The sequence below is a fragment of the Mesorhizobium sp. M0040 genome (assembly GCF_040323505.1).
GTDB lineage: Bacteria > Pseudomonadota > Alphaproteobacteria > Rhizobiales > Rhizobiaceae > Mesorhizobium.
In genome coordinates, this window is the sequence record NZ_JAMYVA010000002.1 from 172452 (window position 1) to 338879 (window position 166428).

At 62.7% G+C, this 166428-nt stretch carries 175 protein-coding genes and 1 tRNA gene (1 of these 176 cut by a window edge); 94 read left to right on the plus strand and 82 right to left on the minus strand.

Going from position 1 to position 166428, the window contains the following annotated elements; all coding sequences use genetic code 11:
• Positions 1-145 carry the beginning of a DUF5330 domain-containing protein gene (locus NKJ91_RS02405; RefSeq protein WP_352454313.1) on the minus strand. It extends 224 nt beyond the left edge of the window, so only the first 145 of its 369 coding nucleotides appear in the window; the start codon lies at positions 143-145; its stop codon lies off the left edge, out of view.
• Between the two features lie 518 nt (positions 146-663).
• Here NKJ91_RS02405 and NKJ91_RS02410 point away from each other — a divergent pair.
• Entirely contained in the window at positions 664-2409 is a 1746-nt protein-coding gene (locus NKJ91_RS02410; RefSeq protein WP_352454422.1) for an ATP-binding protein, read from the plus strand.
• On the plus strand, positions 2384-3151 hold the full coding sequence (locus tag NKJ91_RS02415; protein ID WP_352454314.1) for a peptidoglycan-binding domain-containing protein: 768 nt from the start codon (positions 2384-2386) through the stop codon (positions 3149-3151). The genes NKJ91_RS02410 and NKJ91_RS02415 overlap by 26 nt, the downstream gene beginning before the upstream one ends.
• Positions 3152-3174: 23 nt before the next feature.
• On the opposite strand, the gene NKJ91_RS02420 is transcribed toward NKJ91_RS02415, so the two are convergent.
• Both NKJ91_RS02420 and NKJ91_RS02425 read right to left on the minus strand, forming a co-directional pair.
• Complete coding sequence (locus NKJ91_RS02420; protein ID WP_352454315.1) at positions 3175-3471, minus strand: type II toxin-antitoxin system RelE/ParE family toxin; 297 nt, start codon at positions 3469-3471, stop codon at positions 3175-3177.
• Entirely contained in the window at positions 3464-3724 is a 261-nt protein-coding gene (locus NKJ91_RS02425; RefSeq protein WP_023677838.1) for a type II toxin-antitoxin system ParD family antitoxin, read from the minus strand. The genes NKJ91_RS02420 and NKJ91_RS02425 overlap by 8 nt, the downstream gene beginning before the upstream one ends.
• A gap of 170 nt (positions 3725-3894) precedes the next feature.
• On the opposite strand from NKJ91_RS02425, the gene NKJ91_RS02430 reads away from it, so the two are divergent.
• Positions 3895-4242 (plus strand): DUF1491 family protein, encoded by a 348-nt coding sequence (locus NKJ91_RS02430; RefSeq protein WP_352454316.1) that lies wholly within the window; start codon positions 3895-3897, stop codon positions 4240-4242.
• A gap of 10 nt (positions 4243-4252) precedes the next feature.
• On the opposite strand, the gene NKJ91_RS02435 is transcribed toward NKJ91_RS02430, so the two are convergent.
• On the minus strand, positions 4253-5263 hold the full coding sequence (locus NKJ91_RS02435; RefSeq protein ID WP_352454317.1) for a DUF2336 domain-containing protein: 1011 nt from the start codon (positions 5261-5263) through the stop codon (positions 4253-4255).
• 187 nt (positions 5264-5450) lie between these two features.
• On the opposite strand from NKJ91_RS02435, the gene NKJ91_RS02440 reads away from it, so the two are divergent.
• Positions 5451-5636: a hypothetical protein gene (locus NKJ91_RS02440; protein ID WP_023677835.1), complete on the plus strand. Its 186-nt coding sequence runs from the start codon at positions 5451-5453 to the stop codon at positions 5634-5636.
• A 14-nt stretch (positions 5637-5650) separates the two neighbouring features.
• Here NKJ91_RS02440 and NKJ91_RS02445 read toward each other — a convergent pair whose 3' ends face one another.
• From NKJ91_RS02445 to NKJ91_RS02470, 6 genes are all read right to left on the minus strand, one after another.
• Entirely contained in the window at positions 5651-6199 is a 549-nt protein-coding gene (locus tag NKJ91_RS02445) for a DUF1254 domain-containing protein (RefSeq protein ID WP_292658433.1), read from the minus strand.
• Positions 6192-6776 (minus strand): DUF1214 domain-containing protein, encoded by a 585-nt coding sequence (locus tag NKJ91_RS02450; RefSeq protein WP_352449049.1) that lies wholly within the window; start codon positions 6774-6776, stop codon positions 6192-6194. The genes NKJ91_RS02445 and NKJ91_RS02450 overlap by 8 nt, the downstream gene beginning before the upstream one ends.
• 96 nt (positions 6777-6872) lie before the next feature.
• Entirely contained in the window at positions 6873-9032 is a 2160-nt protein-coding gene (locus tag NKJ91_RS02455) for a transglycosylase domain-containing protein (protein ID WP_352454318.1), read from the minus strand.
• 175 nt (positions 9033-9207) lie between these two features.
• Positions 9208-9840, minus strand: coding sequence for an NAD(P)-dependent oxidoreductase (locus NKJ91_RS02460; RefSeq protein WP_352454319.1), 633 nt, complete (start codon positions 9838-9840; stop codon positions 9208-9210).
• A gap of 19 nt (positions 9841-9859) precedes the next feature.
• Positions 9860-10312, minus strand: coding sequence for a methyltransferase domain-containing protein (locus NKJ91_RS02465; protein WP_352454423.1), 453 nt, complete (start codon positions 10310-10312; stop codon positions 9860-9862).
• A complete protein-coding gene (locus tag NKJ91_RS02470; RefSeq protein WP_352454320.1) occupies positions 10288-10770 on the minus strand; it encodes a hypothetical protein in 483 nt (160 codons plus the stop codon). Before NKJ91_RS02470 ends, NKJ91_RS02465 begins: the two co-directional genes overlap by 25 nt.
• Before the next feature lie 129 nt (positions 10771-10899).
• On the opposite strand from NKJ91_RS02470, the gene NKJ91_RS02475 reads away from it, so the two are divergent.
• Positions 10900-11796 (plus strand): LysR family transcriptional regulator, encoded by an 897-nt coding sequence (locus NKJ91_RS02475; protein ID WP_352454321.1) that lies wholly within the window; start codon positions 10900-10902, stop codon positions 11794-11796.
• A gap of 44 nt (positions 11797-11840) precedes the next feature.
• Here the strand turns inward: NKJ91_RS02475 and NKJ91_RS02480 are convergent, their stop codons facing one another.
• The 3 genes from NKJ91_RS02480 to NKJ91_RS02490 all read right to left on the minus strand — a co-directional run bounded on the left by NKJ91_RS02480 (position 11841) and on the right by NKJ91_RS02490 (position 14140).
• Complete coding sequence (locus NKJ91_RS02480) at positions 11841-12002, minus strand: hypothetical protein (protein ID WP_352454322.1); 162 nt, start codon at positions 12000-12002, stop codon at positions 11841-11843.
• 80 nt (positions 12003-12082) lie between these two features.
• Entirely contained in the window at positions 12083-13702 is a 1620-nt protein-coding gene (groL, locus tag NKJ91_RS02485; protein ID WP_352454323.1) for a chaperonin GroEL, read from the minus strand.
• Between the two features lie 99 nt (positions 13703-13801).
• Positions 13802-14140, minus strand: a complete 339-nt coding sequence (locus NKJ91_RS02490) for a co-chaperone GroES (RefSeq protein ID WP_352454324.1) — start codon at positions 14138-14140, stop codon at positions 13802-13804.
• Between the two features lie 244 nt (positions 14141-14384).
• Here NKJ91_RS02490 and NKJ91_RS02495 point away from each other — a divergent pair, with 244 nt between their 5' ends.
• On the plus strand, positions 14385-14657 hold the full coding sequence (locus NKJ91_RS02495; RefSeq protein ID WP_352454325.1) for a hypothetical protein: 273 nt from the start codon (positions 14385-14387) through the stop codon (positions 14655-14657).
• Positions 14654-14920 carry a DUF1488 family protein gene (locus tag NKJ91_RS02500; protein WP_352454326.1) on the plus strand — a complete coding sequence of 89 codons (267 nt, stop codon included), beginning with the start codon at positions 14654-14656 and terminating at the stop codon, positions 14918-14920. The genes NKJ91_RS02495 and NKJ91_RS02500 overlap by 4 nt, the downstream gene beginning before the upstream one ends.
• 30 nt (positions 14921-14950) lie before the next feature.
• Here NKJ91_RS02500 and NKJ91_RS02505 read toward each other — a convergent pair whose 3' ends face one another.
• Complete coding sequence (locus tag NKJ91_RS02505) at positions 14951-15142, minus strand: hypothetical protein (RefSeq protein WP_352454327.1); 192 nt, start codon at positions 15140-15142, stop codon at positions 14951-14953.
• Positions 15143-15206: 64 nt separating this feature from the next.
• A complete protein-coding gene (locus tag NKJ91_RS02510) occupies positions 15207-15452 on the minus strand; it encodes a hypothetical protein (protein ID WP_352454328.1) in 246 nt (81 codons plus the stop codon).
• A 222-nt stretch (positions 15453-15674) separates the two neighbouring features.
• Here NKJ91_RS02510 and NKJ91_RS02515 point away from each other — a divergent pair, with 222 nt between their 5' ends.
• From NKJ91_RS02515 to NKJ91_RS02580, 14 genes are all read left to right on the plus strand, one after another.
• Positions 15675-16085 carry a DUF3168 domain-containing protein gene (locus tag NKJ91_RS02515; RefSeq protein ID WP_023677827.1) on the plus strand — a complete coding sequence of 137 codons (411 nt, stop codon included), beginning with the start codon at positions 15675-15677 and terminating at the stop codon, positions 16083-16085.
• 375 nt (positions 16086-16460) lie between these two features.
• Positions 16461-16760, plus strand: a complete 300-nt coding sequence (locus NKJ91_RS02520; protein WP_352454329.1) for a hypothetical protein — start codon at positions 16461-16463, stop codon at positions 16758-16760.
• A 64-nt stretch (positions 16761-16824) separates the two neighbouring features.
• Positions 16825-17490 (plus strand): response regulator transcription factor, encoded by a 666-nt coding sequence (locus tag NKJ91_RS02525; RefSeq protein ID WP_352454330.1) that lies wholly within the window; start codon positions 16825-16827, stop codon positions 17488-17490.
• Positions 17491-17500: 10 nt separating this feature from the next.
• Positions 17501-18928, plus strand: coding sequence for an ATP-binding protein (locus NKJ91_RS02530; protein ID WP_352454424.1), 1428 nt, complete (start codon positions 17501-17503; stop codon positions 18926-18928).
• 121 nt (positions 18929-19049) lie between these two features.
• Positions 19050-19484, plus strand: a complete 435-nt coding sequence (locus NKJ91_RS02535; RefSeq protein ID WP_352449042.1) for an RT0821/Lpp0805 family surface protein — start codon at positions 19050-19052, stop codon at positions 19482-19484.
• A 222-nt stretch (positions 19485-19706) separates the two neighbouring features.
• Positions 19707-20843: a c-type cytochrome biogenesis protein CcmI gene (gene ccmI / locus NKJ91_RS02540; protein WP_352454331.1), complete on the plus strand. Its 1137-nt coding sequence runs from the start codon at positions 19707-19709 to the stop codon at positions 20841-20843.
• Positions 20844-20846: 3 nt separating this feature from the next.
• Positions 20847-21290, plus strand: a complete 444-nt coding sequence (gene ccmE / locus NKJ91_RS02545) for a cytochrome c maturation protein CcmE (protein ID WP_352454332.1) — start codon at positions 20847-20849, stop codon at positions 21288-21290.
• A 14-nt stretch (positions 21291-21304) separates the two neighbouring features.
• Positions 21305-23293, plus strand: a complete 1989-nt coding sequence (locus NKJ91_RS02550; protein ID WP_352454333.1) for a heme lyase CcmF/NrfE family subunit — start codon at positions 21305-21307, stop codon at positions 23291-23293.
• Positions 23290-23754: a cytochrome c-type biogenesis protein gene (locus NKJ91_RS02555; RefSeq protein ID WP_084641257.1), complete on the plus strand. Its 465-nt coding sequence runs from the start codon at positions 23290-23292 to the stop codon at positions 23752-23754. Before NKJ91_RS02550 ends, NKJ91_RS02555 begins: the two co-directional genes overlap by 4 nt.
• 116 nt (positions 23755-23870) lie before the next feature.
• Positions 23871-25427 carry a Do family serine endopeptidase gene (locus tag NKJ91_RS02560; RefSeq protein WP_352454334.1) on the plus strand — a complete coding sequence of 519 codons (1557 nt, stop codon included), beginning with the start codon at positions 23871-23873 and terminating at the stop codon, positions 25425-25427.
• 399 nt (positions 25428-25826) lie between these two features.
• On the plus strand, positions 25827-26501 hold the full coding sequence (locus tag NKJ91_RS02565) for a response regulator transcription factor (RefSeq protein ID WP_352454335.1): 675 nt from the start codon (positions 25827-25829) through the stop codon (positions 26499-26501).
• Between the two features lie 6 nt (positions 26502-26507).
• Entirely contained in the window at positions 26508-27977 is a 1470-nt protein-coding gene (locus tag NKJ91_RS02570; protein ID WP_352454336.1) for a sensor histidine kinase, read from the plus strand.
• Entirely contained in the window at positions 27977-30943 is a 2967-nt protein-coding gene (locus tag NKJ91_RS02575) for a bifunctional [glutamine synthetase] adenylyltransferase/[glutamine synthetase]-adenylyl-L-tyrosine phosphorylase (protein WP_352454337.1), read from the plus strand. Before NKJ91_RS02570 ends, NKJ91_RS02575 begins: the two co-directional genes overlap by 1 nt.
• A gap of 144 nt (positions 30944-31087) precedes the next feature.
• Positions 31088-31567 carry an EF-hand domain-containing protein gene (locus tag NKJ91_RS02580; RefSeq protein WP_352454338.1) on the plus strand — a complete coding sequence of 160 codons (480 nt, stop codon included), beginning with the start codon at positions 31088-31090 and terminating at the stop codon, positions 31565-31567.
• A gap of 110 nt (positions 31568-31677) precedes the next feature.
• On the opposite strand, the gene NKJ91_RS02585 is transcribed toward NKJ91_RS02580, so the two are convergent.
• The 4 genes from NKJ91_RS02585 to pepN all read right to left on the minus strand — a co-directional run bounded on the left by NKJ91_RS02585 (position 31678) and on the right by pepN (position 37660).
• Positions 31678-32115 carry a type II toxin-antitoxin system PemK/MazF family toxin gene (locus NKJ91_RS02585; RefSeq protein WP_352454339.1) on the minus strand — a complete coding sequence of 146 codons (438 nt, stop codon included), beginning with the start codon at positions 32113-32115 and terminating at the stop codon, positions 31678-31680.
• Positions 32112-32372 carry a type II toxin-antitoxin system prevent-host-death family antitoxin gene (locus tag NKJ91_RS02590; protein WP_352454340.1) on the minus strand — a complete coding sequence of 87 codons (261 nt, stop codon included), beginning with the start codon at positions 32370-32372 and terminating at the stop codon, positions 32112-32114. Before NKJ91_RS02590 ends, NKJ91_RS02585 begins: the two co-directional genes overlap by 4 nt.
• Positions 32373-32500: 128 nt before the next feature.
• Positions 32501-34825 (minus strand): PAS domain-containing sensor histidine kinase, encoded by a 2325-nt coding sequence (locus NKJ91_RS02595; protein WP_352454341.1) that lies wholly within the window; start codon positions 34823-34825, stop codon positions 32501-32503.
• Positions 34826-35014: 189 nt separating this feature from the next.
• The gene (pepN, locus tag NKJ91_RS02600) at positions 35015-37660 is read right to left on the minus strand and encodes an aminopeptidase N (RefSeq protein ID WP_352454342.1); all 2646 of its coding nucleotides are present in this window, start codon (positions 37658-37660) and stop codon (positions 35015-35017) included.
• Between the two features lie 154 nt (positions 37661-37814).
• Between pepN and NKJ91_RS02605 the strand changes: the two genes are divergently transcribed.
• The gene (locus NKJ91_RS02605) at positions 37815-38039 is read left to right on the plus strand and encodes a hypothetical protein (protein ID WP_352454432.1); all 225 of its coding nucleotides are present in this window, start codon (positions 37815-37817) and stop codon (positions 38037-38039) included.
• Positions 38036-39013, plus strand: a complete 978-nt coding sequence (locus tag NKJ91_RS02610) for a DMT family transporter (protein WP_502903548.1) — start codon at positions 38036-38038, stop codon at positions 39011-39013. The genes NKJ91_RS02605 and NKJ91_RS02610 overlap by 4 nt, the downstream gene beginning before the upstream one ends.
• On the opposite strand, the gene NKJ91_RS02615 is transcribed toward NKJ91_RS02610, so the two are convergent.
• From NKJ91_RS02615 to NKJ91_RS02625, 3 genes are all read right to left on the minus strand, one after another.
• Positions 39014-39829, minus strand: a complete 816-nt coding sequence (locus tag NKJ91_RS02615; RefSeq protein ID WP_352454343.1) for a helix-turn-helix domain-containing protein — start codon at positions 39827-39829, stop codon at positions 39014-39016.
• Positions 39830-39934: 105 nt separating this feature from the next.
• Positions 39935-40816: a uracil-DNA glycosylase gene (locus NKJ91_RS02620; RefSeq protein WP_352454344.1), complete on the minus strand. Its 882-nt coding sequence runs from the start codon at positions 40814-40816 to the stop codon at positions 39935-39937.
• 37 nt (positions 40817-40853) lie between these two features.
• Positions 40854-41498 (minus strand): hypothetical protein, encoded by a 645-nt coding sequence (locus NKJ91_RS02625; protein ID WP_352454345.1) that lies wholly within the window; start codon positions 41496-41498, stop codon positions 40854-40856.
• Between NKJ91_RS02625 and NKJ91_RS02630 the strand changes: the two genes are divergently transcribed.
• The 3 genes from NKJ91_RS02630 to NKJ91_RS02640 all read left to right on the plus strand — a co-directional run bounded on the left by NKJ91_RS02630 (position 41449) and on the right by NKJ91_RS02640 (position 44125).
• Positions 41449-41631 carry a hypothetical protein gene (locus tag NKJ91_RS02630; RefSeq protein WP_198023574.1) on the plus strand — a complete coding sequence of 61 codons (183 nt, stop codon included), beginning with the start codon at positions 41449-41451 and terminating at the stop codon, positions 41629-41631. The genes NKJ91_RS02625 and NKJ91_RS02630 overlap by 50 nt on opposite strands.
• A 106-nt stretch (positions 41632-41737) precedes the next feature.
• Complete coding sequence (locus tag NKJ91_RS02635) at positions 41738-43417, plus strand: electron transfer flavoprotein-ubiquinone oxidoreductase (protein WP_023677807.1); 1680 nt, start codon at positions 41738-41740, stop codon at positions 43415-43417.
• Positions 43418-43528: 111 nt separating this feature from the next.
• Complete coding sequence (locus NKJ91_RS02640) at positions 43529-44125, plus strand: DUF922 domain-containing protein (protein WP_352454346.1); 597 nt, start codon at positions 43529-43531, stop codon at positions 44123-44125.
• Between the two features lie 30 nt (positions 44126-44155).
• Here the strand turns inward: NKJ91_RS02640 and NKJ91_RS02645 are convergent, their stop codons facing one another.
• The 5 genes from NKJ91_RS02645 to NKJ91_RS02665 all read right to left on the minus strand — a co-directional run bounded on the left by NKJ91_RS02645 (position 44156) and on the right by NKJ91_RS02665 (position 47801).
• On the minus strand, positions 44156-45193 hold the full coding sequence (locus NKJ91_RS02645) for an endonuclease/exonuclease/phosphatase family protein (RefSeq protein WP_352454347.1): 1038 nt from the start codon (positions 45191-45193) through the stop codon (positions 44156-44158).
• Positions 45194-45273: 80 nt separating this feature from the next.
• A complete protein-coding gene (locus NKJ91_RS02650) occupies positions 45274-46776 on the minus strand; it encodes an AMP nucleosidase (RefSeq protein WP_352454348.1) in 1503 nt (500 codons plus the stop codon).
• Between the two features lie 80 nt (positions 46777-46856).
• The gene (locus tag NKJ91_RS02655; protein WP_352454349.1) at positions 46857-47051 is read right to left on the minus strand and encodes a hypothetical protein; all 195 of its coding nucleotides are present in this window, start codon (positions 47049-47051) and stop codon (positions 46857-46859) included.
• 42 nt (positions 47052-47093) lie between these two features.
• Positions 47094-47246, minus strand: coding sequence for a hypothetical protein (locus NKJ91_RS02660; RefSeq protein WP_023718367.1), 153 nt, complete (start codon positions 47244-47246; stop codon positions 47094-47096).
• A 210-nt stretch (positions 47247-47456) separates the two neighbouring features.
• A complete protein-coding gene (locus tag NKJ91_RS02665) occupies positions 47457-47801 on the minus strand; it encodes a DUF2147 domain-containing protein (protein ID WP_023677801.1) in 345 nt (114 codons plus the stop codon).
• 459 nt (positions 47802-48260) lie between these two features.
• Here NKJ91_RS02665 and NKJ91_RS02670 point away from each other — a divergent pair, with 459 nt between their 5' ends.
• Positions 48261-48527 (plus strand): SEL1-like repeat protein, encoded by a 267-nt coding sequence (locus NKJ91_RS02670; RefSeq protein ID WP_010915070.1) that lies wholly within the window; start codon positions 48261-48263, stop codon positions 48525-48527.
• A 388-nt stretch (positions 48528-48915) separates the two neighbouring features.
• Complete coding sequence (locus NKJ91_RS02675; RefSeq protein WP_352454350.1) at positions 48916-50037, plus strand: ABC transporter substrate-binding protein; 1122 nt, start codon at positions 48916-48918, stop codon at positions 50035-50037.
• A 98-nt stretch (positions 50038-50135) separates the two neighbouring features.
• Here the strand turns inward: NKJ91_RS02675 and NKJ91_RS02680 are convergent, their stop codons facing one another.
• The 11 genes from NKJ91_RS02680 to NKJ91_RS02730 all read right to left on the minus strand — a co-directional run bounded on the left by NKJ91_RS02680 (position 50136) and on the right by NKJ91_RS02730 (position 58856).
• A complete protein-coding gene (locus tag NKJ91_RS02680) occupies positions 50136-52124 on the minus strand; it encodes an acetyl/propionyl/methylcrotonyl-CoA carboxylase subunit alpha (RefSeq protein WP_352454351.1) in 1989 nt (662 codons plus the stop codon).
• Between the two features lie 111 nt (positions 52125-52235).
• Complete coding sequence (locus NKJ91_RS02685; RefSeq protein ID WP_023677798.1) at positions 52236-52610, minus strand: hypothetical protein; 375 nt, start codon at positions 52608-52610, stop codon at positions 52236-52238.
• Between the two features lie 43 nt (positions 52611-52653).
• Positions 52654-53034: a hypothetical protein gene (locus NKJ91_RS02690; protein ID WP_245274740.1), complete on the minus strand. Its 381-nt coding sequence runs from the start codon at positions 53032-53034 to the stop codon at positions 52654-52656.
• A gap of 29 nt (positions 53035-53063) precedes the next feature.
• Positions 53064-53438, minus strand: coding sequence for a hypothetical protein (locus NKJ91_RS02695; protein WP_352454426.1), 375 nt, complete (start codon positions 53436-53438; stop codon positions 53064-53066).
• A 115-nt stretch (positions 53439-53553) separates the two neighbouring features.
• Positions 53554-54084, minus strand: a complete 531-nt coding sequence (locus NKJ91_RS02700; RefSeq protein ID WP_352454352.1) for an O-acetyl-ADP-ribose deacetylase — start codon at positions 54082-54084, stop codon at positions 53554-53556.
• Position 54085: 1 nt separating this feature from the next.
• Positions 54086-55693, minus strand: coding sequence for a carboxyl transferase domain-containing protein (locus NKJ91_RS02705; protein ID WP_352454353.1), 1608 nt, complete (start codon positions 55691-55693; stop codon positions 54086-54088).
• Between the two features lie 4 nt (positions 55694-55697).
• Positions 55698-56081, minus strand: a complete 384-nt coding sequence (locus NKJ91_RS02710; RefSeq protein ID WP_352454354.1) for a type II toxin-antitoxin system VapC family toxin — start codon at positions 56079-56081, stop codon at positions 55698-55700.
• Entirely contained in the window at positions 56078-56470 is a 393-nt protein-coding gene (locus NKJ91_RS02715; protein ID WP_352454355.1) for an AbrB/MazE/SpoVT family DNA-binding domain-containing protein, read from the minus strand. The genes NKJ91_RS02710 and NKJ91_RS02715 overlap by 4 nt, the downstream gene beginning before the upstream one ends.
• An 82-nt stretch (positions 56471-56552) precedes the next feature.
• Complete coding sequence (locus NKJ91_RS02720; protein WP_352454356.1) at positions 56553-57716, minus strand: isovaleryl-CoA dehydrogenase; 1164 nt, start codon at positions 57714-57716, stop codon at positions 56553-56555.
• 48 nt (positions 57717-57764) lie between these two features.
• Entirely contained in the window at positions 57765-58427 is a 663-nt protein-coding gene (locus NKJ91_RS02725) for a TetR/AcrR family transcriptional regulator (protein WP_352454357.1), read from the minus strand.
• Between the two features lie 150 nt (positions 58428-58577).
• Positions 58578-58856 carry an acylphosphatase gene (locus NKJ91_RS02730; RefSeq protein WP_352454358.1) on the minus strand — a complete coding sequence of 93 codons (279 nt, stop codon included), beginning with the start codon at positions 58854-58856 and terminating at the stop codon, positions 58578-58580.
• 197 nt (positions 58857-59053) lie between these two features.
• Here NKJ91_RS02730 and NKJ91_RS02735 point away from each other — a divergent pair, with 197 nt between their 5' ends.
• Complete coding sequence (locus tag NKJ91_RS02735) at positions 59054-59554, plus strand: MarR family winged helix-turn-helix transcriptional regulator (RefSeq protein WP_352454359.1); 501 nt, start codon at positions 59054-59056, stop codon at positions 59552-59554.
• Between the two features lie 32 nt (positions 59555-59586).
• Here the strand turns inward: NKJ91_RS02735 and NKJ91_RS02740 are convergent, their stop codons facing one another.
• Positions 59587-60693, minus strand: coding sequence for a pyridoxal phosphate-dependent aminotransferase (locus NKJ91_RS02740; RefSeq protein WP_352454360.1), 1107 nt, complete (start codon positions 60691-60693; stop codon positions 59587-59589).
• A gap of 121 nt (positions 60694-60814) precedes the next feature.
• Here NKJ91_RS02740 and NKJ91_RS02745 point away from each other — a divergent pair, with 121 nt between their 5' ends.
• Positions 60815-62467, plus strand: a complete 1653-nt coding sequence (locus NKJ91_RS02745) for a tetratricopeptide repeat-containing sulfotransferase family protein (RefSeq protein WP_352454361.1) — start codon at positions 60815-60817, stop codon at positions 62465-62467.
• 242 nt (positions 62468-62709) lie between these two features.
• Here the strand turns inward: NKJ91_RS02745 and NKJ91_RS02750 are convergent, their stop codons facing one another.
• On the minus strand, positions 62710-63861 hold the full coding sequence (locus NKJ91_RS02750; RefSeq protein WP_352454362.1) for a porin: 1152 nt from the start codon (positions 63859-63861) through the stop codon (positions 62710-62712).
• A gap of 450 nt (positions 63862-64311) precedes the next feature.
• On the opposite strand from NKJ91_RS02750, the gene NKJ91_RS02755 reads away from it, so the two are divergent.
• The 4 genes from NKJ91_RS02755 (at position 64312) to NKJ91_RS02770 (ending at position 67480) form a co-directional block, all read left to right on the plus strand.
• Positions 64312-64402, plus strand: a tRNA-Ser gene (locus NKJ91_RS02755).
• Positions 64403-64631: 229 nt separating this feature from the next.
• Entirely contained in the window at positions 64632-64883 is a 252-nt protein-coding gene (locus tag NKJ91_RS02760; RefSeq protein WP_352454363.1) for a GIY-YIG nuclease family protein, read from the plus strand.
• Between the two features lie 97 nt (positions 64884-64980).
• A complete protein-coding gene (locus NKJ91_RS02765) occupies positions 64981-66180 on the plus strand; it encodes a porin (protein ID WP_352454364.1) in 1200 nt (399 codons plus the stop codon).
• 238 nt (positions 66181-66418) lie between these two features.
• Entirely contained in the window at positions 66419-67480 is a 1062-nt protein-coding gene (locus NKJ91_RS02770) for a tyrosine-type recombinase/integrase (RefSeq protein ID WP_352454365.1), read from the plus strand.
• Positions 67481-67744: 264 nt separating this feature from the next.
• Here NKJ91_RS02770 and NKJ91_RS02775 read toward each other — a convergent pair whose 3' ends face one another.
• Together NKJ91_RS02775 and NKJ91_RS02780 are read right to left on the minus strand one after the other, a co-directional pair.
• The gene (locus NKJ91_RS02775) at positions 67745-68638 is read right to left on the minus strand and encodes an alpha/beta fold hydrolase (RefSeq protein ID WP_352454366.1); all 894 of its coding nucleotides are present in this window, start codon (positions 68636-68638) and stop codon (positions 67745-67747) included.
• Positions 68639-68869: 231 nt separating this feature from the next.
• Positions 68870-70909, minus strand: a complete 2040-nt coding sequence (locus NKJ91_RS02780) for a lytic transglycosylase domain-containing protein (protein WP_352454427.1) — start codon at positions 70907-70909, stop codon at positions 68870-68872.
• Positions 70910-71236: 327 nt separating this feature from the next.
• Between NKJ91_RS02780 and dapA the strand changes: the two genes are divergently transcribed.
• The 4 genes from dapA to NKJ91_RS02800 all read left to right on the plus strand — a co-directional run bounded on the left by dapA (position 71237) and on the right by NKJ91_RS02800 (position 74087).
• A complete protein-coding gene (dapA, locus tag NKJ91_RS02785) occupies positions 71237-72118 on the plus strand; it encodes a 4-hydroxy-tetrahydrodipicolinate synthase (protein WP_352454367.1) in 882 nt (293 codons plus the stop codon).
• Positions 72119-72143: 25 nt separating this feature from the next.
• Positions 72144-72623: an SsrA-binding protein SmpB gene (smpB, locus tag NKJ91_RS02790; protein ID WP_023768487.1), complete on the plus strand. Its 480-nt coding sequence runs from the start codon at positions 72144-72146 to the stop codon at positions 72621-72623.
• Positions 72624-72729: 106 nt separating this feature from the next.
• Positions 72730-73458 (plus strand): GH25 family lysozyme, encoded by a 729-nt coding sequence (locus NKJ91_RS02795; protein WP_352454368.1) that lies wholly within the window; start codon positions 72730-72732, stop codon positions 73456-73458.
• A gap of 107 nt (positions 73459-73565) precedes the next feature.
• Positions 73566-74087, plus strand: a complete 522-nt coding sequence (locus NKJ91_RS02800; protein ID WP_352454369.1) for a hypothetical protein — start codon at positions 73566-73568, stop codon at positions 74085-74087.
• A gap of 30 nt (positions 74088-74117) precedes the next feature.
• Here NKJ91_RS02800 and NKJ91_RS02805 read toward each other — a convergent pair whose 3' ends face one another.
• Positions 74118-74795, minus strand: a complete 678-nt coding sequence (locus tag NKJ91_RS02805; RefSeq protein ID WP_352454370.1) for a uracil-DNA glycosylase — start codon at positions 74793-74795, stop codon at positions 74118-74120.
• A complete protein-coding gene (locus NKJ91_RS02810) occupies positions 74792-75373 on the minus strand; it encodes a LabA-like NYN domain-containing protein (RefSeq protein WP_023677774.1) in 582 nt (193 codons plus the stop codon). The genes NKJ91_RS02805 and NKJ91_RS02810 overlap by 4 nt, the downstream gene beginning before the upstream one ends.
• A gap of 278 nt (positions 75374-75651) precedes the next feature.
• Between NKJ91_RS02810 and rpoZ the strand changes: the two genes are divergently transcribed.
• The 19 genes from rpoZ to NKJ91_RS02905 all read left to right on the plus strand — a co-directional run bounded on the left by rpoZ (position 75652) and on the right by NKJ91_RS02905 (position 94879).
• A complete protein-coding gene (rpoZ, locus tag NKJ91_RS02815) occupies positions 75652-76053 on the plus strand; it encodes a DNA-directed RNA polymerase subunit omega (protein WP_023677773.1) in 402 nt (133 codons plus the stop codon).
• A gap of 111 nt (positions 76054-76164) precedes the next feature.
• A complete protein-coding gene (locus NKJ91_RS02820; RefSeq protein WP_352454371.1) occupies positions 76165-78393 on the plus strand; it encodes a RelA/SpoT family protein in 2229 nt (742 codons plus the stop codon).
• Positions 78394-78493: 100 nt separating this feature from the next.
• On the plus strand, positions 78494-79072 hold the full coding sequence (gene pyrE / locus NKJ91_RS02825; protein ID WP_352449004.1) for an orotate phosphoribosyltransferase: 579 nt from the start codon (positions 78494-78496) through the stop codon (positions 79070-79072).
• Between the two features lie 13 nt (positions 79073-79085).
• Positions 79086-79466, plus strand: a complete 381-nt coding sequence (locus tag NKJ91_RS02830) for a VOC family protein (protein WP_352454372.1) — start codon at positions 79086-79088, stop codon at positions 79464-79466.
• 225 nt (positions 79467-79691) lie between these two features.
• On the plus strand, positions 79692-80273 hold the full coding sequence (locus NKJ91_RS02835) for a DUF2062 domain-containing protein (RefSeq protein ID WP_352454373.1): 582 nt from the start codon (positions 79692-79694) through the stop codon (positions 80271-80273).
• Complete coding sequence (gene acpS, locus NKJ91_RS02840) at positions 80270-80683, plus strand: holo-ACP synthase (protein ID WP_023719885.1); 414 nt, start codon at positions 80270-80272, stop codon at positions 80681-80683. The genes NKJ91_RS02835 and acpS overlap by 4 nt, the downstream gene beginning before the upstream one ends.
• A gap of 77 nt (positions 80684-80760) precedes the next feature.
• On the plus strand, positions 80761-81510 hold the full coding sequence (gene lepB, locus NKJ91_RS02845) for a signal peptidase I (RefSeq protein ID WP_023677767.1): 750 nt from the start codon (positions 80761-80763) through the stop codon (positions 81508-81510).
• A 4-nt stretch (positions 81511-81514) separates the two neighbouring features.
• Complete coding sequence (gene rnc / locus NKJ91_RS02850; RefSeq protein ID WP_023677766.1) at positions 81515-82240, plus strand: ribonuclease III; 726 nt, start codon at positions 81515-81517, stop codon at positions 82238-82240.
• A complete protein-coding gene (gene era / locus NKJ91_RS02855; protein WP_023677765.1) occupies positions 82237-83163 on the plus strand; it encodes a GTPase Era in 927 nt (308 codons plus the stop codon). The genes rnc and era overlap by 4 nt, the downstream gene beginning before the upstream one ends.
• Before the next feature lie 367 nt (positions 83164-83530).
• Positions 83531-84235 (plus strand): antitoxin Xre/MbcA/ParS-like domain-containing protein, encoded by a 705-nt coding sequence (locus NKJ91_RS02860; protein WP_352454374.1) that lies wholly within the window; start codon positions 83531-83533, stop codon positions 84233-84235.
• Between the two features lie 363 nt (positions 84236-84598).
• Positions 84599-85687, plus strand: coding sequence for a porin (locus NKJ91_RS02865; protein ID WP_352454428.1), 1089 nt, complete (start codon positions 84599-84601; stop codon positions 85685-85687).
• 117 nt (positions 85688-85804) lie between these two features.
• Positions 85805-86593 carry a DNA repair protein RecO gene (gene recO, locus NKJ91_RS02870; RefSeq protein WP_352454375.1) on the plus strand — a complete coding sequence of 263 codons (789 nt, stop codon included), beginning with the start codon at positions 85805-85807 and terminating at the stop codon, positions 86591-86593.
• A complete protein-coding gene (locus NKJ91_RS02875) occupies positions 86590-86865 on the plus strand; it encodes a PaaI family thioesterase (RefSeq protein WP_352454376.1) in 276 nt (91 codons plus the stop codon). The genes recO and NKJ91_RS02875 overlap by 4 nt, the downstream gene beginning before the upstream one ends.
• 84 nt (positions 86866-86949) lie before the next feature.
• Complete coding sequence (locus tag NKJ91_RS02880; protein WP_352454377.1) at positions 86950-89649, plus strand: DUF2339 domain-containing protein; 2700 nt, start codon at positions 86950-86952, stop codon at positions 89647-89649.
• A gap of 849 nt (positions 89650-90498) precedes the next feature.
• The gene (locus tag NKJ91_RS02885; RefSeq protein WP_352454378.1) at positions 90499-91017 is read left to right on the plus strand and encodes a sigma-70 family RNA polymerase sigma factor; all 519 of its coding nucleotides are present in this window, start codon (positions 90499-90501) and stop codon (positions 91015-91017) included.
• Positions 91014-91808, plus strand: a complete 795-nt coding sequence (locus NKJ91_RS02890) for an anti-sigma factor family protein (RefSeq protein WP_352454379.1) — start codon at positions 91014-91016, stop codon at positions 91806-91808. The genes NKJ91_RS02885 and NKJ91_RS02890 overlap by 4 nt, the downstream gene beginning before the upstream one ends.
• 209 nt (positions 91809-92017) lie before the next feature.
• Positions 92018-93124: a peptidase C39 family protein gene (locus tag NKJ91_RS02895; RefSeq protein ID WP_023677756.1), complete on the plus strand. Its 1107-nt coding sequence runs from the start codon at positions 92018-92020 to the stop codon at positions 93122-93124.
• Positions 93121-94584 carry a RimK family ATP-grasp domain-containing protein gene (locus tag NKJ91_RS02900; RefSeq protein ID WP_352448993.1) on the plus strand — a complete coding sequence of 488 codons (1464 nt, stop codon included), beginning with the start codon at positions 93121-93123 and terminating at the stop codon, positions 94582-94584. The genes NKJ91_RS02895 and NKJ91_RS02900 overlap by 4 nt, the downstream gene beginning before the upstream one ends.
• A 22-nt stretch (positions 94585-94606) precedes the next feature.
• Positions 94607-94879 (plus strand): DUF3303 domain-containing protein, encoded by a 273-nt coding sequence (locus NKJ91_RS02905; RefSeq protein ID WP_023719871.1) that lies wholly within the window; start codon positions 94607-94609, stop codon positions 94877-94879.
• Between the two features lie 129 nt (positions 94880-95008).
• Here the strand turns inward: NKJ91_RS02905 and NKJ91_RS02910 are convergent, their stop codons facing one another.
• The 3 genes from NKJ91_RS02910 to ygfZ form a co-directional block, all read right to left on the minus strand.
• Complete coding sequence (locus tag NKJ91_RS02910; RefSeq protein ID WP_352454380.1) at positions 95009-97147, minus strand: putative bifunctional diguanylate cyclase/phosphodiesterase; 2139 nt, start codon at positions 97145-97147, stop codon at positions 95009-95011.
• 64 nt (positions 97148-97211) lie between these two features.
• Positions 97212-97844 (minus strand): HD domain-containing protein, encoded by a 633-nt coding sequence (locus tag NKJ91_RS02915; RefSeq protein ID WP_023677753.1) that lies wholly within the window; start codon positions 97842-97844, stop codon positions 97212-97214.
• Complete coding sequence (gene ygfZ / locus NKJ91_RS02920) at positions 97844-98704, minus strand: CAF17-like 4Fe-4S cluster assembly/insertion protein YgfZ (protein ID WP_023677752.1); 861 nt, start codon at positions 98702-98704, stop codon at positions 97844-97846. Before ygfZ ends, NKJ91_RS02915 begins: the two co-directional genes overlap by 1 nt.
• Positions 98705-98787: 83 nt before the next feature.
• Here ygfZ and NKJ91_RS02925 point away from each other — a divergent pair, with 83 nt between their 5' ends.
• Positions 98788-100119 (plus strand): dihydroorotase, encoded by a 1332-nt coding sequence (locus NKJ91_RS02925; RefSeq protein WP_023677751.1) that lies wholly within the window; start codon positions 98788-98790, stop codon positions 100117-100119.
• A 34-nt stretch (positions 100120-100153) separates the two neighbouring features.
• Here the strand turns inward: NKJ91_RS02925 and NKJ91_RS02930 are convergent, their stop codons facing one another.
• The 4 genes from NKJ91_RS02930 to NKJ91_RS02945 form a co-directional block, all read right to left on the minus strand.
• Positions 100154-100957: a hypothetical protein gene (locus tag NKJ91_RS02930; RefSeq protein WP_023677750.1), complete on the minus strand. Its 804-nt coding sequence runs from the start codon at positions 100955-100957 to the stop codon at positions 100154-100156.
• An 82-nt stretch (positions 100958-101039) separates the two neighbouring features.
• Positions 101040-101297, minus strand: a complete 258-nt coding sequence (locus NKJ91_RS02935) for a hypothetical protein (RefSeq protein ID WP_023677749.1) — start codon at positions 101295-101297, stop codon at positions 101040-101042.
• Between the two features lie 374 nt (positions 101298-101671).
• The gene (locus NKJ91_RS02940) at positions 101672-102049 is read right to left on the minus strand and encodes a TIGR02301 family protein (protein ID WP_023677748.1); all 378 of its coding nucleotides are present in this window, start codon (positions 102047-102049) and stop codon (positions 101672-101674) included.
• Positions 102050-102097: 48 nt separating this feature from the next.
• On the minus strand, positions 102098-102523 hold the full coding sequence (locus tag NKJ91_RS02945; protein WP_023677747.1) for an NUDIX hydrolase: 426 nt from the start codon (positions 102521-102523) through the stop codon (positions 102098-102100).
• A gap of 123 nt (positions 102524-102646) precedes the next feature.
• Here NKJ91_RS02945 and NKJ91_RS02950 point away from each other — a divergent pair, with 123 nt between their 5' ends.
• A complete protein-coding gene (locus NKJ91_RS02950) occupies positions 102647-103408 on the plus strand; it encodes an SOS response-associated peptidase (RefSeq protein WP_023677746.1) in 762 nt (253 codons plus the stop codon).
• Between the two features lie 56 nt (positions 103409-103464).
• Here the strand turns inward: NKJ91_RS02950 and NKJ91_RS02955 are convergent, their stop codons facing one another.
• Positions 103465-103614: a hypothetical protein gene (locus tag NKJ91_RS02955; protein ID WP_023677745.1), complete on the minus strand. Its 150-nt coding sequence runs from the start codon at positions 103612-103614 to the stop codon at positions 103465-103467.
• A 414-nt stretch (positions 103615-104028) separates the two neighbouring features.
• Here NKJ91_RS02955 and cysS point away from each other — a divergent pair, with 414 nt between their 5' ends.
• Genes cysS through rarD form a run of 8 tightly spaced genes read left to right on the plus strand, consistent with a single transcriptional unit; the run spans position 104029 to position 111051 of the window.
• Complete coding sequence (cysS, locus tag NKJ91_RS02960) at positions 104029-105498, plus strand: cysteine--tRNA ligase (protein WP_352454381.1); 1470 nt, start codon at positions 104029-104031, stop codon at positions 105496-105498.
• Positions 105495-105881: a VOC family protein gene (locus tag NKJ91_RS02965; protein ID WP_352454382.1), complete on the plus strand. Its 387-nt coding sequence runs from the start codon at positions 105495-105497 to the stop codon at positions 105879-105881. Before cysS ends, NKJ91_RS02965 begins: the two co-directional genes overlap by 4 nt.
• A gap of 6 nt (positions 105882-105887) precedes the next feature.
• Positions 105888-106379, plus strand: a complete 492-nt coding sequence (locus NKJ91_RS02970; protein ID WP_352454383.1) for a GFA family protein — start codon at positions 105888-105890, stop codon at positions 106377-106379.
• Positions 106376-106852 carry a GFA family protein gene (locus NKJ91_RS02975; protein WP_352448982.1) on the plus strand — a complete coding sequence of 159 codons (477 nt, stop codon included), beginning with the start codon at positions 106376-106378 and terminating at the stop codon, positions 106850-106852. Before NKJ91_RS02970 ends, NKJ91_RS02975 begins: the two co-directional genes overlap by 4 nt.
• The gene (gene pip, locus NKJ91_RS02980) at positions 106849-107805 is read left to right on the plus strand and encodes a prolyl aminopeptidase (RefSeq protein WP_352454384.1); all 957 of its coding nucleotides are present in this window, start codon (positions 106849-106851) and stop codon (positions 107803-107805) included. The genes NKJ91_RS02975 and pip overlap by 4 nt, the downstream gene beginning before the upstream one ends.
• Positions 107802-109424, plus strand: coding sequence for a citramalate synthase (gene cimA, locus NKJ91_RS02985; protein ID WP_352454385.1), 1623 nt, complete (start codon positions 107802-107804; stop codon positions 109422-109424). Before pip ends, cimA begins: the two co-directional genes overlap by 4 nt.
• Before the next feature lie 3 nt (positions 109425-109427).
• Positions 109428-110063, plus strand: coding sequence for a hypothetical protein (locus NKJ91_RS02990; RefSeq protein ID WP_352454386.1), 636 nt, complete (start codon positions 109428-109430; stop codon positions 110061-110063).
• 55 nt (positions 110064-110118) lie between these two features.
• Positions 110119-111051, plus strand: coding sequence for an EamA family transporter RarD (rarD, locus tag NKJ91_RS02995; RefSeq protein ID WP_023677738.1), 933 nt, complete (start codon positions 110119-110121; stop codon positions 111049-111051).
• 55 nt (positions 111052-111106) lie between these two features.
• Here rarD and NKJ91_RS03000 read toward each other — a convergent pair whose 3' ends face one another.
• Positions 111107-111397, minus strand: a complete 291-nt coding sequence (locus NKJ91_RS03000) for a muconolactone Delta-isomerase family protein (RefSeq protein ID WP_352448978.1) — start codon at positions 111395-111397, stop codon at positions 111107-111109.
• A gap of 100 nt (positions 111398-111497) precedes the next feature.
• On the opposite strand from NKJ91_RS03000, the gene NKJ91_RS03005 reads away from it, so the two are divergent.
• On the plus strand, positions 111498-112403 hold the full coding sequence (locus tag NKJ91_RS03005; RefSeq protein WP_352454387.1) for a LysR family transcriptional regulator: 906 nt from the start codon (positions 111498-111500) through the stop codon (positions 112401-112403).
• Between the two features lie 76 nt (positions 112404-112479).
• On the opposite strand, the gene NKJ91_RS03010 is transcribed toward NKJ91_RS03005, so the two are convergent.
• Entirely contained in the window at positions 112480-113091 is a 612-nt protein-coding gene (locus NKJ91_RS03010) for an LOG family protein (RefSeq protein WP_352454388.1), read from the minus strand.
• 114 nt (positions 113092-113205) lie between these two features.
• Here NKJ91_RS03010 and NKJ91_RS03015 point away from each other — a divergent pair, with 114 nt between their 5' ends.
• From NKJ91_RS03015 to NKJ91_RS03030, 4 genes are all read left to right on the plus strand, one after another.
• Positions 113206-114711, plus strand: coding sequence for a LysM peptidoglycan-binding domain-containing protein (locus NKJ91_RS03015; RefSeq protein WP_352454389.1), 1506 nt, complete (start codon positions 113206-113208; stop codon positions 114709-114711).
• 60 nt (positions 114712-114771) lie between these two features.
• Positions 114772-115146, plus strand: a complete 375-nt coding sequence (locus tag NKJ91_RS03020) for an ArsR/SmtB family transcription factor (protein WP_023677733.1) — start codon at positions 114772-114774, stop codon at positions 115144-115146.
• A 20-nt stretch (positions 115147-115166) separates the two neighbouring features.
• Entirely contained in the window at positions 115167-117053 is a 1887-nt protein-coding gene (locus tag NKJ91_RS03025) for an ABCB family ABC transporter ATP-binding protein/permease (RefSeq protein WP_023677732.1), read from the plus strand.
• A gap of 89 nt (positions 117054-117142) precedes the next feature.
• Positions 117143-117490, plus strand: a complete 348-nt coding sequence (locus NKJ91_RS03030) for an antibiotic biosynthesis monooxygenase (protein WP_352454429.1) — start codon at positions 117143-117145, stop codon at positions 117488-117490.
• Between the two features lie 5 nt (positions 117491-117495).
• Here the strand turns inward: NKJ91_RS03030 and NKJ91_RS03035 are convergent, their stop codons facing one another.
• Positions 117496-118362 (minus strand): SMP-30/gluconolactonase/LRE family protein, encoded by an 867-nt coding sequence (locus NKJ91_RS03035; RefSeq protein ID WP_352454390.1) that lies wholly within the window; start codon positions 118360-118362, stop codon positions 117496-117498.
• Positions 118363-118625: 263 nt separating this feature from the next.
• Here NKJ91_RS03035 and NKJ91_RS03040 point away from each other — a divergent pair, with 263 nt between their 5' ends.
• The 3 genes from NKJ91_RS03040 to NKJ91_RS03050 all read left to right on the plus strand — a co-directional run bounded on the left by NKJ91_RS03040 (position 118626) and on the right by NKJ91_RS03050 (position 120652).
• Positions 118626-119324: a phosphatidylserine decarboxylase gene (locus NKJ91_RS03040; protein WP_023677729.1), complete on the plus strand. Its 699-nt coding sequence runs from the start codon at positions 118626-118628 to the stop codon at positions 119322-119324.
• A gap of 3 nt (positions 119325-119327) precedes the next feature.
• The gene (locus NKJ91_RS03045) at positions 119328-120143 is read left to right on the plus strand and encodes a CDP-alcohol phosphatidyltransferase family protein (RefSeq protein WP_023677728.1); all 816 of its coding nucleotides are present in this window, start codon (positions 119328-119330) and stop codon (positions 120141-120143) included.
• A gap of 248 nt (positions 120144-120391) precedes the next feature.
• Positions 120392-120652 carry a hypothetical protein gene (locus tag NKJ91_RS03050; protein WP_352454391.1) on the plus strand — a complete coding sequence of 87 codons (261 nt, stop codon included), beginning with the start codon at positions 120392-120394 and terminating at the stop codon, positions 120650-120652.
• A 121-nt stretch (positions 120653-120773) separates the two neighbouring features.
• On the opposite strand, the gene NKJ91_RS03055 is transcribed toward NKJ91_RS03050, so the two are convergent.
• Complete coding sequence (locus NKJ91_RS03055) at positions 120774-122996, minus strand: AMP-binding protein (protein WP_352454430.1); 2223 nt, start codon at positions 122994-122996, stop codon at positions 120774-120776.
• A 131-nt stretch (positions 122997-123127) separates the two neighbouring features.
• Positions 123128-123535, minus strand: coding sequence for a tautomerase family protein (locus tag NKJ91_RS03060; RefSeq protein ID WP_023677725.1), 408 nt, complete (start codon positions 123533-123535; stop codon positions 123128-123130).
• Between the two features lie 114 nt (positions 123536-123649).
• Between NKJ91_RS03060 and NKJ91_RS03065 the strand changes: the two genes are divergently transcribed.
• Positions 123650-124543: a LysR substrate-binding domain-containing protein gene (locus NKJ91_RS03065; RefSeq protein ID WP_352454392.1), complete on the plus strand. Its 894-nt coding sequence runs from the start codon at positions 123650-123652 to the stop codon at positions 124541-124543.
• A gap of 157 nt (positions 124544-124700) precedes the next feature.
• Here the strand turns inward: NKJ91_RS03065 and NKJ91_RS03070 are convergent, their stop codons facing one another.
• On the minus strand, positions 124701-125609 hold the full coding sequence (locus tag NKJ91_RS03070) for a DMT family transporter (protein WP_502903549.1): 909 nt from the start codon (positions 125607-125609) through the stop codon (positions 124701-124703).
• Between the two features lie 321 nt (positions 125610-125930).
• Here NKJ91_RS03070 and NKJ91_RS03075 point away from each other — a divergent pair, with 321 nt between their 5' ends.
• On the plus strand, positions 125931-126437 hold the full coding sequence (locus NKJ91_RS03075; RefSeq protein ID WP_352448969.1) for an OsmC family protein: 507 nt from the start codon (positions 125931-125933) through the stop codon (positions 126435-126437).
• A gap of 152 nt (positions 126438-126589) precedes the next feature.
• Here the strand turns inward: NKJ91_RS03075 and NKJ91_RS03080 are convergent, their stop codons facing one another.
• The 15 genes from NKJ91_RS03080 to rpsF form a co-directional block, all read right to left on the minus strand.
• Positions 126590-126811: a hypothetical protein gene (locus NKJ91_RS03080; protein ID WP_254820234.1), complete on the minus strand. Its 222-nt coding sequence runs from the start codon at positions 126809-126811 to the stop codon at positions 126590-126592.
• Positions 126812-126941: 130 nt separating this feature from the next.
• Positions 126942-127571: a hypothetical protein gene (locus NKJ91_RS03085; protein ID WP_352454393.1), complete on the minus strand. Its 630-nt coding sequence runs from the start codon at positions 127569-127571 to the stop codon at positions 126942-126944.
• Positions 127572-127651: 80 nt separating this feature from the next.
• A complete protein-coding gene (locus tag NKJ91_RS03090; RefSeq protein WP_352454394.1) occupies positions 127652-128398 on the minus strand; it encodes an SDR family NAD(P)-dependent oxidoreductase in 747 nt (248 codons plus the stop codon).
• Positions 128395-128685, minus strand: a complete 291-nt coding sequence (locus tag NKJ91_RS03095; RefSeq protein WP_352454395.1) for a hypothetical protein — start codon at positions 128683-128685, stop codon at positions 128395-128397. The genes NKJ91_RS03090 and NKJ91_RS03095 overlap by 4 nt, the downstream gene beginning before the upstream one ends.
• Before the next feature lie 26 nt (positions 128686-128711).
• Complete coding sequence (gene purF / locus NKJ91_RS03100) at positions 128712-130181, minus strand: amidophosphoribosyltransferase (protein ID WP_023677717.1); 1470 nt, start codon at positions 130179-130181, stop codon at positions 128712-128714.
• A gap of 125 nt (positions 130182-130306) precedes the next feature.
• Positions 130307-130978: a CvpA family protein gene (locus NKJ91_RS03105; RefSeq protein WP_023677716.1), complete on the minus strand. Its 672-nt coding sequence runs from the start codon at positions 130976-130978 to the stop codon at positions 130307-130309.
• 47 nt (positions 130979-131025) lie between these two features.
• Positions 131026-132444 carry a DNA repair protein RadA gene (gene radA / locus NKJ91_RS03110; protein WP_352453216.1) on the minus strand — a complete coding sequence of 473 codons (1419 nt, stop codon included), beginning with the start codon at positions 132442-132444 and terminating at the stop codon, positions 131026-131028.
• Positions 132444-133049, minus strand: coding sequence for a hypothetical protein (locus NKJ91_RS03115; protein ID WP_023677715.1), 606 nt, complete (start codon positions 133047-133049; stop codon positions 132444-132446). Before NKJ91_RS03115 ends, radA begins: the two co-directional genes overlap by 1 nt.
• Before the next feature lie 21 nt (positions 133050-133070).
• Positions 133071-134561: a replicative DNA helicase gene (locus NKJ91_RS03120; protein WP_023677714.1), complete on the minus strand. Its 1491-nt coding sequence runs from the start codon at positions 134559-134561 to the stop codon at positions 133071-133073.
• 206 nt (positions 134562-134767) lie between these two features.
• On the minus strand, positions 134768-135736 hold the full coding sequence (locus NKJ91_RS03125) for a small ribosomal subunit Rsm22 family protein (RefSeq protein WP_352454396.1): 969 nt from the start codon (positions 135734-135736) through the stop codon (positions 134768-134770).
• A 3-nt stretch (positions 135737-135739) separates the two neighbouring features.
• Positions 135740-136063, minus strand: coding sequence for a YnfA family protein (locus NKJ91_RS03130; RefSeq protein ID WP_352454397.1), 324 nt, complete (start codon positions 136061-136063; stop codon positions 135740-135742).
• An 82-nt stretch (positions 136064-136145) separates the two neighbouring features.
• Complete coding sequence (locus NKJ91_RS03135) at positions 136146-137435, minus strand: cyclopropane fatty acid synthase (RefSeq protein ID WP_352454398.1); 1290 nt, start codon at positions 137433-137435, stop codon at positions 136146-136148.
• A gap of 153 nt (positions 137436-137588) precedes the next feature.
• Positions 137589-138173 (minus strand): 50S ribosomal protein L9, encoded by a 585-nt coding sequence (gene rplI / locus NKJ91_RS03140; RefSeq protein WP_254820243.1) that lies wholly within the window; start codon positions 138171-138173, stop codon positions 137589-137591.
• Positions 138174-138446: 273 nt separating this feature from the next.
• Positions 138447-138695 (minus strand): 30S ribosomal protein S18, encoded by a 249-nt coding sequence (gene rpsR / locus NKJ91_RS03145; RefSeq protein ID WP_006203718.1) that lies wholly within the window; start codon positions 138693-138695, stop codon positions 138447-138449.
• Entirely contained in the window at positions 138695-139195 is a 501-nt protein-coding gene (rpsF, locus tag NKJ91_RS03150) for a 30S ribosomal protein S6 (RefSeq protein WP_352454399.1), read from the minus strand. Before rpsF ends, rpsR begins: the two co-directional genes overlap by 1 nt.
• A gap of 455 nt (positions 139196-139650) precedes the next feature.
• On the opposite strand from rpsF, the gene NKJ91_RS03155 reads away from it, so the two are divergent.
• Positions 139651-141195: a pilus assembly protein TadG-related protein gene (locus NKJ91_RS03155; RefSeq protein WP_352454400.1), complete on the plus strand. Its 1545-nt coding sequence runs from the start codon at positions 139651-139653 to the stop codon at positions 141193-141195.
• A 31-nt stretch (positions 141196-141226) separates the two neighbouring features.
• Here the strand turns inward: NKJ91_RS03155 and NKJ91_RS03160 are convergent, their stop codons facing one another.
• Complete coding sequence (locus NKJ91_RS03160; protein ID WP_023677707.1) at positions 141227-143152, minus strand: LTA synthase family protein; 1926 nt, start codon at positions 143150-143152, stop codon at positions 141227-141229.
• Positions 143153-143399: 247 nt separating this feature from the next.
• On the opposite strand from NKJ91_RS03160, the gene fabD reads away from it, so the two are divergent.
• From fabD to gmk, 7 genes are all read left to right on the plus strand, one after another.
• The gene (fabD, locus tag NKJ91_RS03165; RefSeq protein WP_352454401.1) at positions 143400-144365 is read left to right on the plus strand and encodes an ACP S-malonyltransferase; all 966 of its coding nucleotides are present in this window, start codon (positions 143400-143402) and stop codon (positions 144363-144365) included.
• Between the two features lie 60 nt (positions 144366-144425).
• Positions 144426-145163: a 3-oxoacyl-[acyl-carrier-protein] reductase gene (gene fabG / locus NKJ91_RS03170; RefSeq protein ID WP_352453223.1), complete on the plus strand. Its 738-nt coding sequence runs from the start codon at positions 144426-144428 to the stop codon at positions 145161-145163.
• Between the two features lie 187 nt (positions 145164-145350).
• Positions 145351-145587 (plus strand): acyl carrier protein, encoded by a 237-nt coding sequence (locus tag NKJ91_RS03175; RefSeq protein WP_006203723.1) that lies wholly within the window; start codon positions 145351-145353, stop codon positions 145585-145587.
• Between the two features lie 34 nt (positions 145588-145621).
• Entirely contained in the window at positions 145622-146884 is a 1263-nt protein-coding gene (fabF, locus tag NKJ91_RS03180; protein WP_352454402.1) for a beta-ketoacyl-ACP synthase II, read from the plus strand.
• Positions 146885-146977: 93 nt separating this feature from the next.
• On the plus strand, positions 146978-148198 hold the full coding sequence (gene mltG, locus NKJ91_RS03185) for an endolytic transglycosylase MltG (protein WP_352454403.1): 1221 nt from the start codon (positions 146978-146980) through the stop codon (positions 148196-148198).
• Between the two features lie 138 nt (positions 148199-148336).
• Positions 148337-149227, plus strand: a complete 891-nt coding sequence (locus tag NKJ91_RS03190; protein WP_352454404.1) for a YicC/YloC family endoribonuclease — start codon at positions 148337-148339, stop codon at positions 149225-149227.
• Between the two features lie 33 nt (positions 149228-149260).
• On the plus strand, positions 149261-149917 hold the full coding sequence (gene gmk, locus NKJ91_RS03195; protein WP_023677701.1) for a guanylate kinase: 657 nt from the start codon (positions 149261-149263) through the stop codon (positions 149915-149917).
• Here the strand turns inward: gmk and NKJ91_RS03200 are convergent, their stop codons facing one another.
• The 7 genes from NKJ91_RS03200 to lptF form a co-directional block, all read right to left on the minus strand.
• Entirely contained in the window at positions 149918-150211 is a 294-nt protein-coding gene (locus tag NKJ91_RS03200; protein ID WP_352454405.1) for a DUF1330 domain-containing protein, read from the minus strand.
• A gap of 74 nt (positions 150212-150285) precedes the next feature.
• Positions 150286-151125, minus strand: a complete 840-nt coding sequence (gene rsmA, locus NKJ91_RS03205) for a 16S rRNA (adenine(1518)-N(6)/adenine(1519)-N(6))-dimethyltransferase RsmA (protein WP_023677699.1) — start codon at positions 151123-151125, stop codon at positions 150286-150288.
• A 67-nt stretch (positions 151126-151192) separates the two neighbouring features.
• Positions 151193-152212 (minus strand): 4-hydroxythreonine-4-phosphate dehydrogenase PdxA, encoded by a 1020-nt coding sequence (gene pdxA, locus NKJ91_RS03210; protein WP_352454406.1) that lies wholly within the window; start codon positions 152210-152212, stop codon positions 151193-151195.
• Between the two features lie 12 nt (positions 152213-152224).
• Complete coding sequence (locus NKJ91_RS03215) at positions 152225-153151, minus strand: peptidylprolyl isomerase (protein WP_352454407.1); 927 nt, start codon at positions 153149-153151, stop codon at positions 152225-152227.
• A 116-nt stretch (positions 153152-153267) separates the two neighbouring features.
• Complete coding sequence (locus NKJ91_RS03220; protein ID WP_352454408.1) at positions 153268-155685, minus strand: LPS-assembly protein LptD; 2418 nt, start codon at positions 155683-155685, stop codon at positions 153268-153270.
• Positions 155685-156770: an LPS export ABC transporter permease LptG gene (lptG, locus tag NKJ91_RS03225; protein WP_023677695.1), complete on the minus strand. Its 1086-nt coding sequence runs from the start codon at positions 156768-156770 to the stop codon at positions 155685-155687. Before lptG ends, NKJ91_RS03220 begins: the two co-directional genes overlap by 1 nt.
• Positions 156767-157969 carry an LPS export ABC transporter permease LptF gene (gene lptF / locus NKJ91_RS03230; RefSeq protein WP_352454409.1) on the minus strand — a complete coding sequence of 401 codons (1203 nt, stop codon included), beginning with the start codon at positions 157967-157969 and terminating at the stop codon, positions 156767-156769. Before lptF ends, lptG begins: the two co-directional genes overlap by 4 nt.
• A gap of 354 nt (positions 157970-158323) precedes the next feature.
• On the opposite strand from lptF, the gene NKJ91_RS03235 reads away from it, so the two are divergent.
• The 5 genes from NKJ91_RS03235 to NKJ91_RS03255 all read left to right on the plus strand — a co-directional run bounded on the left by NKJ91_RS03235 (position 158324) and on the right by NKJ91_RS03255 (position 162998).
• On the plus strand, positions 158324-159490 hold the full coding sequence (locus NKJ91_RS03235; protein ID WP_352454410.1) for a flavin-containing monooxygenase: 1167 nt from the start codon (positions 158324-158326) through the stop codon (positions 159488-159490).
• Between the two features lie 72 nt (positions 159491-159562).
• Complete coding sequence (locus NKJ91_RS03240) at positions 159563-159946, plus strand: VOC family protein (RefSeq protein ID WP_352454411.1); 384 nt, start codon at positions 159563-159565, stop codon at positions 159944-159946.
• A 49-nt stretch (positions 159947-159995) separates the two neighbouring features.
• The gene (locus tag NKJ91_RS03245) at positions 159996-161492 is read left to right on the plus strand and encodes a leucyl aminopeptidase (protein ID WP_352454412.1); all 1497 of its coding nucleotides are present in this window, start codon (positions 159996-159998) and stop codon (positions 161490-161492) included.
• Between the two features lie 38 nt (positions 161493-161530).
• A complete protein-coding gene (locus tag NKJ91_RS03250; RefSeq protein WP_352454413.1) occupies positions 161531-161980 on the plus strand; it encodes a DNA polymerase III subunit chi in 450 nt (149 codons plus the stop codon).
• 118 nt (positions 161981-162098) lie between these two features.
• Positions 162099-162998: an aminoglycoside phosphotransferase family protein gene (locus tag NKJ91_RS03255; RefSeq protein WP_352454414.1), complete on the plus strand. Its 900-nt coding sequence runs from the start codon at positions 162099-162101 to the stop codon at positions 162996-162998.
• Between the two features lie 27 nt (positions 162999-163025).
• Here the strand turns inward: NKJ91_RS03255 and NKJ91_RS03260 are convergent, their stop codons facing one another.
• Positions 163026-163493 (minus strand): carboxymuconolactone decarboxylase family protein, encoded by a 468-nt coding sequence (locus NKJ91_RS03260; RefSeq protein WP_352454415.1) that lies wholly within the window; start codon positions 163491-163493, stop codon positions 163026-163028.
• Positions 163494-163578: 85 nt separating this feature from the next.
• Between NKJ91_RS03260 and NKJ91_RS03265 the strand changes: the two genes are divergently transcribed.
• The 4 genes from NKJ91_RS03265 to NKJ91_RS03280 all read left to right on the plus strand — a co-directional run bounded on the left by NKJ91_RS03265 (position 163579) and on the right by NKJ91_RS03280 (position 166288).
• Positions 163579-164250: a TetR/AcrR family transcriptional regulator gene (locus NKJ91_RS03265; protein ID WP_352454416.1), complete on the plus strand. Its 672-nt coding sequence runs from the start codon at positions 163579-163581 to the stop codon at positions 164248-164250.
• A 4-nt stretch (positions 164251-164254) separates the two neighbouring features.
• Entirely contained in the window at positions 164255-164866 is a 612-nt protein-coding gene (locus NKJ91_RS03270; protein WP_023677686.1) for a hypothetical protein, read from the plus strand.
• Entirely contained in the window at positions 164863-165711 is an 849-nt protein-coding gene (locus NKJ91_RS03275) for a 23S rRNA (adenine(2030)-N(6))-methyltransferase RlmJ (RefSeq protein ID WP_352454417.1), read from the plus strand. Before NKJ91_RS03270 ends, NKJ91_RS03275 begins: the two co-directional genes overlap by 4 nt.
• 124 nt (positions 165712-165835) lie before the next feature.
• On the plus strand, positions 165836-166288 hold the full coding sequence (locus NKJ91_RS03280) for a hypothetical protein (protein WP_352454418.1): 453 nt from the start codon (positions 165836-165838) through the stop codon (positions 166286-166288).
• Positions 166289-166428: the final 140 nt, after the last annotated feature.

The following is a 166428-nucleotide window of genomic DNA, read 5'->3' on the forward strand; positions in this document are numbered from 1 at the left end:
CGATATCGCCGACGGCTTCGCGCGCCGCAAACAGCGCCTGGAGCGGCCCGACGCTTTCGCGGCCCGCATCATCGGCGCCGACACCCAGCGGCAGCGCCAGAAGCACCAGCGAAAACCAGAAAGCAGCTCTTATCAGAAAGCCCATCTGTCTGTCCTTTATGACGTCATGCATCCGAACCGCACGACCCTTGTACCGCGATACTGACACAGACGCGCCAAGGACGGCTTGTCCCGAAAGCAACAGTTTTCCTTAAATTTTAGGTAGATTCGAAACGAAGCGTTTTGAAGTTCATTTGCCTCGAACGGCTCAGATTTTATTCAGCAAATGATAACCATCCAACCTATTGTTTTTCATAATCATTTTCTTAATCGGCGACAGTTTGATGCCATCGGTCGTAGGTGCAGGCGCGGGCGGTGTGGCTAACGCTCCGTTTACTATGGCGGCAATTGCCCCGGTTTTTCCCCGCCGGTATCCCGATATTTGCAGCCTGCCGGGGGACGATCGGCCCAGCCTTATCCATTCCTTAAACGCTGGATGCGAGTTTCGGATCGACAAAAGCCGCCTGCAAAGCAGGGCCGTTCACGACCGGGTGCGTTGAGTTGAGTGCGATCAAGGCCAGATACGCCGAGTTGCCGGGCGCGATAGCCGCCGGTTGCGAACGGATGGTTCATCCGTCCGTGCTCGGCCAGAGCGATCGTCGCCGCCACAGCCGGTTCATTGGCGCCATGCTGGCGGCTCCTTTCTTCAGCGCGGGTGCAGCGGTGACGCTGGTCACGTCGGGCATGGGCGCGGCCGTGACCGTGGCTGCCATCTTTGCGGCGTTCGGCCTTTGCTGGTTCGCCGCCCTGCTGGTGGCTGCATCGGGCAAGATGACCCTGGCCGGCCAACTCGCCTTGGTCGTCGGCAGCGTTGCCCTCGGTGCCCTTATCGCTGCCGCCGGCGGTGTGGCCTCGCCGGTTGCCTTGCTTGCGGTAGCGCTGCCGTTTGAAGCCTGGTGGATCGGCCAGTCGCGCCGTGCCGTGATCTGGGGCGCCATATCGGCCTTTGTCGCAGTCTTGCTGCAGCCTTTAGCCGGTTCCGTCTTGCCGCTCGACCAGACCGAAATCGCCGCATGGCACTGGCTGGTACCACTGGCCTGGGCACTCACGCTCATTCCGCGTATCGCTCCGCTTCGTGCCACCGCCAGCACTCAGCTCGATCCGGCCGGCAGCCACCGGCTCGAAGACCTGATCGACGCCGTCGTGCTGCGAATCGCTGCGCATGGCGAGGTTCTGGACGTCTCGGCTAAGGCACGCACTATGCTGAGGCTGCCGCCTGAGCTGCTTTTCGGCACCGGACTTTTCGATCGCATCCATCTGTCCGACCGCGTCCCGTATCTCAGTGCGCTGGCCGATATGCGCGATGGCGCCCTGTCGCGCCGGCTCGACCTTCGCGTACGGCTGCCGCAGAGCAGCGGCGTGACGGCCGACAATTACCGGCCGTTCTCGCTCGAGATGATGCGCGCGCCGGGGCAGGAGACTGTCTTCACGCTTCTTCTGCGCGAGAACGACGAACTGGCCGGCCTGCGCCAGGAGCTTGCCGCTGCCAATGAGGCGGCTGCCTCCGCCGAGGTGGCGAAAGGACGCTTCCTTGCCGTCGTCAGCCATGAGTTGCGCACCCCGCTCAATGCCATCATCGGCTTTTCCGACATGTTGCTGCACGAGATGTTCGGCAGCTTCAAGGATCCGCGCCAGAAGGAATATGTCGGGCTGGTCAGGGATTCGGGCCAGCACCTGCTTGCCGTCGTCACCTCGATACTCGACGTATCGCGGATCGAATCGGGCGCCTACGCGACCGAACCGGAACCGTTCCGCTTCCGCGAAGCGGTCGAGATGTGCCAATCGATGATGCGCCTGCAAGCCGAGGCAAAGGCCATCGATCTGCAGGCCCAGATCGCGCCGGACGCAGGCGAAATAAATGCCGACCGTCGCGCCGTGCAGCAGATCCTGATCAATCTCGTCTCTAACGCGATCAAGTTCACGCCCGAAGGCGGCAATGTCGTCATCGGCGCCAAGCGCATCGGCTCGCGGCTGCATTTCTGGGTCCGGGATACTGGCATCGGCATCGCCGAGGAAGACTTCGTCAATCTCGGCAAGCCGTTCATGCAGATCCAGAACGACTATACCCGCCGTTTCGAAGGCACAGGCCTCGGGCTCTCGCTGGTGAAGGGGCTGGTGGCGCTGCACGAGGGCACAATGTCGATCGAAAGCATGCCGGGCGAGGGCACCACGGTGACGATCAGCCTTCCTGTGAACGGGCCGACAGGCCGTTCGACGGAGAAGACCGGCGTGGTGCCGATGTCCGCAGCCAGAGCCAGAGCGGACGGTGGCAAAGGGGAGAGCAATGGGTCGCTCCGCAAAACAGCCTAAGGCGGTGAAGCGCCGCGGCAATGCCTTCGAGCACGGAGCGATGGCTCTGGGCAGCCTGATCTCGCGCAATCCTGTTGTGGTCGGCGGCTCCACCGCGTTCCTGGTGACGCTGTTCTACGTCTCGGCGAACGCGCTTTGGTACCAGCCCTTTCCGCATGCCGGCGCGTTTTTCGCCACCAGGAGCATCGAGCGCTTTCCCCGGGCGGACAGCGACGAGCCCGAAACCACCATCAATATCGTGCGTCCGGCCGCTGCGCCGATCAAGAGCGACCCGGTCGTCGAGCAGGTCCAGGGCATATTGAAGGATCTCGATTTCTATTCCGGCACCGTCGACGGGATTCCCGGACCGAATACGCGCAAGGCCATCCAGGCCTATCAGCAGAAGGTCGGATTGAATGCCTCCGGCGAGATCGACAGCGTCCTGCTGGATCAACTGGGCGCCACGCCCAAGACCGCGGCCGTGGTGCCGCATCCGGTGCCGCGGCCGGTCGAAACGGCCGCTGTTCCAGCCGCCATTCCGGTGTCCGCACCGGCAAATGCGACGGCGCCGGATCCCCGCATCGTCAAGATCCAGGCCGGACTGAAAGCGTTCGGCAATGACGACATGCAATTGGATGGCGTCGTCGGCGCGCGCACCAAGGCCGCGATCAAGGAATTCCAGGCGCTGTTCGGCCTGCCGGAGACCGGCGAGCCAGACGAGATCGTCTACGTCAAAATGCGCGAGATCGGCTTGACCAACTGAGGGTCGAAACCCAGTCTCCCGGTCTATTTAAGCCATTGCTCCGGGTCACGCATTCCGTGGACTATCGCCACGGCTAACACGCCGTAGGGCATAGGCTCATAAATCACGATGTAGCGTCCCTCGACCAGAATGCGGGCGGTGGCGCTCAATTCCGGTCGAGCTGCGCCCATTTTGGCGTGCTCGCAAGCCAATTCCAGCCTGTCGAAAATGCGTCCGATCAGCTTGTCAGCCGCCTTCTCGTTATCGATGGCAATGTGGTGCCAAATATAAATATCTCGCAAATCCTGAGAAGCTCGGGGGGTGAGCCGGTATTCAGCCACGGGCTGCGCGTTCGGCTTTCAGAGCGCGTAAGAAAGCCGTGCGATCCACGTGCTGGCCCTCGCCGCTTGCCATCCCTTCGTCATACGCCCTTTTGAGACGTTCCAGTTCAAGAGTGCGGAATTCCTCGCGCTGCTCCCATAGACGTAGTGCTTCCCTGACTATTTCACTGTTGGAAGCATAGTCTCCGCTGTTCACGGCGTCTTGTAGACGGGCGGCCTGCTTGGGCGTAAGCGACACAGTAAGAGTGCGCATGGGTTGGGCTTTCATACCGGACGCTATAGCATTTTTCATAGGGGCTAACAAGATTTGTTAGGTCTTGGGGTAGATCGTCGCATTCCGGGACTCGCTATGATAGCCAACCGTTGCTCGCGAATAAGTGACAATCTCGACGCCACAAAACCGAAATCGTGCAGGGTCGCGCCATGCGGGTAACCACCGATCTGTGGGTGTCGGCGCTGTTGCGCCGGGTTTTCAGCGCCGGCGGCTTTGCCGCCGTGGTCAAGCGCGGCGCGACGGAAGCCGGCGCGGTTTTCGTGCTGGCGCGGGGCAGGCTGGGGGAGATAGCGCTGTTCGGGCCGGCGCCGCAGACGAGTTACGATTCAGCCAGGCCGGACGACCGTTTTTTCAGCCTGCTTGGCGAAGGCGACGATGCCGCCATCTTCGACGCGCGGCTGGAGCGCGAGAAGAGATTCGATCCGGATATCTGGGTGGTCGAGATCGAGGCGGGCGCCATTCCCGTCGAGGAGCTTATCTCGGTCAAGGCGTCTTAACGGCAAGCCTTCAGATGCGACGCGCCTTTGGGGTGGCGGCTATGTCGGCGCTGTTCGGCTTGCGCAGGTCGGCCCTTGCGGCGACGCGCCCAGGCTTGCGAACAATTTTCGACACGGTGTCGGCCTTCCAGCCGCGGAGCCTGTCCAACGCCGCGTCGCGGTGCAGCAGGCGGTAGCGGTCGAGGAAGATGCGGATCGCCTGCGGGTGCGGAAACTCGGTCGGATAGATGGCGGCCGTGATCAGGAACGCCTTGTCTTCGCTAAGGTCGAGCGCGCGCAAGGCGGCCAGCAGCGGTGTGTAATTGTGGCTCGCGGTGAGCGTCCGCGCCGTTGAAAAATCGACTTCGAGCGCATCGGCGAGCGCCGTCTGGAAGAATGCCGCATTGCCGGTCAGCGCAGTCTCGCGCAGCTTGACAAAGGTTTGTGGCTCGACGAACGGACTGATGGAGGCGCCGCTCTCGGCCCGCATCATGGATCGCAACCGGCGGCGTACAGTTTCAGCGGCATCGGAAGCCTCTTGCCTGTTGACCTCGCCCGCAACCACTTCGGCGTTTTCGGACGCGGCTTTGGCGGTTGGTTCCGGCTGCTGCTGCGACCGCACCAGCGTCGGCCTTTCGAGCACTTTGATGAGATCCGCGATCGTTTGATTGAGATCCTTGCGGCGGGCAATGGCACGGGCATGCGGCAGGCCGTGACGTCCGATCAGCGCGATCAGGTCGACGTCGCTGAGGGCGCGCGAACGGATCAGCAGCGGAGCGGCGATGTCGACCCGCTCCTGGCAAAGCCGCCGCACCAGCGCGGCGGGTGCATATTCGCATTCGGAAAGGGCTGCCGCGACGTAGCGGCGCGATTCGACCGAGACATTCTCGAAAAGCGGCAGCGTCAGGTCTTCGAGCTGCGCGATTTCCCGGCGCGAAGGGCGGGTGAGCGAGCAGAACGCCGATACCGCGGCGCGAAACAGCCTTTCGGCCTTTCCCGATTCAGCTCCTGCTGCGATTTGCCTGAAATCCGAAGCTGACACGAAGGATACGCCCGACACTCGACACGATCTGGACAGCGCTCTGCCGGGCTGTACCGGTTTCGCGTTTCCCAAGAACAAAGATCAATTTAGCGGCGATCCGTTAGCGCTCCGTTAACCTACTGCCTTCTTAATCGACTATGGAGGCGTTGCGTTGTGCTCCGGGGCAACCGAGAGGAATACGCGAACCATGGGCATGGTACTGTCTTTCGTGCCGCGAACGGCGGCAACCAATCGAGCACAACAAGCCGCGCCGGCGGCAGTGATCATCTTTCCCGGGGTGCGCTACGAGCAGCGGCCGCTGACGGGCGAAACGCGGCCGGCCGGCCCCGACAAGCCGGGACCTTCGGGAACATTGCCGGTACCGCATCACTGAGCATCGGAACCGGCTTAAAAATCCTGCAGTTCGCAGGAACTCTGTTCGAGAAACCGCGAGACGATCGGCTTCCAGCTGTCGTCGGGCACGAACGAACGGATGACGAATACGCCTTCCTCTATCGGCGCCTCGACGAAGATGGCCCCTTGCAGTTCCTCGGGAAGATCCTTGCGGACCTCGATCATCTGGGCCGGCGTCAGTACAACGGTGTCGAGCACGCCTGCGGTCGCGCTGTGGTCGTTGAACGAGTAGATGTTGTGGCCGCCGCGGTCATAGACCGAAATCGACCAGAACGGCACCTTTCCCGGTGCCTTGACCCGCACCATCCCCTCGGCAAGATCGAAGCGGCATGCCGCCGCATAAAACAGCGGATCGACCGATTTCACCACCGGCGCGCCGCCGGCTTCCGCGTCGAGCCGGGTCATCTTGTAGAGATCCGAAGCCATGGCCAATCGCGACCAGGCGTCGCGTTCGGAAAACTCGGGGACGAGCAGCAGCACGATGATGTGCACGATGCCGGCGCCGAGCAGGCCGAGCAGCACGGCATGCAGCAGGCTACGCATTGCAGCCGACCTTCTGGATCTGCGGCAGCGTGACGTCCGAGAGACCGGTGCTGCTGGCGATCGGCGTGTCGTAGAACGTAAGCACCAAGTACATCTTGCCGGCGCCGCTGGTCAGCAGCCAGTTGCCGGGCGCAGGGCGGCTGCCGACGGAAATGACCACCGAATTGTCGGCCTGGCGCAGCACTTGATAGGACTGCAGCGCAGCCGGCCTCGGCTTGCCGGTCTCGACCACGCCAAGCGACTGGTCGGCGGCATAAAGCGTCCAGAACCGGGCGGTGGGAAAGCCGCCCGCAATCTTGTAGGCACATTGCCGCTTGAGCTGTTCGCCGCCGGAATCGCGCTCGGCTATGAAGGACAGTCCTTCCGCCTGTCCGAGCGCCAGCACGCCTTCGCGAGCCACGCGGGCCTTCGAATAGGGATCTGCCGTCGGCGTGCCGATATCGGGGAAGGCGGTCCATTGGCCGATCCTGATGGCGCCGACGCCATCCTGCAGCTTCAGTGCATACCAGACGCTGCCGCCACCGCCGACGACGGCGATGGCAAGCGAAAGCAGTGTCAGGAAGGCGTTCTTGAGCATGAGGAGGCAGGGAACCGAAGGCCGGGACTGAAAGATTGCCGCTCGGGGATATCGCGGCGCAGGGCAATGTGGCAAGCGGCCCCGCGCAATTGGCCGTCACAGCGCCGACAGCGTCTCCGGCGCAGCGGGCGCGTCGAGCACGGGTGCCGCCTGGAACAGCTTGGCCAGTTCCTTCAGGGTCTGGGTGGTCCGGCTGGACAGCACCGGCGGACGCTCGGCTGCGGCATCGGCTGCTGCCTGTTCGGCGTTCTTCTTTTCCGCTTCCTCGGCCTTGGCGGCGATTTCGGCATCGACGAAGGGGTGATCGAGGCCGGGGATCGGCTTGAGATCGATGTGCTGGTGCGCATAGACCATCAGCCGCTGCCACACCATAGCCGGCAGCGTGCCGCCGGTCATCTTGTTGGTCGCGGTGAAGTCGTCATTGCCGAGCCAGACGGCGGCCGTGTAGTTGCCGGTAAAGCCGACAAACCAGGCATCGCGGTAGGACTGGGTCGTGCCGGTCTTGCCGGCGACGACGATGTTTGGAAGGGCTGCGCGCCGGGCAGTGCCGATCACCGGCACCGCCGCCAGCATGGTGTTCATGTATTTGAGCGCCTGCTCCGACAGCACCCGGTGCGGCGGCGGCGCATCCTTGGCGAAGTCGTAGACCACCTCGCCGGTACGGGTAAAGAGTTGGCTGACGCCGTGCCGGGTTCCGGCAAAGCCGTTCTGGGCAAACACGCTGTAACCCGTCGCCTGGTCCATCACGGTCATGCCCGACGTGCCGAGCACCATGGTCTTGTGCGATTCAAGCGGCGACTCGACGCCCATCGCCTCGGCCATCGCCTTGATCGGCTTGATGCCGAGATAATCCTTGGCCAGCCGCACCGGCACGGTGTTGATCGATTTGGCCATCGCCGTGATCAGCGTGACCTTGCCGGCCGACCCGCCATTGTAATTGTGGGGCGACCAGCTGCCCCAGGAGATGGGTCCGCCGGAAACCACCGAATCCGGCGTGAAGCCATGCTCCATCGCCGTCGCATAGACATAGGGCTTGAACGAGGAGCCGGTCTGGCGAAGCGCTTTGGTGGCGCGATTGAACTGGCTGGCGCCGTAGTCGCGGCCGCCGACGATCGCCCTGACCGCGCCATTGGTCTCGATGACGACGATGGCGCCCTCGGTGACGTTGTATTCCTTGCCGAACTGGCGGAGGTGGAACTCCATCGATTCTTCGGCCGCCTTCTGGATGTTGGCATCGAAGGTGGTGTGAGCGACAAGCGAGTGCGGGCCGCCTTTGGCGGCGATCTTCTTGACCTCGTCGAAGGCCCAGTCGAGGTAATAGTCGGGGCTCTTCTGCTCGCCGCGGTCGACGATTTCGGCCGGGTGCAGCCTTGCCTGCAGCACCTGGCCTTCGGTCATGAAGCCGGAATCGACCAGATTGGACAGCACCACGTTGGCCCGCGCCCGGGCGGCGGGCAGGTTTATGTGCGGCGCATATTTGGTCGGCGCCTTGAACAGGCCGGCTAGCATCGCCGCCTCGGCAAGGTTCAGGTCCTTGACGCTCTTGCCGAAATAGAAATCGGCTGCCGCCTCGATGCCGAAGGTGCCGCCGCCCATATAGGCGCGGTCGAGGTAAAGCTGCAGGATTTCCTTCTTCGACAGATTGGCTTCGAGCCACAGCGACAGGAACGCTTCCTTGATCTTGCGCTCGAACGTCCGCTCATTGGTCAGGAACAGGTTCTTGGCCAGCTGCTGGGTGATGCTCGAGCCACCCTGGACGACGGAATTTGCCCGCACATTCTCGAATATGGCGCGCGACAGGCCGAGCACATCGATGCCGTAATGGTCGAAGAAACGGCGGTCTTCGGTCGCCAGCACCGCCTTGATGACATGGTCGGGCATCTCGTCGACCGGCACCGAATCGCGCTGGATGATGCCGCGCTGGCCGATCTCGTTGCCGTAGCGGTCGAGGAAGGTGACGGCGAAGTCGCCTTGCGTGCGCCAGTCGCCGGCGGTTATCTGGAAGGCCGGCAAGGCCAGCGCCAAAAGGACGACGATGCCGCCGGCACCGAGCGTAAAGCCTTCACTCAACAGTTCGATCAGGCCGCGGCGCCAGCCGCCGACGCGGAAACGCCGCGAGAAGATGGTCGCCGCCTCCCAGAACTGGCGCGCCCTGAAGCCGATTTCGTAGACCGAGGAATCAATCCACGCATCCACCGCCAGCAGCCTTGCGGCGATCGGACCTCTTCTCTTGCGTGGTTCCAAAGGACTGGCCATTCCAGGATCCGGCTGCGGCGGTGCCGCCAACTGAGAAACCGCATACCGGCAATTTCACGGCGGCGCGCCGCTATGACTATTCGTCCATTTTGGCGCTGCCTACAAGGGCGATGAAGATAAGGGCGATGAAGATAAGCGGGAGGTTTGTCGAGGGGAAGACGGCTCCCGCGAGACGTCAGCGCAGGATGTTGGCTGCCTTGCGCGAGTAGGTGGTGTCGTCGAGCTGGGCGAGCATGAACGCCGCTACGTCGGCCCGCGCCAGTGTCGGCAGCAACGACGCCGACCGGATGCCATTGCCGTGGCGAAATTCACCCGTTGCCGCCCCATTGCTCAGCTTGGGGGGCCGCACGATGGTCCAGTCGAGACTGGATTGAACGATCAGGCTTTCCTTCACTTCGTGGTCCGCCACCTCATGGCGCAGCACCAATGGCGCGATGATGTTGCCGAACAGGAGGCCTAGTTGCCGCCGGCCGTCGCGAACGCCAAGGAATGAAAGATAGATGAGCCGTTCGGGGCCGGCCTGCTGCATCGCCGCGACGATGAAGCCGATGCCGGCAACGACGGCCGGATTGCGTTTCAGCGGCACGCCCACCCCAAGACAGCTGAAAACCGCATCATACCTAACAACGGCGCGTTCGACTGCCTGCCGATCGGCGACGTTTCCGACGATCACCTTCAGATTTTCGTGGCTGATGGCAAGCTTGCCCGGCGTGCGGACGAAGGCGGTCACCGCATGGCCCTTCGCCAACGCCGCCGAGACAAGCAGTCGACCCGTCGCACCGGAAGCGCCGAAGATCAGCAGTTTCATCGTCCGCTCCTGGAAACCGTTAGCCCCGCTTACGCCCGGCGACGAAGGCGACAGGCGCCCCGGTCGGGCCGGGCAGCAACCGGCTGTCGGCATAGCCGCTCTGATCGACCAGGTCCTGGGCTGCGCCCTTTTCAAAGACCGTGCCGCCCCACATTGTGGTGCGGAAGCGGGCGAGGGCGTCTCCCAGTGCATCCGGTCCAGGATTGACCATTGCCAGCAGCAGCCAGCCGCGGGGCCGCAACGCGGCGTGGCTGCGCTTGACGATGGCCCTGACATCCGGCTCGGGGATGAAGGCGCTTGGTACGAAAACAAGGTCGAACGCGTCCGTGTCCGCGATATCCTGGCCCAGCCCGGTGCGCAGTTCGATGCGATGTTCGAGCCCGGCTGCCCTGACGTTGGCAGCGGCCTGCGCGATGGCTTCAGGCAGGGGATCGACACCGACCGCCTTCAGGCCGGGCCATTGTCGCAGCATCGACACCGACAGGGCGCCGACGCCGACAGGGCGCCGACGCCGACGCCGATATCCAGGAAGGCTGCGCCCGATGCGGCGAGCCTCTCCGGCAAACCGGCCAGTTGTGGCGCGATCAGCCGCTTCAGCAACGCCGGGAAGCCAGATGAAACGTCGCCGAAGGCCTGGCGTAAACAGGCTTCCAGGGCCTCGACGCTTTCGGAGGAGCGCGACAGCAGCTTGCCACCTGAAAGCAGGTCGACCCGGATGCTGGCCAGCACCGGCGTAAGTTCGATGACGCCAGCACTTGCCACGACGTCGGAGGCGCCGAGTTCGGCAAGCACGGCCCCTGTGCGCCGGGCCACACTGCCCTCGAGTGGCGTGCCGGAAATACGCGCCTCCATCGCCAAACCGAGCGCCACCGACGCATTGGCCGACGTCGCGTGCCGCGCGACCATCGTTCGCAAACCTTCGATATCCATCGATCGCTTCCCTGAATTGGATCAGGCCTATTCTCGCGCGGACGTCAAATTCAGGCGATTTGCAATTTCCGGGCATGCTTGTGCAAAACTGCACAGGTGCGCGGCGAGGAATTGATCTAGACTAGGTTCGTGACCAAGACCGGCGAACCGGACTGGAACGATTTGCGCTACTTTCTCGCTGCCGCCCGTGCGGGAACGTTGTCGGGAGCAGCGCGCGTGCTCGGCGTGCGTCACACGACGATCAGCCGGCGCCTTGCTGCTCTTGAGGCGGCACTCGGGGTTTCGCTTGTCGCGCGAACGCGGCAAGGCATCGAGATCACGCCGCTTGGCCAGACATTGCTGCCGCTCGGTGATGACCTTGAACGTACCATGCAAGCACTGACGGCGCTTGTGCGTTCGGGCAAGAATAGCGTTCGGCTGGCACTGCCGTCGGGCTTCAGCCCCCTTTTTGCCGAGCGTATGGCGGCGTTCCATAAGGCCCACCCAGATATCAACCTGGAACTGACGAGCGGCAGCAGGCCAGTGGACCTGCAGCACGGCGAGGCCGACCTTGCGGTCAGGATCGGCACCGTCGCCGCAGACGATTTGATCGCGCAGAAGCTTTGTGTTGCGGGCTGGTCGATCTATGCGTCCCAGCGCTATCTCGACCGTCACCCAATGCCCATCGACCCTCGCCAGTTGGCCGGACACGAGATCATTGGATTTCACGCAAGCCTTGCCGGCGTCCCCGGCGCCAAATGGGTTGAGGCGCACGGCGCCGGCGCGACAATTGTCCTTCGCGTTGCCGAAATGACGGAAATGATGGCGGCGGCTCTGAGCGGCGCCGGTCTGGCGGTAATGCCCTGCATGTTGGCCGAAGCTGAACCGCGGATGCTGCGCCTTGCCCCCGACATTCTCGGCAATCATCCGGTGTCGCTCGTCTATCGCCGCGAAATCGGGGCGGAGGCGCCGGTGCGCGCCGTCATCCGCTTCGTTGCTACCGTCATCAAGGACCGTGCCGCGCTGATCAGCGGCGAAACGCGATAAGCGTCTGGTGCCGCGCTTGCGTGGGTGCCGAGGATTGGCAGTCGTCACATGGGACGCTTGTCCGCGATCTTTTTCGGGTCGCGGCCTACCATGCCGGCGTCGGCTTTCCTGTGCTTGTCGGCAAGCCTGCGAATGCGATCGAAGCGGCTTTCCTCGGCCACTTTGGTCTTCGCCGCTGCCTTTGGCTTCGGGACGAATGCGATCATGGATCGATCTCCTTGCCGATGGCGCGCCGGGGAAGAACCCCGGCGGCTGTCTTTTCAGGCTTGTTTTGGGCAGCGGCTGGTCAATAGCCCATGCCGCCGGTCGAAGCAGCGGCGTCCTTGGCCGAAACGTCGGTGATCATGGCTTCCGCAGTGATCAGGAGCGCCGCAATGGAGCCCGCGTCCTGCAGTGCCGTCCGCACCACCTTCGCGGGGTCGACGATGCCGGCCTTGATCATGTCGACATAGACCTCGTTCTGGGCATCGAAGCCCTGATTGTGGTCCTTGCCGTCGGCGAGCTTGCCGATGACGATCGAACCTTCGACGCCGGAATTCTCGGCGATCTGCCGGATTGGCGCTTCGAGCGCTCTCGACACGATCGAAATGCCCGCCGTCACATCGGCATTGGCTCCGGTCAGCCCGTTCAGCACAGCCTTGGCGCGCAACAACGCGACGCCGCCGCCGGGAACGATGCCTTCTTCGACGGCCGCGCGCGTGGCGTTCAGCGCATCGTCGATGCGGTCCTTCTTTTCCTTGACCTCGGATTCGGTCGCGCCGCCGACGCGGATGACGGCAACGCCGCCCGCCAGCTTGGCGAGACGTTCCTGCAGCTTCTCCTTGTCATAGTCGGAAGTGGTTTCCTCGATCTGCGCCTTGATCTGCTGGACGCGCGCCTGGATGGTGGTCTTCTCGCCGGCGCCGTCGATGATCGTGGTGGTGTCCTTCTCGATCAGCACGCGCTTGGCGCGGCCGAGCATGTCTATGGTGATGTTCTCCAGCTTGATGCCGAGATCCTCGGAAATCATCTGTCCGGCGGTGAGCACGGCGATGTCTTCCAGCATCGCCTTGCGGCGGTCACCGAAGCCAGGCGCCTTGACGGCCGCTACCTTGAGGCCGCCGCGCAGCTTGTTGACGACCAGCGTTGCCAACGCTTCGCCCTCGACATCCTCGGAGATGATCAACAGCGGCCTGCCGCTTTGCACCACGGCTTCGAGGATCGGCAGCAGCGCCTGCAGATTTCCGAGCTTCTTTTCGTGGATGAGGACGTAAGGGTCTTCCAGCTCGGCGCGCATCTTCTCGGCATTGGTGACGAAATAGGGCGAGAGATAGCCGCGGTCGAACTGCATGCCTTCGACGACGTCTAGTTCGGTTTCGGCGGTCTTGGCCTCCTCGACGGTGATGACGCCGTCATTGCCGACCTTGTCCATCGCCTTGGCGATCATGGCGCCGACGCTGGTGTCGCCATTGGCGGCAATGGTGCCGACCTGCGCGATCTCGCCTGAGGACTTGACCTTCTTGGCGCGCGCCTGGATTTCCTGGACGACGGCGCTGACAGCAAGATCGATGCCGCGCTTGAGATCCATCGGGTTCATGCCCGCGGCAACGAATTTGGCACCTTCGCGCAGGATGGAAGCGGCAAGCACCGTGGCGGTGGTGGTGCCGTCGCCGGCGAGGTCGTTGGTTTTCGAGGCCACTTCGCGCACCATCTGTGCACCCATGTTTTCGAACTTGTCGGAAAGCTCGATTTCCTTTGCCACCGCCACCCCGTCCTTGGTGATGCGCGGCGCGCCGTAGGCCTTGTCGATGATGACGTTGCGGCCCTTGGGGCCGAGCGTCACCTTGACGGCGTTGTTGAGGATTTCGACGCCGCGCAGCATGCGGTCACGCGCGTCGGTGGAGAATTTGATTTCCTTGGCAGACATGATCTTTTCCAGTTCGGTTGTCGTGGCAAGACGCTTGCAGCGCCTGAATCAAAGCTCGGAGCGTCCTTTGCGCGCGCGGGAGGGCGCGCGGCCTTCCAATCAGGCGGCCTTCTTGGCAGCCACGGTCTTGTCGATGATGCCCATCTCGCTTTTTTCGATGATGCCCATGATGTCGGCCTCCTTCATGATCAGAAGGTCCTCGCCGTCTATCTTGACCTCGGTGCCGGACCATTTGCCGAACAGAATGAGGTCGCCGGCCTTGACGTCGAGCGGGATCAGCGCGCCGCTTTCGTCCCGCGCGCCCGACCCGACAGCGATCACTTCGCCTTCCTGCGGTTTTTCCTTGGCATTGTCGGGGATGATGATGCCGCCCTTGGATTTGGTGTCGCTTTCGGCGCGCCGAATGACGACGCGATCGTGGAGTGGCCGGAATTTCATGGGACTCTTTCTGGGGCCGGCTTAGGCGGCCGCCCCCTCTCTATAGGCGCCTTGGCACTCGATTGATAGGAGTGCCAAAAAAATATTCATAGGGCATATAAAATATTGAACGTATTATCTTGCCTGGTCATGCCCTGGTGTTCGGGTCTTGCGGAATATTAATGAAATTGAAGTTCTGTCTTTGAACACCTATTTTACGATGAAGTTCACATTCATGACTTTCGCTTCAAGGGAGATTTTACCGATGGCCGAAGGCAATCAGAACATCATGGAAAAAGCTCAGGCTCGCTTCATGGAAAATCAGAAGAAGACGGCGGAGCGGAACAAAGCAACTGCCGAATATCTCTCGGAGGCCAAGGCGAGGAGCATCAAAACGGCAAGGCTGAGGGAATTGCGACTGGCCAAGGAAGAGGCGGACCGCGCGGCGGAAGCTCTGAATCCGGTCGCACCAAAGAAGAAGCGGGCGTCGCGGACAGTCAAGAAGGCCGTATCTGCATCGACGGAGGCCAAATCATGAGCCTGACATTTCCCAACCCCAGCCGCAGTTACGACGAGGCAAGCAAACGCATTCGCTTCGTTGGCCATGACGGCATGTTCCAGATTTCCTTCTCTGTCGCAACCGATGCCATTTCCAAGATGCAGCCGGGAACGGCGGCTTCAGAAGCTACCTATCTGGCGGCCTTCGACACGGCTTCCAGCTCAATTCATGACGTCGCCAGGAATGCCTATGCCCGTACCCGCAGGAGCATCTACGTGCTGACTGCAGCCGATTTTCGCTAGATCCTTCGAGATCGCTCACAGGACGGTTGCTCAGGACTTGCGATCCGCCTTGGCTCGCCGCTTGACGTCGCGACTGTTCAGCCGGTCGACCATCGCGTCTGCATCGCGCGTATTCATGCCGACCATGAGCTGATGCTTGAGCTCGACCGGCTGGCCGGTGAAGACGTCGAAGACGGTCCCGCTGTGGGGATGCTCCATGCGCAGTGCGTAGCGGTTTGCCATCCTGGCGTCCTTTGGTTTCCGCCCGATCGATGAATGTCGCTCGATCAGGCCTGGGCGATCTCGGTCAGGCCTGGGCGATTAAGAATACTGCCGCTAGGACAAGCTCCGTCCACAAAACGACGGACAGTTTCAAGGCCAGGCTACCGTGCGCCGAGAGCATCTCCCGAGTGCGGCTGACCAAGCGCTTGATGGTCATCGACATAGTCGGCGCCGCAATCGCGACCGGCGGCGCCTTGACCCCAAGCTTTCCGCAGCAGCGATGGCTCGCGCAGAAACCGACCTCGAATGTTTGGAAACCAGACATCTTCATAGCACCGTTCTTTCAAACTCCATGCATGCCAAATGAATTCGCGGGCACCCTAAAGGGCGTCCGTGATGCGAAACGTCGCGGGTTGCAGGAGCAGGGCTTATTGCCGAGATCATGAAGGTTCATAATCCGCATGAGACGCGCTGATTCGCGCTTTGCCGGGATGCCTTCATGCAACGCAGCTACGCAGCCGGGAGGTCGAGGCGACGGGCGAAGGGAAAGACGATGACCGCGCCGGCCGTCGAATTGCAGAGGGCCATATTCGAGGCAGTGAACGGCGATCCCCACCTGTCGGCGGCACTGGGCGATGCAAGATTATTCGACCATGCGCCGGAAAATGTTGCGTTCCCCCACATGACCTTCGGCCGCACCAGCGTCTACGATTGGGCAACGGGGATGGAGAACGACGCAGAACAGTTGCTGACGTTGCATGTCTGGTCGAAATCAGAGGCCAGCAAGGAAACCAATGACATCATGGACCTTGTTAGCACCCGCCTGCGCGATACGGCTCTCTCGCTCGGCGAACATCGCCGCGCCTACCTCAAGCTCGAATTCGCCGAAGCCCGCTACGACGAGGACCTTTCGGCCCATCACGGGCTGCTGCGCTTCCGCGCCGTGATCAAGGACGAGGGCTGACCACCGGGCACTTTTTGCAAATCGGGCAATTTTGTTCTTGCTTTGTGCCGGCAGCTATGCTACTAATTTCCCTATGATGCTGATGGCGCCAGCGACCCGCTGCAGAGGCGGGTTTTTTTTGTTTCAGGTTCGGTTCGCCTGAACTGCCATCGGTTGCCTTGGGCCGGATGCTTCGTCCCCCCAAATGGTCCTGCCCGCCAGATGATGCCGGTTGTCGGCGAAGGATTGGAGGGCTAGGTTAAACATTGGCGATTTCGCGGAGCCGGGCGGCGAAATGGCAATCCGGTAATCTCGCGCTTCAGGGGTGTGGCGGGCATGCATTCGAGCGTTCACCGTTCATATCACGTTCAGCACCGGCGCGTTAGAACGCTGACCATGAACATCCTTCGCCCCCACTTCCGGACCGCGGCACTGGCGCTGTCAGCCGCCGGTCTGCTTGCGTCGCAAGCGATGGCGATCCCCGTTGTCGTGCCCGAGCAGCCGCAGCCGGTCGTCCTCGCCGCCTCCGACTGCTACGCGATCGGCCAGCAGGTGGCCGAGCAGAATGGCGGCACCCTGGCCAAGGCCTCGCAGTCGACACGCGGCGGCCAGCCGGTCTGCATCATCGTCGTGCTCGTTCCGGGCAAGGAAGGGCAGCGTCCGCGTCGCTCGGAGATCGTCGTTCCGCTGAACTGAACCGTGCCGTTTCCCAGTCTGCCGGAATCGGCCTATATCTGACCAGCTTCAACAGGCCTCCCGCATGCGCGTACTCGTCGTCGAAGATGACAAGGATCTCAACCGGCAGATCGGCGATGCACTGGTCGATGCCGGCTATGTCGTCGACCGCGCTTTCGACGGCGAGGAAGGGCTTTTTCTCGGCGACACCGAGCCCTACGATGCCGTGGTGCTCGATATCGGCCTGCCGCAGATGGACGGCATCAGCGTGGTCGAACGCTGGCGGCGCGGCGGCCGCAAGATGCCGGTGCTGATCCTGACGGCACGCGACCGCTGGAGCGACAAGGTTGCCGGCATCGACGCCGGCGCCGACGACTACGTCACCAAACCCTTCCACATCGAGGAAATCCTGGCCAGGGTGCGGGCCTTGATCCGGCGTGCTGCCGGGCACGCTTCGTCCGAACTGACCTGCGGGCCGCTCCGCCTCGACACCAAGGCCTCCAAGGCCGACGTCGACGGCGTGCCGCTGAAGCTGACCTCGCACGAATTCCGCTTGCTTGCCTATTTGATGCACCACATGGGCGAGGTGGTGTCCCGGACCGAGCTGGTCGAGCATCTCTACGACCAGGATTTCGACCGCGATTCCAACACCATCGAAGTCTTTGTCGGACGGCTTCGCAAGAAGATGGGCATCGACATGATCGAAACCGTTCGCGGCATGGGCTACCGCATGCGTAAGCCGGAGGCGTAACGCGGAACCGCTGCCTACAAAACCCGCCGTCTCGAACACGCCGTCGCTGCGGTCATGGCCGCGTTCGGTGGCGTTTCGCGTCATCGCCTTTTCCACGGTCTGGGCGATCCTCACTCTGGTCGTCATCTTCACCTTGATCACCACGCTCTATCGCCAGGCCAGCGAGCGCGGTTTCGACAGCCTGCTTTCGGCGCATCTGTTCAACCTGATCGGCTCGGTCGGCGTTTCTGAAAGCGGCCAATTGACCGGCGCCCCCGACCTTGGTGATTTGAGGTTCTCGGAACCGAATTCCGGCTGGTACTGGTCGGTCGAGCCTGCCTCGGAAGGCGTGCACGGCGATCTCCATTCGTCGTCGATGACCAAGGCGATCCCGTCGCCAAGCGTTGCCGAGGTGCCCTTCAATGCCAGCTTCCAGCGCAGCTATTCAGCGGATGGCATCGAAGGCGAGCAGTTGGAGGTGTTCGAGAGCGAGTTCGTGCTCGATGCGAAAAACCGCGCCGCGCGCTTCCGAGTCATGGGCAACCAGACCGAGCTCGAGCAGGAAATCGCCACCTTCCAGCGGCGCCTTTTGACCTATCTGTCGCTGTTCGGCGTCGGCATGATCGCCATCAATGCGATTGCCATCCTGCTCGGCCTGCAGCCGCTGCGCCGGGTCAGGAATGCGCTTGCCATGGTGCGCGAAGGAACCGCGCAGCGCCTAGACGGCCGTTTCCCGGCCGAGATCGAGCCGCTCGCCAACGAGACCAATGCGCTGATCGAGAACAACAGGCGTATCGTCGAGCGGTCGCGCACGCAGGTCGGCAACCTGGCTCACTCGCTGAAGACGCCGCTTGCCGTGCTGCTCAACGAGGGACGGGCGCTGGGTGGCGCCAAGGGCCAGCTGATCGCCGAGCAGGCCGCTTCCATGCAAAAGCAAGTGGACCATTATCTGCAACGTGCCCGCGTCGCCGCGCAGCGCGACAGCGTCGTCTACCGTACGCCGGTGGCGCCGCTGGTCCAGCGCATGGTTCGGGTGCTGCAGAAGCTCAACCCGCAGACGGCGCTGTCGCTCTCACTGCCGGCCACCGACATCGTCTTTGCCGGCGAACGCGAGGACCTGGAGGAGCTGCTCGGCAATCTGCTCGACAATGCGATGAAATGGGCAAGGAGCGCGGTCGCCGTTTCGGTCAAGCCAATCTCCAGCAAGGGTGGCGCTGGCACGGAAGGCGCAGCCAACCTGTTCGAGATCAGCATCGAGGATGACGGCCCCGGCATTCCCGACGACAAGGCGCGCGAGGTGTTGCAGCGCGGCCGGCGTCTCGACGAGACAAAACCGGGCAGCGGGCTTGGACTTGCCATTGTCGCCGACCTTGTCAACGAGTATGGAGGCTCTCTGGCGCTGGAACGATCCGTCATGGGTGGATTGAAGGCGATGGTTCGATTGCGGAGCCTTCAGTAATGCTTTTCCAGATTGCTTTTCCAGGTGGCCGGCTGCGGCCAAATTTCCGACAAACATCGACATTATGGCCGCGCCAGCTGCTGACAGCGCGGCGGTCCAGCTCAAGAAAGCCGGTATTGGCATGAAGATTCGCGTCGCGCTCGTTTCCGCCCTGCTCGCCGTCTCCGGCTGCACAACGCTCGGCAAGGGCCCGGCTGTTACGGTGACGCCGGCCGCGACGCCCCCCAGCGGCGCCAAGGTGGCGACGACGATCATCTCCGCCATGGGCGGCGGCCTCGTCGGCGGCTCTATCGGCGCCGGCCTGAGCGAGACCGAGAAGCGCAGCGCGCTCGAGGCGGAATACAAGGCGCTTGAATACACGGCGAGCGGCCAGAAAGTGGCTTGGAAGAGCGACGGTTCGGCCCATCGCGGCGAAGTGGTCGCCGCCCAGCCCTATCGCGTCGGCTCGCAGGACTGCCGGCAATACACCCATACGGTGTTTACCGGCACCGCCGGCGCCACCGCGCGCGGAACCGCGTGCCGCAATGCCGACGGCAGCTGGACGCCGCTGACGTAGCTGGCCGGCCGTCGATCCGCCGATTCCGGTCCGGCACTAAAGCGCGTCGCGTTCGACCGGCCTCATGCGACGCGCTTTAGGCTCTTGTTTTGATGCATGGTCGTTATCGCAAAACCGCTGCACACTTTTGCGCGACATGCATTATCGATCGGAGCGGCCCCGCCAAAGCGTCGCAGCACGCTTGTGTTGGCAGGGCCAGGGTCTCGTTCTATTGGAAGAGCCATGCTGTTCTGGGTCATAGCCGCAATCCTGACGCTGGGCGCAAGCCTGGCGGTGCTGCTGCCGTTGGCCGGCGGATCGAAGAACGCGTCCGCTGCCGGCGATCACGACCTTGAAGTCTATCGCGACCAGCTGGCCGAGCTTGACCGCGATATGGCGCGTGGCCTGATCCAGCCAATGGAGGCCGAAGAGGCACGCGCCGAAATCGCCCGCCGCATCCTTCGCCTGAGCAATGCCGGCCACGCCGACGACACGACGACGCAGCCGTCGCGGTCGACAAGGCTGGTGGCGACGGCGGCCGTGCTGCTGGTTCCGCTGGTCAGCTGGGGCCTCTATGGCCAGCTCGGCTCACCCGACCTGCCGTCGCAGCCGCTCAGCGAACGCCTGGCCAAGAACCCCGCCGACAGCTCGGTCGACGAGCTGATAGCCCGCGCCGAGGCGCACCTGGCGGGCAACCCATCCGATGGCCGCGGCTGGGACGTGCTGGCGCCGGTCTATCTGCGCATGCAGCGATACGCCGATGCGGTGACCGCCTATCGCAACGCCATCCGCCTCGACGGCGACAGCGCCGCCCGCCAGGCGGGTCTTGGCGAGGCGATCGCCAATGCGGCCGGCGGCATTGTCTCCGCCGAAGCGCAGGCGGCTTTCGAGGCGGCGTTGAAGCTCGATCCGGCCAATCCGAAGGCCTCGTTCTATCTCGCCATGGGCATGGCACAGGAAGGCCGCATAGCTGAAGCCACGGCGGCCTGGCAAAAGATGCTCGCCGCTCTGCCGCAGGGCTCGCCGTGGCGCGGCGCCGTCGAGCAGGCGCTGGCCGAATCCGCCGCCCGCAGCGTCGCTTCGGAGGCGCCCGCGAAAGGGCCGACCGCCGAGGATATCGATGCTGCTTCCTCGATGTCGCCGCAGGACCGGCAAGCCATGATCAGCACCATGGTTGCCGGCCTCGACGAAAAGCTTCGGCAAAATCCGCGCGACGAGGAAGGGTGGATGCAGCTCGTTCGTTCCTATGCCGTGCTGGGCAAGACAGATCAGGCGCGTGACGCGCTCAATCGGGGTATCGCCGTCTTTGGCGCGGACAGCGACCAGGCCAGGAAATTCACCGCCTTTGCCGCCTCGCTTGGCGTGACGGCGACGGAGTAGACGATGACGCGCAAGCAGAAACGACTGTCGGTGATCGCAGCGGGGCTGGGGTTTCTCGGTGTTGCCACCGGGCTGACCTTCTATGCGCTTGGCCAGAAGGCCTCCTATTTCTACATGCCGGCCGATCTGGCCACCGCCAGCCTTCAGCCGGGCCAGCGCATCAGGCTCGGCGGTCTCGTCGAAAAAGGCACGGTCGAGCGTAGCCAAGGCGCCACCGTCGCCTTTTCGGTGACCGACAACCAGAAGGACGTCAAGGTCACCTATACCGGCATTCTTCCCGACCTCTTCCGGGAAGGACAGGGCGTGATCACCGAAGGCTCGTTTGGCCCCGATGGCGTCTTTGTCGCCGACAGCGTGCTGGCCAAGCATGACGAGACTTATATGCCGAAGGAGGTAGCCGACGGCCTCAAGGCCAAGGGCGTATGGCAGGAGAGCAAGAGTGACTAGCGGGTGCGGTGACAATGGTTGAAACCGGACATTTCGCCCTGATCCTGGCGTTTGCGCTGGCCCTGGTGCAGACGATGGTGCCGCTGTTCGGTGCGCGCACCGGCAACCACAAGATGATGGCCGTGGGCGCACCGGCCGCGCTGACCGGCTTTGCCTTGACGGCGCTGTCTTTCGTGGCGCTGGCAACCGCCTACGCCGGCTCCGACTTCTCGGTTGAGAGCGTCTGGGAGAACTCGCATTCGCTGCAGCCGCTGATCTACAAGATCACCGGAACCTGGGGCAATCACGAAGGTTCGATGCTGCTCTGGGTGCTGATCCTGACCTTCTTCGGCGCGCTCGTCGCCGTCTTCGGCGGCAATCTTCCGGCGACGCTCCGGGCCAATGTGCTTGCCGTGCAGGGAGCGATCGGCGCCACTTTCTTCCTGTTCATCCTGACGACGTCGAACCCGTTCGTCAGGCTCAATCCGGCGCCTATCGAGGGCCGCGATCTCAACCCGATCCTGCAGGACCTCGGCCTCGCCATCCATCCGCCGCTGCTTTATCTCGGCTATGTCGGTTTCTCGATCTGCTTTTCCTTCTCTGTCGCTGCCCTCATCGAGGGCCGCATTGACGCTTCGTGGGCGCGCTGGGTAAGGCCGTGGACATTGGTTGCCTGGATGTTCCTCACCGGCGGCATCGCCATGGGCTCCTACTGGGCCTATTACGAGCTCGGCTGGGGCGGCTTCTGGTTCTGGGATCCGGTCGAGAACGCATCCTTCATGCCGTGGCTGGCGGGCACGGCGCTGCTGCATTCGGCGATCGTCATGGAAAAGCGCTCGGCGCTGAAGATCTGGACGCTGCTTCTGGCGATCCTGACCTTCTCGCTGTCGCTGCTCGGCACCTTCCTGGTGCGTTCCGGCGTGCTGACCTCGGTGCACGCATTCGCCACCGATCCGACGCGTGGCGTGTTCATTCTCTGCATCCTGACACTGTTCATCGGCGGCTCGCTGGCGCTGTTTGCCTTGCGCGCCTCCCGGCTGACGGCCGGCGGCCTGTTTCACCCTATCTCGCGCGAAGGCGCGCTGGTCCTGAACAATCTGTTCCTGACCACCGCCACCGCCACCGTGCTGGTCGGCACGCTCTACCCGCTCGTCGTCGAAGCCCTGTCTGCCGACAAGATTTCGGTCGGCGCGCCGTTCTTCAACCTGACATTCGGCCCGCTGATGGTGCCGCTGCTGGTCGTCGTGCCGTTCGGGCCGCTGCTCGCCTGGAAGCGCGGCGACATTTTCGCGGTCGCCCAGCGCCTGATGGCGGCTTTCGCGGCGGCGCTGCTCGCCGTGCTGGTGACGGCCCTGTTCATTGATGGCGCTTCGGTGTTGGCGGCACTCGGTGTCGGCCTTGCCTTCTGGCTGATCTGCGGCGCGCTCACCGATCTCGCCGTCAGATCCGGCTTCGGCACCGTCGCGCCCGCCACCATGCTCAGGCGCTTCGCCGGCCTGCCGCGCTCGGTCTTCGGCACAGCGCTTGCGCATTTCGGCCTTGGGCTGACAACGCTCGGCATTGTCGGCACGCTTTGCTTCGGCACCGAAAAAATCCTGTCGATGCATGCCGGCGAGACCGTCGAACTGTCCGGCCACAAGCTGCGCTTCGAGGGGCTCTATCCGGCCCAGGGGCCTAACTACAGTGAGGATCGCGGCCGCTTCGCCCTGCTTGGCGCCGACGGCAGCGTCGCAGGCGAGATCACCTCGGCCAAGCGCTCATATCCGGTGCGCCAGATGACCACAACCGAATCCGGCATCAGGACGATCGGCTTCAGCCAGCTCTATCTTTCGCTTGGCGACGAGGGCAGCGATGGCTCTGTGGTCGTTCGTCTGTGGTGGAAGCCGCTGGTGACGCTGATCTGGGGCGGCGGACTGGTGATGATGGCGGGCGCGGCGATGTCGCTGCTCGACCGCCGCCTGCGCGTCGGCGCGCCGTCGCGCCGCAAGGCTGCGGCCGGCGTGCCGTCGGCGAGCCCGCAATGAAAAGGGTCACGCTGGCCTCGCTGGTTCTGCTGCTGGCGCTGTTGTTCGCCGGCGCCGCGCAGGCGGTCAAGCCCGACGAGGTGCTCGCCGACCCGGCGCTCGAGGCGAGGGCGCGCGCTTTGTCGGAAGGCCTGCGCTGCATGGTCTGCCAGAACCAGTCGATCGACGAGTCCGATGCCGACCTCGCCCGCGACCTGCGCATCCTTGTGCGCCAGCGCCTGGTCGCCGGCGATACCGACCGGCAGGTGATGGACTATGTCGTTTCGCGCTACGGCGAATTCGTGCTGCTGAAGCCACGCTTCAATCTGCGCAATGTTTTGCTCTGGGGGACGCCAGTTCTTCTGCTGCTCGTTGGCGGGACATTCATCCTGCTGGCCGCCCGCTCGCGCCGTTCGACGGTGACCGCTGCATTAACTGCCGAGGAACAGGCGGCGCTGGACAAGATGCTCCGCCGCGATTGATCGATACATTACGAAAGTTTCATGTACCGGAAATGGCGCCGTAATGTGCGGCTCTCTATTTCCTTTGTCGAGGATGCCAATCAAGGGGCGTCCCTTGAAAAGAGGATACGAGAACCATGAACGTTGCCCCCAATTCATATCTTCGCACCCGCAAACGCCTTCTGGCCGCAGCCGCATCCCTGGCCATTGCCGGCGCGATCGGCTTTGGTGCTGTTGCCACCGGGACAGCCCCGGTGCTGGCCGACGCCGTGCGTGTCGAGGCACCGCAGGTCCCGAGCTTCGCCGATGTGGTCGAGCGCGTTTCGCCGGCGGTCGTCAGCGTGCGCGTCAAGGCCAAGATCCAGTCGACGGCCGATGACGGTTCCGGCCAGATGGACGACGAGGACGGCTTAGGCAATCTTCCCGACAACCCGCAGCTGCGCCGGTTCTTCCGCGAATTCCGCGGCTTTGGCGATCAAGGCGGCGATCAGGGCCCGAACGGAATGCGCCGTTTTGGACACCGTGACCGCAACAACGACCAGCCGCGGCCGGTGGCGCAAGGGTCCGGTTTCTTCATCTCCGATGACGGCTATCTCGTCACCAACAACCATGTCGTCGAGGAGGGCACCGCCTTCACCGTGGTGACCAATGACGGCAAGGAACTCGACGCCAAGCTGATCGGCACCGATCCGCGCACCGATCTTGCCGTGCTCAAGGTCGATGACGGCAACAAGTTCACCTATGTCGACTTCGCCGATGATTCCAAGGTTCGCGTCGGCGACTGGGTGGTGGCTGTCGGCAATCCGTTCGGCCTCGGCGGCACGGTTACCGCAGGCATCGTTTCGGCCCGCGGCCGCGATATCGGCGCCGGTCCCTATGACGACTTCATCCAGATCGACGCCTCGGTGAACCGCGGCAATTCGGGCGGCCCGACCTTCAACCTCAACGGCCAGGTTGTTGGCATCAACACCGCGATCTTCTCGCCGTCGGGCGGCAGCGTCGGCATTGCCTTCGATATTCCCGCTTCGACCGCCAAGCAGGTCGTGCAGGATCTGATGAAGAACGGTACAGTCCAGCGCGGCTGGCTCGGCGTCGAAATCCAGCCGGTCACCCCCGAAATCGCCGAGTCGCTTGGCCTAGGGTCCGGCAAGGGCGCGCTCGTTGCCAGCGCGCAGGACAGCGGTCCCGGCAAGAAGGCCGGCATCACCGCCGGTGACGTGATCACCCAGGTGGACGGCAAGGACGTTGCTTCGCCGAAGGAACTCGCCCGCCTGATTGGCGCTTACCCGCCCGGCAAATCTGTCGATGTCACGGTGTGGCGCAACGGCAAGAGCGAGGCGGTTAAGGTCGATCTCGGCAAGCTGCCGTCGAGCGACAAGCAGGCCTCGGCCGACCAGCAGCCTGCCCCCGCGCCGAAGACCGACACGCTCGCCGATCTCGGCCTGACCGTCACCAAGTCCGACAATGGCAAGGGTCTTGTGGTGACCGATGTCGACCCCGACAGCGATGCCGCCGATCGCGGCATCCAGCCCGGCGACGTCATCACCTCCGTCAATTCGGCGGAAGTGAACGGCGCCGGCGACGTCGACAAGGCGATGGCCGACGCGGTGAAGTCCGGCCGCAAGGCGGTGCTGATGCAGATCACCCGCGACGACAGCAACCGCTTCGTCGCACTGCCTGTCGCCAAGGGCTGAGCGCATGACCCCGAACACGTATTCCGTTTTCGGAAAGGCTCATGCGCCGATTCAAGGTGCTAGAGCGTCCTTTGCGCGTCCAAGAGGACGCGCGGCGCTCTAGTGGTCGACTTTTCCGATGCGGCGGTTTTCAACACCCCCGAGCCGCCGCGCGGGAAAGCACGGGGCCTGAATACGCTAGTCAGTCATCGTGTTCCGCCCCAGCGGCAGCGGGCCTCCCATCGCCCGCTGCCGCTCGAACATGCCGCTCAAGGCGTGAAGCGATTTTAGGCTACGACATGCTAAAACAAAGACTTACCGCGTATCCCTGAATCACTTTGTTCGCGATACGCCATGGAGAAGGCCACGATGCATATGCCGGCCACTCAATCTTCCAGCGAAATCGCGTATAACGGTTCTATGAAGATTCTCGTCATAGAAGACGATCGCGAGGCAGCCGACTACCTGCAGAAGGCGTTCGCCGAGGCCGGTCATACCGCCCATGTCGCCGGCGACGGCGAAACCGGCTTCGCGCTCGCCGATTCCGGCGACTATGACGTCATGGTCATTGACCGCATGATGCCGCGCCGCGACGGCCTGTCGGTCATTGCCGGGCTCAGGTCCAGAGGCAATACGACGCCCGTGCTGATCCTGTCGGCGCTCGGCGAAGTCGACGACCGGGTCACCGGTCTGCGCGCCGGCGGCGACGACTATCTGACCAAACCCTACGCCTTTTCCGAACTGCTCGCCCGCGTCGAGGTGCTGAACCGCCGCGCCAGCGCCAGGGAAGCCGAAACCGTCTACCGGGTCGGTGATCTCGAACTCGACCGGCTGTCGCACTCGGTGCGCCGCGCCGGGCGCGAGATAACGCTTCAGCCGCGCGAGTTCCGCCTGCTCGAATATTTGATGCGCCATGCCGGCCAGGTGGTGACGCGCACCATGCTGCTTGAGAACGTCTGGGACTACCATTTCGATCCGCAGACCAACGTCATCGACGTTCATATCTCGCGGCTGCGGGGCAAGATCGAGAAGGGCTTCGACAAGCCGATCCTGCACACGGTTCGCGGCGCCGGCTATATGCTGAAAAGCGGCTAGAATCCCATGACTCTTTCCGTGCCGGCCATCATGAAGACGACGGCAGCGCGGCTTTCGGCGCTCTACCTCCTGCTGTTCGCCATCTGCGCGGTGCTGCTCGTGTTCTACATGACCTCGCTGTCGGCGCGCATGCTGACCGGCCAGACCCAGGACACGATCAACGACGAGGTGCTCGGCCTCGCCCGCGCCTATCAGCGCGGCGGCTTGCCGCTGCTGGTCCGTGTCGTCGAGCAGCGCTCCCGCCAGCCCGGCGCCAATCTCTATCTGATCGCCGATGCCAACGGCCAGATCCTGACCGGCAACGTGCAGAGCCTGGAGCCGGGCGTGATCGAGGCCGAGGGCTGGACCACCGAGCCGTTCTCCTACCGCCGCTTCGGCGAGGGCGAGCTCGAGCGGCAGCGCAACCCGATCTCCGACCCGAACGAGCCCGCCCAGAGCGAAGTCCAGGCCGAAGGCGAGAAGGGCCACAACGCCATTGCCCTGGTGCTGCGCCTGCCCAACCAGATGATCATGCTGGTCGGCCGCGACCTCGGCGAGCCGGAGCGCTTCCGCGCCGTCATTCGTCGCGCTCTGATGCTGGCGCTCGGCATGATGGGCGTCGGCGGGCTGCTGATCTGGTTCTTCGTCGGGCGCGCGGCGCTGAAGCGCATCGACAGCGTGTCGGAGGCGAGCCGCCGCATCATGGGCGGCGATCTTTCCGGCCGGCTGCCGGTCACCGGCGCCGGCGACGAGTTCGACCGGCTGTCGGAAAACCTCAATTCCATGCTGGCCAGGATCGCCACGCTGAACGAGGGCCTGAAGCAGGTCTCCGACAACATCGCCCACGACCTGAAGACACCGCTGACTAGGCTGCGCAATCGCGCCGAGGCGACGCTTTCCGGCAAGCACAACACCGGCGACTACCGGCAGGCGCTGGAAGGGACGATCGCCGAATCCGATCAGCTGATAAAGACCTTCAACGCCATCCTGATGATCTCGCGACTGGAAGCCGGCTATTCCTCGGAAAGCACCACCAGGGCTGATCTGGCCGCTGCCGTGCACGACGTCGTCGAACTCTACGAGCCGGTAGCGGAGGAGGCGGGCGTGACGCTCGAAACTTCGGTGCAAGGTTCCTTCGCCGTCAACGGCAATCGCGAGCTGATTGGCCAGGCGCTGTCCAACATCGTCGACAACGCGATCAAATATTCGACCGACTCGACCTCCAGGCCTACGGTTCGCGTGACGCTGGAGCGTGTCGGTAGCGAGATCAGACTCGCCGTCTCCGACAACGGCCAGGGCATTCCCGACGATGTCGACCGCGCCAGGGTGACCGAGCGTTTCGTGCGGCTGGAAAAGAGCCGCTCGCAGCCGGGTTCCGGCCTTGGCTTGAGCCTCGCCAAGGCGATCGTGACGTTCCACAATGGACGGCTTGAGCTTCTGCCCGGCAATCCCGGATTGTCCGTCGTCATGAGTTTTCCCGGGCGGGAGGATCGCTGATGGTGGCGAGGATGGCAGTGCGACGCCTCGAAACGGACAGGCTGTTGAAGCCGACGATAAAGCTCGTTCCGCTGGATGCAAGCCGCGCCAGGCAGGAATTGTCGGAGATCGCCGACGCCGCGCGGCAAAAAGAACTGCCGCGACTGGCGAAATTCTTGGCAGGCAAGGGGGTCGTCCAGGATTTCCTCGCCGCCGTGTTCGACCTGTCGCCGTTCCTGCGCGATACCGCGCGCCGCCGGCCGCGGATACTCGATGCGCTTTTCGACGAGGCCATCGAGGCGCGGCTATCATCGATCGGCGCCGCGGTCGACAAGGCAGCACGCGTACAGGCCGTCTCCGAAAGCAGCCTGATGATGGAGCTGCGCCAATGCAAGGCGGAGGCGCATTTCCTGATCGCCTTGGCCGATCTCGCCGGCGAAGCCGAGACCTCGCTGACGGTGCGGCGACTGAGCGACCTTGCCGACGCCTGCACGCGTGCGGCGGTCGATTTCCTGCTCCGCGACGCGCATGAGCAAGGCAAGCTCAGTTTGCCGGATCCGAAAAATCCGGCGCGACGCTCGGGCTGGATCCTGCTCGGCATGGGCAAGCTCGGCGCGCATGAGCTGAACTTCTCCTCCGACATCGACCTCGTCGTCTTCTTCGACCCCGATGCGCCTGCCGTCGTCGATCCGCTCGATGCAACCGAGCTGTTTTCGCGCCTGACCCGCCGGCTGGTCCGCATTCTCCAGGACCGCACCGAGCATGGTTATGTCTTCCGCACCGATCTCAGGCTTCGTCCCGACCCCGGCTCGACGCCGCTGGCGATCCCGGTCGAGGCGGCGCTGCGCTACTATGAGGCGCGCGGCCAGAACTGGGAGCGCGCCGCCATGATCAAGGCGCGCCCGGTGGCCGGCGATGTTGCCGCCGGCGCCGCGTTCGTGAAGGAGCTGCAGCCCTATATCTGGCGCAAATACATGGACTATGCGGCGATTGCCGACGTCCATTCGATCAAGCGCCAGATCCACGCCCACAAGGGCCATGGCGAGGTCGCGGTCAAGGGCCACAACGTCAAGCTCGGCCGCGGCGGCATCCGCGAGATCGAGTTCTTCGTCCAGACCCAGCAGCTCATCGCCGGCGGCCGCTTTCCCGAACTGCGCGGCCGCGAGACCGTGTCGATGCTCGGCGAGCTCTCCGCCCGCGGCTGGATCACCGCCGACGCGCGCGATGCGCTCACCAGGCAATACTGGTTCCTGCGCCGCGTCGAACATGCCATCCAGATGGTTGCCGACCAGCAGACGCATATCCTGCCGGAGGACGAAGAGGGGCTGGAGCGCGTCGCCCGCATGCTGGGCTTTGCCGATGCGGCAGGCTTTGCCGAAACGTTCCGCGCGGCGCTGCACCAGGTCGAGCGCCACTATGCAGCGCTGTTCGAAACCGCGCCGGAGCTTTCGGCCGGCATCGGCAATCTGGTCTTTACCGGCGACGTCGACGATCCCGATACCTTGCAGACCTTGCAGCGGCTCGGCTTCCAGCGGCCGAGCGACATCTGCCGGGTTATCCGCGGCTGGCACTTCGGCCGCTACCGCGTCACCCGGTCGGCGGAAGCGCGCGAGCGGCTGACCGAACTGACGCCGGCGCTGCTGCAAGCCTTCGGCCAGACGCGGCGGGCGGACGAGGCAGTGATCCGCTTCGACGAATTCCTTGCCGGCCTGCCTGCCGGCATCCAGCTGTTTTCGCTGCTGCAGTCGAATCCGGCTTTGCTGAAGCTGATGGCGACTATCATGGGCGCGGCACCGCGGCTGGCCGCCATCATCACGCGCCGGCCGCATGTCTTCGATGGGCTGCTCGATCCGGCGCTGCTGAGCGAACTGCCAAACCGCGCCTATCTGTCGGCGCGCCTTGCCGCCTTCCTCGAAGGCGACAGAGCCTATGAAGACGTGCTCGACCGGCTGCGCATCTTTGCTTCGGAGCAAAAATTCCTGATCGGCGTCAGGCTGCTTGCCGGGTCGATCGACCCGCCGCGCGCCGGCCGCGCTTTTTCCGATCTCGCCGACCTGACCATCGAGGCGGCATTGCAGGCGGTGATGGCGGAATTCGCTTTGCGTCATGGCTATATTGCCGGCGGCCGGGTCGCGCTGCTCGGCATGGGCAAGCTCGGCAGCCGCGAACTGACGGCGGGCTCCGACGTCGACCTCATCCTGCTCTACGATCACGACGCCGATGCGGAGGAGTCCGACGGCGACAAGCCGCTTGCCCCGTCGCATTACTGCAGCCGGCTGACACAGCGGCTGATCGCCGCCGTTTCGGCGCCGACCGCCGAGGGCGTGCTCTACGAGCTCGACCTTCGCCTGCGACCGTCCGGCAACAAGGGGCCGGTGGCCACCCATGTCGACGCCTTCAAGAAGTATCAGCGCCAGGAAGCCTGGACATGGGAGCACATGGCGCTGGCGCGCGCCCGCACGATCGGCGGCGATGCCGAGCTCTGCCGCGAGGTCGAGGGAGAAGTTGCCGCAGTGCTCGCTCTGCCGCGCGATCCAGCCAAGGTGATGGCCGAGGCATCCGAGATGCGCGCCATGGTCGACAAGGAGAAGCCGCCGCGCGATCCCTGGGACATCAAGCTGATCCCGGGCGGCCTCATCGATCTCGAATTCATTGCCCAGGTTGCGCTGATCACCGGAAAGATCGAGGCAGGCCGCAGGGCCACCGGCACGGCTGAGGTCCTGTCGCGCCTGGCGCCGGATTTCGCCAGCGCCCAGGTCAGGCAGGAACTGGTGGATGCCTATTCGCTCTATCTGGCGCTGACCCAGATGATACGGCTTTGCCTCACCGGCGCGTTCGAACGCGACGACGTTCCGCCAGGGCTTTCGGATCTGCTTCTGGCCGTCACCGACCTGCCGGATTTCGGGGTGCTTGAAGCGCATCTCGGGGAGACGTCGCAGAAGGTCATAAAGGATTTCGACCTTCTGCTTCGTGCGAAACAACCGTGACGGCAACCAGCCGTACGGGCGAGAGCATCGGGCCAAAATTGCGACCTGCTTTGGGAGGTTCCGATGTTCAATCAAAGAGATAGAGCGGGGGATTGAAGGTCCGCCGCTCTAGCATCGGGGGTGACGATGCAACAGGAGAAGACCATGAGAAAGACGACCAGACTTGCACTCGTTTTCGCAGCCCTGGCCGGCGCCGTCGGCACCGCTGCCTATGCAGACGAGCACTCCGGGGCCGGGCCGCGCGACGGCATGATGATGCGCCTCGGCAAGGTCATGAACGACAATGACGGCACCATCACCTTCGACCAGTTCTCCGACGCCATGAACGCGCGGCTGAAGAAGATGGTCGCTGACAATGGCGGCAAGCTGACCGTGGCACAGCTCGCCGACGCGCTGGAGAAAGCACGCTTCGAGCAGATGGCCAGGCGCATCATCGCCCGTTACGACACCAAGGGCGACGGCACGCTGACCGCCGATGGCATCACAAGCCGCCAGAAGAAGGTCTTCGCCATGCTCGACCGTGACAATGACGGGAAAATCGAGAAGAACGAACTGCCGAAGGGTCCCGGCGGTCACCGCCAATGGGACGGCGAGGGCAATGATGGCACTGACGGCATGCAGTGAGAATTGATAACGCTCCGGCGGTGCGAGCCGCCGGAGACTTATGTGCGCGTCGACGCCTGAATCACCAGATCGGCCCAACTGCGAACGGACGGTGTTTCCACCGCATTCAGCTACTCTGTTCGCCGAGTCCGGTGCAGGGCGCGGCTTGTGTGGACCTGCAAAATCCGGTCGCGCAGATGGGCATAGAAGCGCGGCGGCAGCATGCCGTAATCAAAGCGGGACGGCTTCGTCCCTGGAATGGGCCTCAAATCGGGACCCGGCCAAAGGAATTCATTGATCTCGGTCACGATGATCCATGACGGCATATCGTCGAGACCGAGGTGGGTTTTGAGTGGCGCAGGTATTTCTATTGCATCCGCATGATCAGCCGGAGCTGAGTGGGTAATCGGAACCACCGTTACAACTTCACGCCCCTCCACGATGCGACGGGCGGCGACAATTGCGCAGGGCCGGCTCTTGCGGGCTTCCTCCGCGCCTTTTTTGTTTTCTCTCGCCCAGAGATAGGAATAGGAAATCACCAGACCGGGGACAGGTTTTGGGAGGCTCACGGTGTCCAGTCTTTGAGCATTGCATCAAGTCCGGCGTATTGGGTCGGGACGGCGCTTTCGCCGATGGCGTTCAGCGTCTCGTCGTCCAATTCCTCGACCGGGCGGGCGACCCGTCCTCTGACCAAAACCTCGAACATAGCCGCTGACAGGAGTACTGTATGGGTCCGCCCATTCTTTGTGATTGCAACCGGCGTGCGCTGGGCGGCATCCTGAAAGCGTCCGACATTCTGCTGGAATTCCGTTGAAGTCACTCGCATCACAAGCCCTCCTTTCTTTATCTAAAATAGATAAAATAGATAGACTTATCAAGGGAAAGTTCTCGCGTTGCCGGGCGGCGCGCAAGCGCATGTTCGACTGATCATGCTGGGCCTGGTCACGAAGTCATTCAGGCAGCGGCCCTGACCGCCTGCGCGGCTTTCTTGATCGGGATGCGTACCGAGACGATCGTTCCGACGCTTTCGGTCGAGCGGATCTTCAACGCGCCACCCTGAAGCTCGGCCAGCGAGCGCGAGATGGCGAGGCCGAGGCCGGAGCCGGCATGGCTCTTGGAGAACTGGTTTTGCACCTGTTCGAATGGCCGCCCGAGCTTGCTCAGCGCCGCCTTCGGGATGCCGCAGCCATTGTCCTCGATCGTCAGGATCAGCGCGCTGGAAATGCTGCGGGCTCTGACCGAGATGTGGCCGCCTTGCCCGGTGAACTTCACCGCATTGGACAGAAGGTTAATGAGGATCTGCTTGATCGCCCTGCGGTCGGCGAACAGCGTCAGCGAATCGGCGATGCGGGTTTCGACGGTGATCGACTTTTCCGCCGCCTGCAGAGAAACGACGCGAACCGTCTCCCTGATGAGCGGGCAGAGATCGATTTCTTCCTGATCCAGGGCGAACTGGCCGGCCTCGATCTTCGACATGTCGAGGATGTCATTGATCACACCGAGAAGATATTTGCCGCTGCCGTTGATGTCGGTGGCATACTCTTCGTAGCGCGGCGAACCCAGCGGCCCGAACAGCCGCCGTTCCATCAGTTCCGAGAAGCCGATGATCGCGTTGAGCGGGGTGCGCAACTCGTGCGACATGTTGGCCAGGAATTCGGATTTGGCCCGGTTTGCCGCTTCGGCGCGCTCGGTTTCCTTCATGTATTTGCGATTGAGTTCGACGAGCTCACGAGCCCGTTCTTCTTCCGCGCGGCGGGCAAGGCTGAGGTCATGGATTGTCGCCATCAGCCGGCGCTCGCTGTCGACCAGCTTCTCCTGGTGCAGCTTGATCTGGGTGATGTCGGAGCCGACAGAGACGGTACCGCCGTCCCTTGTCCGCAACTCGTTCACCTGCAGCCAGCGGCCGTCGGCAAGCTGGCGCTCGAAGGTCACGCCTCCCTGCGGTCCGTTGGTGTTGGCAAGCCGCCGCTCCGAGGCGAAGGCCAGCATGCGTTCCTCCAGAACGGCGCGCGGAGCGCCCGGCATCACGTCGCGATCCAACAGGCCGTTGTCCTGCTGGTATTTGGAATTGCACATGATCAGGCGCTCGGACGAATCCCACAGCACGAAAGATTCGTTGATGTTTTCGATGGCCGTCCTCAGGCGCAGGTCCGCCGCTTCGGAGCGCAGGGCCAGATGCCGCTGCTCGGTGACGTCGACGGCGATGCCGATCAGCTGGATCTCCGGCGCTTCCGGGTCGATAACGTGTGCTCGTGCGCGCATCCAAACCCATTGCCCGTCGGCATGGCGCATCCGGAACACCTGGTCGATATGGTCGATCTCGCGTGCGACGATCCTGTTGGCGAGTTCGAACAAATCGCCGTCCTCGGGATGAATGATTTCATCGACTTCGCCGAACGACAGCATCGTGTCACAAGGCTCGTAGCCCAGCATGTCGTACATCGAGCGCGACCAGTACATCTTGCCGCGCACCATGTCCCAATCCCACAGGCCGCAGCGGCCGCGCACCAGCGCCATGTCGATGCGCTGGTGGGCTTCGAGATAGATGCGATCGGCGGCCTGGGCGCGCGCCGCCTGGCCGAAATAGGCGTAGAGGATGATGATCAGCACGCCGGCCGTCAGCACGAACAGCGTGACGTTGAGCGAGACCGTCTTGCGCCAGGCGTCAAAAACTGCCTCCTGCGGCACGAACGCTGCCGCGGCACCCCTTCGGGCATTCGCCAGGCTCACTGCCGCGTACCAGTCCTGTCCGCCGATGTTGACCTCCATTACCCCGGCGCGGTCGCCGAACATGAACAGCGGCTGCCCGCCCTGCACGACGCCATCGAGCGATCGCCCCTCCCAGTGCATCGACTGCGGCGATACGGCAATGATCTTGAAGGCGCTATCGGTGATCGCCAGTACGTGGCTTCGGCCCATCGCGCCCTGACGACCGGTGCTCTCCAGCAGGTCCTGGATCGCGCCGGGCGCGGAAACCATGGTCGCGTCGGCGATCGAACTGGCCAGTTGGCCGGCGGCCAGCGCAAGGATCGCCTTGGCGTCGCGCTCGATCTCGTCGCGCTCGTTCATCAGCGACAGAAAGCGCAGTACTGCGATGATCAACAGAAACATGATGATGAGGGCCGGGATCGATCGCCGCAACAGCGGCTCGGCTGCCAGCAGCCGTCGGTAGGCAGGTTCGGCGATGAGCCGCGTATTGCCCGCGAGACCGTCGCTTCGCGCCTCGCGACGCTCAAACGCCGTCCCGCCGGGCGCGCCCCACGCGTCCGCCTTCGCCATAAATGGCACTCCCCGATTTTCTGTCCCGCTTGACGATCCGGCAACGCCGCACTTCCGAATCGTCACTAAAGAATCAAAGGTGATTCGCCTTGTCCAGAGGCGCGGCGAAAAAAGATTAAAAATCGACTAAAATAATGGGGTTTTCGGGTGGTCTTCCCTTTTTCCCACAAGGGGAGAACGGGAGGTCGCTTACGCCAGGGTGCGCTCGACGATGTCTCGCAAATCGGCCGACAGCTTCTCGGTATTGGCGATCGAAAGCAACGCCTCCCTTGCCTTGGCCTGCCGCACCGGTTCGAGCGAGCGCCACGACCTGAGCGCCGTCGCCAGCCTGGCGGCCACCTGCGGGTTGCGTTTTTCGACCTGCAGCACCGTTTCGACGAAAAGCCGGTAGCCTTGGCCGTCGGCGCGATGGAAGCCGGTCTGGTTGGCGCTGGAAAACGTACCGATGAGTGCCCGTACCCGGTTCGGGTTGGCCATCGAGAACGCCGGGTGGCTGGTCAAGGCGCGCACCGCGTCCACGGTTTGCGGGCCGGGCACGCTGGCCTGGGTCTGGAACCATTTGTCCATGACCAGCGGATCGGTTGCATATTTCGCCTCGAAATCGGCCAGTGCCTTGGTCGCCTCAGGTGAGCCATGGTGACGGTGCGCAAGAACGGTCAACGCCGCGGCACGATCCGTCATGTTGGTCGCCGATTGGAAGTGCCCGGCAGCGAGTCCCGCACCTCCCGGCAGCAAGGAGAGATAGTCCAGCAGGACATTGCGCAGCGCCCGCCCCCCGGCACTGGCCGCGTCCGGGCTGAACGGGCCATTGTCGGCGAGCCGATCGTAAAGTTTGGAGAATATCTCGCGGTTGGCCTCGGCGATCGCAACTGCCAGCGCCTCGCGCGCCGCGAAAATGGCGTCGGGGTCGATGTTCTTGCCGATGTCGCGGGCGATATCGGCCTCGCCGGGCAGCGCCAGGGCCAGTGCCCGATAGGCGGGTTCGAGTGCTTCGTCGCCGGCTGTCTTGCCGGCAAGCTCGGTCAGCCGGGCGCTGATCTCGGTTGGCCTGTGGTCCAGGATCTGGCGGAAACCGGCAATCAGCGCATCAGTCAAAAGCGTGTTGAACGACTGCCAGCGCGAGAAGGCGTCGCTGTCGTGGCCAGCCAGAAAAAACTGGTCGTCGGGCCGCTGCTCGACCGAAAGCGTCACCGGCGCCGAAAAGCCGCGGTTGAGCGACATGGCCGGACGCTCGACAATCCCGGAAAACCTGACGACATGGCGGCGTTTGCGGATATGGATGACACCGTCCTCGACATTCGCCCCTTCGACGCCGCTATGGGCTATCGCCTCGCCATCGGCGCCAACCAGGCCGAAGGCAAGCGGAATGTGCATCAGCCGCTTGCGGCTTTCCGCCGGTGTTGGCGGCACCGACTGCTCGATTTCGAGCGTGAATTCCCGCGCCGCCGGATTATACGCCGAACTGACGGTCAGGTTCGGGGTACCGGCCTGATGATACCACAGCGAAAACTGCGACAGGTCGCGACCTGAGACGTCTTCGAACACTTTGATGAAGTCTTCGATCGTCGCCGCCTGGCCGTCGTGACGTTCGAAGTAGAGGTCCATGCCGGCGCGGAACGTCTCGGCGCCGAGGATGGTATGGATCATGCGCACGACTTCCGAGCCTTTTTCGTAGACCGTCGCCGTGTAGAAATTGTTGATCTCGCGGTAGCGGCGAGGCCGGACCGGATGCGCCAGCGGCCCTTGGTCCTCGGGAAACTGATGGGCGCGCAGCGTACGCACCTCGGCGATGCGCTTGACGGCGCGCGAGCGCTGATCGGCCGAGAATTCGTGGTCGCGGAAAACCGTCAGCCCTTCCTTCAGGCAAAGCTGGAACCAGTCGCGGCAAGTGATTCTGTTACCTGTCCAATTGTGGAAATACTCATGCGCGATGATGGCTTCGATATTGGCGAAATCGGCGTCGGTCGCAGTTTCCTGGTCGGCAAGAACGTACTTGTCGTTGAAGATGTTGAGGCCCTTGTTCTCCATTGCGCCCATATTGAAGTCGGACACGGCGACGATGTTGAAGACATCGAGGTCGTATTCGCGGCCGAATGCCTCCTCGTCCCATTTCATTGACCGTTTCAAAGCGTCCATGGCGTAGCCGGCGAGCCTCTCCTTGCCCGGTTCGACATAGATTCCGAGCTCGACCTTGCGGCCAGACAGGGTGACAAAACTGTCCGAGATCTTGCCGAGGTCGCCTGCCACCAGCGCAAACAAATAGGACGGCTTGGGGAAGGGGTCGTGCCAGACCGCATAGTGCCAGCCGCCGGCAAGCTCGCCGCCACCGGCCGGGTTGCCGTTGGACAAAAGCAGCGGCGCCTCACGGCGCTGAGCTTCGATGCGGACCGTATAGACCGACAGGATGTCGGGACGGTCGAGGAAATAAGTGATGCGGCGAAAGCCTTCGGCCTCGCATTGTGTGCAATAGACGTCGCTCGAGCGATAGAGGCCCATTAGCGCCTCGTTCTGCGCCGGCGCCAACACGGTTTCAATTCTCAGCTGGAAGCACCTTGTCGCAGGGGGGCTGATGATTGTCAGTTGATCGGGCGTGGCGAGAAAATCCGCAGGGCTCGGTTCCTGGCCGTCGATGGCGATGCTGCGGAGCGTCAGCCCGTCGCCATCCAGCACCAGTGGCACCGACGCCGCAATCCCGTCGCGGCGTTCGACCGTCAGCACGGCGGTCACATGCGTTGCTTCAGGCGAAAGGCGGAAAGTCAGGCTGGTTTCCGGAATGAGATAATCACTGGGGCGATAGTCTTCGAGCTTGAAGACCTGGCCGGTATCTGTGCGCATTCCTTGATTTTTCCTGTCGATCCGGGAGCGGCGGGCGGGTCCGCTGGTCCAAATAATTTGAAGTCTGCGCTCTTTACACGAAACGTTCCCTCGACAAAACTGCAGCGACGTCTATTTCAGGCGATCATTTCCCAAGCATCATCGCGAGGCTTCCATGACCGTCGTCACGCCGAAATTCGGAACGAGCGCCTCTGTGTTGCGTCGCGAGGATATGGCCTTCATCAAGGGCGCGCGGGAGGCGGGTACGATCGGGTCGACGCCTGCCGCGCTCAATGCGGTGACCGACGCGCTCTACCGCACCTACGGCATCAGGCATATCGACATTCCGGCAACGCCGGCGTGCATCTGGGCGGCGATCGAGGAAGCAAAAGGGGCGTGACAGCCAGACCGGATTTGCCAGTGCTTGCAGCTGGCTACCTTGCCGGCGAGCACAGCACGCTGACCGGGATCTTGCTCAAAATCGTATCGGTGGCGGTCTTCGTCGGGATGTCGTCCTGCATCAAGGCGGCAGGCACCGTGCCGGCGGGCCAGATCGTCTTCTTCCGCTCCTTCTTTGCCATTTTTCCGATCATCGCCTTCCTCGCCTTCCAGGGAAAACTCGGAACCGCCTTTTCGACAAAGCGCCCGCTCAACCACATTGCGCGCGGCGTCGTCGGTGTCTGTGCCATGGGGCTCGGCTTCTTCGCGCTGACGCGGCTGCCGCTGCCGGAGGCTATCACACTGAACTACGCGCAGCCGCTGCTGGTCGTGGTGTTCAGTTCGATCTTCCTCGGCGAAGCCATCCGCATCTATCGCTGGAGTGCGGTTGCCGTCGGCCTGGTCGGGGTGCTGATCATCTCGTGGCCGGAACTGACGCTGCTCAGTTCGGGCGCTGCCCTTGGCGATCAGGAGGTGCTTGGCGTCATCGCCGCCCTCATAGCCGCGGCGATCTCGGCCATCGCCATGCTCCTGGTTCGCAACCTCGTCCAGAGCGAGCGGACGGCGACCATCGTGCTGTGGTTTTCGGTAACCGCGAGCGTCATGGCGCTGCTTTCGCTGCCATTCGGCTGGCAGGCGCTGACGCCAGCGCAGGCGGGGCTTCTGATTGCCGCAGGTTTTTGCGGCGGGCTTGGCCAGATCCTGATGACCTCGGCCTATCGCCATGCCGAGGCTTCCGTCGTAGCACCTTTCGAATACACTTCGATGATCCTCGGCGTCGTCGTCGGCTATCTGGTCTTTGGCGACGTCGCCACGATCAACATGCTGGTCGGCGGCATGATCGTGGTTGCGGCGGGGATTTTCATCATCTGGCGCGAGCGCCAGCTGGGTCTCGAACGCACCCGCACCCGCAAGGCCGTCGCGCCGGAAGGGTGATCAGCCCGCTGCGTCGGTCCGCTCTTTCGCCAGCCGCATCAGCACCGCCCGCGTCTGCTCGTCGGCGGGGAAAAAAGATTCGATCGCCAGCTCCGACAGCGTCACGTCGAGCGGCGTGCCGAACACGGTGATGGTGCTGATGAACGACAGCACCGCGTCGCCATGGGCAAGCTTGAGCGGATGGACAATCGCGTTCGGTTCGACCGGCGCCGGCCGGCTGCTTTTAGGGCCGGACGGATAGGCCCGAAGCTCGCGCTCGAGCTCGACCAGAACCGGATCGGCGGCAGTGTCGTTCTGCCGCTTCAGCCGCTCCAGAAGATGCGTCCGCCATTCCGCAGGGTTGACGATGCGCGGCGCGATGCCGCCGGGATGCAGGCTGAGGCGCAACACGTTGACCGGCGGCTTCAGCAGGGACGCGTCGGCGACATTGGCGAGGAACGGGCCGATGGCGGCGTTCGCCGACACCAGGTTCCAATGCCGGTCCACGGCAAGCGCCGGGAACGGCTCGTGCGCCTTGAGCACGGTCTCGACCGCCGCCATCGCCGGTGCCATCGAGGCATCGTCAAGTGGTCGTTCGCTGAAGCTCGGGGCAAAGCCGGCGGCCAGCAGCAGCTGGTTGCGCTGCCTGAGCGGGATCGAGAGCTGCTCTGCCAGATGCAACACCATATCACGCGAGGGTGCGGCGCGGCCGCTTTCCACGAAACTCAGATGCCGCTGCGAGATCTCGGCCTCCATAGCAAGGTCGAGCTGGCTCATGCGCCGGCGTGTACGCCATTCGCGAATGAGACTGCCGGCGGAAATCTGGGCTGCTGTCATGACGAGATGACTAGGCCGGAAGTGGGCGCATTTCAATTACCTGCTAGGTCATGATGCCGCCCTTCCTTCCTCGCAAGGGGAGGACGGAAGACGCGTTCTGCACCGTTACCCAAGTGCCCGCAACTTCGCCTTCACTTCGAGGAAATCCCGCCACGCCAGCTTCTTGTGCGCCGGCGTTCTCAACAAATAGGCCGGATGCAGGGTCGGCATGGCGGGAATGGCGACGCCAGACGGGGTCGTGTGGACGCGCCAGTTGCCGCGCAGCCGCAATATGCCTTCGGAGGTGTTGAGCAGGGTCTTTGCCGACGGGCCGCCGAGATTGACCAGCACCTTCGGATTGACCAGTTCGATCTGCCGCTCGATGAACGGCCGGCAGATCTCGGTCTCGTGCGGCGTCGGCGTGCGGTTGCCCGGCGGCCGCCAGGGAATCACGTTGGCGATGTAGGCAGATGTCCGGTCAAGACCGATCGCGTCCAGCATGCAGTCGAGCAGCCGGCCCGAGCGGCCGACGAACGGCAAGCCCTCTATGTCCTCGTCGCGGCCCGGTGCTTCGCCGACCAGCATCACCGCGGCAGTCGGATTGCCGTCGGCGAACACCAGGTTCTTGGCGGTGAATTTAAGATTGCAGCCGTCGAATGCCGCCATGTTCTGGCGAAGCTCGTCGAGGCTTGCCGCCGATCTCGCCAGTTGCCGCGCCAACGCCGCCTGCGCCTCGTCGGGCACCGTTGCGGTGGCCGGGGGCGTTCGCACTGCCGGTGCCGTATTCGGTCTCTCGCCCATTTCGGCACGCGACACGCTCGTCGAGCGTTGCTGCGCTGCATCTTCACCGGCCGGCAGAGCGGCAGCCACAGGCACCCGCTCCGGCGGCCTGGCTTCTGCAAACCTGTTTACCGGCTGTTCTTCAAGTGCCTCGTCGACGCCGGCGCTGGCGTAGAAGGCCAGCAGCTCGGCGAGATCGGCTCGGCTAGTGTGGGGGGCGGCAGTCATGGTTTCACATTCGGCCGCGGAGCTTGAATTTGCAAGTTCAGCTCGACGGTATGCGCGGATCCTGCACCAGATAGAACGTCCAGCGCGGCGTGTAGTCGGTGATCAGGAAATAGAAGCTGGCGGTCTTCAGCGGGTCGATCTTGCCGTTCTTGAACAGCAGGCGGTCATACGGTTCGAAATTGCGGTCGAAATCGGCGTAGCTGCTCGACCAGATATTTTCGGGCGTTTTGTTGCGCTGGTCGAACGACAGGCCGTCGCCGAACACGCTCGGCTGGTCGAGGATCTCTTGGAGTTCGAACTGGAACTCGACCCAGGCTTGGCCGCTATTGTTGAGCACGTCGATGCGCATATACATCAGACCATTGGCGAAGTCTCCCGCCTTGCCGAACGGCTGGATCGGCCTTGTCGTGCGAATGGCCAGCGTTACCGGCGTCGCTGAATTCAGCTCTTCGGTGATGACCAGCGGATCCTCCTTCGTGCCGATGCCGGAAGCCCCGGTGATGCGGAAACCGCCGCGCTCGTCGGAAAAGGAATAGGCGCCGGTCGCCCAGACCAGTTGCTGCTCGGCATGGGCATCGAGGGCCGTCAGTGGCAGAAGCGCCAAGAGCGCCGCACGGCAAAACCGGCCGGGCGTGAAAAAAAAGCGCGTCGATGAAAAGCCAGCCGGCCCGAATATGCGCATGGCGGGAAGTATGGCCGATAAGCAAGCCGTCGAACAATTAAAAACATCAGTGCGACATATCTGTGCAAACGGAATAGGATTGAAGATTGATGCTCGTCACCGCGAATCTGTGCGGCAGGACGCGACTTTTTGACGAAATCGGTATTGTCACGTCCGCGCCGGTTTCCCGTCGCTATTTGATGCGCTATGCAGCGCGTGAGCCAGCAAGATGCCGGGAATAGCGAGCCAGTGAGGGATCGATGAGCGATATCGAACGCGAAAGCATGGAATTCGACGTGGTCATCGTCGGCGCCGGCCCGGCCGGCCTCGCCGCCGCGATCCGTCTCAAGCAGGTCAATCCCGAGCTTTCCGTCGTCGTGCTGGAAAAGGGCGGCGAAGTCGGTGCGCACATCCTGTCCGGCGCCGTCGTCGATCCGATCGGCATCGACCGGCTGCTGCCCGGCTGGCGCGAAGAGGAGGGTCATCCCTTCAGGACACCGGTCACCGACGACCATTTCCTGGTTCTCGGCCCCGCCGGTTCGTTCCGTCTGCCCAATATCCTGATGCCGCCGCTGATGAACAATCACGGCAACTATATCGTCTCGCTCGGCAATGTCTGCCGCTGGCTGGCGACCAAGGCCGAGGCGCTGGGCGTCGAGATCTATCCGGGCTTTGCCGCGGTCGGCCTGCTCTACAACGAGGCCGGTGCGGTCACCGGCGTCGTCACCGGCGACATGGGCGTCGAGAAGGACGGCACGCACGGCCCGGGCTTTGCGCCGGGCATGGCGCTGATGGGCAAATATGTCTTGATCGGCGAGGGCGCGCGCGGCTCGCTGGCTAAGCAACTGATCGCCAAACACCACCTTTCCGACGGTCGTGAGCCCGGAAAATACGGCATCGGCCTCAAGGAACTCTGGCAGATCAAACCGGAAAACCACCGGCCCGGCCTTGTCCAGCATTCCTTCGGCTGGCCGCTCGATATGAAGACCGGCGGCGGCTCCTTCCTCTACCATCTCGAGGACAACCAGGTGGCAGTCGGCTTCGTCGTTCACCTGAACTACAAGAACCCCTATCTGTCGCCCTTTGACGAGTTCCAGCGCTTCAAGACCCATCCGGCGATCCGCGGCACCTTCGAGGGTGCCAAGCGGCTGGGCTACGGTGCCCGCGCCATCACCGAAGGCGGCTGGCAGTCGGTGCCGAAACTGTCCTTTCCCGGCGGTGCGCTGATCGGCTGCGCGGCCGGCTTCGTCAACGTGCCGCGCATCAAGGGCTCGCACAATGCCGTGCTCTCCGGAATGCTGGCGGCCGAGCATGTCTGTGATGCGATAGCCGCCGGCCGCACCAATGACGAGCTGGCCTCCTACGAGGCCACCTGGCGCGCCACCGATATCGGCAAGGACCTGAAGAAAGTGCGCAACGTCAAGCCGCTATGGTCGCGCTTCGGCACCATTGTCGGCGTCGGCCTTGGCGGCCTCGACATGTGGCTGAACACGCTGTTCGGCTTCTCGCCCTTCGGCACGATGAAGCACGGCAGGGCCGACTACGCGACGCTGGAACCGGCCGCCGCGCACCAGAAGATCGCCTACCCGAAGCCGGACGGGGTGCTGACCTTCGACCGGCTGTCGTCGGTGTTCCTGTCCAACACCAACCACGAGGAGAACGAGCCGGTGCATCTGCTCGTCGCCGACATGGACCTGCAGAAGCGCTCCGAGCATGACGTCTATGCGGGGCCCTCGACGCGTTACTGCCCGGCCAGCGTCTACGAATGGGTCGACAAGGATGGCAATGCCGCCGCCGATCCTGCGGCCAAGGATGTGCGCTTCGTCATCAACGCGCAGAACTGCGTGCACTGCAAGACTTGCGACATCAAGGACCCGAACCAGAACATAAATTGGGTGCCGCCACAGGGCGGCGAGGGCCCGGTCTACCAGAACATGTAAGTCACAAGGTTTGCTCCGGACTAAACAAGATGAGGAGCAGCGCAACCGTAGGATTGTTGAATAAACCGCCTGCCTGTGTTTCCTTTCTGCGGCGACAGGGAGGAAGGAAAAATGCGCCTGGCAGTTCTGACGAGCGTTGTGGCGATCGGGGCATTGTGCGCCCCTGCAGCCTTGGCCGGCACTAAGGTGCTGGTCAAGACACGAACTTACAGCATTGCCGGAACCACCGGCGCGGCCCTGATCGAGGCCATGGATCGCAGTGGGCCGAAGCACGGCTTCATGACCCACGCCATCGCGCAGACCGGCTACAGCGTCGATGATTGGACCTTCGACGCCCATCGGGAAAACGGCGTCTGCCGCCTGCGCCAGGCCAACGGGACGCTCAATCTCTTCTATACCTATCCCAAACTAGTCTCAGCCACGTCGCCTGCGCTGCAGAAGCGCTGGAAGCGGTTCTTCGCTGGCGTCCGCGCCCATGAAGAGACCCATGGCCGCATCGCCAGACAGATGATGCGGGCCACCGAAAAGTCGGTTCGAGGGCTGACAGTCGGTGATGACCCGCACTGTTTCGAGGCACGTCGCGAGGCAAAGCGCCGGATCAATGCCATCTATGCCGAATACGAGGCAAAGCAGATCGCCTTCGATGCGCACGAGCATCGCGACGGCGGCCCTGTCGAGCACCTCATCCGCGCTTTTGTAGGCCAGTAATAAGCCAGGTCGAGATTGGACTGCGGATTTTCAGCTTCGCGTCCCGCCAGGCAGCGCCGCAAGCGCGGTCGCCGTCTGGTGCTCGTCGAGCGGCTTTTGTTCATCCGACCGTAGCGAAAACTCCACCAGCACCGGCAGATGGTCTGAGCCGGTGTCCTCAAGGGTCGACGCCGAACGGATAACGATGGCGCCCTTGCTGAAAACCTGGTCGATCGGCAGTCCGGCGAAGCGCAGGAAATCCGGCAGCCTTCTGTAGAGCCAGGTCGGCCCGACCGACGGCATTACAGTCAGCTTGCCAAGCGATGCGACGCGCCGGACGGCGGCGCTCCATGGCGCTGCGTTGCAGTCGCCTGCCAGGATCGACGTCTCGCCAAGCGAGGCGATTTCGTCAGACAACCCTCCAATCTGCCGTGATTGGTTGTGCGGCCATGGCCAGGTGAGGTGGATGGCGGCGACATCGACGTCGGTTCCGCCGAAATCGACCGTGGCGATCGCCATCGCGCCGCGGCTGTCGCAGTGCGGCTCCGTGCCTATGGCAAACGGTCGTCTGGACAGCAGCGCAACGCCGAACACGCCATTGGGATATGGGCAGAGGATCCGGTGGGGATAGGCGCCGGATAGCAGCCCAAGCTTTGCCTTCCACATCTCGGACACCTCGTCGAGGGTGATCACATCAGGCTGGGTCCGGCCGATCAGCGACAGCACCTGCTCAGGCGTTGGATTGTTGAACCTGAGGTTCATCTGCAGCAGGCGGTAGACTGGCTCGTCACCGGGTTTGGCTTCGTAGCCGGCCTGCACCTGCCATAGCCGCGAAAGCGGCAAGGCATTCGACGTAGTGGCAAAGGAGGCTATCGCAAACAGCAATGCGGCCGCGGCCTGCAGGCGAAACGAGGTGGCGAGCAGCGGCAGCGCGCAAAGCGCCATCAGCACCGAAAAATGGACGCGGAAATGAGCAAAGGAATCGAGGGCCGGATGCAGCGATCCGAAGAACCCGGCCACCAGCGCGGCCGAGAGTGCAAGCATTGCGACGAATGCCAGCGCAACCGTCATGTCCCGAACAGGTGCCATCGCTTTGTCTATCGGCAGAAGTGCGGCTCAATCAAGATGACGAAATGTCCTGACCTGGACCGACACATGCAATTCGGCATTTACTGGAAGGCAGTTTCCGAAAAGCTCCTGAGCTTGCGCGAATGCAGCCGCTCCATCGGCATTTCAGCCAGCTTCTCCATCGCCCTGATGCCGATGGTCAGATGCTGCGCTACTTGCCGCTTGTAGAACTCGGTCGCCATGCCCGGCAACTTCAATTCGCCATGCAGCGGCTTGTCGGATACGCAAAGCAGCGTGCCATAGGGCACCCGGAAGCGGAAGCCGTTGGCGGCGATCGTCGCCGATTCCATGTCGAGAGCGATCGCCCGCGACTGCGACAGCCGCTGCACCGGCCCGCGCTGGTCGCGCAGCTCCCAATTGCGGTTGTCGATAGTGGCGACGGTGCCGGTGCGCATGATGCGCTTGAGATCATATCCGGAAAGCCCGGTGACCTCGGCGACCGCTTCCTGCAGCGCCACCTGGATTTCGGCTAGCGGCGGGATCGGCACCCAGACCGGAAGATCGTCGTCGAGGACATGGTCTTCCCGTACGTAGGCATGCGCCAGCACATAATCCCCGAGCGCCTGCGTGTTGCGCAGGCCGGCGCAATGGCCGAGCATCACCCAGGCATGCGGCCGGAGCACCGCGATATGGTCGGTGATCGTCTTGGCGTTGGAAGGGCCAACGCCGATATTGACCATGGTGATGCCGCCATGATTCGGCTTCTTCAGATGATAGGCCGGCATCTGCGGCAGGCGAGGGGGCGCAGCACCCTCACCGGGCGCGCCGTCCCCTGCTTTGGTCACGATGTTGCCCGGCTCGACGAACTCGACATATCCGTCACCGCCATTGGCCATCAATTCGCGTGCACGGGCGACGAATTCGTCGATATAGAATTGGTAGTTGGTGAACAGCACGAAGTTCTGGAAATGCTGGGGGCTGGTCGCCGTATAATGCGACATCCGGTGCAGCGAATAGTCGATCCGTTGCGCGGTGAACGGCGCCAGCGGCCGTGCCTCGCCCAATGCCACTTCGAACGTGCCGTTGGCGATCTGGTCGTCGGTGCCGTCGAGATCTGGCACGTCGAACAGGTCACGGATCGGCCGTTTGATGCGTTCGGCAGCAGCGCCGTCGACATGGGTGCCTTCGAGGAAGGCGAAATGCAGCGGGATGGGAGTGGTCGATTCCGAAACCGTGACGGGAACGCCGTGGTTGCGCATGATCAGCCGAAGCTGTTCGGTGAGGTAGCTTTCGAAAAGAGCAGGCTGGGTGATGGTGGTTGAGAAATGCCCCGGCGTCGGCATGTGGCCATAGGCCTGCCGCGAGTCGATTTGCGTGAAGGAACTCGTGGTGACGCCGATCTCCGGATAGAAAGCCCGGTAGCGTTTGTTGTTGTCGCCGCCCGCGGCGAGCGCGGCAAATGAATCGCGCAGGAACTTGGTGTTGCGGTCGTAAAGCACCTGTAGGGCCGCGACGGCCTTCTTGGCGTCGTTGAAGCTCTGCCGGCCAAACGGCTCCGGCGTGACCACCGATTCAATGGCTTGGGGATAGATTCGCTTTTCCATGACCCAATATAGAGAGTTGGACGCGCGGTTGGGAGGGGGTAAGGCGGCCTCAATACGCGCTGTCGGCGTTTTTCGGTCTGCTAACCGCGCTGCAGGCTAACCAGCAGCACAAAGCCGAGGCCTGACTTCCTCAACGCAGGCGCCTCGATCGTCGAGCCGGCATTGGTGCGCATCGTCGGCACCGCCAGTACCGGTACCGAAAGAACAGTCAGGATGAGCGCCGCGCGCGGCAGCAGCCGAAGCGTCTTGAGGGTGTTGGCGGCGAGGCGGTTCATTGGCGTTTTGCTTTTCTCTAAAGGTTCAGCTCTTTGTCGGGTTCAGTGGCGAAGCTGGTTCGGGCAACCGAGCCGGCAGGAAATGGCGACGTCCCAGGCGCGGGCCGGGCGGCCGGCTTCGGCGACAAGGACGGCGAACAACATGCCGAACAGGCTCATCAGCAGGCAGACGATGGTGAAGCGGCGGGCAAGCATTGCGCGGTGTCTCCTTCAACACGCATGACAATGCCTTGCCCAGGGTGAACCGGCTCTGATCCCGGCGTTCATCTGGGGTTCAAAAATGGTTGATGATCTCTGAGAGGGTCCGCTTTGAGTGCAGCGACCCATGGCGACGCCATGGCTGCGAGACCGATAACATGAAAACGGGGCCGACTGGCCCCGCTCACCCCGGCAGGAAGGGCACGATCAGAGCTTGTGCCAGGTCTGGCTCTTGCAGATCAGCCCGCCGAGCACGCAGCCGCTCATCTTGAGCGAACTGCCGGAAAGCGAAGCCTTGCCCGAATAAGTCTTGTCGGTTTCCGGGTCGGTTATGGTGCCGGCATATTTGTTGTCGCCGGCAACCTTCAGTGAACCGATGTTCTTGCCGGCAAATTTGCCGGATTTGAGCGTAATCGAAAATGCCCCGCCGCCACCCGAAATGGCGGCAGTCGATCCGGCTTGCGTTTTCCAATTGCCTTCGATCGGATCGGCCCATGCCGCGCCGGTCATCATTATTGCGGCCGCGAGGGCCAGGCTCACTTGTCGAAACATGTCTTTCCTCCCTCAGGTAAGTCCAATCGGGCTCCGTCCCGGGTGTCTGCCCCTTACGCAAACGTAAGCTAGTCCAGCTCCCGGAAAAACAAAAGCGGTGCCGCGACGGAAGGGTTGCGGGTTTTTGCCCGCTCCCGATCGGCCGCGCCGGCGAAAAATGAAACGGGCCGCACACGTCTTTGTCTTCTGTGGTTAGCGGAGTCTTGATCCGCGCCTCGCAAGTTTTCTTCAAATCTTGTGCAAACCGGCGCGATTGCTGGCTTTGTATCCTTAACGAATTTTCGCGTTTACCTCTTGTTTTAGCTTTGTTTTCCTCAAATTAAGCACGCCATTTAACGACGGATTCAAGCCTCCGGGGCATTCTCGAAAGCATCGAAAGAGCGGCCGCCCCCGACGGTAATCAAGGACACCGAGGGACAGACGAAGACAGCTCTCGGGAGCCAGAACAGGGGATTTGAAATGGCACGTTTTGAAATGCTTGAAGCCGGCTTCGGCGCCATGGGGGCAACTGCCCAGGCCGATATTCTTTTCGAGTTGGGCATGATGTATGCGACTGGCCGCGATTGCGAGACCGATGTCGTCGCCGCCCACAAATGGTTCAACATCGCCGCGATCAAGGGTTCGGCCCGCGCCGCGGAACTGCGCTCCGAATTGTCTGCCGCCATGTCGAAGGTCGAGATCGCCAAGGCGTTGCGCGAAGCTCGCGAATGGATGACGATGCACTGAATTCGCCGGCATCGACTTCACAAGGGTACTGACCTCACAACAGGGATGCTTCGGGTCAAGGCCGCGCAGAGGGCCGGGCCCGAAAAATCAAGGCCGCGCAAGACGGCTGAGCCAACAAGATCAAGAACACGGCGGCAAGCTGTGCAATAAACCGTACAAACAGGGAAGGCGAGCGGGTCTCGGTGGTGATACCTCGGAAGCTCGATGAGAAAAGCTGCGACCGGCCGGAACAAGGCTGGCGCGGCTTTGTCTTTGGGACTGCGTGTTGCAGGCCCAATCGAGTGCCGACGATGCGTCTAGACAGCCCCGGTGAAGGATGAAATTCTCCCGCCACTCTGGAAGAGGCGCGGCCGGGATGGTCGCGCGAGAATGGAGGAGTTGTGTCACCATGAAGAAATTCAGTATTTTGAGCGCCGCCATATTTGGCCTGATGATGACCGCGCCGGTCGCCTTCGCCGACGAAATCACCTTTTCGGTGGTCGGACCGATGACCGGTCAGCTTGCCACCATCGGCGATCAGTTCAAGCAGGGCGCGCAAGCCGCCGCCGACGCGATCAACGCGGCGGGCGGCGTCGACGGCCGCCAGGTCAAGCTCGACATCGAGGATGACCAGTGCGATCCGAAGCAGGCGGTTTCGGTCGCCAACCGCATCATCGCCAATGGTGTCAAGTTCATCGATGGCCACGCCTGCTCAGGCTCCAGCATCCCGGCCTCCGCTGTCTACGCCGAAGCCGGTGCGCTGATGATGAGTCCGGCTTCCTCGAACCCGGTGTTGACCGACGCAGCGGCCAAGGCCGGCTGGGCGACGATCATGCGCCTCTATACGCGCGACGATGCGCAGGGCGCTTTCATCGGTCCCTGGATCGCCAAGAAATATGCCGGCAAGAACGTCGTCATCCTGCACGACAAGAGCGCCTATGGGCAGGGCGTGGCCGATGCCGTGAAGGCAACGATGAACCAGAACGGTCTCAATGAAATCCTCTACGAGGGCATCAACGCTGGCGAGAAGGACTATTCCGCTCTTGTTACCAAGCTCAAGGAGCTGAAAGCCGACGTCGTCTATTTCGGCGGCTATCACCCCGAAGCCGGCCTGATCCTGCGTCAGTCGGCGGAGCAGAACCTCAAGTTCCAGTTGATCATGCCGGACTCGATCGCTTCGCCGGAATTCTGGCAGGTTGCCGGTCCGGCCGGCGAAGGCACCATGTTCGTCTTCCCGTCGGATCCGCAGGCGAAGCCCGAAGCCAAGGAAGCCATCGCCAAGATCAAGGCCGGCGGCTTCGTGCCGGAGGGCTTCACGCTGTTTTCCTATGCGGTGATCCAGGCCTTCGCCGAAGGCATCAAACGCGCCGGCAGCGACGATCCGGCAAAAGTCGCCGAAGCGTTGAAGAACGGCCAGCCGATCAGCACGGTTGTCGGGTCAGTCACCTTCGACGAGAAGGGCGACCTCAAGAACGCCAGCTACGACATCAACCAGTGGCACGACGGCAAATACGCGCCGATCCAGCCGTGATGGCCGCGGCGCGGCAAGACGCGCTGCTGTAATTGAACATGGCCGGGGTCAAACCCGGCCATGTTGTTTTTGGCGACGCCTTTGTCACGCGTTCGAGATCACTTCGTGGATAGGGAAACAGCAGTCAACTGAGGTTCCTCGGCAAAGCGAACCAGCACGGTGCCGTCGGTTACCTGCGCGCCTTCGGCAGCAATCTCGGCGATAACCCCGTCATGGGGCGCGGCAATGGTGTGCTCCATCTTCATCGCCTCCAGGATCAGCAGCGGCTGGCCCTTGATCACGGACTCACCTCTGGCAGCACGCACCAATTTGACCAGGCCGGGCATTGGCGCGCGCAGGCTGCCGGAAGCGGCGGCGGCTTCGTCGGCTCGCGCCAGCGGATCCGGCACGGCAAAACCGTAGCCGATTGCACCATCGAAGACCGTGACGTGGCCCGGCCAGCGGGCGAGGCGAGGCGCGGCGCGAAGATCATGCGAATTGACGCTGTCATAGGGCGCATCCAGCGCCACCTCGAACCGTCCGTCCGGCCGCACCGACACGCGCGTGACGATCTCCTGCTCGCCAAACTTCAGCAGGGTGCGCCGCGCTACAGCGTGGAAATGCGCATAGCCGGCCAGTGACGACCAGGGATCGTCCGAGGACGGCAAGTCGCGCGCACCGGACGCGGCAAGTGCCGCGGCGGCAATCGTCTCACCGCTCGGCGGCGGAACCGCCGTCAACGCCTGCTGATGCCTGGCGATCAAGCCGGTATCGACATCGCCCGCCGCAAAATCCGCATCAGCGGCCAGCGCGGCAAGAAAGCCAGTGTTGACCGTCGAGCCGGCGATTTCGGTCTGCGACAGCGCTGCGCCAAGTGCCGTGAGCGCCGCCCGTCTGTCCTTGCCGTGGATGACCAGCTTGGCGATCATCGGATCGTAAAACGGCGAAATCGCATCGCCGGCGCGCACACTGGTTTCGATGCGCATGGTCGCACCCTCCGGTGCCGGCTGCGGAAATTTCAAATGGTGCAAGGTGCCGGTCGCCGGCAAAAACCCTCTTGCCGCGTCCTCGGCATAGATGCGCGCCTCGAAGGCGTGGCCGGAGAGCGCGATCTCGCTCTGCGTCTTCGGCAGTTTTTCGCCGGAGGCTACCCGCAACTGCCACTCGACCAGGTCGATGCCGGTGACCATTTCGGTGACGGGGTGCTCGACCTGCAGGCGGGTGTTCATTTCCATGAACCAGAAACGGTCGGCCTTCAGCCCTTGCGAGGCATCGACGATGAACTCGATGGTACCGGCGCCGGAATAGTGGATTGCCTTGGCGGCTTTCACCGCCGCCTCGGTCATCGCCTTGCGCAGTGCCGGCGTCATGCCCGGGGCAGGCGCCTCCTCGATCACCTTCTGGTGGCGGCGCTGTGCCGAGCAGTCACGTTCGTGAAGATGCACGGCGTTGCCGAAATTGTCACCAAACACCTGCACTTCGATGTGGCGAGGCTTGTCGACATATTTTTCCACCAAGACGCGGTCGTCACCGAACGCGGCTTTCGCCTCGCGCCGCGCGCCCGACAGTGCTTCCGAAAAATCATCGGGATGCTCGACGCGCCGCATGCCTTTGCCGCCGCCGCCGGCGCGCGCCTTGATCAGTACGGGGTAGCCTATCTCGCGCGCCTTGGAGGCGAGCAACACGATCTCCTGCGCTTCGCCATGGTAGCCCGGAACGACAGGCACGCCGGCCTTTTCCATCAGCCGCTTGGCCGCGTCCTTCAGTCCCATGGCGCGGATCGAGGCCGCCGACGGGCCAATGAAGATCAGCCCCGCCGCGACCACCTGGTCGACGAAATCAGGGTTTTCCGAAAGAAAGCCGTAGCCCGGATGGATGGCCTCGGCACCTGTGGCCAAGGCCGCCGCGATGATCTTGTCGCCGCGCAGATAGCTTTCGTTGGCGGGAGAGCCGCCGATATGCACCGCTTCGTCGGCCATTTCGACATGCAAGGCGCGATCGTCGGCGTCGGAATAGACGGCGACGCTGCGCACACCCATCCTGCGTGCCGTGCGGATCACCCGGCAGGCGATCTCGCCACGGTTGGCGATCAGGATCTTGGCGAACATCGGGCCTCCACAGGCAGAGCTGCCGCCAACGGCGCGAATTCTCGTCACGCGAACTGGGGCAATGCCCTGCTTTGTAGTCTGGCGGTCAAAGGGTAGGCAAGCGAGGTCTGCCTATTTTGAGGCCGCGATTTCGCAAGCTCCCCCGGTCGTGACCCTGTAACGGTCGCGGGTGACCTGGCAGGATTTCATCGCCATATCCTCGGCAGCCTTTTGCGAGGGCGCATTCAAGCGCGAGCCGCACAGGATGTACAACGAACGCACCCGGGAATACGGAGTGGTCGCATAAGCTGAATGGCCGCTGGCCGCCACATAGGCCTTATATGCCTTGGTGCATGGCCGATCCGCGGTCGCCGGAAAATACGGGTAGAAGCGGACGTCGCCCTTGCTTCCAGCCAGCGATTCCGCCGCGCCGACATTGGGGCTCGAGATTAGAAGCAACCCGGTTATCAGCGAGAAGACTGCTTGTTTGACGCTTATAGATTTCATTTTTCCCACCCATTGAATACGTCGAAGGCCGACGAGTGTCGGTCTATTTGGAGGCAGCTATGGCGCAGGCCCCTGCAGTCGTGACCTTGTACTTGCTGCGCGCGGACTGGCAGGATTTCAACGCCAGCGCCTCCGCAGCCTTCTGGGATGTTGCATTCAGATAAGCACCGCAAATAGTGAATTCGGTTGCCCAGTTGAATGGCGTCATCGCATAGGCCGAGTGACCGCCAGCCGCCACATAGTCCTTGTAATTCTTGCCGCAGCCTCCGATTGTACCCGGTGCAAAATAGACCGGAAAGCGGCTGTCGCCCTTGCTTCCCGCCAGCGATTCGGCGGCGCCGACATTCGGTGCAGAGGCCACAAGCAGTGCAAGTACCGACATGGTTGCTCGCTTGATTGATAAAGATTTCATTGCCAAACCCATTTGAACCCCAAACACTGAAATATATTCGCCTACTTGGAGGCAGCGATTTCGCAGCCGCCGCCTGTTGTAACTCTGTAACTGTTGCGGGCGGCCTGACAGGATTTCAACGCCAATTCTTCGGCAGCTTGCTGTGACGGTGCATTCAAGCGCGAGCCGCAGATGATGTACAGAAAACGCACCCGGGAATACGGAGTGGTTGCATAGGCTGAATGGCCGCCGGCCGCTACATAGGCCTTGTAGGCCCTGGTACACGGATCCTTCGGGCTCTGCGGCAAATAGGGATAGAAACGGGTCTCGCCCTTGCTTCCCGCCAGCGACTCCGCCGCACTGATGCCAGGGGTCACTAATATAAGCAACCCTGCAAGTAAATGCACAGTTGTTCTCTGAAAAACCCGCCGCCTCATCTTCGCCCAATCCCCATTGGTATTTGCGATGATCAATAGCCGTGATTCTTTCGTCTGGCCAGATCGAGAAGCAAAAAATAGTCTGGAGATGTGGTGGGTTGTCTCCCGCGCAGGGTCACACCCTGCCGAGTGAAGTAACGACCCGCTGATACAATTCGGCCGTCGGCTCGTCGAAGCAGCAGAAAATGACGGTTTCCGGAACGATGTTCTGGCCGATGAAGGCGCTCACGGTCCCGACAGCAATTTGCGTCGCCTGATCCTTCGGATAGCGGTAGGCCCCGGTCGAGATCGCTGGAAACGCCACCGTCCGGCAGTCCTTTGCGGCGGCGATTTCGAGCGACCGGCGATAGCAGGAGGCGAGCAGTTCGGCTTCTCCGTTGCTGCCACCTTGCCAGACCGGCCCGACCGTATGGATGATGTAGCGCGCGGGCAGCTTGTAGCCCTTGGTGATTTTTGCGTCGCCGACCTTGCAGCCATTCAAGGTCCGGCATTCTGCCAGAAGCTCGCGGCCGGCCGCGCGGTGAATGGCGCCGTCCACGCCACCGCCGCCGAGAAGCGAGGTGTTGGCGGCGTTGACGATGGCATCGACCGCCAGCTTCGTGATGTCGCCGGTTTGAATGCGAATCCTCTGGCCGGTTTCGCTCATCTCACATCCTGAACACGCCGAAGCGTGTCTCCTCGATCTCGGCGTTGAGCGCGGCCGAAAGGCTGAGCGCTAGCACCTCGCGGGTCTTGGCCGGATCGATGATGCCGTCGTCCCAGAGCCTTGCCGACGAATAGAGCGGGTGCCCTTCATGCTCGTACTTCATCAGGATCGGCTTCTTGAATTTCGCTTCCTCCTCGGCGCTCCATTCCCCGCCCTTGCGCTCGATGCCTTCGCGCTTGACCACGGCCAGCACCGTTGCCGCCTGCTCGCCGCCCATCACCGAAATGCGGGCATTCGGCCACATCCACAGGAAGCGTGGCGAATAGGCGCGTCCGCACATGCCGTAATTGCCGGCGCCGAACGAGCCGCCGATGATCACGGTCACCTTCGGCACCTTGGCCGTTGCGACCGCCATAACCAGCTTGGCGCCGTCCTTGGCGATGCCGCCGGCCTCGTATTTTCGCCCGACCATGAAGCCGGTGATGTTCTGCAGGAAAATCAGCGGGATCTTGCGCTGGCAGCACAGCTCGATGAAATGCGCGCCCTTCAGCGCGCTTTCCGAAAACAGCACGCCATTGTTGGCGACGATGCCGACCGGCATGCCGCTGAGATGGGCAAAACCGGTGACCAGCGTGGTGCCATAATTCTGCTTGAACTCATCGAACTCGGAGCCGTCGACGGTGCGGGCGATTACCTCGCGCACGTCGTAGGGCTGGCGCAGATCCGTCGGCACGATGCCGTAGAGTTCATGTGGATCGTGAAGCGGCGGAATCGATTTCTGTAAGGCAAGGCTTACATTCTTGTTCCGATTCAGGTTTTTGACGATACGCCGGCATATGGCCAGCGCATGCTCGTCGTCGAGCGCATAATGGTCGGCAACGCCGGAAAGCCTTGTGTGCACGTCGGCGCCACCGAGGTCCTCGGCGGTGACGTCCTCGCCGGTGGCCGCCTTCACCAGCGGCGGCCCGCCGAGAAAGATGGTCGCCTGGTTGCGCACCATGATTGTCTCGTCCGACATCGCAGGCACATAGGCGCCGCCGGCCGTGCACGAACCCATGACGCAGGCGATCTGCGGAATGCCGGCGGCCGACATGTTGGCCTGGTTGTAGAAGATGCGGCCGAAATGATCGCGGTCGGGAAACACCTCGTCCTGGTTGGGCAGATTGGCGCCGCCGCTGTCGACCAGATAGACGCAAGGCAGATTGTTCTGCAATGCGATCTCCTGTGCACGCAGATGCTTCTTCACCGTCAGTGGATAATAGGTGCCGCCCTTCACCGTGGCGTCATTGACGACGACCATCACTTCGGTGCCTTCGACGCGGCCGATGCCGGCGATGAGGCCGGCCGAAGGGATGTCCTCGCCATACATCGACCATGCCGCGAACTGGCCGATTTCGAGGAAGGGCGAGCCTGTATCGAGCAATTGGGCTAGGCGTTGCCGCGGCAGGAGCTTGCCGCGGGAGACGTGCCGCTCACGCGCCTCTTCCGAGCCACCGCGCTCGATGGCGGCGGCTTTTTCAGCAATATCGGCGACTAGCGCCCGCATGCGCTCGGCATTGCCGCGGAAGGCATCGGAGGCGGACGACATCTGAGAGGTGAGGGGGGCCATGGCGCTACCGGATCAGCTCGATCTTGCAGCCGACATCGAGGTCGCCCCAATCGCGATCAGCGGTGACGGCAATGGCATTCTCGCGAATTGCCAGCGCCAGGCAAGCCCGATCGCCCAGCGACAAGCCGCGATGCCGCGTCAATTGGCGAAGCTGCCCGGCGGCGATGCCCATCGCGTCGTCGAAAACGGCGATCGGCATGCCGAGACTGGCGAAGTCGTCCGCGGCCTGTTCCATGCTGCGTCCCTTGTCGATCAGCTTGGCGATGATTTCGGCCGCATTGACTGAACTGCATTGTGCGTCCGGCGCGAACCCCAAAGCATTGTCGGTGCCTTGCTCGTTGAGCAGGATTGCGAGCGCCGCCGAACTGTCCATGACGTAGGGCTTCATTTCGCCCGCTTTCCCGTTGTCCCTTCGGCGTGAAGCCGGTCGAGACGCTTGTCGCTTCGACGCTGCTCGTCCCGCCGCTCCTTCAGAAATTCGTCGACGACGCTTTCACCGGGCTGTTTCAGCGCTGACAATTCGGCCTGGACGCGTCGCAGATTCTGCAGCCACGATCTTACCCGCAGTTCGCCGTTCTCGACATGCAGGATCATCTCCTCGCCAGGCTTCACGCCCATCTCCTCGCGCATCGCGGCAGGAATGACGAAGCGCCCGCCCTCGCCAAGCTTGACACGCTCGCGTTTCGCCGGAGCACGAAGCTGTGGTTGGCGAGCGCCGGCATCGAACCGTGCTTGCGGATCTTCGTCAAATCCGGACTTTCCCGTTTTGCCAGCCATGGTCCGTCTCGCCTGTGTTGTGGCACATATTCCGAAGTGTGCCACATCGTGCGGCTTCTGGCAAAATCTCAAAAAGACGCCATCAGGCGCCCTCCACCATGATTTCCCGCCCGATCAGCCAGCGACGGATTTCGCTGGTGCCGGCGCCGATCTCGTAGAGCTTGGCGTCGCGCAAAAGCCGGCCGGTCGGGTAGTCGTTGATGTAGCCGTTGCCGCCCAAAAGCTGGATGGCGTCGAGCGCCATCAGCGTTGCCTTTTCGGCGGCGAAGAGAATACAGCCGGCAGCATCCTTGCGGGCCGTCTCACCGCGATCGCAAGCGGCGGCCACGGCATAGACGTAGGCGCGCGCCGCGTTCATCGTCGCATACATGTCGGCTAGCTTGCCTTGCACCAGCTGGAACTCGCCGATCGGCTGGCCGAACTGCCTGCGTTCGTGCACGTAAGGGATCGCCACGTCGAGGCACGCAGCCATCAGCCCGATCGGGCCGCCGGCCAGCACGGCGCGTTCGTAGTCGAGGCCCGACATCAGCACCTCGACGCCGCGCCCTTCCTCGTGCAGCACATTGTCGAACGGCACTTCGACATTCTCGAACACCAGCTCGCCGGTGTTCGAGCCGCGCATGCCGAGCTTGTCGAGCTTTTGCGCCACGGAAAAACCGGCAAAGGCCTTTTCGACGATGAAAGCGGTGATGCCGCGCGAATGGAGTTCCGGATCGGTCCTGGCGTAGACGACCAGCGTCTCGGCATCCGGCCCGTTGGTGATCCACATTTTGGTGCCATTGAGCACATAGCGATCATTGCGCTTTTCGGCGCGCAGGCGCAGCGACACCACATCGGAGCCGGCTCCCGATTCCGACATCGCAAGTGCGCCGACCTTCTCGCCGCTGCAGAGCGAAGGCAGATATTTTTCCTTCTGCGCCTGCGTCGCCCAGCGGTTGATCTGGTTGACGCAGAGGTTGGAATGGGCGCCGTAGGAGAGGCCGACCGAGGCCGAGGCGCGCGAAATCTCCTCCATCGCCACGACATGGGCGAGGTAGCCCATGCCGCTGCCGCCGAAATCGGGATCGGCGGTGATGCCGAGCAGGCCGAGCCCGCCGAGTTCCGCCCACAGATGTGCCGGGAATTCGTTCGAGCGGTCGATCTCGGCGGCGATCGGTGCGATCTTTTCCTGCGCGAAGCGCCGCACCAGGTCGCGCAGCGCCTCGATGTCTTCGTCAAGCCCGAAGTTGAGCGTATGCGTGTACATGCCGTTCCTCCCGGCGCACGACCGCGAAAATCGGGATCATGCGCGAAATCAAAGTGCTGCAGAGTCCGTTGCGCGCTCGAATGGACGCACGGCGCCGTGGCTCGTCCTCGCGCCATCGCTCTTTGCTCCAACAAGGCGCATTGTCATTGCTAGATATGTAGCGGTGACTTCGGCGATCGACAGCCGTTCGCCCGGCCGGAACCAGACGATGACGCCGGTCATCATCTGGATCAGCGCCATGGCGGTGAGCCCGGTGTCTTCGATGCTGAATAACCCCGCTTCGACGCCGTCGCGCAGGATGGCGCGCAGCTCCTTCTCGTAGGCCGTGCGCATGCGCAGGATCTGCGTGAGTTTTTCATGCGACAGGCTGCGCAGCTCCATGTTCGAGACATGGGTGGAGTGGCGGCGTTCGATATGGAAAGCGATGTGGTTTTCGACATAAGCGGCAAGCCGCGCTGCCGGATCGGCGCCGACAGGGCGTGTTACGCGCCACGCCTCGATCAAGCCTTCCATATGCTCACGCATCAGCATGAACAGAAGGTCCTGCTTGGTCGGGAAGTAGCGGTACAGCGCCGCTGCCTGGACGCCGACCTCGGCCGCCAGCTGGCGCATCGACATCGCCTCGTAGCCGAGACGCGCAATCAGGCTGACCGCCGCCTCGCGGACCGCAGCTTCGGTCTTCTCTCCGTCGGAACCGGTCGTACGCGCCATGACAAGCCGCCTTTTCGCAGACAATAAAACAAACGTTCAATTAATTCAAGGACCGAGGCATGTCCGGGCAGGGCAATGGCTTCAGGTTTGCTCTATCTGCACCCTGGAGAATTTTGTGCGATGGAAGCGAATGAGCAGGATCATCCCTTGCTAGGCAACAATCCTGAAACCCGCGGACATATCGCGAACCTCGATCTCCTCGACGTCGACTTTCGAAACCGCTGCCCCCGGCGGCCCTTGCCAAAGCCGTTCGATCATTGTCGAGACCGCCGCACCGGTCCCTGCGATCAAGGCTGTCACCGAGCCGTCAACTTCGTTGCGCACCCACCCGGCAAGGCCAAGTCCAGACGCCTCGCGCCGCGCCCAGACCCGGTAGCTGACGCCTTGCACCTTGCCATAGATGCGTACCTGCACCGTCCGGTCGTTCATCGCGCTCTCCATTCTTTGAGTCGAGTCTGGCGCATCGCCATGCAAATTCAACCGCGCAACGTGCATCGAAGGTCTCTCTCCGGTCGCTATCCGCCAGCCTCACGTGCGAGATAGGCGGCGTCTCCATTAATGATTGACTAAGTCAAATAATAGGCGATCATGGCCCTGACGGAGCGGTCCGTCCGAAGGAGGTCGACATGCCGGCCGATCGGAATGCCCTTGTCGCGGAGATACGTGGCTTCAATCGCTTCTACACGCGCCTGATCGGGCTGCTCGACCGGACCTTGACGCACAGCGCCTATACGCTGGGCGAGGCGCGGCTGCTGTTCGAATTGGGCGGCCGATCCCGCGCTGTCGTCAATAGCGGCGGTGAGGCAGGGTTTCTTGCATGGGCGTTCCACCTCGATCTCCGGCCGGCGGCCTCCGAAATCGCTGCCGAACTCCGGCTCGATCCGGCCTATGTCTCACGCGTCCTGAGGAGGTTCGCCGCCGCTGGCCTGACCGAGACACGCTCTGACCCAGCCGATCGGCGCAGACGTATCCTGTCGCTGACCGCTCGCGGAAGTGCTGAGCTCGCCAGGCTTCAGGCTGCGGCGGATCGCGACCTCGCCCGGCTGACGGCCGGCCTCGCCGATGAAGCGGCTGCCGAATTATCGGACGCCTTGAAGCGCGTCATGCGCCTGCTCGGGGAGAAATAGCGGGCAGCACTGGAATCCCGGCGTTGCGCTCTTCAATTCCCTCGCGCTGCCGCCAGCGCGCCAGGCAGTTCCTCGGCAAAGATGTCGAGCTCGTGATCGAGGCCGACACTGACCCGGATGCAGCGGTCGAGAACCGGCACCATCGGCTTGCGGATGAAGACGTCGCGTGACAACAGCGCCTGCAGCACTTTCAGTGCGAAAGCGCCGTCGCGGCCGCAGTCGATGGTGACGAAATTGGTCGCCGAAGCCAGCGGCTTCAGCCCGTTCGCCTCGGCTATTGCGGCGATACGCCGGCGGCCGGCGGCGACCCGCGCCACCACGCTATCCAGCCAGGCCTGATCGGCAAGCGCCTCGACACCGGCGATCTGCGCCATGCGGCTGACGCCATAGTGGTTGCGGATCTTCTCGAAGTCCCGAATCACCTGGGCCTCGGCCACCGCATAGCCGCAGCGTATGCCGGCCAGCCCGTAGGCCTTGGAGAAGGTGCGCATGCGGATGACGTTCGGCCGCGCGACATCGATCGGCGGCAGCGCTGAGGCTGGCCCTAATTCGCCATAGGCTTCGTCGAGCACCAGCATCGTGGTCTCCGGCAAGGCTTCGATGAAGCGGCTGAGCTCGGCGGCTTCCCACCAGCTGCCCATCGGATTGTCCGGATTGGACAGGTAGACCAGTGGCGCCTTTTCCCTGGCCACTGCCGCCAGCAGGCCGTCGAGGTTTTCCCGATCGTTCTCGTAGGGCACTGCGACCAGCCGGCCGCCGACGCCGGCAACATGAAAGTTGAAGGTCGGATAGGCGCCGAGCGAGGTCACCACCGCGTCGCCGGGCGCCACATACATGCGCGCAACCAGGCTGAGCAGCCCGTCTATGCCTTCGCCGACGACGACGTTTTCGGCGCCGACGCCGAGATGCCTGGCTACGGCTACCTTCAAATCGTGATTATCGGGGTCGCAATACATCCACATGTCGCCGGCAATCTCGGCCATGCGGGCAACGACGCGCGGCGAAGGGCCAAAGCTGCTCTCATTGGCGCCGATGCGGGCGCGAAAGGCGCGGCCTCGATCACGCTCCTGCGCCTCAGGGCCGACAAACGGCACTGTAGAAGGAAGCGCGGCGATAGGTGGCGTAAGGGGAGGGCGCATGGCAAAGGCTCGTTCGAAAAGGAGCCTTCTTGCTAGCCTGCTGGCTGGGCCTGCGCAAGTTCCAGGGCCAGCGGCAACGGTCAGGCTGGATTCTCCCGGATCATTTTGCTAGCGAGACATCATGAACAACCGACTGCCGCCCGCCTGGTCCAAGCACATAAAGTCCCGCCCGGCCCCGAAAGTGGAACCGCCGAAGGCGAAGCCGCCGTCGCGCGCGCAAGCTGACGACATGCTGTTGCGACAGGCGCTTGAACTCCAGCAGGCCAAGCGGCTCCCGGAGGCCGAGGAACTATGCCATCGCGTTCTCGCCCGCACGCCCAACCACCCGCTTTCGTTCTACATCCTCGGCACGTTGGGGCTCGGTGTCGACGATGAGTTGGCCTTACAATATTTCGCGCGGGCGGTCGGCGAGGCGCCCAGAAATCCTTATTTCCATCTCAGTCTGGGCGAGGCCTATCTGAAGGTCGGCGAACAAATGCCCGCCATCAGACACTTGCAGCACGCCTGCGAATTGAAGCCAGACCTGGTGCAAGCGCTTTGCCTGTTGGGGCGTGCCTATGTCGAGCTTGACGAGGCCGACATAGCTTTGCCGTTTTACGAGAAGGCGCTCAAGGTCGACAGGAATTATGCGCAGGTCAGAACCGGTCTGGCCAGGGTGCTCACCAGCCTCGGCCGCATGGATGAGGCCACGGCCTACCTGAAGGAGGCGATCGAGCGTCGGCTCGATCTGGGCGAGGCCTACAACGATCTGGTGCACACTCGCAAATTCGCTGATGAACCTGCCGAACTTGGATATATTTTATCCGAACTTGCCAACCCGAAGCTTCCCTCAGAAGTCGCGCAGCTGCTCCATCACGCCGCCGGCAAAGTGCTGAACGACATTCGGCGCTATGAAGAGGCGATGGATCACTTCCAAAAGGCGAAAAAGGTAGCTGGCTACGATTTCGACCTCGAATCTTATCGGCGCTGGGTCGATTCGATAATCGACTTCTTCACTCCGGAGATGCTGGCAGCCAAGGCCGGTCATGGAAACCCCTCGGACGTGCCTGTGTTCATAGTCGGCATGCCGCGTTCAGGGACGACTCTGACTGAGCAGATATGCGCCAGCCATCCGGACGTTCACGGTGCAGGCGAACTTAACAAGCTGCGGCGAGCCGCGAATGGACTCGGTTTCAAAAGTCGCTCGGCCGGAGCGTTACAGAAATCGCTCACGACGCTAACCGCAGACCTGGCCAAGATGCTGGCGGAAGAACATTTGGCTTACCTGCGGGAGCGAGCTCCGGCCGCGCTTCGCATAATCGACAAGAGACCTCATAATTTCGAGCTTATCGGTCTCATCGGCATTCTGTTTCCCAATGCCCGCATCATTCATTGCCGTCGCGATGCCATCGACAATTGCCTCTCGTGCTTTGCTCTGAACTTCACGGAGACGCACAGTTATAACGCCGACTTGGAGACATTGGGGCTGTACTACCGTGAATATGACCGCTTGATGCGACACTGGGACAGGATTTTTCCAGGACGTATTCTCGAAAGCAGCTACGAGATGCTGGTTGCGGATCAGGAGGCGCAATCGCGCCGTCTCATCGATCATCTGGGGTTGCCCTGGGACGATGCCTGCCTGCGCTTTTTCGAGAAGGACAGGTCGGTCAATACCCCGAGCCGCTGGCAGGTTCGGCAACCGATCTACAACTCGTCCGTCAAGCGCTGGAAAAATTATGAGAACAAGATCCAGCCGCTGATTGATGCCTTGGGCGACCTGGCCGAACTTTGAAGAAGTGCGTTCGATAGGCCGAGGTCGGTCGTTGCTGTCCGATTGATCCTGCGGGCCAGCGCTTCAGATCGAGCATTTCTTTTCTTTTGCGCCTCCGGACAAGCGCCCGTAGCGAGCATTGCAATCGACCAGTCCTGCGATCGATGTTCAGCAGCAACCTGCATTCATGTATCGAGAGTTGATAGCTGACACGAAAAACCCGGCGGTTGCCCGCCGGGTTCGATTTCAGTCAGACTTGCCTGTTAGAACGAGCGCTGGAAGCGGAGCATGCCGCCGATGCTGTCCTTGTCGTCGGCATTGGTCCAGTTGCGATCATAGGCTTTGTCAAACTGACCGTCGTGGGCCCAATCGACTTCGGCAGTGATCGTGAAGCCGGGAACGATATCATAGGCGACGTTCGCGGCGACGCCGTAGTTCTTGTCGTCGTCAACCGACGCCTGGAGGTTGAACGAGGTCTTCTCGTTGAGAGTGTAGGTGCCACCACCCCAGACGGCCCAGTTACCACCCCATTGCTTGTAGAAGTTGCGGTCGATGTTGTCGTCAGAGCCGTAGCCGGCCATGATGAACAGCGTCAGGTTCTGTATCGGCGTAACATCGAGGCGAACCTTGCCGGCCCACTCTTCCCAGGTGCTGTCATAGGCGGCGACGCCGGTGATCGAGCCCCAGCCCTGTGTGTATTTGATACCGCCGACGACATACGGAACATAGCTGTCGATGGAATCATTGCCGCTGTTGCTGTCCTGGAAAACGCCAGGAGCCGCAGCGGCACTGCCCGAACCGGTTTCCAACGAAGCCACGGCCGAGAAGCCGTTGCCGGCGTCGAAATAGTACTGGACGACATTGGTGTCGAAGCCGCCATAGGGAACCAGCGTATCCTGGATGACGTTGCCGGCGTAGCCGATGAACGTGTCGAAGGCCGATTCGTCTTTACCGACGCGCAAACCACCGAGCTGGATCCAGGCGAAGTTCAGCGAAACACTTGTGCCGCCATTATAGTTGTCGTCGAGGTAATCGTTGTGGTTACCCCAGTTGAAGCGGGTTTCGGTGTAGGTCTTCAAGGTGCCCATCTCAGTCTCTTGACCGGTCCAGGTCTTCAGCGTGAAGCGGGCGTGCTTGTAGTAGGTATCCTGCGAGTCGCCGTCCTGCTGATCGGTGGTCTTTGCACCGTCGAATGAGCCGACGTCACCGATGCCGATGTCATAGCGGACATAGCCGCCGATGCGCAGGCAGGTCTCCGTGCCGGGAATGTAGAAGTAGCCGGCGCCGTAGACGTCGCAAATCTTGACGTATTCGGCGGGTTCCGGCTCGGCGACGACGACGGCGTCGGCGGCGCGCGCACCGGAAACTGCGATCAGTGCCGCAGCGGAGCCGAGAAGAAGGCTCTTGATGTTCATTTTCTGACCTCCAGTCAAAAGTTAAAAAACGGGTCTGGGTATTCTTTGCTGAAGGACAGCGTTCCCTGCCCCATCCCCACTACCGAAAAAGATGCGCACCGCGCCGCTCCTTCAAACCCGACATTACCCATGAGGCGGCGGCGTTCAACCACGATCGTACCGGCAAAAGGTTTGTGGTGGCGCTATCGCCTGGCGTTGTTGCACAAATGACACGATTTGGCCTCACTCCGAAAGCTCCCATTAACCAATAGCCCTCCGCAAGCCGTTGCAAACGGCGGATTCCGGCGATGATCTGCCCGAAATGTGACCATGGCCCGAGTCGCCAAGCGGGGAATTGCCGCAGAATCGCCGCACAGCCAGGGCGGCGCTTTGGCGGAAGCCCGATTTTTTACGGATAATAGCGCCGGCTTGTTGATTGTGCCGACGCTTTTCTTTATCCACCGGCGCAACGGAGAGGTGGCCGAGTGGTCGAAGGCGCTCCCCTGCTAAGGGAGTAGAGGTCAAAAGCTTCTCGTGGGTTCGAATCCCATCCTCTCCGCCACCCTACGCCCTGCGGGCTTCGGGTGGCAGGCCACCCGAAACCGCATTTTGGGCGTGGGGTGTCGCCCGAAGCTACGAAGTAGCGTAGGGGGACCATGTGGTACGTCTATTTTCTGCAACTCCGTTATTTTCTGCAACTCCGTACCTGCGGGCTTCGGGTGGCAGGCCACCCGAAGCCGCATTTTGGGCGTAGCGTGTCGCCCGAAGCTACGAAGTAGCGTAGGGGGACCATGTGGTACGTCTATTTTCTGCAACTCCGTAACGGCGATGTCTATGTCGGATCGACCAACGATCTTCGACGCCGTTTTGATTCGCACCGATCAGGCTATGTGACTTCGACTAAGGCTTATCTGCCTGTAATCTTGAAGGCCTACATCGGGGTTGAAACCGAGGCCAACGCACGGCAACTCGAGCGATATTTCAAGACCGGTTCGGGCAAGGCCTTTGCGAGTAAACGTTTTTGGCCGACAGGGCCTCACTGACGGCCTTAGGGCCTATCTATTTGAAATATAAATAAAAACGAACCCAACGAGCTGCTTTTCGCCGACCTCCGTCCCGATTCTGACTGGAGGTCAGAAAATGAACATCAAGAGCCTGCTTCTCGGCTCCGCTGCGGCACTGATCGCAGTTTCCGGTGCGCGCGCCGCCGACGCCGTCGTCGTCGCCGAGCCGGAACCCGCTGAATACGTCAAGATCTGCGACGTCTACGGCGCTGGCTACTACTACATCCCCGGCACCGAAATCTGCCTGCGCATCGGCGGCTATGTCCGCTACGACATCTCTGCCGGCGACCAAGGCTCGTTCGACGGTGAGAGGTACAATGATCTTCTGGATCCCGACGATGTCAATGACGGCTATTACAAGCGTGCCCGCTTCACGCTGAGGACCTGGACCGGTCAAGAGACCGAGATGGGCACCTTGAAGACCTACACCGAAACCCGCTTCAACTGGGGATCGGGTCACGCCGACGGCCCGTACATACCCGATGGCGACCCTGGCTATTCTGCCTTTGGCAGCCAGGGCGTTTCGCTGAACTTCGCCTGGATCCAGCTCGGTGGTTTGCGCGTCGGTAAAGACGAATCGGCGTTCAACACGTTCAGCGGCTACGCCGGCAATGTCATCCAGGATACGATCGTCCCATACGGCGGCTTCGACTCCAACGTGGTCCAGTACTATTTCGACGCCGGCAACGGTTTTTCGGCCGTGGCTTCGCTGGAAACCGGTGAAGGTAATAATTACACCCCCGCTGTGGGTGCGGCCGACGCCACTGGCGGCGGTTCGGATTCGATCGACAGCTACGTTCCCTATGTAGTTGGCGGTCTGAAGTGGACGCAGGGCTGGGGCTCGATCACCGGTGTTGCTGCCTATGACAGCAGTGCGGAAGAATGGGCCGGCAAGGTCCGCTTGGACATAACCCCGATGCAGAACCTGTCGCTGTTCATCATGGCCGGCTATGGTTCGGACGACAATCTGCCGCGCAACTACTACAAGCAGTGGGGCGGCAACTGGGCAGTTTGGGGTGGTGGCACCTACACGATCAACGAGAAGACCTCGTTCAACCTCCAGGCGTCGTACGACGATGCGCAGGAAGCTGGTGTCGCGGCTAACATCGCCTATGACATCGTTCCCGGCTTCACGATCACGGCCGAAGTCGACTATGCCCACAACAGCAATCATTTTACCAACGACTTCGGTGGCTATCGCTATAACTGGACTGGCATCCCGGATGGCAAGAAAGACGCCGTCGGCGGCATCCTCCGCTTCCAGCGCTCTTTCTAAGGGCTGGACTTAAGGCAAGTGAAATCCAGCCCGGGCGCTTTAACGCCCGGGCTGTTTTTGTTTTCGCGACTGGTAGCAAACAGAAGGAAAAGGGGGTTCGGTAGCTGAACAGGGTTGTGGAACGATGTCGTTGGGATCCGCCACTGGTGGATGAAATCGGCCGCAACGCTTAAAACTCTTGAAAGGGCACCGCCAAGCAGGTAGGTCTAGGCCTATCCACTCGGGGGTGTGGCGAATAATGACGAACGATGCGATTCAAGAGGGAGGGACCTCTGATCATTTTTCGATATTTTCTTCTCAAACTGCAAAGATAAAATACAGTTATAACAAGATACGAGAAGTAAAGTCGCATAGGATTGGAGAACTTTTTTCAGCATACCGGGACATACTTTGGGATGACGGGCGGCACAAATACAATGTCAGCTCTTTCATCGGCGAAATAGACGAGATCCTCCTAGGGGAGCGTTTCAGTGCCTTTGACCAAAGCACCCTCGACAACCTTATCGGCACCTTGCGCCAGCGCGGCAACAGCAACGCAACCATCAACCGGAAGATGGCTGCCCTCAGCAAACTGCTGCGCAAGGCTCACAAGATGGGGGATATCCACAGCCTGCCCGAGTTCCGCCGCCAGAAAGAGCGGGCGGGACGGATTCGTTTCCTCGAAAGAGACGAGGAGGCCAGGCTGTTCGCCGCCATCAAGAGCCGCAGCGAGGACGCTTATCGGCTTTCCGTCTTTCTCGTCGACACCGGCTGCCGTCTCGGCGAAGCGCTGGGCTTGATCTGGAACGATATCCAGGAGCACCGCGTCAGTTTCTGGATCACCAAATCCGGCCGCAGCCGTACCATCCCGATGACCGAGCGGGTAAAAGAGGTGATCAAGCTGCCGGCCACCGAGGGCCGCCGGCCCAAAGGTCCGTTCACCAAGCTCAGTCAGGCGCAGTTTCGTGCCATCTGGAACGATGCCAAGGCCGAGGTCGGGCTTGGCGCCGACGATCAGGTCGTGCCGCACATATTGCGCCATACTTGTGCCTCGCGTCTCGTCCAGGGCGGCATCGACATCAGGCGCGTGCAGATGTGGCTCGGTCACCAGACGCTGTCGATGACCATGCGCTACGCCCATCTGGCCACCAACGATCTCGACGGCTGCGTCACCGTGCTGGAAACGCCTCGGTCCGGTGGCTCGGACATCGGCGGTGCAAGCGCTTTGTCTTCTCATTCAGCGATGGATGAGCAGAAGAATAAGCCGGCTAAGAGCGAAAAGTCTCCGAAAACCGTGGTGAAAAGGGCAAAATCCCGGTAGTGTCGCTCATCTGGCTCGCGTACGGCTCTCCCTTCTCCCCTTGTGGGAGAAGGTGGCCGAGTGCAGCTCGGTCGGATGAGGGGTGTTCCAGGGAACGCCAACGCCTCATTTCATCCAACACCCCTCAACCGTCTTGGCGCTACGCGCCAATCCACCTTCTCCCACAGAGGGAGAAGGGAAGAAACGTGGGCACCGACTTCGACAATCTGTCACCACTAAATAGGTCCGTGTAAAGCTTTCAAGGTGGTTATTTGATCTTGAGTTTTACTTCCCACCACCCCGCCGCTCCGCCCGATCGAAAAAACCAGCGATCCTGCCCGGCAGGATCCCGGACTCCAAAAACGGTGCATGCCCCTGGCCGTCGGCGGTGATCGTCTCGATATCGGTATGGCGCGTCCGCATCTGCTCGAGCGTTTCGGCGGACAGCAGCTTCGAGTTGGCGCCGCGTATGACGAGCATCGGGATGGCCGCCAGCGCGTCGAACTGTGGCCAAAGATCGGGCAGCGGCCGGCTGGGATCGATCCCCGTCAGCGTGTCGACCAGTCTCGGATCGAAATCGGGCAAAAATCCCTCTTCGGTCTCGCGGTAGAGGGCTGACGCCATCCGCTCCCAATCCGCATCGGTCAGCGCCGAAAAATCCCCGCCATGGGTGCTGCGCAGGCCGCAGACCACCTCCTCGTACGTCTTCGGCCTTGGCGCGAGGTCGAGATAGGAGCGGATATGGGCGAGACCTTGCGACTCGATCACCGGGCCGATGTCGTTGAAGACGATGGCCTTCAGCACGGGCGGCCGCATCGCCCCGAGCACATGGATGATCAGTCCACCGCGCGAGGTGCCGATGAAGGCAGCCTCGTCGACGCCAAGTGCAGCCAGCCCGGCGAGAATATCCCCCGCTTCGATGCCGATATTGTAATGGCCGATATCGGCATCGTAGGCGGACTGCCCGCGCCCGCGATAATCGAAGGCGACAACCCTGCGCTTCGCCTGCGTCGACAGATAAAGCGCCAGCTCGTGAAAGTCACGGCAATTGCGGGTCAGGCCGGGCAGGCAAACGACTGGCCAGCTGCCGGAATTCGCTTCGCCGTAGATGCGGGCGTGCAGGGACAGCCCGTCCGGCGCGGCGTAGAAGAAATGGGAGAAGCCTTCGTCGTTTGGCATGTACACTCGATTCCGTGCTGCTGTCAGATCGTTTGCGACTGCTACAGGCGAGGGCAGGGGCGGTCAAATCGGGGGCTCTTCCTTCCCTCCTTGTGGGAGAAGGTGGATCGGCGCGTTAGCGCCGAGACGGTTGGGGGTGTTGGACGGAGCGCTGTCGGAGCCAAGCTGGAGCACCCCTCATCCGACCGAGCGTGGCTCGGCCACCTTCTCTCACAAGGGGAGAAGGAAAGGCTAACCTCGGCCGTTCGACAGATCCCCGACAATGTCGTATTTGCCGGAAATGCGCATCTTGTAGACCTCGTAGTTCTCCATCACGCGCTGGACGTAACTTCTTGTTTCCGTATAGGGAATCCGCTCGATCCAGTCGACGACGGCGTCGACGTCCTTGCCGCGCGGGTCGCCGTATTTCGCCACCCACTGGGCGGCGCGGGTGGGGCCGGCATTGTAGCCGGCGAAGGTCAGCACGTAGGAGCCGTCGAAGCGGCCGAGCTGCTCGCCGAGAAAGGCAGCGCCCAGCATCGCATTGTAGCCGGCATCGGTGGTCAGCCGGGCCTGAGAAAATGTCATGCCGGCCTTCTTCGCCAATTGCTTGGCCGTGCCCGGCATCAGTTGCAGCAGCCCGCGTGCGCCGGCGCTGGAGACGGCGCCGATGTTGAACTCGCTTTCCTGGCGGGCAATCGCATAGGCCAGCGCCTTGCCCGAGCCGGAAATGTTGGCGGTGTCGGGAATGACGCCGAGCGGATGCGACAGCGCGCCGACGTCGATGCCACGTGCGCCGGCGATCTTGCCGACCTTCAGCGCCATGAAATGGTTGCCTTGTCTTTCCGCCAGCATCGCAAGCAGCGCCAGTTCGCCGGGGCTGCTCAACTGTCCGGCAAGGTCGCGGTAGAGGGTTTCGGCATAGCGGTCATAGCCTGCCTGCTGCAGCCGCTCGATGGCGCTGACCGCCTCGCGGGTGGCAAAATTCTGGCGATCGGCGGCACTTGGCTGCGGGTAGACGATGTTGAGGGTCTGCCGGCCGACACGCTCGCCGGCGAGCTGGCCGTAAAAGGTCGTGCCGTAGCTGGCGGCACGGCTGAAATAATCCTTGGCACTGCCGGGACCGCCGAGTTCGGCGGCACGGCCGAGCCAGTAATAGGCGCGCGACAGCGACATCGGCCCTTGGGCGAGCTCCGCGATTTGCGCAAAATGCTTGGCGGCGGTGCTCGGGTCGTTGAGGCCGCGCAGCGCGTACCAGCCTGCATGGAATTCCGCCTCGGCAGCATTGGCGGGACTTTCGGCGGCATGCGCGGCGACTATTCTGTAGGCGGTCTTCATGTCGCCCTGGTCGACCAGCTCGCGCGACAGCACCCGGCGTTCGACCCACCAGGCGTCCGGATCGACCAGCGCGTCGCGGTCGCCCGGCGCCTTCAGCACCAGCGCGGCGGCGTCGGAAAATTTCTGTTGCTTGCGCAGATATTCGGCTTCGGCAAAGAGATAGCCGGCCGCCCGCTGCGCTGCCGGCACCGCCTTCAGCAGCTTGGCCGCGTTCCTGTCGCCTTTGGTGACTGCCGCCCAGGCGTCGGCCAATTGCCGGGCGCCGGCGAGATCGGCGACGCGCAGCGCCGAAGCGACCCGGTCGGCATAGAACATGCGCTCCATGCGGAAGCGATGGTCGGCGGCCGGGATCAGCGCGCCGAACTCGCGGATGACCGCCGCCTCGTCCGTGGCTTCGAGCTTTTCGGTGCGCCAGAATGGCGACAGCACCGAGCGCGCCGCCTTCGTATCGCCCAGCGCTACATAGGAGCGGGCAAGGATCACCACGCCCTCGAAGGTCAGCGGCTGGCTGCCGTCGAACGCCCGCACCACGACCTGTGGCGCGGGGTTCTCGCGATAGAGCGCGCGCTCGCTGTTCTTGCGCAAGGCGATCGTGCCCGGCCAGTTCGGCAGCATCTTTGCCGCATCGGCGATGTCGCCGCTCGGCACCTGGTCGCCGCCATAGAGCGCAATCGCCCAGGCAAGGATGTGCCGATCGAGCGATTTGGCCGGCAGCGCTTCGCGCACCTGGCGCGCGCGCTGAATGTCGTTTGCCGCCAGCGCATCGAGACCGCTCTTCAGCGCCGCGACGCTGGCGGATGGCGAAGGGGACTGCTGCAGTGCATCGTTCTGCGGCTCCGTCATCGGGATCGCCGACGTGACCTGCCCATCGACACTGCCGCCGATCGCCGCGCCGGGGATCAGCACAACGATCGCGCCGAGAAGCGCGAAAAGATGAGGCAGCCTGGTCGGCATGGATTTGGTCATTTCCTATTTTTCGATGCTACCACTGGCACAGATGAACTGCAGTCTATTCGTCTGTGATGAAGGGCCCGTAAAGAAAACCTTATCGAGGTCGTTCGAATTGCAATTGCTGGCGCAATGCTTGCCGCGCAACAATGTCGAGACTATGGTGCGCCGCTTCGCTTTCGGCTAGAAGGCGCGCACGACAAACACCTACAGCGCCGCGCGTCTTCTCAGACGCGCAAAGGACGCTGTAGCAATTTAAATTTGGCGCATGATCCTTTCCGAAATCGACTGCGATTTTCGGGGTCATGCGCTAGTCCCAAGGAGTTGGACGACATGCTAAGAGGCTCGCTGACCGCGCTCGTCACACCGTTCGAAAAAAGCGGCCGTTTCGACGAGAAAGCCTTTCGCGCGTTCATCGCCTGGCAGATCGCCGAAGGCACGACGGGCGTGGTCCCTGTCGGCACCACCGGCGAGTCGCCGACGCTGTCGCATGACGAGCACCGCCAAGTCGTCAAGGTTTGCATCGAGGTCGCCAAGGGCCGGGTTCCGGTCGTCGCCGGCGCCGGCTCCAACAACACCGACGAGGCGGTCGGCCTGGTCCAGTATGCCGAGAAGGCGGGCGCCGACGCGGCCCTTGTCGTCACGCCCTATTACAACAGACCGACGCAGCGCGGGCTCTATGCGCATTTCGCCGCCGTCGCCAAGGCGACCAGCCTGCCGATCATCATCTACAACATTCCACCACGCTCGGTGGTCGACATGAGCCCGGAGACGATGGGGCAATTGGTGCACGACTTCAAGAACATCGTCGGCGTCAAGGATGCCACCGGCAAGGTCGAGCGGGTTTCGGAGCAGCGCGCCACCTGTGGCAAGGATTTCATCCAGCTCTCCGGCGAAGACGCCTCGGCGCTCGGCTTCAACGCGCATGGCGGCGTCGGCTGTATTTCGGTGACGGCAAATGTCGCACCCAGGCTTTGCGCTGAATTCCAGCAGGCAACGCTTTCCGGCGACAGCGCCAAGGCGCTCGACCTGCAGGACCGTCTGTTGCCGCTGCACAAGGTGATTTTCATGGAGCCCGGCGTTTCCGGCGCGAAATATGCGCTGTCGAAACTGGGTAAGGTCGAGAACGTGCTGCGCTCGCCGCTAATGACGGTCGAGCCGTCGACCGCCGAAAAGATCGACGCGGCGATGAAGCACGCCGGCTTGATAAACTAAGGATGAGGCGCCACCTCTCCGCATCATGAATCAAGTCAGAAAAGCCGATCCCAACAACAAGACCGTTGCGGAAAACCGCAAGGCGCGGTTTTCCTATGAGGTGCTCGACACGATCGAGGCCGGCCTGGTGCTGACCGGTACGGAAGTGAAATCGCTGCGCCAGGGCCAGGCCAATATCCAGGACAGCTACGCCTCGGTCGAGGGCGGCGAGATCTGGCTGATCAACTCCTATTTGCCGGAGTATCTGCAGGCCAACCGCTTCAACCATGAGCCGCGCCGCCGCCGCAAACTGCTGCTCAACAAGCGCGAGATGGCCAAGCTGGCGCAAAGCGTCGACCGCGAAGGCATGACGCTGGTGCCGCTGAAGATCTACTTCAACGACCAAGGCCGTGCCAAGCTGCTGCTCGCCGTTGGCCGCGGCAAGAAGCTGCACGACAAGCGCGAGACCGAAAAGCAGCGCGACTGGTCGCGCGAGAAGGGCCGGCTGCTGAAGGAGCGAGGGTGAGGAGCGGTCCGCGAAGCGGAGGAAAAGCCAGCGATTTGGCTTTTCGAGCGACGAACGCCCGGAGCCATAGCGGCGGGCAGGGCGGACCAAAAGGGATAGGTCTCGTTTGAAAAACCGGATCGTCTTATGGGGCGCGGCCGGTCTGCTCGTGGCGGGCCTCGTTCTGGCCGGCGGCTATACCTACTTCCAGACGTTTTCTCCGGACCGCGGCAAATATCCGGTCAGGGGCATCGACGTCTCCCATCATCAGCGGCAGATCGACTGGCGGCGTGTTGCCGCCGACGATGTCGCCTTCGCCGTGATCAAGGCGACGGAAGGCGGCGACCATGTCGACGATGCCTTCGCCGCCAATTTGCGCGCGGCCCGAGCCGCCGGCCTTGCCGTCGGTGCCTATCATTTCTTCACCTTCTGCAGGCCGGGTGCCGATCAGGCACGCAACTTCATCTCGGTGGTGCCGCGCGATCAGCCTTTGCTGCCGCCGGTGGTAGACATCGAGTTCGGCGGCAATTGCCCGCAGCGGCCAACCCCCGAACAGCTGAACGCCGAGCTTTCCGCCTTCCTCAGCCCGGTCGAGGCGGCGTTCGGCAAGACGGCGATCCTCTATGTGACCGACGAGGCGGCGCAAGCCTATGCCGGGCAGCTAGCCAGCCGCCCGCGCTGGCTGCGTTCGCTGGCGCTGCGGCCGGGCCATGACAACTGGATCTACTGGCAGTATCACAACCGGGGCCGCGTCGACGGCATCAGCGGCGACGTCGACCTGAATGTTCTCCAGGGCGGACCTGCGACGCTGGCCGCATTGTTTGCCGCAGCGCCTGAAGCGACGGCGTCGGATTGACGCTATTCCTGTCCACCAAAACACCCTCGATGGCCCGAAGACAGAGCGACGAAGCGTTCCCCATGTGGCTATTCATATCGCAGGCGGCGCCGTGCTAAGTACATTTGATGCCGGAGCGCCCTTCATCAACCAATGACAGCAACGCCCCGCCTGCTGCGACGGACGGCGGCGACCCCCGCCTGGCATTTGTCTATGCGGAGGCGGTGCGTGGCCTCCAGCACCAGCAGGGCGTGGTTGAAAGTCTCAATACGCGCGCCGGCAATCTGATCTTCGCAACCGCGTTCGCGAGTTCTCTCCTCGGAGGCAGGGCGCTCCTGGATGGCGTGGGGCCTTGGGACTGGCTGGCGCTGACATTGCTTTTTCTTATCGGGCTGCTGGTCGCGATTATGGTGTGGCCGTATTATAACTATACGTTCCGTTTCGATCCAGAGAAGCTGCTCCAGGACTTCGTCGATCAGCACCCTCCCGCAACCCTGGACGGGATGCACCGAGCGCTTGCGCTGCGCATCAAATCCGACATGGCCAGCAATTGGCGGATCATCCAACGCCTGCGCGTCGCGCTGCAGCTTGCACTGTTTCTGTGGTTGCTGGATCTCCTGGCCTGGTTGTTCGCGATCGCCCGAATCTAGGGCTCGTGCCCTGGCGGGCCTCGTCCGACTCTATGTCTTCAGAAAAGCTTCTATCTGACTGAAGACGTTGACGAACATCGCTTCCGTCAACACGCCGGTATTGGTGTTGTAGCGCGAGCAATGATAGCTGGAAAACAGCGTGATGCCATTGGCCTGCTGCTGCCCACCATGCCGGAACGGATAGGCGGCAACGCGTTGGCCGAGCGCCCGCACGGTCGACTGGTGCGCGATCGAGCCAAGCGCCAGCACAGCGCGCAGATTTGGAAATCGCGCGATCGTCGGCACCAGGAACGTCCGGCAGGTCGCTATCTCGGCGCCAACCGGCTTGTTCTCCGGCGGCACGCAGCGCACCGCATTGGTAATCGCCGTACCGACAAGCTCCAGCCCGTCATCCGGTCGCGCTTTGAATTCGCCGCGCGCAAAGCCGTGCGCGATCAGCGTGTTGTAGAGCAGGTCGCCGGCAAAATCGCCGGTGAAGGGACGCCCCGTCCGGTTTGCCCCGCGCAGGCCCGGCGCCAGCCCGACGATCAGCAGACGCACTGCATCCTCGCCTTCCGGCGGCAAAAAGGTCGGCACCGGCGCGTTGAACCAGGACGGCTCGCGCCGCCGCCACTCGGCGATGAAGTCGTGCAACCGCGGGCAGAGCGGGCAATCGCGATCGGGTTCGGGGGAGACGACCAGGGGCGCGGTCAAGGCAACGACCGTCAATAGTCTTCCTCGTCGACTTCGGCCGGTTCGGGCCGGCGCACCGGCCGCTCCGACGGATCGCGGCCGACTTCATTCTTGAGCGTCATCAAGTCGATGAAATGGTCGGCCTGGCGGCGCAGATCGTCGGAGATCATCGGCGGCTGCGAAGCCATGGTCGAGACGATCGACACCTTGCGCCCGCGCCGCTGCAGCGCCTCGACCAGCGTGCGGAAATCGCCGTCGCCCGAAAAGATGACATAATGGTCGACGACATCGGCAAGCTCGAGCGCATCGACGGTCAGCTCGATATCCATATTGCCCTTAATCTTGCGCCGGCCGGTCGAGTCGGTGAATTCCTTGGCCGGTTTGGTCACCACCTTGAAGCCGTTATAGTCGAGCCAGTCGATCAGCGGCCGTATCGAGGAGTATTCCTGATCCTCGACCAGCGCGGTGTAGTAATAAGCGCGCAGCAGATAGCCGCGTTTCTGGAAGCTCGCCAGAAGTTTGCGGTAATCGATGTCAAAGCCCAGCGCGCGCGAGGTGGCGTAGAGATTGGCACCGTCGATAAAGAGAGCGATTTTTTCACGAGGATCGAACATGGAAAATGTCCTTTTTCGAAATAAGCGGTCGTCTAAATGGGTGGCGACTATCGGCCGGTCTGATAATAGACCTGTTGGCCTTCATCGTTCGAGATAACGCCAGTTTTACGGCAATCCAAGGCACCATGCCGCACCGCAAGCAATTGTGATCGGCGCTGTGTCGTCGCAGGCGGCCCGCGTCAGAGCTGCGCACCGCCATAAAAGCTTGTATTTTGGCGGCGTTCAGGTTATGGACCGCGCCTGTTTTCCATCAAATCCAGGCATGAAAGGGGCAACTCATGGCCCGCGTAACCGTTGAAGATTGCATCGACAAGGTCGACAACCGCTTCGAGCTGGTGCTCTTGGCCGGCCACCGCGCCCGTCAGATCAGCCAGGGCGCGCAGATCACCGTACCGCGCGACAACGACAAGAACCCGGTCGTTGCGCTCCGCGAAATCGCCGAAGAGACGCTGTCGCCGGACGACCTCAAGGAAGATCTCATCCATTCGCTGCAGAAGCATGTCGAGGTCGATGAGCCGGAAGCCGATGGCGAGGCGATTGCCGACCAGACCGGCAGCGCCGTTGCGGCCACCGATGCCGACGACGCCGAGGACAACGTCACCTTCGATCGCATGACCGAAGAAGACCTGTTGGCCGGCATCGAAGGTCTGGTACCGCCGGAAAAAAGCGACGATTATTGATCTTAGCAATAACTGCCGACACTTTCGCGTCGGCAGTTTCGTGGCTATCTATGACATGCGCCGTACGCCAGTGCGGCGCATGATTCATTTCAGCATTGCGAGATCCCGCCCATGATGCGTCAGTATGAGCTTGTCGAGCGCGTCCAGCGCTACAAGCCTGACGTCAACGAGGCGCTGCTCAACAAGGCCTATGTTTATGCCATGCAGAAGCATGGCCACCAGAAACGCGCCTCCGGCGACCCCTATTTTTCGCATCCGCTCGAAGTCGCCGCCATCCTCACCGAAATGCACATGGACGAGGCGACGATCGCCGTTGCCTTGCTGCACGACACGATCGAGGACACCACGGCGACCAGGGCCGAGATCGACGAATTGTTCGGCCCGGAAATGGGCAAGCTGGTCGAGGGCCTGACCAAGCTGAAGAAGCTCGACCTCGTCTCGAAGAAGGCCGAGCAGGCGGAGAACCTGCGCAAGCTGTTGCTGGCGATCTCGGAAGACGTGCGCGTGCTTCTGGTCAAGCTCGCCGACCGCCTGCACAATATGCGCACGCTCGACCATGTGCCGGAAGCCAAGCGCCTGCGCATCGCCGAAGAGACGATGGACATCTACGCGCCGCTGGCCGGCCGCATGGGCATGCAAGGCATGCGCGAGGAGCTGGAGGAGATTGCCTTCCGCTTCATCAATCCGGAAGCCTACCGCGCCGTCACCGCACGGCTGGCCGAAATCTTCGAGCGCAACAAGGGCGTGCTGTCGGAGATCGAGAAGGCGCTCTCCACGCTGTTCGACAAATATTCGATCAAGGCCGAGGTCAAGAGCCGGCAGAAGAAGCCGTGGTCGGTATTCCGCAAGATGGAGGCCAAGGCGCTGTCGTTCGAGCAGCTGTCCGACATTTTCGGCTTCCGCGTCGTTGTCGAGACGGTCGAGGACTGTTACCGCGCGCTCGGCGCCATCCACACCAGCTGGTCGATGGTGCCCGGCCGCTTCAAAGATTACATCTCGACGCCGAAGCAGAACGACTACCGCTCGATCCACACCACCATCGTCGGCCCGTCGCGCCAGCGCGTCGAATTGCAGATCCGCACCTATCAAATGAACAAGATCGCCGAATACGGCGTCGCGGCTCATTCGATCTATAAGGATACCGGTGGCAAGATGAATGGTGCCGCCCATGCGATCTCGAAGGAAACCAATGCCTATGCCTGGCTGCGGCGCACCATCGAGCAGCTTGCCGAAGGCGACAATCCCGAGGACTTCCTCGAAAACACCAAGCTGGAACTGTTTCAGGACCAGGTATTCTGCTTCACGCCGAAGGGCATGCTGATCGCGCTGCCGCGCGGCGCCACGCCGATCGACTTTGCCTATGCCGTCCACACCGACGTCGGCGACACTTGCGTCGGCGCCAAGGTCAATGGCCGCATCATGCCGCTGATGACGGAGCTGAAGAACGGCGACGAGGTCGAGATCATCCGCTCGAAGGCGCAGGTCCCGCCGGCGGCGTGGGAATCGGTGGTCGTTACCGGCAAGGCACGCTCGGCCATCCGCCGCGCCACCAAGAACGCCATTCGCAAGCAATATTCAGGTCTCGGTATCCGCATTTTGGAGCGCGCCTTTGAACGGTCCGGCAAGACCTTCACCAAGGAAAGCTTGAAGCCGGTGCTGCACCGGCTGGCGCGCAAGGACATCGAGGATGTGTTGGCCGCGGTCGGCCGAGGCGAACTTGCCTCCACCGATGTCATAAAGGCGGTGTTTCCCGACTACAAGGACGAGCGTGTCACGCTGGTCGCGCCCAAGCAGCGCGAGGAGGGCTGGTCGAAGATCCGCAACGCCGCCGGCATGCTGTTCCAGATTCCGGGCCGCGCCGCACGCAAGGACAAGAACCAGCCGCGAGACGATGCGGTGCCGATCCGCGGCGTGCGCGGCGATCTGCCGGTGCGCTTCGCGCCGGAGGGGGCAGTGCCAGGCGATCGCATCGTCGGCATCGTGCAGCCGGGAACCGGTATCACCATCTATCCGATCCAGTCGCCGGCGCTGCAGGCCTTTGACGACCAGCCCGAGCGCTGGATCGACGTGCGCTGGGATATTGACGAGCGCACCAAGGAGCGGTTCCCGGCGCGCGTCTCGGTCACCGCCATCAACGCGCCGGGTTCGCTGGCCGACATTGCACAGGTCGTCGCATCCAACGACGCCAATATCCACACTCTGTCGATGGTGCGCACCGCGCCCGATTTCACCGAAATGCTGATCGATCTTGAAGTGTGGGACCTCAAGCACTTGAACCGGCTGCTGTCGCAGCTAAAGGACAATTCGAGCGTCAGCGATGCAAGGCGCGTGAATGGGTGAATAGTGAATAGTGAATAGTGAATAGTGAATAGTGAATAGTGAATAGTGAAGAGGGTGCTCTCACTACCATTCACCATTCACCATGGACATGGAGTGAACGATGAACACCGATGAAGTGCTGGGCATTTTCCGCGAGGCCGGCGCCGTTCTCGAAGGGCATTTCATCCTGACGTCGGGCCTGCGCAGCCCGGTCTTCCTGCAGAAGGCGCGCGTTTTCATGCATGCCGACAAGACCGAGCGCTTGTGCAAGGCGCTCGCCGAAAAGATCCGCACTGGCGTGCCCGGCAGGATCGACTACGTCGTCGGCCCGGCGATCGGCGGGCTGATCCCGGCCTATGAGACCTCGCGCCATCTTGGTGCGCCGGCGATCTGGGTCGAGCGGGAAGGGGGCGAATTCAGGCTGCGCCGCTTCGAGATCGCCAAGGGATCGCGCGTCGTCATTGTCGAGGACATCGTCACCACCGGCCTGTCGATCCGCGAGACCATCGACTGCCTGCGCGGCCTTGGCGCCGAAGTCGTTGCCGCCGCATGCATCATCGACCGCTCGGCCGGCAAGACCGATGTCGGCGTGCCGCTGATCGCGCTCGCCGAATATGAAGTTCCGGCCTATCCAGCCGACATGCTGCCGCCCGAGCTCGCCGCCATACCGGCGATCAAGCCGGGCAGCCGCAATATATGACTGAGACGCTGCCGTGATTGCTGGCATCGATCATTTCGTGCTGACAGTTCGTTCGGTGGACGATACCTGCGCCTTCTATCAGCGCGTGCTTGGCTTCGAGCGCCTCGACGAGCCGGATCGACCAACGGCGCTGCTGTTTGGAACGCAAAAGATCAATGTGCATGAGGTCGGGCGTACCTTCGAGCCGAAGGCCAAGGCGCCGACGCCGGGCTCCGGAGATTTCTGCTTGATTGCTGCCCGGCCGCTCGCCGAGATATGTGCCAACCTCGCCGCCAATGGTGTGGTGATAGAGGTCGGCCCGGTCGAGCGTGCCGGCGCTCGTGGCGCGACAATGTCGGTCTATTTTCGTGACCCGGACGGCAACCTCGTCGAGGTCAGCGAATATCGATCCTAAGCGACGCTCCTTAAATTCGCCGCGATCATACCCTGTTCAGAACGGCGATACCCAAGGCTGGCGCGACCGGCCACCGAGCGGATGCCTCGGCCTCGTTGTTCTTCGGCCAGCGCATCGCTATATCAAAGTCGTAGTTGCTTTTCGGCGACCGCAGAGCGCAGGGCTGTCGCGCCCGGCTGGAGAAGCCGGCGTGAAGCTATTGACGGAACTAGGAACAGGAACAGAGTGCTTTTTCGACGGCGCAAGCCTGATGGTTTTTTCGAGCGGGTGCGTACTTATTTGTGGCCGCGCCGCTCGTTCTCGCGCTCGCTGCGGTATTTTTCCAAGCGCATCCTGCGGCTTAGGGCCACGCCGCATGCCGTGGCCGCCGGTGTTGCGGCGGGCGTATTCGCGTCGTTTTTCCCGCTTGGCTTTCACTTCATCATTGCTGCCATCCTGTGCTGGCTGATCGCCGGCAATCTGGTCGCGGCAGCACTCGGCACGGTCTTCGGCAACCCCCTGACCTTTCCGCTGCTATGGGCCGCCTCCTGGGAGGTCGGCAAGCTGATCCTGCATGAACACCTGCCGGCGCATGGCCCGCCCGCGCATCTCGGCGACATGCTGCATAATCTTTCCTTTGCGCAATTGTGGGGACCGGTGCTGAAGCCGATGACGATCGGCGCAATACCGCTCGGCCTGGTTTTCGGCCTGCTGTTTTACGGCATCACCCGCTGGGGCATGGTCACTTTCCACGAGCAGCGCCGCAAGCGGCTGGCCGAAAGAGCGGCAAAGGCTGGAAAAACCGAGCCGGAAGTTCCTGCCGAATGATTATCGGTATCGGCAGCGACCTCATCGACATCAGACGCATCGAGAAGTCGCTGGAACGCCATGGCCAGCGCTTCATCCAGCGCATCTACACCGAGATCGAACAGGCGCGCTCCGAAAACCGCGCGGCGCGTGCGGCCTCCTACGCCAAGCGTTTCGCTGCCAAGGAAGCCTGCGCCAAGGCATTGGGTACCGGTCTGGCGCAGGGTGTGTTCTGGCGCGACATGGGGGTCGTCAACCTGGCCAGCGGCAAGCCGACCATGGCGCTGACCAATGGGGCGGCAGCGCGACTGGACGAAATTCTGCCTGAAGGGCACCGCGCGGTGATCCACCTCACCATCACCGATGATTTTCCGCTCGCTCAAGCCTTTGTGATCATTGAAGCGTTGCCGGTCGAAGAAGCGCCACATTGATTGCATCTGACCACCGGCATGACGTTGCCCAGCGCGCGCCGAGACTCTATACCATCCAACGCACAATCGAGGACGACATGAGCGTGGCTGAAAAAACCCAGAAGAAATCCGGCGGACTTGGCGAAACCGTCAGCGTCATAGTCCAGGCCCTGCTGCTTGCGCTGGTCATCCGCACGCTCCTGTTCCAGCCGTTCTCGATCCCGTCCGGGTCGATGCGGCCGACTTTGCTCGAAGGCGACTATCTCTTCGTCACCAAGTGGTCCTACGGCTTCTCCCGCTATTCACTGCCGTTCGGGCCGAACATCTTTTCGGGCCGCATCTGGGGCTCAGAGCCGAAGCGCGGCGACGTGGTGGTGTTCAAGTTTCCGCCGGATCCTTCTGTCGATTATATCAAGCGCGTCGTCGGCCTGCCGGGCGACAAGATCCAGGTCAAGGATGGCCAGCTCTTCATCAACGACGTGGGCGTGCCGCGCGTCAAGGTCGGGCAGATCGACAACCGCGACATCACCGAGGAGAACGGGCCGGTCGATGTCTATCGCGAGACGCTGCCGAACGGCGTCAGCTACGACACGCTCGACCTGACGCAGGCTTCGATCGGCGACAATACCAAAGAGTTCAAGGTGCCGCCCGGTCACTATTTCATGATGGGCGACAATCGCGACAACTCGTCGGACAGCCGCTTCACCGTCGGCTTCGTGCCGGACGAGAATTTGGTCGGCCGCGCCAACCTCATTTTCTTCTCGATCGGCGGCAGCGCCAGCCCGCTCGAAATCTGGAAATGGCCGTCACTGATGCGCGCCTCGCGCCTGTTCGATTTCGTCAATTAGGGCCATGGCGGCGACGAAACGGCTGACCGCCGATGCGCTCGCCGAGGCGCTCAGGGAGCGCACCGGCCACAGTTTTGGCGACCATCAGCGCCTGCAGCGGGCGCTGACCCATGCCAGCGCTCGCGGCAGTCACGCCGGCATCGACTACGAACGTTTCGAATTCCTGGGCGACCGCGTTCTCGGCCTTGTCGTTGCCGATATGCTGCTGGCGGCATTTCCCGACGCCGCCGAGGGTGAGCTGTCGCTGAGATTGAACGCTCTGGTCAACGCTGAAGCCCTGGCGGAAATTGCCGAGGAGATCGGCCTGCCGGAACTTATTCGCGCCGGTTCGGACGTACGCGGCCTCGACGGGCGCAAGCGCGTCAATCTGCGCGCCGATGCATTGGAATCGCTGATCGCCGTGCTCTATCTCGACGGAGGGTTGGAAGCGGCCCGTGCCTTCATCCACAGATACTGGCAGCCGCGCTCGCAAGCCATTGACGCCGCCCGTCGCGATGCGAAAACCGAACTCCAGGAATGGGCGCATCAGGCGGCAGGCGCAGTGCCGGTTTACATAATCGACAGCCGCGAGGGACCGGACCACGATCCGCTGTTCACCGTCAGTGTCAAGGTCGGCGCCTATCCGCCGGCGACCGGCAGCGGGCGCTCCAAGCGCGAGGCGGAGCAGGCTGCAGCCGCGGCACTTCTGCAGCGGGAAGGCGTCTGGCTCGATCAAGGGAGTGCCGCATGACCGCCACCGAAGCTCCGGCAACAGAAGCTCCCGCTACCCGCTCCGGCTTCGTCGCGCTGATCGGCGCGCCCAATGCGGGGAAATCGACGCTGGTCAACCAATTGGTCGGCGCCAAGGTGTCGATCGTGACGCACAAGGTGCAGACCACGCGCGCCATCGTGCGCGGCATTGCCACCCACAACAACGCGCAGATCGTCTTCGTCGACACGCCGGGCATATTCAAGCCGAAGCGCCGGCTGGACACCGCGATGGTGACCACAGCGTGGGGCGGTGCCAAGGACGCCGATATCGTGCTGCTCTTGATCGATGCCGAGCGCGGCATCCGGGGCGATGCCGACGCCATCCTCGAGCGGCTGAAGGATGTCCGGCAGCCGATGGTGTTGATCCTCAACAAGGTCGATCGGGTCAAGCACGAGACGTTGCTGGCATTGTCGGCGGCAGCCAACGAAAGGGTGCCGTTCAAGCGCACCTTCATGGTTTCGGCGCTGACCGGGTCCGGCTGCAAGGACCTGCTCGACTATCTCGCCGAGACCTTGCCGGCCGGCCCCTGGTACTATCCGGAGGACCAGATCTCCGACCTGCCGATGCGCCAGCTCGCGGCCGAGATCACCCGCGAAAAGCTCTATCTCAGGCTGCATCAGGAACTGCCTTATTCCTCCCACATCGAGACCGAGAAATGGGAAGAGAAGAAGGACGGCTCGGTGCGCATCGACCAGACAATCTATGTCGAGCGTGACAGCCAGAAGAAGATCGTGCTCGGCCATAAGGGCGAGACGATCCGCGCCATCGGCCAGGCCGCGCGCATGGAAATCGCAGGCATACTCGAGCAGAAGGTGCACCTCTTCCTGTTCGTCAAGGTGCGCGAGAACTGGGGCGACGATCCCGAGCGCTACCGTGAAATGGGGCTCGAATTTCCGCACTGAGCCTGTTTGGGCGATCCGCAGAGCGGCCTGTTGGCCGCCTCAGGATTCTGAGCGGTCGCCGGGCTGCCCGATTGGTCGACTTGCATATTGAACAGCCGGCCGAATCATTCCGGGAGGCCATGCGCCGGCCATGTCGGGCCGACCCGTTCCTTGGGGGTACCGGCGCGACGGGAAATCCTGAGCGGTTTCTGAGAAATTTCCGATACTTCATGCAAAACAGGCCAGCTGACCGGCTGGAACTCCTGCCGATACTGCGATCGAGCATGGTTACCGTTTGTCGTCTCTCCGTCATACACCCTGCCTATAGGCGTGCGAAGACCCGCTTCCGAGCAAACCGGAACAGGCGGGCAAGCAGCCAGATTAGGACATGACCAGGACTTGGAATCGCATCGACCCCATCCGTCAGATCGAGTTTGCAAACGCCGTCGCTGTTGAGATCGAGCGCGTGCTGGCGCGGCAAGGCAAGGTTACGAACAGCGATGCGGTCGTTGCAGCGGGCAGGGTCGCCGGCGCCGTTGCCGCCGCCGTCGCTTTGCTTGCGCCGACCGACATCAGTGCGATCGACACCATGCAGGAAAGATTACCCGGCATGGCGTCGCGTTTCGTGCGGATATTGGCAGCCGAAGCTGCGGAACGCCGTGCCCGGACGCATCTGTCGACGGCGCACGAAGGCCAAGGGGCAGACATCCAACACCTGGCCGGAACGGGCGACCTCGACTCGATGAGGCTCGAGGACTGGGCCGGTCGGGTCGCCGGGTCGACGTTCCTGCAGCAAAATCTCGGCATATCGCGCTCGACCCTGCATCGCTGGCAGCGGAGCGGCACCGTCGTTGCGTTGCGCACCGGTGGCCGCAAACATGTATTTCCCCTGGCCCAGTTCATCGACGGCAGGCCGGCGCCGGGTATCAAGGAAGTGTTATCCGCGATGCCCGATCCACGGCATGCCTGGTCGTGGCTGATCGGCCCCGCGCCCGGCCTCGCCGGACGTATTCCCATTGAAATGCTCAAACGGGATCTGGTGGCAGAAGTCGTTCTTGCCGCACAGAACGCAGCGATGGCGAAGTCGCCTTGATCTCGCTGCCAACGTTAGAAGTCTATTCCAAAAAAAGAACACGTAGAAGGAATGTATGTCGGACTCGTATCGGTTTGCCGGCTAATGGCATAAGTATATTTTTGTACAATTGTGACAGTGTGTCGTTTGTGCCGGGGGCAAATTGTGAAGAAAATATAAAGTGATATTTGTGCAACATGAATTTATTCTGTTATACAAACATTGATTATTTTTGGAATCGTCATTGAGACTGGAATGCGGATGAGTATGTTCGCCGCCTGAAGAGGGGGTGCGGTGCGCGCCTTTTTCGACGTGGGTGAGGCGTTCAGCCGTTCAACCCATGAATCCAAAGCCATTTTTAACTTTGACTGGAGAGGTCAGAAAATGAATATCAAGAGCCTTCTTCTCGGCTCAGCCGCGGCATTCGTCGCGGTCTCCGGTGCGCGCGCCGCCGACGCTGTTGTGGTCGCCGAGCCGGAACCCGCCGAATACGTCAAGATCTGCGACGTCTACGGCGCTGGCTACTACTACGTCCCCGGCACCGAAATCTGCCTGCGCATCGGCGGCTATGTCCGCTATGACGCCAGCTTCGGCGACGCCGGCCGCGTTTTCGATGGCGCAACGACACACGACCTTATGGACGGTGACGAGCAGCAGACCTGGAACAAGAATGCCCGCTTCAATCTGAAGACGTGGACCGGCCAGGAGACCGAGCTCGGCACGTTGAAGACCTATACCGAGACCCGTTTCAACTTCGGCAACACCAAACACACCGTGAGCGGTGTTGATTTCAGCGTGCAGGACAACAAGGCGGTTACCCTGAACTTCGCCTGGATCCAGCTTGGAGGTTTCCGCGTCGGTAAGGATGAAACTGTCTATGATTCGTTCATTGGCTACGCCGGCAACGTCGTCCAGGACACTATCATTCCTTACGGCACCAAGGACACCAACCTGATCAGTTATTACTTCGACGGCGGTAATGGCTTTACGGCAGTCGCCTCGGTCGAAACGGGCTCCGGCGCTAGTCAGTCGATCGACAGCTATGTTCCGTTTGTCGTCGGCGGCGTGAAATACAAGGGTGACTGGGGTGCGATCACCGCGGTCGGCGCCTATAACAGTGCGTCGGAAGAATGGGCCGGCAAAGCTCGCCTCGACGTCAAGCCGATTACTGACCTGACCCTGTTCGTGATGGCGGGCTACGGCAGCGACGACAACGTCGCGAAGAACTTCTACAAGCCGTGGACTGGCAACTTTGCCGTCTGGGGCGGCGGCAGCTATGCCGTCAACAAGAAGACGTCTTTGAACGCCCAGGTCTCCTATACCGACGACCAAGACTTCGCCGTTGCGGCGAATGTCGCCTACACCATCGTTCCTGGTTACACGATCACCGCCGAAGTCGATTATTACGACAATTTCGATGCCGACGATGCCGACACAATCGGCGGCATCTTCCGCTTCCAGCGCTCGTTCTGATCAAACGACGATCTCGCAAAAAACGGCCCGTAGCGATACGCTACGGGCCGTTTTGGTTTGGCGGCGGATACGTCGCACATCTTGATTTCGCCATCCAACCGGTGACAAGCTCTCGTCATGGAATGGCGCGACGAGGGAATCATTCTCGGCACCCGCAAGCATGGCGAAACCAGCGCCATTCTCGAGGTGATGACGTGCGCGCATGGCCGCCATCTCGGTCTCGTGCGCGGCGGCCGTTCGCGCAAACAGCAGCCTGTCTTGCAGCCCGGCAATCGCGTCGACCTGTTGTGGCGGGCGCGGCTCGACGAGCATCTCGGCACCTTCCAGGTCGAGGCTATCGAGATGAACGCCGCCCGGCTGATGGACAGCGCCGTTGCCGTCTACGGCCTGCAGACGATGGCCGCGCATTTGCGTCTTCTGCCTGAGCGTGACGCCCATGGCGGCCTTTACGAGACGCTTGCGGTGATGATCGCTCATCTCGACGATGCCGATGCCGCCGGCGAGCTGGTGGCCCGCTTCGAGCTGCTGGTACTCGACGAACTCGGTTTCGGCCTCGATCTCAGCCAGTGTGCGGCGACCGGCACCAGGCAGGACCTTGCCTATGTCTCGCCGAAATCCGGCCGCGCCGTGTCGCGGGCGGCGGGCGCGCCGTGGCGCGACAAGATGCTGGCGCTGCCTGCCTTCCTGCAGCGCGGCTCCGGGCTGCGCGCCGATCCGGCGGCGATCGAGGACGCCTTCCGGCTGACCGGCTTCTTTTTGACCCGCCATGTCTACGAACCGCGCGGCATCGAGCCTCCCGGCGCCCGTGCCGGGTTTCTCGCCGCCTTGCGCAGGCATCATTCACCCGGCCATGAATCCGGCAAGGCAAGCGCCGGGGAAGCCGCCACCGGGGAAACCACCAGATGAGCGAAGTTGAACCTGATCCCGAAAACGTTTCGCCGCTCGGCCTTGGCACCATTTCGCAAGTGGGCGAGGCCTATGCGACGGCCGAGTTCAAAGTGAATTTGACGCGGCCGATCACGCCAAGGACGGGCGAGGTGGTGTGCGAGGGCAAAGTGGTGCACAAGGGCCGCACGCTGACGGTTTCGGAAGCGGCGCTGAAGGACGCCAACGGCAAGCTGCTGGCTTTCGCCACCGAAACATGCTCGATCTTTCCGGCCAATCTGGCGGCACGTTGAATGGACCGGCCGTTTGGCCGCCGCATTTGAATGTCACTGAACATTGAATGTCAGTGACAACTGGCCTGGTTTGGGGGAACCGCCATGTTTGAAAGCCTGATTGGCCTCGTCGCCATCATCGCGCTGTTCGTCATCATTTCACGCCAGCAGAGCCGCATCGGCCTGATCGAGCGCGAGCTTGGCGCCTTGCGCAGCCTTGTGCTTTCGGGCACGCTTGCGCTGCCGCCGCAAGCCAAGGAACCGGCTGCAAACGACAGCAAACCGGCGGATGCCGCAATCCCGCTTGCGGCCGCAGCCGACATGGCCGTATCGCCACGGACCGCAGCGGTCGTGTCAGCTACAGAGGCCGATGCCGATACAACGGCGCCGTCCGCGCCGGAGTCGGCGCAACCGGCGGCAGCGGCGAAGGCAGCTCGCCAGTCCGACGTCGAAACGGCGCTCGGTACCCGCTGGGCGGTCTGGGTCGGCGGCATCGCGCTGGCGCTGGGTGGCTTGTTTCTGATCCGCTACACCATCGAGGCCGGCATTTTCGGGCCACGCGTGCGGCTTGTCATGGCGGCGGCACTCGGGCTGGTGCTGGTCGCCGGCGGCGAGTTCATCCGGCGCACCGGCTTCAGGGTGCCGGTGCAAGGTGCCGCCGGTGCCTATATCCCGGCGATCCTGACGGCGGCCGGCGCTTTCATCCTGTTCGGTACCGTCTACGCCGCGTACAGTATTTACGGCTTCATCGGCCCGACGCTCGCTTTCACGCTGCTCGGCGCCATCGGGGTGGCGACGATCGCGGCAAGCCTGGTCCACGGTCAGGCGCTGGCCGGCGTCGGCCTGCTCGGTGCCATGGTGACGCCGCTGCTGGTCGCCTCGCAGGCGCCCAATCCGTGGGCGCTGTTCGGCTATCTGGCGATCGTGCTCGCCGCCACCTGCGTCATTGCCCGCATCCGCGACTGGAGGCTTTTGATGGCCGCAGCCTTCGTCGCCACGGGCATCTGGACCATCTTCTACATGACCGACGCGCCGGGGGCGAACCTTGCCGTCATCCTCTTTATCGACGGGGTGACACTGGCCGTGCTCGCCTTCGTCTGGCTTGGCCGCCGCGACGAAGCGGTCGCCGGCAGCGGCTTCGACTGGCCGTCGATCGCGCCGGGCTTCTTCGTCGGCCTTTCGGCGCTGGCCCTGTTTGTCGATCCGGCCTTCGCCGCCATCCGCGGTGCATTGCCGGGGGCCGCCCTTGTCGCAGCCCTGGTGGCGGTGGCGCTCTACCGGCCGCGGGCGCTTGCACTGCTGCACGCCGCCGGGCTGGCGACGGTACTGGTCTATCTCGGCATCATTCCGCCGACCACGATCGCTTCCGATTTTTCGGGTGGCGCCCTCGGCGTCGACGGCATGCCGGTCGTGGCGTCCGATGCCTTGATGCTCAGGGTCGGCATCGCTCTCGGCCTGGTCTTCATCGGCGCCGGCTTTTGGGCGGCGCGCCGTTTTGCGGCCTCTGGCTGGCTGCGCGCCGCCGCATGGGCGGCCTGGAGCGCTGTCGCGCCACTGGTCCTCCTGCTGGCGCTCTGGTCTACCTTCGGCAATCTCGACCGAGACCTTGCTTATGCGGCGGTCGCAGCCGTTTTGGTCGGCGTTTTCGTCGCCGGCGGCGAGTGGATAGCGCGCGGCGAAGCGCCGCCGCTGACCGGCGGCGCTGCTGTCTCCTTCGCGCTCGGCGGGGCGGCGATTGCCGGCCTGCTGATGCTGCACATGGCCTTTGGTTCCGGCTGGACAACCATCCTGCTCGGAGCAGCCGCCCTCGTGCCGGCGCTGGCGACGCGCTGGCGCAGCTATCCGGTGCTTGGCTGGATTTCCGTTGGTGCGGTGATTGCAGTGCTCGGCCGCGCTGCCTTCGACCCGACCATCGTCGGTGCCGAGTTCCTGTCGAAGACGCCGGTGTTCAACTGGCTGCTGCTTGGATATGGCGTGCCGGCACTCGCTTTCGGTTTTGCCGCCTGGCAGCTTGCCCGAACCACCAACGGCCGACCGCGCCTCGCAATGGAGGCCGGCGCCGCGCTGTTTGCCCTGCTCACCGTCGCCATGCTGGTGCGCCATGCCATGCATGGCGGCGTCATCGATACCGCTGCTGCGACGCTTGCCGAACAGGCGATCTACACGCTGATCGCGATCGGTGGCGGTGCCATCCTGGTCGCCATCGACATGCGCTCGCCAAGTTCGGTGCTGCGCTACGGCTCGATTGCAGCGGGCGTGGTCTCGGTCGCGTTCATCGTCCTCCAGCATTTTCTGGCGCTGAACCCGTTGCTGACGGATGAATCGACCGGCAGCATTCCGGTGTTCAACCTTCTGTTGCTCGCCTACCTCTTGCCGGCAGTCGCGACAGGCGCACTGGCGCTCTATACCCGCGACAAGCGGCCGAAATGGTATGCGGCCATGCTGGCGGTTGTGGCGGCGGTGCTCGCCTTCGCCTATGCGACGCTATCGGTCAGGAGGCTGTTCAAGGGTGAGTTCATCGGCCTGTGGAGCGGCCTCGGCCAGCTCGAGACCTATACCTATTCGGCGCTCTGGCTGGTCATCGGCGTGGTGCTGCTCACCGCCGGTGTCTGGCTGAGGTCGCAGGTGCTGCGCATTGCGTCGGCGGCGCTGATCTCGGTCGCCGTGCTCAAAGTCTTCATTTTCGACATGTCGGAGCTGGAAGGCGTGTTGCGGGCGCTGTCCTTCATCGGCCTCGGCGCGGTGCTCATCGGCATCGGCTTGTTTTATCAGCGGCTGCTGACAAGGGCCGCGAGGGAGGCCTAAGGGATCAGGGGAGATCGCTGGAGTCACGGCCTTCCTCAATTTTCCAAGGATGCAGAAAAGGCGCTGTCGCCGAAGCTGCCAATCTCCCCACTTGTGGGGGAGATGCCCGGCAGGGCAGAGGGGGGGCGAAGGAACGCGGCCTCAAAGGCGAACAGGGCGAAGCGAATTCGCATTTTTTGCCGGTCGCAACGTATTTTGTTCTTGCTTTGTGCCGGCAGCTATGGTACTAATTTGCGTATGGTGCCAATTGGCTCCAACGACCCGCCCGCCGAGGCGGGTTTTTTGTGTGTGCCGAGCATGATCGACAGCTCGGAGGTGCAAGTCCTCTACCCAGCCTGATGGCGGCGAAGGGTTATTGAAGCACAAGGGCGTCGTCGTGAGGCGGGGTCTGAAGGAAGTGTGGAGCAAAACCGCGACCCGATGGACAAGAACCGGATATGAGGCCTACCCGGCCGGACGAGCGGGCAACTGACCGCGAAGTCCAAGGTCATCAAGGGCCGGGGTGGTAAATCTGGCGGGTGTGCGGGGAAGGCGGTCGACTGTCGCCGAAACCGCCAATCTCCCCCTTGCGGCGGCAGGCCAGAGGGTGTGCGAAGGAACTCGACGGCTCGATTCTGGATCGCTGGGCCTTCCGGCACGTGCCAAGGCGGGATATCGGGTCTTTGTCGCGTCGCTCGCGATGGGAGGGATTCTGTTTGCCTCTCAATCCTGCCGGGAATAAACCTGCCGCTGGCAGCGTTATTCAGATGCTTGGGTGACCGGGGCGGCGGACCGCTTCGCGCTGGCCGCTTGCGCCGCGCCGCGAAGGCGCGTTCAATCACCACGGACAGGGCTCCAGAACCAGCGGTCATGGACGAAAAGAAGGCAGCAATCCTTGGTGAAATACCGCGTCTGCGCCGCTATGCACGCTCGCTGTTGCGCGACCGCGATTCCGCCGACGATCTCGTCCAGGATTGTCTCGAGCGGGCACTTGTGCGGCTCGACAATTGGCAGACAGGAGAAAGCCCCAGGAGATGGCTGTTTACGATCATGCATCATTTATTCATCGACCAGATGCGCAAGGTGAACCGGCGCGGCGAGGCAGCGATGCTGCCGCTCGAGGCGAGCGAGGCGCAGGCAGCACCCGCCGAGCAGATCGAGAGCATCGCTTCGCGCGAGATCGTCGAGGCTCTGCAGGCGATCAGCCCAGACCGGCGCGCGGCCCTTGTGATGGTCGCCATCGAAGGGTTTTCCTATGCCGAAGCCGCCAACATCCTTGGGGTTCCCGCCGGCACCTTGATGTCGCGCATCGCGCGCGGGCGTGAGGAACTGCGCGCGCTGCTGGATGATACCGCGCGCCGCCGATCGATAAGGATCGTCGAGAAATGAGCCGGCGCGATTTCTCCGAACGCGACATTCACATGGCGCTCGATGGCGAGTTGCCGGGCGACGAGCGGACGGCCTATGAGGCATGGCTCGACGCCAATGCCGAGATGAAGGCCAAGAGCGCACGCTACGCCGCCGATCGGGCAGCGTTGCGCGCGGCCTTTAACGGCGTGCTGGACGAACCCGTCCCGGTGCGGCTGAATAAGGTGGTGCTCGGCGAGGCGCCGGTGGTTAAAGCGGCGGCGTCGCGCTCGCGTTGGTGGCTTGCGGCCGCCGCTGCCGCCATGCTGGTGATTGGCGGTGCTGGCGGCTATCTTGCCGGCATCGGCGGCCTCGGCCTGGAAAATACGGCCGAGGACCAGCTTGCCGAAGAGGCGATTGCCGCCCACGTCATCTATGCCGCTGAAAAGCGGCATGCTGTGGAAGTGCCGGCAAGCGACAAGGATCATTTGCAGAACTGGCTGTCTAACCAGGTGGGTTTGAAGCTGGTGGCGCCAGATCTGGCGGCGCAGGGGTTCCAACTGGTCGGTGGCCGGCTGCTGCCTGCCGGCCAGGGCAAGGCCGCGATGCTGCTTTACGAGGACGACAAGGGCGAGCGCATATCGCTCTTCGTAATCGCCGAATCGGCGGCCAAGGCCAAGGGCACCTATGGGTCCGAGGAAAATGGTCCTGAGGCCGTCTACTGGCTGGACAAGGGTTATGGCTGCGCCGTCGTCGGATCGCTGCCGCGCGAGCAGCTGGCTGCTGTGGCCAAGAGCGCCTATGGCCAGCTTCTGGCGGGCTTGAAAAGCTGAGCAGGATCTCGTTTTTCCGGAGCCGCGCCGATGCCGAAACACGAAGGTCGTTTCAAAGCCTTTGCGCGACCTGCCTGCCTTGAAAACTGTCACAATTCGGCCCTAATCGAGGTGCGATAGCGCTTGCTGAATGCTGGCACTTCGGCTGGTGTGACCGATGTTTAGACTAGGGCCGTTTCCACAACCCAATCGAGGTTTTCTGAGCCCGCATGCCTGCCGAGATTCGCAAGGCCCGCGCGTCCGACGTCGATGACCTCGCCGCCATTGAAAAAGCTGTTTTCTCGAGCGACCGCATTTCTCGCCGCTCCTTTCGCCAACTGATCGAACGCGACACCGCCGAACTGCTGGTTGGCGAGAACGATGGCCACGTCGCCGGCTATGCGGTCGTGCTGTTTCGCAAGGGCAGCGGCGTCGCACGACTCTATTCGATCGCCGTCGGTCCATTTTTCGGCGGCCGTGGCGTTGGCCGCCTGCTGCTGGAAGAGGCTGAAGCCGCCGCTTTCGAGCATGGCCGCATGATGCTTCGTTTGGAAGTCCGCGAGGACAACCCGCGCGCCATCCAGATCTACGAGCAGAGCGGCTACCGTAAGATCGGTCGTGAACCGGACTACTACGAGGATGGCGCCACGGCGCTGCGCTATGAAAAGACCTTGCGCGGCGACATTCCGGTCGCCACCGAAGTGCCGTTTTATCAGCAGACTTGCGAATTCACCTGCGGACCATGCTGCCTGATGATGGCGATGGCTAACTTCGACCCCGGATTCGTGCCGGATCCGGTGATGGAAATCCGGCTGTGGCGTGAGGCGACGACCGTTTTCATGATGTCGGGGCCGGGCGGCTGCGAACCGTTCGGGCTGGCTGTCGCCGGTTATGAGAGCGGGCTTGCTGCTGAGATCTATGTCTCCTTCTACGGCGCGCTGTTCCTGCAGTCGGTGCGCAGCGAGGACAAGCGCCGGGTCATGGAGCTGGCGCAGGTCGACTTTCGCCGCCGCGCGGAACTTTACGGTATCCCGGTGAATTACCGTTCATTCGGGCTTGACGACATTCGCACCGCGATCGCAGAGGGAAAACTGGTGCTGGTCCTGATCAGCGGCTTCCTGATGTTCGGCAAGAAGGTTCCGCACTGGGTATTGGCCATCGGTGACGACGGCGATCATATCCTGATCCACGACCCCTGGGTCGAGGACGAGCGGCAGGAGACGATCCTCGATGCTGCCAACATCCCCGTGCCTTACGGCATCTTCATGAACATGGCGCAATTCGGCCGCGACGGATTGCGCGCCGCCATCACTCTCGGAAAGCGCGACAGCCAATGACCTGGGTCATCCTTACCGGCCGGCAGAACGATCTCGACCAAGTGGCGACGCCGCACAAGATCATCACCAATCGCGACTACCTTGCCCATCCGGCACTGTTTCGCGGTCAGCGGCCGAAGGTCATCAACCTGTCGAACAATTATGGCTACCAGAGCCGCGGCTATTACGCGTCGCTGCTTGCTGGTTCGCGCGGCCATAAGGTCATCCCGACGGTCGAAACGATGATCGACCTGTCAGAACGCAAGCTCTATGAGCACGCGTTGCCGGAACTCGAACTCGCACTCAACAAGTGCCGCAAGGACCTGGGTGGCGCTTTTCCGCAGAAGGTCTGCATCTTCTTCGGCATCGGACCATCCAGGATCTGGGACCGCTTCGCAAAACTTCTGTTCGACTGGTTCCGTGCCCCGGCGCTCGAGCTACACATCAGGGACAGCGCCGAATGGGCCTCGATCCGCAAGATTGGCTTCCATCCCCTGGCCAGGATGACCGAGGACGAGGAAACGCACTTTCTCCAGTGCCTGGAGACCTACACCAACCGCGAGTGGCGCGACACCAAGGGCCGCACTCCGGCGCGCTACACTTTCGCAACGCTGGTCGATCCGCATGAGGAACTGCCGCCGTCGGAGATTTCGTCGCTGCGCCACTGGGCCAAGATCGCTGAAAAGATGGGCGTCGAAATCGAGCCGATCACCAAGCGGGATCTGGCCAAGCTCGCCAACTACGACGCGCTGTTCATCCGCGAGACCACTTCGATCTCCAACCACACCTACCGCTTTGCCCGCCGCGCCCAGCAGGAAGGCATGCCGGTCATCGACGATCCGCTGTCGATGATCCGCTGCACCAACAAGGTCTATCTCAACGAGCTGATGACCTACAACAAGGTACCGGTGCCGCCGACGGTGATGATTGCCGGCACCTCGGACCTGGAAGTTGCGGCACAGACGCTGGGCTTCCCGCTGGTGCTGAAGATCCCGGACTCCTCGTTTTCGCGCGGCGTCAAGAAATGCGGCACCTTTGAAGAGTTGAAGACGCTCGCAACCGAATGGCTGGAGGATTCCGACCTCCTGATCGCGCAAAAATTCATTCCGACGGAATATGACTGGCGTGTCGGTGTCCTCGGCGGCCAGCCCTTGTTCGCCGTCCATTATCTGATGGCCAAGAAACATTGGCAGATCGTCAATCATAAGGCCAACGGCAAACCCGACCAGGGCGGCATCAAGACCTTCACCCTGAAGGAAGCACCGGCCCATGTCGTCGAGACGGCGGTGAGCGCGGCGCGCTGCATTGGCGACGGCCTCTACGGCGTCGACCTCAAGGAAACCAGGGACGGCGTCTTCGTCATCGAGGTCAACGACAACCCCAACCTCGACCACGGCTGGGAAGACTCCGGCGAAAAAGACGAGGTCTGGGTGCGGCTGACGCAGTGGTTCCTGGAGCGGCTGGACCGGCCGGGGCGATAATATCCGAACTGAGGGGAAAAAGATGCTGTTCTTCGTAACCGAGGATTTTCGCGGCTGCGACCGCAAGGAGATCTACCGCCGTTTCCGCGACCAGGGCCGCCTGAAGCCGGACGCGCTTCTCGTGCACCACAGCTGGATCGCAGCGGATATGAGCCGCTGCTTCCTGCTGGTGGAGGCCGATGACGTCACGCTCCTGCAGCGGTGGGTCATCGAATGGGCGGATCTGGTCGAATTCGAGATCGTTCCCGTGGCGACGAACAAGGATATGGTGGAGGCATTGAGCGGACATCTCTGACCCGTTGGGAACCTCCTGGTTCGCCACACCTGAATGCCGCCTTCTCCTATCAAGGAATTAACACGCGGATCGAGCGTCATCTCAAGGAGATCTAAGGCGGTTGCCCGCGCTTCCGCGAGACTGTCGCACTTAGCCGGACTGCCGGATCGTCGCGCTCGACTTCAGCAGCCGATTAATGTCCGACGCCTTTGACGGCACCCCGATCAAATAGCCCTGGGCCTCGACACAACCCTCCTTTTGCAGGAATTCAAGCTGCGCTTCGGTCTCGACACCTTCGGCGGTGACGGTGATGCCCAGCTGTGCGCCAAGCCCGATGATGGTGCGCACGATCGCCGCGGTATCGCGACTGTCGATGTCATGGGTGAAAGAGCGATCGATCTTGATCTTGTCGACGGGAAAGCGCCTGAGGTAGCCCAGCGACGAATAGCCGGTGCCGAAATCGTCCAGCGCGATGCGGACTCCCAGATCGCGTAGCTGCCTGAGTGTCTTGAGCACCAGATCGCTCTCGTCCATCAGCACCGTTTCGGTGATTTCCAGTTCAAGCCGGTTGGCCGGCACGCCCGAGAACGCCAGTGCCGAGATAACGCTGCGGGCAAAGGTACCGCTTTTGATCTGTACGGCGGAGACATTGACGGCGATGCGCCAAGCCGCCCAGCCTGCCGCGGTCGTGCAGGCTTTTCGCAGCGCCCATTCTCCAAGCGGCACGATCAGCCCGGTCTCCTCGGCGGCCGGAATGAAGTCGTCCGGCCGTACCAGGCCGCGCACCGGCGAACGCCAGCGCATCAAGGCTTCGGCACCGACGATTTCGCCGGAGGCGATGTTCATGATCGGCTGGAAATCCAGCTCGAATTCCCGGCGCGACAGCGCTGCCCTGAGATCGATTTCGAGCGCCCGGCGTGCCCGCACCATCGCGTCCATGGCTGGTTCGAAGAAGCGGTACAGGTTGCGCCCTTCGCTCTTTGCCCGATAGAGCGCCATATCGGCATTTTTCAGCAAAGTGTCGGCGTCCTTGCCGTCATTCGGAAACAGCGCGATGCCGAGACTGATGCCGACACGCATGTCGTGTCTTTTGTCGCGAAACGGCTTTCCGATGATCTCGACGATGCGTTTGGCCAGCTTTTCCGCGTCGCCCGGGCTTTTGAGATTGAACTGGATGATGACGAATTCGTCGCCGCCGAAGCGGGAGACAACGTCCGTTTCATTGCGCAGGCACCGTTGCAGCCGTTCGGCCACGCATTTCAGCAGCCAGTCGCCGGAAGGATGGCCCCAAGTGTCGTTGACCGCCTTGAAGTGATCGAGGTCGAGCGAGAATATCGCCAGCGATCCGTCTCTCGTCTCACTCAGGGCTTGGTCGAGCCGTTCGCGAAGCATCGAGCGATTGGGCAGGTTCGTCAGTGTGTCGTGGTGCGCAAGATGGGTCATGCGCTCTTCCACACGCCTGCGCTCGGTGACGTCGTCGAACGTCGCGACCCAGCCGCCGCCGCTCATCGGCCGGCGCGCAACCAGCAGCGTCCTGCCGTCAGCGAGATGGCGATGCGTTACGTGTGTTTTCCCCGCCCGCAGGCAGGCTTCGATTTGCGAGATTTCGCTGTCGGGGTCGAGCTTTGTATAAATGCCCAGTTCCAGCAGCCGCTTGAACGCATCATGGTGACTCATGCCAAGCGGGAAGTCGGCCGGCCTGACATGATAAAGTTCCAGGAAACGTTCGTTGCGGACGATCAGCTTGCCATCCGCATCGTACATCAAAAGGCCTTGCGACATGTTGGCAAGTGCCGCGTCGAAACGGCGGTGCTGCTCCTTCAACTCCTGCTCGGCGCGCCGTTGCTCGGTGATGTCCTCGTAGATCGATACCCAACCGCCTGACGCCAGCGGCCGGTGCGAAATGTTGACGATACGCCCGTCTGCAAGCGTTTCCTCATAGGTGGAAGGTTTTGCCTGGTCGATATAGGGCTTGCGGATGGCATAGAGTTGCTCAGCGCTTTGCGAGGCGATGCCGATATCCACGCTGTGCTGGAGGATGTCGAAAAACCGGATGCCGGGCCGCACCACTTCGGCGTCGAGGCGAAAGATGCTGATGTAGTTCCTGTTGCAGATGATCATCCGTTCATCGGCATCGAACATGCACAGGCCATGCGACATGTTCTCGACCGCTGCCGAAAAACGCTCGTTCTGTTCGCGCAGCTCGTCTTCAATAGGTTGCGGCTGACCAACGCCTTTGGCCCTCCGTCGGCGGACGGACGAACCAGCCTTGATACCGGCAACGGGCATGAGGCAAGCCTATGGACCATGGTTAACCATGGCACTGTTGTCCCTGCCGGTTAATTTACCGTTTTCAGCCGGCTGGAACGGCAGTCTGGCGTCGAGACTTTTCGATCGCCGCAAAGCGTTTGAGAAAGGCATTCTGCGCCCAAGTCACCGAGCGCGGCGTGACGTCGAAGCGCTCGGCATTGAAGCCGCGCGGCCTGCCGAAGAACTCCGTCGCCTCTGCCGTCGAAAAACCCGCAAGCAGCGTTGCTTCGAAATAAGCGGCGATCTGATCCGCTCGCTTGATCTCCTTGCGCAGTCCCGCGTCGAGTTCGGCCGGCAGTGAAAAGCGCAGATGGATGGCGCGCTGCAGCCTGATCTCGCAATCCCTGTAGCTGCCGCCCATCACGGATTTGAACGGCGAGATCATGTCGCCGATGACATATTCCGGCGCGTCGTGCAGCAGCGCCGCCAACCGCGCGTCGGCGTCGGCATCCGGCATCAGCTCGCCGACAAGCGTTTCGACCAGCAGCGAATGCTGGGCGACCGAAAAGGCGTGATCGCCTCTGGTCTGGCCGTTCCAGCGTGCGACGCGGGCAAGGCCATGGGCAATATCGGAGATCTCGATGTCGAGCGGCGAGGGATCGAGCAGATCGAGCCGTCGGCCGGACAGCATGCGCTGCCAGGCGCGCGGCGGCGCCCCGGCGCGATCTGCAGCCATCAGGCGTCCTCCGCGCCGATGGCTTCCTGCGGAAAGCTGAATTTCGCCCAGGACGGGATAGCGAGCGACACGGCGACATCCTCCGCCAGGACCGGCAGGCCGGCGTCGAGCGCTGCCTTGACCCGGTCGATGCGGGCAATGGCAAGGCCTGTCCTGGCCGCGGTCGAGCCAAGCGTGCCGACCGGTCGCCCCTCCACGGTCAACTCTGCGCGCGAAGTGGGCAGGGTGCGTTCGGCCGAGACAATCAACACCCGACGCCTGGCAGTGCCGCGATGCTGCATGCGCGAGACGACCTCCTGGCCGACGTAGCAGCCTTTCTTGAAGCCGACACCGCCGATCTCGTCGAGCAGCACGTCATGCGGAAAAGCGTCGCCGAGTTGGTAGTCCGCACCGCTTTCGGCAATGCCATGGGCGATGCGAAAGGCTTGCCATGCGGCAAGGTCGCCGCCATCTGCGGTGTCATCATAGAAGCGCTTGACGGCAGTATCGACAAACCGCGCATCAGCAAACGGTGCTGATTCAAATTGCGAAATGGTTGAATCGCTTCCCCATGCGACGGCCACAACCGGCTGATCCAGCTTGGCAATTTCGACTTTGGCGCGCAATTTGTAGAGCGTCAGCCGTCGCATGAAATCATCGGCGGTCTCGGTACGGCATTCAAGTCGGAAAGCATTTTCGCCGGCGCGCGAGATCAGGAAGTCGAAAAGGATCTTGCCTTGCGGCGTTAGCAGCGCACCGGGCTTTGCTTCGCTGCTGCCGAGCACGTCGAGGTCGGTGGTCAGGATGTTCTGTAAAAAGTGCTCGGCATCCGGCCCGGACACGGAAACGAGTGCGCGATCTCTGAGCGAGGCAAAGGGCATGGTGGGAAAACGAGCCTGATCTTGCAAAACTATTGGTCATTACGTAAGCCGCTGGCACTTCCCCCGCAAGAGACCGGATCCGTATGGCCCCTATCTACGATCTCATCCTGACAGGCGGCACCGTGGTCAATCACGACGGCCAGGGTTTTCGCGACGTCGGCATCAATGGTGGGCGCATCGCTGCCATCAGCGACCTCCGCGAGGCGTCGGCCGGTGAGACGATCGACTGCCGTGGGCTGCACATCCTGCCGGGCGTCGTCGACAGCCAGGTGCATTTCCGCGAGCCGGGCCTGGAGCACAAGGAAGATCTGGAGACGGGCTCGCGGGCAGCGGTGCTCGGCGGCGTCACCGCCGTCTTCGAGATGCCGAACACCAATCCGCTGACCACCAGTGAGGCAACCCTTGCCGACAAGGTGCGGCGTGCCACCGGCCGCATGCATTGCGACTTTGCCTTCTGGGTCGGCGGGACCCGCGACAATGCAAAAGACGCTGGCGATCTCGAGCGGCTGCCAGGTGCGGCCGGCATAAAAGTTTTCATGGGCTCGTCCACCGGCGACCTGCTGGTCGAGGACGACGAAGGCGTTGCCTCGATCCTGAGGAACACACGCCGCCGCGCCGCCTTTCACTCCGAGGACGAGTTCCGGCTGCGCGAGCGGCTTGGCGAGCGCATCGCGGGCGATCCGTCCTCACATCCGGTGTGGCGCGACGAGATCGCTGCGTTGCGCTGCACCGAGCGCCTTGTGCGAATCGCGCGCCAGGTCCGCGCCCGGATCCATGTGCTGCACATCTCGACCGCCGAGGAGATAGGCTTCCTCGAACAGCACAAGGATGTCGCGACCTGCGAGGCGACGCCGCATCATCTGACGCTGAGCGCCGATGATTATGCGCAGTTGGGCACCCTGATCCAGATGAACCCGCCGGTGCGCGCCACGCGCCATCGCGACGGGGTCTGGTACGGCGTTGCGCAAGGCATCGTTGATGTGCTCGGCTCCGACCATGCGCCGCACACGCTGGCCGAGAAGGCAAAGCCTTATCCGGCGTCGCCGTCCGGCATGACCGGGGTGCAGACTTTGGTGCCGATCATGTTGGATCATGTCAACGCCGGCCGGCTGACGTTGCAGCGCTTTGTCGACCTGACCAGCCACGGCCCGCAGCGTATTTTCGGCATCGCCAGGAAAGGCCGTATTGCCGCCGGCTACGATGCCGATCTGACCATCGTCGATCTGAAGCGCCGCGAGACCATCGCCAACGCCCAGCAAGGCTCCAAGGTCGGCTGGACGCCTTATGACGGCAGGCAGGTGACCGGCTGGCCGGTCGGCACCATCGTTCGCGGCCGGCGCGTGATGTGGGAAGGCGAGATCGTCGCGCCGGGCCAGGGTAGGGCGGTGGAGTTTTCCGAGGCGTTGGCGGGCTAAGCTCCCTGCCTCCATAGGGGCCAGGCTAAATCACTCAATCCCCAGCGACGAAGAACGTCCATTGTCCGGTCGGCGTGATGCCGACTCGGTAGAAGATGTACGCACCGAACTGCTTCATATCGTCATAGTCGCTGGCGGTGACGATCTTGAACAGCTCGACCCGCTGCCTGGCATCGAGCTTGTCCAGCGGCAGGGCGAAGAAATAGGGCCAGACATAGAGATCCTGCGGCGTGCCGGCATCGACATGGACAAAACCGGCATTGAGCACCTCTTCCAGGATGGCGAGGATCTCCTGGCCTTCCGTGTCGCCGGAAAGGCCTTTCAGGAAGGCGATCGGGTCGCCCTCCATGTCGCCCAGCGACAATTGGGTCATCATGTCTCCCGTGCCGATCAGCGGCCGAAGCTTTTCGATGTCGCCGCTTTTGCACGCCTCGACGATCAGATCGTGCATGCGCCTGACCGGTTCCGGCAACTTGGCGAGGTCGTAGACGACTTCGGGCACAGGCGCGTCGGGATCGACATGCGGATTGGCCACGCCGCCATCATTGGCCGGCCCTATCGGTTCGGTTTGTTCCGGCTCGTCGGACGGAGTCGGCTGGCTGGCTGCAGGTGGCGTCGTGCCGAGCGGGCCGGGCATCGGCACGGTACTTCCACGCGGCGACACGTCGCCGTCGGGCGGCGGCGTGACCGGCGAGGGCAGGTCTTCGCGCTTGATCTCGCTGAGGGCGTGAGCGGGACTGCTCGCAAGAAACAGTGCAGAAGGAATCATGGCGCAGGAAGCGGTGAGCCAAATGCTGAGGACCAGGCCGTGCGGCTTGCCTGATATCGAAAAATTCACCGCCTGCTACTCCCTGGTTCCAGGCCCGTCCATGTGCCCGGATATGATGTCCGGGCGGCGCGCCGTCGTCAAAGAACCGGGGTCAGTGCCGCAGTCTTTCGGGCTCGAAGGCCCCGGCAATCACCTTTTCACGCATGCGATCGAGCAGGGCAAGCGCCGAGGTCTCGCCATTGGTGCGCAGCATTTCGCCGAATGCCGTTTCGAGGGCTGCCTCGGCGATGATTTCCGGCTCGATCCCGGCCGACAATCCTTCTGCCCAGGCTTCGCTGTGGCTTTCCACGGCGGTCAGGCGCTTTTCTTCCCTGACCAGCGCGTCGATGTCGTTGACGCCATGTTCCATTGCGATTTCCACCCTTTCAAGCGGTGATCCGTTGGACAGGGATCAAGCTTGAGTTGTCCCTTTTACACGCAGGCGCAGTAAGTATTTGTAAATACGACATTTTTTTGGTCGTCTTCTACAAATTCCGTCGCGTCCAGCAAACCTGCGTCCGATCCGATTCAAACTTAGCCGATTAGGCCGGCCAAGGGGACGGAAACCTTCAGTTTGAGTTAATTTCACATTCGCGCGCTAACGTTTCGTTAACATAGTTGCAAAAGTGCAACATCAGGTTTGCACCAAGACCTCACCCGAGGCAAGCGGAGAAGTGTCGAACGCGTCCGCCGCCCACAGCGCCGGCGGTTGATGCCGGTTTGCCGGAACGGCAGCTGCCGTCGTCAGTTTCCGTAGCGCGAAGCGATGTCGCGAGACAGCGTCTCGCCTTCCTTCATGTAGCGGCTGATGGCTTCCGTCGCCGAGGCGGTGCATTGCGTATAAGTACCGCCGAACGACCGGTAGCCGCGGTTGAAGCTGGCGATGAAGCGGGCGCGCCGCTCCGGGTTCGGATTTTCCGATGCGATCAGTTTTTCCATCTCGGCTCGCCACCGATCGCCCTTCTCGCCACACAGATTACGCAGGAAATGCAGCGAGCCGAGCACTTCCGCCAGCCGCATCAGCCCGGGCTCGAACGGTGCTTCGGCGGCAATCGCCGGGCGCGCACCGACAACCACACTGACGGCGAGGCATGCGGCGAGAAACGAAGACGTGCGGCTCATGAGTCCTTGTGCTGAAACAATTTGTCGCCTGCAAGGCGATTCTCTGGCTCAGGTCCCGCCGTCTTTGTTGGGACCGAGTAGATCGTCCGCAATTTCAAACACCGCATCGGCGAGCGGCATCGCTGTCATTTCGGCCAGCGTATAGAAAGCCGCGGTCTCGGCGTCGTCGCTGGCCACCGCCTCGCCGCCAGCATAATCGGCCCCAAACACCGTCAGCCAGTAGTCGACCGGATGCCCGTCGCCGCTGCCGTCGATGTGGATTTCCCGCAGCGGCCGATAGCTGCGCGCCTGCAATCCGGTCTCTTCCAGCAATTCGCGCCGTGCTGCCTGTTCCAGCGTCTCGCCGGCTTCGACCTTGCCGCCGGGAAAGGCATGGAGGCCTTGCGAGGGCGGCCTGGCCCGCTTGACCAGCAGCACCGTGTTCTCGCGCACGACGCAGACCGAGACTGCCGGAATGATCTTGCGTGCTTCCATGGGCTTCGGATCGCTCGATTGGCATAGCCCGTTGTGGACCGGCCGTCGGCGAACAGCTTTAGCGGTTGCGAAAGGCGGGTTCCATGGCCACTTTCACATGCCACCAATTCGAGAGCTGAATTCATGTGCGGACGCTTTGCCTTGACCGCCACTCCGGACCAGACCGCCGCCTTTCTCAGCCTGGCGGAACTTGAGGAGTTTCCGGCCCGCTACAACATCGCGCCGACGCAGCCGGTGCTGATGGCGCTCGCCGGATTGCCGCAGGCGCCGGGCTCGAACCTGCCCGACCGCCGCTCGATGCTGGTGCGCTGGGGCCTGATCCCGGCCTGGGTCAAGGATACGCGTAACTTCCCGCTGCTGTTCAACGCGCGTTCTGAGGGGGCTTCGGAAAAGGCGTCGTTTCGCGCTGCCATGCGCCATCGCCGCGCCCTGGTACCGGCTTCGGGATTCTACGAATGGCACCAAACCGGTGGCAGAAGAGGGCAGCCCTATTGGGTGCGGCCAAGGCGTGGCGGGCTTGTCGCCTTCGCCGGGCTGATTGAGACCTATGCCGAGCCGGGCGGCTCGGAAATGGACACCGGCGCCATTCTGACCGCCCACGCCAATGCCGATACTGCCCATATCCACGACCGCATCCCGGTGGTGATCCATCCCGAAGATTTCGCGCGCTGGCTGGATTGCAGCACGCTCGAGCCGCGCGATGTGGCCCATCTGCTGAGACCCGCCCAGCCCGATTTCTTCGAAGCGATCCCGGTTTCCGACCTCGTCAACAAGGTCGCCAATACCGGGCCGGAGATTCAGGAGAAGGGCGTCGTCGAGCCTGAGCCTAAGAAGGTCAGGCGCCAGAAGTCCGGCGCGAACGACAGTCAGATGAATTTATTTTAGCAAAAGCTACTATTGCTGGGTGCGCCGTGAGCGCCTCAACCTTCCCGACGGCATTCTCAGGCAGCGCGCGGCGAAACGATCTTCTGCGCCGGCTTCTTCTTCTTCGCGGTGTGCAGAAGAGCTGCGACGATTGCTGCCGGGCCGATCGCCCGGTAGTGGCTGGCGAGCGCCGGTTGCTTGGCGCGGTTGGATTCTTGCTTAGGCATTGTTCTCTTCCCTGGTAACGTCTTCATGTCTGCGTTTGCTGGCCGAATCCGACCAAATCGTGACGCTTGCTGATCTAGCCGGCGAATGTTTCATCACAGTGCCGACCTGTTTAATAAAATGTTTCAGTGGCTCAATTCCTGTGAGCCAACGATATTTTTGGCGAAGGTAGCGACTTGACGGCAACACCGGGCAAGGCGATAAAGCCGGCCATGAAAACGTCTTTCGCCATTTGTGGCATTTGCATTATCGGCTAGCCTCGCGCTGGTCCTGGACGTTTTCGCCTCATCTCCTCCCAGATTGGACAAACGCCCCGGCCAGCAGGCTGGACCCCGATTTGCGCCTCGGCGTAACCGACTCCATCCAGAGCACGATCCCAAAAGATCATGCCAAAGTAACGCACCGGGAACGCACGTATGTCTGACGCATCGAAGAGCCTGCGCCTCTACAACACGCTAACGCGGAGCAAGGAGGATTTCTTCCCGATCGATCCGCGCAACGTGCGCATGTATGTCTGCGGCCCGACGGTCTATGACTTCGCCCATATCGGCAATGCGCGGCCGGTGATCGTCTTCGACGTGCTGTTCCGCTTGCTGCGCCATCTCTACGGGCAAGCGCATGTCACTTACGTCCGCAACATTACGGACGTCGACGACAAGATCAACGCCCGCGCGCTGCGCGATTTCGGCGGCGAAATTGCATCGGGCAAGCTGTCGCTGAACGAAGCGATCAGGCGGGTCACCGAAAAGACCGCCGGTCAGTTCCACAAGGACGTTGCGGCGCTCGGTTGCCTGGAACCGACGGTCGAGCCGCGCGCCACCGAGTTCGTCGAGCCCAGGCCCGACGGCAAGGTCGACATGATCTTCTTGATTCAACGCTTGATCGAACGCGGCCATGCCTATGTCGCGGCTGGAGAAGTCCTGTTCGACACCGCTTCCATGCCGGACTACGGGCAGTTGTCGAAGCGCAATCTCGATGAGCAGCAGGCCGGCGCCCGCGTCGCCGTCGATGAGCACAAGAAGAACCCGCAGGATTTCGTGCTGTGGAAATTGTCTTCGCCCGAGGAGCCGGGCTGGGACAGCCCATGGGGCAGGGGTCGGCCGGGCTGGCACATCGAGTGCTCGGCGATGTCGGCCGCCTATCTCGGCGAGGTGTTCGACATCCATGGCGGTGGTCTCGACCTGATCTTTCCGCACCACGAGAACGAGATCGCGCAATCGCGTTGCGCCCACGGCACCGAAACGATGGCCAAGGTGTGGATGCACAATGGTTTCCTGCAGGTCGAGGGCCAGAAGATGTCCAAGAGCCTGGGCAATTTCTATTCGATCACCGAATTGCTGGAGACGGATACCTTTGGCGGCCGCAAATGGCCGGGCGAGGTGCTCAGGCTGGCGATGCTGATGACGCACTATCGCGAGCCGATCGACTTTTCCGTGCGCAAGCTGGAAGAGGCGGAGAATACGCTGCGCAAATGGAAGCGGGCGGCCGATCTGGCGCCGCCGACGGCAAAGCCGGTGCCGGCGGGTGTGATCGAAGCGCTGTCGGATGACCTTGCCACCTATGCCGCATTCCAGTTGCTGACGCAGTTGGCTGGTGATGCTGTTGATTTCAACGCAGGTAGCGGCAACGCAGCCGCCGAAGACAACGATACTGCCGCTTCACTGAAGGCATCGCTTCTGTTCCTCGGCTTCGACATCGCAACAGCCAAGGTGGATGAAGACGCCATTGCCAAGGCGATCGCCAAACGCCTCGCGCTGATCGCCGCCAAGAACTGGGCCGAGGCCGACCGCATCCGCGACGAGTTGCTGACGCAAGGCATCCAGTTGAAGGACGGCAAGGACCCCGTCACCGGCGAACGCATCACCACCTGGGAGGTAAAAAGATGATCGATCATCTCGGCATCACCGTTTCGGATTTCGACGCGTCGAAGGCTTTTTACGACAAGGCGATGGCGCCGCTCGGCGCCTCGCTGCTTTACATGGTGCCGCAGGAATATACCGGCGGCGCCAAGGTCGGCGGCTACGGCCGCGACCGGCCGGTGTTTTGGCTGCATGCCGGCAAGGACAAGCCGAAGGATCATCAGCATGTCGCTTTCACCGCGCGCAGCCGCGCCGAGGTCGATGCCTTTCACGCCGCGGCGATCGCCGCCGGCGGCAAGGACAACGGCGGACCTGGCCTGCGCCCGCACTACCATCCGAACTATTATGGCGCCTTTGTTTTCGATCCCGACGGCAACAATGTCGAGGCGGTTTGCCATGCCCCGGAGTAGTGCGCGATGAGCCTCGACAACAGACCGGTCTATACAGGCGGCTGCCAGTGCGGCGCGGTGCGCTTCCGCGTCGAAGGAACTCTCGGCGATGCTTCCGTATGCCATTGCCGCATGTGCCAGAAGGCGAGCGGCAATTTCTACCTGCCGCTGGTCTCGGTGCGCGGCGCAAGGCTGGACTGGACGCGCGGTGAGCCCAAACGCTTCCGCTCGTCCAACGCGGCTTTGCGCGGTTTCTGCGCCGAATGCGGCACGCCGCTGACCTTCGAAGCGCCCGACGGGGTGGCCCTCGCCATCGCCACATTCGACCACCCCGAGGAGATCGCCCCGACCATCCAATGGGGTGTCGAAGCCAAGCTCCCGTACGTGGATCACGTCCACGAATTGCCAGGTGAGGAAACGATGGCCGACGTCTCGTCGGCCTCCTATCTCGCCGATCTCGTCTCCTACCAACATCCCGACCACGACACCGAACAATGGCCGCCGGAGGAAAAATCATGACCGAAACCGTTCGTACCGGCGGCTGCCAGTGCGGCGCCGTGCGCTTCCGCATCCACGGGGCGCTCGGCCGTCCGTCCATTTGTCATTGCCGCATGTGCCAGAAACAGTTCGGGTCGTTTTTCGGCGCGCTGGTGACAGTGCCGAGCGACGGCGTCGAATGGGTGCGCGAGGAGCCGAGTTACTTTCAGTCGTCGGTCAACATCGATCGCGGCTTCTGCGCCCGCTGCGGCACACCGCTGACCTACCGCCAGCCCGGCGCGCTGGAGATCGCCATCGGCGCCTTCGACGACCGTTCCGATCTGGCGCCGCAGATCCAGGTTAACTACGCCGCCAGGCTGCCTTGGGTCGAGACGATCTTCGACGCGCCGATCCATGACGACCCGGATTTCTACGCGCGACAGGAATCCATCATCTCCTTCCAGCATCCCGATCACGAGACGGCCAACTGGCCGCAGCAGGGCCTGAAATTATGAGCAGCGAATTCCGTACCCTCTATCCCGAGATCGAGGCTTTCGAGTCCGGCATGCTCGACGTTGGCGATGGCCATCAGGTCTATTGGGAGCGCTCCGGCACCAGAGGGGCCAAGCCGGCTGTCTTCCTGCATGGTGGGCCGGGCGGCACCATTTCGCCAAAGCACCGGCGGCTGTTCGATCCGAAGCTGTACGATGTCATCCTGTTCGACCAGCGCGGCTGCGGAAAATCGACGCCCAATGCCTCGCTTGAAGCCAACACCACCTGGCACCTGGTCGCCGACATCGAGCGCCTGCGAAAAATGTGCGGCTTCGACAAATGGCTGGTGTTTGGCGGTTCGTGGGGTTCGACGCTGGCGCTTGCCTATGCCGAGACCCACCCCGAGCGGGTCAGCGAACTGGTCGTGCGCGGCATCTACACGCTGACCCGCGCCGAACTCGAATGGTACTACCAGTTCGGCGTGTCGGAGATGTTCCCCGACAAGTGGGAGCGGTTTCTGGCGCCGATCCCGGAGGCCGAGCGCGGCGACATGATGGCCGCCTACCGCAAACGGCTGGTCGGCAGCGATCCTATGGCGCAGGTCGAGGCCGCCCGCGCCTGGAGCCTGTGGGAGGGCGAGACGATCACGCTGCTGCCGGAACCGGAAACCAGCGGTCCCTTCGGCCAGGATGATTATGCCCTGGCTTTCGCCCGCATCGAGAACCACTATTTCGTCCATGCCGGCTGGCTGGAAGAGGGACAGCTGCTGCGCGATGCATGGAAGCTTAAGGATATCCCGGGTACCATCGTTCACGGCCGCTACGACATGCCGTGCCCGGCGCGTTACGCCTGGGCGCTGCACAAGGCGTGGCCGAAAGCGGATTTCCATCTGATCGAAGGCGCCGGCCACGCCTATTCGGAGCCGGGCATCCTCGACAGGCTGATCCGCGCAACGGACATGTTTGCCGGGAAATGACCATGGCTCGCGAGCGCCTTTATCTGTTCGACACCACGCTGCGCGATGGTCAGCAGACGCCGGGTGTCGACTTCTCCGTCGAGGACAAGATCGCCATCGCCAAACTGCTCGACGAGTTCGGCATCGACTATGTCGAGGGCGGCTACCCCGGCGCCAATCCAACCGACACCGCCTTCTTTGCCGAGCGCCGCACGGCCGATGCCAAGTTCGTTGCCTTTGGCATGACCAAACGGGCAGGAGTGTCGATCTCGAACGATCCTGGGCTTGCCGCGCTGGTCCAGTCGAAGTCGGACGCCATCTGCTTCGTCGCCAAGAGTTGGGACTACCATGTCCGCGTCGCGCTCGGCTGCACCAATGAGGAGAACCTCGAGGCGATCAAGGCCTCGGTCGAGGCGGCGCTCACTGCCGGCAAGGAGGCGATGGTCGACTGCGAGCATTTCTTCGACGGCTTCAAGGCCAATCCAGATTATGCGCTGGCCTGCGCCAGGACGGCCTACGATGCCGGCGCGCGCTGGGTGGTGCTGTGCGACACCAATGGCGGCACGCAGCCCTCCGAGGTGCGCGCCATCGTCGAAAAGGTGATCGCCGCCGGCATACCGGGCGACCATCTCGGCATCCACGCCCATGACGACACCGGCCAGGCGGTGGCGAATTCGCTTGCCGCCGTGGAGGCCGGCGTGCGCCAGATCCAGGGCACGCTGAATGGCATCGGCGAGCGCTGCGGCAACGCCAACCTGATCTCGATCGTGCCGACATTGGCGTTGAAGCCGGCCTTTTCGGGCCGCTTTGCTACAGGCATTTCGGCAGAGGCGTTGACCGGTATATCGCGCCTGTCCCGCGCCTTCGACGAGTTGCTGAACCGCGCGCCCGAAGCGCAAGCGCCCTATGTCGGCGCCTCCGCTTTCGCCACCAAGGCCGGCATCCATGCCTCGGCGCTGGCCAAGGAGCCGGCGACCTACGAGCATGTGCCGCCAGAGACTGTCGGCAACCGCCGCCGCGTCATGGTTTCGGACCAGGGCGGCAAGGCCAATTTCCTGGCCGAGCTGAAACGGCGTGGCATCGACATGCCCCGGGACGACCATCGCCTCGACGCGCTGATCGCCGTGGTCAAGGAGCGCGAGGCCGAGGGCTATGCCTACGAAGGTGCCGACGCCAGCTTTGAGCTTTTGGCGCGCAAGATGCTGCACGGCCTGCCGGAATTCTTCCGCGTCACTTCGTTCCGCTGCATGGTCGAGCGCCGCTTCGACGCCAACGGCCAGCTGAAGACGGTCTCGGAGGCGATCGTGAAAGTGCTGGTGGAGGGCGAGGAGAAGATGTCGGTGGCCGAAGGCCACGGCCCGGTCAACGCGCTCGACATTGCGCTGCGCAAGGATCTCGGCAAATTCCAGAGCGAGATCGCCGATCTCGAACTGGCCGACTTCAAGGTGCGTATCCTCAACGGCGGCACCGAGGCGATCACCCGCGTGCTGATTGAATCGCATGACGGCACCGGTGCGCGCTGGTGGACGGTCGGCGTCTCCGAAAACATCATCGATGCTTCCTTCCAGGCGCTGATGGATTCGATCGTCTATAAGCTGATGAAGAACCGCGACATGGCGGGCTTGGCGGCGGCGGAGTAAGAAATGGGCTTTTCGATAAGCTGGCTGGGCTTTCGCGGTTACGGGATAAAGGAAGCTGCGGCGTTGTTCGGGCGCGAGATTGGCGATCCATCGGAGATTTTCGAAGCGCCTGTGAACGCCTATGCCAGCGAAAAGAACTGGGCGATCATCATCCTCGATCCCTGCAGCTTTCCGAACCCGCCTCAGCAATATCTGGCCGCGATTTCGCAAGAGCGGGAAATCGTGATCGCGCACATAGAAGAGCATATAATGTTCGCGCGCGCCGAGCTCTGGCGCGACGGAAGGAACATCTGGAAAGTCTGGCACAGCGGCGACAAGACCGTGCGGGACTTGCATGTCACGGGTGATCTCCCCGCGTCTTTCGAAGCGCTGAAGCAACAGTGTTTTTCAAAGCAGGATGAAGAAGATAGCAAAGGTACAGAGGTCGATCTTGTTTTTGACCTTCCCCTCGATCTTGCGGCGGAACTGACGGGCTTTAGGCACGATGAAGGTTCGCCCCGACAACGTCTTTTTCGAACTCAAGGAGAAGCCTGCTCCGCCTTGAGACCGTGTCGTGCCGGGCCTGCAATCACTCTCGCAGACAGCGGCAATTGTTCGACGTTTAGCGGTCGTGTTGAACCATCAGCAAGACTCCATTGATCCATCAGCAATTTGCGATGGTTTTGGGCAAGCCGCTGGCGCATAGCCTTGGGCCATGACTACCCAAGCACTTCACATCGAGGCCGACACCAAAGCTCGTCGCGGCTTCCTGCTGGCGCTCGGCGCCTACCTGCTTTGGGGGCTGCTGCCCTTCTACATGAAGGCTGTCGCGCATCTGCCGCTGGCCGAAGTTATCGCCCACCGCATCGTCTGGTCGGTGCCGATCGCGGCCGCTGTCCTGGTCTGGGCCGGTCGCACTGCCGATTTCAAAGCGGCAGTTCGTTCGCCGCGCATCATTTCGATGGCGGTGCTGACGGCGGCGCTGATCTCGGTCAACTGGGGCATCTATGTCTGGGCGATCGCGGTCGACCGCACCATCGAGACCGCGCTCGGCTACTACATCAACCCGCTGGTCAGCGTCGTTGTCGGCGCGCTGCTCCTCGGCGAGCGGCTCGACCGCCTGCAGATCGCGGCGGTGGTGCTGGCGGCAATCGCGGTCGCGGTGCTGACCATCGACGCCGGCAAACTGCCCTGGGTGTCGCTGGTGCTAGCCTTTTCCTTTGCCGCCTATGGCTTCTTCCGCAAGACGCTGCCAATCGGCCCGAGCCAGGGCTTCCTGCTTGAAGTGCTGCTGCTGTCGGTGCCGGCACTCGGCTACATCATCTTCCTGATCGCCACAGGACAGGATCATTTCGTCTCCAGCTCGCTGAACGACACCGCCTTGCTGATCGGCTGCGGTCCGGTCACCGCCGTGCCTCTGCTGTTGTTTGCGTTCGGCGCCAGGCTGCTGCGCCTCTCCACCATCGGCATCATGCAATATATCGCGCCGACGATCGTCTTTTTGATCGCGGTGCTGATTTTCGGTGAACCCTTCGGCAGTGTTCAGGCCATAGCCTTCGGGCTGATCTGGGCGGCACTGGCGATGTACTCCTGGTCGATGTTTTCTTCGGCGCGCAAGACCGTTTCCGCATCAGCTCGAGCCGCGTAACGAAGAAAGGCGGCTGGCCGGTCTTAATGCCGGCAGCCGCGTCTTTCACGAGCGCTCAGCGCTTCGGCCCGAAGCCGGGATATGGCTGCAGCGGCACGACGGCGGCAATATCCATCATGCCGGCCTTGACCAGCGGTAAAGTTGCAAGATGGTGGCGCACATCGGCATCGCTGCCGGCTTCGAACATCATGCCGCTGCCGGGAATGTCGCCCCGATTCCACACCTGACGCACGGCGCCTTCGGCATAGAGCGTGCGGCGCTGCTCGGCCTCGCCAGGCAGCAGCGGCGCGAAATCGGCGTCGGTGAACTTTTCGGTGTTGCGCGCAAGAAGGGCAAAGAACTGCATCGGAATCTCCTGATGTTGGCCGTTGGAATGGCGGAAATATTCGCTTCTGCTGGCCAGACAGTCCAAGACTGATTAGGCTAAATTTGAGACCTCACGGGACTTGAGCATCGAAGCAACAATGTTCGACCTGCGCCAGCTCCGCTATTTCATCACGGTGGCCGAAACCGGCAACGTCGGGCGTGCCGCCGAATTGCTGCACATCTCGCAGTCGCCGCTCAGCCGTCAGATCATTCAGCTGGAGGAGCAGGTGGGCGTCGCACTGTTCGAGAGGGCGAGGCAGCGTGTTCATCTCAATGCCGAGGGCCGCGCTTTTCTTGCCGAGGCGCGTGCGCTGCTGGCCCATGCAAGACGGCTCGAGGAGCTCGGCCGCAATCTCGCCAGCGGTACGGTCGGCCGTCTCGCCATCGGCTATGTGGAAGGTGCGGTCCATGCCGGGCTTGTCGCTCGGATGCTGCGCCAGTTTCGCCGCGACCGGCCCGAATTTCATCTTCAACTGAAGGGTCAGCGTTCCGCCGCCCAGATCGAAGCGCTGCGCGAACGATCGCTCGATCTGGGCCTTGTCTACACGCCTCCTTCTGCCGATGATCCCGACATCGTCGCCATGCTCATCATGCGCGAGCCGCTGGTTCTGGCGATGCCGGAAGGCGATCCATTGGCAGAAATCGTAGAGATACTGCCGCAGCAACTGGACGGCCGTACCTGGATCACGGTGGTGCGCCAGCCTGACGACACCAACCGCAGCCAATTTCTCGCCGCCTGCGCGAAGGCCGGTTTCCTGCCCGACATAGCCTATGAGACGACCGATCCGTTGACGTCGTTGGGCTTGGTCAGCGCCGGGCTTGGGCTGGCGACGGTGCAGGCCAGCCTGCGGAGTGCCGCGCCGCCTCAGATCGTGTTTCGCGATCTGCCGTGGTTCGAACGCACCGTCTCGATCCATCTCGCCTGGCGGCGTCAGGACAAGCGTGCGGTCATCGGAGACTTGAGGAAGGCAGTAGGGAAGGAGTGAATAGAGTGAATAGTGAATAGTGAATAGACAGGCGCCGGTTTGGAAAGTCTTCACCATTCACCATTCACCATTCACTCTACATCTTATCAATCACCGACTGCACGCCCTCCGTCGGTGCATCGACGGAGGATCCCGCCACCATGATAGCGGCGACGATTGCTTCCGGATCCTCGACCACCAGCGGCTTGACCCGTTGCGCCGTGTGGATGAAGCCCTCCGTTGCCATGTGGTCGAGCAACGCCAGCATCGGATCCCAGAACCCGCCGACGTTGCCGAAGACGATCGGCTTGCGGTGATGGCCGAGCTGTGCCCAAGTCATGATCTCGACGATCTCCTCGACGGTGCCGATGCCGCCGGGCAACGCCACAAAGGCGTCGGATTTCTCGAACATCCTGTGCTTGCGCTGGTGCATGTTGTCGGTGACGACGAGCTCGTCGAGCCGGTTAAGCGCGGTTTCGGTCGCCTCCCTGTTGATCAGAAAACGCGGAATTATGCCGGTTACCTTGCCACCGGCCTTTAATGCCCCTTCAGCGACGGCACCCATGATACCTTTAGTGCCGCCGCCATAAATCAGACGCAGGCCGGACTTGGCGATCGAGCGGCCAAGCAGGTGTCCGGCCTTGATATAGGTTTCATCTCGGCCCGGGGACGAGCCGCAATAGACGCAGACAGATCGAATCGTGTTCATGTTATGATTGGTGATAGGGACTATTGGCATGGTCAAGCCCTGGGGCGGGCTTTTTCTTGTCGGCTTTGGTAAAACAGGCTAGACCGAAATTAGGTGGCTAAGGGGCAGGGAAACATGGCAATTAATCCATTGAAGGCGTTTTTGTTCGCGGCTGGCGGCTCTGTCGCCGCGGCGGGAACCGCCTATGTATCGGGCGCGCTCGACCCGTATCTCAATTCTACCCGGCCTGCGGAGGTCGCGGCGCTGACGCCGCCGGCTTCGAAACCGGCCACTCCGGCGACCGAGGGCCGCCTGCCGCCTGCGCCCGCCGCGTCCACCGATGCCGCAGCGCCCGCCGCGCCGGCCACAGCAGGTGCAATCGTGCCGACCTTCGACATCGTGCGCGTCGAAAGCAACGGCTCGATCGTCGTCGCCGGCAATGCGGCGCCCAACGCCAAGGTAGAGATTCTTAACGGTTCGGCTGTGCTCGGCTCGACGGTCGCCGGCCCTGACGGCGCCTTTGCCATTATTCTCGACGATCCGCTGAAGCCCGGCGACTATACGATCACGCTGCGCTCTACGGCTGGCAATGTCGTGACCGCCTCGGCGCAGACCGCCGTCGTTTCGATCCCCCAGAATTCCACCGGCCAGGTGCTGGCAATGGTCGAGGAGCCGGGCAAGCCGTCCGAACTGCTCACTGTTCCGGCCCCTCAGGCGAGATCTGACGCCTCGCCGCCTGTCGGCGAACAGGCGGCCGTTCAGCCACCCGCCACCGGCACCGAATTGCCGGCTGCCGCAGCGCCGGCGCCAGCCGCCCCGGCGGCTGATGTTCCAGCAGCGCCTGCTCCTGCCGCGCCGGCCGCTGTTGAAGGCGCGCCGGCTCCGGCAGCACCCGCCACACCGGCAGCGCCCGCTACTCCCGCGGTGGAGCCGAAGATCGTCGTCGAAGCCGTCGAAATCGACGGCAACAAGATTTTCGTTGCCGGCCTCGCCGATCCCGGCCGCAAGGTGCGTGCCTATGCCAACGATATCCTGCTCGGTGACGCGAAGACCTCGCCCGACCGCCACTTCCTGGTCGAAGCGACACGCGACATCCCGGTCGGCACCTACACCATCCACGTCGATGCGCTCGACGCCGACGGCGTGACGGTGGTGGCCCGTGCGGCTGTGCCGTTCGAGCGCGAGCCAGGTGAGGCGGTTGCGGCCGTGGCGCCGGCCGAGCAGAAGCCTGCCGGGGTAAAACAAGCCGAGCCGAATGCTCCGGCGACCGAAGCCGCACCGGCAACGGCCGCCGAAACGCCCGCAACTGCCCCCACTCCTACAACCGAGGCCCCGGCCGAAATGGCTGTCGCAACGCCTCCGGGCGAAACTCCCGAGACCGTGGCGCCAAAGCTCGAACATGCCGATGGCGCAGTCATCATCCGCCGCCATGACACGCTGTGGCGGATTTCGCGGCGGGTCTATGGCCAGGGCATGCGCTACTCGACCATCTATCTCGCCAACCAGGACCAGATCAGCAATCCGAACCGCATCTGGCCGGGGCAGGTGTTCAAGGTGCCGCAGAAATCGAAGGAAGGCGAGCCCGCCGATCTCAAGGCAATGGGCGACCAGATGACGACGGCGCCAGTCAAGACCGAGTAGCCGTTCTGCCCATCAGGATAGCTTGCGGCAGGGCCAGTCATCGTTTATCGCCGATGGACGATGACCGAATCCCCCCTCGTAACGGACCGAAGCCGCGCGGCAGATGAACGCGCGCCAGCCAACTGCACGCCGGCCAACTGCACGCCGGATAGCCGCGCTGTCGCTGTCCGGCTCGCGGCCCTTTCGCATCCAGCGCGGATCGAAATTCTCAAACACCTTTCCGCAAGCCGTTCCTGCTGCTGTCGCGAGGTCGTCGAGCATCTCGACCTGGCGCAGTCCACCGTTTCCCAGCATTTGAAGATCCTGGTCGAGGCCGGGCTGATCCGCTTCGAGCCTGACCGCCAGCGCTCGCGCTATGAGCTCGACCGCGCCGCGCTCGCCGATGTTTCGGCATCGCTGGCCGCGCTGGTCGATTCCTGCTGCTCCGGCCGCTAAAATCATAAAGGTAAACAAGAATGGCCGAGAAAACCGTTTCCGCAGATTCCGGCTCGACCTTCAGAACGTTGCGCAATCTCTGGCCCTATATGTGGCCGGCCGACCGCGCCGACCTGAGGGCGCGCGTGGTGTGGGCAACCGTACTGCTGGTTGTCGCCAAGCTGACCCTGGTGGCCGGACCCTATTTCTTCAAATGGGCGACCGACGCACTGGCCGGCGATAGCAAATCGCCGCCGCCGCTGCCGGCTCTGCTGCTGGCGCCGGTCATGCTGGTCGTCGCCTACAATGCCGTGCGGCTGGTGCAGCTCGGCTTCAACCAGTTACGCGACGCCCTGTTTGCACGGGTCGGCCAGCATGCGGTGCGCCGGCTCGCCTTCCGCACCTTCGTGCACATGCACGAACTGTCGCTGCGCTTCCACCTCGAACGGCGCACCGGCGGACTGTCGCGCGTCATCGAGCGCGGCACCAAGGGCATCGAGACGATCGTCCGCTTCACCATGCTGGCGACGGCGCCGACAATCGTCGAATTCGCGCTCACCGCCGGCATCTTCGCCGTTACCTATGGCTGGCTATACGTCTTGGTGATCGCGGTCACGGTCTGGCTCTATGTCTGGTTCACCGTCAGGGCGAGCGATTGGCGTATTTCGATCCGCCGTGAGATGAACGAAAGCGACAATGAAGCCAGCACGAAGGCGATCGACTCGCTGCTCAACTACGAAACAGTCAAATATTTCAATAACGAAGCCATGGAGGCCGAGCGGTTCGACCGGTCCACGGCGCGCTATGAGTTGGCGGCGACCAGGACCTGGACTTCGCTTGGCTGGCTGAACTTCGGCCAAGGTGTGATCTTCGGTATCGGCATGACCGTCGTCATGGTGATGTCGGCGCTCGAGGTGAAGGCGGGCACACAGAGCGTCGGCGATTTCGTCTTCGTCAACGCCATGCTCATGCAGCTTTCGGTGCCGCTGAATTTCATCGGCATGATCTACCGCGAAATTCGCCAGGGCCTGACCGACATCGAAAACATGTTCGATCTGCTCGACGTCAAGCGTGAGATCGTCGATCGGCCGGGCGCCAAGCCGCTGGTCGTCGATGCCGGCAGGGTCGAGTTCCGCGACGTACATTTTTCCTACGACCCCAACCGCAAGATCCTGAAGGGCATCAGCTTCGAGGTGCCAGCCGGCAAGACGGTGGCCATCGTCGGCCCCTCGGGAGCCGGCAAGTCGACCATTTCGCGGCTTTTGTTTCGCTTCTACGACATCCAGCGCGGCAAGATTCTGATCGACGGCCAGGACATTCGCGACGTGACGCAGGAGAGCTTGCGCGCTGCCATCGGCATGGTGCCGCAGGACACGGTGCTGTTTAACGACACCATCGCCTACAACATCCGCTACGGCCGCGTCGGCGCCAGCGAGGAGGATGTGCGCAAGGCGGCAGAACTGGCCCAGATCGGACCGTTCATCGAGCGGCTGCCCGACGGCTATCGCTCAATGGTCGGCGAGCGCGGATTAAAACTGTCCGGTGGCGAGAAGCAGCGGGTGGCGATTGCCCGCACCATTTTGAAGGCACCGCCGATCCTGATGCTCGACGAGGCGACCTCGGCGCTGGACAGCCACACCGAGCAGGAGATCCAGGCGGCACTCGACCTGGTCAGCCAGGGCCGCACCACCCTCGTCATCGCCCATCGGCTGTCCACAGTGATTTCGGCCGACGAGATCATCGTCCTGCAGGATGGCCAGATCGCCGAGCGCGGCACCCATGTCGCCTTGATAGCCAAGCGCGGCCTTTATGCATCGATGTGGGACCGCCAGCGCGAGGCAAGCGAGGCCGAGGAGCGGCTGCGCATCGCCCGCGAAAGCGACGAGTTCGGCGTCGTCGTCCGCCGCCGCACCTCGGAGGTGAGCTGAAAATTCGTGCTTGACCTCAACTTAAGTTGAGATCGTAGGCCGTTTTGGATCGCAGCAAGATGCGTCGTTCAAAAACGGAGGCAATCGATATGAATGCGATAAATCAGGCAGTTAGTGGCGGCAGTGTATTCCGGGTGGACAAGTTTGTCGTTCCGGCCAACGCCCGCGAGGAGATTCTTGCCAAGGTCCGGATGACGCATGATTTGCTGCGCCAGCAGCAAGGGTTCGTCCAGGATTTCCTGCTTGAGCAATTCTCGGGGCCGGGCGAGTTCAACCTCGTGACCATTGTCGAATGGGAAGGGCAGGCCGCCGTCGACAAGGTCGTGCCGATCATCAAGGCCGCGCATGAGCGCAGCGGCTTCAATCCTCAGGAGATCATCGCGCGACTTGGCGTCAAGGCCGATATTGCCAACTATCAGCGGATTCCCGGGATGTAAGCTCTCTACGGCCAGCCGGCGCCCGGCGCAGTAGCGTCGACGCTGAGCACTTGGCCGGTACGGGCATCGCTGATCATATGTTCGAAGCCGCGCCATTCGGCGGCCACGATGAACAGCGTTTTTCCCTCGCTGCCGCCGAGCATGCAGGCAAAACAGCCGCGATCGACGTCGACGCTTTCGAGCATCGCGCCGCCCTCGCGCACCCGCACGCAATGCCGGTTCGGAACGTCGGCGTACCAGGCCGCACCTTCGGCATCGAGGCAGATGCCGTCGGGAAAACCGTTGCCGAGATTGGCCCAGATCCTGCGGTTGGAAAGGCCACCATCGGCAGCGATGTCGAAGGCGGTCAGCCGGTTTGCGTGGGACTCGGCAACGACCAGCGTCTTGTTGTCAGGCGTCACCGCCATGCCATTGGCGAAGGCGAGGTTCTCAGCCACCTGCTGAACCGAGCCGTCAGGCGCGACCAGCACGATGGCGCCGGGGCCGAAATGCTGGCCGGGACCCGGAGCGGGCCCACCGCCATTGACATAGATGTTGCCGCGTCCATCGACGACGATCTCGTTCCACGGGCCCTTTGATAGTTGTCTCAGATCGGCATGGGTGACCAATGTCCCGTCTGCCTCCTGCCTGAGGATCAGCCCTTCGCGGCCGGACACGACAAGCAGGCGCCCGTCCGGAAGCCAGTCAATGGAATAGGGCAGGGTGGCCGGCACGGTGAGCACGATCTCGCTGTTGCCTAGGGCGTCAACGGCGATGATCTGGCCTGTGCCCCAGTTGCAGAACCACAGCCGGCCATCGTGCCAGCGCGGTGACTCGCCGAAGGCCAAGCCGTTCATCACCACTTGCACTTGCCTAGCTGCTGATTTCTGCATGGGCCGAGAACCTCCGGGTTTGCGCAAATCGTCATGGCCGAAAGGCCGATGAGAGGCGCTGTCTTGCCAAGGACGGGCGAGAGTGCTGCGTTCCGACAATCGCAATGAACATTTCCGGTTGATCACTTCGGCAGTCCGGATGCTGCTAACGACATCCTGAAACGGCGGCGACCGCCACCCCCCAAGCGCTCTCATTGTCGCGTTGCGACTGCGGGGTGTTTCCGCTATTGAGGCCGGAATTGGAACCAAGGTTGCCCTCATCCATGAGCCTCGTTGACACGATCAAGAATGCGTTCGTTCCGATCCATCGCGAGGGTTATCCCTTTATCGCTGCGTTCGGCGCGGCGACGCTCTTTCTTGGCTACTTCTCCTCGACCCTGTTCTGGATCGGTCTCATCCTGACGGCCTGGTGCGCCTATTTCTTCCGCGATCCCGAGCGTGTCACGCCGATCGATGACCGGCTGGTTGTCAGCCCGGCCGACGGCATCGTCTCGGCGGTTGGCCCGGCCGTGCCGCCGCGCGAGCTTGGCCTCGGCGGCGGTGAAATGACCCGCATCTCGGTGTTCATGAACGTCTTTTCCTGCCACGTGAACCGCTCCCCGGTGCGCGGCCGCATTTCCAGGATCGAGCATCGGCCAGGAAAATTCCTCAACGCCGAACTCGACAAGGCAAGCACCGAGAACGAGCGCAACGGGCTGGTCATCGAAAGCCCCAATGGAACGGTGGCCGCGGTACAGATTGCCGGCCTGGTGGCGCGGCGCATCGTCTGCTGGGCCGAGCCCGGCGGCGCCATCGGCACCGGCGAGCGCTTCGGGCTGATCCGCTTTGGCTCGCGCGTCGATGTATTCCTGCCCTCGACCGCGACGCCGCGTGTCGCCGTCGGCCAGACCGCGGTTGGCGGTGAGACGGTGCTGGCGGAATTCGGCGGCGTTGCCGCAACGCCGCTCGTGCGGATCTCCTGACCGGTGGCCCCGCCGTTCAAGAAATTCGAGGCGCATGGCGGCGGTGGCCCGCGCATTCGCGAAATCCCGATGCGCATGGTGCTGCCCAATCTGGTCACGGTGCTCGCCATCTGCGCCGGCCTGTCCGGTATTCGCTTCGGCTTCGAGGGCCGCTTCGAGCCAGCGGTGGTGATGGTGCTGCTCGCCGCCTTCCTCGATGGTATCGACGGCCGTCTGGCGCGAATGCTGAAGGCGACTTCCAAATTCGGCGCCCAGATGGATTCGCTGGCCGATATCGTCAATTTCGGCGTGGCACCGGCGCTGGTGCTCTATGCCTTTCTGCTCGACAGGGCAGGTTCGCCGGGCTGGATCGCCGCGCTGCTGTTCACCATCGCCTGTGGGATGAGGCTTGCCCGTTTCAACGTGCTCGACGAAGAGCTCGACCGTCCGCAGTGGCAGACCGAATATTTCGTCGGCGTGCCGGCGCCGGCGGGTGCGGTGCTGGTGATGCTGCCGCTCTATCTGTTCTTCCTCAGGCTTGGGCTTGAACCCAGCCGCCTGGCAGCCTTCATTGCCACCGGCTTTACAATATTGGTGGCGTTCCTGCTGGTCAGCAGACTGCCCGTCTATTCCGGCAAGAGCGTCAGGATACCGGGCGACAGGGTGCTGCCGATCATCCTCGCAGTCGTCCTCTACGTCCTGCTTTTGATGACCTATCCCTGGTATACGCTGACGGCCTCGGTTGCCGGCTATCTGGTCTTCTTGCCGTTCAGCGTGCGCGCCTATTCGAGACGCGCCAAGCGCGAAGGCGAGAAGGTGCCGTCCTCGGATATTGGTTGACAGATTTGGTGCGAGTTCGCGTTGCGCCTGGCAGTGCATGATTCCGAAAAGGGTCGTCCGTTTAGACTCAGGACCGGCTCACACAGCGCGCGGCGCTGTGGAATGCACCTCAAAAACCCCATTTTCGGAACTTGCTGGGCGGCTAGACCGTTTGTGTTTGGTAGGTCCGTCTGAGCGGCTGCTCGTGGTATGTCATCTACGTCGCGCAAGCTGCCGCATCGGGCGCAGAACCACGGAAACGAGGAGAAATGGCTGTCATCCTCATCGGCGTGTTACTGACTGTCGCCGGCCTCGTCTATATGGCGGTAGCAGCCATCATGCGCGGGCGGCTTAGTGAACCGGCCGCTGTCTCCACCGCGCCGGACAGTCCGCCTAATCTCGCAACACCAGGTCCGACCCTGGAGCCGCGGCGGCGCGGGCTCCGTTTTCTCGGCCTGTCGCAGAACTGGCCGGGCCTGCTGATGATGGCCGTCGGCGCCATTCTGCTGTTGTCGGTGGTGGTCTTCTAATGCATTCGCGCAAAAGTGTGCAGCGGTTTTGCGATAACCGCATGCATAAAAGCAAGAATCTAAAGCGCGTCGCACAAGGCCGGTCGAACGCGACGCGCTTTAGAGTTCTCGACAGCAAACCTTAGGCGGCTGCGCTCAGTCCCAGCCTCTCGAGTGCCAGCTTTCTAGTCGAGACATAGTCGGTCTTGCCGGAGCCCAGTACAGGGATCTCCTCGACCTTGACGATGTCGTTCGGCACCATCAGTTCGGCCGCGCCGGCTTTTTTGCCGAATTCGCGCAATTCGTGGGGATCGGCATTGTCGGCGGTGGTGACCAGAACGAGGCGCTCGCCGCGCCGCTTGTCCGGCACCGCTACCACGGCGTGATGCTCTTCCGGCCACAGCGACTGCACCAGCATCTCGACCGCACCAAGCGATACCATCTCGCCGGCTATCTTGGCGAAGCGCTTGGCGCGGCCGCGAATGGTGATGAAGCCTTCGCGATCGACCGAAACGATATCGCCGGTGTCGTGCCAGCCTTCGAGCGGCTGCAACTCGCCAGGCCGGTCGCCGGTCATGTAGCCCATCATCAGGTTCGGCCCGTCGAGCCACAGCCGGCCGGCGTCGCTGATGCCTTCGACCGGTTCGAGTTTCATGCGCATGGCCGGCAGCAGCCGCCCGACCGTTCCATCGCGGCCGTGGATGGCGGTGTTGACGGCAACCACTGGTGCGGCCTCGGTCAAGCCAAAACCTTCGATGATCTCGGCCTGGAAGCGCTCGCGGTAAACCCGGCGAGTCTCCGGCTTCACCGCCTCGGCACCGGCCACGACGAAGCGCAGGCTGGAAAAATCGCCGTCCTTGGCGGTGCGGGCATAGTTGGCGAGGAACGTGTCGGTGCCGAACATCACCGTCGGCCGGACCTTGCGCGCCACCTCCGGAATAAGTTTGTAGTGGAGCGGTGACGGGTAGAGGAACAGCTTTACTCCGGTGACCAGCGGCAGGATGGTGCCGCCGGTCAGCCCGAACGAGTGGAACACCGGCAGCACGTTGAGCAGGATATCGGCCGGCGAGATGGTGATGCGAGCTTCCGCCTGCATCGCATTGGCAAGAAGGTTCCGGTGCGACAGCACCACGGCCTTGGGCGTGCCTTCCGAGCCGGAGGTGAACAGGATCACCGCCGGCTTGGCTGCATCCTGGCGCTGCAACGGCCAGCGCCACAGCAAGCCGGCTGCGGCCTTGTCCAGCACGGTCACGCTTGCGCGGACATCCTCCAGCCACAGCAGTTTCGCCCCGCCCTTTTCCACCGCCTCGACGATGTCGGCGAGGTTGGCCTTTTCGACAAAGGCGCGTGAGGAGACCACGGTTCGGATCATCGCCGTGCGGATGGCGGCGGTGACGCTGGCCGGGCCGGCGGTATAGTTGATCATTGCTGCCACCCGCGCAGCCGACAAAAGTCCGACGAACGACAGCACGACGCCATTGGCGTTGGGCAGGAGCAGCCCAACCGCTTCGCCCGGCGCTGTTATTGCCTCGAACCGTCGGCCCAAAACCCTGGCGCCGATGAACACTTTCCGGTAGCTCAGGGCACCGCCAATGACGTCCTCGATTATTGGGTGCGAAGCGCCAACACGGTCGGCCGCATCGCGCATGGCGAGGAACAGCCCTCGGTCGAGATCACTGCCGAAAAGCCTGGCCTCGGCGAAGCGATCAAACAGCGCATTGGTGTTGGAGGCCTGATCTGGGTTCCGCGCCACCAGCTCGGCGATGGTCATCGGCTCCAGTGCGCTGATCGACAGCTGCGGAAACCAATGGCGCGGCGCCTTGTCCGCCGGCGTCAGCGAGGCCGGCAGGCTGCGTGCGCCGGCAACGAAGACCGGCACGATACGGGCGTCGGCCTGCATGGCGATACGGGTGATGGCGCGAAACAACCGAAACGACTTGACGTCTGGCTCGACCGCATCCGGCAGGTAAACGGCGAGCCGGCCCTTGCCCTTCAGCACCCGCACCAATCTGCGGCTGACGAAGACATGCTCGGCGTTGAAGGCGATGGTGCGGCCGAGCTCGCGCCACGGCTCCAGCCACGGCGATCTGGCCGAAGCCTGGTCGAGGATGTGCAGCGTGTCCTCCGGCAGCAGCGACAGCATCAGCGCCGGCTCGATGCGTGACTGATGCCAGATGACATAGATGACCGGGGCCACCGACCTGCGCGCAATCTTGATGCGCTCGTCGCTGATCCGGTAGGCGAGCTTGAACGGCACGTAGAGCAGCGCCTGGCTCAAACGCAGGCCGAGGCGGAACTTCTCCACCACGCCGATCAGCAGCCAGGCCGCGACAAGACCCGCAAGCAGCGCCAGTGTCAGGATCATCGCCGCATCTCCCAACGATCTCACGTCACGGCTCTTCAATGGCCGCTTCGGGTGAGAACCTAGCCGAAGTTGGATCAACGTCAATGCGGCTCCATTTTTCCTTCTTGATTCGGCTCGGCTGCCTATCGCAGCTACGCCGCTTTCATCCTTCCGCTGATGAAGCGGAATTCCTGCGTCTTGCCGCCAAAGCCATACGCGGCCGCAGGCACTTCATGCACGAGGGCGTAGCTTTCCTCATGCACCTTACCCAGCAGCCGGCCGAATGCCGCGAAAATTGCCTGCAGATACGCCTCCAGTTCGAGCTTGGTGTTGGTGCCGTCGACAACCTTGATGTCGAGCCAGGCCGTGTTGGTGCCATGTTCGGCCAGCGACTTGCCGCCGGCGAACCAGTGCTCGGGGTCGTGATAGGAAATGGCAACAGCTGTGATCGTCGCGTCCTTGCGCAGATGCGTGGCCGTCAGTTCGGTCACTTCCTTGGCAATGGCGGCGGACAAAGCGGCATCGGGCTTGCCGGTAACGCTGACATTGATGATCGGCATATTTCTTCTCCTCGGTTTCAAGCGGCGCCTCTTCGCCGTCGAGAAAATCATGCCATCGTCCTTTGATCAAAAAAATCGAATTGTTTTTGATAAACACTTTGATAGTATCGAATTATGCAGATGTTCGATCCCGACCTCCTCAAGACTTTCCTCGCTTTCGTCGATGGCGGTTCCCTGGCGCGGGCCGCGTCGATCGTCGGTCGCTCGCCGTCCGCAGTGACCGCGCAGATGCAGCGGCTGGAGGATGTTGTCGGCGAACCGCTGCTGGTGCCGCAGGGGCGAGGGCGCGGCCTGACGCCGGCAGGCGAGGATCTGATCGTTCACGCGCGTCGCATCCTTGCCGCGCACCGCGAGGCGTGGCTGGCCCTCAAAGGCGCGCACGCCGACGGACGCGTCGCCATCGGCACCACGCAGGATTTCGCCGACAGCGGCTTGCCGCAGCTTCTCAGGGCTTTTGCTGTCAGCCATCCGCGCGTCAGGATCGAACTGCGCGTCGGCCGTTCCGCCGAACTGGCGCAGGCTTTGCAGGCCGGCATCCTTGATCTGGCCATTGCCATGCGGCAGGTGCCGACACGGGACGAAGTCGGTGTGCTCAAGGAACCAATGATCTGGCTTTGCTCACAAAACGGGCTGGCCACCCGCCACGACGAACTGCCCTTGGCGCTGCTCGATCCCCATTGCGGGTTTCGCGAAGCGGCGACCAGTGCACTCGATGCGGCCGGCCGTCGCTACCGCATTGCTGCCGGCAGTGCCAGCCTTGCCGGCCTGCGCACGGCGGTGCACGCCGGCATCGCCTTGACGTTGAGGACGGCGCGCTTCGCTCATTCCGGCATCGTCGAGGCGCCGCGCGATCTTGATCTGCCGCCGGTGCCGGTCGCCGAATTCGCCGTCCGCTTGCGTGAGGATGCCGACCGGCCGGCGCAGGATCTGGCCGCGTTGTTCAGCGGCAACCTGGCCTTGGCCAATCGAGCCAGCAAAGAAAAAGCCGACCTTGCGGTCGGCTTCTAAGTAGGACGGGCCGAGGGGTTTGGGGGGACTTGGGGTGGCCCGTCGCAGCCATAATGCCTGAGCCCTATGATGGTTCCATGACTTTTCAAATTAATTTTCAGGACCGGATTTCTCGTGATCGGACCACCAACTCGCGCTCGGACGCGGCGAGGATTGGTCATGCATCCGCTGCGCGCTGCCTGGCCATCAGCCAGTCGCGGCCGGCGTGAGCGAACACCGCGCAAAGCACGATGGCGCCACCGACCATGCTGGCTGCCGGCGGGATCTCCGCCAGGAACAGGAAGGCAAACAGGATCGCGAATGGCACTTCAGCTGAACCCAGCAATCCGGACTCGGCCGCTGGAATAAGCCGGGTGCCCTCCGTCCACAGGATCGAAGCCAGCGCGAACGAGGCGCCGAAGGTGGCTAGAAGCACAGCGTCCCTGGCCGAGACAGCCAGCGGATCGGCGACGAACCAGCCGAGCACGAACAGAAGGAATGCCGACACCGCACCCGCCCACACCACCGGCGTGTCGCGGAAGGCGCGCACCATGATCATGTAGAGCGCGCTCCCGATCGTCATCAGCAGCGCCAGCCCGTCGCCGAACAAATGGCCGGTGCCGAAGCCGGACCAGACCATGATTGCCACACCGCATAGTGACACAGCAGCGGCGGCAAGCGTCTGCAGCCGGAACGGCTCGCGGACCAACAGGAGGGCCAGCAGCGCGGTGACGAACGGGGCCGTGGCATAGATGATCGCGACATTGGCGACAAAGGTGAACTTGAACGCCGAGATAAAGGCGATGCTCGCGAGTGCGCCCTCGATCGCCAGCAGCCAGCCTCGCCAGCCGAGCCGCAAGCTGTCGCGACCGCCGGAGCGCTGGCGGCGCCATAGGACATAGAGGCTGATCAGGATCGAGCCGACGAAGCCGCGCCAGCAGGTAATGGTCAGCGGGTCGGCATGGATCGATTTGGTCAGCACGCCGGTGAGGCCGAAGACGGCCGCCGATGCCGAGACCAGGATGAAGCCGAGGGTACGCTCGCGGGCGCTTTCCACTGTGCATGGCATGTCCAGCGATCCCGTCATCTCACCAGCCTGCGCTGCCCCTTCCTGACACCATAGTGTCAGCTCGAGGCGTCCTGCATCGAAAACAGCAGGTAGGCAGCCCCGGTGAACAGGATTCCGGCAAGAACCCGTTCGCGGGTTTCCGCGATGGCGATATCGGCCATATGTCCGGCGGCCTTACGAATGTGTTGCGAGAGACGGTGTGAAGGCGTTGGATGCTCCCCGTATCGTCAGGCTATACGGGCGAAACCCTGCCAAGCGCTACGCCAGTGGAGACTTGCGTTTGGGCAGGCGGCATCGCCGTTAGGCAGCGAAGCCAGGCAACTATGGGAGAGAAACGAAATGGATGCGATCGCATTGAAGGCCATGCAGGCGCCGCTGAAGGTGGCCTATCGCGACGACGCCTCGCGCGCGCTGATTACTCTCCGCGCCAAAGGCTCGATCGACGACCAATCGATCGCCTGCAAGGTCGAGACAGGCAGGGCGATCGCCATTGCCGGGCTGCATCCGGCGACCGGCGGCACCGGGCTCGAACTCTGCTCCGGCGACATGCTGCTGGAGGCACTGGTGGCTTGCGCCGGCGTCACGCTGAAGGCGGTAGCGACGGCGCTGGAATTCAAGCTTGGGGCCGCCACGGTGGAAGCCGAAGGCGACCTAGACTTTCGCGGCACGCTTGGCGTGGCAAAGGATGCGCCGGTTGGCTTCCGCGCCATCCGGCTGACATTTGGCCTCGACACCGACGAGCCGCAGGAGCGCATCGATGCGCTGCTCAAGCTGACCGAGCGCTACTGCGTCGTGTTCCAGACCATCAGCCAGAAGCCGGAGCTGACGGTAAGCGCGCGACGCTGACGATCTCCCCCCTTGAGCGGGAGATGTCGCCGAAGGCGACAGAGGGGGTTGTCTCGCGTGAAGCGGCAACCGCTGCAGCAGGCCGAGCCCGGTCGGACCAACCCCCTCTGGCCTGTCGGCTATCTCCCCCTCGAGGGGGAGATCACGCTGTCCTACTGCGCCGACGGCTCCTCGGCGTCGCCCTCGTCGGCGAAGGGCGAGGCGCTCGGCACGCACTGCACCGACCAGCCGGCCGGCGTCGGTTGCTTCTGGTATTCGGTTATGGCGAAGGCGCACTGTTCGCGGGTGTCGAATGTGCTGGGCAGCACGACCATGCCGCCTTGCGGGCCGGCGATCACCAGATACCAGACTAACGCTACGCTCGGTGCCGCCATGAGTATTTCCTCGCTCTGCTTGTTTTGGGAGTCGCACGATCCTAGCAACTCCGGCCCAGCGGCGAAAGCTGGGCCAAAGCGCGGCGTTAAGCCACGGCATCACAGCCACGTGACGTCGGGTCGTTTTGGTTCAGTTCACCGCAAAACAATAGAACAGGCCGTCGCCGCCGGTGCCCTTCAGCGCTTCCTGGCTGCAGCCACCGCGTGACGCATGCGAGGAATTCCACGATTTGGCGGCTGCCGAATCATCGAGGCCGGTACGATCGTGATGACCCATCATCGCCACACCTTCTGCTTCGCTCAGCGTCCAGTCGCCGCAGGTCTGGTCGGCTATTTTCGTGCCATCCGGCTTGGAGCCGGTCAACACGTCGTGCCGGTTGGGCGTGTCGCCGCGGCCGTTGACCATTTGGCCCTTTTCGTCGAGTGCCGTCTGTTTGGTGATGGCGTTGGCATCGCTATGCAGGGAAGCGACATCATCGGCGATCTTGACGCCCTTGGCGTTGAACCACGGGCCTTTGCCGATACGGTCGCGTGCATCGGTATCGCTGGTCGAGAGATAGGCGCGCCATGTCTTGCCGGTAACGCCCGCGGCTTCGGCCAGTGAACTACAATGGGCGTCGGCGCCGGCGAGACCGCCGAGATCGGCGCCTTTGCCGGAGCCGACGCTGGTGACGAAAAAGCTCATCGTTGCCTCCTGCGACGACGCGGCGCCGATCACTGCAAGCAGCGCGGTGGCAGTCAAGAGAAGCAGTCTCCGCATATGGTCCTCCGTTTCTCGAATTGTGGCACCCGAACAACGTTGGTGCCGGCGCAATTCTTCCGGCAAAATGCGATGTGTGGCTACTCCGGCTGCCGGTAGGCGACAAAGCGATTGTGCTTGGCCTGGAAGATCAGCCCGGTCTCCTTGAGCGTAGGGCTGGCCAGCGGCACGATACGCTTGGCGATCTCCGAAGGGTGCGGCAGTGTTTCAGGATCCTCGCCGGGTACGGCCTGCGCCCGCATCGCGGTGCGCGTTGCCCCGGGATCGGCGGCATTGACCCTGAGCGGCAGGTTTTCGGTCTCATGCGCCCATGAACGCGTCATGGCCTCGACCGCCGCCTTCGACGCCGCATAAGGCGCCCAGAAGGCGCGTGCGGAGTGGGCAAGGCTGGAGCTCAGCACGATAGCACGGCCGGCATCGGAAAGCCTGAGCAGCGGGTCGACCGAGCGGATCAGCCGCCATGTTGCGGTGACGTTGATGGTCATCACCTTCTCGAAGGTCTTGGCCTCGACATGGCCGATCGGGGCGATGACGCCGAGCACAGCGGCGTTGGCGACCAGTATGTCGAGCTTGCCCCAGCGCTCGTGGATGGCGCCGCCCAGCCGGTCGATCCCAGCCATGTCGGCAAGATCGAGCGGTACCAGCGTCGCCTGTCCGCCACCTGCCTTGATCTGGTCGTCGAGTTCTTCCAACCCGCCGACGGTGCGAGCAACCGCAATCACATGCGCACCGGCCGCGGCAAGCTCCCTGGCGATGAAATAGCCGATACCGCGCGAGGCGCCGGTGACGACCGCAACGCGGCCGGAGAGATCGAGGGGAGGGGTCATGAGCTATTCTTGGGTTGCTGGTCTAAGAACGACAGCTGAATGAAGGCAATCAATTGTTTGGCGGAATTCTCATCAAGAGGGACAAAAACCGTTGCATCACCATCAATGGCTTTGACGACGACATACTTGTCCTGAGTCTCCCTCGCCTCTCTAGCTTGGCAAAAAAGAAATCCATTACCGAGAGGCGTATCGATATCGACCTCAGATCTAATCTGATCTTTGAGCAAGGATTTTGCAAATGAGAGTGAATCCTTGAGGGCTTGCCATAAGCCTCGTCGAGCGCTCATGTCTTACCTCCGTCCGGATCGGAATTCTAAGACCCGCCGGCCGCTAACAGCGACAGCGTGCGCACATTGTCGGAGCCTTCGAAGTCGGCAAGCCGGGTCGGATACTGGCCGGTGAAGCAGGCGTCGCAGAATTGCGGCTGCTCGTTGTCGCGGCCGGCCTCGCCGACGGCGCGGTAGAGCCCGTCGATCGACAGGAAGCCGAGCGAATCGACGCGGATGAACTCGGCCATCTCCTCCACCGACATGCGCGACGCCAGCAGCTTCGACTTTTCCGGTGTGTCGACGCCGTAAAAGCAGGAGGCGCGCGTCGGCGGCGAAGCGATGCGCATATGCACTTCCTTGGCGCCGGCATCGCGCACCATCTGGACGATCTTCTGGCTGGTGGTGCCGCGCACGATCGAATCGTCCACCAGCACCACGCGCTTGCCTTCGATCATGCGGCGGTTGGCGTTGTGCTTGAGCTTGACACCCATGTGGCGGATCGAATCGCCGGGCTGGATGAAGGTGCGGCCAACATAGTGATTGCGGATGATGCCGAGCTCGAACGGAATGCCCGCGGCCTGCGAAAAGCCGATCGCCGCCGGCGTGCCCGAATCCGGCACCGGCACGACGATGTCGGCCTCGACCGGACTTTCCTGCGCCAGCTCGGCGCCGATGCGCTTGCGCACTTCATAGACGTTGCGGCCTTCGACCGACGAATCCGGCCGCGCGAAATAGACATATTCGAAGATGCAGAAGCGGGTCTTCTGCGGCTCGAACGGGAACAGGCTTTCGATGCCCTTGCTGGTGACGACGACCATTTCGCCGGGCTTCAGGTCGCGCACGAAACGCGCACCGATAATATCGAGCGCGCAGGTCTCGGAGGCGAGAATCCAGGCGCCGTCGAGATCGCCGAGCACCAGCGGGCGGATGCCGAGCGGGTCGCGGCACCCGATCATCTTCTTGGACGTCATCGCCACCAGCGAGAAGGCGCCTTCGACTTGGCGCACCGCATCGATGAAGCGCGAATTCAGGTCGCGCTCTTTGCTGGTGGCAACCAGGTGCAGGAGCGTTTCGGTGTCGGAGGTGGAAGAGAAGATGGCGCCTTGCTTCTGCAGGGCGCGCTGAACGGTCATGGCGTTGGTGAGATTGCCGTTATGGGCGACGGCAAAGCCGCCATCGGCAAGTTCGGCGAAGAAAGGCTGGATATTGCGCAGACCGGCGCCGCCGGTGGTGGCATAGCGTGTGTGGCCGATGGCACGGTTGCCTTGCAGGCTGTCGATGACACGCTGCTTAGTAAAGGTGTCGCCGATCAGGCCGACATGGCGTTCGACATGGAATTGGGTGCCGTCATAGGAAACGATGCCGGCCGCTTCCTGGCCTCGATGCTGCAACGCATGCAGACCGAGCGTTACGATGGCTGCGGCGTCCTGCCGGCCGAAAATGCCGAACACGCCGCATTCGTCGTGGAAATGGTCGTCGGCTTCGGCGGAAAGCACGTCGTCTGCGTCTGCCACTGAGGCTGCCATTGGGGCTCAAGCTCCGCTAAAGTCGCCATATAAGGTCATAGCGCATCGAAAGCAACGCACGTCGTGCGGCGTTCACATGATCGACAGTCTTGAGCCTCGCAAGTCTGTCGAAATCAGTTTGCCGGCGCCGGGTTTGCAGGTGCCGGCGTCGCGGGCGCATTGTCGGCCGGCGGCGCATCGCTGTCGTCGGGTGCCGGAGCAGTGGCGTCGTCGCCGGCGGCAGGGGCTTCCGCTGCAGGCGCGTCGGGGGCCAGAGGCGTCTCGGTGGCCGGCTGATTCGGATTGAGCTTGTTGAGGATGGCGTTTTCCGGATCCTCGGGCAGTAGGCTTTCGAGCTTGGCGCCGATCGATTCGAGCAACGGCTTTGACTTGGCGTTGGCAATCCAGCCTGGAGCCTTGGCGCCGGCCAGCCAATTGAAGAAAAGCAGCGCGACAGCGACGACCAGGATGCCGCGCGCCGCGCCATAGAGGAAGCCAAGTGTACGATCGAGCGCGCCGATCCTGGAATCGATGATCCAGTCGGCGAGCTTCATGGTGATGACCGAAACGACGATCAGCGCGACAATGAAGACGATACCGGCGGCCGCCGCCATGGCGGCCTTTTCGTTGTCGACATAGGGCTGAATGTAAGGCAGCACCGGCTTGTAGAAGAAGAAGGCGGCGGCCGCGGCGGCTGCCCAGGAGATGATCGACAGGATCTCGCGCGAAAAGCCGCGAACCATAGCGAGCATCGCCGAGACCAGGGTGAAGCCGACGAGAATTCCGTCAAGCAGCGTAATCGGCATGTTTTTCGCCCCACTCCGATCTCTTTTTCACGGCCCGACGAGCCGCATCACTCTTGCTCGTCGGCGCGGCTGCGCCGAGAGCCGGCTATGCGCGCCACGAGATCGGCAAGCTCGGTGGGCTGGAAAGCGCCGGCTCCGATCCCCCCGACCCCATTACCACCAACAAGTTCCTCGCTGCCCAAGGGCAGAACCGCGCGTCCGAAACCCAGCTTTTCGGCTTCCTTGAGGCGCTGCTGCGCATGCGCAACCGGCCTCACCGCACCCGAAAGGCTGATTTCGCCGAAATAGACGCAATCGGCGGGAAGGGCAAGACCGGTGAGCGAGGAAACCAGTGCCGCCGCCACTGCCAGGTCGGCCGCCGGCTCCGAAATGCGGTAGCCGCCGGCAACGTTGAGATAGACGTCGTGCGTGCCGAAGCGGACGCCGCAATGGGCTTCCAGAACCGCCAGGATCATCGACAGCCGGGCACCGTCCCAGCCGACGACGGCGCGGCGCGGTGTGCCCAGCGTCGATGGCGCCACCAGCGCCTGGATCTCGACCAGCACCGGCCGTGTGCCTTCCATGCCGGCGAAAACCGCGGCACCCGGCGACTTCGCATGGCGCTCACCGAGGAAAAGCTCGGACGGGTTGGCGACTTCCCGCAAGCCCTTGTCCGACATTTCGAAGACGCCGATCTCATCGGTTGGCCCGAAGCGATTCTTGACCGTGCGCAGGATGCGGTAGTGGTGGCCGCCTTCGCCCTCGAAATAGAGCACCGCGTCGACCATGTGCTCGACAACGCGCGGTCCGGCGATCTGGCCCTCCTTGGTGACGTGGCCGACCAGAACGATCGCCGCCCCTGTGGATTTTGCGTAGCGGATCATCGCCTGGGCGGCGGCACGCACCTGGGTCACCGTGCCGGGCGCCGAATCGGCCATATCGGTCCACAGCGTCTGGATCGAATCGAGAATGACCAGATCCGGCCGCTTGCCATCGGCGATGGTGGCGAGGATGTCCTCGACATTGGTTTCGGCGGCGAGCTCGACCGGGGTGTCGGCGACGCCGAGCCGCTGGGCACGCAGCCTGATCTGCGCGACCGCCTCTTCGCCCGAGACATAGACGATGCGGTGGCCCTTTGCCGCCAGCGCGGCCGCGGCCTGGGTGAGCAGCGTCGACTTGCCGATGCCGGGATCGCCGCCGACCAGCAGCGCCGAGCCGCGCACGAAGCCGCCGCCGGTGGCCCGGTCGAGTTCGCCGATGCCGGAGACGATGCGCGGCGCGTCCTCGATGTCGCCGGAGAGGCTGGTCAGCACCACCGCACGGCCCTTGCGGGCGTTGCGCGTATTGGCCGGGCCGGAGCCGATACCGCCTGACGTACCTTCCTCGACCAGCGTGTTCCACTCGCCGCAGGCATCGCATTTGCCAGCCCAGCGCTGATGCACCGATCCGCAATTCTGACAGATGAACTGGATACGGGATTTGGCCATCAGTTTATTGGTTCCAAGAGGTATTTGGAACGATCCCAGTAAATCGGCAAAGCATTTTCGACTGTATCGAAATGAGTGCGGCGCTGGCCGTTGCTCTGAGCCCAATTGTCGTATGCCGACCAACATGCATAGATGAACAAATTTACCGCCAAATCATTGTCTCGCCTGACTTCTTCATGCAGCGTTTCGAACAATCGCCTGAGCGCTAACGAGAGGCGGCGGTCCTGAAGCCGATGCATGAGAAGGAATGCACACCCGATCGCAGCGACAGACGTACTCTGCCGAGAGTCCCCTGACCAAAGTGCCAAAAGGCCCAGAAGATCATCGATGTCGCGAGTCGTTCCCAGCTTCCAAATCCGATAGAGGCCGGTCACTGCCGCGCTTCGCGTATAGTCTTCGACATGCTTGGCAAGGAATTTCCTCACCAATTCAACGTTCTCGGGCGTCGGTTCGCTCGAGTAGCAGAACACCAGCAAACCGGCGTGCGATTCCGTGCGAGAAATTGACCCGGCAGATCTCAAATATTCAGTGAGTTGCGCGCGTTCATCCTCGGAGATGTCATACTCTTCGAATTTTATCCTTTGGTAGATATCGCTAAAGTCCAATCGGCTGCTCCGCGACAATGCCTACTCGAACCGATCCGGCAAATGATGCTCCTCGGCGAGGTCCGAGAAGCGGGTGAATTCGCCCTGGAAGGCGAGGCTGACCGATCCCGTTGGGCCGTGGCGCTGCTTGGCGACGATGACCTCGGCCTTACCGCGCATCTCGTTCATCTCGTGTTCCCATTTGATGTATTCGTCGGTGCCCGGCTTCGGCTCGCGGTTCTTCAGGTAATATTCCTCGCGGTAGACGAACAGCACCACGTCGGCGTCCTGCTCGATGGAGCCCGATTCGCGCAGATCCGAAAGCTGCGGGCGCTTGTCATCGCGGCTCTCGACCTGGCGCGACAGCTGCGACAGCGCGATGATCGGCACCGCCAGCTCCTTGGCTAGTGCCTTGAGGCCGGTGGTGATCTCGGTGATTTCCTGGACGCGGTTTTGCGAGGATTTCGCGCTCGATCCCTGCATCAGCTGGATATAGTCGATAACGATGACGTCGAGGCCGCGCTGGCGCTTCAGGCGACGCGCGCGGGCCGACAGCTGAGCGATGGAAATGCCGCCGGTCTGGTCGATGAACAGCGGGATTTTCTGCATTGTCTGCGAGCAGGCGACCAGCTTTTCGAAATCCATCTCGCTGATCTCGCCGCGCCGGATTTTCGACGACGGGATTTCCGTCTGTTCGGAAATAATGCGGGTGGCCAGCTGTTCGGATGACATTTCGAGCGAAAAGAAGCCGACGACGCCGCCATTGGCCGCCTTGAACGAGCCGTCCGCCTGCTGCGCCGGGACATAGGCCTCGGCGATGTTGAAGGCGATATTGGTGGCGAGCGAGGTCTTGCCCATGCCGGGGCGGCCGGCAATGATGATCAGGTCGGACGACTGCAGGCCGCCCATGCGGCGGTCGAGATCGCGCAAGCCGGTAGCAACGCCCGACAAATGCCCGTCGCGCATATAAGCCGCATTGGCCATGTCGACGGCGGTCTTGACGGCATCGGTGAAGCTCTCGAAGCCGCCGTCGTAGCGGCCGGTCTCGGCCAACTCGAACAGGCGCCGCTCGGCATCCTCAATCTGGTCGGAGGGCGACATGTCGACCGGCGCGTCATAGGCGATGTTGACCATGTCCTCGCCGACAGTGATCAGCGCGCGCCGCGTCGCCAGATCGTAGATGGCGCGGCCATAGTCGGTGGCGTTGACGACGGTGACGGCCTCGACCGCCAACCGCACGACATATTGCGCCACCGTCATGTCGCCGACCTTCTCGTCGGCCGGCAGGAAGGTCTTCAGCGTGATCGGCGTCGCGATCTTGCCCATGCGGATGAGCTCGGCCGCGACCTCGAAGATCTTTCTATGCAGCGGCTCGTAGAAATGGCCGGGCTTCAGGAAGTCGGAGACGCGGTAGAAGGCATCGTTGTTGACCAGTATGGCGCCGAGCAGCGCCTGCTCGGCCTCGATGTTGTTCGGCGCCTCGCGATAGAGCGGTGTTTCCGCCACGCCGAATTTTCGTGCTGCCTCTGCCATGATGTCCCCGGTCCTGATCCCCGTCTCTCGATATCAGAACGAGACAAGTCGGTGATGACTTATCTGCATCAGTCCCCAACCAACCAACTTTGATGCCCGCGATTCACAGCCAGGATCTTTCGGTGGAAAGAATCTCGATTGACTCGAATCAAGATGGCGAGCCTAGCCGTTCTCAGGCGAGAACAAAACAGGAAAATAGCTGCCGGTCATTCCGGCAAGGCATCACCCCAATCCAGTCGCCGCGCGGCCTTGAACGTCTCGCCGTCGCGCTTGGTGAACAGTCGCTCGGCAGCACCCCCATCCTGTTCGCAAAGCTTCAGCAAGACCTTGCCGGAGCCCGACTTCGGCGGTGCGATCACTCGCGCTCGAGGCGGAGCGGCCGGATGGCGGGAGGCCGCGACAAAGATGAATTTCTCGTCCTCCCACGGCACCTCGGCATCCTTGGCCAGACGGTGTAGGCGCGAGCGGGCGACGCGGCGGGCGAAATGGCACCAGTCGGGGGCGACGAGCGGACAGGGCGCCTCATGCGGGCAGGGCGCAAGCACGTGCGCGCCCGCCTCGATCAGCTGCCGCCGCACGGCAAGAATACGCTGCCAGCCGGCCGGCGTGCCCGGCTCGACCACCAGCAGCGTGTCTGCGGTCAGCTGCCAGAGCCGGTCGACGAGTTTTGCCAGCGATGCCGGCGCGATCTCGTCCAGCACATAGGCTGAAGTCACCAGATCGGCCGGCTCCAGATCGACCAGGTCGATGGTGATGTCGCCGGTCCGCCAGGCGGTCCTGGCCGTGATCGAATCCGCGGCAAGTGCTTCGCCGACCCTTCGTACCGCGGCGCCGGCCTCGAGCAGCACCGCCTGTTCGAGATCCGGCCAAAGATTGATTGTGGCCCAAAGCACCGTGCCAGGGCCGGCGCCGACATCGAGCAAGGTCTTCGGAGCATAGTCGGGCCGAGACTCGCCCACCGCATCGAGGCTGGCGCGAACGGCCGCATAGGTCGCCGGTAGCCGCGTTGCCAGATAGGCCTTCACCGCCATGTCTTCGGCCATGTGCAGGCGGCCGTCGCGCAACTCTGCGCGGTAACGGTCCGACAGCGTCCTGGCCGCTTGCTTAAGCATCGGCAACGGCACTTTTTCGAGGAGGCGGTCGACGCCTTGTCTAAGTGGGACAGGCAGTTCCATCGCTTACGCCGCCCGAGGTGCGAGCACGATGACCGAGGCGCCAACGATGCAGATCGCGGCACCGGCAAGGTCCCAGCGGTCTGGGCGCACGCTTTCCGCCAGCCACAGCCAGACCAGCGAGGCGGCAATGTAGATGCCGCCATAGGCGGCATAGGCCCGGCCCGCCGCACTGGCGTCGACCAGCGCCAGCAGCCACGCAAATAGCAGGAGCGAGACGAGACCGGGCGCCAACCACAGTGGCGACTTGTCCAGCCGCCACCACGCCCAGAACGAAAAGCAGCCGGCGATCTCGGCAAGTGCGGCGGCGACGTAGAGGAGGTAGGTCATGAAAAAAGGTCCCGCGTTGACGAGACCTTTTTCAGCGTGCCAGCCGGCAATGGCAAGCGGCAATGGTGCAATCGCAGGCAGTCTACTCCGGATCCGCCACCTTGCGGCGGCGCGTGGGCTTGGCCGCAGAAGCCTTTTCACGACGTCCAAGATCGCGCATCTCCAGCGCCTTCTCGCAACTGGCCATGTAGTCGCGCGTCATCGGCAGCGTGTCGTTCTTCTTGGCAATCTGGATTTGGAAAATCACCAGATCCTGCCAGCGGAAAGCGGCTTCCGAGGCGGCAAGATAGAACTCCCACATGCGGCAGAAGCGCTCGTCATAAATCGCCTTGGCCTTGTCGCGGTTGGCGGCGAAGCGCTCGCCCCAATGCTTTAGCGTCTCCGCATAATGCAGCCGCAGGACCTCGATATCGGTGACGACGAGCCCCGATTTCTCGATGGCCGGCATCACTTCGGAGAGCGACGGGATGTAGCCGCCCGGGAAGATGTACTTGCGGATGAAGGCGCTGGTTGCCCACGGCACGCCGGAGCGGCCGATCGTGTGCAGCAGCATGACGCCGTCCGGCTTCAGCAGCGTCGCCGACTTGTCGAAGAAGGTGCGGAAATGATTGACGCCGACATGCTCGAACATGCCGACGGAGACGATGCGGTCGAAACGCTCATTGAGCTCGCGATAGTCCTTGATGTCGAAATGCACCCGGTTTTGCAGGCCTTGCGCATGGGCGCGGTCGGTGGCGACGCCGTGCTGCTCGGTCGACAGCGTCACGCCTTGCACGTCGACGTCGAACGCCTTGGCTAGATAGAGCCCAAGCCCACCCCAGCCGGAGCCGATATCAAGAACCGTCTGGCCGGCCTTCAGCCTGAGCTTGGCGGCGATATGGCGCTTCTTGGCCGCTTGTGCCTCGTCGAGCGTCATGTCCGGCTGCTCGAAATAGGCGCAGGAATATTGCATGTCCTCATCGAGGAAGAGGCGGTAGAGGTCGCCCGACAGATCGTAATGGCGCTGCACGTTGCGGCGCGCCCGCGACGCCGTGTTGATCTGCTGCAGGCGCCGGAAGGCGTGGCGCAGACCTTCGATCGCCTTCGACCAGGTGGCATCGATACCGCCGCTGCCCATGTTCTGGAAGGCAATCCGCATCACCCCCAGCACGCCGCCCTCGAGAATGTCGAGTTCACCGTCCATGTAGGCTTCCGGCACCGCCAGCATCGGATCGAAGGTTATTGCGCGCTCGGCATGCCTTGTCTTGATGTGCATGTGCACCGGCTCGCCGCTGCCGTCACCGAAAGTCACCATCGAGCCTTGCGGCCCTGTCACCTTGAGATTGCCTATGCGGACCAGGCGGTCGAGAACGCGTTTCAGCAGAATATTCATGACCAATTGTCCCCTCTCGGCCAGACATGCTGTCCTATTCTGCATCAAGATATAGGGGTTCGAAAAGTTCCATTTGGCATAAAAATGCCCGGGTACGGGGCCCGGGCATTGGTCCAGAATAGCGATTAGCCGGCGAATGCCGACGAATGACGATCAGCCGTTGTCTTCGCCGCCTTCGAACTCCGCATTCGGATCGAAGAAGTTTTCCGGCCGCGCATTATCGTTGATGTCCTCGCCGTAGATGGCTTCGGCGGTGGTCAGTGTTTCGCCCTTGGCCTGGCGCTCGGCTTCGTCGGCCGTGCGGGCAATGTTGAGTGTGATGGTAACCTCGACTTCCGGGTGCAGCGCGATCGCCACATTGGTGACGCCGATGGTCTTGATTGGCTGGTTGAGCAGGATCTGGTTGCGGTTGACCGAAAAACCTTCCGCCGTCACCAGCTCGGCGATGTCGCGCGTCGAGACCGAACCATAAAGCTGACCGGTTTCGCCGGCCGAGCGCACGGCGATGAAGCTCTTGCCGTCGAGCTTTTCTGCAATCTGCGCGGCTTCGGACTTGCGCTCCAGGTTGCGGGCTTCGAGCTGGGCCCGCTGTCCCTCGAACTTCTTCTTGTTAGCTTCGTTGGCGCGCAGCGCCTTGCCTTGCGGCAGCAGGAAATTGCGGGCGAACCCGTCCTTGACCTTGACGGTATCGCCCATCTGGCCGAGGCGGGAAACGCGTTCGAGAAGAATGACTTCCATGGTTTTGTTCCTTCGCTTGGGCGCTATCCTCAGGATCGGCGCCGAGTTGTCTGGAACAGGTCAGGAAGCTGGGGCGTCGCCGCCTGTGTCGCTGTCCTGCCTGTCGCGGCAGTTAGGATCTCTTGTCGAAATCCAACCCGGGATTTGGTATTCGATCCGGCTACGCCCGTCGTGGCCGGTGAAAAAGCGGGCGGCGAACCGCCCGCTGGCTAGACCATGATCCCGAAAAGTGGAAACCGGTTTTCGGATAAGATCATGGTCAACTAATCAGTGTTAGCGGACCACGTAGGGCAGCAGGCCGAGGAAGCGGGCGCGCTTGATCGCCTTGGCGAGTTCGCGCTGCTTCTTCTGGCTGACGGCGGTAATACGCGATGGCACGATCTTGCCGCGCTCGGAGATGTAGCGCTGCAGAAGCCGCACGTCCTTGTAGTCGATCTTCGGCGCGTTGGCGCCGGAGAACGGGCAAGTCTTGCGGCGGCGGTGGAAGGGGCGCCGGGTTGGGATCTGGTTGATGTCGACCATTATTCTGCGGCTCCTTCAAAGCCTTCGCGCGGACGGCGCGGGCCACGATCGGCACCGCTATCGCCGAAGCTGCGCGGCGGACGATCACCACGGTCCCCGCGATCGCGGTCGCCGAATGAGCGCGGGCCACGATCGCCACGGTCGCGGTCGCCGAAGCCGCCGCGTTCCGAGCGCTCTTCGCGCTTCTGCATCATTGCCGACGGACCTTCCTCATGCGCATCGACCTTGATGGTCAGGAAACGCAGCACGTCCTCGGACAGGCCCATCTGGCGCTCCATCTCATTGAGCGCGGCCGGCGGGCAGGTGATGTCCATGAGTGTATAATATGCCTTCCGGTTCTTGTTGACCCGGTAGGTGAGGGACTTCAGTCCCCAGTTCTCGACCCGGCCGACGGACCCGCCATTCGCGGTAATGACGCCCTTGTACTGTTCGACAAGCGCATCGACCTGCTGCTGCGAGAGGTCCTGCCGGGCAAGAAACACATGTTCGTATAGAGCCATAGTGTTCGTGCCTTTCTTCGTTTCTCTCCCGGTTCCCGGCGGCAAAAGCCTCTGCAACTTCTCTGACCCGCAATCCTTGCGAAGGCGGGGAAGAAAGGAGCATGACGAGACGGTCGAGAGCGGAGACACGGGAGGCGGAAGCGCTTCTCGCTTCACACGAAGGTTTCGAAAAACCTCCGGCCCTCCGTTCAGCCCCCAGCAAGGACCGGCAGATTGCGGGCGTCTATACAGGAATTTGACCGCAAAGCAAGGCCAAACGACAGGGCAAACGGCCCTACCGTCCCAGAGCGCCACGGGCCTCGACGGCAAGGCTTACGGATTTCCTGAAACCGGACCTTAACCACCATGCGAAGTTCCAGCACCGGCGGGCGTGGCGGCAACCCGTCGTTCATCATGCGGATGCAAAAGCAAACAGTCTGCGCGAGGTCGGCAGCAAGGCGGTTTTGGGGACAAAAATGCTTTTCGACAAATTCTGCCGTTCGAAGAGCGGCAACTTTGCCCTGATGCTGGCGTTCGGGCTGCCTGCGGTTCTGACCGCGGTCGCCTTTGCCGTGGACGTGTCCACCTTGATGAGGGCCAAGGTCAGCTTGCAGAACGCGCTCGATGCCGCGAACCTTGCATCTTCGCATCTCGGCGACATCGAGGCTTCCCGCAAGGACGTCTTCGACCGCTACTTCCAGACCAATGTCGCCGGCCACAGCGAGTTGAGGAACGCCGAAGCGACGCTTACCGTGGAAAGGGGCCTCAATTACATCCAGACAAAGGCTGTCGCCATGTCGGACGTCAATTTGAACTTCGCCTTCCTGTTCGGCAACGACAAGCGCATCACCGTCGATGCCGGCGCCGTCGAATCGACCAATCAGCTCGAAGTCGTGCTGGTGCTCGACAATACCGGGTCGATGGCCAGCAACGATCGCATCGGCGCATTGCGGACGGCGGCGACGGCCCTGATCGATATGCTCGAAGCGGCGAAGTCGCCGACGCGCAGCGTACGTGTCGCGGTGGTGCCGTTCGTCACCGCGGTCAACGTCAAGGGCGAGGACTACGATCCGGCCTGGATCGACATGGCCGGCAAATCGCCGAACAATGGCGCCAATTTCCCCTTGGTCGGCGGCAAGCGCGTCAACCATATGGACCTGTTCAAGCAATTGGGCGTCGAATGGAGAGGCTGCGTCGAAGCGCGGCCCGGAACCAACAATGTTTCCGACATTTCGCCCGACCAAAACAAACCGGACACCCTGTTCGTACCCTATTTCGCGCCGGACGATCCAGGTAACGCTAAAAATCCAACCAGCTCCTACGGCAATTCAGCGACCGGCTACAACAATTCCTATCTCGACGATACCGTTGTCACCGTGCTTCCCGGCCTCACCAGCGACATGGCGAAGTACAGTGTTTCGACGATGAAGCTGATCAACGACAAGAGAGGCCCACTGACTATCGGCCCAAACCGGGCCTGTCCGACGCCGATAGTGCCGCTGACCGATGATTTCGACAAATTGCGGAAGGCCGTCGGTGAGATGATCGAATGGAACGGCTCGGGGACCAATGTTTCGGAAGGCTTGTCATGGGGGATGCGGGTGCTCTCGCCGGAACCGCCTTACAGCGACGGCGCGCCGTTCAGGGCGTCAGGCGCGACCAAAACGGTGCTGCTGCTCACCGACGGCGAGAATGTTGTCTATGGCGCGAAGGATACGCCACAGAAGTCGGACTATGGCTCCTACGGATTCCTGGCCTCGGGTCGGTTTGGATCCAGCGACCAGACCGCGGCTGCGCGCAATGTCGACGATTGGACAACCAATGTATGCAACACATTGAAGAAGCAGGACGTGCAGATATTCACAGTGCTGCTGCAGGCCGACACCGCAGCCAACCGCAAGCTTTACGAGGCCTGCGCATCGTCGCCGTTGGATTATTACCCGACCAACGACGTCAGTCAGCTCGAAAGCGTCTTCCTGAAAATCGGAAGCTCGATTTCGCAGCTGCACTTGACGAACTGAACGACGTCGGCCGCTCTCCCGCCGCCGCTGCTCAACTCGTGTGTGCAGCCACTTTGCCTGTGGTTTCGGGGAAGAAATCGGGCGCCGCATGGCGCTTGCCGAACATCATGTCGTATTGCAGCAGACGGAAGTCGCGGATTGCCGGATCGATCTCTTTCTGACGCGACCAATCGGGGGTGGCGTCGCCCCCCGGTGCCAAAAGCAAATTGCGGTCGATAACGCGGTAGCGCTCTCGCAACTGTCCGAGGAAGCCGGTGTAATAGGGATGGCTGATGCCGGCTGTCTTCAGGATATGGTAGGGCAGGAAGGACGGGCTGACGGCGCCCAGATCCTCGGCCGGGCCGCTGCGATTCGACCAGACGATCAGCGGCGTCTGGTGGTGCAGCAGCATCTGGTCGGCCGCCTCCTTGCGCGGCGCAACATTGTCCTTCAGAAAGCCGGTCTCGACGTAGACCGGCCCAAGTGGCGGCAGATGGTCGCCGAAGAACGCGATGACGGTCGGCCGCTCGCGTTTCTTCGCCCATTCGATCAGCCGCTCGAGGCCGCGGTCCGCGTCGGAAGAGCCTTCGGCATAGCTCAACAGCGATTCACGCGCCCATTGGCTGATCGGCGCCTGCACCTTGTGGGTCGGATTGTTATAGCGATACGGCTCATACGGCCCGTGGTTCTGCAGGCTGACGGCGAAAAAGAAGACCGGCTCGGCGCTGGTATCGGCTTCGTGGATGATCTCGTCGGTCATCGCGGCGTCCGACGCGAGCGGTCCGCGCTTCTGCATGGGCGGCAACGTCTCCTCGGACTTGAAGTCGTTGAAGCCGAAATCGGCATAGACGGCCCCCCGGTTCCAGAACCAGTTAGTGCCGGGATGGATAGCGCGCGCCCGGTAGCCTTGACTTTTCAGGAAGGTCGCCAGCGAGGGAGTCGGTGTCCGCACATATTGCTGGTAGGGAATGCTGCCCGCCGGCAGGAAGGCGTTGGAAAAGCCGGTCAGGGCCTCGAACTCGATGTTGGCCGTCATGCCGCCGAACTCGGGCGAGAACATGTAACCCGTGCGCAGTGCCCGCACATTGGGGATAGGGTCGGGCGTGATGGTGACGCCGGGTAGCTTGGTCGGATCCCAGAAGGATTCGCTCATGACGACGATGATGTCGGGCTTCTCGGCGGGTACCGAAGCCGTCACCTGCGGTTTGCCGATCGCTTCGATCGCCTTGCCGGAATAGCCGGGCGGCGCCGAGACATGCGCCATCGGGACGTTCAGCGCGAAGGCGAGCGCAAAACCGTTCGAGGCATAGTTTTCCTTCTGGTCCCACATGATCGGGATGATCTGCAGCCGGTCGCGTGTCCACGAGAAAGTGGCATAGTCCATGATGGAGACGAAGAAGGCGATCAGCGGCACCGTCAGCGTCAGCCGGGCAAGGCGGCCCTTGTGGCTGAGTGCCGGAACGCGGCGGCGCCATAGCCGCCAGCCATAGACGAGCAGCGACAGCCCGCCGACGATGCCGATCGCCAGGGCAATGGCGGTTCCCGGGCGATCGCGTACCAGAAGCGGCATCAGTGCCACGATCTGCCGGGAATAGAGGAAATCGGTCGGATAGAGCGGATCGCCGAGATACAGCGACTTCTGGTGGCCGACGAACGCCAGCGACAATGTCAGCGGCGCGACGATCATCAGGCTCTGATGACTGCGGCCGAGCACGGCGTCGAGGCCGATGAGGATCAGCGCAAAAATGATGATCGTGGTCCAGCCGGGTTTGAAAGGCTGCAGAAAGAAATCAATGGTGCCGGCAAAGTTGCCGCGCACGATCAGTTCGATGGCAAACACAAGGATGGCCGCAGCCAGCAAGCTGATAAGGCCATAGCGGATGACAGGCCATTTGCGCGCCGGCAGATAGCCGGTCGACGGATCGCCTTCAAGAAACTGGGGCGCCGCCTCGGCTGCGCTCTGCTTGGTCTTTGCCACTTCAATAGTTCCCCGGCCCGCAACAAAAGCGTCACTCGATTGTCATCGAACTGTCACGCAAAGCCTAGCGCCTGTGGCGGAAATAAGAAGAGCCAGCAAACAAATCGTGAGCGGTTTTCATCATGAGTGATCGCCAAAAAGCCTGCCGAAACAGGCACTCGGCCGATATTACGCGATCAAGGTTGGACTTGACTTGGCCGCATGCCTTGCGTCACAGGCAACGTGAACCAGCAGCTGGGAGCCGCCGATGGCCATCGCATTCACCTTTCCGGGGCAGGGCAGCCAGGCTGTCGGCATGGGCAAGGACCTCGCCGATACCTTTGTGGAATCGCGGCGGATCTTCGAGGAAGTCGACGACGCGCTCGGCGAAAACCTATCGAAGCTGATCTGGGAAGGCCCGGAAGAGACGCTGACGCTGACCGCCAACGCCCAGCCGGCGCTGATGGCGGTGTCGCTTGCCGCAATCCGGGCGCTGGAGGCGCGCGGCTTCTCCCTGAACGGCAAGGTCACCTATGTCGCCGGCCACTCGCTCGGCGAATATTCGGCACTTGCGGCCGCAGGTTTCGTTTCGGTCGCCGACGCCGCCCGGCTGTTGCGCATCCGCGGCAACGCCATGCAGGCGGCTGTGCCGGCCGGCGAGGGCGCCATGGCGGCGATCATCGGGCTGGAACAGGCCGACGTCGAAGCCGCTTGCGCAGAGGCCGCCCAGGGCGCCGCCAAAGATCCCGCACAAGCCTTGGTTTGCCAGATCGCCAATGACAATGGCGGCGGCCAGCTGGTGATCTCCGGCGCCAGGCCAGCGGTCGAACTGGCGGCGAGGCTATGCACGGAGAAGGGCGCCAAGCGGGCGCTGATGCTGCAGGTCTCAGCGCCCTTCCATTCGGCATTGATGAAGCCTGCGGCCGAGATCATGCGGGAGGCGCTGGCCGCCGTGACGAAGAGTGCGCCGGTCGTGCCGCTGGTCTCCAATGTTACGGTGACCCCGACGAGCGATCCCGACGAGATCGCCCGCCGACTCGTCGAACAGGTGATCGGGCGCGTGCGCTGGCGCGAAACGGTGGAGTGGTTCGGCAGCAACGGCGTTGCGACGCTTTACGAAGTGGGCGCCGGCAAGGTGCTGTCGGGGCTGGCCCGCCGCATCAACCGCGACATTGCCACCACTGCCATCGGATCCGCGGCGGATGTCGAGGCGGCGCTGGCGGCGCTTGCATAATCAACTGGCGATTTGACCCCGCTCCATGCGAAGGGTGTTCGCTCAGATCAGGAGGCAAGAATGTTCGAATTGACCGGCCGCAAGGCGCTCGTCACCGGCGCATCGGGAGGTATCGGCGAGGCGATCGCCCGCGTGCTGCACGGCCAGGGCGCCATCGTCGGCCTGCATGGCACACGTATCGAGAAACTGGAGGCGCTGGCCGCCGAACTGGGCGACCGGGTCAAGCTTTTCCCGGCCAATCTTTCCAACCGCGACGACGTCAAGGCGCTCGGCCAGAAGGCGGAGGCCGACCTCGAAGGCGTCGACATCCTCGTCAACAATGCCGGCATCACCAAGGACGGGTTGTTCGTACGCATGGCTGACGCCGACTGGGATAGCGTGCTCGAGGTCAACCTGACCGCCGTGTTCCGGCTGACCCGCGAGCTTACCCATCCGATGATGCGGCGCCGCCATGGCCGCATCATCAACATCACTTCAGTGGTTGGCGTCACCGGCAATCCCGGCCAGACCAACTACTGCGCCTCCAAAGCCGGTATGATCGGCTTTTCCAAATCGCTGGCGCAGGAGATCGCCACCCGCAATATCACCGTCAACTGCGTCGCCCCGGGCTTCATCGAATCGGCGATGACCGCCAAGCTCAACGACAAGCAGAAAGAGGCGATCATGGCGGCGATCCCGACCCGGCGCATGGGCACGGGCGCCGAAGTCGCCTCTGCCGTCGCCTACCTAGCTTCCAACGAGGCAGCCTACGTCACCGGCCAGACCATTCATGTCAATGGCGGCATGGCTATGATCTAACACTTGGGAAAACGCTTCATTCCGTCTTGGATGCACGGGATTTTTCGTGTAATGCCGCCCGCAACCCGGCGGTTCGGGCAAAAACCGGTCCTGTTCCGCTGCGTTTCCGGCAGGACCATCTTTCAGCTTGATTAGCGGCATTCTGGCCGCTAACGAAGACAGACAACCAAAAGACGAGGATGGCCAAATGAGTGACACCGCAGAGCGCGTCAAGAAGATCGTCATCGAGCACCTTGGCGTCGATGCCGACAAGGTGACGGAGCAGGCGAGCTTCATCGATGATCTGGGCGCGGACAGCCTCGACACGGTCGAACTTGTCATGGCGTTCGAAGAAGAGTTCGGTGTCGAAATCCCGGACGACGCCGCCGAGACCATCCTGACTGTTGGCGATGCGGTGAAATACATCGACAAGGCCTCCGCCTGACGCTATTTGCAGTCATCACCGGGGAGGACCTGCGATGAGGCGTGTCGTCGTCACGGGCCTTGGGCTGCTTTCGCCGTTCGGCATGGGCTTCGAGCACAGCTGGAAGGAGCTTCTGACCGGCCGCAGCGCAGCCAAGCGCATCACCGAATTCGAGGTGGAAGACCTTGCCTGCAAGGTCGCCCACGTCATTCCGCGCGGTGACGGCTCCAATGCCACTTTCAATCCTGAAGCCGTTCTCGAGCCGAAGGAACTGCGCAAGATCGGCGACTTCATCCTGTACGGGATCGCGGCCGCCGACGAGGCACTCAAGGATTCCGGCTGGCAGCCGAAGACGCATGAGGAACAGTGCGCCACCGGCGTGCTGATCGGTTCGGGCATCGGCGGCATCGAAGGCATCGCCGAGAATGCGATGATCCTCAAGGAACGCGGTCCGCGCCGCATCAGCCCATTCTTCATCCCTGGCCAGATCATCAACCTCGTCTCCGGCCAGGTTTCGATCCGGCATGGGCTGAAAGGACCAAACCATGCCGTCGTCACCGCTTGCTCGACCGGTGCGCACGCCATCGGCGACGCCGCCCGGCTGATCATCTGGGGCGATGCCGACGTTATGGTCGCAGGCGGCGCCGAAGCGCCGGTGACGAGACTGTCGGTCGCCGGGTTCGCGGCTTGCCGCGCGCTCTCCACCGAGCGCAACGACGCGCCACAAACGGCCTCACGCCCCTATGATCGCGATCGCGACGGCTTCGTCATGGGCGAGGGCGCCGGTGTTGTCGTGCTCGAGGAGCTCGAACACGCCAAGGCCCGCGGCGCCAAGATCTATGCCGAGGTCACCGGCTACGGTCTGACCGGTGACGCCTATCACATCACCGCGCCTGCCGAAGACGGCGACGGCGCTTTCCGTTGCATGACCGCGGCGCTGAACCGGGCGAAGCTGACGCCGGCCGATGTCGACTACATCAACGCGCACGGCACCTCGACCATGGCCGATACGATCGAACTCGGCGCCGTCGAGCGGCTGGTCGGCAACGCCGCCTCGAAGATATCGATGTCGTCGACCAAATCGTCGATTGGCCACCTGCTGGGCGCGGCTGGTGCTGCCGAGGCGATCTTTTCGATCCTCGCCATTCGCGACAACATCGCGCCGCCGACCATCAATCTTGACAATCCGGAGCGCGAAACGGCGATCGACCTGGTGCCGCACAAGCCGCGGGCCCGGCAGATCGACGTGGCGCTGTCCAACTCCTTCGGCTTCGGTGGCACCAACGCCTCGCTCGTCTTCCAGCGCTACAATGGCTGACCGCTCTGCCGGTTTCCGTCTGCCGTCAATTTTGCCATATTCGCCCCTACTCTGCCCGAGGGGATTCGTCGCAAGATCAAATGGTAGGGCGCTATGAACACAAATCCGGCCGATAACGGGGAATTCGGGCAACGGCCAGCAACGCCCGGCCCGATCGTGCCGAAGACGGCCAGCGAGGCGTTGCGGCCCGAGGCCGGCACGCCGCCGCCGAAGCGCTCGCGTGCCTCGCGCAGCCAGTTCGTCGTGTTCATGAACTTCGTCATCTCTTCGGTGATGCTGATGGTGCTGGCGGCAGGCGTTGCGCTGTATTTCGGCAAGCAGGAGTTCAACGAGCCCGGCCCGTCGGCCAATGGCGACACTTTCCTGGTCAAGCCGAATAGCGGCGTCCAGGAGATCGCCGACCAGCTTGAGCGGCGAGGGCTGATCAGCGACGCCCGCATTTTCCGCCTTGGCGTGCGCGCCTTCGGCAATGATTCCGCCCTGAAGGCCGGCGAATACGAGATCAAGCCGCAGGCGTCGATGCACGATATCATGGAACTGCTGAAGAGCGGCAAGTCGGTGATGTATTCGCTGACCATCCCCGAGGGGCTGACTGTCGAGCAGGCGCTGCAACGAATCGCCGAGCAGGACGCGCTGACCGGCGATATGCCGTCGACCACTCCACCTGAGGGCAGCCTCGCCACCGACACGCTGCGTTTCACCCGCGGCGCAACACGCCAGCAGATGGTCGACAAGCTTCTGGCCGACCAGAAGAAGCTGGTCGACGAGGTCTGGCAGCGCCGAGCGCCGGATTTGCCGATCGCCAACGTTGAGGATTTTGTCACCCTGGCCTCTATCGTCGAGAAGGAGACCGGCAAGGGCGATGAACGCTCGCGCGTAGCCGCCGTCTTCCTCAACCGGCTGGCCAAGGGTATGCGGCTGCAGTCGGACCCGACCATCATCTACGGCCTGTTCGGCGGCAAGGGCAAACCCATCGACCGCCCGATCTATCAGTCGGACATCCAGAAGCCGACGCCCTACAACACCTATCTGATCAACGGCTTACCGCCGACGCCGATCGCCAATCCCGGCCGTGCGGCGCTGGAGGCAGTCGCCAATCCGTCGAAGACCAGCGATCTCTACTTCGTCGCCGACGGCAGCGGCGGGCACGTCTTTGCCTCGACGCTCGATGAGCATAACGAGAATGTCGCTCGCTACCGGGCACTGCTGAAAAAGCAGGCGCAGGACGCCGCCAGGGCCGGAGCAACCAATACCGGAGCCGACACGCCGGCGGGAGCCATCGTTGACGATGCGGGCGCCACCGCCGCCCAGTAGGGCCGGACGCCATCAGGTTGGCCCTGTGCATGTCCGGGTGGATGTGCAAGGGCTGCTATGGCATTGAAATTCACATGATCCTGTCCGGAGAAAATCGCTCCGGCTTGAGGGGCATTCGGCAAAGGGACGCACGGCTACATGAACTTGCAGAGCATGACCGGTTTTGCGCGCAGTGTCGCCGAACACGACGGCACTTCGATTGCCTGGGAAGCCAAGTCCGTCAACGGCAAAAGCGTCGAGGTCAGGCTGCGGCTGCCGCAAGGTTTCGACCGGCTGGAGCCGGCCGTCCGGCAGACGGTGCAAAAGCGTTTTGCGCGCGGCAATTTCCAGATGACGCTGACCATTGGCCGCGCCGCCGGCGCTCAAGCGCAACCTGTGGTCAACGAGGCTTTCCTGAAGGATCTGGCGGGGTTGGCCAAGCGGCTGCAGGAGCAGTTCGGAGTAGCCCCTGCGGCGGCCGACGGGCTGCTTGCGCTGCGCGGCGTCCTCGACATTCCCGAAACCATCGAAACCGAAGAGGCGCGCAGTGCGCTCGATACCGCAATACTGTCGGCGCTGGAAGCAGCACTGAACGGGCTGCACCAGGCGCGCCAGGGCGAAGGTGCGGCACTTCGTTCCCTGCTGTCCGGCCATATCGACGCCATCGAGGCGCTGACGCTGCGGGCCGAGGCCGATCCATCACGCGAACCGGCCACGATCCGCGAAAGGCTCGCCGAGCAGATCCGCCTGTTGATGGACGCGTCTGCCAACCTGGACGCCAGCCGGCTGCATATGGAAGCGGCGTTCCTGGCCACCAAGGCCGACATACGCGAGGAAATCGACCGGCTGAAGACGCACGTGGTGTCGGGGCGGGCACTGCTCGCCGGAGGTGGGGCCATCGGCCGCAAGCTCGATTTCCTGGCACAGGAATTCAACCGCGAATCGAATACGCTGTGTTCCAAGTCGAATGCTGCCGCCGTCACCGCCATCGGGCTGGAACTGAAGGCGGTCGTCGACCAGTTTCGCGAACAGGTCCAGAATCTGGAATGATCCCGATGCCAAGCCACATGACTGCCAAGCCCCATGACCGCTAGGGATGTAGGTTCCCGCATTCGGCGCCGCGGGCTGATGCTGGTCTTGTCGTCGCCGTCAGGCGCCGGCAAGTCGACGATTGCGCGCAATCTGCTGGAGAGCGATTCCAGCCTGGAATTGTCGGTCTCGGTCACCACGCGGCCACGCCGCGGCAGCGAGATCGAGGGCGTCCATTACCACTTCCGTACCATGCGCGAGTTCGAGCGGCTGCGCGATTCCGATGCGCTGCTCGAATGGGCGGAGGTGCACGGCAATTGCTACGCGACGCCGCGCGAGCCGGCTGAACAGGCGCTGGCCGAAGGCCGCGACATGCTGTTCGACATCGACTGGCAAGGCGCTCAGCAGCTCAAGGAGAAGATGCGCGCCGACATCGTCTCGATATTCATCCTGCCGCCATCGATGAAGGAATTGAAGGCGCGGCTGAAGCGTCGCGCCGAGGACCAGGAAGCGGTGATCGAGACGCGGCTCAAGAACGCCCGCAACGAGATCGAGCACTGGAAGGAATATGATTTCGTCATCGTCAACGACGATCTCGACCGCGCTTTCGCCGAGGTGCGGGGCATCGTCACGGCCGAACGGCTCAGACGCGATCGCCGGCCGGGCCTGTTCGATTTCGTGTCGGGGCTGCTCGACGAAAAGACGGATTGATCAAGGCGGCGTCCCCGCGACCAGGATCAGATTGCGGCTGAGCGCGGCGTCGCGCAGTTCCAATGCCGCGGCATATTCGGCGGAGCGGTACCAACGCCGCGCCGTGTCCATGTCGGGGAATTCCACGATGATCAGCGGCCCGGGAGACCAGTCGCCTTCCAACCTTTCCACCTCGCCGCCGCGTACCAGATAGCGCCCGCCATGCTGGGCGATGGAGGCAGCCGCGCGGGCGCGATAGGCTTCGATAGCCTCTGCGTCACGGATCGTGACGTCGGAAATGACATAGGCGGCCATTGTTTGTCTCCGGGCAGGTTTGTCCGGCTATCTATGCCGTGAGAGCGGAAATTCCACGCAGACGCGTCCCGGCATCACACCGCGTTGGTCAGGCGAACGAACTCCTCGACGCTGAGCGTCTCCGCACGCCTGGTCGGATCGATGCCGGCGCGGGTGAGCAGCGCCTCGCCGCCGAGGCTTTTCACGCTCTGCCGCAGCATTTTCCGGCGCTGGCCGAATGCCGCTTCGGTGACGCGGCTGAGCCGTTTCACCTCTGCCGGCAAGGGGTTGGCACGCGGCACAAGATGCACCACCGAGGACGTCACCTTGGGTGGCGGCGTGAACGCCTGCGGCGGTACGTCGAAGGCAATCCTCGCCTCCGTCCGCCAGCCGGCCAGCACGCCGAGCCGACCATAGGCCTCGCTGCCGGGGCTGGCTGCAATGCGTTCGGCGACCTCGCGCTGGAACATCAGCGTCATCGATGTGTAGAACGGCGGCCACTCGGTAACGGTCAGCCAGCGGATCAGCAATTCGGTGCCGATATTGTAGGGCAGGTTGGCAACGATTTTCGCCGACCCGCCGCTTCCCGGCACTCCTTTTGCAAGCGCTGCAAAATCAGCTTTCAGCGCATCGCCGGCTACGATCTCGAGCCGACCCGGATAGTGGTTCGCGATCTCGGCCAAGGCCGCCAGGCAGCGCTCGTCGCGCTCGATCGCGACGACCCGCCGGGCGCCGTTGAGGAGCAGGGCACGAGTCAGCCCGCCCGGACCGGGACCGACCTCGATAACCGTAACGTCGCTCAGGTCGCCGGCGGTTCGCGCAATCTTGCTTGTCAGGTTAAGGTCGAGCAGAAAATTCTGGCCCAGCGCCTTTTTCGCCTGCAGCCCATGGCGCTCGATCACCTCGCGCAGTGGCGGCAGGCCGTCTATGCTCATCGGGCTGGGCTCATCAGGCGGGCTCATCGGGTTAAGGCCATCGAATTTGGCTGATTGGGCTCAGGGCCTACGGCCTTTTCCCGGTATCGGCAAGAACGCGAGCGAGTTTCAGCGCTGCAATCAGGCTGCCGGCACGGGCGATGCCCTTGCCGGCGATGTCGAAGGCGGTGCCGTGGTCGGGCGAGGTGCGGACGAAGGGCAGGCCGAGCGTGACGTTGACCGCCTCGTCAAACGCCAGCGCCTTGGCCGGGATCAGCGCCTGGTCGTGATACATACAGAGCGCCACGTCGTAGCCGGCGCGGGCGCGAGCATGAAACAGCGTGTCGGCCGGCAATGGCCCGAAGGCGTCGATCCCTTCCTGCCTCAGCCGGTCGACTGCCGGGCGCACGATCCGCTCGTCTTCGGTGCCCATGGTGCCGCCTTCGCCGGCATGCGGGTTGAGGCCGGCAATGGCGAGCCGCGGCTTGGCAATTCCGAAGCGGTTCGCAAGGTCGGCGGCGGTGATGCGGCCGGTGGCGACGATAAGGTCCGTCGTCAGCTCTTTCGGCACCTCGGCCAGCGCGATGTGGATGGTGACCGGCACGGTGCGCAGGTCCGGTCCGGCAAGCAGCATCACAGGCGTCACTTCGGTGCCGGTGTGAAGCGATGCCAGATGCGCCAGATATTCGGTGTGGCCGGGAAAGCGAAAGCCGGCGTCGTAGAGCGGCTTCTTGGCGATGGGGCAGGTGACGACCGCGGCAGCGCGGCCAGCCAGGCAGTCGGCAACGGCGCGGTCGATCGCCTCGATGATGCCGGCGGCGTTGGCTGGATCCGGGCGGCCGGGACTGTCGACGAAACGGGCAGCAAGCGCCACCACCGGCAGCGCGCGCGAAAACACCCCCGGCGCTAACGCCGGCGTCGTCTCGGCAATCGCGATATCGGTGCCGAGCCTGTGCGCCCGCGCGGCAATCAGTGCCGGATCGGCAAGGAGATAAAAAGACGGAACGCCAGCGCTATCGCGGGCCTGCCAAGCAGCGATGGCGATGTCCGGCCCGACGCCGGACGGATCGCCGACGCTCAACGCCAGCGGAAGCTCTGCGTCAGCCACGGCGCTTCGACTTCAGCGCTCGATTATGCGGGCTTTCTTCCGCAACTCCTCGACATATTTCTTCGAGAGTTCGTCGGCGTTCTTGTCGTTCGAACCTTCACTCTGGAACACCATCTGCGCGGCTTTGTCGTCTGACACTTCGCGCGACGAGCAGATGCCGATGAATTCGACACCGCGGTCGGTTTCGCGCGTCGTGGTGGCGCCGCCGACCTTTGTAGCCTTTATCTGCTCGGCCCAGTCCGCCGGCAATTGCGGCGCCAGCACCCGGCCGAGATCGCGAACGGTGACATCGATCAGGCCCTTGGCGAATTCGCGGGTGGTGTTGCAGCCGTTGAAGCGGGCGCGCATGGCATCGGCTTCGCGTTTGCGCTTGGCCAGCGTCGCGCTGCGCTCGGCCGCCGGCACCACGAAGATGACCTGCTGCAACATGTACTCTGTGGCGCTCGGTTTGCTGCCGCCTTTTTCGAGCATGCGCTTGACGAGGTCCTGCTCGCTCACGGCGCCGCCACCGTCTCCGGAACGGGAACGCGCGGTCAGCGCCTGGTTCCAGGCCATCTGCGCCCGGATAAAGTCCTTGAAATGCTCCTTGGTGACGCCGGATTGCGCCATCGCGCCGTCAAGCTGCTTGAGCGGCATCTTGTTGCTGGTGGCGAAACGCTGATAAGCGGCATCGACCTGCGCGTCGCTGATGCGGATGCCGAGCCGCCGGGCTTCGGCCAGGCGCAGCGTCTGGTCGATCATTTCCTGGCCGGCATCGCCCTTTCTGTGCTGCAGGCGCAGGAAAGCGGCCCGATGCTGGATGTCGCCGGTGGTTATCGGTATATTGTTGACGACGTATTTGATCTCGGTGGCGAAAACTGGCCGCGTCACCGCAGTGGTCGAGAACGCCACCAGCAGCGCGAACCCTGCCGAAAAGAGGTATTTCCTCATCGAAAGCATCCCAATTCCATCCCGATTCGGCCCAACCTATCCAGTTCAGGCCGTCAAAATTCGTGCCTGCTCTATGCGGCGAAACAATGTCGTCCGCCAGGCGCCCCGTTGCCGACCGCTGCCCGTTATTGAATGGTGTCGATGGAGCGTTGCGACGAGCCGAAATCGCCGAGCGTGCGGAACGACAGGTTGAAGCCGACGTTCTGCGATACTTCCTTGGTGTTCAGGTCACGTCTTTCCGAAAACGTCATCAAATAGGTAAAGCACGAATCACTATAGGCAAAGCCGACCCCGTCCTTGACCAGAACGCTCTGCTCCAGATCATACGTGCCGGTGCCAAAGACGCGCCAATTCTCGGCAAGATGTGTCGAGGCGCCGAGCGTAACCTCATGGCGATCGGTCGAGAAGCCATAGAGCGGCTGCGCCTGGATGAAGGCGTATTTGGCGCTCAGCGATACCGGCAGGCCTGAAAAGGCGGCCTTTACCTCAGCGCGGCGGATCTCGAAGCTTTGCTCGTCGAAACGGCCGCTGACCGAGCCGGAAAACCCGCTGGGGCTGTTGAAGCCGACAAGGCCGACATAGTCGGAGGTTGCAGTTTCAAGACCTGAATAGGCGCCGACATTGACCAGGTCCGGCGTGCCGAACGAGTTCTGGCCGCCGAGCTGGTAGGATTGGCCGAACACCGCATTGGTGCCCCAGCCATTGTCATATGCGCCGGAATAGCGCAGCCCGACATTGGCGCGTGTGCCGCCTTCCATGCGGTCATAGCCCGAGAATTTGTCGCGCTCGAACAGCGTCGTGGCGTCGAAGACGAAGCTCTGGGCGTCCTCGTTGGGGACCGCCAGCCCGCCGACATATTGCTCGTTCGGACGCATGAATACCTGCGCCATCGGTTCGAAGACATGGCTGGAACTGGTCATCGAAAACAGCACCGGCCAGCGCATCTCAAGGCCGGCGGTCGCCATGTAGCGGGCAAGCGATGAACGCATATCGTCCTCGACGCCGAGATTGGTCGCCATCTGGTTGATGGCGTCGAGCGAGGCCGAGGAGGCGTTGACGTAGCCGGCGTCGCCGCGCAGCGCCAGGAGCGGTGTTAGCAGCAGCCCGCCATCGGTGGTGAAGGTGCGCTTCCATTCGGCTTCCGCGGTAAGGCGCCCGGATTGACCGTCGATGCCGCGGACGTTGTTGACGGACGAAGGGATGCCCGAATTTGCAAGAGCCGTATCGAGCCTGTCGCGGTCAATGACCCGCGCGTTGACGTCGAACGACAGCTGCCCGCCGGCCACCGGCATGTCGGGGATATAGGCGTAGTCGAGCGAGGGCAGCACCCAGGGCTGCTTGGCGGCGCGTGCAGTCGGATCGCTGGCGAGCGTGTCTTCCTGAACATCGAAGTGCATGGCGCGCACATCGAAGTAATTGCGATCGTTGAGCCCCGTCAGGTACACCTCGGAGCGGTGCACGCTATCGTTGAAGCCATCGATGTCGTAGGTGCGCGCGAAATTCTTGTCGCTCTGCAGCAGGATGTCCCAGCCGAAGTCCCAGCGCGGGTTGATGGCGAACTGGCCCTGGGTGCCCATCATGCCGCGGAACCTGTTCGGGTCGCCTTCGGTACCCGAATTCACGTTGTGGCCATTGTCGTCGATGAAGGCGTCGGGATTCTCCTGCCGGATGCCCGCAATCTTCAGGCTGTACTGACCGTTGTTGAAGCGCTGCCTCCACTCGGCCTCACCGAGGAAACCTTGCTTGGTATAGCCGCTGCCAGTGACAGTGAGATCGTAGGTCGGCGAGAGCGCGAAATAATAGGGGACTTTAACACCGACGCCGAGATCGCTCTTGTAGGCGACGCCGGGGATCAGGAAGCCGCTCTTGCGCTTGACCGTTGGGTCGGCGATCTCGAAAGCCGGCAGATAGGCCAGCGGAAAGCCGAAGAACTCGAAATTCGAGTTCTCGAAGCGAACCGTCTTCTTCTCGCCGTTCCAGATGATCTTCCTGGCCTTGATACGCCAGGTCGGCGCTTTGTCGGGCTTGTCCTCGCACGGCTCGCAGGCGGTGTAGACGCCATTGTGGAACGTCGTCAGCACGCCGCCCATGCGCTCCGCGCTTTCGGCGGCGAAATACGCCTTGTCTATGGTCTCGACCCGCAGCGCGTTGACGAAGCCGTCGGCGAAATCGTCAGTGATGTCGGCATGCTGCGAATAGATTTTGGTGCCGTCGCTATTGACGAGTTCGACATTGCCGCTGGCGACGAGGCGTTTGGTGTTGCGGTTGTATTCGACCCGCTGGGCGACGAGACGGTTGCCGCCGTAGTCGATCTGGACGCCGCCGACGGCCGTCACTGTCTGCTTGTCGTTGTCGTAGACCAGCGTATCGGCTGCCAGCAGCATCTGCGTGCCGCTCGGAACCTTCGTTGCCAGCTCACTGACGTCCTGGGCAAAAGCCGGTGCAACCGGGGCGGCGCTGGCAAGCAGGCACGCCAAGGCGCTCGCCGCAGAGAGGCGTGCCAAACCGGCGTGCCTATGGCTGCGCAAAACCGCCTCCCTCACTAGCCGTCTTCCTTGTATAGCAGGAATGTCACCCCGAAGAACATAGCCACGACAACCGGGACCCAAGCCGCTACGGCCGTGGGTACGAATCCCGCTACGCCGAATGCCTTGACCAGCACCGAAACGACATAAAGCAGAAAGCCGGCCACGATGCCACCCAGAATCATCGTTGCCGACTGCCCCATCCTCGCAAATCGCATTGATACCGTTGCCGCAATCAGCGTCATCGCGACAAGCAGGAAGGGCAGCGCAATCAGGGAATTGAACTGCATGGCGAAGGCGTTTGCCTTGAGGCCGAAGGAGCGGGCCACTTCGATCTTGCCGGGCAGATCGTAGAAGGGAATGGTCTCAGGGCGGGCCAACCGCTCTTGCACGAATTCCGGCTTGAGATTGGTCGGCAGCCGATCGCTGGGTAACGACTGGATGGTACCGTCCCGGAACACCTTGACGTCCTGCAATTCCCAGTAGCCGTCCCGCAAAAAGGCGCGCGCCGCATCCTTGCGCTCGATGATGTCGCCTTGCGGGCTGAAGCTGAAGAAGACCGCGTCGGCCATCTCCAGGCCTTGATTGAGAATGGCGCGGGCGCCGATGATGGTGTCGCCGGCGTTGGTTTTCTGCCTGATCCAGGGCGCAGCATCGGCCGAGACGCTGTTCGACTTGCCCGAACGGAGCTGGGTCTCGATCTCCTCGGACCAGGAATAGGCGTGCGCGGCTACCGGATTGATGACGCCGACCGACAAGGCTCCAAACAGCAGCGCCCCGATGCAGCACGGCAGCAGGAATTGCCATGCGGAAACCCCGGCGGAACGGGCAATGACCAATTCATATTTGCGGTTGAGCGACACCAACGTCGCCATCGCCGAGAACAGGCCGACGAACGGCACCGTCTGCAGCATGATCATCGGCATCCTGAGCCCCGAAATGGCGAACGCAGTTGCGTAGGTGAAGCCCGGCACGCCGGTCGTGCGGCCGGAAAGCTCGGTGAAATCGATCAGGAACACCAGCGCCAAGAGGCCGATGAAGAACCAGATGGTGATCGTCACATAGCGAAAGAAGAAGTACCGACCCAGAGTCCAGCCCATCAGCCGGCCCCCTGTCCGGATGCGCCACGCCTGGCAAAACGGAGCTTGATGGCGCTCCAGCCGTCACTGAAGCGGCCGGCAAGATTGGTTATCCAATCGGCCCAGGCAACCGGCAGTTCCATGGTCCGGTTGGACACGATGAACCAGATGGCGATCGCCGATGCCACGATCGGGACGCCGTAGACCATATAGGCATATTGCGGCACCTTGTCGGCCTTGCCGGCGGCAAAGAACCCGAGCCAGCGCACGAACAGCGCGATCGCGATTGCCGTGATCAGCGGGTGCACACGCGCCTCGCGATGCGAGCGCGCATCTCCGGCAACGGCGAGCGCGATCAGCGCGAAGACGAGCGAATAGGACCACTCGGAAAAACGCTGATTGAGCTCGGCCAGGTACCTGTTCGGCTTTTGCTGGTACATCTTGTCGTTCGGACTGGGATTGAGCAGATACTGGGTCGTCCGGTCCTTCGGCAAAAGCAGGATGTCAGATGATGCCGACATGAAAGCGGACAAGTCGAAGGCGTAGGAGGTGAACCGGATCACCGAGAGGTCGCCGGTCATGGTTTTGCGATGGATGACGCCGTCATTCATCATCAGCACCTTCTCGTCGCCGCGTTCGATGATGCTGCCGGTCTTGGCGTAGTAGATGAGATTGACGCCTTCTTCGCGCGAATCGGCGACGAAGATGCCGCCGAGGCGGTTGTCGGGAAGCCGTTCGCCAACCTGCAGGAACAGGCCGTCGTCGATCTTGCGGAAGGTGCCTTCCTGGATGATCAACGACAACAGATCGGCACGCGACGACGCAATCAACTCGCGGTTCTTCTGGCGTGCGTAAGGATCGACGCCATTGTCGACGGCGAAGGAAAAAACGCTGGCTGCAATTGCCAGAAGCATGATCGGCCTGACAATGGTCCAGCGTGAAGCGCCGGCGGCATTGACGACGGCCAGCTCCGAATCCGAATTCATCACGCTGAGGATCTGGGCGACCGCGACCACCAGGGCGAACGGCACGACGATCGGAACGATTGTCGGGATGATCAGCGCTGCGACTTCGAAGAAGGTGAGGGCCGACTGACCGCTATCGGTGACGAGGTCGATGCGGGCGAGCACCTGAGTCGTCCAGACGATCGCCAGCGTCCAGACGAGCGCCAGCGCGAATACCGCGAAAGCACGGCGCATGATGTAACGTTCAACGACCTTCATGAAGGCTTTTCTCGGCGATTTCGAACGGCATCATGCCTTGGAACAAGGTAGTCGTCCGGCGCCGGCTGCACAACTGGCTCAGTTTGGCGGTTCGATCTGGGTTCTGTCCCGGATCGCAAAATCCGCTGGGCCGGAGTGTCGGCGGCAATGGATAAGAAAGAGCGAACATTGTTGGTTAACAACAGGTTGCGGCGGGAAGCGGGGCCGTGCCGCGACGAATCGTGGATGGTTCGATATCGCATATGGGAGCGATTTCGGCCAAAGTCTTGTCAAATGCGGCAAAACGACCAAATGTCGCGCCGGTCGCGACCGCCGCGGCGTGATAAGACGGGTCAGGATCTGTTGAGCCCCAGCATGGAAGCGGAAAAATTGCGCGGTCAAACCGGTCGGGAAGCGGTCTTTGACGGCGCGATCGTGGTCGGCGCCGGCGCGGCCGGCCTTGCCGCCGCCCACGCCTTGATGAAGGCCGGCGTACCGACGCTCGTCCTGGAAAAGGAGAGCCGGCTTGCCGAACCCTGGCATCGGCGGCACCAGCGTCTGCACCTCAATACGCATCGCGATCTCTCGACGCTGCCCGGCGTCGGCTATCCCGCAGGCACCCCGGCTTTTCCGCATAAATCGGCCGTCATTCGCCATCTGAACGATTTCAGCCAGGCGCATGGTCTGCCGGTGGCATTCGGCGTTGCCGTTGAAGAGATCACGTTCGACGGCGATCACTGGACCGTGCGGACGAACGCCGGACGTCGTCTGGCGCGTCATGTCGTCGTCGCCACCGGGCGCGACCGGCAGCCGTTTATTCCTGCGTGGAAAGGCATGAAGGATTTTGCAGGCCGGATTATCCATTCGGCCGATTTTGGCGAGGCGAAGGACTACGTCGGCAAAAGGGTGCTGGTCGTCGGAGCCGGCAATTCGGGGTTCGACGCACTCAACCATCTTGCGAATGCAGATGCCCAAAGCATCTGGCTGTCGGCCCGCAACGGCCCGTCGCTGCTGCCGAAACGCATCGGCAAGGTCGCCGTCCACAGGCTTTCACCGCTCATGGCGAGCTTGCCGGTGCGGCTGGCCGATGCGGTGATGGCGACAACCCAGCGCCTGGTTTTCGGCGACCTGACGAAATTTGGGCTTCCGCCGGCTCCCACAGGCGGTGCGAGCCGTCTGAGCGCCGACTACACCGCGATCGCAGCCGATGACGGCGCGGTTCGCGCCATAAAGGCAGGCACGATCGTGGTGGTGCCACCATTGCGGGAATTTACCCAAGACGGCATCGTATTGAATGACGGCAGGTTGATCACGCCCGATATCGTCATTGCGGCGACCGGCTATCGCACCGGTCTGGAGCAGATGTTCGGCAAGCTCGGCGTTCTCGACGGCAAGGGCGTTCCGCTTTTCAACGGCGGCGATGCCGATCCGAAATTGCCTGGTCTGTGGTTTACCGGCATGCGGCCGAGCATTCGCGGTTGTTTCGCCAACGCCCGCATTCAGGCCAGGGCGATAGCGGCGCGGATTGTCAAGCAGCGATGATGAGCCGGACTATGCCGACTGTTCCGCCCGCAATAGACACGCCTTGTTGAGCGTGCTCGAACCGAAAGGTCAATGATCATGACGCCAGTCAGCATTCGCTACATGGTCGATGATGTCGCCGCCTCGATCGACTTCTACTGTGGACATCTGGGCTTCGCTGTTGGACAGGACGCGCGACCGGCTTTTGCTTCCGTCACACGCGGCGCTTTACGGCTCCTTCTAAGCGGACCCGGCAGTTCGGGTGCACGGGCGATGCCGGATGGCCGGCAGCCGGTGCCGGGAGGTTGGAATCGCATCCTGTTGGTGGTGCCGGACCTGAAAGAAGAGGTTGCGCGCCTCAAGAGTGCTGGACTTGTCTTTCGCAACGATATCATAACGGGCGTCGGCGGTTCCCAGACGCTGCTCGAAGACCCATCGGGCAATGTCATCGAGCTGTTTCAACCCGCCGCTCACTGACGAACGTTTCTCGCGATAATCCAACTCACTTCCCCGAAAGCAGGACATGATGAATTCGAGACCCTCGATCGCCTTTGCCAAATTCGCCGCGCCCAAAAAAGGCAGCGTTTTCGTTCTGGTGGCCGACGAGGGCGGCCTCAGCGATGCCGCCAGGGCTTGCGATCCGGCAAAGACCCTCGAGCGGGCTTTTCCGGTCGCCGACTTCACCGGCAAATTCGCCAGCCTGGTCGAAGTGCTGGCACCGGAAGGGACATCGCTCGAGCGGCTGGTGGCGGTCGGTGCCGGCAAGGGCTCCAATCTCGATGATTACGCCTGGCTGAAGCTCGGCGGCACGATTGCCGCGTCCTTTCGCAAGGCAACCGAAGTGGCCGTCGTGCTCGATCTTCCCGGTACGGCCGTCAGCGGCAGGCAAGCCGTTCAGCTTGCAGCGGGCATCCTGCTGCGCAGCTATTCCTTCGACAAGTACAAGACCAAAAAGAACAATGGCGACGACAAGCGCGAGCCAAAAAAGCCGGTCAAGGTGACTATTCACACCGCCGATCCGGCAGCTGCAAAGAAGGCCTTCGCCGATGAAGCGGCGGTGATCGACGGCGTCTTGCTGGCGCGCGATTTGGTCAATGAACCGGCCAATGTTTTGGGACCGGTGGAATTCGCCGCCCGCATCGCCGAACTGGAGGCGCTCGGCGTCACCGTCGAGATCCTGGCCGAGAAGGAGATGAAGAAGCTCGGCATGGGTTCGCTGCTGGGCGTAGCGCAGGGTTCGCCGCGTGGCGCCCGCATCGCGGTCATGCGGTGGGACGGCGGCAAGGCCAAGGAAAGCCCGGTCGCCTTCGTCGGCAAGGGCGTCACCTTCGACACCGGCGGCAATTCGATCAAGCCGGCGTCGGGCATGGAGGACATGAAGGGCGACATGGGCGGCGCTGCTGCCGTCACCGGGCTGATGCACGCGCTGGCCGCGCGCAAGGCGAAGGTCAATGTCGTCGGCATTGTCGGGCTGGTTGAAAATGCCGTCGACGGCCACGCTCAGCGACCGGGCGACATTGTCACCTCGATGTCGGGCCAGACTATCGAAGTGCTCAATACCGACGCCGAGGGCCGCCTGGTGCTGGCCGATGCGCTCTGGTACTGCAACGACCGCTTCCAGCCGAAATTCATGATCAATCTGGCGACGCTGACCGGCGCCATCATGGTCGCGCTCGGCCAGCATTATGCCGGCCTGTTCTCCAACAATGACGAGTTGGCGGACCGGTTGACGGCGGCCGGACAGGCGACGCAGGAGCGGGTGTGGCGCATGCCGCTCGGTGCCGAATACGACAAGCTGATCGATTCCAAGAATGCTGACATGAAGAACATCGGCGGCCGCCATGGCGGCGCCATCATCGCCGCGCAGTTCCTGCAGCGCTTCGTCAAGGACACGCCCTGGGCGCATCTCGACATCGCCGGCACCGCGATGGGCGCGCCTTCCAACGAGATCAACCAGTCATGGGCTTCCGGCTTCGGCGTCAGGCTGCTCGACCGGCTGGTGCGCGATCATTACGAGCAATGAGCGGCTGGGGCGGGACTCCGACAATGTAGACTGAACGCATGGCCGAGATTCTGTTTTATCACCTGACCGAATCGACGCTGGAGGATGCGTTGCCCGTCCTCCTGGAGCGCAGTATCGATCGCGGCTGGCGTGCCGTGGTGCAGACCGGCACCGAGGAACGGCGCGACGCGCTGGACCAGCATCTGTGGACTTTCCGGGACGATTCGTTTCTGGCCCACGCGACGGATCGCGAAGCCCATCCCGCCGAGCAGCCGGTGGTTCTGACCGTCGGCCCCGACAATCCGAACCAGGCGCAGATACGCTTCCTGGTCGATGGGGCGGTGCCGCCGGAGCTTGGCGGCTACCAGCGCGCCGTGTTCCTGTTCGACGGCCACGATGCAGCCCAGCTAGAGGCGGCACGCACGCATTGGAAGACAATGAAGGAGGCCGGCCACACCGTGACCTACTGGCAGCAAACGCCTGATCGGCGCTGGGAACGCAAGGCTTAGAGAATTTGCCGGCAAGGGAATCACTGGCGCCGCAAGAGTGCGATGACAAAAAGATGGACCGCCGGCTATTCAGAAGACCGGAGCAAGCCCGATGCCGCCCGATGAACGAACGCCAGGCATGCCGATAGATGCCACACTTGTTCGCCGGCTGATTGCCGCGCAGTTCCCCAAATGGGCGGACCTGCCGGTAGAGACGGTCGAGCCTGGCGGCTGGGACAACCGCACGTTCCGGCTGGGCGACAGCATGTCGGTGCGGCTGCCGAGCGCTGCCGCCTATGTCGCCCAGGTCGAGAAGGAGCATCGCTGGCTGCCCCGCCTGGCGCCTCACCTGCCTCTGCCGATACCCGTGCCGCTGGCCAAAGGCGCGCCCGGGGAAGGCTATCCATGGCCTTGGTCCGTCTATCGCTGGCTTGGCGGCAGACCGGCGGCTGGTGGACTGATTGCCGATCTTACTGAGTTCGCCCGTTCGCTGGCCGGCTTTCTGGTTGCGCTCTACCGGATCGACGCTGCCGATGGGCCACCGGCAGGGCAGCATAATTTCCACCGCGGTGGCCGGCTTTCGGTCTACGACGCCGAGACTCGAGCCGCGCTCTCGGCGCTCTGCGGCCGCATCGACAAGGCCGCCGCCGAGGCCGTGTGGGCGACGGCCCTTGCCTCGCGATCGCAAGGGCCGCCGGTCTGGGTCCATGGCGACGTCGCCTCGGGCAATCTGCTCGTCGAAGATGGCAAGCTCTACGCGGTCGTCGATTTCGGTAGTTCGGCTATCGGCGATCCTGCCTGTGATCTGGTGATCGCGTGGACGGAATTTTACGGCGAGAGCCGTCAGGCGTTTCGCGACGCCATTGCCCTTGACGAGCACAGCTGGGCGCGCGCACGGGGCTGGGCGTTGTGGAAGGCGCTGATCGTCGCTTCGGGACATGACGGCAACCAGCGCGAGGCGGAAAAATCGTGGCGGGTCATCGATGAGGTGCTGGCGGATCACACAAACAGTCGGAGCGGGAAGGCTAATTCAGTCTGAAGGCGTCCCGCTCTAATAACCAAAGCCCTATTGCCCGCCCATCTCCTTCCTGAACGTATCGAAATCGACCTGCATGCCGTTGAAGATGGTGCTCCAATGGCGGGTCAGCGCTGAAACGGCGACCGCCTCCTGGATCTCCTCGTCGGTGGCGCCGGCGCGCTTGGCGTCCTGCGTGTCCGACCAGATACAGTAGTTGCACGGGATTTGCGCCGCCACCGCGAGCGAGATCAGCGACTTGACCTTCGGCGGCAGCGCCGTCTTGTCGCTGAGCTGGATGGCCTTGACCTCGGCCCATGCACCGGGCAGACCGGCTTTCGGGAACTGCTTTACGAAACCGGGCACCCCGCCCATGGTCGACTGGATGTCCTTGACGGTCGCGTCATACTCATCGGCATAAGAAGGAGCTGCAGCCAGGGTCAGCACACAGGTGGCGGCGAGCAGGCAGGCGCGGCGGATGGAAGAATGCGTTGATGAAAGAGTACGATAGGCAGACATGACATTCTCCTCTGGCGTTTGTTGGCCTTACGGTGTAAGGTAACGTCGAAAATGAACCTTACAGTGTAAGTTGTCAAGCGACACCATGAACACATCGATCAAAAAAAAGCGACTGCGCGGCCGGCTGTCTCGCGAGATGATCGAGGATGCGGCTTTGAAGGTTATCGAGAGCGAGGGCCTCGCCGGGTTTTCGATGCGCAAGCTGGCGGCAGAACTCGGCTGCGAAGCCATGAGCATCTATCACCACTTTCCTTCGGTGGCGCATCTCTTCGAAGCCTTGGTGGATCGGCTGATCGGCTCCCTCGAAATGCCCGACGCGGACCTCCCTTGGCGACAAAGGTTACGCATTGCCGTGCAGGATTTCCGCCGCGTCGCGCGTGAGCACCCGGCCTTTGCCACGTTCCTTGTAACCTACCGGATGAATTCGCCGACCTGTCTCACTTGGCTGAACGGCATCCTCGGCCTGTTCGAGGCCGGCGGCTTCGGACCGCAACTGGGTGCGCGGCTGTTCCGCACCACCGGCTATTATCTGATGGGTGCCATCCTCGACGAGACTGCCGGCTATGCAAAGGGGCCTTCCGCCGTGACCATCGTCAGCGATGAGCAACTGGCGCAGGATTTTCCAAAAGTAGCTGCGGCCGGGCGTTATTTCGGCACCGCCGAATTCGACCGGACGTTTGATCTCGGCCTTGAGATGCTCCTGGACGAAATGGAGCGCGCCCGCGACGGCACCAGCGCGCCGAATACCGGGTCTTGACCTCATGCGCTCTCTGTTCGCCCTGATCCTGCTCATCGGTACCGGCATCGGCGTCGTCTATCCTTGGGCGATGACCAATTTCTCCGGCCGTGAGATCGGCACCTGGCGGGTTTACGACCAGGGCCGGTTCAAGCCGGTGACCGTGCCCCTGAGCGCACGCGACGGGCCGCTACGCGTGCTGGTCGACCTTACGGCGAGAGCCGAGCGCATCGTCTCGCAGCAGCGCACTGTGTTGACCCTCACTGCCGCCACCGGCGGCAGGACGGTGCTCGCCTCGACGCTGCAGTTCAATCACTCCGACAATCCGCGCCAGGTCAGCCCGCAACTGCCGGACAGGATCTTTCGCGACGAGGCCGGCCTGATCCCGACCGTTACCCCTGGTTCCTACATCTTCACCGTCGGTCCGGGCGACGCCGAAGGCATTCCGATGCGGGCCGTCGATCTCGTCCTGCGCTCGGGTGCCGGCGAGGTCGACCGCCGGGCGCGCCCGGTCGGTTTTTCCCTGATGGCGGCCGGCCTGGTCGGGCTGGTGCTGGCATTCCGTTTCGGCGGCCGCCGGCCGGAAAATCCAAACTCGCAGCCGCCACCACCGCGCTGGGGCAGGGGCTCCAATTGAACTATCGCCACGCCTACCACGCCGGGAACTTCGCCGACGTCGTCAAGCATGTCGTGCTCAGCCGGCTGATCGAATATCTGAAGCAGAAGGACAAGGCGTTTCGGGTCATCGACACCCATGCCGGGATCGGCCGCTACGATCTGTCCTCGACCGAAGCGCAAAAGACCGGCGAATGGCAAGGCGGCATCGGCCGGCTGGTCGATGCGGCCCTCGATGCGCCGGCGGCGGCACTGCTGGCGCCGTATCTTGAAGCCGTCCGCTCGCTCAATCCAGACGGCGGCGTGAAAAAATACCCAGGTTCGCCGCTGATCGCCCGGCACCTGATGCGCAAGCAGGACCGGCTGTCGGCGGTCGAACTGCATCCTAAGGATGCCGCCAGGCTGAAGGCGCTGTTCGACGGCGACTTCCAGACCCGGGTGATCGAACTCGACGGCTGGCTGGCGCTCGGCGCGCATCTGCCGCCAAAGGAAAAGCGCGGCCTCGTGCTCATCGATCCGCCTTTTGAGGAAGAGGGCGAGTTCGACCGCCTCGTCGACGGGCTGCAAAGAGCCCATCGGCGCTGGCCCGGCGGCATTTACGCGCTGTGGTATCCGCTCAAGGACCGCAGGGCGGTCGCCGCCTTCCGCAAGGCGCTGAAGCAGACGGGCATTTCGAAGCTGCTCGACATCGGTTTTGAGATCAGGCCGGACGCCGTCGAGCCGAGCCTCGACGGCTGCGGCATGGTGGTGGTCAATCCGCCCTTCACGCTGGAAGGCGAGTTACGGACGCTGCTGCCGGCGCTGCACCGGCTGCTTGCACTTGAGCAGCCGTCGCATTGGACGCTGGACTGGCTGGCGGGAGAGTAGTTTGAGGCGCGGCCCTGCCGTTCCGTCAGCGCAACCATCGTCACCACAACCACGGTCGCTACAACCGCTTGACCGCGCGTCAGCGAATCCGCACAGTGCGCGCAGTCGACCTTGAGAGGCTGCCATGACTCGCTTCGCCCAATCCGCCCTTGCCGCACTGCTCGCCCTTTGCACGCCGCTGGCCGCGCCTCTTGGCGTCACCCAGGCAGTCCAGGCGGCCGACCTTGCAATCTATACCGACGAGGATAGCGGCGTCTGCGGCGAGGCCTGGGTGCTGAACAAGATCACCGACCGCTTCTCCTATCAGGTGCATCACGTGCCGCATCTGCCGGATGTGCAGATCGTCGACTTCCAGCGCATCCATCAGCATCGCTATCTGCCGGCCGACGACACCTGGCCGATCGGCCGCCGTTATTGCGGCGCCACCGTCAGCCTCTCCGACGGCGGCGCCCGCACCATCTGGTACCTGATCGAGGAAGGCCAGGGTTTTGCCTCGATCGGCGACAATGTCGAATTCTGCGTCTCGGGCTTCGACCGCTGGATGGTCTACAACGGCCGCTGCCGCGTCCTGCGCTGACCAGCGCCTTCCGATCCCGACGGATTGTTGCGTCACTTAGCCGCCTTGATGCACGGCGATGAGGTTTTGGCGGCCTGAAGCGGCGATGTGGCCGCTGTTGGGCGCTTTTCCGCGAACCTCGTCAGGCGCCGGCGGTGATC

Bases quoted from the DNA above. Each gene is read 5' to 3' on its own strand.
- NKJ91_RS02410 (WP_352454422.1), top strand. From the start codon at position 664: ATGGTTCATCCGTCCGTGCTCGGCCAGAGCGATCGTCGCCGCCACAGC.
- NKJ91_RS02710 (WP_352454354.1), bottom strand. From the start codon at position 56,081: ATGAAGCCCTACGTCATGGACAGTTCGGCGGCGCTCGCAATCCTGCTC.
- acpS (WP_023719885.1), top strand. From the start codon at position 80,270: ATGATTATCGGTATCGGCAGCGACCTCATCGACATCAGACGCATCGAG.
- lepB (WP_023677767.1), top strand. From the start codon at position 80,761: ATGAGCGTGGCTGAAAAAACCCAGAAGAAATCCGGCGGACTTGGCGAA.
- NKJ91_RS02890 (WP_352454379.1), top strand. From the start codon at position 91,014: ATGAGCCGGCGCGATTTCTCCGAACGCGACATTCACATGGCGCTCGAT.
- NKJ91_RS02605 (WP_352454432.1), top strand. From the start codon at position 37,815: ATGACCGTCGTCACGCCGAAATTCGGAACGAGCGCCTCTGTGTTGCGT.
- NKJ91_RS02810 (WP_023677774.1), bottom strand. From the start codon at position 75,373: ATGTTCGATCCTCGTGAAAAAATCGCTCTCTTTATCGACGGTGCCAAT.
- NKJ91_RS02860 (WP_352454374.1), top strand. From the start codon at position 83,531: ATGACCAGGACTTGGAATCGCATCGACCCCATCCGTCAGATCGAGTTT.
- NKJ91_RS02450 (WP_352449049.1), bottom strand. From the start codon at position 6,776: ATGCTCAAGAACGCCTTCCTGACACTGCTTTCGCTTGCCATCGCCGTC.
- NKJ91_RS02820 (WP_352454371.1), top strand. From the start codon at position 76,165: ATGATGCGTCAGTATGAGCTTGTCGAGCGCGTCCAGCGCTACAAGCCT.
- NKJ91_RS02915 (WP_023677753.1), bottom strand. From the start codon at position 97,844: ATGGCTGCAGATCGCGCCGGGGCGCCGCCGCGCGCCTGGCAGCGCATG.
- NKJ91_RS02885 (WP_352454378.1), top strand. From the start codon at position 90,499: ATGGACGAAAAGAAGGCAGCAATCCTTGGTGAAATACCGCGTCTGCGC.
- rnc (WP_023677766.1), top strand. From the start codon at position 81,515: ATGGCGGCGACGAAACGGCTGACCGCCGATGCGCTCGCCGAGGCGCTC.
- NKJ91_RS02950 (WP_023677746.1), top strand. From the start codon at position 102,647: ATGTGCGGACGCTTTGCCTTGACCGCCACTCCGGACCAGACCGCCGCC.
- rpsF (WP_352454399.1), bottom strand. From the start codon at position 139,195: ATGGCTCTATACGAACATGTGTTTCTTGCCCGGCAGGACCTCTCGCAG.
- NKJ91_RS03090 (WP_352454394.1), bottom strand. From the start codon at position 128,398: ATGACCCCTCCCCTCGATCTCTCCGGCCGCGTTGCGGTCGTCACCGGC.
- NKJ91_RS03190 (WP_352454404.1), top strand. From the start codon at position 148,337: ATGAACTTGCAGAGCATGACCGGTTTTGCGCGCAGTGTCGCCGAACAC.
- NKJ91_RS03015 (WP_352454389.1), top strand. From the start codon at position 113,206: ATGGCAATTAATCCATTGAAGGCGTTTTTGTTCGCGGCTGGCGGCTCT.
- smpB (WP_023768487.1), top strand. From the start codon at position 72,144: ATGAATCAAGTCAGAAAAGCCGATCCCAACAACAAGACCGTTGCGGAA.
- NKJ91_RS02595 (WP_352454341.1), bottom strand. From the start codon at position 34,825: ATGGCGAAGGCGGACGCGTGGGGCGCGCCCGGCGGGACGGCGTTTGAG.
- rplI (WP_254820243.1), bottom strand. From the start codon at position 138,173: ATGGAAGTCATTCTTCTCGAACGCGTTTCCCGCCTCGGCCAGATGGGC.
- NKJ91_RS02905 (WP_023719871.1), top strand. From the start codon at position 94,607: ATGCTGTTCTTCGTAACCGAGGATTTTCGCGGCTGCGACCGCAAGGAG.
- NKJ91_RS03105 (WP_023677716.1), bottom strand. From the start codon at position 130,978: ATGCCGATTACGCTGCTTGACGGAATTCTCGTCGGCTTCACCCTGGTC.
- NKJ91_RS03200 (WP_352454405.1), bottom strand. From the start codon at position 150,211: ATGGCCGCCTATGTCATTTCCGACGTCACGATCCGTGACGCAGAGGCT.
- NKJ91_RS02455 (WP_352454318.1), bottom strand. From the start codon at position 9,032: ATGGCCAGTCCTTTGGAACCACGCAAGAGAAGAGGTCCGATCGCCGCA.
- ccmI (WP_352454331.1), top strand. From the start codon at position 19,707: ATGCTGTTCTGGGTCATAGCCGCAATCCTGACGCTGGGCGCAAGCCTG.
- NKJ91_RS02720 (WP_352454356.1), bottom strand. From the start codon at position 57,716: ATGTACACGCATACGCTCAACTTCGGGCTTGACGAAGACATCGAGGCG.
- NKJ91_RS03280 (WP_352454418.1), top strand. From the start codon at position 165,836: ATGACTCGCTTCGCCCAATCCGCCCTTGCCGCACTGCTCGCCCTTTGC.
- NKJ91_RS02735 (WP_352454359.1), top strand. From the start codon at position 59,054: ATGCCGGCCGATCGGAATGCCCTTGTCGCGGAGATACGTGGCTTCAAT.
- era (WP_023677765.1), top strand. From the start codon at position 82,237: ATGACCGCCACCGAAGCTCCGGCAACAGAAGCTCCCGCTACCCGCTCC.
- NKJ91_RS02715 (WP_352454355.1), bottom strand. From the start codon at position 56,470: ATGGCTGGCAAAACGGGAAAGTCCGGATTTGACGAAGATCCGCAAGCA.
- NKJ91_RS03040 (WP_023677729.1), top strand. From the start codon at position 118,626: ATGAGCCTCGTTGACACGATCAAGAATGCGTTCGTTCCGATCCATCGC.
- NKJ91_RS02505 (WP_352454327.1), bottom strand. From the start codon at position 15,142: ATGGCAAACCGCTACGCACTGCGCATGGAGCATCCCCACAGCGGGACC.
- NKJ91_RS02895 (WP_023677756.1), top strand. From the start codon at position 92,018: ATGCCTGCCGAGATTCGCAAGGCCCGCGCGTCCGACGTCGATGACCTC.
- NKJ91_RS02535 (WP_352449042.1), top strand. From the start codon at position 19,050: ATGAAGATTCGCGTCGCGCTCGTTTCCGCCCTGCTCGCCGTCTCCGGC.
- NKJ91_RS03050 (WP_352454391.1), top strand. From the start codon at position 120,392: ATGGCTGTCATCCTCATCGGCGTGTTACTGACTGTCGCCGGCCTCGTC.
- NKJ91_RS02675 (WP_352454350.1), top strand. From the start codon at position 48,916: ATGAAGAAATTCAGTATTTTGAGCGCCGCCATATTTGGCCTGATGATG.
- NKJ91_RS02725 (WP_352454357.1), bottom strand. From the start codon at position 58,427: ATGGCGCGTACGACCGGTTCCGACGGAGAGAAGACCGAAGCTGCGGTC.
- NKJ91_RS03250 (WP_352454413.1), top strand. From the start codon at position 161,531: ATGGCCGAGATTCTGTTTTATCACCTGACCGAATCGACGCTGGAGGAT.
- NKJ91_RS03240 (WP_352454411.1), top strand. From the start codon at position 159,563: ATGATCATGACGCCAGTCAGCATTCGCTACATGGTCGATGATGTCGCC.
- NKJ91_RS02635 (WP_023677807.1), top strand. From the start codon at position 41,738: ATGAGCGATATCGAACGCGAAAGCATGGAATTCGACGTGGTCATCGTC.
- NKJ91_RS03085 (WP_352454393.1), bottom strand. From the start codon at position 127,571: ATGCGGAGACTGCTTCTCTTGACTGCCACCGCGCTGCTTGCAGTGATC.
- NKJ91_RS02685 (WP_023677798.1), bottom strand. From the start codon at position 52,610: ATGAAATCTATAAGCGTCAAACAAGCAGTCTTCTCGCTGATAACCGGG.
- NKJ91_RS02470 (WP_352454320.1), bottom strand. From the start codon at position 10,770: ATGGATATCGAAGGTTTGCGAACGATGGTCGCGCGGCACGCGACGTCG.
- NKJ91_RS02565 (WP_352454335.1), top strand. From the start codon at position 25,827: ATGAAGATTCTCGTCATAGAAGACGATCGCGAGGCAGCCGACTACCTG.
- NKJ91_RS03080 (WP_254820234.1), bottom strand. From the start codon at position 126,811: ATGGCGGCACCGAGCGTAGCGTTAGTCTGGTATCTGGTGATCGCCGGC.
- NKJ91_RS03270 (WP_023677686.1), top strand. From the start codon at position 164,255: ATGCGCTCTCTGTTCGCCCTGATCCTGCTCATCGGTACCGGCATCGGC.
- NKJ91_RS02775 (WP_352454366.1), bottom strand. From the start codon at position 68,638: ATGCCAAACGACGAAGGCTTCTCCCATTTCTTCTACGCCGCGCCGGAC.
- NKJ91_RS02745 (WP_352454361.1), top strand. From the start codon at position 60,815: ATGAACAACCGACTGCCGCCCGCCTGGTCCAAGCACATAAAGTCCCGC.
- NKJ91_RS03060 (WP_023677725.1), bottom strand. From the start codon at position 123,535: ATGCCGATCATCAATGTCAGCGTTACCGGCAAGCCCGATGCCGCTTTG.
- NKJ91_RS03055 (WP_352454430.1), bottom strand. From the start codon at position 122,996: ATGATCCTGACACTGGCGCTGCTTGCGGGTCTTGTCGCGGCCTGGCTG.
- rpsR (WP_006203718.1), bottom strand. From the start codon at position 138,695: ATGGTCGACATCAACCAGATCCCAACCCGGCGCCCCTTCCACCGCCGC.
- NKJ91_RS02800 (WP_352454369.1), top strand. From the start codon at position 73,566: ATGCCGGAGCGCCCTTCATCAACCAATGACAGCAACGCCCCGCCTGCT.
- NKJ91_RS02730 (WP_352454358.1), bottom strand. From the start codon at position 58,856: ATGAACGACCGGACGGTGCAGGTACGCATCTATGGCAAGGTGCAAGGC.
- NKJ91_RS02875 (WP_352454376.1), top strand. From the start codon at position 86,590: ATGAGCGAAGTTGAACCTGATCCCGAAAACGTTTCGCCGCTCGGCCTT.
- NKJ91_RS03065 (WP_352454392.1), top strand. From the start codon at position 123,650: ATGCAGATGTTCGATCCCGACCTCCTCAAGACTTTCCTCGCTTTCGTC.
- NKJ91_RS03215 (WP_352454407.1), bottom strand. From the start codon at position 153,151: ATGCTTTCGATGAGGAAATACCTCTTTTCGGCAGGGTTCGCGCTGCTG.
- NKJ91_RS03130 (WP_352454397.1), bottom strand. From the start codon at position 136,063: ATGACCTACCTCCTCTACGTCGCCGCCGCACTTGCCGAGATCGCCGGC.
- NKJ91_RS02510 (WP_352454328.1), bottom strand. From the start codon at position 15,452: ATGAAGATGTCTGGTTTCCAAACATTCGAGGTCGGTTTCTGCGCGAGC.
- rarD (WP_023677738.1), top strand. From the start codon at position 110,119: ATGACTACCCAAGCACTTCACATCGAGGCCGACACCAAAGCTCGTCGC.
- NKJ91_RS02575 (WP_352454337.1), top strand. From the start codon at position 27,977: ATGGTGGCGAGGATGGCAGTGCGACGCCTCGAAACGGACAGGCTGTTG.
- NKJ91_RS02515 (WP_023677827.1), top strand. From the start codon at position 15,675: ATGACCGCGCCGGCCGTCGAATTGCAGAGGGCCATATTCGAGGCAGTG.
- dapA (WP_352454367.1), top strand. From the start codon at position 71,237: ATGCTAAGAGGCTCGCTGACCGCGCTCGTCACACCGTTCGAAAAAAGC.
- NKJ91_RS02670 (WP_010915070.1), top strand. From the start codon at position 48,261: ATGGCACGTTTTGAAATGCTTGAAGCCGGCTTCGGCGCCATGGGGGCA.
- NKJ91_RS02945 (WP_023677747.1), bottom strand. From the start codon at position 102,523: ATGGAAGCACGCAAGATCATTCCGGCAGTCTCGGTCTGCGTCGTGCGC.
- NKJ91_RS02990 (WP_352454386.1), top strand. From the start codon at position 109,428: ATGGGCTTTTCGATAAGCTGGCTGGGCTTTCGCGGTTACGGGATAAAG.
- fabD (WP_352454401.1), top strand. From the start codon at position 143,400: ATGGCCATCGCATTCACCTTTCCGGGGCAGGGCAGCCAGGCTGTCGGC.
- NKJ91_RS02460 (WP_352454319.1), bottom strand. From the start codon at position 9,840: ATGAAACTGCTGATCTTCGGCGCTTCCGGTGCGACGGGTCGACTGCTT.
- pepN (WP_352454342.1), bottom strand. From the start codon at position 37,660: ATGCGCACAGATACCGGCCAGGTCTTCAAGCTCGAAGACTATCGCCCC.
- NKJ91_RS03135 (WP_352454398.1), bottom strand. From the start codon at position 137,435: ATGAATATTCTGCTGAAACGCGTTCTCGACCGCCTGGTCCGCATAGGC.
- NKJ91_RS02940 (WP_023677748.1), bottom strand. From the start codon at position 102,049: ATGAGCCGCACGTCTTCGTTTCTCGCCGCATGCCTCGCCGTCAGTGTG.
- recO (WP_352454375.1), top strand. From the start codon at position 85,805: ATGGAATGGCGCGACGAGGGAATCATTCTCGGCACCCGCAAGCATGGC.
- NKJ91_RS02900 (WP_352448993.1), top strand. From the start codon at position 93,121: ATGACCTGGGTCATCCTTACCGGCCGGCAGAACGATCTCGACCAAGTG.
- NKJ91_RS02430 (WP_352454316.1), top strand. From the start codon at position 3,895: ATGCGGGTAACCACCGATCTGTGGGTGTCGGCGCTGTTGCGCCGGGTT.
- NKJ91_RS02520 (WP_352454329.1), top strand. From the start codon at position 16,461: ATGAACATCCTTCGCCCCCACTTCCGGACCGCGGCACTGGCGCTGTCA.
- NKJ91_RS02550 (WP_352454333.1), top strand. From the start codon at position 21,305: ATGGTTGAAACCGGACATTTCGCCCTGATCCTGGCGTTTGCGCTGGCC.
- NKJ91_RS03120 (WP_023677714.1), bottom strand. From the start codon at position 134,561: ATGGCAGAGGCAGCACGAAAATTCGGCGTGGCGGAAACACCGCTCTAT.
- NKJ91_RS02640 (WP_352454346.1), top strand. From the start codon at position 43,529: ATGCGCCTGGCAGTTCTGACGAGCGTTGTGGCGATCGGGGCATTGTGC.
- NKJ91_RS02660 (WP_023718367.1), bottom strand. From the start codon at position 47,246: ATGCTTGCCCGCCGCTTCACCATCGTCTGCCTGCTGATGAGCCTGTTC.
- NKJ91_RS02955 (WP_023677745.1), bottom strand. From the start codon at position 103,614: ATGCCTAAGCAAGAATCCAACCGCGCCAAGCAACCGGCGCTCGCCAGC.
- NKJ91_RS02645 (WP_352454347.1), bottom strand. From the start codon at position 45,193: ATGGCACCTGTTCGGGACATGACGGTTGCGCTGGCATTCGTCGCAATG.
- NKJ91_RS02690 (WP_245274740.1), bottom strand. From the start codon at position 53,034: ATGGGTTTGGCAATGAAATCTTTATCAATCAAGCGAGCAACCATGTCG.
- cimA (WP_352454385.1), top strand. From the start codon at position 107,802: ATGACCATGGCTCGCGAGCGCCTTTATCTGTTCGACACCACGCTGCGC.
- ygfZ (WP_023677752.1), bottom strand. From the start codon at position 98,704: ATGCCCTTTGCCTCGCTCAGAGATCGCGCACTCGTTTCCGTGTCCGGG.
- rpoZ (WP_023677773.1), top strand. From the start codon at position 75,652: ATGGCCCGCGTAACCGTTGAAGATTGCATCGACAAGGTCGACAACCGC.
- NKJ91_RS02680 (WP_352454351.1), bottom strand. From the start codon at position 52,124: ATGTTCGCCAAGATCCTGATCGCCAACCGTGGCGAGATCGCCTGCCGG.
- rsmA (WP_023677699.1), bottom strand. From the start codon at position 151,125: ATGAGCATAGACGGCCTGCCGCCACTGCGCGAGGTGATCGAGCGCCAT.
- NKJ91_RS02695 (WP_352454426.1), bottom strand. From the start codon at position 53,438: ATGAGGCGGCGGGTTTTTCAGAGAACAACTGTGCATTTACTTGCAGGG.
- NKJ91_RS03070 (WP_502903549.1), bottom strand. From the start codon at position 125,609: ATGACGGGATCGCTGGACATGCCATGCACAGTGGAAAGCGCCCGCGAG.
- NKJ91_RS03260 (WP_352454415.1), bottom strand. From the start codon at position 163,493: ATGTCTGCCTATCGTACTCTTTCATCAACGCATTCTTCCATCCGCCGC.
- NKJ91_RS03175 (WP_006203723.1), top strand. From the start codon at position 145,351: ATGAGTGACACCGCAGAGCGCGTCAAGAAGATCGTCATCGAGCACCTT.
- NKJ91_RS02650 (WP_352454348.1), bottom strand. From the start codon at position 46,776: ATGGAAAAGCGAATCTATCCCCAAGCCATTGAATCGGTGGTCACGCCG.
- NKJ91_RS02770 (WP_352454365.1), top strand. From the start codon at position 66,419: ATGACGAACGATGCGATTCAAGAGGGAGGGACCTCTGATCATTTTTCG.
- pip (WP_352454384.1), top strand. From the start codon at position 106,849: ATGAGCAGCGAATTCCGTACCCTCTATCCCGAGATCGAGGCTTTCGAG.
- NKJ91_RS02910 (WP_352454380.1), bottom strand. From the start codon at position 97,147: ATGCCCGTTGCCGGTATCAAGGCTGGTTCGTCCGTCCGCCGACGGAGG.
- NKJ91_RS02415 (WP_352454314.1), top strand. From the start codon at position 2,384: ATGGGTCGCTCCGCAAAACAGCCTAAGGCGGTGAAGCGCCGCGGCAAT.
- NKJ91_RS03125 (WP_352454396.1), bottom strand. From the start codon at position 135,736: ATGGAACTGCCTGTCCCACTTAGACAAGGCGTCGACCGCCTCCTCGAA.
- NKJ91_RS03235 (WP_352454410.1), top strand. From the start codon at position 158,324: ATGGAAGCGGAAAAATTGCGCGGTCAAACCGGTCGGGAAGCGGTCTTT.
- NKJ91_RS02445 (WP_292658433.1), bottom strand. From the start codon at position 6,199: ATGCGTAGCCTGCTGCATGCCGTGCTGCTCGGCCTGCTCGGCGCCGGC.
- NKJ91_RS02525 (WP_352454330.1), top strand. From the start codon at position 16,825: ATGCGCGTACTCGTCGTCGAAGATGACAAGGATCTCAACCGGCAGATC.
- radA (WP_352453216.1), bottom strand. From the start codon at position 132,444: ATGGCCAAATCCCGTATCCAGTTCATCTGTCAGAATTGCGGATCGGTG.
- NKJ91_RS02495 (WP_352454325.1), top strand. From the start codon at position 14,385: ATGGCCGAAGGCAATCAGAACATCATGGAAAAAGCTCAGGCTCGCTTC.
- NKJ91_RS03030 (WP_352454429.1), top strand. From the start codon at position 117,143: ATGAATGCGATAAATCAGGCAGTTAGTGGCGGCAGTGTATTCCGGGTG.
- NKJ91_RS02570 (WP_352454336.1), top strand. From the start codon at position 26,508: ATGACTCTTTCCGTGCCGGCCATCATGAAGACGACGGCAGCGCGGCTT.
- NKJ91_RS03020 (WP_023677733.1), top strand. From the start codon at position 114,772: ATGACCGAATCCCCCCTCGTAACGGACCGAAGCCGCGCGGCAGATGAA.
- fabF (WP_352454402.1), top strand. From the start codon at position 145,622: ATGAGGCGTGTCGTCGTCACGGGCCTTGGGCTGCTTTCGCCGTTCGGC.
- NKJ91_RS02490 (WP_352454324.1), bottom strand. From the start codon at position 14,140: ATGAAATTCCGGCCACTCCACGATCGCGTCGTCATTCGGCGCGCCGAA.
- NKJ91_RS03025 (WP_023677732.1), top strand. From the start codon at position 115,167: ATGGCCGAGAAAACCGTTTCCGCAGATTCCGGCTCGACCTTCAGAACG.
- cysS (WP_352454381.1), top strand. From the start codon at position 104,029: ATGTCTGACGCATCGAAGAGCCTGCGCCTCTACAACACGCTAACGCGG.
- gmk (WP_023677701.1), top strand. From the start codon at position 149,261: ATGACCGCTAGGGATGTAGGTTCCCGCATTCGGCGCCGCGGGCTGATG.
- NKJ91_RS02865 (WP_352454428.1), top strand. From the start codon at position 84,599: ATGAATATCAAGAGCCTTCTTCTCGGCTCAGCCGCGGCATTCGTCGCG.
- NKJ91_RS02740 (WP_352454360.1), bottom strand. From the start codon at position 60,693: ATGCGCCCTCCCCTTACGCCACCTATCGCCGCGCTTCCTTCTACAGTG.
- NKJ91_RS02580 (WP_352454338.1), top strand. From the start codon at position 31,088: ATGAGAAAGACGACCAGACTTGCACTCGTTTTCGCAGCCCTGGCCGGC.
- NKJ91_RS03255 (WP_352454414.1), top strand. From the start codon at position 162,099: ATGCCGATAGATGCCACACTTGTTCGCCGGCTGATTGCCGCGCAGTTC.
- NKJ91_RS03035 (WP_352454390.1), bottom strand. From the start codon at position 118,362: ATGCAGAAATCAGCAGCTAGGCAAGTGCAAGTGGTGATGAACGGCTTG.
- NKJ91_RS02590 (WP_352454340.1), bottom strand. From the start codon at position 32,372: ATGCGAGTGACTTCAACGGAATTCCAGCAGAATGTCGGACGCTTTCAG.
- ccmE (WP_352454332.1), top strand. From the start codon at position 20,847: ATGACGCGCAAGCAGAAACGACTGTCGGTGATCGCAGCGGGGCTGGGG.
- NKJ91_RS03010 (WP_352454388.1), bottom strand. From the start codon at position 113,091: ATGAACACGATTCGATCTGTCTGCGTCTATTGCGGCTCGTCCCCGGGC.
- pyrE (WP_352449004.1), top strand. From the start codon at position 78,494: ATGAACACCGATGAAGTGCTGGGCATTTTCCGCGAGGCCGGCGCCGTT.
- NKJ91_RS02780 (WP_352454427.1), bottom strand. From the start codon at position 70,909: ATGCCGACCAGGCTGCCTCATCTTTTCGCGCTTCTCGGCGCGATCGTT.
- NKJ91_RS02480 (WP_352454322.1), bottom strand. From the start codon at position 12,002: ATGATCGCATTCGTCCCGAAGCCAAAGGCAGCGGCGAAGACCAAAGTG.
- NKJ91_RS02965 (WP_352454382.1), top strand. From the start codon at position 105,495: ATGATCGATCATCTCGGCATCACCGTTTCGGATTTCGACGCGTCGAAG.
- NKJ91_RS02555 (WP_084641257.1), top strand. From the start codon at position 23,290: ATGAAAAGGGTCACGCTGGCCTCGCTGGTTCTGCTGCTGGCGCTGTTG.
- NKJ91_RS02465 (WP_352454423.1), bottom strand. From the start codon at position 10,312: ATGCTGCGACAATGGCCCGGCCTGAAGGCGGTCGGTGTCGATCCCCTG.
- NKJ91_RS03265 (WP_352454416.1), top strand. From the start codon at position 163,579: ATGAACACATCGATCAAAAAAAAGCGACTGCGCGGCCGGCTGTCTCGC.
- NKJ91_RS03245 (WP_352454412.1), top strand. From the start codon at position 159,996: ATGAATTCGAGACCCTCGATCGCCTTTGCCAAATTCGCCGCGCCCAAA.
- NKJ91_RS02760 (WP_352454363.1), top strand. From the start codon at position 64,632: ATGTGGTACGTCTATTTTCTGCAACTCCGTAACGGCGATGTCTATGTC.
- NKJ91_RS03095 (WP_352454395.1), bottom strand. From the start codon at position 128,685: ATGAGCGCTCGACGAGGCTTATGGCAAGCCCTCAAGGATTCACTCTCA.
- lptF (WP_352454409.1), bottom strand. From the start codon at position 157,969: ATGAAGGTCGTTGAACGTTACATCATGCGCCGTGCTTTCGCGGTATTC.
- NKJ91_RS02560 (WP_352454334.1), top strand. From the start codon at position 23,871: ATGAACGTTGCCCCCAATTCATATCTTCGCACCCGCAAACGCCTTCTG.
- NKJ91_RS02880 (WP_352454377.1), top strand. From the start codon at position 86,950: ATGTTTGAAAGCCTGATTGGCCTCGTCGCCATCATCGCGCTGTTCGTC.
- NKJ91_RS02665 (WP_023677801.1), bottom strand. From the start codon at position 47,801: ATGTTTCGACAAGTGAGCCTGGCCCTCGCGGCCGCAATAATGATGACC.
- NKJ91_RS02500 (WP_352454326.1), top strand. From the start codon at position 14,654: ATGAGCCTGACATTTCCCAACCCCAGCCGCAGTTACGACGAGGCAAGC.
- NKJ91_RS02705 (WP_352454353.1), bottom strand. From the start codon at position 55,693: ATGGCCCCCCTCACCTCTCAGATGTCGTCCGCCTCCGATGCCTTCCGC.
- NKJ91_RS03075 (WP_352448969.1), top strand. From the start codon at position 125,931: ATGGATGCGATCGCATTGAAGGCCATGCAGGCGCCGCTGAAGGTGGCC.
- mltG (WP_352454403.1), top strand. From the start codon at position 146,978: ATGAACACAAATCCGGCCGATAACGGGGAATTCGGGCAACGGCCAGCA.
- NKJ91_RS02750 (WP_352454362.1), bottom strand. From the start codon at position 63,861: ATGAACATCAAGAGCCTTCTTCTCGGCTCCGCTGCGGCACTGATCGCA.
- NKJ91_RS02620 (WP_352454344.1), bottom strand. From the start codon at position 40,816: ATGACTGCCGCCCCCCACACTAGCCGAGCCGATCTCGCCGAGCTGCTG.
- NKJ91_RS02975 (WP_352448982.1), top strand. From the start codon at position 106,376: ATGACCGAAACCGTTCGTACCGGCGGCTGCCAGTGCGGCGCCGTGCGC.
- NKJ91_RS02700 (WP_352454352.1), bottom strand. From the start codon at position 54,084: ATGAGCGAAACCGGCCAGAGGATTCGCATTCAAACCGGCGACATCACG.
- NKJ91_RS02970 (WP_352454383.1), top strand. From the start codon at position 105,888: ATGAGCCTCGACAACAGACCGGTCTATACAGGCGGCTGCCAGTGCGGC.
- NKJ91_RS02655 (WP_352454349.1), bottom strand. From the start codon at position 47,051: ATGAACCGCCTCGCCGCCAACACCCTCAAGACGCTTCGGCTGCTGCCG.
- groL (WP_352454323.1), bottom strand. From the start codon at position 13,702: ATGTCTGCCAAGGAAATCAAATTCTCCACCGACGCGCGTGACCGCATG.
- NKJ91_RS03155 (WP_352454400.1), top strand. From the start codon at position 139,651: ATGCTTTTCGACAAATTCTGCCGTTCGAAGAGCGGCAACTTTGCCCTG.
- NKJ91_RS02765 (WP_352454364.1), top strand. From the start codon at position 64,981: ATGAACATCAAGAGCCTGCTTCTCGGCTCCGCTGCGGCACTGATCGCA.
- NKJ91_RS02440 (WP_023677835.1), top strand. From the start codon at position 5,451: ATGGGCATGGTACTGTCTTTCGTGCCGCGAACGGCGGCAACCAATCGA.
- NKJ91_RS03000 (WP_352448978.1), bottom strand. From the start codon at position 111,397: ATGCAGTTCTTTGCCCTTCTTGCGCGCAACACCGAAAAGTTCACCGAC.
- NKJ91_RS02615 (WP_352454343.1), bottom strand. From the start codon at position 39,829: ATGACAGCAGCCCAGATTTCCGCCGGCAGTCTCATTCGCGAATGGCGT.
- NKJ91_RS02425 (WP_023677838.1), bottom strand. From the start codon at position 3,724: ATGCGCACTCTTACTGTGTCGCTTACGCCCAAGCAGGCCGCCCGTCTA.
- NKJ91_RS02935 (WP_023677749.1), bottom strand. From the start codon at position 101,297: ATGGAACATGGCGTCAACGACATCGACGCGCTGGTCAGGGAAGAAAAG.
- fabG (WP_352453223.1), top strand. From the start codon at position 144,426: ATGTTCGAATTGACCGGCCGCAAGGCGCTCGTCACCGGCGCATCGGGA.
- NKJ91_RS02925 (WP_023677751.1), top strand. From the start codon at position 98,788: ATGGCCCCTATCTACGATCTCATCCTGACAGGCGGCACCGTGGTCAAT.
- NKJ91_RS02625 (WP_352454345.1), bottom strand. From the start codon at position 41,498: ATGCGCATATTCGGGCCGGCTGGCTTTTCATCGACGCGCTTTTTTTTC.